General features: G+C 38.0%; 213 protein-coding genes, 8 tRNA genes and 2 pseudogenes (2 of these 223 running past the window's edge). 109 read left to right on the top strand and 114 right to left on the bottom strand.

What is annotated here, in order from left to right; translation table 11 throughout:
* Positions 1 to 2,174, bottom strand: partial view of a poly-beta-1,6 N-acetyl-D-glucosamine export porin PgaA gene (gene pgaA, locus MMY79_RS06455; RefSeq protein WP_252612586.1) — the 5' portion only. The gene continues 265 nt to the left of window position 1, outside the view; only the first 2,174 of its 2,439 coding nucleotides appear in the window; its start codon is at positions 2,172 to 2,174; its stop codon lies off the left edge, out of view.
* A 386-nt stretch (positions 2,175 to 2,560) separates the two neighbouring features.
* Positions 2,561 to 3,397, bottom strand: coding sequence for a pyruvate, water dikinase regulatory protein (locus MMY79_RS06450; RefSeq protein ID WP_252612585.1), 837 nt, complete (start codon positions 3,395 to 3,397; stop codon positions 2,561 to 2,563).
* A 147-nt stretch (positions 3,398 to 3,544) separates the two neighbouring features.
* Here MMY79_RS06450 and ppsA point away from each other — a divergent pair, with 147 nt between their 5' ends.
* The 12 genes from ppsA (at position 3,545) to alr (ending at position 15,947) form a co-directional block, all read left to right on the top strand.
* Positions 3,545 to 5,932, top strand: a complete 2,388-nt coding sequence (ppsA, locus tag MMY79_RS06445) for a phosphoenolpyruvate synthase (protein WP_252612584.1) — start codon at positions 3,545 to 3,547, stop codon at positions 5,930 to 5,932.
* Between the two features lie 64 nt (positions 5,933 to 5,996).
* Positions 5,997 to 6,755 (top strand): RDD family protein, encoded by a 759-nt coding sequence (locus MMY79_RS06440; RefSeq protein ID WP_252612583.1) that lies wholly within the window; start codon positions 5,997 to 5,999, stop codon positions 6,753 to 6,755.
* Between the two features lie 313 nt (positions 6,756 to 7,068).
* Positions 7,069 to 8,103: a ubiquinol oxidase subunit II gene (cyoA, locus tag MMY79_RS06435; protein WP_004643323.1), complete on the top strand. Its 1,035-nt coding sequence runs from the start codon at positions 7,069 to 7,071 to the stop codon at positions 8,101 to 8,103.
* Positions 8,104 to 8,106: 3 nt separating this feature from the next.
* Positions 8,107 to 10,098 (top strand): cytochrome o ubiquinol oxidase subunit I, encoded by a 1,992-nt coding sequence (gene cyoB / locus MMY79_RS06430; protein ID WP_252612582.1) that lies wholly within the window; start codon positions 8,107 to 8,109, stop codon positions 10,096 to 10,098.
* Between the two features lie 4 nt (positions 10,099 to 10,102).
* The gene (gene cyoC, locus MMY79_RS06425; protein ID WP_005306751.1) at positions 10,103 to 10,723 is read left to right on the top strand and encodes a cytochrome o ubiquinol oxidase subunit III; all 621 of its coding nucleotides are present in this window, start codon (positions 10,103 to 10,105) and stop codon (positions 10,721 to 10,723) included.
* Positions 10,723 to 11,052 carry a cytochrome o ubiquinol oxidase subunit IV gene (locus tag MMY79_RS06420; protein ID WP_004643325.1) on the top strand — a complete coding sequence of 110 codons (330 nt, stop codon included), beginning with the start codon at positions 10,723 to 10,725 and terminating at the stop codon, positions 11,050 to 11,052. The genes cyoC and MMY79_RS06420 overlap by 1 nt, the downstream gene beginning before the upstream one ends.
* Positions 11,053 to 11,062: 10 nt before the next feature.
* Positions 11,063 to 11,938, top strand: coding sequence for a heme o synthase (cyoE, locus tag MMY79_RS06415; RefSeq protein WP_252612581.1), 876 nt, complete (start codon positions 11,063 to 11,065; stop codon positions 11,936 to 11,938).
* 184 nt (positions 11,939 to 12,122) lie between these two features.
* Entirely contained in the window at positions 12,123 to 12,506 is a 384-nt protein-coding gene (rpsF, locus tag MMY79_RS06410) for a 30S ribosomal protein S6 (protein ID WP_004791455.1), read from the top strand.
* An 11-nt stretch (positions 12,507 to 12,517) separates the two neighbouring features.
* The gene (gene rpsR / locus MMY79_RS06405) at positions 12,518 to 12,745 is read left to right on the top strand and encodes a 30S ribosomal protein S18 (protein ID WP_003652483.1); all 228 of its coding nucleotides are present in this window, start codon (positions 12,518 to 12,520) and stop codon (positions 12,743 to 12,745) included.
* A gap of 8 nt (positions 12,746 to 12,753) precedes the next feature.
* A complete protein-coding gene (gene rplI / locus MMY79_RS06400) occupies positions 12,754 to 13,200 on the top strand; it encodes a 50S ribosomal protein L9 (RefSeq protein ID WP_004700828.1) in 447 nt (148 codons plus the stop codon).
* Between the two features lie 198 nt (positions 13,201 to 13,398).
* Positions 13,399 to 14,844, top strand: coding sequence for a replicative DNA helicase (gene dnaB, locus MMY79_RS06395; protein WP_252612580.1), 1,446 nt, complete (start codon positions 13,399 to 13,401; stop codon positions 14,842 to 14,844).
* A 32-nt stretch (positions 14,845 to 14,876) separates the two neighbouring features.
* Positions 14,877 to 15,947 (top strand): alanine racemase, encoded by a 1,071-nt coding sequence (gene alr / locus MMY79_RS06390; protein ID WP_252612579.1) that lies wholly within the window; start codon positions 14,877 to 14,879, stop codon positions 15,945 to 15,947.
* A gap of 63 nt (positions 15,948 to 16,010) precedes the next feature.
* Here alr and MMY79_RS06385 read toward each other — a convergent pair whose 3' ends face one another.
* The 4 genes from MMY79_RS06385 to MMY79_RS06370 are packed head-to-tail and all read right to left on the bottom strand — an operon-like array spanning position 16,011 to position 19,713.
* Positions 16,011 to 16,745, bottom strand: coding sequence for a proteasome-type protease (locus MMY79_RS06385; RefSeq protein ID WP_252612578.1), 735 nt, complete (start codon positions 16,743 to 16,745; stop codon positions 16,011 to 16,013).
* A 16-nt stretch (positions 16,746 to 16,761) separates the two neighbouring features.
* Positions 16,762 to 17,541 carry a transglutaminase family protein gene (locus tag MMY79_RS06380; protein WP_252612577.1) on the bottom strand — a complete coding sequence of 260 codons (780 nt, stop codon included), beginning with the start codon at positions 17,539 to 17,541 and terminating at the stop codon, positions 16,762 to 16,764.
* A 2-nt stretch (positions 17,542 to 17,543) separates the two neighbouring features.
* Entirely contained in the window at positions 17,544 to 18,140 is a 597-nt protein-coding gene (locus tag MMY79_RS06375) for an alpha-E domain-containing protein (protein ID WP_252612576.1), read from the bottom strand.
* Positions 18,141 to 18,162: 22 nt separating this feature from the next.
* Complete coding sequence (locus MMY79_RS06370; protein ID WP_252612575.1) at positions 18,163 to 19,713, bottom strand: circularly permuted type 2 ATP-grasp protein; 1,551 nt, start codon at positions 19,711 to 19,713, stop codon at positions 18,163 to 18,165.
* A gap of 227 nt (positions 19,714 to 19,940) precedes the next feature.
* Between MMY79_RS06370 and MMY79_RS06365 the strand changes: the two genes are divergently transcribed.
* Positions 19,941 to 20,948 carry a WYL domain-containing protein gene (locus MMY79_RS06365; RefSeq protein ID WP_252612574.1) on the top strand — a complete coding sequence of 336 codons (1,008 nt, stop codon included), beginning with the start codon at positions 19,941 to 19,943 and terminating at the stop codon, positions 20,946 to 20,948.
* Positions 20,949 to 21,325: 377 nt separating this feature from the next.
* Here the strand turns inward: MMY79_RS06365 and mnmG are convergent, their stop codons facing one another.
* Positions 21,326 to 23,206: a tRNA uridine-5-carboxymethylaminomethyl(34) synthesis enzyme MnmG gene (gene mnmG / locus MMY79_RS06360; RefSeq protein ID WP_252612573.1), complete on the bottom strand. Its 1,881-nt coding sequence runs from the start codon at positions 23,204 to 23,206 to the stop codon at positions 21,326 to 21,328.
* A 232-nt stretch (positions 23,207 to 23,438) separates the two neighbouring features.
* Here mnmG and MMY79_RS06355 point away from each other — a divergent pair, with 232 nt between their 5' ends.
* From MMY79_RS06355 to MMY79_RS06305, 11 genes are all read left to right on the top strand, one after another.
* Positions 23,439 to 23,732 (top strand): hypothetical protein, encoded by a 294-nt coding sequence (locus tag MMY79_RS06355; protein WP_252612572.1) that lies wholly within the window; start codon positions 23,439 to 23,441, stop codon positions 23,730 to 23,732.
* A 155-nt stretch (positions 23,733 to 23,887) separates the two neighbouring features.
* A complete protein-coding gene (gene prmA / locus MMY79_RS06350; RefSeq protein ID WP_252612571.1) occupies positions 23,888 to 24,793 on the top strand; it encodes a 50S ribosomal protein L11 methyltransferase in 906 nt (301 codons plus the stop codon).
* A 13-nt stretch (positions 24,794 to 24,806) separates the two neighbouring features.
* Entirely contained in the window at positions 24,807 to 25,652 is an 846-nt protein-coding gene (locus tag MMY79_RS06345; protein ID WP_252612570.1) for a zinc-ribbon and DUF3426 domain-containing protein, read from the top strand.
* Between the two features lie 377 nt (positions 25,653 to 26,029).
* Positions 26,030 to 26,299, top strand: coding sequence for a DNA-binding transcriptional regulator Fis (gene fis, locus MMY79_RS06340; protein ID WP_001086304.1), 270 nt, complete (start codon positions 26,030 to 26,032; stop codon positions 26,297 to 26,299).
* 85 nt (positions 26,300 to 26,384) lie between these two features.
* A complete protein-coding gene (purH, locus tag MMY79_RS06335) occupies positions 26,385 to 27,959 on the top strand; it encodes a bifunctional phosphoribosylaminoimidazolecarboxamide formyltransferase/IMP cyclohydrolase (RefSeq protein ID WP_252612569.1) in 1,575 nt (524 codons plus the stop codon).
* 124 nt (positions 27,960 to 28,083) lie between these two features.
* On the top strand, positions 28,084 to 29,367 hold the full coding sequence (purD, locus tag MMY79_RS06330; RefSeq protein WP_151743192.1) for a phosphoribosylamine--glycine ligase: 1,284 nt from the start codon (positions 28,084 to 28,086) through the stop codon (positions 29,365 to 29,367).
* A 488-nt stretch (positions 29,368 to 29,855) separates the two neighbouring features.
* Positions 29,856 to 30,728 (top strand): MetQ/NlpA family ABC transporter substrate-binding protein, encoded by an 873-nt coding sequence (locus tag MMY79_RS06325; protein ID WP_252612568.1) that lies wholly within the window; start codon positions 29,856 to 29,858, stop codon positions 30,726 to 30,728.
* Positions 30,729 to 30,803: 75 nt separating this feature from the next.
* Positions 30,804 to 31,829, top strand: a complete 1,026-nt coding sequence (locus tag MMY79_RS06320; protein WP_004791425.1) for a methionine ABC transporter ATP-binding protein — start codon at positions 30,804 to 30,806, stop codon at positions 31,827 to 31,829.
* A complete protein-coding gene (locus MMY79_RS06315) occupies positions 31,826 to 32,521 on the top strand; it encodes a methionine ABC transporter permease (protein WP_003652516.1) in 696 nt (231 codons plus the stop codon). Before MMY79_RS06320 ends, MMY79_RS06315 begins: the two co-directional genes overlap by 4 nt.
* 159 nt (positions 32,522 to 32,680) lie before the next feature.
* A complete protein-coding gene (gloB, locus tag MMY79_RS06310) occupies positions 32,681 to 33,412 on the top strand; it encodes a hydroxyacylglutathione hydrolase (protein WP_252612567.1) in 732 nt (243 codons plus the stop codon).
* 345 nt (positions 33,413 to 33,757) lie between these two features.
* Positions 33,758 to 33,961 carry a hypothetical protein gene (locus tag MMY79_RS06305; RefSeq protein WP_003652518.1) on the top strand — a complete coding sequence of 68 codons (204 nt, stop codon included), beginning with the start codon at positions 33,758 to 33,760 and terminating at the stop codon, positions 33,959 to 33,961.
* A gap of 167 nt (positions 33,962 to 34,128) precedes the next feature.
* Here the strand turns inward: MMY79_RS06305 and MMY79_RS06300 are convergent, their stop codons facing one another.
* Complete coding sequence (locus MMY79_RS06300; protein ID WP_252612566.1) at positions 34,129 to 35,427, bottom strand: dicarboxylate/amino acid:cation symporter; 1,299 nt, start codon at positions 35,425 to 35,427, stop codon at positions 34,129 to 34,131.
* Positions 35,428 to 35,873: 446 nt separating this feature from the next.
* On the bottom strand, positions 35,874 to 36,446 hold the full coding sequence (locus tag MMY79_RS06295) for a TetR/AcrR family transcriptional regulator (RefSeq protein ID WP_252612565.1): 573 nt from the start codon (positions 36,444 to 36,446) through the stop codon (positions 35,874 to 35,876).
* Between the two features lie 133 nt (positions 36,447 to 36,579).
* Between MMY79_RS06295 and MMY79_RS06290 the strand changes: the two genes are divergently transcribed.
* Complete coding sequence (locus MMY79_RS06290; RefSeq protein WP_252612564.1) at positions 36,580 to 37,782, top strand: MFS transporter; 1,203 nt, start codon at positions 36,580 to 36,582, stop codon at positions 37,780 to 37,782.
* Between the two features lie 39 nt (positions 37,783 to 37,821).
* Here the strand turns inward: MMY79_RS06290 and MMY79_RS06285 are convergent, their stop codons facing one another.
* From MMY79_RS06285 to MMY79_RS06250, 8 genes are all read right to left on the bottom strand, one after another.
* Positions 37,822 to 38,973, bottom strand: a complete 1,152-nt coding sequence (locus MMY79_RS06285; protein ID WP_252612563.1) for a sterol desaturase family protein — start codon at positions 38,971 to 38,973, stop codon at positions 37,822 to 37,824.
* A 132-nt stretch (positions 38,974 to 39,105) separates the two neighbouring features.
* Positions 39,106 to 39,996 (bottom strand): LysR family transcriptional regulator, encoded by an 891-nt coding sequence (locus tag MMY79_RS06280; RefSeq protein ID WP_252612562.1) that lies wholly within the window; start codon positions 39,994 to 39,996, stop codon positions 39,106 to 39,108.
* 89 nt (positions 39,997 to 40,085) lie between these two features.
* Entirely contained in the window at positions 40,086 to 41,441 is a 1,356-nt protein-coding gene (locus MMY79_RS06275) for an MFS transporter (protein WP_252612561.1), read from the bottom strand.
* A 42-nt stretch (positions 41,442 to 41,483) separates the two neighbouring features.
* Positions 41,484 to 42,761 carry a salicylate 1-monooxygenase gene (gene salA, locus MMY79_RS06270; RefSeq protein ID WP_252612560.1) on the bottom strand — a complete coding sequence of 426 codons (1,278 nt, stop codon included), beginning with the start codon at positions 42,759 to 42,761 and terminating at the stop codon, positions 41,484 to 41,486.
* A 177-nt stretch (positions 42,762 to 42,938) separates the two neighbouring features.
* Positions 42,939 to 44,312: a sorbosone dehydrogenase family protein gene (locus tag MMY79_RS06265; RefSeq protein ID WP_252612559.1), complete on the bottom strand. Its 1,374-nt coding sequence runs from the start codon at positions 44,310 to 44,312 to the stop codon at positions 42,939 to 42,941.
* A gap of 70 nt (positions 44,313 to 44,382) precedes the next feature.
* Complete coding sequence (locus tag MMY79_RS06260; protein WP_252612558.1) at positions 44,383 to 44,793, bottom strand: PH domain-containing protein; 411 nt, start codon at positions 44,791 to 44,793, stop codon at positions 44,383 to 44,385.
* Between the two features lie 67 nt (positions 44,794 to 44,860).
* The gene (locus tag MMY79_RS06255; protein ID WP_252613455.1) at positions 44,861 to 46,690 is read right to left on the bottom strand and encodes a DUF1302 domain-containing protein; all 1,830 of its coding nucleotides are present in this window, start codon (positions 46,688 to 46,690) and stop codon (positions 44,861 to 44,863) included.
* Positions 46,691 to 46,791: 101 nt separating this feature from the next.
* A complete protein-coding gene (locus MMY79_RS06250; protein WP_252612557.1) occupies positions 46,792 to 47,397 on the bottom strand; it encodes an alpha/beta hydrolase in 606 nt (201 codons plus the stop codon).
* Positions 47,398 to 47,686: 289 nt separating this feature from the next.
* Between MMY79_RS06250 and MMY79_RS06245 the strand changes: the two genes are divergently transcribed.
* Positions 47,687 to 48,697, top strand: coding sequence for an AraC family transcriptional regulator (locus MMY79_RS06245; RefSeq protein WP_252612556.1), 1,011 nt, complete (start codon positions 47,687 to 47,689; stop codon positions 48,695 to 48,697).
* Positions 48,698 to 48,795: 98 nt separating this feature from the next.
* Here the strand turns inward: MMY79_RS06245 and MMY79_RS06240 are convergent, their stop codons facing one another.
* From MMY79_RS06240 to MMY79_RS06175, 14 genes are all read right to left on the bottom strand, one after another.
* Positions 48,796 to 49,806 carry a putative sulfate exporter family transporter gene (locus MMY79_RS06240; RefSeq protein ID WP_252612555.1) on the bottom strand — a complete coding sequence of 337 codons (1,011 nt, stop codon included), beginning with the start codon at positions 49,804 to 49,806 and terminating at the stop codon, positions 48,796 to 48,798.
* Positions 49,799 to 50,107 carry a Rieske 2Fe-2S domain-containing protein gene (locus tag MMY79_RS06235; protein WP_252613453.1) on the bottom strand — a complete coding sequence of 103 codons (309 nt, stop codon included), beginning with the start codon at positions 50,105 to 50,107 and terminating at the stop codon, positions 49,799 to 49,801. Before MMY79_RS06235 ends, MMY79_RS06240 begins: the two co-directional genes overlap by 8 nt.
* Positions 50,108 to 50,121: 14 nt before the next feature.
* Positions 50,122 to 50,778, bottom strand: coding sequence for a DsbA family oxidoreductase (locus MMY79_RS06230; protein ID WP_252612554.1), 657 nt, complete (start codon positions 50,776 to 50,778; stop codon positions 50,122 to 50,124).
* On the bottom strand, positions 50,775 to 52,124 hold the full coding sequence (locus tag MMY79_RS06225; protein ID WP_252612553.1) for an MFS transporter: 1,350 nt from the start codon (positions 52,122 to 52,124) through the stop codon (positions 50,775 to 50,777). The genes MMY79_RS06230 and MMY79_RS06225 overlap by 4 nt, the downstream gene beginning before the upstream one ends.
* 117 nt (positions 52,125 to 52,241) lie before the next feature.
* On the bottom strand, positions 52,242 to 53,294 hold the full coding sequence (locus MMY79_RS06220) for a 3-keto-5-aminohexanoate cleavage protein (RefSeq protein ID WP_004791385.1): 1,053 nt from the start codon (positions 53,292 to 53,294) through the stop codon (positions 52,242 to 52,244).
* A 59-nt stretch (positions 53,295 to 53,353) separates the two neighbouring features.
* The gene (locus MMY79_RS06215; RefSeq protein WP_252612552.1) at positions 53,354 to 54,202 is read right to left on the bottom strand and encodes a TauD/TfdA family dioxygenase; all 849 of its coding nucleotides are present in this window, start codon (positions 54,200 to 54,202) and stop codon (positions 53,354 to 53,356) included.
* Between the two features lie 11 nt (positions 54,203 to 54,213).
* The gene (locus tag MMY79_RS06210) at positions 54,214 to 55,200 is read right to left on the bottom strand and encodes a quinone oxidoreductase (RefSeq protein ID WP_252612551.1); all 987 of its coding nucleotides are present in this window, start codon (positions 55,198 to 55,200) and stop codon (positions 54,214 to 54,216) included.
* 136 nt (positions 55,201 to 55,336) lie between these two features.
* The gene (locus tag MMY79_RS06205) at positions 55,337 to 56,089 is read right to left on the bottom strand and encodes an aspartate/glutamate racemase family protein (RefSeq protein ID WP_252612550.1); all 753 of its coding nucleotides are present in this window, start codon (positions 56,087 to 56,089) and stop codon (positions 55,337 to 55,339) included.
* 188 nt (positions 56,090 to 56,277) lie between these two features.
* Positions 56,278 to 56,985: an ABC-type transport auxiliary lipoprotein family protein gene (locus MMY79_RS06200; protein ID WP_252613451.1), complete on the bottom strand. Its 708-nt coding sequence runs from the start codon at positions 56,983 to 56,985 to the stop codon at positions 56,278 to 56,280.
* On the bottom strand, positions 56,975 to 58,642 hold the full coding sequence (locus MMY79_RS06195; protein ID WP_252612549.1) for an MlaD family protein: 1,668 nt from the start codon (positions 58,640 to 58,642) through the stop codon (positions 56,975 to 56,977). The genes MMY79_RS06200 and MMY79_RS06195 overlap by 11 nt, the downstream gene beginning before the upstream one ends.
* Before the next feature lie 7 nt (positions 58,643 to 58,649).
* Complete coding sequence (locus MMY79_RS06190) at positions 58,650 to 59,459, bottom strand: paraquat-inducible protein A (protein ID WP_252612548.1); 810 nt, start codon at positions 59,457 to 59,459, stop codon at positions 58,650 to 58,652.
* Positions 59,456 to 60,064: a paraquat-inducible protein A gene (locus MMY79_RS06185; protein ID WP_252612547.1), complete on the bottom strand. Its 609-nt coding sequence runs from the start codon at positions 60,062 to 60,064 to the stop codon at positions 59,456 to 59,458. The genes MMY79_RS06190 and MMY79_RS06185 overlap by 4 nt, the downstream gene beginning before the upstream one ends.
* Before the next feature lie 213 nt (positions 60,065 to 60,277).
* Positions 60,278 to 60,832 (bottom strand): TetR/AcrR family transcriptional regulator, encoded by a 555-nt coding sequence (locus MMY79_RS06180; RefSeq protein WP_252612546.1) that lies wholly within the window; start codon positions 60,830 to 60,832, stop codon positions 60,278 to 60,280.
* A gap of 632 nt (positions 60,833 to 61,464) precedes the next feature.
* Positions 61,465 to 62,691: an oxygenase MpaB family protein gene (locus MMY79_RS06175; RefSeq protein ID WP_252612545.1), complete on the bottom strand. Its 1,227-nt coding sequence runs from the start codon at positions 62,689 to 62,691 to the stop codon at positions 61,465 to 61,467.
* 110 nt (positions 62,692 to 62,801) lie between these two features.
* On the opposite strand from MMY79_RS06175, the gene MMY79_RS06170 reads away from it, so the two are divergent.
* The gene (locus MMY79_RS06170) at positions 62,802 to 63,860 is read left to right on the top strand and encodes an AraC family transcriptional regulator (RefSeq protein WP_252612544.1); all 1,059 of its coding nucleotides are present in this window, start codon (positions 62,802 to 62,804) and stop codon (positions 63,858 to 63,860) included.
* Between the two features lie 476 nt (positions 63,861 to 64,336).
* Here MMY79_RS06170 and MMY79_RS06165 read toward each other — a convergent pair whose 3' ends face one another.
* The 7 genes from MMY79_RS06165 to MMY79_RS06135 form a co-directional block, all read right to left on the bottom strand.
* The gene (locus MMY79_RS06165) at positions 64,337 to 64,792 is read right to left on the bottom strand and encodes a hypothetical protein (RefSeq protein WP_252612543.1); all 456 of its coding nucleotides are present in this window, start codon (positions 64,790 to 64,792) and stop codon (positions 64,337 to 64,339) included.
* Between the two features lie 536 nt (positions 64,793 to 65,328).
* Positions 65,329 to 66,348, bottom strand: a complete 1,020-nt coding sequence (locus MMY79_RS06160; protein WP_252612542.1) for a spore coat protein U domain-containing protein — start codon at positions 66,346 to 66,348, stop codon at positions 65,329 to 65,331.
* Positions 66,345 to 68,846, bottom strand: a complete 2,502-nt coding sequence (locus MMY79_RS06155; protein WP_252612541.1) for a fimbria/pilus outer membrane usher protein — start codon at positions 68,844 to 68,846, stop codon at positions 66,345 to 66,347. Before MMY79_RS06155 ends, MMY79_RS06160 begins: the two co-directional genes overlap by 4 nt.
* Positions 68,843 to 69,676, bottom strand: a complete 834-nt coding sequence (locus tag MMY79_RS06150; RefSeq protein ID WP_252612540.1) for a fimbria/pilus periplasmic chaperone — start codon at positions 69,674 to 69,676, stop codon at positions 68,843 to 68,845. The genes MMY79_RS06155 and MMY79_RS06150 overlap by 4 nt, the downstream gene beginning before the upstream one ends.
* On the bottom strand, positions 69,670 to 70,188 hold the full coding sequence (locus tag MMY79_RS06145; protein ID WP_252612539.1) for a spore coat U domain-containing protein: 519 nt from the start codon (positions 70,186 to 70,188) through the stop codon (positions 69,670 to 69,672). Before MMY79_RS06145 ends, MMY79_RS06150 begins: the two co-directional genes overlap by 7 nt.
* A 3-nt stretch (positions 70,189 to 70,191) precedes the next feature.
* Positions 70,192 to 70,740, bottom strand: coding sequence for a spore coat protein U domain-containing protein (locus MMY79_RS06140; protein ID WP_252612538.1), 549 nt, complete (start codon positions 70,738 to 70,740; stop codon positions 70,192 to 70,194).
* A 71-nt stretch (positions 70,741 to 70,811) separates the two neighbouring features.
* Entirely contained in the window at positions 70,812 to 71,348 is a 537-nt protein-coding gene (locus MMY79_RS06135) for a spore coat U domain-containing protein (RefSeq protein ID WP_252612537.1), read from the bottom strand.
* A gap of 596 nt (positions 71,349 to 71,944) precedes the next feature.
* On the opposite strand from MMY79_RS06135, the gene MMY79_RS06130 reads away from it, so the two are divergent.
* The 3 genes from MMY79_RS06130 to MMY79_RS06120 all read left to right on the top strand — a co-directional run bounded on the left by MMY79_RS06130 (position 71,945) and on the right by MMY79_RS06120 (position 74,049).
* Positions 71,945 to 72,583 carry a TetR/AcrR family transcriptional regulator gene (locus MMY79_RS06130; RefSeq protein ID WP_252612536.1) on the top strand — a complete coding sequence of 213 codons (639 nt, stop codon included), beginning with the start codon at positions 71,945 to 71,947 and terminating at the stop codon, positions 72,581 to 72,583.
* Between the two features lie 203 nt (positions 72,584 to 72,786).
* Entirely contained in the window at positions 72,787 to 73,188 is a 402-nt protein-coding gene (locus MMY79_RS06125) for a DoxX-like family protein (protein WP_252612535.1), read from the top strand.
* Positions 73,189 to 73,215: 27 nt separating this feature from the next.
* Complete coding sequence (locus MMY79_RS06120; RefSeq protein WP_252612534.1) at positions 73,216 to 74,049, top strand: SDR family oxidoreductase; 834 nt, start codon at positions 73,216 to 73,218, stop codon at positions 74,047 to 74,049.
* Between the two features lie 87 nt (positions 74,050 to 74,136).
* Here MMY79_RS06120 and MMY79_RS06115 read toward each other — a convergent pair whose 3' ends face one another.
* Complete coding sequence (locus MMY79_RS06115) at positions 74,137 to 75,963, bottom strand: monovalent cation:proton antiporter-2 (CPA2) family protein (protein ID WP_252612533.1); 1,827 nt, start codon at positions 75,961 to 75,963, stop codon at positions 74,137 to 74,139.
* A gap of 209 nt (positions 75,964 to 76,172) precedes the next feature.
* Positions 76,173 to 77,408 carry a sodium/glutamate symporter gene (gene gltS / locus MMY79_RS06110; protein ID WP_252612532.1) on the bottom strand — a complete coding sequence of 412 codons (1,236 nt, stop codon included), beginning with the start codon at positions 77,406 to 77,408 and terminating at the stop codon, positions 76,173 to 76,175.
* A gap of 359 nt (positions 77,409 to 77,767) precedes the next feature.
* On the opposite strand from gltS, the gene MMY79_RS06105 reads away from it, so the two are divergent.
* Together MMY79_RS06105 and MMY79_RS06100 are read left to right on the top strand one after the other, a co-directional pair.
* Positions 77,768 to 78,919, top strand: coding sequence for an alpha/beta fold hydrolase (locus tag MMY79_RS06105; RefSeq protein WP_252612531.1), 1,152 nt, complete (start codon positions 77,768 to 77,770; stop codon positions 78,917 to 78,919).
* Positions 78,920 to 79,634: 715 nt separating this feature from the next.
* Complete coding sequence (locus MMY79_RS06100; RefSeq protein WP_252612530.1) at positions 79,635 to 79,976, top strand: hypothetical protein; 342 nt, start codon at positions 79,635 to 79,637, stop codon at positions 79,974 to 79,976.
* On the opposite strand, the gene MMY79_RS06095 is transcribed toward MMY79_RS06100, so the two are convergent.
* From MMY79_RS06095 to MMY79_RS06060, 8 genes are all read right to left on the bottom strand, one after another.
* The gene (locus MMY79_RS06095; protein ID WP_252612529.1) at positions 79,951 to 80,421 is read right to left on the bottom strand and encodes an AnBLUF65 family BLUF photoreceptors; all 471 of its coding nucleotides are present in this window, start codon (positions 80,419 to 80,421) and stop codon (positions 79,951 to 79,953) included. The genes MMY79_RS06100 and MMY79_RS06095 overlap by 26 nt on opposite strands.
* 277 nt (positions 80,422 to 80,698) lie before the next feature.
* The gene (locus MMY79_RS06090; protein WP_003650775.1) at positions 80,699 to 80,908 is read right to left on the bottom strand and encodes a cold-shock protein; all 210 of its coding nucleotides are present in this window, start codon (positions 80,906 to 80,908) and stop codon (positions 80,699 to 80,701) included.
* 458 nt (positions 80,909 to 81,366) lie between these two features.
* A tRNA-Trp gene (locus MMY79_RS06085) sits at positions 81,367 to 81,440 on the bottom strand.
* Between the two features lie 68 nt (positions 81,441 to 81,508).
* Positions 81,509 to 81,593: transfer RNA gene (locus MMY79_RS06080), tRNA-Leu, on the bottom strand.
* Between the two features lie 27 nt (positions 81,594 to 81,620).
* Positions 81,621 to 81,694, bottom strand: a tRNA-Trp gene (locus MMY79_RS06075).
* A 54-nt stretch (positions 81,695 to 81,748) separates the two neighbouring features.
* Positions 81,749 to 81,833, bottom strand: a tRNA-Leu gene (locus MMY79_RS06070).
* A gap of 111 nt (positions 81,834 to 81,944) precedes the next feature.
* A complete protein-coding gene (locus tag MMY79_RS06065; protein ID WP_252613449.1) occupies positions 81,945 to 82,733 on the bottom strand; it encodes a serine/threonine-protein kinase in 789 nt (262 codons plus the stop codon).
* On the bottom strand, positions 82,720 to 84,228 hold the full coding sequence (locus tag MMY79_RS06060) for a DUF3336 domain-containing protein (RefSeq protein WP_252612528.1): 1,509 nt from the start codon (positions 84,226 to 84,228) through the stop codon (positions 82,720 to 82,722). The genes MMY79_RS06065 and MMY79_RS06060 overlap by 14 nt, the downstream gene beginning before the upstream one ends.
* Positions 84,229 to 84,406: 178 nt before the next feature.
* Here MMY79_RS06060 and MMY79_RS06055 point away from each other — a divergent pair, with 178 nt between their 5' ends.
* Both MMY79_RS06055 and MMY79_RS06050 read left to right on the top strand, forming a co-directional pair.
* Positions 84,407 to 85,288, top strand: coding sequence for an ATP-binding protein (locus tag MMY79_RS06055; RefSeq protein WP_252612527.1), 882 nt, complete (start codon positions 84,407 to 84,409; stop codon positions 85,286 to 85,288).
* A 108-nt stretch (positions 85,289 to 85,396) separates the two neighbouring features.
* On the top strand, positions 85,397 to 86,500 hold the full coding sequence (locus MMY79_RS06050) for a DUF6670 family protein (protein WP_252612526.1): 1,104 nt from the start codon (positions 85,397 to 85,399) through the stop codon (positions 86,498 to 86,500).
* Between the two features lie 2 nt (positions 86,501 to 86,502).
* Here the strand turns inward: MMY79_RS06050 and tsaD are convergent, their stop codons facing one another.
* Positions 86,503 to 87,513 carry a tRNA (adenosine(37)-N6)-threonylcarbamoyltransferase complex transferase subunit TsaD gene (tsaD, locus tag MMY79_RS06045; RefSeq protein ID WP_252612525.1) on the bottom strand — a complete coding sequence of 337 codons (1,011 nt, stop codon included), beginning with the start codon at positions 87,511 to 87,513 and terminating at the stop codon, positions 86,503 to 86,505.
* A 145-nt stretch (positions 87,514 to 87,658) separates the two neighbouring features.
* Here tsaD and rpsU point away from each other — a divergent pair, with 145 nt between their 5' ends.
* Positions 87,659 to 87,874: a 30S ribosomal protein S21 gene (rpsU, locus tag MMY79_RS06040; protein ID WP_001136722.1), complete on the top strand. Its 216-nt coding sequence runs from the start codon at positions 87,659 to 87,661 to the stop codon at positions 87,872 to 87,874.
* 25 nt (positions 87,875 to 87,899) lie between these two features.
* Positions 87,900 to 88,346 (top strand): GatB/YqeY domain-containing protein, encoded by a 447-nt coding sequence (locus MMY79_RS06035; protein ID WP_003650763.1) that lies wholly within the window; start codon positions 87,900 to 87,902, stop codon positions 88,344 to 88,346.
* Between the two features lie 89 nt (positions 88,347 to 88,435).
* Here MMY79_RS06035 and MMY79_RS06030 read toward each other — a convergent pair whose 3' ends face one another.
* The 12 genes from MMY79_RS06030 to MMY79_RS05975 all read right to left on the bottom strand — a co-directional run bounded on the left by MMY79_RS06030 (position 88,436) and on the right by MMY79_RS05975 (position 100,791).
* The gene (locus MMY79_RS06030; RefSeq protein ID WP_252613447.1) at positions 88,436 to 89,863 is read right to left on the bottom strand and encodes a M48 family metalloprotease; all 1,428 of its coding nucleotides are present in this window, start codon (positions 89,861 to 89,863) and stop codon (positions 88,436 to 88,438) included.
* 142 nt (positions 89,864 to 90,005) lie between these two features.
* The gene (locus MMY79_RS06025) at positions 90,006 to 90,971 is read right to left on the bottom strand and encodes a D-glycerate dehydrogenase (RefSeq protein ID WP_252612524.1); all 966 of its coding nucleotides are present in this window, start codon (positions 90,969 to 90,971) and stop codon (positions 90,006 to 90,008) included.
* 11 nt (positions 90,972 to 90,982) lie between these two features.
* A complete protein-coding gene (locus tag MMY79_RS06020; protein WP_252612523.1) occupies positions 90,983 to 91,630 on the bottom strand; it encodes a hypothetical protein in 648 nt (215 codons plus the stop codon).
* 100 nt (positions 91,631 to 91,730) lie between these two features.
* The gene (locus MMY79_RS06015) at positions 91,731 to 93,620 is read right to left on the bottom strand and encodes a M48 family metalloprotease (protein WP_252612522.1); all 1,890 of its coding nucleotides are present in this window, start codon (positions 93,618 to 93,620) and stop codon (positions 91,731 to 91,733) included.
* Between the two features lie 78 nt (positions 93,621 to 93,698).
* Positions 93,699 to 95,240: an amidophosphoribosyltransferase gene (purF, locus tag MMY79_RS06010; protein ID WP_252612521.1), complete on the bottom strand. Its 1,542-nt coding sequence runs from the start codon at positions 95,238 to 95,240 to the stop codon at positions 93,699 to 93,701.
* A gap of 25 nt (positions 95,241 to 95,265) precedes the next feature.
* Positions 95,266 to 95,853 (bottom strand): CvpA family protein, encoded by a 588-nt coding sequence (locus MMY79_RS06005; protein ID WP_198079786.1) that lies wholly within the window; start codon positions 95,851 to 95,853, stop codon positions 95,266 to 95,268.
* Positions 95,854 to 95,859: 6 nt separating this feature from the next.
* Positions 95,860 to 96,864, bottom strand: coding sequence for a quinone-dependent dihydroorotate dehydrogenase (locus MMY79_RS06000; RefSeq protein ID WP_252612520.1), 1,005 nt, complete (start codon positions 96,862 to 96,864; stop codon positions 95,860 to 95,862).
* A gap of 89 nt (positions 96,865 to 96,953) precedes the next feature.
* Positions 96,954 to 97,433 carry a type II secretion system protein GspM gene (gspM, locus tag MMY79_RS05995; protein ID WP_252612519.1) on the bottom strand — a complete coding sequence of 160 codons (480 nt, stop codon included), beginning with the start codon at positions 97,431 to 97,433 and terminating at the stop codon, positions 96,954 to 96,956.
* Positions 97,433 to 98,572 (bottom strand): type II secretion system protein GspL, encoded by a 1,140-nt coding sequence (gene gspL, locus MMY79_RS05990; protein WP_252612518.1) that lies wholly within the window; start codon positions 98,570 to 98,572, stop codon positions 97,433 to 97,435. Before gspL ends, gspM begins: the two co-directional genes overlap by 1 nt.
* Positions 98,573 to 98,595: 23 nt before the next feature.
* Complete coding sequence (locus MMY79_RS05985) at positions 98,596 to 99,051, bottom strand: phosphoglycerate mutase family protein (RefSeq protein WP_252612517.1); 456 nt, start codon at positions 99,049 to 99,051, stop codon at positions 98,596 to 98,598.
* Between the two features lie 56 nt (positions 99,052 to 99,107).
* A complete protein-coding gene (locus MMY79_RS05980) occupies positions 99,108 to 100,181 on the bottom strand; it encodes an NAD(P)H-dependent glycerol-3-phosphate dehydrogenase (protein WP_252612516.1) in 1,074 nt (357 codons plus the stop codon).
* Positions 100,182 to 100,215: 34 nt separating this feature from the next.
* Positions 100,216 to 100,791 (bottom strand): nitroreductase, encoded by a 576-nt coding sequence (locus MMY79_RS05975; RefSeq protein ID WP_252612515.1) that lies wholly within the window; start codon positions 100,789 to 100,791, stop codon positions 100,216 to 100,218.
* Between the two features lie 209 nt (positions 100,792 to 101,000).
* On the opposite strand from MMY79_RS05975, the gene MMY79_RS05970 reads away from it, so the two are divergent.
* On the top strand, positions 101,001 to 101,381 hold the full coding sequence (locus tag MMY79_RS05970; protein WP_252612514.1) for a hypothetical protein: 381 nt from the start codon (positions 101,001 to 101,003) through the stop codon (positions 101,379 to 101,381).
* 38 nt (positions 101,382 to 101,419) lie between these two features.
* On the opposite strand, the gene rhlB is transcribed toward MMY79_RS05970, so the two are convergent.
* Complete coding sequence (gene rhlB, locus MMY79_RS05965) at positions 101,420 to 102,571, bottom strand: ATP-dependent RNA helicase RhlB (protein ID WP_252612513.1); 1,152 nt, start codon at positions 102,569 to 102,571, stop codon at positions 101,420 to 101,422.
* 102 nt (positions 102,572 to 102,673) lie between these two features.
* On the bottom strand, positions 102,674 to 102,886 hold the full coding sequence (locus MMY79_RS05960; protein ID WP_000126912.1) for a cold-shock protein: 213 nt from the start codon (positions 102,884 to 102,886) through the stop codon (positions 102,674 to 102,676).
* Between the two features lie 375 nt (positions 102,887 to 103,261).
* On the opposite strand from MMY79_RS05960, the gene MMY79_RS05955 reads away from it, so the two are divergent.
* The 5 genes from MMY79_RS05955 (at position 103,262) to MMY79_RS05935 (ending at position 105,995) form a co-directional block, all read left to right on the top strand.
* Positions 103,262 to 103,507, top strand: coding sequence for a sulfurtransferase TusA family protein (locus tag MMY79_RS05955; protein WP_252612512.1), 246 nt, complete (start codon positions 103,262 to 103,264; stop codon positions 103,505 to 103,507).
* Positions 103,508 to 103,641: 134 nt separating this feature from the next.
* The gene (gene rpoH, locus MMY79_RS05950) at positions 103,642 to 104,508 is read left to right on the top strand and encodes an RNA polymerase sigma factor RpoH (RefSeq protein ID WP_004791254.1); all 867 of its coding nucleotides are present in this window, start codon (positions 103,642 to 103,644) and stop codon (positions 104,506 to 104,508) included.
* Positions 104,509 to 104,619: 111 nt separating this feature from the next.
* Complete coding sequence (locus MMY79_RS05945) at positions 104,620 to 104,985, top strand: DUF423 domain-containing protein (protein WP_004643452.1); 366 nt, start codon at positions 104,620 to 104,622, stop codon at positions 104,983 to 104,985.
* 13 nt (positions 104,986 to 104,998) lie between these two features.
* Positions 104,999 to 105,196 (top strand): sulfur carrier protein ThiS, encoded by a 198-nt coding sequence (thiS, locus tag MMY79_RS05940; protein WP_004791249.1) that lies wholly within the window; start codon positions 104,999 to 105,001, stop codon positions 105,194 to 105,196.
* 13 nt (positions 105,197 to 105,209) lie between these two features.
* Positions 105,210 to 105,995, top strand: a complete 786-nt coding sequence (locus MMY79_RS05935; protein ID WP_001154366.1) for a thiazole synthase — start codon at positions 105,210 to 105,212, stop codon at positions 105,993 to 105,995.
* A gap of 217 nt (positions 105,996 to 106,212) precedes the next feature.
* Here MMY79_RS05935 and yaaA read toward each other — a convergent pair whose 3' ends face one another.
* On the bottom strand, positions 106,213 to 106,992 hold the full coding sequence (gene yaaA, locus MMY79_RS05930; RefSeq protein WP_252612511.1) for a peroxide stress protein YaaA: 780 nt from the start codon (positions 106,990 to 106,992) through the stop codon (positions 106,213 to 106,215).
* A 125-nt stretch (positions 106,993 to 107,117) separates the two neighbouring features.
* Between yaaA and MMY79_RS05925 the strand changes: the two genes are divergently transcribed.
* A complete protein-coding gene (locus MMY79_RS05925; RefSeq protein ID WP_049837088.1) occupies positions 107,118 to 107,750 on the top strand; it encodes a hydrolase in 633 nt (210 codons plus the stop codon).
* Positions 107,751 to 107,945: 195 nt separating this feature from the next.
* Positions 107,946 to 108,902, top strand: a complete 957-nt coding sequence (locus MMY79_RS05920; protein WP_252612510.1) for a ribonuclease Z — start codon at positions 107,946 to 107,948, stop codon at positions 108,900 to 108,902.
* A gap of 105 nt (positions 108,903 to 109,007) precedes the next feature.
* On the opposite strand, the gene MMY79_RS05915 is transcribed toward MMY79_RS05920, so the two are convergent.
* The 4 genes from MMY79_RS05915 to pheA form a co-directional block, all read right to left on the bottom strand.
* The gene (locus tag MMY79_RS05915; protein ID WP_252612509.1) at positions 109,008 to 110,468 is read right to left on the bottom strand and encodes an aminoacyl-histidine dipeptidase; all 1,461 of its coding nucleotides are present in this window, start codon (positions 110,466 to 110,468) and stop codon (positions 109,008 to 109,010) included.
* 169 nt (positions 110,469 to 110,637) lie between these two features.
* Positions 110,638 to 111,021: a hypothetical protein gene (locus tag MMY79_RS05910; RefSeq protein ID WP_004643460.1), complete on the bottom strand. Its 384-nt coding sequence runs from the start codon at positions 111,019 to 111,021 to the stop codon at positions 110,638 to 110,640.
* A 127-nt stretch (positions 111,022 to 111,148) separates the two neighbouring features.
* Positions 111,149 to 113,395, bottom strand: a complete 2,247-nt coding sequence (locus MMY79_RS05905; RefSeq protein WP_252612508.1) for a bifunctional prephenate dehydrogenase/3-phosphoshikimate 1-carboxyvinyltransferase — start codon at positions 113,393 to 113,395, stop codon at positions 111,149 to 111,151.
* A 107-nt stretch (positions 113,396 to 113,502) separates the two neighbouring features.
* On the bottom strand, positions 113,503 to 114,612 hold the full coding sequence (gene pheA / locus MMY79_RS05900) for a prephenate dehydratase (protein ID WP_003650703.1): 1,110 nt from the start codon (positions 114,610 to 114,612) through the stop codon (positions 113,503 to 113,505).
* A 184-nt stretch (positions 114,613 to 114,796) separates the two neighbouring features.
* Between pheA and MMY79_RS05895 the strand changes: the two genes are divergently transcribed.
* Positions 114,797 to 115,741: an alpha/beta hydrolase-fold protein gene (locus MMY79_RS05895; protein ID WP_252612507.1), complete on the top strand. Its 945-nt coding sequence runs from the start codon at positions 114,797 to 114,799 to the stop codon at positions 115,739 to 115,741.
* A 107-nt stretch (positions 115,742 to 115,848) separates the two neighbouring features.
* Positions 115,849 to 116,475 carry a hypothetical protein gene (locus tag MMY79_RS05890; RefSeq protein ID WP_252612506.1) on the top strand — a complete coding sequence of 209 codons (627 nt, stop codon included), beginning with the start codon at positions 115,849 to 115,851 and terminating at the stop codon, positions 116,473 to 116,475.
* Between the two features lie 50 nt (positions 116,476 to 116,525).
* Here MMY79_RS05890 and MMY79_RS05885 read toward each other — a convergent pair whose 3' ends face one another.
* Complete coding sequence (locus MMY79_RS05885; RefSeq protein ID WP_004791229.1) at positions 116,526 to 117,671, bottom strand: acyl-CoA dehydrogenase family protein; 1,146 nt, start codon at positions 117,669 to 117,671, stop codon at positions 116,526 to 116,528.
* Positions 117,672 to 117,834: 163 nt separating this feature from the next.
* Entirely contained in the window at positions 117,835 to 119,193 is a 1,359-nt protein-coding gene (locus tag MMY79_RS05880; RefSeq protein ID WP_252612505.1) for a dicarboxylate/amino acid:cation symporter, read from the bottom strand.
* Between the two features lie 504 nt (positions 119,194 to 119,697).
* Here MMY79_RS05880 and MMY79_RS05875 point away from each other — a divergent pair.
* Positions 119,698 to 120,711: a glycosyl transferase family protein gene (locus tag MMY79_RS05875; RefSeq protein WP_252612504.1), complete on the top strand. Its 1,014-nt coding sequence runs from the start codon at positions 119,698 to 119,700 to the stop codon at positions 120,709 to 120,711.
* A 202-nt stretch (positions 120,712 to 120,913) separates the two neighbouring features.
* Here the strand turns inward: MMY79_RS05875 and MMY79_RS05870 are convergent, their stop codons facing one another.
* Positions 120,914 to 121,186: a YeaC family protein gene (locus MMY79_RS05870; RefSeq protein WP_004791223.1), complete on the bottom strand. Its 273-nt coding sequence runs from the start codon at positions 121,184 to 121,186 to the stop codon at positions 120,914 to 120,916.
* Positions 121,183 to 122,091 (bottom strand): NAD(+) kinase, encoded by a 909-nt coding sequence (locus MMY79_RS05865; RefSeq protein ID WP_003650688.1) that lies wholly within the window; start codon positions 122,089 to 122,091, stop codon positions 121,183 to 121,185. The genes MMY79_RS05870 and MMY79_RS05865 overlap by 4 nt, the downstream gene beginning before the upstream one ends.
* 185 nt (positions 122,092 to 122,276) lie before the next feature.
* Between MMY79_RS05865 and mrcB the strand changes: the two genes are divergently transcribed.
* Entirely contained in the window at positions 122,277 to 124,673 is a 2,397-nt protein-coding gene (mrcB, locus tag MMY79_RS05860; RefSeq protein WP_252612503.1) for a penicillin-binding protein 1B, read from the top strand.
* Positions 124,674 to 124,694: 21 nt separating this feature from the next.
* Positions 124,695 to 125,246, top strand: a complete 552-nt coding sequence (locus MMY79_RS05855; protein ID WP_252612502.1) for a tetratricopeptide repeat protein — start codon at positions 124,695 to 124,697, stop codon at positions 125,244 to 125,246.
* A 25-nt stretch (positions 125,247 to 125,271) separates the two neighbouring features.
* Here MMY79_RS05855 and MMY79_RS05850 read toward each other — a convergent pair whose 3' ends face one another.
* Positions 125,272 to 126,171, bottom strand: a complete 900-nt coding sequence (locus MMY79_RS05850) for a thiamine phosphate synthase (protein WP_252612501.1) — start codon at positions 126,169 to 126,171, stop codon at positions 125,272 to 125,274.
* A gap of 136 nt (positions 126,172 to 126,307) precedes the next feature.
* Between MMY79_RS05850 and MMY79_RS05845 the strand changes: the two genes are divergently transcribed.
* Entirely contained in the window at positions 126,308 to 126,478 is a 171-nt protein-coding gene (locus MMY79_RS05845) for a hemin uptake protein HemP (protein ID WP_004643472.1), read from the top strand.
* Between the two features lie 72 nt (positions 126,479 to 126,550).
* Here MMY79_RS05845 and MMY79_RS05840 read toward each other — a convergent pair whose 3' ends face one another.
* The 4 genes from MMY79_RS05840 to MMY79_RS05825 form a co-directional block, all read right to left on the bottom strand.
* A complete protein-coding gene (locus tag MMY79_RS05840; RefSeq protein WP_252612500.1) occupies positions 126,551 to 127,891 on the bottom strand; it encodes an ATP-binding protein in 1,341 nt (446 codons plus the stop codon).
* A complete protein-coding gene (locus MMY79_RS05835; RefSeq protein ID WP_005307039.1) occupies positions 127,888 to 128,550 on the bottom strand; it encodes a response regulator in 663 nt (220 codons plus the stop codon). The genes MMY79_RS05840 and MMY79_RS05835 overlap by 4 nt, the downstream gene beginning before the upstream one ends.
* A gap of 107 nt (positions 128,551 to 128,657) precedes the next feature.
* On the bottom strand, positions 128,658 to 129,017 hold the full coding sequence (locus MMY79_RS05830) for a NirD/YgiW/YdeI family stress tolerance protein (protein WP_252612499.1): 360 nt from the start codon (positions 129,015 to 129,017) through the stop codon (positions 128,658 to 128,660).
* Positions 129,018 to 129,097: 80 nt separating this feature from the next.
* Positions 129,098 to 130,855: a GspE/PulE family protein gene (locus tag MMY79_RS05825; RefSeq protein WP_252612498.1), complete on the bottom strand. Its 1,758-nt coding sequence runs from the start codon at positions 130,853 to 130,855 to the stop codon at positions 129,098 to 129,100.
* Between the two features lie 289 nt (positions 130,856 to 131,144).
* Here MMY79_RS05825 and MMY79_RS05820 point away from each other — a divergent pair, with 289 nt between their 5' ends.
* A complete protein-coding gene (locus MMY79_RS05820; RefSeq protein ID WP_252612497.1) occupies positions 131,145 to 132,416 on the top strand; it encodes a DUF4010 domain-containing protein in 1,272 nt (423 codons plus the stop codon).
* A 6-nt stretch (positions 132,417 to 132,422) separates the two neighbouring features.
* On the opposite strand, the gene tsaA is transcribed toward MMY79_RS05820, so the two are convergent.
* Positions 132,423 to 133,157: a tRNA (N6-threonylcarbamoyladenosine(37)-N6)-methyltransferase TrmO gene (tsaA, locus tag MMY79_RS05815; protein ID WP_252612496.1), complete on the bottom strand. Its 735-nt coding sequence runs from the start codon at positions 133,155 to 133,157 to the stop codon at positions 132,423 to 132,425.
* A 101-nt stretch (positions 133,158 to 133,258) separates the two neighbouring features.
* Here tsaA and MMY79_RS05810 point away from each other — a divergent pair, with 101 nt between their 5' ends.
* A complete protein-coding gene (locus MMY79_RS05810; protein ID WP_016137545.1) occupies positions 133,259 to 134,038 on the top strand; it encodes a ferredoxin--NADP reductase in 780 nt (259 codons plus the stop codon).
* Between the two features lie 53 nt (positions 134,039 to 134,091).
* Here the strand turns inward: MMY79_RS05810 and MMY79_RS05805 are convergent, their stop codons facing one another.
* Positions 134,092 to 134,961 carry a PhzF family phenazine biosynthesis protein gene (locus MMY79_RS05805; RefSeq protein WP_252612495.1) on the bottom strand — a complete coding sequence of 290 codons (870 nt, stop codon included), beginning with the start codon at positions 134,959 to 134,961 and terminating at the stop codon, positions 134,092 to 134,094.
* A 229-nt stretch (positions 134,962 to 135,190) separates the two neighbouring features.
* Here MMY79_RS05805 and MMY79_RS05800 point away from each other — a divergent pair, with 229 nt between their 5' ends.
* From MMY79_RS05800 to abeS, 4 genes are all read left to right on the top strand, one after another.
* Positions 135,191 to 136,657 carry a PLP-dependent aminotransferase family protein gene (locus MMY79_RS05800; RefSeq protein WP_252613445.1) on the top strand — a complete coding sequence of 489 codons (1,467 nt, stop codon included), beginning with the start codon at positions 135,191 to 135,193 and terminating at the stop codon, positions 136,655 to 136,657.
* A gap of 56 nt (positions 136,658 to 136,713) precedes the next feature.
* Positions 136,714 to 138,075 (top strand): tRNA 5-hydroxyuridine modification protein YegQ, encoded by a 1,362-nt coding sequence (gene yegQ, locus MMY79_RS05795; protein WP_252612494.1) that lies wholly within the window; start codon positions 136,714 to 136,716, stop codon positions 138,073 to 138,075.
* 11 nt (positions 138,076 to 138,086) lie between these two features.
* On the top strand, positions 138,087 to 138,338 hold the full coding sequence (locus MMY79_RS05790; RefSeq protein WP_252612493.1) for a YfhL family 4Fe-4S dicluster ferredoxin: 252 nt from the start codon (positions 138,087 to 138,089) through the stop codon (positions 138,336 to 138,338).
* Between the two features lie 247 nt (positions 138,339 to 138,585).
* Positions 138,586 to 138,915, top strand: coding sequence for a multidrug efflux SMR transporter AbeS (abeS, locus tag MMY79_RS05785; protein WP_252612492.1), 330 nt, complete (start codon positions 138,586 to 138,588; stop codon positions 138,913 to 138,915).
* 74 nt (positions 138,916 to 138,989) lie between these two features.
* Here abeS and MMY79_RS05780 read toward each other — a convergent pair whose 3' ends face one another.
* The 5 genes from MMY79_RS05780 to MMY79_RS05760 all read right to left on the bottom strand — a co-directional run bounded on the left by MMY79_RS05780 (position 138,990) and on the right by MMY79_RS05760 (position 143,256).
* On the bottom strand, positions 138,990 to 139,766 hold the full coding sequence (locus MMY79_RS05780; RefSeq protein WP_252612491.1) for an ATP-binding cassette domain-containing protein: 777 nt from the start codon (positions 139,764 to 139,766) through the stop codon (positions 138,990 to 138,992).
* Positions 139,767 to 139,775: 9 nt separating this feature from the next.
* On the bottom strand, positions 139,776 to 140,489 hold the full coding sequence (locus MMY79_RS05775) for an ABC transporter permease (protein ID WP_252612490.1): 714 nt from the start codon (positions 140,487 to 140,489) through the stop codon (positions 139,776 to 139,778).
* Positions 140,486 to 141,175, bottom strand: coding sequence for a histidine ABC transporter permease HisQ (gene hisQ, locus MMY79_RS05770; protein ID WP_252612489.1), 690 nt, complete (start codon positions 141,173 to 141,175; stop codon positions 140,486 to 140,488). The genes MMY79_RS05775 and hisQ overlap by 4 nt, the downstream gene beginning before the upstream one ends.
* A 91-nt stretch (positions 141,176 to 141,266) precedes the next feature.
* Positions 141,267 to 142,052: an ABC transporter substrate-binding protein gene (locus MMY79_RS05765; protein ID WP_252612488.1), complete on the bottom strand. Its 786-nt coding sequence runs from the start codon at positions 142,050 to 142,052 to the stop codon at positions 141,267 to 141,269.
* Between the two features lie 175 nt (positions 142,053 to 142,227).
* Positions 142,228 to 143,256, bottom strand: coding sequence for a LysR family transcriptional regulator (locus MMY79_RS05760; protein ID WP_252612487.1), 1,029 nt, complete (start codon positions 143,254 to 143,256; stop codon positions 142,228 to 142,230).
* Positions 143,257 to 143,457: 201 nt separating this feature from the next.
* On the opposite strand from MMY79_RS05760, the gene adeF reads away from it, so the two are divergent.
* Genes adeF through MMY79_RS05745 form a run of 3 tightly spaced genes read left to right on the top strand, consistent with a single transcriptional unit; the run spans position 143,458 to position 149,352 of the window.
* Entirely contained in the window at positions 143,458 to 144,678 is a 1,221-nt protein-coding gene (adeF, locus tag MMY79_RS05755) for a multidrug efflux RND transporter periplasmic adaptor subunit AdeF (RefSeq protein WP_252612486.1), read from the top strand.
* A gap of 6 nt (positions 144,679 to 144,684) precedes the next feature.
* Positions 144,685 to 147,864, top strand: a complete 3,180-nt coding sequence (gene adeG / locus MMY79_RS05750; protein WP_252612485.1) for a multidrug efflux RND transporter permease subunit AdeG — start codon at positions 144,685 to 144,687, stop codon at positions 147,862 to 147,864.
* Positions 147,865 to 147,876: 12 nt separating this feature from the next.
* Positions 147,877 to 149,352, top strand: a complete 1,476-nt coding sequence (locus tag MMY79_RS05745; RefSeq protein WP_252612484.1) for an efflux transporter outer membrane subunit — start codon at positions 147,877 to 147,879, stop codon at positions 149,350 to 149,352.
* Between the two features lie 62 nt (positions 149,353 to 149,414).
* Here MMY79_RS05745 and glyA read toward each other — a convergent pair whose 3' ends face one another.
* Complete coding sequence (glyA, locus tag MMY79_RS05740) at positions 149,415 to 150,668, bottom strand: serine hydroxymethyltransferase (RefSeq protein WP_252612483.1); 1,254 nt, start codon at positions 150,666 to 150,668, stop codon at positions 149,415 to 149,417.
* Between the two features lie 61 nt (positions 150,669 to 150,729).
* Between glyA and MMY79_RS05735 the strand changes: the two are divergent.
* A pseudogene (locus MMY79_RS05735) lies at positions 150,730 to 150,822 on the top strand (hypothetical protein); the annotation flags it as partial.
* A 92-nt stretch (positions 150,823 to 150,914) separates the two neighbouring features.
* Here the strand turns inward: MMY79_RS05735 and MMY79_RS05730 are convergent.
* Complete coding sequence (locus tag MMY79_RS05730) at positions 150,915 to 152,144, bottom strand: alpha/beta fold hydrolase (protein ID WP_252612482.1); 1,230 nt, start codon at positions 152,142 to 152,144, stop codon at positions 150,915 to 150,917.
* Positions 152,145 to 152,396: 252 nt separating this feature from the next.
* On the opposite strand from MMY79_RS05730, the gene MMY79_RS05725 reads away from it, so the two are divergent.
* The 11 genes from MMY79_RS05725 to MMY79_RS05675 all read left to right on the top strand — a co-directional run bounded on the left by MMY79_RS05725 (position 152,397) and on the right by MMY79_RS05675 (position 161,558).
* Positions 152,397 to 153,083 carry a 3'-5' exonuclease gene (locus MMY79_RS05725; RefSeq protein ID WP_252612481.1) on the top strand — a complete coding sequence of 229 codons (687 nt, stop codon included), beginning with the start codon at positions 152,397 to 152,399 and terminating at the stop codon, positions 153,081 to 153,083.
* Positions 153,084 to 153,230: 147 nt separating this feature from the next.
* Positions 153,231 to 153,863, top strand: a complete 633-nt coding sequence (locus MMY79_RS05720; RefSeq protein ID WP_252612480.1) for a hypothetical protein — start codon at positions 153,231 to 153,233, stop codon at positions 153,861 to 153,863.
* A 100-nt stretch (positions 153,864 to 153,963) separates the two neighbouring features.
* Positions 153,964 to 154,040, top strand: a tRNA-Arg gene (locus MMY79_RS05715).
* A 117-nt stretch (positions 154,041 to 154,157) separates the two neighbouring features.
* Positions 154,158 to 155,093, top strand: coding sequence for an ABC transporter ATP-binding protein (locus tag MMY79_RS05710; RefSeq protein WP_003650650.1), 936 nt, complete (start codon positions 154,158 to 154,160; stop codon positions 155,091 to 155,093).
* On the top strand, positions 155,090 to 155,863 hold the full coding sequence (locus tag MMY79_RS05705) for an ABC transporter permease (protein WP_004791025.1): 774 nt from the start codon (positions 155,090 to 155,092) through the stop codon (positions 155,861 to 155,863). The genes MMY79_RS05710 and MMY79_RS05705 overlap by 4 nt, the downstream gene beginning before the upstream one ends.
* Entirely contained in the window at positions 155,860 to 156,672 is an 813-nt protein-coding gene (gene queF / locus MMY79_RS05700; RefSeq protein ID WP_252612479.1) for an NADPH-dependent 7-cyano-7-deazaguanine reductase QueF, read from the top strand. The genes MMY79_RS05705 and queF overlap by 4 nt, the downstream gene beginning before the upstream one ends.
* Before the next feature lie 23 nt (positions 156,673 to 156,695).
* Complete coding sequence (locus MMY79_RS05695) at positions 156,696 to 157,346, top strand: hypothetical protein (protein WP_252612478.1); 651 nt, start codon at positions 156,696 to 156,698, stop codon at positions 157,344 to 157,346.
* A gap of 127 nt (positions 157,347 to 157,473) precedes the next feature.
* Positions 157,474 to 158,616, top strand: coding sequence for a rod shape-determining protein RodA (gene rodA / locus MMY79_RS05690; protein ID WP_252612477.1), 1,143 nt, complete (start codon positions 157,474 to 157,476; stop codon positions 158,614 to 158,616).
* Between the two features lie 19 nt (positions 158,617 to 158,635).
* Complete coding sequence (mltB, locus tag MMY79_RS05685) at positions 158,636 to 159,637, top strand: lytic murein transglycosylase B (RefSeq protein ID WP_252612476.1); 1,002 nt, start codon at positions 158,636 to 158,638, stop codon at positions 159,635 to 159,637.
* Positions 159,638 to 159,926: 289 nt separating this feature from the next.
* Entirely contained in the window at positions 159,927 to 160,538 is a 612-nt protein-coding gene (locus MMY79_RS05680) for a septal ring lytic transglycosylase RlpA family protein (protein WP_016137523.1), read from the top strand.
* A gap of 570 nt (positions 160,539 to 161,108) precedes the next feature.
* The gene (locus MMY79_RS05675; RefSeq protein ID WP_252612475.1) at positions 161,109 to 161,558 is read left to right on the top strand and encodes an Mpo1-like protein; all 450 of its coding nucleotides are present in this window, start codon (positions 161,109 to 161,111) and stop codon (positions 161,556 to 161,558) included.
* A 44-nt stretch (positions 161,559 to 161,602) separates the two neighbouring features.
* Here the strand turns inward: MMY79_RS05675 and MMY79_RS05670 are convergent, their stop codons facing one another.
* The 6 genes from MMY79_RS05670 to rpsB form a co-directional block, all read right to left on the bottom strand.
* Complete coding sequence (locus tag MMY79_RS05670; RefSeq protein WP_252612474.1) at positions 161,603 to 161,920, bottom strand: AzlD domain-containing protein; 318 nt, start codon at positions 161,918 to 161,920, stop codon at positions 161,603 to 161,605.
* A 1-nt stretch (position 161,921) separates the two neighbouring features.
* Positions 161,922 to 162,638: an AzlC family ABC transporter permease gene (locus MMY79_RS05665; protein ID WP_252612473.1), complete on the bottom strand. Its 717-nt coding sequence runs from the start codon at positions 162,636 to 162,638 to the stop codon at positions 161,922 to 161,924.
* A 94-nt stretch (positions 162,639 to 162,732) separates the two neighbouring features.
* Positions 162,733 to 163,557: an AraC family transcriptional regulator gene (locus MMY79_RS05660; RefSeq protein WP_144731832.1), complete on the bottom strand. Its 825-nt coding sequence runs from the start codon at positions 163,555 to 163,557 to the stop codon at positions 162,733 to 162,735.
* Between the two features lie 103 nt (positions 163,558 to 163,660).
* The gene (locus MMY79_RS05655; protein WP_252612472.1) at positions 163,661 to 164,146 is read right to left on the bottom strand and encodes a DUF3465 domain-containing protein; all 486 of its coding nucleotides are present in this window, start codon (positions 164,144 to 164,146) and stop codon (positions 163,661 to 163,663) included.
* Between the two features lie 65 nt (positions 164,147 to 164,211).
* On the bottom strand, positions 164,212 to 165,087 hold the full coding sequence (tsf, locus tag MMY79_RS05650; protein ID WP_252612471.1) for a translation elongation factor Ts: 876 nt from the start codon (positions 165,085 to 165,087) through the stop codon (positions 164,212 to 164,214).
* Between the two features lie 140 nt (positions 165,088 to 165,227).
* A complete protein-coding gene (gene rpsB, locus MMY79_RS05645; protein WP_092706280.1) occupies positions 165,228 to 165,980 on the bottom strand; it encodes a 30S ribosomal protein S2 in 753 nt (250 codons plus the stop codon).
* Between the two features lie 209 nt (positions 165,981 to 166,189).
* On the opposite strand from rpsB, the gene map reads away from it, so the two are divergent.
* The 4 genes from map to MMY79_RS05625 all read left to right on the top strand — a co-directional run bounded on the left by map (position 166,190) and on the right by MMY79_RS05625 (position 171,436).
* Positions 166,190 to 167,014, top strand: coding sequence for a type I methionyl aminopeptidase (gene map / locus MMY79_RS05640; protein WP_252612470.1), 825 nt, complete (start codon positions 166,190 to 166,192; stop codon positions 167,012 to 167,014).
* 206 nt (positions 167,015 to 167,220) lie between these two features.
* A complete protein-coding gene (locus MMY79_RS05635) occupies positions 167,221 to 168,291 on the top strand; it encodes an OmpW family outer membrane protein (protein WP_252612469.1) in 1,071 nt (356 codons plus the stop codon).
* 411 nt (positions 168,292 to 168,702) lie between these two features.
* A complete protein-coding gene (locus MMY79_RS05630; protein WP_252612468.1) occupies positions 168,703 to 170,049 on the top strand; it encodes an MFS transporter in 1,347 nt (448 codons plus the stop codon).
* 172 nt (positions 170,050 to 170,221) lie between these two features.
* Complete coding sequence (locus MMY79_RS05625; RefSeq protein ID WP_252612467.1) at positions 170,222 to 171,436, top strand: MFS transporter; 1,215 nt, start codon at positions 170,222 to 170,224, stop codon at positions 171,434 to 171,436.
* A 243-nt stretch (positions 171,437 to 171,679) separates the two neighbouring features.
* On the opposite strand, the gene sthA is transcribed toward MMY79_RS05625, so the two are convergent.
* Entirely contained in the window at positions 171,680 to 173,092 is a 1,413-nt protein-coding gene (gene sthA / locus MMY79_RS05620) for a Si-specific NAD(P)(+) transhydrogenase (protein WP_016137510.1), read from the bottom strand.
* Positions 173,093 to 173,288: 196 nt separating this feature from the next.
* Here sthA and lipA point away from each other — a divergent pair, with 196 nt between their 5' ends.
* From lipA to MMY79_RS05605, 3 genes are all read left to right on the top strand, one after another.
* Complete coding sequence (lipA, locus tag MMY79_RS05615) at positions 173,289 to 174,302, top strand: lipoyl synthase (protein WP_252612466.1); 1,014 nt, start codon at positions 173,289 to 173,291, stop codon at positions 174,300 to 174,302.
* 282 nt (positions 174,303 to 174,584) lie between these two features.
* On the top strand, positions 174,585 to 177,047 hold the full coding sequence (locus MMY79_RS05610; RefSeq protein WP_252612465.1) for an acyl-CoA dehydrogenase: 2,463 nt from the start codon (positions 174,585 to 174,587) through the stop codon (positions 177,045 to 177,047).
* Between the two features lie 106 nt (positions 177,048 to 177,153).
* The gene (locus MMY79_RS05605; protein WP_049837127.1) at positions 177,154 to 177,537 is read left to right on the top strand and encodes a carboxymuconolactone decarboxylase family protein; all 384 of its coding nucleotides are present in this window, start codon (positions 177,154 to 177,156) and stop codon (positions 177,535 to 177,537) included.
* A gap of 38 nt (positions 177,538 to 177,575) precedes the next feature.
* On the opposite strand, the gene MMY79_RS05600 is transcribed toward MMY79_RS05605, so the two are convergent.
* Positions 177,576 to 178,112 (bottom strand): cysteine peptidase family C39 domain-containing protein, encoded by a 537-nt coding sequence (locus MMY79_RS05600; RefSeq protein ID WP_252612464.1) that lies wholly within the window; start codon positions 178,110 to 178,112, stop codon positions 177,576 to 177,578.
* A 129-nt stretch (positions 178,113 to 178,241) separates the two neighbouring features.
* A complete protein-coding gene (locus tag MMY79_RS05595; protein WP_252612463.1) occupies positions 178,242 to 179,069 on the bottom strand; it encodes a hypothetical protein in 828 nt (275 codons plus the stop codon).
* Between the two features lie 284 nt (positions 179,070 to 179,353).
* On the opposite strand from MMY79_RS05595, the gene ahcY reads away from it, so the two are divergent.
* From ahcY to MMY79_RS05565, 6 genes are all read left to right on the top strand, one after another.
* Positions 179,354 to 180,736, top strand: coding sequence for an adenosylhomocysteinase (ahcY, locus tag MMY79_RS05590; RefSeq protein WP_252612462.1), 1,383 nt, complete (start codon positions 179,354 to 179,356; stop codon positions 180,734 to 180,736).
* 74 nt (positions 180,737 to 180,810) lie between these two features.
* Entirely contained in the window at positions 180,811 to 181,647 is an 837-nt protein-coding gene (gene metF, locus MMY79_RS05585) for a methylenetetrahydrofolate reductase [NAD(P)H] (RefSeq protein WP_252612461.1), read from the top strand.
* A gap of 18 nt (positions 181,648 to 181,665) precedes the next feature.
* The gene (locus tag MMY79_RS05580) at positions 181,666 to 182,388 is read left to right on the top strand and encodes a 16S rRNA (uracil(1498)-N(3))-methyltransferase (protein ID WP_252612460.1); all 723 of its coding nucleotides are present in this window, start codon (positions 181,666 to 181,668) and stop codon (positions 182,386 to 182,388) included.
* A 133-nt stretch (positions 182,389 to 182,521) separates the two neighbouring features.
* On the top strand, positions 182,522 to 185,374 hold the full coding sequence (locus MMY79_RS05575; RefSeq protein ID WP_252612459.1) for an EAL domain-containing protein: 2,853 nt from the start codon (positions 182,522 to 182,524) through the stop codon (positions 185,372 to 185,374).
* A gap of 238 nt (positions 185,375 to 185,612) precedes the next feature.
* The gene (locus MMY79_RS05570; protein WP_252612458.1) at positions 185,613 to 187,883 is read left to right on the top strand and encodes an NADP-dependent malic enzyme; all 2,271 of its coding nucleotides are present in this window, start codon (positions 185,613 to 185,615) and stop codon (positions 187,881 to 187,883) included.
* A 91-nt stretch (positions 187,884 to 187,974) separates the two neighbouring features.
* The gene (locus MMY79_RS05565) at positions 187,975 to 189,213 is read left to right on the top strand and encodes a multifunctional CCA addition/repair protein (protein WP_252612457.1); all 1,239 of its coding nucleotides are present in this window, start codon (positions 187,975 to 187,977) and stop codon (positions 189,211 to 189,213) included.
* A 41-nt stretch (positions 189,214 to 189,254) separates the two neighbouring features.
* Here the strand turns inward: MMY79_RS05565 and MMY79_RS05560 are convergent, their stop codons facing one another.
* Positions 189,255 to 190,430, bottom strand: coding sequence for a trypsin-like peptidase domain-containing protein (locus tag MMY79_RS05560; protein ID WP_252612456.1), 1,176 nt, complete (start codon positions 190,428 to 190,430; stop codon positions 189,255 to 189,257).
* A gap of 194 nt (positions 190,431 to 190,624) precedes the next feature.
* Here MMY79_RS05560 and MMY79_RS05555 point away from each other — a divergent pair, with 194 nt between their 5' ends.
* The 6 genes from MMY79_RS05555 to MMY79_RS05530 all read left to right on the top strand — a co-directional run bounded on the left by MMY79_RS05555 (position 190,625) and on the right by MMY79_RS05530 (position 193,217).
* Positions 190,625 to 191,383 (top strand): Nif3-like dinuclear metal center hexameric protein, encoded by a 759-nt coding sequence (locus MMY79_RS05555; RefSeq protein WP_252612455.1) that lies wholly within the window; start codon positions 190,625 to 190,627, stop codon positions 191,381 to 191,383.
* Between the two features lie 145 nt (positions 191,384 to 191,528).
* The gene (locus tag MMY79_RS05550; RefSeq protein ID WP_003650584.1) at positions 191,529 to 192,155 is read left to right on the top strand and encodes a superoxide dismutase; all 627 of its coding nucleotides are present in this window, start codon (positions 191,529 to 191,531) and stop codon (positions 192,153 to 192,155) included.
* Between the two features lie 145 nt (positions 192,156 to 192,300).
* Positions 192,301 to 192,376, top strand: a tRNA-Asn gene (locus MMY79_RS05545).
* A gap of 8 nt (positions 192,377 to 192,384) precedes the next feature.
* Positions 192,385 to 192,460: transfer RNA gene (locus MMY79_RS05540), tRNA-Asn, on the top strand.
* 181 nt (positions 192,461 to 192,641) lie between these two features.
* A tRNA-Asn gene (locus tag MMY79_RS05535) sits at positions 192,642 to 192,717 on the top strand.
* Positions 192,718 to 192,773: 56 nt separating this feature from the next.
* Positions 192,774 to 193,217 carry a DUF2726 domain-containing protein gene (locus tag MMY79_RS05530; RefSeq protein WP_252612454.1) on the top strand — a complete coding sequence of 148 codons (444 nt, stop codon included), beginning with the start codon at positions 192,774 to 192,776 and terminating at the stop codon, positions 193,215 to 193,217.
* Between the two features lie 11 nt (positions 193,218 to 193,228).
* Here the strand turns inward: MMY79_RS05530 and MMY79_RS05525 are convergent, their stop codons facing one another.
* The 5 genes from MMY79_RS05525 to glnA all read right to left on the bottom strand — a co-directional run bounded on the left by MMY79_RS05525 (position 193,229) and on the right by glnA (position 198,025).
* Positions 193,229 to 193,429, bottom strand: coding sequence for a hypothetical protein (locus MMY79_RS05525; RefSeq protein WP_035331519.1), 201 nt, complete (start codon positions 193,427 to 193,429; stop codon positions 193,229 to 193,231).
* A gap of 112 nt (positions 193,430 to 193,541) precedes the next feature.
* Positions 193,542 to 194,987: a lipase family protein gene (locus MMY79_RS05520; protein WP_252612453.1), complete on the bottom strand. Its 1,446-nt coding sequence runs from the start codon at positions 194,985 to 194,987 to the stop codon at positions 193,542 to 193,544.
* A gap of 111 nt (positions 194,988 to 195,098) precedes the next feature.
* Positions 195,099 to 195,977, bottom strand: a complete 879-nt coding sequence (gene ubiA, locus MMY79_RS05515; RefSeq protein ID WP_252612452.1) for a 4-hydroxybenzoate octaprenyltransferase — start codon at positions 195,975 to 195,977, stop codon at positions 195,099 to 195,101.
* Positions 195,974 to 196,483, bottom strand: a complete 510-nt coding sequence (locus MMY79_RS05510) for a chorismate lyase (RefSeq protein ID WP_004790961.1) — start codon at positions 196,481 to 196,483, stop codon at positions 195,974 to 195,976. Before MMY79_RS05510 ends, ubiA begins: the two co-directional genes overlap by 4 nt.
* Before the next feature lie 126 nt (positions 196,484 to 196,609).
* Positions 196,610 to 198,025, bottom strand: a complete 1,416-nt coding sequence (gene glnA / locus MMY79_RS05505) for a type I glutamate--ammonia ligase (RefSeq protein WP_171056845.1) — start codon at positions 198,023 to 198,025, stop codon at positions 196,610 to 196,612.
* Between the two features lie 784 nt (positions 198,026 to 198,809).
* Between glnA and MMY79_RS05500 the strand changes: the two genes are divergently transcribed.
* The 8 genes from MMY79_RS05500 (at position 198,810) to blaADC (ending at position 207,548) form a co-directional block, all read left to right on the top strand.
* Positions 198,810 to 200,351, top strand: a complete 1,542-nt coding sequence (locus MMY79_RS05500) for a peptide MFS transporter (protein WP_252612451.1) — start codon at positions 198,810 to 198,812, stop codon at positions 200,349 to 200,351.
* Positions 200,348 to 202,150, top strand: coding sequence for an aminopeptidase P family protein (locus tag MMY79_RS05495; RefSeq protein ID WP_252612450.1), 1,803 nt, complete (start codon positions 200,348 to 200,350; stop codon positions 202,148 to 202,150). Before MMY79_RS05500 ends, MMY79_RS05495 begins: the two co-directional genes overlap by 4 nt.
* Positions 202,151 to 202,451: 301 nt before the next feature.
* Positions 202,452 to 203,036 carry an aminodeoxychorismate/anthranilate synthase component II gene (locus MMY79_RS05490; protein WP_252612449.1) on the top strand — a complete coding sequence of 195 codons (585 nt, stop codon included), beginning with the start codon at positions 202,452 to 202,454 and terminating at the stop codon, positions 203,034 to 203,036.
* A 9-nt stretch (positions 203,037 to 203,045) separates the two neighbouring features.
* Entirely contained in the window at positions 203,046 to 204,095 is a 1,050-nt protein-coding gene (gene trpD, locus MMY79_RS05485) for an anthranilate phosphoribosyltransferase (RefSeq protein ID WP_252612448.1), read from the top strand.
* Between the two features lie 9 nt (positions 204,096 to 204,104).
* On the top strand, positions 204,105 to 204,911 hold the full coding sequence (gene trpC / locus MMY79_RS05480) for an indole-3-glycerol phosphate synthase TrpC (protein WP_252612447.1): 807 nt from the start codon (positions 204,105 to 204,107) through the stop codon (positions 204,909 to 204,911).
* 10 nt (positions 204,912 to 204,921) lie between these two features.
* On the top strand, positions 204,922 to 205,611 hold the full coding sequence (locus MMY79_RS05475) for a Smr/MutS family protein (RefSeq protein WP_252612446.1): 690 nt from the start codon (positions 204,922 to 204,924) through the stop codon (positions 205,609 to 205,611).
* 90 nt (positions 205,612 to 205,701) lie between these two features.
* Entirely contained in the window at positions 205,702 to 206,250 is a 549-nt protein-coding gene (folE, locus tag MMY79_RS05470) for a GTP cyclohydrolase I FolE (protein WP_002118643.1), read from the top strand.
* 146 nt (positions 206,251 to 206,396) lie between these two features.
* Positions 206,397 to 207,548, top strand: a complete 1,152-nt coding sequence (blaADC, locus tag MMY79_RS05465; protein ID WP_252612445.1) for an ADC family extended-spectrum class C beta-lactamase — start codon at positions 206,397 to 206,399, stop codon at positions 207,546 to 207,548.
* A gap of 70 nt (positions 207,549 to 207,618) precedes the next feature.
* On the opposite strand, the gene MMY79_RS05460 is transcribed toward blaADC, so the two are convergent.
* From MMY79_RS05460 to hemE, 4 genes are all read right to left on the bottom strand, one after another.
* Entirely contained in the window at positions 207,619 to 209,511 is a 1,893-nt protein-coding gene (locus MMY79_RS05460) for a DUF4105 domain-containing protein (protein WP_252612444.1), read from the bottom strand.
* Positions 209,512 to 209,572: 61 nt separating this feature from the next.
* Positions 209,573 to 210,043 (bottom strand): DUF3015 family protein, encoded by a 471-nt coding sequence (locus tag MMY79_RS05455; protein ID WP_252612443.1) that lies wholly within the window; start codon positions 210,041 to 210,043, stop codon positions 209,573 to 209,575.
* 148 nt (positions 210,044 to 210,191) lie between these two features.
* A complete protein-coding gene (locus tag MMY79_RS05450; protein ID WP_252612442.1) occupies positions 210,192 to 210,986 on the bottom strand; it encodes a DUF817 family protein in 795 nt (264 codons plus the stop codon).
* Positions 210,987 to 210,991: 5 nt separating this feature from the next.
* Positions 210,992 to 212,065 (bottom strand): uroporphyrinogen decarboxylase, encoded by a 1,074-nt coding sequence (gene hemE / locus MMY79_RS05445; protein ID WP_252612441.1) that lies wholly within the window; start codon positions 212,063 to 212,065, stop codon positions 210,992 to 210,994.
* A 302-nt stretch (positions 212,066 to 212,367) separates the two neighbouring features.
* Between hemE and MMY79_RS05440 the strand changes: the two genes are divergently transcribed.
* Both MMY79_RS05440 and MMY79_RS05435 read left to right on the top strand, forming a co-directional pair.
* Positions 212,368 to 213,606 carry a L,D-transpeptidase gene (locus tag MMY79_RS05440; protein ID WP_252612440.1) on the top strand — a complete coding sequence of 413 codons (1,239 nt, stop codon included), beginning with the start codon at positions 212,368 to 212,370 and terminating at the stop codon, positions 213,604 to 213,606.
* 189 nt (positions 213,607 to 213,795) lie between these two features.
* The gene (locus tag MMY79_RS05435) at positions 213,796 to 214,482 is read left to right on the top strand and encodes a pirin-like bicupin family protein (protein ID WP_252612439.1); all 687 of its coding nucleotides are present in this window, start codon (positions 213,796 to 213,798) and stop codon (positions 214,480 to 214,482) included.
* A 33-nt stretch (positions 214,483 to 214,515) separates the two neighbouring features.
* On the opposite strand, the gene MMY79_RS05430 is transcribed toward MMY79_RS05435, so the two are convergent.
* The gene (locus MMY79_RS05430) at positions 214,516 to 214,752 is read right to left on the bottom strand and encodes a hypothetical protein (protein WP_252612438.1); all 237 of its coding nucleotides are present in this window, start codon (positions 214,750 to 214,752) and stop codon (positions 214,516 to 214,518) included.
* 223 nt (positions 214,753 to 214,975) lie between these two features.
* On the bottom strand, positions 214,976 to 215,599 hold the full coding sequence (locus MMY79_RS05425; RefSeq protein ID WP_252612437.1) for a PAS domain-containing protein: 624 nt from the start codon (positions 215,597 to 215,599) through the stop codon (positions 214,976 to 214,978).
* A 256-nt stretch (positions 215,600 to 215,855) separates the two neighbouring features.
* Between MMY79_RS05425 and MMY79_RS05420 the strand changes: the two genes are divergently transcribed.
* Both MMY79_RS05420 and MMY79_RS05415 read left to right on the top strand, forming a co-directional pair.
* Positions 215,856 to 216,827, top strand: a complete 972-nt coding sequence (locus MMY79_RS05420) for a threo-3-hydroxy-L-aspartate ammonia-lyase (RefSeq protein WP_252612436.1) — start codon at positions 215,856 to 215,858, stop codon at positions 216,825 to 216,827.
* A 112-nt stretch (positions 216,828 to 216,939) separates the two neighbouring features.
* Positions 216,940 to 217,843: pseudogene (locus MMY79_RS05415) on the top strand (ornithine cyclodeaminase family protein).
* A 92-nt stretch (positions 217,844 to 217,935) separates the two neighbouring features.
* Here the strand turns inward: MMY79_RS05415 and MMY79_RS05410 are convergent.
* From MMY79_RS05410 to MMY79_RS05395, 4 genes are all read right to left on the bottom strand, one after another.
* Positions 217,936 to 218,556: a M17 family peptidase N-terminal domain-containing protein gene (locus MMY79_RS05410; RefSeq protein ID WP_252612435.1), complete on the bottom strand. Its 621-nt coding sequence runs from the start codon at positions 218,554 to 218,556 to the stop codon at positions 217,936 to 217,938.
* Between the two features lie 18 nt (positions 218,557 to 218,574).
* Positions 218,575 to 220,035, bottom strand: a complete 1,461-nt coding sequence (locus MMY79_RS05405; protein ID WP_354669036.1) for an alginate export family protein — start codon at positions 220,033 to 220,035, stop codon at positions 218,575 to 218,577.
* 109 nt (positions 220,036 to 220,144) lie between these two features.
* On the bottom strand, positions 220,145 to 221,059 hold the full coding sequence (locus MMY79_RS05400) for a VOC family protein (RefSeq protein ID WP_252612433.1): 915 nt from the start codon (positions 221,057 to 221,059) through the stop codon (positions 220,145 to 220,147).
* 31 nt (positions 221,060 to 221,090) lie between these two features.
* Entirely contained in the window at positions 221,091 to 221,522 is a 432-nt protein-coding gene (locus MMY79_RS05395; protein ID WP_252612432.1) for a DoxX family protein, read from the bottom strand.
* Between the two features lie 328 nt (positions 221,523 to 221,850).
* Between MMY79_RS05395 and MMY79_RS05390 the strand changes: the two genes are divergently transcribed.
* The gene (locus tag MMY79_RS05390) at positions 221,851 to 222,717 is read left to right on the top strand and encodes a LysR family transcriptional regulator (RefSeq protein WP_252612431.1); all 867 of its coding nucleotides are present in this window, start codon (positions 221,851 to 221,853) and stop codon (positions 222,715 to 222,717) included.
* A 27-nt stretch (positions 222,718 to 222,744) separates the two neighbouring features.
* Here the strand turns inward: MMY79_RS05390 and MMY79_RS05385 are convergent, their stop codons facing one another.
* On the bottom strand, positions 222,745 to 223,311 hold the full coding sequence (locus MMY79_RS05385) for a TetR/AcrR family transcriptional regulator (protein WP_252612430.1): 567 nt from the start codon (positions 223,309 to 223,311) through the stop codon (positions 222,745 to 222,747).
* 724 nt (positions 223,312 to 224,035) lie between these two features.
* Here MMY79_RS05385 and MMY79_RS05380 point away from each other — a divergent pair.
* From MMY79_RS05380 to arsH, 4 genes are read left to right on the top strand one after another with little or no spacing between them, the layout of a single operon-like run.
* On the top strand, positions 224,036 to 224,359 hold the full coding sequence (locus MMY79_RS05380; protein ID WP_252612429.1) for a metalloregulator ArsR/SmtB family transcription factor: 324 nt from the start codon (positions 224,036 to 224,038) through the stop codon (positions 224,357 to 224,359).
* Between the two features lie 5 nt (positions 224,360 to 224,364).
* Positions 224,365 to 224,838, top strand: coding sequence for an arsenate reductase ArsC (locus MMY79_RS05375; RefSeq protein ID WP_252612428.1), 474 nt, complete (start codon positions 224,365 to 224,367; stop codon positions 224,836 to 224,838).
* A gap of 10 nt (positions 224,839 to 224,848) precedes the next feature.
* Positions 224,849 to 225,889: an ACR3 family arsenite efflux transporter gene (gene arsB, locus MMY79_RS05370; protein WP_252612427.1), complete on the top strand. Its 1,041-nt coding sequence runs from the start codon at positions 224,849 to 224,851 to the stop codon at positions 225,887 to 225,889.
* A complete protein-coding gene (gene arsH, locus MMY79_RS05365) occupies positions 225,882 to 226,601 on the top strand; it encodes an arsenical resistance protein ArsH (protein ID WP_252612426.1) in 720 nt (239 codons plus the stop codon). Before arsB ends, arsH begins: the two co-directional genes overlap by 8 nt.
* Before the next feature lie 287 nt (positions 226,602 to 226,888).
* Here the strand turns inward: arsH and MMY79_RS05360 are convergent, their stop codons facing one another.
* Positions 226,889 to 228,295, bottom strand: a complete 1,407-nt coding sequence (locus MMY79_RS05360) for a molybdenum cofactor biosysnthesis protein MoeA (protein WP_252612425.1) — start codon at positions 228,293 to 228,295, stop codon at positions 226,889 to 226,891.
* Positions 228,296 to 228,349: 54 nt separating this feature from the next.
* Positions 228,350 to 229,411: a NucA/NucB deoxyribonuclease domain-containing protein gene (locus MMY79_RS05355; RefSeq protein ID WP_252612424.1), complete on the bottom strand. Its 1,062-nt coding sequence runs from the start codon at positions 229,409 to 229,411 to the stop codon at positions 228,350 to 228,352.
* A 685-nt stretch (positions 229,412 to 230,096) separates the two neighbouring features.
* On the opposite strand from MMY79_RS05355, the gene MMY79_RS05350 reads away from it, so the two are divergent.
* Positions 230,097 to 230,303: a type II toxin-antitoxin system Phd/YefM family antitoxin gene (locus tag MMY79_RS05350; protein ID WP_044103677.1), complete on the top strand. Its 207-nt coding sequence runs from the start codon at positions 230,097 to 230,099 to the stop codon at positions 230,301 to 230,303.
* Positions 230,304 to 230,345: 42 nt separating this feature from the next.
* A protein-coding gene (locus MMY79_RS05345) for a DMT family transporter (RefSeq protein WP_252612423.1) crosses the window boundary here: on the top strand, positions 230,346 to 230,686 show its start. The gene runs 574 nt beyond the window's last position; only the first 341 of its 915 coding nucleotides appear in the window; it begins with the start codon at positions 230,346 to 230,348; its stop codon lies beyond the right edge, outside the window.

The following is a 230,686-nucleotide window of genomic DNA, read 5'->3' as shown; positions in this document are numbered from 1 at the left end:
TAGTGATTACTTGGGCTAAAGTAAGCGGTCTGATCTTGGCTATTGCTACCATAAAATCCACGAACCGTTCCATAGGTAATATGATGCGGTGCATCAAATAATCGTTCGCGCCAAAAAGTCGAAAATTCTTGTTGTTTATTACCATCGCTTATATCAGTTAGACCGTAACTCGCCCCAATTTGGCGTGACTCATCTTTTTGCCATGTCAAAGCAGCACGGTAAGCTTGTCCATCTTCACCAGCGTCAATTGCCTGCAATGGAATATTAGCCTGACTGTCATATTGCAATTGATATTGCCAGTGGTCGTTTAACCATTGCGACCAATCAAGACGAACTCCTGCTTGTCCACCATCTGTACTTTGCGACAAAATTGCCGACAATGCCTTACGATTCGCTTGCCACTCAGCACCGACGCCATAACGTTGGTCATGCACATCGCCAAAACGATATTCTCCGAAACGATCTTGATGCCAAGCAAATAAACGATAATTATCTTTAATCCATGGACTATTAATACGAGTTTCCATTTCACGGTCTTTTAAACCATTTTGACCGCTCACAGAATCACTGTTCTCTGCTTTACTTTGACCCCAAGTTGTTGAGTGCGAGATAGTTGCTCTATCACGATCATCTAATTCTTTTCGACTTTTAACTACGCCACTATCTTCAGGATAATATTCCAAAAGACTTTCAGTATTTTTACGCCATTCTGGAATATCCCCTAAAGCCTGCGCATTTTGCATTTGATTAATTCGTGTATCTTTAGCAACCGGTGTTAAACCATTTAAACGAGAAATAGTTTGCTTGGACTGTAGAGGTTTATCTCTCCAACGCTCAACACGAGCCAAATTATTAATTAAGCCTTCATTGGCAGGTGCAAGATCTACTTGTTTCTGAAAATGCTTTTCTGCTTGATCAAGATGATTTGCATAAGCTAAATGCATACCTTGTAAAGTAATATAGTCATCACGATCAGGATGGCTTGTTTTGTCCACCCCTTTTGCTTGACTATATTTATACGTCGGAACAAGTCGATCAACCTCACTCAAAAACTGTTCAGCTTGTTGATATTTTTCTTGCTCTATATATGAATAGTACAGCCCAGTATATACGGTCATATCTGGATAGTTTTTTTCAGTAAGCACAGTTTTAAAAGCAAGTTCAGCTTGCTGTGGTTGTCTTTCAGCCAAATAACTATCGGCTATTGCATGACGAATATAGGCAGGTAGTTTTTCTAGAGGTACGTTTAATTTAGTAAATTGATCTAATGCCGTACGGCTACGCCCGCGGAAATCTAACGCATATATATAGTCATAATGGAATCTTAAATAACTAGGATCTGACGGTTGAATCAAAGGCTGCATTTGCTCGCCTTGCTTCAACACAGTATCAAGCTCAGAAAAGCCGTCACTATCTGACATGCCCTCCCGATTCAAATATTTATAACGAGCAATGGCATTATTTACACGTTGAGAAAACTCACTGACTTGTAGCCAGTGTTGTAACGATTCTGTTTGTGGATTTTTATCGCTGGCAAGCAATAATTGCTGAGCCTTGTTATAAGCTCCCACAGCTGCTAAGTCATAACTATATTCTTGTAAAACTGCAAAAGACTTGGGCTGCTGTTTATATGCTTGCTCAATTGCAGATAAAGCATCTACAGGTGAATTAATGAGTCGATATGCATAAGCTATTTGCACAAGCTGATCAGTCTTCAGATTTTTACTATTAATTTTTGCTAACTGTGCTTTGGCATTTACAACATCTTTAGCTTCAGCATATAAAACTGCTAACAGAATCTGCCCATCAGGCGTTTTTTGAATATTAAATTTATTCGACCAATCAATCGCATTTTTAAAGTGTTTAAAATCACGAAAATTACGTATTAAAGGTAGCTGTCCATATTCTGGAAAACTAACCAAATTAATATTCGCTAGATGCTGAGAAAAAGTTACCAGATCTTTTTTTTCATTTGACATTACAACTAAATAATCAGCTAGCAATTTTTGATCATGCGGATAGGTTTTTAGCAATTGATCCAGTTGAAATATTGCTTGGTGAGTTTGTCCAGTTTTGTAAGTGTGAATAGCCTGCTCTCGCAACTCATCCACTTGAGCGGCATACAAATTAAGAGGCAAGATGTATACCAATGAAAAAACACATTTTTTTAGCATTTTGATAATCGGATAGTCCCATATCGAGGTGGGAAAGTATAATTAAAATTAAAAACCAATCACACAACACAAAAATAGTGTGATCTATTTATCATTTTTAAATATTTAATGTATTTTTACATGATTTTTGAAAATATTTAGCAAAATTAAACAATTAGAATTTTTAAACTTACTTAAATATATACATTTCTTTTCAATACTCTTATTTTATTTCACAATTGGATTATAAAAACCTTACAGGCCGATAACCAATAAAAACGTTTTAATAACTTTTTGTTTTATATTTAAAACTTTTATTTTTCATTCTATTTTTATATTACAAACCATTCAAATTATCTATAAATTAATATAAAAATTTGAATGGTTAAAATAAATAATTGATTAAACTAACCAATGCGACGTTTTAATCCTGTCATTTGTAAAACACGTGTTGAAATTTCTTCAATCGACATTTCAGTCACATTTAAATATTTAATTCCTTCTGAAATATAGATTCCTTCAATTGCTCTAAGTTCCATTTGGCATTGGCTAAAACTCGCATAACGACTATTAGCCTTACGCTCACTACGAATCGCCACTAATCGCTCAGCATCAATCATTAAACCAAATAATTTATTACGATGTGGTCTTAATACTGCTGGTAAACGGTTATCATCCAAATCTTCTTCTGTTAACGGATAGTTTGCAACACGGATACCAAATTGAAGAGATAAGTAAATAGAGGTCGGTGTTTTACCCGAACGAGAAACCCCAATTAAGATTAAATCAGCTTTATCGTAATGACGAGTACGTGCCCCATCGTCATTATCAAGCGCAAAATGAACAGCATCAATACGAGCTTTATACGACTCAGAATCGGTTACAGCATGTGTCTGTCCAACTAATGTTGTAGGCGGCGTACCTAATTCTTGTTCGAGTTTACTGATTAAGCCTTCAAACACATCTAGATTAACTGCTTTAGCAGTATTAATGATTTCTCGTACGTGTGGATCAACCAAAGTATCAAATACTAAAGGTAGACAACCATCTTTGGTTTGACATCGATTAATCTCGACTACAATCTCCATTGCCGCTTCTTCAGTTGTAATATACGGCATGATATGAATATCAAAATCAACATTGGGAAATTGTGCTAATAACGAATGTCCAAGAGTCTCGGCAGTAATTGCAGTTCCATCAGAAATAAAAAAAACGCTCCGTCTAAACTGTTTACTTTCTGACATTAAAATTCTCCTTAAACATTTGTCTTAGTGCTATATAATCTTTATAGTAAACTGATCTTACATGACTGTCGCTTAGTATAATTCTCAACTAAGCACTTTATTTTTATAATTTCATGCCAAGATAGACATTAATACTGCAAAAGTGGAGTGAAAACTTTGGAAGCGCGCGTAATCGGTCTAGAAAAATTAGGGAAACACGATGTCGAACTCGTAGGTGGGAAAAACTCATCTTTGGGTGAAATGATCAGCCATTTATCAAATGCTGGTGTATCAGTACCTGGTGGTTTTGCAACTACTGCTGATGCCTATCGTGAGTTCTTAGATCAAAGCGGTCTTAACGCTCGAATTCAAGCAGAACTTGCTCAACTCAATGTTGATGACGTAAATGCTCTTGCAGAAACAGGCGCTAAAATTCGTCAATGGATTGTAGAGACTCCACTCACTGCAAGCCTAGAACAAGAAATTCGCGCCGCTTTTACAACACTTTCTAACGGCAACCCAGAAATCGCGGTTGCCGTTCGTTCATCTGCAACTGCTGAAGATCTACCAGATGCTTCATTCGCAGGTCAGCAAGAAACTTTCTTGAATATTCGCGGTATTGATAACATTCTTATTGCAATTAAAGAAGTATTTGCTTCTTTATATAATGACCGTGCAATTTCTTACCGTGTACATCAAGGTTTTGATCATGATGTCGTTGCACTTTCTGCAGGCATTCAGCGTATGGTGCGCTCTGAAACTGGTGCTGCGGGTGTAATGTTTACACTTGATACCGAGTCTGGTTTCCGTGAAGTTGTATTTATTACAGCATCTTATGGTTTAGGTGAAATGGTTGTACAGGGTGCGGTTAACCCAGATGAATTTTACTTATCTAAACCATTATTAAATGCTGGTAGACATTCAGTTTTACGCCGCAACCTTGGCTCAAAACACCAGAAAATGATTTATGGTGAAGAAGGTTCTGCTGGTAAATCAGTTGTGGTTGTTGATGTTGAGAAACAAGAGCGCCAACAATTTGCTTTGAATGACCACGAGTTACAAGAGCTAGCTAAACAAGCGCTGATTATTGAGCAGCACTACGGTGCGCCAATGGATATCGAATGGGCGAAAGATGGCGATGATGGTCAAATTTATATTGTTCAAGCTCGTCCTGAAACCGTAAAAAGTCGTCAAAACGTAGGCACAATGGAGCGCTATCTTCTTAAACAAAGAGGTACTGTTCTTTGTGAAGGTCGTTCAATTGGTCAACGTATTGGTTCAGGTAAAGTCCGCATCATTAGCTCAATTAAAGAGATGGACAAAGTTCAAGAAGGCGACGTTCTTGTATCAGATATGACCGACCCTGATTGGGAACCGGTAATGAAACGTGCAGCTGCAATTATTACTAACCGCGGTGGTCGTACATGTCACGCGGCAATTATTGCACGTGAACTTGGTGTACCTGCTATTGTAGGTTGTGGTAACGCAACAGAAGTATTGACTGATGGTCAAGAAGTAACAGTTTCTTGTGCTGAAGGTGATACTGGCTTCATTTATGAAGGTGCTTTAGATTTCGAAGTTCAACGTAACTCAATTGAATCTATGCCTAAGCTATCGTTCAAAATTATGATGAACGTTGGTAACCCTGACCGCGCATTTGACTTTGCTCAAATTCCAAATGAAGGTATCGGTCTTGCTCGTCTTGAGTTCATTATTAACCGTATGATCGGCGTGCACCCTAAAGCCTTGCTCAACATTGATAGCCTACCTCGTGAAACTCGTGCTGCGGTTCTAACTCGTACTGCGGGTTATGCTTCACCTGTAGATTTCTATGTTGAAAAATTGGTTGAAGGTATTGCAACTCTTGCTGCTGCATTTGGTGACAAGCCAGTTATCGTTCGTATGTCTGACTTCAAATCAAATGAATATGCAAACTTGATTGGCGGTAAGTTATACGAGCCTGAAGAAGAAAACCCAATGCTCGGTTTCCGTGGTGCAAGCCGTTATGTATCTGATAACTTCCGTGACTGTTTCGAATTAGAGTGCCGTGCACTTAAGAAAGCTCGTGATGAAATGGGTCTAACCAATATTCAAATCATGATTCCTTTTGTACGTACTGTATCTGAAGCAAAACGTGTTATTGAGTTACTAGCACAAAATGGTTTGAGACGCGGTGAAAATGGCTTAAAAGTAATCATGATGTGTGAATTACCAACTAACGCTCTGTTAGCTGAACAATTCCTAGAGCATTTCGATGGTTTCTCTATTGGTTCTAATGACTTAACTCAGTTAACGCTCGGTCTTGACCGTGACTCTGGCATTGTTTCACACCTATTTGATGAGCGTGATGCAGCAGTTAAAGCCCTTCTTTCAATGGCCATCCATGCCTGCCGTAAAGCGGGTAAATATGTAGGTATCTGTGGTCAAGGTCCTTCAGACCATCCAGATCTTGCAAAATGGTTAATGGAACAAGGTATTGAGTCTGTATCTCTTAACCCAGACTCAGTTTTAGATACATGGTTCTTCCTTGCTGAAGAAAAAATCAAGCAAATCTAATATGTTATAAAAAAAGGCCCATCCGTGGGTCTTTTTTCATCTTTGGAACAGAGAACTTTTATTTATGCAAATTTACTTGGCACGTAATAATCAACAAGCTGGGCCTTACACCTTAGAGCAAGTAAATCAAATGTTGGCTAGCCAACAAATTTTGTTAACTGATTTAGCTTGGCATGAAGGCATGACAGAGTGGAAAGCTTTAGGAGAATTAACCCAAGGTAAACTTGTATATCAACCTACTGGTGATTCTGCACCTGCCATAAACACAAACAGCTCAGTTAATGAAACTATTCGTCAAATTCGTGTAGAACCTAAAATTCACGAACTTGCCTCTATTCCATCTCGAGCTTTGGCAAAAATTATTGATTTATTGCTCTGGATACCAATAGCTGCAATTCCTTCTTTTTTCTTTAATGAGTCTCAGTATAAGCAATTATTTGAATTGCAAAAACAAATGCAATCGGCTGAAGTTGCTTCAACTAAAGCAGCTGAGCTACAGCATCAACTTTTCACTTTAATTCCTATTGAAGCTTGGCATTCTATGCTTGTTTACGTAGTAATCATGCTTGCCATTCAAGCCTTTCTTTTAACAAAATTTGGGCAAAGCATAGGTAAGAAAATTGTTGGAATTAAAATTGTAGATGCTGAGAGCAATGGTAAAGTTAATTTAACTCGCATTTTCTTATTAAGAAGCATTGTTTTTATCATACTCAATTTGTTGTTTATGCCTATTAGTACAATTATTGACTATGCTTTTACATTAGGACAAAAGCGACAAGCGCTACACGACAAAATTGCAAGAACAAAAGTGATCAAACGATAGTGAATTACTCATTCATTTAAGGTCTAAAAAAAAAGGAGGCACCCCGCCTCCTTTTTTCTATAGAGAGTTGATATTTAAATAAAAGCTCTATAGAGATTAGATACCCTACAAAAAAAATCGGGTTTTAAAACAATTATTTCAGCCTACTTTATGTATAGCTTAGTTTGTTGATATGAGGCATAATGCCCTACAACGTAGCGGTGTCATATAATTGAGAAGTCTAAATTTAAGGATTAGCGTTCTCAATCATGCGACACTTTAATCGCTATCCCATATTTAATTAGGGAATGGGACTCTTCACCGAGGTTGTAAAATGAGACAAACGATTTTAGCTGTATTGTCTTTATCAACGCTTGCCGCACTTTTGACTGGGTGTGGTGGTGATATGGTACTTCTAAACTCTAAAGGTCCAGTTGGTCAAGGTCAAAGTGACCTCATGATGACTGCGATCTATTTAATGTTACTTGTGGTGATTCCTTCAATCATCATGGCATTATGGTTTGGTTGGAAATATCGCGCGTCAAATAAAGATGCAGACTATAAACCTACATGGGCACACTCAACTACAATTGAAGTTGTAGTATGGGGTATCCCTGTCATTATTATTGGTATTTTAGCTTGGTTAACTTGGTGGGGTTCCCACAAGTATGACCCATACCGTCCTTTAGAATCAGATAAAGCTCCTTTAACTATTCAAGTTGTTGCTGAACAGTTCAAGTGGATCTTCATTTATCCTGAACAAAACATTGCAACTGTTAACGAAGTACGTTTCCCAGAAAAAACTCCGTTAAGCTTTAAAATCACCTCTAACTTTACAATGAACTCATTCTTCATTCCACAGTTAGGCGGCCAGATTTATGCAATGGCAGGTATGCAAACTCACCTTCATTTGTTAGCAAATGAAACTGGCGTATATCGTGGTTTCTCTTCTAACTACTCAGGTTACGGTTTCTCTCAAATGCGTTTCAAGGCGCATAGTGTTACAGAGCAACAGTTCAACGAATGGGTAGCAGCTGTAAAAGCGGGTAATGGTTCGACTATTAATCCAGAAGCAGTTCAAAAAACTACGCTTGACCAAGCTGAATTAGCAACCTTACGTGATGGTGACCGTTCTAAGCACCAGATCGAGCATTTAGTAAATCGTGCTAAAGCTGCTGGTGATGAAGAAGCGCTTGCTAAAGCTGAAGCTATGAAACCGTTCCCGACTAAGCCACACCCTGTGACTTATTACTCTTCAGTTGAACCAAAATTGTTTGAAACAATTATCAACCATTATATGAGTAATTATCATGGTGTTGACCACTCTGCTGCGCATGCAACAGCTGAACACGCTGCTCAAGGGGAATAAGACATGGATATGATTTTTGGTAAACTGGGTTGGGACTCTATCCCGACAGAGCCAATCGTGCTTGTCACCATGGTCCTTATGGCACTTGGTGGAATTGTTGTGCTTGGCGGTATCACCTATTTCAAAAAATGGGGATATTTGTGGAATGAATGGTTTATTACGGTAGACCATAAAAAAATTGGTATCATGTACATCCTTGTATCTGTGGTCATGCTTTTGCGTGGTTTCGCCGATGCAATTATGATGCGTCTACAACTTTTCCTCGCTAAAGGTGGCGGCGAAGGTTATCTACATCCAGACCATTACGACCAGATCTTCACCGCACACGGTGTAATTATGATCTTCTTCGTAGCAATGGGTCTCGTTGTAGGTATGATGAACATCTCTGTACCTTTACAGATTGGTGCTCGTGACGTTGCATTCCCATTATTGAACTCTTTAAGCTTCTGGTTATTCGCCGGTGCTGCTGGTTTGATGATGCTTTCACTTGTATTAGGTGAATTTGCTGCGACTGGTTGGATGGCTTACCCCCCTCTGTCTGGCATTCAATATTCTCCTGGTGTAGGTGTTGACTACTATATCTGGGCACTTCAGGTTTCCGGTCTAGGTACGCTTTTATCTGGTGTTAACTTCTTCGTTACCATCATCAAAATGCGCGCACCTGGCATGAAATTAATGGACATGCCTATTTTTACGTGGACTTCACTTTGTACGGCTGTATTAATCATTGCATCGTTCCCTGTATTAACAGGTACACTTGCAATGTTAACTTTAGACCGTTACTTCGGTTTCCATTTCTTCACAAATGAGCTTGGCGGTAGCCCAATGCTTTATGTGAACTTGATCTGGACATGGGGTCACCCTGAAGTATATATCTTAGTATTACCAGCATTTGGTCTATACTCAGAAATCGTTGCAACCTTCTCTCGTAAAGCGTTGTTCGGTTATAAGTCTATGGTGTATGCAACTATCGCGATTACAGTTCTTGCGTTCGTTGTATGGCTTCACCACTTCTTTACCATGGGTGCTGGTGCGAACGTGAACGCGTTCTTCGGTATCATGACCATGGTTATTGCGATTCCTACTGGTGTAAAAATCTTCTCTTGGTTATTCACCATGTATAAAGGTCGCATCACCTTTACTACTCCAATGTTATGGACGCTTGGCTTCCTTATAACATTTGGTATCGGTGGTTTAACTGGTGTACTTATGGCTGTTCCACCTGCGGACTTCCTTGTACACAACTCATTATTCTTGATCGCTCACTTCCATAACGTAATTATCGGTGGTGTGGTGTTTGGTATGTTTGCCGGCATCATTTACTACTGGCCAAAAATGTTTGGTTGGAAGCTCAATGAAGCATGGGGTAAAGCTGCGTTCTGGTTCTGGTTCTTTGGTTTCTATTTTGCATTCATGCCACTTTATATCCTTGGTTTCATGGGTATGACTCGTCGTTTGAATACATATGACAACCCTGAATGGGATCCTTACCTTGCAATTGCATTATTTGGTGCTGTTCTCGTTGCGATTGGTATTGCATGTTTCTTAATGCAAATCATTGTTGGTTTCTTACAACGCAAAGACAACATGGACCTTACAGGCGATCCATGGGATGCACGTACGCTTGAATGGGCGACTTCTTCCCCTGCTCCGTTCTATAACTTTGCGCATGAACCAGATGCAAGCGGTATTGACCGTTTCTGGACTGACAAAGAAAATGGTGTAGCATACGCACGTAACACTAAATATGAAGACATCCACATGCCGACTGATCGTGCTGCTGGTTTTGTCATTGCAATGTTCATTACAATTCTTGGCTTTGCACTCATCTGGCATATTTGGTGGCTCGTTGTTGTTTCATTCGTTTCAGCTGTTGTTAGCTTGATCGTAAGCTCATTCACTAAGAATGTTGATTACTATGTTCCAGCTGCTGAAGTTGAGCGTATTGAAAACGAACGCTATGCTTTACTTGAAAAACACTTGAAGAAGGACTAAGGAAATGGCTGAAGTACTTCATCACGACAACCACGGCCACGATGGTCATCATGAACATGATGATACTGACTTAACGGTCTTTGGTTTCTGGACATACTTGATGAGTGACTTGATTCTTTTCGGATCACTCTTCATCGCGTTCGCTGTATTAAGCAGTCATATTCCACCAGGAACTCCAAGTGCATATGACCTGTTCCATGACTCATTGGGCTACGTGTTAACTGAAACATTTGCCTTATTGATTTCATCGGTAACTTTCGGTTTTGCTGTACTTGCATCTTATAAAAAGAATGTAAATCAAGTTATCACTTGGTTATTTATTACATTCCTTTTTGGTGCAACGTTCATTGGAATGGAGCTTTATGAGTTTCATCACCTTGTAGAAGAAGGTCATGGTCCAACTCACAGTGCATTCTTATCATCGTTCTTTACTTTGGTTGGTACACACGGTATCCACGTAACTTCTGGTTTAGTGTGGATGTTGGTATTGATGTATCAAATCAAAACTAAAGGTTTGACATTACCGAATACACGTCGTCTAGCTTGCTTAAGCTTGTTCTGGCACTTCCTTGACATCGTTTGGATCTGTGTATTCAGCGTCGTTTACTTACTGGGAGTTCTCTAATGAGTAGTCATGACCATAATGCTGCAGGTGCGTCACACGGTAACTTTAAGCAATACACTGTTGGATTTATCCTTTCTGTTATCCTCACCATCATCCCGTTCGGGATGGTGATGGCGGGCGGTTTCAGTCGTGGAATTTTAGTTACAGTTATTGCTATCGCTGCTGTTGCTCAGGTTCTTGTACAACTTGTGTACTTCTTACACATGAATACATCATCTGAACAACGCTGGAATATGATTGCATTCATCTACACAATCTTATGTATTGCCGTACTTTTAATCGGTTCTGTGTGGATTATGAATTACCTTCACTACAATATGATGATCTAAACTGATTGTCATGTTGAAAAAATATCTATTCCTGACTAAACCAGGAATTCTCTTCGGTAATTTCATTACCACCTTGGGCGGCTTTTTCTTAGCCGCCCAAGGCTCTATAGACATCTTATTATTACTCACCTTACTTGGAACAACTTTAGTTGTCGCTTCTGGTTGTGTTGTAAATAATGTGATAGACCAAGACATCGACACAAAAATGCAGCGCACACAAAACCGTGCATTGGTCAAAAAAACCATCTCTCCTACTATTGCACTTATATATGCATTTGTTCTTGGACTTATCGGTTTTAGTATTTTGTGGTTCGGTGTAAATGCTTACGCTTTCTTGTTTGCAATGATTGGTTTTATTGTCTATGTCGGTTTTTATAGTTTGTGGACAAAACGTACCTCAATCCATCAAACCGTCATTGGTAGTATTTCCGGAGCGAGCCCTCCTGTTATTGGTTATACAGCAGTAACTCATCATTTTGATGTAGCCGCTTTACTTTTGTTTTTAGCTTACGCGCTATGGCAAATGCCACATTCATGGGCAATTGCTATTTATCGTTTTGACGATTACAAAAATGCGGGAATCCCCATTCTGCCTGTTGCACGTTCTATTTATCGCACGAAAGTAGAGTGTGTCATTTATATTGTGTTGTTTGCAGCCGTATTGAATGGTTTATATTGTTTTGGCTATACCAATATATTCTTTCTAGTAACCTTTAATGCATTAACAGCATATTGGTTATATTTATCAATTATTGGATTTAAAGCTGAAAATGACCAACTTTGGGCTAAACGTTTTTTCCTCTACTCGGTCATATTAATTACCCTGTTAAGTTTGAGCTTTAGCTTTACCTATCAATCCCCTGCTCCAGATCTTCCTCTCTTTTAAATAAGGGAGGATTTCCTCCTTAAGAGTAAAGAAGTTTTACTTTTCTCATCAAAAGATTTGTTTTTAGTCGAACTTTTACTTATAATTCAGCCTTCGCAAATTTTGCGACATAACTTTCAAGTTATGACTCCTTGCTTCTAATTTTTTATTTATTAGGGGCTGTTTAAACCGTAAGGAGCTGACAATGCGTCATTACGAAATCGTACTTTTAGTACACCCAGATCAAAGCGATCAAGTTGTAGGTATGGTTGAACGCTATATCTCTCAGATCAAAGAAGCTGAAGGTCAAATTCACCGTTTAGAAGATTGGGGCCGTCGTCAATTGGCTTACCCAATTAACAAAATTCACAAAGCACACTACATTCTTATGAATGTTGAGTGTGGTCAAACTACACTTGATGAGTTAGAAGAATTGTTCCGTTATAATGACGCGATCATTCGTAACCTTATCATTCGTCGTGAACACGCAATCACTGAAGAGTCATTGCTTGCTAAAAGTGCTGAAGAAAAGCGTGCGCGTAAAGCTCAACGTGAAGAAGCACAGCAAGTTGCTCAAGACGCTGAATAAGGAGAACATCAATGGCACGTTTTTACCGTCGTCGCAAGTTCTGCCGCTTTACAGCTGAGAATGTTGTGTACATCGACTACAAAGATATCGATACTTTAAAACAGTACATCACTGAAAACGGCAAGATTGTTCCTAGCCGTATCACTGGTACTAAAGCTCGTTATCAACGTCAATTAGCACTTGCTATCAAGCAAGCTCGCTACTTGTCTTTGATTGCGTACACTGACAACCATAAGTGAGGTGATCTGTGGACGTTATCTTATTACAACGCATTAAAAACCTTGGTAAATTAGGCGATAAAGTATCAGTTAAAGCTGGTTACGGCCGTAACTTCCTTATCCCTCAAGGTAAAGCAGTTGCAGCTACTGAAGCTAACACTGCTGCTTTCGAAGCTCGTCGCGCTGAACTTGAAAAGCAAGAAGCTGAAATTTTAGCTGCTGCTCAAGCACGTGCTGAACAATTGAATGAAGTTAACATCGTTATCACTGCTAAAGCTGGTGACGAAGGTAAACTCTTCGGTTCTATCGGTACTCGTGACATCGCTGACGCTTTAACGAATGCTGGTCTTACAGTTGACCGTGCAGAAGTTCGTTTACCGAATGGTGCGCTTCGTCACACTGGTGAATTCAACATCGCAATCCAATTGCATCATGATGTTGTTGCAGAAGTTCTCGTTACTATCGTATCTGAGTAATTTCTCATCAAAAAAAAGAGCATGCTTTTGCATGCTCTTTTTTTATGTGCTCTATTTTTAAATAAGATATATTAATTCCTGATCAGTTCTTTAGTTTAATTGGTTTTTTAATTAGGTAGTTTATTTCATTTTGTTTTAAGATAGTTCTCGGCCTCACAGGCTATTTGCGTACATCTTTCTTTATCATCAGGTCTAATTATGTCTCAGGCGAATGCCACTTCTTTAACTCTTTCATCTCCAACAGAAAATAAAACGAGTGAATCAGGCCAGCTTAAAGAGTTTCGCACTCCCCCACACAATTTAGCCATCGAGCAAGCTGTTCTTGCGGCTCTAATGACAGTTGCCGAATCTTTTGAGCAAGTCAGTGACTTATTAAAAGAAAATGATTTTTATGCAACACGTCACAAATATATTTATCGTGCAATTGAAAAACTGGCACAAGAAAACTCCCCTTATGATGCTGTATTAGTAAGTGACTGGCTCTTAAAACAAAATTTACTCGATGCTATTGGTGGTGAAGAATATTTAATGCAGCTTATGGCTGATTCACCATCAAGTTTCTATAACTTAGAAACATATGCCAGTAAAATTAAAGAGTTCTCTACACTTCGTAGTATGATCAAAGTCAGTACTGAAATTTTACAAAATGCTTATGACACAAAAGGTCGAGGCGTTAGTGAAATTCTAGATCTAGCAGAAACCAGCATTTTTTCTTTAGCAGAGCAGCATAATAACAATAAAAAAGATGCAGGCCCTAAATCTATTAGCTCTGTTACCGCCGATGTAATTACTAAACTTGATGAACTCTCAAAACTAGATGGCAATATTACAGGTTTAACCACAGGTTTCTTAGAACTTGATAATAAAACATCTGGTATGCAAGCTGGTGACTTAATTATTGTTGCTGCACGTCCATCAATGGGTAAAACCACTTTCGCCATGAATTTGGTTGAAAGCGTTCTGCAATATAACAAGCTACCCGCTCTGGTATTTTCAATGGAGATGCCAGCAGACTCGATTGCGATGCGTCTTATTTCTGCAATGGGTAAAGTTCACCAAGGACATTTACGTTCGGGGAACTTAGATGCTGATGAATGGACCAAAGTGACTGGTACCATTTTACAACTTCAACAAATGCATTTGTATATTGATGACTCATCTGCTTTACCTCCAACAGAACTTCGTGCCCGTGCTCGACGCGTTGCCAAAATGCATGATGGTAAAATTGGTTGCATCATGGTCGACTACTTGCAGCTTATGAAAGTTCCAGGAATGGGTGATAACCGTGTGGGTGAGATTTCAGAAATTTCACGTAGCTTGAAAGCATTAGCAAAAGAAATGCAATGCCCAGTTATCGCACTTTCCCAGCTCAACCGAAGTCTGGAAAACCGTCCAAATAAACGCCCTGTAATGTCCGACTTACGTGAATCCGGTGCGATTGAGCAGGATGCCGACTTAATTATGTTTATTTACCGTGATGAGGTGTATAACAAAGAGTCGAAAGAAGCTGGTACCGCAGAAATTATTATTGGTAAGCAGCGTAACGGTCCAATTGGTTCAGTCCGTCTTGCCTTTGAAGGTCAATATACTCGATTTAGTAATCTCTCTCCTGAGTATTACAGCCAATATGATGATGAAGAATAAACGCTATCTCTAGCCCAAAGGAGTAAATGAGGGTGCGCCAAGCAACAGTTTATATTGATCGCAATGCGCTTCAATATAATTTAAACCGTGTCAAACAACTCGCAGCAAATTCAAAAATTGTAAGTATGGTGAAAGCTAATGCTTATGGACATGGAATCAAAGACTGTTTAGCAGCCTTAAACGCCTCAGATGCCTTTGGTGTCGCCTGCCTACAAGAAGGTTTAGAAATTCGTGAACTCGGATTCCAACAACCTGTTACTTTAATTGAAGGGGTATTTTCTGAAGATGAAATGCCAACTGCAATTGAACATAAATTTGAATGTGTCATTCACCATCAACAACAATTTCAATGGTTAATTAAACACAAACAAGCCTATATCGCTCAAGGTTTAAAAGTCTGGATTAAGCTTAATAGCGGCATGAACCGTTTAGGCTTTAAAGTTACTGAAATTATTGAAGTTATTGAAACGTTAAAAGCCGAAGGATTTACCTGTGTGCTGGCGATGCATTTCGCAAATGCAGATGTAGACCACCCGCTTAACGAACAACAAAAGCAACAATTTTTACAGGTAAAGCAAGCTTGTGATCCAGTTTTAGCATCTTGCTGTAACTCTGCTGCTATTTATAAATGGCCAGAATTACATTTTGACTATGTTCGTCCAGGTATTATGCTTTACGGCGCTTCACCTTTTGCTGATAAGACAGCCCATGATCTTGACCTAAAACCAGTCATGACTTTTTCAGCAGAAGTGATTGCATTAAACCATATTCAAACTGATGAACATGTCGGTTATGGTTCTACTTTCTGTGCAAAACAAGCCATGGATATCGCGATTGTTTCTATAGGTTATGGTGATGGTTATCCACGAGCTTATATTAAGCAAAACTATGTCGCTATTGATAAACAGCTCTGTGCAGTTGTAGGCCGAGTGAGTATGGATATGCTTGCAATCGATGTGACAGGTAAGCAAGTAAAATTAGGTACGCCAGTCGAACTTTGGGGTACGCACCGCTTAGTGGATGATGTGGCTGATGCAAATGGAACAATAGGATATGAATTACTCTGTCGCCTAAGCAATCGCCCTATCCGTAAAAGCAGTTAAATTATAAAAGCTAGAAAAAAAATCCAAGGATGCTTGGATTTTTTTATTTAAGTATTCAAAATTTTATCGCCAGTAATCATCTGTTGGTTTTGGCATTTCCTGTAAACCGCGACGTAGAGTATCTGACCATTGCCTACTAATTTGTGAAAAATAAGGATCATCTTCTGTGATTCGTTTTCCCATCGGAATCACAAAGCTATCTTTATTGTAAATCAATGCATCAAGTGGTAAGCCAACAGAAACATTTGAACGTAATGTCGAATCAAAAGAAATTAGACTACAACGTAATGCATCATCTAATGGCATTGCATAATATAAAGCTCGGTCCAGAATCGGTTTGCCATATTTACTTTCACCAATTTGAAAATAAGGCGTATCTGTGGTGGCACAAATAAAATTACCTTGTGGATAGACATTATAAAGTTGCATGTCACCACCTTTAATCTGCCCACCCACCAAAATACTACAGGCATAATTCATTTGTTCTTGGGTGTCCGAACTAATATCCTCTAAAACAGCTTTTAAAGTTTTACCAATCAGTTCAGCTGCCTCAAACATAGTATTAACACTATATAAATTAGGCTCTTGCTGCAAAGTAAGCGCATTTTGCAAATGACCTATAACAGCTTGCGTTGTGGCTAAGTTACCTGCTGTTTGCAAGGCAATAAAACGCTCTCCAGTAACGCCAAAAGTATGCAATTTTCGGAACACAGAAATATGGTCAACTCCTGCATTAGTTCTCGTGTCACTAATAAACACTAAACCTTGTTCCAATCTTAGCGCACAACAATAGGTCATTTCATTCTCTTTACATTCAACATGCCAACACTTGAACCACAGACATCATGTTCTCAACTCCACCTTGTTCTCTTACACCACGAATAGGTGCCACATCGAGATAGTCACGACCCACTGCAAGGTAGATATGATGTTTGGGTGTAAACAACTGATTGCTTACATCAAAACAATACCATTGATTTTCTAAAAATACTTCCGCCCAAGCGTGACTGGCGAGGTGCGGATAGTTTTGATCAAACAGATAACCAGAGACATAACGTGCTGGTAATTGTAGCGCACGACACATTGCAATTAAAATATGAGCATGGTCTTGGCATACACCTTCTCCAGCATGAAATGCTTCGGTTGCAGTTGTCTGAACCGAAGTACTTTCAGGCTGATAAAGTATTTTTTGCAAAATATATTCGCTTAATAACGCAATATGCTTTCGATCTTTGACCACTACAATATTTCTGGCAAAGTCCAACATTTCTGCATCACATCGGGTTGCACTTGTCATCTGCAAAAACAAATTTGTAGGTGTAGATAGATTTACACAACCCAACTCTACATTCTGAAGTTCAACGATTCCTTGAGCCATAAATGTAAGATGTTGGTATTGATAGCGCTGACTAGCCGTCATCCAAACATTGTTAAATATGTCCCTTTTGATCGTTTTGTCACCCGGCACGCTAATTGCCCAATTCATAACATGTTGATGCGGCGATGTTTGAGGCATCATTTTAATATACTGAATACTGTTTTGAGCAGTTTCCGTATAGCTATAATGCGTTTGATGATTAACCATCAATTTCATAATCAGACCTCAAACATATTTTCCAACTGCTGTGTAAAAGTATAATAAGCATCCCACTCTAGGTGGTGCTTTAGCACTTGCCAATTTTCATCTATAGTCTCCCAACCTAGGTCAGCAAGCCGTTTCACCACAACATCTAGCTCTGACACAAGCTCTGATAAATCTTGCCCAAAACGTAGTTCTATATCAAATTGCTCTATTTTTTTGCCTAAATGCAGAAATAAACCCACATCTTCATTCTCCACTTCTAGTATTTGAATACATTGTTCAACAGCTTTTCTCAAAGCTTCAGGTTGAGCTTGAAGCATGTTAATCACATGATTTAATTCTGCATAAGCATTTGATGACAATATGCCTCTTAGTTCCTGAATATTATCTTTAGCAATAACCAACTGGTTCAGTAATGAAAATGTTTGCTTCTTGTCTAACATATAGTGATTTAGTAATTCAGCATTTTCTATGACCAAACCAAATGCTGCTGCAAATTTTGTTGCTTTCTCATCTTGTGTAAAGGGTAAATGAGAGACTGCGAATTTAACTCGCATTAAATATCGACCCAACCAATATATTTGATGCGCACTCGAATTGAGTAAGACCATAAAGTTCCTCTTTAACCCACAATCAAGAATGTAATGTTTCGACAACCCATGTATCTTTTATACCGCCACCTTGGGACGAATTTACGACTAGAGAACCAGCCTGCATGGCCACTCGTGTTAAGCCACCCGGCACTATTTCCGTACGATAAGGGGAACTCAATACAAATGGACGTAAGTCGATGTGACGTTCAGCCACCCCTCCTGTAGTTAAAGTCGGAGCCACAGATAAAGCTAAGGTAGGTTGTGCAATGTACATATGAGGCGTGGCGATCAATTTTTTTCTAAAATCATCAATTTCACACGAACTTGCTTGAGGCCCAATTAACATGCCATAGCCACCCGATCCCTGTGCTTCTTTAACAACTAATTGATCTAAATTAGACAGCACATAATCTAAGTGTTCATCTTTACGGCACTGATAAGTAGGTACATTTTTTAGAATTGGTGTTTCGCCCAAATAATATTGAATCATTTGATCCACGTAAGGATAAATAGATTTATCATCAGCCACGCCTGTTCCAGGCGCATTTGCAATCACAACATTTTTTTGCAAATAAGCAGACATCAGACCTGCTACACCTAAAGCACTGTCTGGCCTAAATGCTAGAGGATCTAGAAAATCATCATCTAATCGGCGGTAAATCACATCTACTTTTTGACGCCCACGAATAGTTTTGACAAATACTTGATCATTTTCGACAAATAAATCGCGATTTGTAACCAGTGGCACCTCCATTTCACGTGCTAGAAAAGCATGCTCATAAAAAGCACTGTTAAAACGTCCCGGTGTCAGTACCACCACAAAAGGTTGGTCCGCAGATGAATTCTCCTGCAATATTTCTTTTAAAAGTTTTGGATAATGCTCAATTCCCTGCAAATTATTGGCAGCACATAGTTCAGGCATCAATTGTTGGCTAATGTTTCTACTTTCAATCATGTATGACACACCAGAAGGCGTTCTTAAATTATCTTCTAGAACAAAAAACTCTCCTTCACCATCGCGAATAATATCAATTCCGCTAATTTGTGAATAAATTTTACCTTTCAAAGCATGTTTGAGCATATGGGGCTGAAAAGCCTCATTCCCCATGATTTGATCTTCGGGAATCAGTTTTTCTTTTAAAATATGTTGTCCATGATAAATATCATCTAGGAAATAATTTAATGCTTTAACACGTTGTGCGCAGCCCGAAGCTACTTTCTCCCACTGTTTTTTTTCAATCACACGTGGAATTAAATCAAAAGGAATCGTTCGCTCTGTGCCTTCTTTATCACCGTATACGTTAAAAGTAATTCCATGATAAAGAAAATGCTGCTTCGCTTGAGCATTTAACTCTTTTAATTCATCTAAAGTACGAATACTCAACCATTGTTCAATTTTTTTAGAAGCAGCCCCATTTGATGTTACATCATCCAGCATCTCGTTAAAAAACTGTGATTTTAGCTGCTCAAACAGATTGGTTTGTACGGAAATATGTTCTAAAAAAGAGGTTGGGTTAATGAGTGCCGTAGTTGTCTGCTCTTGTATAAAAAAATCACTATCTATATGTAATTCATGCTCTTGTTCTGACATAACCACCTCGTCTTATCATTTATCTATATTTCATTTTTAAATAAGCAATTTCAGTGCCACTTATATATGTTTAATATTTTTACGGTGTTTTGTTATAACTTTCTTCTTTTAAATCTTAACATCGATTGTAAAAGCACTCATAAACCGAATCTGACAAACTTGCTAAATGTGTAAAGATTTTTTATTGTGTTGACACCAAAGCAATTGGATATAGATGTATTACGCTTATGTCTGTAATAGAAAAAGAAACTTCGAATAGTTTATATCGCCAATGGCAGATCTTATCTCGCCTTCCGACTGGTAAATGGATCGGGACACGAGAATTACAAGAAATGCTTGAACGCGAAGGTATTGATATTAGTTTAAGGACTATTCAGCGTGATTTAAATCAAATTGCTCAGCGCTTTCCAATTGAAAGTAATAAGGCTGTACCTCAAGGCTGGCGGTGGCAATCAGACGCCCCTATTCAGAGCTTACCCCACATGACGAGCTCTCAGGCAGTAACATTTATGATGGTCGAGGAGCATCTTAAACACTTACTTCCCCCTAGTCTGCTTGATGAGATGGGACCTTGGTTTGATTTAGCTAAACGCAGCCTCTCTACACAAAATAATGTGCGACAGTGGATTAACCGAGTACGTATTGTTCCTGCAAGTCAACCTCTTATCCCGCCTGTAGTCGACCGTGCTGCTCAACAAGCAATTTACGAAGGTCTACTCCAAGACAAGCAAATAGAATGTATTTATCGGGCACGAGTCAACCAAGGAGAAGACAAAACTTATGTTTTAAATCCTTTGGCTTTGGTACAAAAAGGTGCAGTAATTTATTTGATTTGCACACGACATGACAAAACTGAAGTTCAAACGTTTGCCTTGCACCGTTTTAAATCAGCAAAAGTCTTAGATAGTCGAGCACTGCATCCTGTCAATTTTGATATTGATCATTATATCGATTCAGGCGCTTTAGGCTTTAGAGTAGACTACAAACAGCCAACTGAATCAATTCAACTCACCTTAACCATGACAGAGCAAACTGCTCGAACTTTCTATGAAAGTCAGTTAAGCAAGGACCAAACTATAGTTCCACTTGAAGAAAATATTGTAGAAGTTACCGCAACCGTACCTTTTACATCTCAACTGGTGTGGTGGTTACGTAGTTTTGGCAAGAAATTACTACATATCGAACCTATTCAAGTACACAACGCTGTGCGAGAAATTGAATCCGAGAGTAAATAGATATAAAAAAGAGAACCATGAGGTTCTCTTTAGATTTTGAATTATAATTTTCTTAATTTTATATTGGCTCTTATATTTATAGTTGTTTCAGATCAATCTGTGCCCCCCCCTACCAAACTGATCTGCTCTTTCTTTTGCGCTATTTTAAACATGAACATTGGCATGCAATTTCATCTCTATTGTAGCGAATTGATTTCATTGTCATGGTTAAAGCCCTCTTGTTTGAACGTGAATTCAATATAACTGGCTGCTTGAAATATGTGAAATAAGAAAAAAAGGAAGTCAAATCTATTTTCTTCCTTAGGAAGTTTCCATATATTTTTGGAACAGAAAATAAAAAAGCCCAGTCTTAACTGGGCTTTTTTACATTTAAAAGATTAAGCTGTTTTCTTAACCATATTGTTCTTACGAATTGTGATCATTACAAGCTGAACTGCTGCTGGTGTAACACCAGGAATACGGCTTGCTTGAGCTAATGTTTCAGGAAGAACTGTTTTCAACTTCTGGGTAATTTCACGCGATAAACCAGACACTACGTCATAATTAAAATCACTAGGAATTTTAGTTTCTTCAAGACGCTTTAACTGTGCTACATCTTCGTGTTGACGGTTAATATAACCTTCGTATTTCACAGCAATCTCGATTTGCTCACCAACTTGCTCAGAAACTTCAGAACCCGTAAGTTCTGCAATTTGACCAAAGTTAATATTAGGGCGTTTAAGCAAATCAATTGCACTACATTCTTTACTTAAGTCAGCACCCGTCATTTCAACGAATTTTTTACCCATTGGGTTATTTGGTGCTGCCCACAAATGTTGTAAACGAGAAGTTTCACGCTCAACTGCTTCCATTTTTTCACAATAAGCAGCCCAACGCACATCATCAACCAAACCAAGTTCACGACCCACAGTCGTTAAACGTTGATCTGCATTGTCTTCACGTAGCATCAAACGATATTCCGCACGCGAGGTAAACATACGGTACGGTTCTTTAGTTCCTAAAGTGATAAGGTCATCAACCAACACACCCATGTAAGCTTGGTCACGCTTAGGTGTCCACTCTTCTTGCTCCCATGCACGGCGCGCAGCATTTAAACCAGCAAGTAGACCTTGAGCACCGGCCTCTTCATAACCTGTTGTACCATTAATTTGGCCAGCAAAATATAGACCATTAATCGCTTTAGTTTCGAGAGTGAATTTCAAAGCTTGCGGATTGAAATAATCATATTCAATCGCATAGCCTGGACGCAAAATATGCGCATTTTCCATACCGCGAATAGAGCGAACAAGTTCAAACTGCACATCAAATGGAAGTGAAGTCGAAATACCATTTGGATAAAGCTCGTGTGTATCTAAACCTTCTGGTTCCAAAAATACTTGATGTGAGTCTTTATCAGCGAAACGGTGAATTTTATCTTCGATTGACGGGCAGTAACGCGGACCAACACCTTCAATAACACCGGTATACATTGGTGAACGATCTAAACCACCACGAATAATGTCGTGGGTTTTTTCATTCGTATGCGTGATATAACAATTTACTTGTTCTGGGTGCATAGAAGCATCACCCATAAACGACATGACTGGAGACGGGAAATCACCCGGCTGTGGAATCATGACTGAAAAATCAACCGAACGTGCATCAATACGTGGTGGAGTACCAGTTTTTAAACGACCAACAGGTAGTTTTAATTCGCGTAAACGTTGAGCAAGTGCAATAGAAGGTGGATCACCCGCACGACCACCGCTTGATTTTTCTAAACCAACGTGGATGACACCACCCAAGAATGTACCCGTAGTCAACACAACAGTTTTCGCGTCAAAGCGAATACCCATTTGGGTAACAACACCTTTAACCGTATCACCTTCAACAATTAAGTCATCTGCTGCTTGCTGGAAAATATCAAGATTTGCTTGATTTTCCAAAGTCTCACGGATGGCAGCTTTATAGCGCACACGGTCAGCTTGAGCACGTGTTGCACGCACTGCTGCACCTTTACGTGAATTTAAAATACGGAATTGAATACCACCTTTATCGGCAGCTAAAGCCATTGCACCGCCAAGTGCATCAATTTCACGTACTAAATGCGACTTACCAATACCACCGATTGCTGGGTTACAACTCATTTGGCCCAAAGTCTCAATGTTATGGGTCAAAAGCAAAGTCTGTCGTCCCATACGCGCAGCAGCAAGGGCCGCTTCCGTACCTGCGTGACCGCCGCCGATAACAATAACATCATAAACTTTAGGATAGTGCATGAGTACAAAAACACCAGAAAAAAAAGACGGAACATTATAGCAAAATTATCTGCTTATTGATGTACATAATTACAAAATTGTCTTCACATGATTTACGGTACTCCACATGTTTTGACATTTTGTTGCATGAATTCAATACAAAGTGAATGTTTTTAAGATTTTTTCATCTTAGAATAAAAAATGTACAGCACTTCTACGACTTTAAAATTAACGCAACGAGAAGGAACACAAAATGAAAACGACTATGTTAAAAATCTTAACCGCATCTCTTCTTTGTTTTTCAGGCGTAACGTTGACCCACGCTGCGACGAATCATACTGCTAAATCGACTCATGTGGCTAAATCAAGTAAAACAGCTAGCCATGCTGCAGATTCAAGCAAATCAGTGACGCAAAAACAACTTAGAGCTTGTGTAAAAAAACAGCAAGGTGAATGGGTATCTTATAGCCATAATGGTGTAACCTTTAATGGTACTTGTGAACCAAACGAAAACGGTAAGCTACAATTTAAAGCCCCTGCTCCTTAAGCGGTTTTGACATAAGGTAGAGAAGAAGTCATTTATTTTTCGCCATATCTCATCAGTATTTTCAAAGACGGCTCATTAAAGATGAGCCGCTTTCTTTTTTAAAACGGTCTAGTCCGCTACAATACGCCTTTAAATAAAATTTTTAGGTCCTTTTTGTGAAGTGGTTACAAATACACATTACCGTTGATCAAGAACAAGTTGAGTTCACAGAAACACTTTTAATGTCTCTAGGTGCGGTAAGCGTAACTCTGGATGATGCTGAAGATCAGGCTTTACTTGAACCATTACCAGGTGAAACACCTTTATGGAACAAAGTAATTGTGACAGGCATCTATCAACAAGACGAACAAGACCCAATTGATGTCGACACTTTAGAAGCTTTCTTAAAAGCTCAACTTCCAGATGCTCCTATACGTCATGAAGAACTTGAAGACCAAGTATGGGAACGTGCATGGATGGATTATTACGAACCAATCCAAATTGGGGAAAAGTTCTGGATCGTACCTGAATGGCTAGAGCCACCAGAAGCTGATGCAACTAACATTAAATTAGATCCAGGTCTTGCATTTGGTACAGGTAACCATGCGAGCACCTTCTTATGCTTACAATGGCTAGGTAAAACTGACGTTAAAGATAAGATTGTGATTGATTATGGTTGTGGTTCAGGCATTTTAGGTGTAGCTGCTTTATTGTTAGGTGCTAAAAAAGTATATGCCACTGATATTGACCCTCAGGCTGTTTTAGCAACAAAACAAAATGCTGAACTTAATGGTGTATTAGATCGACTATATGTAGGCCTTCCTGAAGAATTTGATCAAGAGTTCAAACCTCAGCAAGCAGACGTTTTAGTTGCAAACATTTTGGCTGGTCCATTAATGGCACTTGCGCCAGAGTTTGCAAATTTACTTAAATCTGACGGTGAGTTCGCACTTGCAGGTGTAATTGAAGAGCAAGTTACTGATGTTTCACGTGTTTATTCTGAATTTTTTGATATATTAGATGTCGAAAAACGCGAAGAAAACTGGTGTCGCATTTCAGGAAAACGTAAAACAATAAATTGAGATTTTTTAACTCATGAATGAAAAACAAACCCGCTGTCCTAAGTGTTTAACAGTTTATAAAGTATCTCTTACTCAATTGACTGTTGCTCAGGGTATGGTTTGTTGCCCTAAATGTGATTCGAGCTTTAATGCTCTCACCCATCTAATTAATATAGAAAACCCTGTCATATCTAACTCATCTACATTAGCCAACGGTTCAATGCAAACGAGATATATGACACATTCACATGTATTAGATATCTTTGATCAAAAAGTTGAAAATTCGAATATTGATCTTTTAACCTATCTCAACAACTTAAATTATTTTCACAACGAACCTATTAATGCCCTACCAAATCTTAATTTAGCTGAACAAGCTTCCTCACAAGAACAAGACAATAATAAAAAGCATAGTTGGCTGTACTACACGCTCTGGAGCTCTGCTAACCTAATTTTAATTTTAGTTTTTACTTTTCAAATTCTCTGGTTTAATCCCAAGCTTATGCATGCAAGCCCGACCGTTAGCCATGCATTTAATTATGTTTGCGAAATAATGCACTGCAATCAGTCAGCCGAACAATATCAACTTATTTATATAGAGAAATTAAAACTTCGCAAAGTTGACACAAGTCATACGCAATTCTCAGGCATATTGCTTAATCAGAATGATAAAAGTATTGAACTTCCCAACCTAAAGTTAAGTTTTACAACAGAGCCAAACAAAACAGAAGAAATTATATTAACTCCTCAACAATATCTTGTTGAAAACTTACGGGGTATTCAGCGCATTCCCTCTGATACTCCTTTCCGATTCCAATTTGAGCTAAACAAAAGCAAAAAAAGCCTATTAAATTATCGATTAGAAATTGTCCACCCCTAAAATGTAAAAAAAGTGAAAAAAAAATGAAAAAAAATGCAGTTAATTTGCTCACTTTTTCCTAGACAATGGTATGATACGCGCCACGAAAGCTTTGACTCATATACTCCTCGCTCTCAATCCAAAAAAAAATACTGTTAAGCATGTGTGCTTTTCTACTTTAAGCACATAGCCTAACTTTTTTTGTTTTTGAGGGAGCTGTAACAAATATTTAACTATTGTTACGCTTATTTTTTATTCAATACGAAGAAATATGGCAAGCTAATTGTTCTTATGTTTTAGAGTCACTGTTTTAGGATCTAAAACAGGACTCCGTATTTTTAGACCACATTTATATACTACTTTATCCAAGCTAGTATTTGATTTTCGGATTAACTCGCATGAATAGCAAATCTCCTATTTTTACTGCACAATCTGATGTTGCTCTTCGCATCCACGTGGATCGCGCAGTTCGTCATTATTTTGCACAATTGCAAGGTGAGCAACCATCTCAGGTATATGACATGGTGCTAGCAGAAATGGAGAAACCTCTTTTATCTGTAGTTCTTGAATATACACGTGGTAATCAAACCCGTGCTGCAGAGATTCTTGGACTCAACCGTGGCACTTTACGCAAAAAGTTAAAAGCTCACGGTTTAATGAGTGAATAAATGATAAAATGCTCACGACTTCGTGGGCATTTTTTTATGCTTATTGGTTTTAATCCGTAGACTTGAAATTGTTGAATTAAACATCATGACTATTAAACGTGCTTTGATTTCTGTATCTGATAAGACAGGAATTGTCGAATTTGCTCAAAACCTTGCAGCTTTAGGGGTAGAATTATTATCTACAGGCGGCACATACAAGTTGCTTAAAGATAATAATATCGCAGTTGTTGAAGTATCTGAACATACTAGCTTCCCTGAAATGATGGATGGTCGTGTTAAGACATTACATCCAAAAATTCATGGCGGTATTCTTGCTCGTCGCGGCTTAGACGAAGCAGTAATGGAAGAACACAACATTGATCCGATTGATCTAGTTGTTGTAAACCTTTACCCATTCGCTGCAACAGTTGCAAAACCTGACTGTACTCTTCCTGATGCAATCGAAAATATCGACATCGGTGGTCCTACGATGGTTCGCGCAGCTGCTAAAAACCATGCTTCTGTAGGTATTGTAGTAAATGCTTCAGATTACGACACCGTAATCAATGAATTAAAAACTGCTGGTTCACTTTCTTATGAAACACGTTTTGATTTAGCTGTTAAAGCATTTGAACATACTGCTCAATACGACGGCATGATCGCTTCTTACTTAGGCGCTCGCGTTGGTAAGACCGAAGGTGAAGCTGATTTATTCCCTCGTACGTTCAATACTCAATTGAACAAAGCACAAGATCTACGTTACGGTGAAAACCCACACCAATCTGCTGCATTTTACGTTGAAGCAAATGCAAAAGAAGCATCAGTTTCTACAGCAAAACAGTTACAAGGCAAAGAATTGTCTTATAACAACATTGCTGACACAGATGCTGCGCTTGAATGTGTTAAATCATTCGCAAAACCTGCTTGTGTAATTGTAAAACATGCTAACCCTTGTGGTGTTGCTGTTTCTTTAGACGGCATTAAAGCTGCTTACGATTTAGCTTATGCGACTGACCCGGAATCTGCTTTCGGCGGTATCATTGCATTTAACCGTGAGTTAGATGTTGCAACAGCTCAAGCAATTGTAGAACGTCAATTCGTTGAAGTGATTATTGCTCCAAGTATTGCTGATGGCGTGCTTGAAGTTACTGGCGCTAAGAAAAACGTACGTGTTTTAGTATGTGGCGAATTACCTGCGATTGACGCACGTGCACCACAACTTGACTACAAACGCGTTAATGGTGGTTTATTAGTTCAAGATCAAGACTTAGGTATGATTACTAAAGATGATCTTAAAGTAGTAACTAAATGCGCACCAACGGAACAAGAAATTGATGACCTCATCTTTGCTTGGAAAGTTGCGAAATATGTAAAATCAAATGCAATTGTTTATGCGAAAAATCGCCAAACTATTGGTGTTGGTGCAGGTCAAATGAGCCGTGTTAACTCAGCTCGTATTGCTGCTATTAAAGCTGAACATGCTGGTTTGGTTGTTGAAGGTGCTGTAATGGCATCTGATGCATTCTTCCCGTTCCGTGATGGGATTGATAATGCGGCTAAAGCTGGCATTAAATGCATTATTCAACCAGGTGGTTCTATGCGTGATGAAGAAGTAATCGCAGCAGCTGATGAAGCTGGTATTGCAATGGTCTTCACTGGTATGCGCCATTTCCGCCACTAATTTAAATTTAGTCCTCCCTAACCCTCCTTTTATTCAGGAGGGTTTTCCACAATAATGGAGCTAACTCTCCACCTTGAGGGATAGAGGGAGATGAAAAGGATTAAAGTTAAGGAACAAATTAAAAATGAATATTTTAGTTTTAGGTAGTGGTGGTCGTGAACATGCTTTAGCATGGAAAATTGCGCAAGATACCAATGTTACTCAAGTTTTTGTTGCGCCAGGTAATGCTGGAACTGCCACAGAAGACAAATGTGTTAATGTTCAACTTGATATTTTAGACAACTCAGCAATTATTGCTTTTGCTAAAGAAAATAATGTTGATCTTATTATTGTCGGTCCAGAAGCACCATTAGTTAATGGTGTAGTAGATGCTGCACGTGAAGCAGGTTTAAAAATTTGGGGACCTACTCAATATGCAGCGCAGCTTGAAGGTTCAAAAGCATTTGCTAAGCACTTTTTAAAGCGTCACAACATTCCAACTGCTTTCTATGACGTTTTCACTGAAGTAGATGCAGCTAAAGCTTATGTTGAAAAAAATGGTGCACCAATTGTAATTAAAGCCGATGGTCTTGCTGCTGGTAAAGGCGTAATCGTTGCAATGACCAACGAAGAAGCTTTCGCAGCAATTGATGACATGCTTGCTGGCAACAAATTTGGTGATGCTGGTTCACGTGTTGTAATCGAACAGTTCCTTGCGGGTGAAGAAGCTTCTTTCATTTGTATGATTGATGGTAAAAATATTTTACCAATGGCAACTTCACAAGATCACAAGCGTATTTTTGAAGGTGATCAAGGTCCTAACACCGGCGGTATGGGTGCATACTCTCCTGCTCCGGTTGTAACTTCTGACATTTTCGAACGCGTTATGTCTGAAATCATGCACCCGACCGTAGAAGGTATGGCTGCTGACGGACATGTTTACACTGGTTTCTTATATGCTGGTCTAATGATTGATGAGCAAGGTCAACCACGTGTGATCGAGTTTAACTGTCGTTTTGGTGACCCTGAAACTCAACCGATCATGATGCGCTTAAAGTCATCTCTTGTTGAATTGGTAGAAGCTGGCATTGCTGGTAATTTACCAAAAGAAGCTGAATGGGATGAACGCAAGTCAATTGGTATTGTACTCGCAGCAGAAGGCTATCCTGATAGTGTCCGCAAAGGCGATGTAATTTCAGGTATCGGACAATCACCGGAAGATACCAAAATTTTCCATGCAGGCACTGCAACTAGTGAAGATGGTCACATTGTGACTTCTGGTGGTCGAGTTCTTTGTGTAACAGCATTGGGCGACAGCGTTCTTGAAGCACAAATTAATGCGCTAGAAGTATGTGGTCAAGTAACCTTTACTGGTATGCAATATCGTAATGACATTGGCTACCGCGCAATTGCACGTGAAAAAGCTTAAAAATATCACAAGTTTAAGATCCTAAAGAAAAGCCTCTATATAGAGGCTTTTCTTTTGTGTACCACGATATAAGAAAATCATATAAATCTTAGTAGTTTGCTAAAGATATCAACAAATAGAAAAGAAGCCCCCTATATCAAGCACACTTTTATTGATATCATTAGCATAACGTTGGAACTGCCAATAAACACTGCTGTTTTAATAATTTTCATAAGACTTGCTCTACACACTATGAATGTAGAGAGTTTTTTAATGTTCTAAATTTATGAACACTCATTTGGCTACAGTTTGGGGATTAACTGTTTGGGGAAACAGTTTTTTGTTTGTAAAACAATTACCCTCTCTTACGGCCAAAGTATGCAAGCAAATTATGAACCCCTGAAAAAGATACCAGAGTTTAAATCTGTTGTAATTCCAACTCCTCCCTTTTCATATTGATGTAGATCAATAGTTATTTTTCTATATCTCCTCAATCAGGACTTTTTTAAATGAAAAAGCTGATCAGCCTTTTTTTAAGCATGTCAGTAGTACTATTGGCAGCATGTGGTAAACAAGAAGGTTCTCCACAAACAAATCAAAACAATGATAGCTCCCAAGTACAAACGGTAGTAATTGCTTCTACAGGTTCAGATGCTGATATCTGGCGTTATATCGCAACTTTACCTGAAACCCAAGCTGCTGGTTTAAAGTTAGAAGTGAAAAACTTCACAGACTATGTTTCGATGAATACAGCCATTGCAAACAAAGAAGTAGATCTGAATGCTTTCCAGTCATATTCATATCTTGTTGCATTTAATAAATCAAACCAAGATAAGATTGCACCAGTTTCTACGACATATCTTGAGCCAATGGGTATTTACTCGAGTAAACACAAAAAAGTTGAAGAACTACCAGAAGGCGCAATTATTGCAATCCCAAATGATGCTGCCAACGAGGCTCGTGCTTTACTTTTATTGCAAACAGCTGGCTTAATCAAACTTAAAGCTAATTTTAATCCTGCTCAAGGTAGTCCAAACGACATCATCGAAAATAGCAAAAAGATTGATATCAAACCAATCCAAATGGCAACTGCATTACGCATTAAAGACGAAGTTGATGCCGTTGTTCTAGGTAACACCTTAGCAATGGAAGGTGGTTTGAACGCACTCAAAGATTCTATTTTCTATGAACCTGTTGATCAAAGCACACGACTGAATGTCAACGTTCTTGCAACTGCTGATTCACGCAAAAATGATGCTGTTTTGCAAAAAGTTGGGCAGCTATATCACAGTGCAGCAGCTAAAAAATATGTAACAGAGCGTTTTGGCGGAACAAAAGTTGACGTAGATCAACCAATCAGCTATCTCTCAGAAGCTAAATAGTAATATAATAGCGGAAACGTGAAACAGGCAAATTCTCTTTGCCTGTTTTTTCTTTCCAGCATAGCTTCTGACGATATGATTCAATTTAAAAACATTTCAAAGCACTATCAGCTCAAAAGTCAAACCATACGCGCACTCGACCAAATCAATTTAGAGATTCCAGAGGGCAGTATTTTTGGCATCATTGGCTATAGTGGTGCAGGTAAAAGTACCTTAATCCGCCTGATCAACCTACTTGAGCGACCAACAGAAGGTCAAATCATTATTAATCAGAAAGATTTCACCGCTTTGGATGCGCGCTCATTACGTCAGGAACGTGCAAGTATTGGAATGATTTTTCAGCACTTCAATTTGCTACAAACCAAGACGGTTGCTGAAAATATTGAAATGCCAATGCGTCTACTGAATTACAACAAGGTAGAACGTGAAAAGCGCTTAAATGAGTTATTAGAATTCATTGATCTTAAGCATAAAAAAGATGCTTATCCAGATGAACTTTCTGGCGGTCAAAAGCAACGTGTCGGTATTGCCCGTGCTTTAGCAAATCATCCAAAAATTCTTTTGTGTGATGAAGCAACCTCTGCTCTAGATCCGCAAACAACCAAGTCAGTTTTAGAACTGCTGAAGAAAATTAATCAAGAGCAAAAAATCACGATTGTTATGGTGACCCATGAAATGGATGTCATTGAAACTATTTGTGATCATGTGGCTGTAATGGAAGCTGGTAAAGTCATTGAACAAGGTTCAACGATTGATATCTTTAGCAAACCTCAACATCCAACGACTAAAAACTTCATTCAAACTGTTTTACATCAACAGTTGCCTGTGAATATTTTAAATCAGCTCGAAAACCAGCATCATCATAGTATTTACTGTTTACAATTTTTAGGGCGTTCTGCTCAAGAACCTGTAATTCAATCACTCATTAAACAATTCGATATTAGCTTAAATATTTTATTTGCCAACATGACTGAAATTAATGGAACAGTTATTGGTCAAATGTTTGTTCAGCTTTTAGGTGATCCTCAGCTCATCAAACAGGCTATTGAGTTTTTGGAACAAAATGAAGTAGGTGTAGTTCAATCAGGAGATCAAGTATGAGAGATTTAATCGTACAGTGGTTAACTGAACTTACTCAACCTTTCTGGCACAGTTCCCTTTCTATTGATCAGTTCGTTACAGCTTTGCAAGAAACCTTTCATATGGTTTTCTTCGCACTTTTGTTTGGTGGTATTTGGGGATTTATTCAGGGAATTATTTTATTAGTTACCCGCCCAGAGGGTATTTTACCGAATAAAGTGATTTATCATTTACTTAATCCAATTGTAAATGCTTTACGCTCCCTCCCTTTTATCATTTTACTTATTGCAGTAATTCCTCTTACTAAACTATTAGTAGGTACTTCAATTGGTACATGGGCGGCTATTGTTCCATTGACTATTTATGTTGGCCCATATATGGGACGTCTGATTGAAACTTCATTACTTGAAGTCAATGAAGGAATTATTGAATCTGCTCAAGCAATGGGTGCTACACCTTGGCAAATTATCTCTCGCTTTATTTTGCCTGAAGCACGTAGTTCACTCATTTTAAACCTCACCACAGCGACAATCAGTCTTATTGGCGCAACCGCCATGGCTGGTGCAGTTGGCGCAGGTGGTATTGGTGATTTAGCAATTTCTTATGGTTATCAACGTTTTGATACAAGTGTTGTGATTTTAACAGTCATTATCCTATTACTATTAGTACAAATTGTACAAACGCTAGGGAACTGGCTCGCTAAGCTCCGTTAAGTTACCTATACAAAAAAAGCTCTCTTCTAGGGAGCTTTTTTTGTTTTATATAACCCCTTTCTTAAAGACAGTTGAGTGCATGGCTCAATAACATTTTCTGGTATGATCAGACTTAGTCATTATTCATTTACTCTTTGGATTTAGTTTCAGGATAAAACAATGCGTTACAGAATTCATTTTATTGATGTGCAGAATGCTCTCCAAAACTATATCTGGATTTTAGAAGATACTGAAACCCAAGAAGCTGTAGCAGTTGATCCAACAGAAGCAGAACTAGTCACTCAATTTTGTCAGAATCATCAGTTAAAATTAAAAGAAATCTGGCTTACTCATTGGCATAAAGACCATATTGGTGGTGTCGCTGGTTTAACAACTGCTCAAAATATTACTGTCTATGGCCCACGTGATGAGCTCACAAAAATTCCGGGAATTACTCACCCCTTACAACATGACGATCATCTAAAATTTAATGATTTAAAAGTAGAGATTATTGCAACCCCAGGTCATACCTTAGGACATATTGTCTATTTTATTGAAGAGTTAGAAGCTGTATTTTGCGGTGATACCTTATTTGCAATGGGATGTGGTCGATTATTTGAAGGCACAGCCGAACAAATGTATCACTCACTGAGTCGTCTGGCAGCATTACCAACCCACACAAAAGTATATTGCACACATGAATACACGCTTTCAAATGCGGAATTTGCTTTAACGGTAGAACCGCACAACCATGCCCTATCAGAACGAGCCGAAGAAGTCCGTGAGCAACGTAAACAAGGATCAATCACCCTACCAAGTACGATTGAGCTTGAATTAGCAACCAACCCATTTCTTCGCGCAGAAAGTGTTGAAGACTTCGCCCACCTACGTGCTCTTAAAGATAATTTCTAAAGTTAAGCTTTTAAAGAGGATACAATTTCATTTTAAAAATTATATCCTCTTGCTTATTAATAGTTACCTGTAATTATTTTTTACATTTAATCTGTTTTTTATTTGCTCATTATTCTAAAAATAACGTTGAATTTATATTTTTTAAAAACACTCAAGAAAGCAGCTTTTTAAATATAAAATTATTGTTTTTTAGATACATAACACATTTATAATTTTATAAAAGTAAAATCTTTTCTTACTTTTTTACAAGTTGCAAAATAAAAAAAAGTTTTACCCCTTTAAAAAATCTAATTAAAACCCTATTAATAAATAAGATGTAATGCCACGGATAGAAGGAGTTCTCACGTGAAAAAGGTTGTTAAAGCTAAAAATTTGATTGCGTTTCGTATTTGGTTAGAAAAGTTAGGGTATTCAGTTAAAAATCTTGCTGACGGGAAAGGTTTTACTTTTAGTTTTAAAAAAGAATATGGTTTGGTGACTTGTGAGTTAGCCGGCAATTCATTGGCAATGCAATTAGGTGAAGAGTTTGAGGATCACTTAAAAGCATAATTTTTCACGACTTGATTTTAATTACAGCATTGTCTTTCTTGAAAGATAAGTAATATTGCAGAACTTTAGAATGGCTTAATTAAAATATATTTTTTAGTTATTAAACAAAAAATCTGTAGCAGGGCTACTCTCCCAAATTGCCCTTAGCTACAGATTTTTTTGTAAGGTTAATCTGCTTTATGGTTCTTTAATGCTTTATCAAGAAGATCTTTATCTAAAGCCTTATCCCAACGTGCCACCACAATTGTTGCGCAAGCATTACCAACTAAGTTTGTTAATGCACGGCATTCAGACATAAAACGGTCGATACCAAGAATTAAAGCCATACCCGCAACAGGAACAGCCGGCACAACTGATAGAGTTGCAGCTAAAGTAATAAAGCCTGCACCAGTCACCCCTGCTGCACCTTTAGAACTTACCATTGCAACAAGAAGCAATGCAATTTGTTCACTAATTGATAAATCTACATTACATGCTTGTGCAATAAACAGAGCTGCCATAGTCATATAGATATTTGTACCATCAAGGTTAAATGAATAACCTGTTGGAATGACCAAACCGACCACCGATTTTTCACAGCCTGCTTTTTGCATTTTGTCCATTAAAGATGGCAAAGCTGCTTCTGAAGAACTTGTTCCTAAAACCAACCAAAGTTCATCTTTGATATAACGAATTAAATGAATAATTGAGAAACCGTTATAACGAGCTACTGCACCTAAAATAACTAAAATAAATAAGACTGCAGTGATATAGAACGTCATGATTAATAGTAATAAATTACCAATTGATTCAATTCCATACGCACCGATTGTGAAAGCCATTGCACCAAAAGCACCAATTGGAGCAAGCTTCATTAACATACCAACCAAGTAGAAAACTGGAGCTGTTAAGTTATTTAAGAAATCGGTAATTGGACGTGCTCGGTCACCCAAAGCAGCCAAAGAAATACCAAATAGTACTGCTACAAATAACACCTGCAAAATCTCGCCACCAGCCAAAGGACTGACTAAGGTCTGCGGGATAATATTCATGAAGAAATCGGTAATATTTGTTGCATGCGCCTTTTCAACATAAGTATTTACTTTGTCGTTGACTAAGGTAGCAGGATCAATGTTAAGGCCTTTACCCGGTTGGATAATATTTGCCACAATCATACCAACCACAAGAGCCAAACTTGAGAAGGTCAGAAAATAGAGCATAGCCTTACCAGTCACACGGCCAACTCGGCTCATGTTTGTCATACTGGCAATGCCTGTAACAACAGTTAAAAAGATGACGGGAGCAATAATCATTTTAACGATCTTGATGAATGCATCACCAAGCGGTTTTAAACTTTCGCCAAGTTCTGGGTAAAAATGACCAATTAAAATGCCCAAAATAATTGCAAAAATGACCTGTACATACAAAATTTGGTGAAATTTCTGTTTTTTCTGTACCGTTTCTTGGTCAAGGGTATTGAAATCCATTATCTAAATACCTTTTCGATGGGGATAAAAAAATAAAATATAAAGCAAGCACCACAAGCCGCTTTATCAAGGAAAAGCCATTGTAAAGAATAAAAAACGGCCTGTGTTATAAATTTAAAAAATGTCAAATTAGAAAATCATGCATTAAATTGTATAGAATACTTTTTATTTTTAGATTTAAAAAATTTAAAAAACAACTAGAATTTACTATAAGTAATTATTTAGTTTTAATATTTTTGATAAAAACAAGGGTAAAAACACCTATACAAACTTAATTACACCATCACACCCTACCATTTATTTAATAAATGATTTTGTTAAAAACATGTAAATTATAAATTATGAAAATTTAATTTAAAAATAATAAGAAAAATTGATATATAAATATTTAACAAGAAAAAGCGTCTATTTCCTGTTAAATATTTAGGTTAATAGGTCGCGATAAATTAATTAAAATTGGGATGAGTCTTAAATAATCGCTCTAATAAAATATGGACATAGTCTAAGTTTAATGCACGATCAGTGAATAAAATGCGAAATAACATAGGTGCAATAATAGCTTCAATAATTTCTTGATTTTCTAAAGTTGATTCACCACGTTTTTTAGCTCTTTCTTGAATAATATCAAGTTGTTGAATAATTAAAGTTTCACACTTTCGAGCATTTGAAGATTCAGTTGCATATAACAGATCACGTAGCAATGTTTGTCCTACTTCAGAAGAATACTCTTCGAAATATTGTTCAACCCATGCCGTGATATCAAGCTGAAATGAGCCTAAATCTTTTGGCTCCATATCCGGTTTCAATTCATTAAGGGCTACATCTGAAAATAACTGATTGATATCTCCCCAACGGCGATAAATTGTAGAAGGTGTTACTCCCGCTTCATGAGCAATCATGGGTATAGTAATTTGGCTTTGCTCCAAGTTTTTTTGAAGCTCTTTTACTGCTTGATGTACCGCAGTTTGAATTCTTTCACTACGACCGCCAGGGCGCAACCCAGTAACAACTTTTGCCATTAATTAACTCTACTTCAATAAAAACGATTAAAATAATATTTGTATATACAAAATACACTAAAGCTAATGATTTGCTTTAGTGTAAAAATCATGTATAAAAGCTAAATATTCGCTTTTATGTTATTCATCTTATATGAACAATTCAAGTTCAAAACGGTCTGGATCAGTTTTTCAGCTAGATTCAACAGTGGCGTTGACCTTAAACACAATCACGCTCATGACCTTTATGGCGGCGTCTAGTGCCCCTACGCCTCTATATCGCTTGTATCAACAAGCATGGCAATTTTCGCCTGTTACTTTAACTTTAATTTTTGCCACCTACGCGTTTACCTTACTTGCCTCTTTACTCATTATTGGTTCTTTATCTGATTATATCGGACGTCGGCCTGTCATTATTGCAGCGATTTTTTTGCAAATGGCTTCAATGAGCTTTTTCCTTTTTGCCTCCGATGTTTCTATGTTATTTATTGCACGTGGCTTGCAAGGTATTGCAACAGGTCTTGCCGTTTCTGCAATTGGAGCCGCAATTTTAGATTTCAGTAAGCATCATGGTTCGCTAATTAATAGTATTGCTCCAATGGTCGGCATGGCAGTAGGAGTTTTTATTACATGTTTTATTCTGCAATTTTCAGCTCAACCATTACATTTGGTTTTTGAACTTTTATGTGTTTTGTTTGCATTTGAACTTATTCTAAGTTTTTTTAACCCTGAAACTGCAAAAAAAAGATCGGGTGCACTTGCTTCTTTAAAACCCAAAATGGCTATTCCTCATCAAGCAAGAAGTGCTCTATTAAGTATTAGCCCTATTAATATTGCGCTTTGGATGGTCAGTGGTTTTTTCTTATCACTTATGCCCTCTTTGCTAGCAAAAATTTTTCAGACATCTTCAGCTTGGCTAAACGGTATTATGTTTATGGCTCTTGCACTCTCAGGTGCAGCAGGGATTCTGACACTTAGAAAATCTACTAATTTTCGTATTTTACTCACGGGTACTTTATCCATCATCATTGGTGCAACCGTTTTATTTTTAGCAATTAATTTTACAAGTGCCGTGGTTCTATTTATTGGTTCTATTATTACCGGAGTAGGTTTTGGTACAGCTTTTATGGGAGCAATCCGCACAGTCATGCCCCTCGCTTTACCTGAAGAACGTGCAGGTTTAATGGCTGCATTTTTTGTTGAAAGCTATTTGGCTTTTAGTGTTCCAGCAATTCTTGCAGGCTACTTTGTGGGTAAAATCGGACTTATGAACAGTGCCAATATTTATATAAGTTTAATTATTGGTCTTGCACTGATTGCCCTTCTCATGATTTTTAAAAATATTAAAAACAAATAATGATTTAAAAAATAGCCTCCATTGAGGCTGTTTTTTTACTTACTGATCACGCCAAGGTTTCAAAAAGCGTTTTACATATTTTTTAAAAGGCCATGTAAACTGTTTTACAAAACTATTTGGGATTTTATAGCCCACTGTTCCATACACACTTGCCAAATGTTTAGGCATATAGACAGTTTTAAAAATGACATCATAGAGTGGAATAAAAGCAGCGTAGTTTTTATCAATAGCTGGTTTTTCTGAAGAGTGATGCCAATGGTGGAATTCTGGCGTTGCGATAATCCAACGCAAATATGGAAAACGAAAACGTACATTGGAATGAATGAAAATAGCGTGAAATGAAATAAAAACTAAATAAGCAAAAACTGCTGAAGTATGAAAACCCAACAGGAAAATAGGTAATGTCGCAATAAAGCGAGTCATCAGCACTTCTATCACATGCAAACGAGAAGACGCTAACCAATCCATATATTCAGTCGAATGATGAATCGCATGAAAACGCCATAAGAAATTAATTTCATGCATGGCTCGATGTAACCAATACACCGTAAAGTCGACCACAATTAATAGTTCAATAAATTGCAGCCAGATTGGCTGAGCTTGTACATAAGGCACAATTGGATTATCAGGTAGATGTGTAATCCAATATTGAATCGGCATGACCGTTAAAAAACTGAATAATTGAATCCCAACATGGCTGACCATGAAATATTTCATATCGGTCACCCAGCCCACCCTTAATATTTTCTGTTCAGGATTTTTAGCAAAAAAACCTTCAAGGGGAATAAAAATGAACGCTAAAATGAATAAGGTCAGTACAAAATAATCGATACCTGCATAAAACGGTACACTTGGTAAAACGGGTGCCTCAATTACACCACAGCCCAAAACTGCTGCTATAAGTGAAAAACATAGTCCGTAAAAGCCATATCGGTTTTGACGAACAATTGCACTAAATGCACCGAAACTAGCGCTAATAATAATGCCCGTAATCAGGCCATAATAAAAAAGATGATAGTGTTTTGCGTAAAGAGGACGGAGTTCTGGGGTTGTTAATACACTGGGAAATAAAAAACATAATGCACCAAATAGACAAAGTAAGCTGACTGACATTGAAATAAAGGCGCTGATTTTCCCTAAACCTGCGTTCAGTTCTAAATTCTCAAATTTTGCTCTTAATTGATCTGTCATAATTCATATACAATTCTTATTGTGTATAACGCGAATGCTATCAAAATTTAATAATGAATTGGAAAGAACTTTAACTTCACAGATCAAAGCCCTTAATCTGAAAATGAAATTTTAAATAGTTGTAAATAGTTCTTATAAAACTTCAAATATTTGACCGACAGATTGAATCAGCCATTTTCTGGCGATAATATCATCACTGCGATTAAACCAGTTCAAGCTCACTTTAAAAGAATCCATGGCAAAAGGTAATTCAAACATTTGGACATTACCATGCGCTAGATAATGCCGAGCTGCTCGCGACGGTAATGTTACCAACATATCTGAACTCTGCAAAACACCCTGTAAAACACTAAAATGTGGAACTTCTAAACGAATGCGTCGCTTCAAATCCATTGTTTTTAAATATTGTTCAACTTGGATATGTCCTGTCGATGACTTGATGGCAACATGATCTTCTTGCAAATATTGCTCTAACGTCAGTTGCTGCTGTAGCCTCGGGTGGTCAGCTCTAGCAATGCATACATATCTTTCTTCAAATAAAGTACGTGTTTCTATTTTAGGCATTATGGTCTGCGTACTATTAAATACGGCTAGATCTAAAAAACCATCAATAAGCCACTGTTCAACCTTAGACGACTGAATCTCTTCAATCTCAATTTGAATATGGGGCGCTGTTTTCTGCAAAAAAGCGATAAGACTAGGCAAGAGACAAATCTCCCCTGCGTCGGACAGTCCAATTCGGAAAGTTTTATTTGAGTTTTCAGGATGAAATTCCTGTGCTTGAGCAATCGCTGATTCAATATTAAAAATTGCTTGATGAAAAATTGGATAAAGCTCATGTGCAACTTTTGTCGGCTCGACCCCACCTCGACTTCGAGTAAACAACTCGTCATTTAACTGACGGCGTAAACGGTTCAAATTATAAGTCACAGAAGGCTGACTCAAATTTAATTTATCAGCAGCTTTACTAATATGACGAGACTCATAAATGCAGACAAAAACTTTAATCAAACCTAAATCCATGGTTGTGATCCTTTAAATACTCTAAACAAAGACTTTAACTTCTTTGCTTAGAGTTTAGTTCCTTTTACAGGAATAAAAATGCTTAATTCTTATGAAGATATACTTGAATTTAGCATTACACGTTTGGTTCGATTACAAATACTTATGGCAATAACACTTAAGGTTGCCAGCACACAAGGAATGGCTAGCGCGATAAAATTATATTCAATGGGTAGATGCAAACTTAAAAGCCAGCCGCATAAAATCGGACCTAAAATCGCCCCAATACGGCCTACACCCAAAGCCATACCAATGCCGGTACTGCGAATTGGTGAAGGATAAAACTGAGCCATATAAGCCAGCAATAAAATTTGTCCACCGATAGACGCGGCTCCAGCAATTGCAATACAGAGATATAAAATGACCATAGGTAAAGCATAGCTCAGCAAGTAAAGTGAAATTGCCCCCGCTAAGAAGAGTGAACAAATAACTTTACCTAAATGAAAACGATCAGCAAAGTAACCACCACCGATTGTACCCAACATCCCACCTAAGTTTAACGCCAATAAAAAGACCAAACTGGTTGATAAATCATATCCCGCTTCGACCATGAGTTTTGGTATCCAGTTACCGAGCGCATACACCATCAGTAAAGCCATAAATACACTCAGCCAGAAAAACACAGTGACTAAAGCACGATTCTCGGTAAAAAGAGCAACCAAAGGCCGAGCCGCAGTTTGTTGATTTTCTTGATGTAATACGATGCTCGTATGATCAGCTATGTTTTGTTCTGGTGCTAACTGTTTAAGTAAATCACGCACCTCATTCCATTTTTTTTGGCGAACCAGATAATCAATTGATTCGGGTAAAAATTTCCAAATAATAGGTAATGAAATGAGTGGAATACCCGCCAAAATAAACATGATTTGCCAACCAAATTTAGGAACCAACCATATGCCTAAAAGTGCTGAGCTCATGCCACCAATCGCATAGCCGCTAAACATGAGCGATACCAAAGTTGATCGTAATTTCTTTGGGGCAAACTCGGTCATTATGGCAATGACATTTGGCATTACGCCGCCCAAACCTAAACCTGCAATAAAACGATAAATGGCAAACTCTTTAGGACTATTAGCAAAACCACATAACACCGTAAAACCGCTAAAAATGAGGACGCACAACATAATTAAACGCTTACGGCTAAAGCCATAGGACTCTAATTTGTCAGCCAAACTACCGAAAATCATGGCACCAAACATCATGCCAAATAATGCAACACTGCCCAGCAATCCAGCAGTCATACTATCTAACTGCCAATGTTGCATGAGCTTAGGCAATGCAACACCATAAATGACTAAGTCATAGCCATCAAAAATAATAATGAGCGCACTCAGCAAGATCACCCGCCAATGTAATGGCGTTAATCTTGCATTATCAATCAATTGATTTGCATTTAGTTTTTCCATAATTGCTTTCCTTAGCAAATTGTGTGTAAAACAAAAATTTATTTAAATGGTTGCCATTCCTAGTAGGTGTAATTGTTGCTGTGCTTCTGCAACATCCTGTTCTAGATCGTGTTGCCATAACCAATCAAAGCGATGCTCCAGATGTTCGCCAATTTCGGCAAACGTTGGGTACTGAGTTGAATAACACTCATAAATTTCGCCAGACTCACGAGAAGTTTGCTGAACGCGACAAGCACGTTTTAAACGGAGCTTTTCATATATTGAAGACACATCGGCTAACTGATCTGCTTGTAAGCTTTTTGTCGACAATAAGGCCGCAAGGATTAATGCATCTTCAAGACCTTGACCGGCTCCTGCACCTTGATGAGGTAACATTGCATGTGCAGCATCGCCCATGACAATGACATGACCGGAGGTACTTTGATAAGTCGAAAGTTCTTCAATTTCATGTAAGGCCCAAATGGTAGGCTGTTCAATTAAACCGAGTAATGTTTGGCAGCTTTCACTCCAGTCTGAAAAATCGGAAAGCATTTGAGCTTTATCGACAGGCTTAGTCCACGGTGTATCGGCTGATAGTACTGTATCTTCGCGGTTTGAGCAGAAAGCAACGATATTAATTTGCTCCCCCTTACGAATTGGGAACGTTAAAATATGTTTATCTTTACCCAATAACATTTGGGGAATATCTGCTAAATCTGTATCACCATTTACTTGTTGCAAAGCTTCTTTAAATGAAGTGTGAGAAATAATGCCACGATATGCCCAAGTTCCTGAAAAACGTGGATCAACTGGTGGTAAATGATGAGAAGCTAAAACATATTGGCGAGCCACAGAGCGGATACCATCAGCCCCAATCAAATAATCGCACTCATGCTGACTACCATCATTAAAATGCAAAATCACCTGATCATTTTCTTCTTCAATCGCTTCAAGGCGTTTAGAAAAGTGAACATTTTGCGTAGGCATGTGAGGAATAATGGCATCAAGAAAATCAGCACGATGAACAGATGACTGTCCTACACCTGTCGCGATCGATGCAGATAAATATTCATCGGTATAACCATTGCGCCATTGAAACCAAACATCTTGAAATGGTGCAGATACCTTATCTGCAATTGCGTGATATTCGTTGGCTAAACCTAACAGTTCAATCGCTTTGACTGCATTGGCACCAAAAGAAATCCCTGCCCCAATTTCAGAAAACTGAGGTGCAGATTCAAACATTTGGACATCTAAATGGGCGTATTTACTTAAATTACTTGCTAAAGCTAGACCAGCTATACCACCACCGACCACAGCAATTCGAATATGTGTATTCATGTGTTTGTTCCTTAAACATCATTATCGTTTTCACATATTCATTTTTGAGAAGTTGGCTTATAAAGTCCAATTAGTATTTTTTTCGTTCAATTATTTAAAAATTAAATAATAGCCACTTAGGCGAGCCCTTATAAAGACTAAAGGCCGCCCATGCTAATAAATGATCGTTAAAACACTTTATGGTGTACCTGGCGGGGTTCCAATAGCACGTTTCATTGGAGCTTCATAAGTCGTTTCTGCAAATGGCGAAACGCGCCAAATCGTATTACCCACATCATCTGCAACTAACACGGCACCTGAAAAATCAATTGCCACACCCACAGGGCGGCCATACGCTTTGCCTTTATCGCTGAGGAATCCCGTCAAGATATCTTGCGGTGGACCAGAGGGTTGACCACTTCTAAATGGTACAAAAATGACTTTATAACCACTATGAGGCTTACGGTTCCAAGAACCATGCTGACCGATCAATGCCCCTCCTCTAAACTGCGGCATGAGTTCTGCTGCATAAAATGCGAGGCCTAAAGAAGCAGTATGGTTGCCTAGTGCATAGTCAGGTTTAATTGCACGAGCAACCATTTCAGGATTTTGTGGTTTTACTCGCACATCAACATGTTGGCCATAGTAACTATAAGGCCAGCCATAAAAAGCTCCGTCTTGAACTGACGTCATATAATCAGGTACTAGGTCACTACCAATTTCATCTCGCTCATTAACCACAGTCCAGAGTTTGCCATTTTGAGGTTGCCAAGCCATACCATTTGGATTGCGTAGGCCCGTTGCAAATGAACGAGACTTCCCGCTTGCGATATCAAACTCTGTAATTTGTGCTCGACCTTTTTCTTGATCTAGACCATTTTCAGCAACGTTACTGTTAGAACCAACAGTAATGTACAACTTGGTTCCTGCTGGGTTAGCAATCACATTTTTGGTCCAATGGTGATTTAAAGGACCACCCGGTAAGTCCAACACTTTAGTTCCACTGGCCGTAATTTGAGTTTCACCTTCCTGATAAGGAAAACGCACCAATGCATCTGTATTGGCGATATATAAGTTATTACCCACCAATGCCATACCAAATGGAGAATTTAAGTTTTGAAGAAATACCTTTTTCTGGTCAGCGACGCCATCTCCATTGGTGTCACGAAGTAAGCTAATACGGTTTGCACTTGGATGAGATGAGCCTGCACGTCTCATCACAAAAGACATAATTTTACCTTTAATGCCTTTGGTGTCTTCTGGTTTAGGCGGGGCATCCGTTTCAGCAACCAACACATCACCATTTGGTAGTACATAGAGCCAACGCGGATGTTCAAGTCCTTTAGCAAATGCTTTGACCTTTAAACCTTCTGCTGGAGTTGGCATTACCCCACTCGGCCAGCCTTCTGCTGGGGCTATATTAACGGTCGGCAATAGGCTTGATTTAGGTTCAGGAAGTTTTGGTTCTGGCCCATAACTGTCTGTAATTGGATATTGAGAGGATGAAGCGCAACCAGCTAATGTAATTAAAACCGTAGTGCCAAAAATTGGCAGTAAAAAACGTGTCGCCATGGGTTATCTCCATTTATTTTTTGTCGTCATGGAAATAGCGTAATTGATGTTTGCAATTAAACAAGCAACTTTAATAGAGTCTTTTGTTTATGGCTTGAAAAAAACGTTCTTTATCTTTTGGTGAAATCATCACTGAAGTAATTTCTCCATTTTTCATATAATAAATTTTGAGTCGATCTAATGAGAGTGCTGGAGATGAAAGTGGATTATGAGTAGGCTCTATTTGGGTAATATCATCAATATTAATTTTCCATCGGAATACCAAACTCTTAATCATTAAGGTGTTGTTTTCTACCACATAATAAGTATTAAAGATGGGGAGCCAAATAAGAAAAATGATTAAACTATAAATGACGAGATGTGGAAAATTTGAAGCTAAAGAATAATGATGATTTGCTTCATAAATTTTCATAAGAATATTGGCAGTGATAACAACGAATATTAATAAAAGCCACCAATCAATTTTTGATCTAAATTTCAAAAGTTATCCTCCACGTCTAAATCTCATTTATAACGAGTCTTTCTATATTTTTTATAAAATAATTGAACTAAAAATTAGCTTTAAATGTTAATGATAAAAAATCTCGATCATCTATCGTGCTAAATTCATTAGAACCAAAAAAGTTATTATAGGCAATCTCTGTTGTATATTTTTGCTGATAAGTCATAGATAACGCTGCACTTACACTCATTTGCCCTTCTTGAAAGTTTTGGCTATATCCATAAACATCATGTCTAAAACTAAGACTTGGCGTAATCACAGTAGAGGGTAAAATATCTTGATAATTTAATGCGCCACGTAATCGGTAGCCAAATGACCATTCATTAAAAAAACCATTTTTATTACAAAAGCGTTCATTCAAGTTATCTATTTCTGCATTGGTAAGATGAGCTGTACCATACGGCGTACATTTAAAGTCGCCTGTTTCAGGATTATAAGCCCCTGTTGACAGCTCACTACGGCCAAATGCGCCTGTCCGACCAATCCGATGATTACCAATATCTGCAATATGGTTTAAGGCAAACTCTGTAGACCATGTCAGTGAATTCGCGCCCCAAACATTGAATATGCTGTCAGTTGCTCCAACCGAAAATTGTGTTACGGGTAAGCGTACATATCCTTGAATATATTGACCTAATTCAACAGTTTTTCCCGGCGGTGCAAATGGTGTTCCTTCCGATAGCACTTGAGCATAGACAATGTCTGTACCGTTTAGTTGTAAAGGTTGATTAGGTTTGTGGGTTAATTCACTAAAAACGGTTGTTGTTCCAACTTTCCCAGTCAGACTTAATCCAAACATTTTGATATTTTCAGGATAGATCGAAAAATAACTGGCGGTATTAAAATGTTCGGGTCCTGTTGCTGTTACAGCCGTTCCATCAAAGTTTGCATTGCGACTATGGTAGTTCGCATAGTAAATACCTAACTCAGCATTATTTAAACTTGGTAATGTCTGTTTTAAAGCAATACCATATTGGCCATTATCCTTTGCTTTTCTACTTTCTGCACGCGGAATATAGGTACGTAAACGAATTGCGGTATCTGATAATTTATCTCCACCTCCAGCAATCAGAACTGGACCTGCATTTTCGGGCACAAAGTCTGAAATCTCAAAGAAAATTCCGTTACCATCAACAACTGAAGGTCTAAATTTAAATTGATAGAACCCTTCTATTTTCAAATTTTTATTAATGCTTGTGTCGAATGAAAACATTTCGGTTGGAATGATTCTTTCTTTTGCATCACCACCTGGTCGGTTGATTGCGGCAAAATCAAATGCACTTACCGAATTTAACCCGTTTTGGAAAAACTGAGATTTCCCCCAATTTAATGTCTGTTTACCTAATTTTAAATTAATGTTTTTTTCACCATCCAGTTCAAAATCTTTCCATATATAGGCATTCCATAAATCAATACCTTTGAACTTTGCGAGCCTTGGCCACGCTGAATCATTAAAGGGTTTAAAGTCTCCTTGTCCTGTCTCATAGGCATGGTCATACCAATATTTAGTGCTAATAACCGCACCCTGCTGTTTTCCATTTAGCTTAACTTCAGTTATGCCTCTGATGATCTGTGAGATGGTGTCATATTTACTAAAATTCATTCGCCCATCATCACCATTCACATCAATGCTAGCGCCTTGTTTACCTATTTTGTTTGCGTCGGGACGGTAAAGTAATGAAACGGATGGGTCTTGTGTACTCCAACTGGCACCTAGGCTTAATGTCGTTTTTGTCTCGAACTTCCAGTCTTTATCAATATCAAAACTGGCTGCGTTCACTTTAGACATGAAAAAAATCAGACTTAATGAAACACCTATTTTTTGAATATATAAAACGTGATTATTTCTTTGATTTAAATAGACGTAATGACCCATCATATTATCTCCCTATAAATATGATTTTTCTTATTTATTGCTTATTACTCAAAGCCATCCATTGGCTTTAAATGGTTTACATAAGCAAGTATTTTTTTGCACTAGGCTGGTTGTTCAACCTGATCTAACTGTTGAATGAATTGTTCAGCTAAAGGCCAATAGCCAAAGCCAGATGCGGGGTTTAAATGTCCCACTTCACCTAAATTTACGAGTTGACTCCCCCACTTTTCTGCCATTTCACTTACAGCTTCATAACGAGCTAAATGGTCATTGGTGCTTGCAACCAAAATGCTGGGAAATGGTAGTTCTTGATCTGGTAAAGGACTCCATCCTTCTTGATGAAGTACGGTTGGGCTTGGATAATTTTCTGGCCAGCTTTCGTTTAAGTCAGGTGGAGCCACAAGTAGAGCACCCTGAATTGGTCGTTGGTATTTTGCAGCCCAGTGTAGTGTCATCAGCACACCCGCGCTGTGTGCAACCAAAATGACAGGCCCTTGTATTTGTTCGAGTTGTGCCTGAATAGCAGCAACTCTATTTTCACAATTGAGTTTATTGATTTGCACCGGCGGTACAGAGCGAACCTTTGCTAGCTTTGTTTCTAAGATCGTTTGCCAATGCTCGGGAACATGATCGCGTAACCCCGGAATAATTAAAATTGTTGCTTTGGTTTGTATTTTGTCCATTTCGACGCCTGCGAATTTTGCCATCTAGGAGGCACAAGAATTTTTATAAAACTCCATTCACAATAAAGACTCATTTTAGCTAGTGGTGTACATAAGACGTCATGGACTTTTCATTTGACGACACATCTTTTTAAAATTTCGTAAATTAATTAAAATATTTTTGTAATTACAAGTGAGTCAAAAGAATAAGTTTAAAATTGATTCGACATCACGATTAGGCTCTTAAATAAAAGCTTTTGTAATGTGAATATTTTGGTTATAACTAGATATGAGCTGTAAGGAATATGGCTGATTAAGAACAGGAGATAATAAAATGGTCCCTCTTGCGCATACCGCCTCTTTAAAAAATTATTTGGCTGTTGCCCAGCAATTAGCTATTAATCCATACCATTTATTATCACGCGTTGGTCTTAGCCAAAATCAATTGAATGATCTTAAACAGCGAATTCCCGTCGATAAAGCTATTACCTTGCTTGAAGACTCAGCCCAAATGAGTAGCTGCGATGTATTTGGTTTACATATGGCAGAACAGCGCGAAATCGCGGATTTTGGTGAAATTAGCCTTTTATTGAATTATCAACACACATTGAGAGATGCCTTACAAACTATTGTTAGATATAGAAATTTACTCAACAACTCACTTGAAATATATATTGAAGAAATTGAGGATACGGTTGTTATTCGAGAAGAAGTTGTGACCACAACTTGCGGATATAGTCGTCAAGCCACTGAACTTGCTTTAGGAATTACCCATCGTTTTTGTGCAGCGTTACTGATGCAAAAATGGCGACCATTAAGTGTACACTTCACTCATAACCCACCCAGTGATTTAACTCTGCATCGGCGGATTTTTGGCTGTGCGCTAGAGTTTGGTAGTGACTTTAATGGTATTGTTTGTACGGCGGCCGAACTTAATACAACAAACCCTCAAGCAAATCTGGCTATGGCCAACCATGCGCAGCGTTATTTAGATATTTTGCAAAATAGCAATGAATCGACCATGATTTTTGATATTCGTAAAAGTATTTATCTTCTTTTGCCAATGGGTCGCGCTACGATTGATCAAGTCGCTCAAACCCATGGTATTCATGTTCGGACCTTGCAACGTCGTTTAGAAGAAGCTCAGACGAGTTTTAGTGATCTAATGAATGAAGTACGCAAAGACCTCGTATTTCGCTATTTAAAAAATCTAAATTATTCGCTCGCTCAAGTATCGGATATTTTAGGTTACTCGATGCCGAGTTCTTTTACTCGTTGGTTCATTAGCCAATTTGGTATGTCACCAAATATGTGGCGTAATCACAACAAAATCCTACTCAATTAACTTCTCTTTTTTTAAGCCAAATGAAATTACTTAAAATGTAAGGAAGCTCTGGTGAATCATTCTCCCAAAACTTCCTTAGAAAATTTAATGTATTAAAACTAAAACCAGAAATGCATGAGTGCGAGGACTAATGCCACTAAAAAGATGCTTTCGCCGATCATTAAAAGAATCGGTTTAATGCCGACAGACGCTAACTCTTTTAACTGAGTTTTCATCCCTAAAGCACTAATTGCGATGACTAAAAACCAACGTGATAAGTCATTAATTCCATTTTGAACCATCGTTGGTACCCATCCTGTACTGTTAATACAAGCGAGTAGTAGAAAGCCAACAGCAAACCAAGGCAGTAATGGTGGCCGCTCCCCAGTTGAATCTGCTCCTTGCATGCGGGTAATCATGGCTGCACAAACAATCACTGGAAGTAACATTGCCACACGCATGAGTTTAACAACAGTGGCAATATCACCCGTTTCAGTAGACATGCTATAACCAGCGCCGACCACTTGCGCCACATCGTGAATCGTAGCACCAAGAAACACACCAGCCGCTTGTGGCGATAACTCCAACCACTTCGCAATCATCGGATAGACAATCATTGCAAATGTTGAAAGTGCCGACACGCCAATTACGGTAAACAAAGTCGCTTTTTCTTTTTGCGGATGATTTGGAAAAGCAGCGGATAGTGCCAGTGCAGCAGAGGCACCGCAGATTGCCGTGGATCCACCAGTTAACATGCCAAATAGTTTTTGGAAGCCTAAGATTTTAGCGGCAATAACAGAAACGGCGATTGTCACAATAACCAAAGTGACAACTAGCGCAACAGGCTGCCAACCTAGTGCAGTAATTTGCCCCAAAGTAATACGCATGCCGAGTAAGGCAATACCCATTCTGAGCACACTACGTGCGGTAAATTCGATCCCCGCTTTGCATTTACTTTCAGCTGCTAAAAAATTCACGCTCATGCCGAGTAATAGTGCAAATAGCATGACTGGTGCGCCATAGTGCTCTGATAAAAAACAGGCAGCCGCAGCAACGACCGAACTGACCACAAAGCCTGGTGCTAATTCTCTTGTACGCTGGGGAAAATTTTTCAAAACTAAACTACTCATGATTTTCCCCACAACCCATCACAATAAATACCTTGTCCTCGATCACTTCTACGGGATAGGTTGCAACTCTGAGCTGAGCAGAATTAACTAAACAGCCATTTGTTAAATCAAAGCGTAGACCATGGGCACAGCACTGAATCACTTGTCCTTCTAGACGTCCACTAAATAGCGATGCGCCCTGATGAGGACAACTGTCATCGATTGCATAAAACTGAGTCGCAACGTTAAATAGTGCGAGAGTTTTATCTCCAATTTTTAAAAAAGCCCGCTCACCTGAATTCGGTATTTTCTCAAATGGCACTTCAAATCGGTTGATCATATCAATTCTCCTTGTGCCACCATTGCCTCTTGCATCGCTTGATAAAGTGCATCTGCTGATTGCGCGCCAACTAAGGCAGAAGCCCGATCAAAAATAAAGTAAGGCACGCCATTACCTCCTGTACTTGCAGAGATAAAATCTTGATGATCTTGAATAAGTAAATCTTTAATAAGCTCAGGTGAGAAGCCACAACGTTTCGCGATTTTGTATAAAGTGGTGGTATTTCCGATGTCTAGCCCATCATAAAAATATGCAGCAAAGAGTTGTTCTAACAACGCATTGCACTGCTCAGGAGTTCCTATTTTTAAAGCTTTAACAAATAAGCGATGAGCTTTGGCCGTATTTGGCATCCGTTTAATTTGCTCAAAATCGATCTTGAGCCCAACTTTATTTGCAGCTTTATTGACTTGTTCTTGTCTCATACGAACTGCAGTCAAGCTACCTAATCGTTTCAAATAAAATGTTTGAAAAGGTACGCCTTCAGCAGCTAAATCTGGTATGAGCTGAACACCTCGCCAGTGCACGACAACTTTGACTTTGGGGTGAAGCTGATAAAACCTATTTATAGCGATCAGTAACTGACGTTTTCCGATCAAACACCAAGGACAAATAAAGTCAAAAAAAACATCAATGTGTAATTGCCGAATCATCATTTGTTATTCATCCCGCATTTTTGTATTTGGTTACCTGAATGATTTTTAAGCTCAGTTATTCCTTGCTGCTCAAAGCGTGCGATATCTTTGTGATAATGGCGTTTGGCATAAAAAAATACGGCTGCGGCTGCAATACTGACCAATGGCATCAGTTGAAATGCACTGTGTAATCCAATCACATCAGACACTTTGCCAACGACTAAAGGACCAAGAGCTAAACCAAGAAAATTGTTAGCCAAAGTAAGCGTTGCAAATGCAGAGCCATGAACTGAGTTATGTGTAAGATTGGCCACCATGGCGCTAGATGGCCCATTAGTTCCTAGGGCAATAAACATTCCGAGACAAATGAGAAGTAATTGGTTACGTCCCGCAGGCACAGCAAAAGCAATGAATAAAAGAACACAACCGAGCAGGCAGTATGTAATTGCTAAACTGACCTTACGATCTGGACAGTTACGGCCCAAATAATCACACAACATGCCGCATAAGATTGTGCCTACTGCACTACATAGCAAAATGACCGCTGCCATCACACCTGCTTTGTCGGTACTCATGCCGTAATAGCGATTGAGATAACTCGGCATCCAGACAATTACTGTGCCACCAACAAATAGTTGCAGACCACTACCAATGTAAGTGGCAATGATTGAACGACTTGAATATAAAGTTTTTAAAGGGCTTTTAATGTGCTGGGTTTTACTACGAATTTTATTTTGAGGTACTGCGTTTATTCTGTTTTCTTTCACTAAAATTGGATATAGAAAAGCCAAAACAAGACCAAATAAAGCAATGCCTCCAAAAGCCCAACGCCAACCGAAGTGCTGTGCAAGTACACCACCTAAAGCCACACCCAAAAATGAACCAAATACGCCGCCCGCCATAAAAGCACTGGCGAGTGTTGCACGCATCTCCCTCGGAAAAACAGCCACAACCACCGCGATTCCAACGCTGCCATAAGCAGCTTCACCCACACCAACCATAAAACGAGCAATAAACATTTGCTCGTAGTTTTCAGCAAGTGCACATCCTAGAGTCGCCAAACTCCATAATGCAGCCATAATGGCCAAGCTTTTAACTCGCCCAAAACGGTCTGCCATTAAAGACAACGGCAGAGTCAATAAACCCACCATTAACGCGACAATGCCACTGAGCAAACCTAACTGGCTATCGCTGAGCAACCACTCATTTTTAAGTAAAGGAAAGACTGCGTTTAAGACTTGTCTGGACATGTAATCTGAAATGAGCAAACCAAATGTCAAAGCAAAAACAAGCCATGCATAACGACGAGGTATACTGATTGACGTATCAACATCGCTCATCTGATCTGAATACTGATGTGCATTCATACGACCTCCTTGTATTTTTTATAATTTCTATTTAGCTAGTGCAGCAACGCACTTTTAAAATTAAAGCGAATAAACTGCACTACAATTGAGGTCTACATTCCGTTAGACCTTGTCACATTAGTTACGCTGTGGCACGCCCTTTTGTCCTGCTTTACGGTTGGGTGCCATACCATTTGCGATTAGAGTTTCTTCAATACTGTTGTATTGCACCCCAATACGATAAATTTCACGGGCTTCTTTTCCTGAGGCAATTTCACGGCCTAATTCATGGGCAATCCGAACGGTTTGCTTAATTTGCTCTACAGATGAAAAACGGCGTCCGTGATGATCAATAATCGTGTCTTCGTTACCCACACGAGCATGTAAACCCATTGCCATCGACATGGTGTTAAAAGGCAATACATTTTTGAGCAGAGACTCAGATGTCAAAGTACATCCATCGGGTACGCGATGAATAAAATTAAAGAAATTAAATGGGTTTGGACCATCAAAACCGCCACCAATTCCAATCCAAGTTAAGTTTAAAGGCCCCATATACAAACCTTTACGTACCATACGTTCTAGGGTTTCAAGTCCGTGCATACCCGTTAACTGAAAGTGCGGTTGAATATTGTTTTTGCATAAACGTTTAATATGTTCGGTAACCCATGCAGGCCCTGCTGGCACAGTCATCTCTGCATATGCTGCCTGAGTCGCTGGATGTGCCAATGAAGTCCCTTCTAAATATTCAGGATAGAGCAATTCCATAATATTCATTTGTGTGGTGTTAATTGCCACAGTGACCTGATCGGGCTTTGGTGTGAGTTCAGCCAACATATGTCGGGTGTCATCACTTAGCCATAAAGCCGCTTCACCTTCACTCTCTGGTGCAAATGAAATCGAACCACCCACCTGAATAATCATGTCAGGCACAGCTTCACGAACACCTGCAATAAGCTCATTAAATTTTGACAAGCGTTTAGAGCCTTTCCCATCAAGCTCACGGACATGTAAATGCAGCACCGTCGCGCCTGCTTCATAGCACTCAACCGCTTTTTGTATTTGCTCATCCATGGTCACTGGAATATCTTCTGGAAAGTCTTCCGGCATCCATTCGGGTCCATACGGCGCAACAGTGATTACCACTTTTTCCATATTTTCCGGGTGCAATGAGTCGTCAAAGAATTGCATGCGCATCTCCATATATTTTTTAGAATTTTCAATTAGATAAAATTATTTAGCCTATAGATTTAATAGGTTGCATCACCAATAATGCCGGCCCGTTCCATTTTTCGGTGGCAAGGTGGATAATCCATGACTGCATAATGTTGTGTACTGCGGTTATCCCAGATCGCAATGCTGTTAGGCTTCCAGCGCCAACGCACTTGAAACTCAGGAATATAGGCTTGAGAAATTAAGTAACGTAATAGTTCGGCTGCGCCCGGATTGGCATCTTGTCCAAATCTGACTCGCTCTTTGGTGTGATAGTTACTGAAGTGGGTCGTAAACGCGTTTACATATAAAACTTTTTCGCCTGTTTCAGGATGAGTACGTACCACTGGGTGCTCAGCATCGGGGAACTTTGCTTTTAAGTCTAAGCGCTTTTCAGGTGGCATTGCCGCCCCAAAACTCGCTTCTATGCTGTGATAAGCACGTAAGTCAGCAATCTTATCCTTAATATCGTTAGGTAAAGACTCATAGGCCATGACCATATTGGTCCACATAGTATCGCCACCTACTGGTGGGCATTCAACACAATGCAACACACATCCCATCGGTGGAACCTTGCGCCAACTCGCATCACTGTGCCAAGCATTTTCATAACGATCGACGGGGCTTTCAGGGTTTTTATAAATCTGGACTAAACCTGGATGATCAGGATGACTGCCTACTGCGGGATGATCTTCGAGCTGTCCAAATTTTTCAGCAAATGCGACATGATCCTGACGGGTTAAATGCTGATCTCGCAAGAACAACACACGGTGTTTAAGCAGTTCTGTACGAATTTCAGAAAATAAACCATCATCATAAATCGCATCAGCGAGCTTTACTCCACTAAGCTCTGCACCAATATTGCAAGTTAACTGTTCAATTTGCATAAGAAATCCCTTCAAATTACAAAGATTGATGAGCCTATTGTTTTACGTGCTTCCAAATCACGATGAGCTTGCACGGCATCCTTTAACTCATAGCGCTGATTAATTTCAATTTTGATTCGTCCATGTCGAACATGATCAAATAATTCATTTGCCAGTTCTTTCTTCTCGACAGGATCTGCAATGTAGTCTGCCAAAGCTGGACGTGTGACAAACAGTGAACCTTTCACGGCAAGTAATACTGGATCAAAAGCAGGGATTGGGCCCGATGCAGTTCCTACGCAGACCAACAAACCACGGCGTTTTAGGGAATCTAATGAACTCATGAAGGTCGCTTGACCAACACTATCGAAAACAACATTTACACCAACGCCGCCTGTTAACTCACGTACACGTTCGGCAACATTTTCATGGCTGTAGTTAATGACATGATCACAACCATGAGCTCGCGCTACGGCAGCCTTTTCTTCTGAGGATGTTGTACCAATAACGGTCAAACCTAGTAATTTGGCCCACTGAGAAACAATTAACCCAACACCACCTGCAGCTGCATGTAATAAAATTGAATCGCCCGCTGTAAAGTCATAAATACGGCGCATTAAATAAGCAGCGGTCAACCCTCGCATGGTCATGGCTGCTGCTGTTTCACAAGAAATTTCTTCGGGTAATTTAATTAAAGCATTTGCTGGAATTAGACGGTGGGTGCTATATGCACCTAAAGTATTTAAAAAACCTGTATAAGTAACTCGATCACCGACTTTGAGCTGAGTGACTCCTTCACCTAATGCTTCAACTACACCTGAAGCCTCTACGCCCATGCCATTAGGCATTGGAATTTGATAGGTTCCATTACGAAAATATGTATCGGCATAATTTAGACCGACTGCCACATGACGTAGGCGTACTTCCCCTGCTTTTGGGTCTCCTACTTCTACGTCTTCATAGCGCATTACTTCAGGTGTTCCTGTTCCATAGAAACGTATAGCTTTCGTCAAGGTCATGTCCTATTCCATATTTTGGTTTTTTATTGAGTGCCTATAAAAGCAATAACCAAAATTACAACAGTTAGGATATGGGCCACTTTACATTTGACGACACGAGCTTAACGTTTAATGACAAAGGATATTCCAAATATTGCTAAAGAATACTCCCAGCAATTGCAGCAGACTTATGTAGATTGGCTCTATCAGAGTTTTTATTTTCATTTAAGCTAAAACTGACCGCTTCTTTTGCATGAATGGCGGTCGTATCAAATAAAGGAACCGAGAATTTAAGCTCACCAATCAACATACAAATTTCAGTACAACCCAAGATAATACCTTGGGCACCTTCAGCAATGAGCGTCTCAACAATAGTGATGTACTTTTTTTGGGAATCTGGGTTAATCACACCTAAACAAAGTTCTTCATAAATGATGCTATGAACTATCTTTCGGTCGGCTTCATTTGGAATAACGACATCAATTCCATAATCTTGTAATCGGGCTTTATAAAAATCTTGCTCCATTGTAAAAGCTGTCCCTAACAGTGCAACTTTACCAATGTTTTGACTCAAAATTTCTTTTGCCGTTGCATCAGCGATGTGTAAGAAAGGAACGGTAATTGAATCTTCAATCTGTGCAGCAACTTTGTGCATGGTGTTGGTACACAACAAAATACAATCTGCCCCTGCTTTTTCTAAATTTTGTGCTTGCTCAGCTAAATATGCGCCAGCCTCTTGCCACAAACCCTTCGCTTGCAAGGCTGCTATTTCTTCAAAATCGACACTATTAATAATGACCTTAGCAGAATGCAATTTTCCTAATTTATGATGAACCATTTTATTGATTTGTTGATAATAAAGGGCTGTAGACTCCCAACTCATTCCACCTAATAAGCCGATTGTTTTCATTATTGAATCCTTCTATTTATGCAAAACTTATCTATATCTCTTATGGGTAAAGTGTAGCTAGAATAAAATTGCTTTATTAAATTTATATAGCAACTAAAGCCTGTTTAAATGCAAAAAAAGCCCCTTAACTATAAGGAGCTTTAAATTAGGCATAGAACAAAAAATAATTACAGATAATTCGTTAATTACTACGAACAAACACCATTGCTAATAACCGATTTTTTATTTGAATCTAGTGCCACAATTGAAGAAGAAACCGTATTAATGATTTGGGTCATTGCCTCACTTGAAGCACTCACAATCGCATCCATCTTTTTAGCTTTTTGATCAATCGGCTGCTGAAAAGCAATTCTACAATTGAGCTGAGATCCTGCATTCGTAATGACTTTTGCATTATTTGACTCTAATTGACTAGGCGGTATTTGGCGTTTCACCACCCAAGACACCGCAATATTAATATAGCTTTTATCTACAATATCAAAATGAGAAAAATCTGTAGAAACTCGATATAACGGTTGATTATTTCCAGCAAGCCCACTGCTATAACTGTCAATTGCACCTAATTTTTGCTGTAAACCCGCCGACAAGGTATCGCGTAATTGTGTACCCATAGTCGATGTCCAGCGCTCATTATTTAACACCGTAGATTTACCACTACTGTCTTGTAACACCAAAGGCGCGCGGTCTAATCGGTCTGGAATCCCGACTGGTAATACTTCAATCACTTGCACAGTTGATTTGGTAGCCGCAGTGATTTTAGGAGAAATCGTATAATAGTTTGGCGTTGGCGAACTCGAACATGCTGTCATGGCAACTGCCGTTAAAAGCAGACCGCTCCCAAGCAGCCATTTGGCTGCTTTAGGATGTTGAAAAGATAGAGTGTTTTTATTTTTCATCATCGGCCTCTGGTGTCTTACCACGAATAATTGATTCAGGATGTTGTTCAATATAGTCTGACATTAATTGTAATGACGCTGCCGCACGTGTCATTTGCTGCAATGCTTTGCGTACGTCTTGTTGTAACGGCGCATCGCTCGACAAAATAGACTCAGATGATCTTACAGTTTTACGAACATCGTCTAAGGTTGCTTGTAAACCTGGTGCAACTTTCCCATCTAATTGTTTAACCAGTTTGTCGGTAGACGCAATTGCGGTGTTCATATTATTGAGCGTTTTACGCACATCTTGCCCAATCTCAACTAACGGGAATTTCGTTAACTTATCAGCAATCTGAGAAACTTGAGCTTGTAAACCACTCAGTTCAGTTGGTGTAGTCGGAATCACCACACGGTCATCACTCAAAATTTGTAATGTCGCTGGTTTAGCTTTAGGGAACTTATCTAGTGCAATATAGTTTTGACCCGTGAGTAGGTTGCCTGTTCTCATTTGAGCACGCCATCCATGTTCAACAAAATCTTTGAAAATTTCACTATTTGGATTAAGCGCCTGACCATTTTCAACACGTGAAGGATAGATAACTGCCTCAACACGCATACGCATCTGCTTATAGTTGTTATAAAACTCTGCATTAATTGATTTAACATTACCAATTTCAATGCCCATGAAATCAATTGGTGCGCCAACAGATAGTCCACGCAATGAATGATCAAAATACATAATCACGCCGCGAGGTTGACCATCTGGTTCTTTTAATGCCTCAGATTTTGAGTCCCAAAGATTAAAGCGACTCTGATTTGCTGCCATCGTAGCATGCGAGCTTTCAGGGAATCCAAACGCAATCCCCCCTGCGACAATACTTGCCAGAGATTGAGTATCTAAATTAAAGCCCGAAGCATTTAAGGTCACATCGATCCCGCTCGCCTGCCAAAAACGTGCATCGGTGGTTACAAACTTGTCATACGGCGCACGGATAAAAGTTTGCAGTTCTACGGTTTTACCATCATCAGATAATTTATAGGCTGTAATCTGCCCCACATTAATTCGACGATAATAAATTGGAGAACCGACATCTAAAGACCCCAAATCATCTGCATTTAAGAAAAATACTTTTCCGGGAACATCAGAAGAAATGACTGGTGGCACTTCTAATCCAGTAAATTCGAACTTATCTTCTTCTGACTTTCCGCCATCCACTTCAATATATGAACCTGACAATAAGGTGTCTATTCCTGAAACTCCACTCGTCCCAATACGCGGTCGAACAACCCAAAATCGCGAATCTTTTGCTGCAAAGTTACTTGCACCTTTGCGCAAATCAATTCTAGCAATAACGTGTGAACGGTCATCTGAAAGATCAATTTGCCGTACTACACCAATATCCACCTGCTTATAACGGACTGTTGTTTTACCGGCAACTAACCCTTCAGCTGTGCGAAAAGACACATCAATGCTAGGGCCATGAGACAGTAACGCCTTTATCGCCAACGAAAGCGCGATTAAAAGAGCAATTAATGGAATGAGCCAGATTAATAAAGGCTTCCATCGACTTTTCTTTTCTTGGGGTTCTGGCAAATCATTCATGTTATCCAGTTCAACATCCGGATCACGATGATCTGAGTTACCAGTGGTTATTTCATTTTCAGACATACTCATTGTTCTTTTATTGACTGGGATTAATAGAATCATTATTCAACGGCGGATGTTCTGCCTGAATAATCTTTGGTTTTTCTGAAGCAAAAGAAGAAGGTTTATTGGTATTTTGAGATGCGTAGAAGTTATCCCAAATAATACGTGGGTCAAAACTTAACGATGCAAACATGGTTAACACCACAACCGCACCAAAAGCAATCGAACCCGGCCCTGCTAAAATCGTAGCAAGCGATTGAATCTGAATGAGTGCTGTTAAAAGTGCGACTACAAATACATCAATCATTGACCAACGGCCAATAAACTCAACAATTCGATATAACTTAACGCATTGCTCAGGTAAAAAATTCCAACCTGCCGATTGTTGAAGATATACCGCCACTAATAAAAAATACAAAATCAGCAGCTTCAACATGGGAATAAAAATACTGGCCATGAAAATAACCACTGAAACCAGATAGTCTCCGCTTTGCCAAAAGTAAATGACCCCACTCATGATGGTATCTTGTTGACTACCCAAAAGTGAGTCAGTAACCGTCATGGGAAGTACATTGGCCGGAATATAGAGAATGGTCGCAGCCACCACTAAGGCAAAAGTTCGATTTAAACTCGCTGGTTTACGTGAATGCAGTACGCTATTACATCGAATACAACGTAAAACTTGATGGCTTTGGTTGAGTCGTCTTTTATCATTTTGAGCAGAATTTACAACACCACAGCAGTGACACACTATTAATGAAAGATCTTTGGCTCTTGGATATTGCTTAAGGTCCAACTCGTGCTGCGAGCTTTTTGTTTGGGTCACTTTTTTTATCATTTTCATGGCAGTGACCTATCAATTTCATTCCATATATCACTTACCTTTATGGAAGTAATATAGACCAACAATATGCTTAAGATCGCAAACGCCCATAATGCAATTTCGGGAATCACCAAGACCATTCCCATTAACTTTACAAGTGTGACCAAAATTCCGATTAAAAACACCTCAACCATTCCCCACACTCTCATAAAAAAAAGTGTGCGTAAGGCAATCACCAAAAACGTTGGCCGTTTCTTCAACACACTCACTGTACCCAGCACATAGGACAGTAATAAAAGATAGGTAAGCGGCACAATAAAAGTAGTGATTAAAATGAGTACGCCAACGAAAGCCCGATCATAATGAAACATCACCCAGACTGCACCAAGTAAGGTGGTTTCAGATGTGTTTCCCTGTAATTCAATTTTTACAATCGGAAAGCTATTGGCAAGAATAAATACAATTAAGGCAGTTAAAATTAAAGCTAACAGTGTTGAAAAAGGTTTGGTGTGCCGATAGAGTTCAGCACCGCAGCATAAGCAATAAGCTCTTTTTCCATAAGCAAGTGGGGTTCTACGATAGACAGTATCGCACTCCTCACAACCTGCTAATTCTTTAAGCTTCATAGTTATACTCTGAAATTTATAGTTTTACTGTATCAGTCACTGCTTGCTACAACGCTTGCGTAGAATTCTACTTCTAAGCAATGTGCCAAACTAATCTCATTTCTTCAAGAGAAAATTGAATACCGACTTTACGGTTTACTTTATTAAATTATAGAAATAACAGAAAACGATATAAGAAACTCCTTTCTTAAAAGGAGCTTTTTTTGCTAACTCTTAATGAATCATAGTTAAAAAATAATTTAGTAATCTATCTCGATCATCTACCTGATTTTCCCCTAAAAGTTGGACTATAGCGCCATCAATCACAAATAAAAACAGGTGTGCATCTTCAATTGAAGCCGTAACTTTTAACGTTAAAAGTAGTTTATAAATTTCATTAATGAGCCAATTTCGATAGTCAATCACGACCTTGTAGGCTGTTGGATAAAGCTTTTCAATTTCAAAAATGGCTTTAAATAGCAAATGGTAAAAGCCCTCTACATCTGCATGTAAATAGAAAATTTTCTTGAGCTTATCAAACAACATGAGTTCACGATAAGAATGGATAATTGAAAACACCTCGTCTTTTAATGCATCTTTTTGAAAAGTCAGACACATCTCGATGAGCTTTTCTTTGGAGTGAAAATCATTATAAAAAGTGGATTTGGAAATTCTGGCTTCAGCAATAATTCGGTCGACACCGACATTATGAAAGCCATGTTGATTAAATAGATCTTTTGCCGCGTGGAGCACTCTTAATGCTCTAAATGAATGTTCTAAATTTGGCATAAATATTCTGCTCAAAGATATTTTTTTTGTATATAAAAGAGATAGAAAGGCCGTCACTCTTAAAATGAGCGATAAAAACGGACAACTTAGGCACACAAAGCCGTGCCAGAGCCTATCTCAAGCTTTATTGTTGATATGATTTTTTAGTCGTAATGATCTAAAGGCTAAACCGATAAATGTTTAAACCGTTTTAAAGACCAGTTGAGCGGTATGGATAGAGAGAGCTTGGCAAAGGCAAAAAAATAAAAAGAAATAGTACGCATAGAGGACTCCTCATGTCTAAAGAAGTTCTACCGAATTACTGTCAAATAATTATGGTGGCAGAACGAGAGAAGGTTGACAGACTGGTTAGACGCCAGCACACCCGAAAGTGTCCCTCTCCCGTCCTACCTCTACGGGAGGAGACGAGGAGCTTACGCACAAAACTATTCCTCAGACGGAATAATTCTGATGCGGTCTAAAACAGCCTGTCAAAGCCGGCTGGCGATGTAGGCCAGCAGGCAAAGGATAGTGTTCAAGTTTATTGGCGTCAAGCACACAAAATGACATTTGTTTTAAATTAGATCATTAAAAAAGTAAGGCTAAATAATTAGAATTTATTGTTAAATTAGGTTTATATAACTATTTAATTATTAACCCCTCTCATAGCTAAGATCGGCACGAGTATTTTTGATAATCCGTTGCATAAACTGATTGCGTTGTTTAGCTTTATATTTACCCAAACGATTAATACCATTAGGTACAACGCGTGCAACTGACGTAACAACAAAGTTCTTAACAAATGAGCCACCGACCAAAGCTATACCTGTCATTGATTTTTTTGGGAAAGTTAGTGAGCTTGCGATCTCTTTACCAAGCATTAAATGAGCAAGTGTACTAATATAATCTTGAGTCATTTTTCTTTGAATACGGTCTTTAAGTTTATTCTGATCAAAACCTATTATTTCATCTAAGGATTGCCAGAGCGCACCTCCCAACATGGCGGATGTCTCATCTGGTATAAAAACTTGATCTAGTTCAATCCAAGTTAAACGCCAAATATCCGCTTCATTTGTTGGAATAAGAGAAGGATGTACCCCGACAACATGTGCTATTAAACGCCACAAATGAAAAATATCTTCACGCTCTTGTTTCGCTGAAAGGATTCCTAAAATATTTGCACCCAAAGTTGCAAGTAAAGCAAATGGTAAAATTGTTGCTGTATAAATAACTTGATGAATAGGCTCATCCCACTGATCAAAATCCCAGTCATTTTTAGATTTCATAGCTTTTCGCATATGTGCATGAATCATTCTTATTCGTATACATGCTTTATATCCTGAACTAAAACGACTAGACATGCCATTTGGAGCAGTGACATCATTAAACCAATTTAATGTTTCTACAGCACGCTTTCCTGCTTTTTTATAAAGATCTCCCGATCTTAGTAAAACGTGATTGGCAACAGGGGCAACATAACTCACGGCTAAACCTGGAATAAAAATAGCAAAACTCTCTTTACCTATCGTTTTGTACAAACGAGTAGCACGATTAAGTCTTTTTTGATCCACCCAATATGGGAAGTCATCCACTACAGCAAAAAAATCTATAAGTTCTTGAGGTGGGTTATCAACAGTCTCAATGCCATATTCAAGCGCTTGATTAAACATCTGTCTAGATGAAGATCCAACTCTATGCATACACTCAACTAAATTATCTGCTACGGGATCACCAATCTGCCTAAAACAGTTAAAAGATGCTATTTGCGCTTCTGTAGCATTCGGTGCATCTTCATTAAAAAACCTAGAGGCTACATTAAAAGGGAATCGCTTCATTGCACTTGGATTTTCAACAACTGCATAAGAATATTTAGCCAACATCTGGGATCTCAAAATGATCAAATATTATTTTATAAGTTATTAAAAAAATACTTCACACAATAGGTGTAGCTATGCCATATTAATAATCAGTTTAGGCCAAGACTAAGTATATGCAAGATCCTTTCGGCTTATTTAATGAGACAATATCTATCTCGTATGCTCATCTTTTATTAGAGATTTGCGAAAAATATGATATTAGTGCTGCGATTCTTCTAGAAAATACAGGGCTATCCTTATTAGACATCAAGCAATATGATGCAAAGATGAGTGCACATCAATGGTCTAAACTAGTAGCCAATGCACTTCAGCTGACTGGTAACAACCGTCTAGGAATAGAATACGGATCAGCTTTACGACCAACGGCCCATGGCTCATTAGGTTTTGCTTTTTTGAGTTGCGTAGATGTAGAAACAGCTCTAAATCTTTGTCAACATTTTTTCTGTACACGTATTCAAAGTTTCATACCTAATTGGACTTTCGACGAAAAACTTGTATACATTTATCTGGATGATGTTCACCCAGTAAAATTAGGTGATGAAGAGCAGTCTCAACAACTAAGAGCATTTTTAATTGAAAGTCTTTTATTTGGTGGAATTCATTTATTAGAACTACTCATTCAAGAAAATTTAGAGAACTGTGAAATTTTTCTAGATTGGTGTGAATCTTCAGACTATGAAGAGATTTTAAATAAAAATATAAAATATCATTTTAATAGTAAACGGAATGCCATCGCTTTTCCTTTAAAATATTTAAAACAGCTCAATCCACAAGGTGATTTAGTTGCCTTCCAACAAGCTATTCAATACTGTGAAAAAGATAAAGGTTTAATAGTAAAAGACGCCACACATCATTTGCAAAATTCGATAAAGATGGAACTTTTACATAATTTCAATAAAAACTATCCATCTCTTCCCGAGATTGCTAAACGTTTAAATATGTCTGAAAGAACGATTAAACGCCATTTACAGAAACAAGGAACTAGCTTTCTTCAAATTCTCAATGAGATTCGTTTCAAGGAAGCAAAAAAACTTTTAGCAAAAGAACAATATAATATTCAAGATATTGCAAACTTGATCGGATATGAAGAATCTACTAACTTTGTTAGGGCTTTTAAAAAATATTCAGATATAACTCCTCATCAATATAGAAAAAAATTAAAGTCTGAATAGACTGTACATTCAGAAAACAGAATGCAAGCAAAATTAGCTTCATCTAGAGTTTCTGGACAATAAATCCCATCCACTGATAAACCTGATCAACTTACCTTGCTTATTTGGCAAGTTAAAAGCAATAAGTTTCTATCTTCGGTTGATATATTCTAAGTAGCCCCTTCCCACTAATGGCTAATCATAGAATTCACCTTGCCATGCATATGAAGAAACAAAACCAGCAGCCAATCCAAAAACAATAAGGAGTGTCTACATGTGCTGAAATATCTAAAACCTAAAACAAAAAAGCCAACTCTTTCGAATTAGCTCTAATTACCTCATGACCACTTCTATAAAAATTGCTTTTGATTTTATTGTTCTCAACAATCTTCATCAATTTTTGTTATCGGTTTAAATTAACCTTTCTTTATGACAACTCAATTAAAAAAATACCGCCCGAAGGCGGTTTGCTGAAAATTACACTTACCCAGTCACGTTCACTTTTTCAAGGTTTTTGTGAAAGCTTTAGAATTAAAGTATTCCATAATTTCCTCGCCCTGGTTTTTAGATTTTTCATCAGGTAAAGCTACCGAGTCAAACTCTAGTCTTAAGCTAATAAATTCAGGAATAAAGTTTTTGATTGGAGGCGGTGCTTTAGGCCCACCTTCAGTAATTTTTTCAATAAATCCCGCTAACCATAAAATATATTCATTTTCATGATCATAATGGGGAACCAAACTTACATCTATTTTTACTTTACATTCATTTAGTGGCTTACTAAATGCTTCATTGAAATCAATATAGTTGTATTTAAGTTTAAATACGGTTCCTAAGATTTCTTTACGAATAAAAGTCATCAGATTATTAAGATTTTCAATAGAATCATCTGAAAAGAGCTCATTTTCTTTAACTTTCCTATACACACTTTCTGCAATCATCAGATATTGAGGCATTAAGTTATCCTGTTATTAAGTGGTATTTGGATTGCTCTTAAAGTAAGTATGCTTTAAGTTTTGTAACTTTAAGAAACAATAAGCAAATATTGTATAGTTAATATTAATAGATATTTCCAATTAATTTTATTTTTTTAAATTATTTGATTAATTTTAAATTAATTCATTAAAAAACGAACAGATAAAATTATTACTTACAATTCCATCTTGAGCCAAATAATTGATATAACTTTAAAAGAAATAGCATTTTTTTATAGATTTTTTATCTTAAATAGGATCAATTCATGAAAAATATCTAAAACAGAAATAAGCGACCGAAGTGATGAACTCAGCCCTCAATCCAAACTAACAATAAGATAAAAATTTAAGGATTAAAATCATAAAAATCGTGATCAGTTTGAACTGCACAATAAAACTCAATATTTCCGACTTCCGAATTATTACCAAAAAAACTTCATTAATAATATTTTATCTAAATTAGATGCGATTAAAAACCCGCTACCGAGTTTTTAATCTTCGGCTAAACCATCAATTAATCAAAATTCGACTTGTACCGTTACGGTGTCTTGATAAGTTCCCGCAGGGACAGTGTCTGCATTTTCATCAGTAATTTTGGTAGTAAAAATATAGTTCTGCTGTGTAACCGCATCATGCACACCCGGATTAATCGTCGCATTTAAACTCGACCAACGTTCACTACCACTTCCCCATCGATCATTGGATGAGTTTTTAAAAATATCATATTTTAAAAATACATTACCCGATTGAGATTTCATCGCCCTCTGGTTGCCATTTTGTGGAGATAACCCATTATTCAGACTGACGTAATATGGGGTCTTTAAAGAACATCTAATTCCCATAGAAGACTGTACAGGTTCAAGCTTCGATGCAAACGCAGCCGTACCGAAGTTAACATCTTGAGTTAAAATCCGGCAGTCAGGAAGCACAGTAATAGAAAGTGAACCAAGCGAGTCAGCCCCACTTCCCCAGTTAAAGCCAATACCTAATGCACCGCGTCTAAATCCAGGACTTTCAAAAAAGACCCCGATTCCAATAATCGCAACTGCGGGTACGGAATAAAACCATTTTACTTTCAATGGTGAATCAGCCTGATACACACCCGGCGATACACTTTGACCAGCAGGAAGTCGTATATAAAACGGTAAATTACCATCTGGGCCGCTAAAAAGGTTGACCAGCGTAAAGCTACTCATGTCTTTTTCTTGGCCTAAACTTATGATTTCATTATTACTGTCTAAAATAATAGCATTGAGCTTTTCTCCGGTCTGAGCATTAGTGAATGAATTCGACATTTGCTCAACCCGATATTTTAAATAGGTCATATTAGCCAAAGCCAAACTAAAACCTGTACATGACAAACCCGAGTTAAATTGAGACGAGTTCTCACCATTTTCCATTAAGTAGATAGACGGAACTGAAATAGATGATGTACCTGAAGCATTGACCCCACATGAGGCATAAGCCAAGTTTACGCTCAACATGAGTCCAGCAAATAGACTCAAATGGCTCAGTAATTTTTTTGTTTTTATGTTCATGGTAAAGATACCTCATGGCAAGTAACAGGTTTAATCACCACAATCTGCTGCTTGGCTTGTTCTACATCGACAGAAAAATCTGCTTTACATATTGACTGATCTGAATGTTGAACAGTAATGGTGTTATTGGCCTTTAAATTTTCTAGATAAACAATACCATCCATGCCCACATAAGAAGATTCTTGGTCTGCTCTATGAACCACAGAACCTACAGAAATTGGTTTGCCATTTTCTTGGGTAAGATAAACGTTTGCAGCAAGAGACTGGTGAACTGGAAACTTAATAACAACTCCAGAACCACGTTTAGCAGAAATACGTTGTTCAACTTGAGTAATTGTAAAATTCGAAGGAAGATCAATAGGGTCAACACTATATTTACCCGAATAGTAAGGCGTTACTGACGGTACAAAAATATGACCCTTTTTATTACTACGACCAATTAAACTGTTTTCGTATTTTACTAAAACATCAGATACTTGATTGGTATCGACTAATGCAAAAGACTCACCTAAACGATTTGAAGCAAACAACTCACCTGACATATATACCAACGAGCCAGACAGCCCAAACCAATAGTTATAATCTTGATTTCCAGATAATCCAAAATCGGTATTAATATAATTGTTACGGTAATTTACCCGTGCCTGATTTAAATCTTCACTATTTTCATTAAAGCGTCTGGTTAAATCGACTCCAAAACCGCCTTCGGATGGTACAGAATGATTAAAATTAATATAACCATAATTACCATGATCATTAAATGAATAACCTGTATTGGCAGTAGACCTGCGTTGAAATAGCGGCACAGAAAGCTGAAATGCAGCACTCCATTCTTTATCAATAAAATCACGGTTTGCACTTAATGAAACAGTTACCCCGTTCATATAAGTTGGTAAAATTGGTGCCCATGATAAATTTAACAATCTATTTTTAAAGTCATTTGCTTCAGTATTAATATAGCCCACCCCAAATGTACCTGAGTTTCTAGTCGCAAAATAAGTATTTGCTGTAAGGCTTTTATTACTATTTACTGAAATTAAATTACTATATTGCATTCTTGAAAGATCAGTATATTCATCATCACGTTGATTATGATTAATGCTAAAACCAAATCGATTACGGTTATAACTATAGCCAACCGTATATTGTTTTCCGTCAAGATCTTTAACTTGGTCTTGAGCTATAGATTTATCAGCTCTACTTTGTGTAAAAGAAGCGCTTAATACACCCCAATTTGCTAGCTTTAAAACAGACCCAGCGCCTAATAATTGTAAGTCTGATGAAAGCTCTGTACGCCCTTCTACTGTAAGCCAGTCATTTACCCCATAACGGGCATCGGCAGCACTTGCAAACTTTCCATAAGAAAAGTTCTTAAGGCCATAATCTTCCCTAATCTTTCCTAAAGATAATGAATAATCAAATAGGCCAGGTTTTAATAAAGTATTTGAAATATAAAAAGGTACAGACGTAGTAACTTGACGACCAACCGCATCAGTTGTAACTACAACTGCTTCACCCTTACCATTAATAAAAGGAACATTATTTAAAATAAATGGACCAGACTGCACATCTGTTGAGCTTGCTTTTTGTCCATTAATAATTAAATCAACAGTGCTTGGTAAGGCAGCTTGCCCAATAAATTGTGGTAATGGGTAAGTAATTAAATCGGGTCGCGTTGAGTAGTTACGCTGAACTTGAAATCCGCCCAACCTAACAGAACTGCCCCAAGTCGTTTTATTACCGGTGATAATGTCACCAAGTAAAAAAGATGTTGCATTCTTCTGATTATCAAATTGCCAAGATGTGTCATAACGTCGATAGCCATCGCTATTGAACGACTCTAGGTTGTCTTCATTTTTATACTGATTTTTTACATAGACTCCAGAATTTTTAATTACGCCTAAAGGTGAGAAAAAACGTTGCTCCGTAAATAAACTACTTGTTGAGCCACCTTGATAAGGTCTGTAAGTATAAAAATCATAGTTATTCAGCAAGCCAATTCCTGATTGAGCTATTTCTGGCTTATACCATGAGTCTTTACCCAAAATCTGTGTTGGCATCCAAGCGGGTGGAATATTTAGCTGAAAATATTGATTTGACGAATTATATTCATAACTCACTTCTTTCAAGCGATCTAAAGAAATCCAGTCTGTTGCTTCTCCACTAAACCCTAAAGTTAAAATATCTTTATCTGTTAATACAGTTTCACTATTTGAAAGCAGCATTTCTTCTGGAATGCTAATTTCCAATTCATCAACCAGCTTCTTTTTTTGTATAAAATATTGGTCATTTTTAACAATGATCGGAACCACTTGCTGAATAGGGTATTTATTCACAATTAAGTCTAAATATAATTTAAACAATTGATTAATATCACTTACATCTTTAGGCGCTGGCGGCAACTCTCCAGCAAACACCACCTTAGGAACGCTTAAACAACCACCAGCCAAGAAAACCAACAAAATACTTTTGCACAAGGTATTATGCTGAAGGATCATGATGGATCCTCCATTTTTGTAATTTCGATTAATTCTTGTTTTACACCTGAGCTATCAACACCATATAGGGTAGAACTTTTTAATAACGTATTGGCAGTCGACTTATCTATTGCAAATTTTACAGTGCTATTTGATAACACATAACCAAAAGCGGCTTTACCTAAAGCAATATTGGATGCTGTTTTTGATGCTTTAACTGCCGAAAGTCGGGCAAATTTCTGACCACTATTTTTAAGATATAACTCTGCTTGCCCCTGATCATTATTACGGATTGACCACTGCAAAACTGGTTTTGCTAAAGCATTTTTTGCATTAAGTTTTTGGCTTTCCTGCGTTAATCCACTACCAAGTCCTTTCCCATAGGCAAAAAGCGGAATTGAATAACGCATTTGGAAATTTACTTTAGATGCATCTGGCTCATTTCCATCAGAAAGGCGGATAGGTAACTCATCAACAATCAAACGATATGATTGTTCTTTACCATCTGGCAAATTAATACTTTTTGTTAGACGCAACATGTGCTTCTCACCTGCTTTTATTTTTGCTACAGGTGGACTTGGTATAATCTCTAATTGCTCACTGTAATTATCTTTTAACCCATCTTGATTCCATTTAAAAACTCGAATCTGAACCATGGCATCAGACTTACCAGTATTTTGTAACCAGACCGCAGTTGCTTTTTCATTTGCTTCAATTTTGGGATAAATTGGCCAAATTAAAAAAGTTGCTTGTGCCATTACCGGAGTAACAAGTGATAATGTACTTGCAAATAAAAAAGATTTTAAAATGCCATTTTTAATAAATGCTGAATTTTTCATACAAATCACCAAGTAATCATTATTGAAACAGTATCTTTATAAATTCCGGTTGCTCTGGCTTCATTATTATTTCCCAGATCAACAACACCATATATTTCGAAATTGACTAAATGATTTGCTACACTTGTAGTAGGAAGAGAATATGTATTCCCTACTAAATATTCAGTAGTCAGACCACTTGAGTTATATAATTTATAAGCAATATAATCAGAAGATGTGCTATTTTTCATGCGTCTAGTATTATTTTCTAGATTATCACCACCATCTAATGAAACATTAACTGGTAAATTCTCTGTGCAACGAATATTCCAAGTAGAGTTTGTATTAATAACATTTGAAACAATCTTATTATTAGATAAAGCTGAATATTGACCAAAATCGATCATTTGCTCAATATTATCTATTGAACAACCATTTTCAATTGTGGCTTGAACTTTAAAGCTAGATGAGCTTTGTGGATCAGCAGCATACAAAGATTGACTATAAAAACCTAAAAAAAACCCAGTTAACCAATAATATTTCATATTTTAAAACTCAATAGTAATCGGTACTACATCTCTATATTCCCCTTTGGAAATACGACTACCATCATTTATTGCTTGTCCAAAAATATCTATATTTTTTTTAATATTCATATCATTAAAAATAAAGACCTCATTAGATTTAATGACTTGCTTATTTAAACCATATAACAAATTATAAGCTACAAAGCTTGTACCATTAGTTAATGCATGATAATAATTTTGTGAGAATGATGATGGGACATTACTATCATTATTTCCTGCACCAAAAATAACTTTCACTGTAGAAATACCAGCACACTGAATCTGAAAACCAGCATTACCATTATTAACTAAGCTCGCATCTAACACACCACTAAAAGCAGAGCTTACCTCTCCAAAATCGATATTACCAAAGTTTAAATTTACAGTATTATTCTCAACGATTTGACCATTTATAGAACAAGAGGGTAATAATTCAATTTGTGTATTTAATTTAGCCCCAATTTCACCCGCATTAACTGAAGAAACAAAAAAACTGAAAGATATAAATGCAAAAGCACGACCGAGTATCATCTTCTCTCCATTTAAAACAGGCTTACTCAATGATGAGCAAACCTGCCACTCAATTAATTATTTCTTATAAATTAGAAATTTACTGTAACTAACAAAGTATCTGTATAGTCACCTTGAGCTTTTGCTGTACCTGTATTTGGAGCAATTGCACCGAAAACTGGTACGGCTGTAGCTTCGCCACCTACAGCACTAAATTGTTGAGGTTGATTAACAACATAAAGGTTTGTACGTGCAGCATCGCGATAAACGTTATAGTTAACTAAATCAGCAGATGCCGTATTTTTTAAAGTACGGTCTGTACGTTCACCGCCATCAATTGCAACTGTAAAATCAACAGGATCAGTGCCATCACAAGTTACTGAAATGTCACCGCCGCTTGCAGCAGAAGCTACTTCAGCTGTCAAAACGTTATTCCAAGTACCAGAAGTTTTACCAAAATCTAAAGTACCAAACTTGTTCATATTTCCTTCAGTTTGACTACCGCCTACAGTACAGCCAGTTGAAACATTTAATTTAACGTCAACTTGGCCAGTAACAGCTGCTTGAGTATTTACTGCGTAACCAGCAACTATTAATACTGCAAGAAGTGATTTCTGAATTTTTTTCATATTCATAACCTACATATATAATGATTAAATTTGCAGAACAAAATGAATCAGACTCGAAAAATAAAATGCCGCCCATTTGTTTTATATACAAAACAAACTACATATTTACCATTGTGTGATTCTTTTCACAATTTAATAACAATTATTTAACTTGTATACATAGATTACAAAAAGACAATGCTGTTTTATTTAAATTTCAAATTTTAAGTAATATAAATAATTCATAAAAAACTCTTAATTCCTATCTACAATACTATAAATTATATTTTTTCAAACAAATGACATATGCATAATAATTAAGCATAAACAAAGAATTACTCTTTTAAATACAATAATTTAAAAATTTAAAAAATAATAATATTTACCTAATTATTCAAATAGATAAGTTGACCTATCGTTCAACTTTCCAAAAAAGATAAAATAAGTCATCTGACCTATTTTTTTCATTTTATTTATGTCACCCGACCTATTGTTAATCACATTTAGGTCAATAGACCTATAATTATATTAATAGTTTTTTTATATTTTATTTATATTTTTATAAATTCATGGTTTAAAATGCGATTTGTTTTTTAATTTTAGCTACAGGCTGGATAATGATCAAAATTGATACTTTTGATACCGAAAATGGAAAGAAGTCTTTTACTACAATTAAAGGACAAGAAAGAATAAAGCAAATTTTAAAAAATGCTGAAATAGTATTTTTTACTAAAGGCTATTCAGGTTTTAGTATGAGAGGAGTTGCAAACCAATCTGATATAAGTCTAAGTACATTACAACATTACTTTAAGAATAAAGATACGTTATTAAAAGCCTTACTTAAAAAGTTAATTTCTGATTATATAAATCGAATCGAACATTTAATTTCTTTGAATTCAGCCGAACTCCCTCTTCATCGTTTTATGGGTATCATTAGCAATATAATTTATGAGATAGAACAGCCTATAATTACAAACACATTTAAAGAATTTTTTTCTATTTCTGATCATCTACCTTATGTACATGAAGCTTTGACAATACTACAAAAGTATAACTTTGAACTTATATATAAAATTATTCTCCCAATACACACAAAAATATCATCAGAAGAGTATAAAGAAAGAGCCCTTATTATAATTACCCAATTGAATGGATATTTAGTCCAATATTCGAACAAAAATACAGATGAGTACCATAAGGTATTTTTAAGAAATATTCTTTTGAAAAATATATCAAGATTAGTGAGCGAACCATAAGCTAAAAAACATAGGAGCAGCCTCTCCTATGTTTAATAATAGACTTTCATTGCACCCTGAATATTTTTAAGCTATTGAAATATTTTAAATAATAATTTCGTAATAAAGCAAAGCCTGCCCCCATAACACTTGAATAAACAAATAAACCTAAAGATAATAAGCTAAAGTAAATTAATAATTTTTAAAGCCTTAGAGTAGTTTTAATGACAAATATGAGAGTCTTCAAATTTATAAACGTTGTACTCGCTTTTCTATGGATTTATCAAGGACTGGTTCCTAAACTACTTTTTATTAACTCAGATGAAATCTTTGTGTGGCAATGGATGGGATTGTCTTTAGAGAATGCGAAACTTGCAGGCCATGCGAGCGGTATAGCCGAAATTATTTTTGGTTTACTCTTTCTCTTTTCTAGTCACAAATATATTCATTATTTAAGTATTTTAGGCTTACTCGGGCTACTTGTTTTAATTGGCGTCTTAATCCCTTCTACGCTTATCTTGCCTTACAACCCTATCGTAATGAATCTTTCGATGATAAGTTTATCAATTATCTATCTACTTTTATTAAAAGAGCAAACTACTCATTTGCATAGAGTCAGTCAATAACATTCTAATTTTTATATAGAGATTTCAATGAGTTTATCTAAAAGCGATGTTTGTTGTGTAGTCATTACAGGAAGTACCAAAGGTATTGGTTTGGCACTCGCTGAAGCTTTTTTAAAGTTGGAATGTTCAGTTGTGATTGCTGGACGAAATTCAGAGCACTTAAATCATGCCCTCACCCACCTAGAAACTCATTTCAATAAAGAAAAATTTATGGGTCTATGCTGCGATGTGACTCAAATTTCCGACGTACAAACCCTTTGGAATAGTGCAATTGAACATTTTGGACATGTAAATGTTTGGATTAATAATGCGGGAAGCTGCCATCCAACAAAAGACTTTATTGATCTTCAACCTGATGAATTAAACGCGGCTGTTTCAACCAATATTTTAGGTACGATGCTGGGTTCGCAAGTCGCTTTAAAAGGCATGCTCAAACAAGGTTATGGTCAAATCTTTAACATGGAAGGTTGGGGAAGCAACGGCGAATGGAGTGCAGGTATGACGCCTTATGCAACTACCAAACGAGCGGTAAGTTATTTTAGTAAAGCACTTTATAAAGAGACCATATCGACATCAATTTTAACTGGCACCCTAAGTCCGGGCATGGTGGCAACCGATTTGTTAGTTTCGTCTTGGACCAATGGAAATATCCAAAATTGGAAAAAGATGAAACGGTTATTTTTCTTTGTGATTGATTCACCAGAAGTCGTCTGTGCGTATTTAGCAAAGCAAATTATGCAAAACAAAAAAGCCAACCGACGCATCGCGTGGATCACACCATGGAAGCTTTTTCTTAGATTTTTACAACCTTATTACTGGCGTAGAAACCCTGTTAAAGGCACAGCATTAGAGCACTTATAGTTGGATTTAACACTTTAAGCTCTTTTCGCCATAAAATTGTTCATTAAAAGTTCTCTTTAGAAGAACTTTTAATGAACTTGATATTCATCAAGACTCGCTAGCTGAGTTATCTTCCTTGTTTAAAAGCCGCCCTTCCCGTTTTGGTCGAATCAATGGCGCTGTTGGTCTTGGATGCGTATGTGTATATTGCATACCTACTCCCGCATTTACGTCATCTGCTGCAATTTCAGTTTCAAAACGCTCGTTATCCAGATCTCGAATTTCTTCGGTAATTCTTTCTACTTCGTCTTCATCTACGCCAAGTTCTTGTAAAATTACTCCGCCAAACTTAATCGCAGATTCAAAGGTTTCACGGATCATAAAGTCCACTTTTTGTTTGACTAAATGCAGTGAGTGCTCGCGGTCATATGAGCGGACTAATAATTTCGCCAAAGGAAATTCATGAGTAACAAGTTCTACAATTCTATTTGTGGTTTCCTTACTGTCGACACACACTACAATTGCCTGTGCTGTTGCAGCGCCAGAAGCATGTAAAATATCTAGACGGCAACCATCGCCATAATAAATTTTAAAACCAAATTTTTCCGCGTTTTGAATCATGTCCGTATTATTATCAATAATGGTGACATCAACACCTCTTGCTAACAACAATTGACTGGTTACCTGCCCAAATCGCCCGAAACCAATCATTAAAACACTACCGCTTAAACCCTCGGCAATATTGACGTTTTCTAATGAAACATCCGCTTTAGTTTGAGTAAAACGTTTAAAAAGAATACCCACTATTGGGGTCAACACCATTGAAAGTACCACAATAGCAGTAAGATTAGATTTAACGGTGCTATCAATGACTTGTGCACTTAGCGCGGCAGAGAAAAGTACAAAAGCAAACTCTCCACCTTGAGCCATAAGTAAAGCGCGGTCCAATGCTTCAGTATGAGGACTTTTGGTTAATCGGGCGACAATATAAATCATGAGTGCTTTAGCAAACATTAGGGCAATTACGCCACTCACAATGAGCTGCCAGTTTTGAGCAACAACTGATAAATCCAATGACATGCCGACCCCAAGGAAAAAGAGACCTAACAAGATTCCTCGGAATGGTTCAATATCAGCTTCAATTTGATGTCTAAAGGTCGATTCAGATAAAAGCACACCCGCTAAGAAAGCACCCATTGCCATGGACAAACCGCTGACTTGCATGAGTAATGCTGCACCCAACACCACCAATAATGCGGCGGCAGTCATGACTTCTCGGGCTTTAGCAGCAGCCAAGAGTCTAAATAATGGATTAAGTAACCAATACCCTGCCGCAATCAGACCTGCAATTGCAAGTAAACCAATTCCTATATTTTCTAGACGTACAGATGTGCTTTCGACCACATGATTCGGCGCCATAAAAGCGACAATAGCCAGCAAAGGTACAATTAGTAAATCTTCAAAAAGTAAGATGGCTACAATTTTTTGCCCACGAGGTTGAGTCAAATCGCCCCGATCGCCTAATAACTGCATCACAATCGCAGTCGAGGTTAATACAAACCCTGCCGCACCAATAAAAGCGACTTGCCACGTAAAACCAAATAACAGCCCGACGCCAGTCAAAGCCAAAGCACAAATAATGATCTGTAGTGTACCAAGACCAAAAATTTCGCGCCTAAGACTCCACAAATGTGATGGCTGCATCTCCAAGCCAATCAAAAACAGGTACATCACAATTCCCAACTCAGCAATATGCAAAATTGCGGTGGAATCTTGAAAAAAAGCAAAACCAAACGGGCCAATAATTAGACCCGCAATTAAATAACCTAATACCGAACCCAAGCCAATACGTTTAAAAATAGGGACTGCAATGACAGCCGCTGCCAATAAAACCACGGGAGCAACCAAGCTAATTGAATGTGCTTCTGAGCTCATACATTTCTCATTTTATTTATCTGCAATTTATTCTATGTGAAACTAGGTTTAAGGGCGATTATTAGTTTTAAGAAAAAGTATCCTAAAAATAAAATGAGTTAAATCATCCTAAAATGAAAATTTAGAGTATCTGTATGAACAAAATATATGTCTTTTTTTAACATTCATAATTAAGTACTCATAAAAAAAGCCCTTACGGGCTTTTTTGATTAAACAACGAATTTCAACATGAGCTGAATAACTGTTGCATTAATTAAATCGACAAAGAATGCACCACAAAGCGGAACAATTAAAAATGCCTTATGCGATGGACCATACATGTTAGTAATTGCCTGCATATTTGCCACGGCTGTTGGCGTTGCACCCATACCAAAACCACAATGCCCTGCTGACAACACCGCTGCATCATAGTTTTTGCCCATTACACGGAACGTCACAAATGCTGCATATAACGCCATCGTAATGGTTTGAGCACCTAGAATCACAACAAGAGGCCCAGCCAAATCTGCAAGTTGCCAAAGTTTTAATGAAAGCAGTGCCATTGCTAAGTAAAGCGACAAAGATGCATTACCAAAAACATCAATCGCACGGTCGAAAATATCAATTTTCAACACGCTTTCTAAAATATTTCTTAAGATTACGCCGCCGCCCAGTGCCCAAACGAAGGTTGGTAACTCAAACCAAGTTCCCTTACTAAAGCCTGTCATAAATTCAGCAAACGCTAAACACGCTGCAAACATACCTAGTGTAGTAATTGCATTATCGGCAGTAATTAAACGAACTTGATGCGGGTTTTCAAACGGCGCGAGGTCATCCGAATTGTGTTCGACTTGACCATCACGCTGTTGTATTTCAGCATTGGTTTTCGGTTGTGCAAGGTTGTAACGATTGATAAGTAATTTCGCTAATGGGCCACCAATTACACCACCAATAATCAAGCCAAAAGTCGCACTTGCCATTCCCAAAGCTAGAGCGCCCTGAATGCCATGCTGAGTTTCTAAAATTTCACCCCAAGCTCCGGCTGTACCATGGCCACCCGTTAAAGTAATTGAACCAGCAATTAAACCAATCAATGGATCAAGACCAAGCAGAGTCGCAAGACTCATGCCTACCGCATTTTGCACAACAATGAACGACGCTACACAGACTAAGAAGATAACCAAAGCCATACCGCCTTCTTTAAGCTTCATAAAATTGGCACTTAAACCAATAGAAGCAAAGAATACGAGCATAAAGCTAGTTTGCAATTCGCTACTAAAAACAATGCAATATCCCCATAGTGTATGGACAAGTAGAGAAATGACCGCAGCCACCAAACCACCTGCTACAGGTTCGGGAATATTGTAGCGTTTTAAAAAATCAATTCGATTAACAAGAAAGCGGCCCAACAATAAAACAATGACCGCCGAAATTAGCGTATAAAAACCATTAAAAACAAATTCCATATAAACTACTTTCTAATTACATTCCTAAGGGATTGTAAAATAATTATATTTTATTTATTCATATGTAAAAAAAACACAAATAAACTTTACAAAACTACCCTATCAATAAATTTTTACTATTCTTAAAAAAAGCTTAAATTTTTAAATGTTTTATACAAAAATATTTAATAACATTATTTTGTTATTAATTTCAAATATTTATTTAAAATTATTCTTAATTAAAAATAATTACTCCTTGATACCTTCAGCAGAAAATACTGTCTTTTAGGTCACTGAACTTAGAACTCATTCCCTTTAATATCCCTAAAAAGACCAGCTCCTTATTGCTCTGGGCAACATCTTTATAGGTTTTATATTCAATGAGTTTATTGCTTAAAGTTCGAGAGAACGTTCCACAGCTACAGTCCATTAAAAAATCTCTTCAGACACGTGCTGGTCAAAAAATACCTCACATGTTGATCAATGCATCGGATCTATTTTTTAGAGGTCCTGAAATTGCCTTATCAGGGAAAACGCCCTTTGACGTAATTTATAAACATGAAATTATTAGCTTAAGACACTATAGAAATGAGGCTCATACTTCTGCATCTAAACATCGTGTACCGTTAGTTATTGTTCCGCCGTTAGCAGTGAACATGCTCATTTATGATTTGTTTCCCACTCGCAGTTTTGTACGCTTCTTTTTAGCACAGGGATTTGATGTCTATTTAATCGACTGGGGTGTGCCAACCCGACACCAAGCAAAATACAATTTCGGCACTTACATTAAAGTCTTTATGCCTGAAATGTTAAAGCAAATTCGCGAGCATAGCGGTCAGCAACAGCTTTCTTTGCATGGCTGGAGTTTAGGCGGCGCACTTTCACTCTGCTATACCGCATTATTTAAAGATAAAGATATTAAGAATCTAATTATTCTCGCTTCCCCTATCGATACCCATAAAGCGGGTTATATGGGGAAACTTTATGGCAGTCTGACTAAACCTGCCGAATGGGTTCGTAAACATACGCCATTTCGTATTCGTCACCACGTGCCAAGTAAAGCGTTTCATATTCAGGGATGGCAAAACACGCTAGGCTTTAAATTAACGGACCCGATTGGAAATTTGAAAACATATTGGGAGCTTTTTAAAAACCTCGATAACCGGGAATTTATTGTCGACCATGCAACCTCAAGTTCATTCATCGATAATATGCTGGCCTATCCAGGCGGTGTCATGCGTGACATTATCCTCCGTTTCTGGATTGATAATGAACTATCCAATGGTGTAATTAAATTCGGCGAACTTACAGCTTATCTAAAAGATATTGAATGTTCAGTGCTCGCGGTCGGTGGCAGCACAGATATTATTGTGACTGCTGATGCTGTTAAGCCACTCATGACTTTAATTAGCAGCCGAGACAAAACCTTTAAAGTCGTTCCAGGTGGCCATATGGGTGTCGTTTCTGGAAGCCAAGCTCCTACTGCGGTTTGGCCAGAAATGAGTCATTGGTTAGCGATACGTTCCGATTAACTCACTCGAACATCAGGAAACCAGTGTAGCCATATCTACACTGGTCAATATTCAAATTTTGCGAAATTATGCTTTTTAGTTTTATTTATATTGAAACATAGTTTTCTTTGAAATTTTAAAAGCACCTTATTTTTAAATATAGACATACTATAAAGATATATGGGTATTTCAATTCACAAAAAAGTATTTAAATTACCAAAAAATATAAATTTTATTTATTAAAAATATACTTCAACAATAAAATATTTTATCAATCGTTAAAAATTATTTAAACAAAGTATTTGCTATCAAATTAATACTTTTCATTTTTAAAATTATCCTCATCAAGTAGATGTTACTTTTTGTTATTTATGTAAAGCTATTTTTAACAATAAAACCAATAACCATTTGTTAAATATGATTTTTAATAAACCTTATTTTGTAAATTTTGTCTATTTTTTATACAAATGTAGGCATTTTCTCACAATCATGTAAGTTAAAACCTACAACACAACTAATTGTTTTTCCTATAATTAATTTCAGTACATATAAGCACTCTTTACTATTAAATAGAAAGCTGAATATTAATGAAGAGATCTGGAGAAACGGTAACGTTATCTTTATTAATATAAAAAATCTTAATAATAGAAAAAGAATCTCAAAAAATTAATATGTACTATCTTTCCTCTGGAAACAAAGGAAAGATCTTTTTTAATCATCAGATAGGGTATAGAAAATGTTTATTGCAAAAAATATATTTGTATATTTACTATCAATGTTAGCTTTATGCTTACTGATTATTTTCTTTAACTACCTTGGAATGAATGAGACGACTAACCTTCTGCTCTCTTCAGCACTTTTTGGAATATTCATTACTTGGTATTTCAAAGGTAGCGGACTGTGTCTTGCCTTATTTAGCTTTTTTTACTGGGCAATGTTTGTGATCAGCCAGAGTTTAGAAGTGATATGGATGCTCTCAAGTTCAGTCATTGTCTATCTGGTGATGACTAAAATGATTCCTAAACTCAAAACCATCCATATTGGTGTGATAGCTAAAAAGGATTCACCCCACGCTTAACCATGCCGACTTTCTTAACTGTATTAATTTTACTTTGCTCGGCACTTAATAATTCATTTAAGAAAATTTTTAAACTTTGCTCATCAAGACAAATAGGATTAAAACTAGTTTCTCCCATACTTAAAAAGAAAGATTCAATATTCGTATTACGCTGTACATATTTCATTGACCAACGCTGAAAAGAGTTCTTCTCGATGGAATATGTACATAGCCATTTAACATTGTAATGCCTTTGATCATTTTTAATTTTTTCAAATAATCGCTCTACTAAGTCTTGTTCACCTTCTAAGCATTGAAAGAAAGCATTATCAGCATAATAGAGCACACCACAAATTTGATTCAAATCATTGAAATTTCTAGCTTCTGTTAGGATATCACGTAAATCTTGCAATAAATCTTCATTTTTTTCGTTTCGTTGGCTGGCATAACACAGTCGAACGTTCATTAACAATTCCGTGAAATATAAAATTTCTTATCTAAAGATTTTTCAATCTAACACATATCTATTCCTGATAATTTATATTTCACACCTACACTAGATCTATGCTTTAAACAAGCAATCGATGAGTGATTGCAGAAACTTGTTAGACTTACAAACGATTAGATAAAAGAACAAAAAGCCCTCTTATAGAGGGCTTTTATAGCGCTTAAAAGAAAATAGAATTCCTTTTAAGCCTAAAATAAAAAAAGCACTAAATAGTGCTTTTTTTCTTACTGAAATATTATTGTGGAATAATATTTACAGCATTTGGGCCTTTTTGACCTTGAGTAACAGTAAACGTTACACGTTGACCTTCGTGCAAAGTTTTGAAACCTGAACCAGAGATCTCTTTGAAGTGTGCAAACACGTCTGGACCATTGTCTTGTTGAATGAAACCGAAACCTTTAGTTTCGTTAAACCATTTTACTGTACCGCTTACTGTATTAGACATGATATATCCTACTGATTTCTAATATTTTAGCATCATTTAATAATGACACTAACATAACTTTGAAAAAAGAATAACAAATTGAGTTAAGATCTTAAAAAACGAAGGATTATGACTAAAACTACGATACTTTAAAGAAGATTTACTAACAAGACTTTTTTCTAGTTAAGAGCATGATACCTGAAATAAATTTCTATTCAAGCTTTTTATGAAAAAAAATTTATAAATTATAATAAAAAACCGAAAAACAATAACTTAATAAGACAACTAAAAACTTAGTATATTCCCTACTTAACCAACAACTTATATCTGATTAGATAAAATATAAGTGGGCAGAAGAATAAGTTGGTTATAACTTATCAAATGACAGAATAATATATAAACAAAGAGATGAAATAATTTGAGCTTTAAAATTCGGGCAATAAAAAAACTCCTAAAGAGGAGCTTCTTTTTTAAATCATTGGCAGAGGATCAAGGACTCGAACCTTGACGAACGGTTTTGGAGACCGTCATGCTACCATTACACCAATCCTCTATCTTTATGATTAAACAACCAATAATTTAATCATAAAAAAAGCAAGAACATCGTCTTGCTTCTTTTAATGGTGGGGGCGAAGAGACTCGAACTCTTACACCTTGCGGCGCTGGAACCTAAATCCAGTGCGTCTACCAATTTCGCCACGCCCCCATCTGGGACATTTATTTAAAATAAATGTGGCAGAGGATCAAGGACTCGAACCTTGACGAACGGTTTTGGAGACCGTCATGCTACCATTACACCAATCCTCTTCCAAAATATAGATGCCTTAACATCCATATTAAACTTTAAGTTTTAACTTAAAGTGGTGGGGGCGAAGAGACTCGAACTCTTACACCTTGCGGCGCTGGAACCTAAATCCAGTGCGTCTACCAATTTCGCCACGCCCCCGATGGCTGTGTATATTAGCGATAAGAACTTGCAGTGACAAGTGTTTTTTTTCTAAAAAAAACTGACCGTGTAATTTGTATACAGAAACTAGAGCAATGATTTTTATCAGATTCAAACTATTTTTAAGCAATTGATTGCTTCAGCAGCATTTAAGAATCGATTTTGCTGCTTTTTTTGCAATAAACCTAAAAGTAATGGATAAAAATTCATAAATTGTGTGGGTAATTGAATGGTTAAATTTTGGCAATGCAATACTGCCCACTCATAGTAACTCCCTGCTTCTAAGCGAGTTTGGGTTAACCATTCATATAAAACGATACCAAATGCATATAAATCGCTTTGTATATCCTTAGAAGCACCTCTAAACAGCTCTGGAGCCATATATCGTGGTGTAGCATCCATTCTTGAATCTGAGCGCGATATAAGTCGGGCTTTCTCAAAATCAATCAAATAAGGGTTTTGCTGAAACTTTCGAAAATGCTCTTTCTTAATATCTCCATGAATCCAACCAAATCTATGGAGTTCTGCGAGCTTATCTAACGCGAACCAAATCGTATGATATACATCAGCTTCATGAGGCAATGAGCCAAACCACAAATCAGTATCAGGTAAAACTAAAACTGTACCTAAAGAATGGGTTAACTGAGGAATGGCACTAACTTCAATTATTTTATAGGGCAAAAGCCACGCAGGTTTCTTATGAGTAATTTCTTCGTAAAACAATTGTTCTCGAATGAAATCTTGCTCACTTTGAACATCTGTTTTCGGTAAATGATATTTTAACCAATAGTCTTTGTTATCTATGCTGCATGTCCATAGATACCGCCCTAAAGCGGCACTTGTAGGATTTATCACATTTTTTAAACTTTCTACATGCGAAGCAAAATCATGCTTCAGCATAGTAAGACTCAGGCTGTTGTTGCTTTTCTTCAAAACGTAAAACTTCTAAACAATGCTGAATCGTCTTGCCAATACGAGCATGGGTCTCAATCGAAGAAATTTTTGGCCAAGTCGCACGCTCCCCTTCTCGTTGCAAACGTTTGAACAAATGTGGACGTGGGTTTTGTAAAGTATAGGTATAGTGACTCAAGCCATATTTAGCAATGATATTCACATCACCATAATAACGCTGCCCCATTACACCATAGCCATGATCGAGTAACCGTCTAATTGGAGAAATAGAACCAAGTCTTTGACGTGTAAAGTCCATAAGCCCCATGGATAGCACTTTACCTTGACGTCTTAAAATCCGTTCAGGCCAACTTAAAACGTCTTTACGAAAGCGGTCTGCATCATTCTGCATAAATGGAACAACATGTGGGTTTACCTGACTGGCGATGGTGTAATTTAAATTATAAAGTCGTGCCATTCTTTCTTGCGGAAAATCATTTCTTACACTGCCATCTACCCATTTTGTATTTGCCATATAAGGCGTGTGTTCACCGTCATAACGTTTACTGGTTAAACGTACGGGTGGAAATAGCACAGGTACTGCACATGAAGCCAACACAGCACTCCACACTAAAACATTAGGCGTCATAATGGCATTCATGATGCGCGGGTTTTCTGTTGCATCGTAAGGTGCAACTGCAACATTAATGTTTAAACCTGATTTTTTAAAAGCTTCTTCAAAAGTAAGATCACCCAGATTTTCAACAAGGAATTTTTTCAAGTAGTGCACATCGGCAATTCCACCATTTCCTTTAATGAGTTCCCGAAGTTTTCTAAAATGAAAAGCATCACTAAAGAATTGTTCTCCATTTAATAAATTTTGAACATCTTCACTGGCAGAAGTTCCGAGCATGCCCGTCATAATTGCTCCAGCACTTGAGCCAGATAATACTTTAGGCATTAAATCTTGTTCAATTAATGCTTTACACACACCTGTGTGAAAAAGACCTAAAGTCGCCCCACCCGAGAACATAAGGGCTGGTTGGCCATATGCTTTTTCACAATTTTCAAAAAACTCAATTTTTTCTTTGCGTTGGAAAGTAATACATTCACTTGAAGCAATATAGGCCAAGCTTTGGCTAACTTCTTCAATATAATCTTCAATTAACTTTTTTGTTCCCACATGCGTTGCAGCAAACAGCATAGGGTGGCCAATGTTTGCAATATCGTAGGTTAGGCCTTCTTTGAGTAAATAAATAAGATCTAGCGTTCGATGTTGCTGACGATATCTTTTCAGTAAAGTGTATCTATAAGAAATAAGCTCTGCATCAAAGTAAGGCGAACTATTATCAAACTTCCACTCTTGTACCCCTGTTTCTTCATCTAGTTTTAATGCAAAAGACTTCCACTCTTCATAAGATTCAGCCATGTCTAATTGACGTTGTAATTTTTTGATACGGTAGGCCTGATGCGGATTCATATCACTTCGTATTTTTTCAAACATATTTCGTCCTCATCTTCACAGATGATTTTACTGAATAGACACAACAACACTATGCGCGGTCTGAAGATTTCAATCAATTGCAAAACCGATAAACTGTATAGACAATAACTTTTTTGTCAGCCTGTTAATTTCGGTGTTAGTATCCTAGTAAATTACTGTTTAACATGATTGACTTACCATGGCTACCATTGATTTACCAGATAATTTAGTTCAAACATTATCACTTGTATTAAATCAGTTACAGCAGGTCTTACCTGAACCTAAACAAGAGACAGATTTTAATGCACCAGCTTTTAGATGGGAAAATCAGCAACTTAAAGCTATCTATACACCCAAAAATATTTATCTGGATGACTTAAAAGGCATTGAACGTCAAAAAGAGAAAATCATTCAAAATACTTTGCAGTTTTTAAATGGTCTACCCGCAAATGATGTGCTTTTAACTGGCTCACGTGGTACAGGAAAGTCATCTATTGTTCGTGCTTTATTGACTGAATATGCTCCGCAAGGATTACGTTTAATTGAAATTGAGCGTGATGACTTAGCAGATTTACCTAAAGTTCAGAAACTCATTCAAAACCGACCTGAAAAATACATCGTGTATTGTGATGACTTAGCGTTTAATGCTGAAGATGAAAATTACCGTAGTTTAAAAAGTGTATTAGATGGTTCCTTACAGTCTGGTTCAAGTAATTTTATTATTTATGCAACCAGTAACCGTCGTCATTTATTACCAGAATTCATGCATGAGAATACACCTGTAACTAGAGTTGATGTTCCACAATACACTGAATTACACCCACAAGAAGCGATTGAAGAAAAGATCTCTTTGTCAGATCGTTTTGGTTTATGGCTATCTTTTTATCCAATGGACCAGAGTCTATATTTAGAAATCGTAGAGCATTACATTCATAAAGCAGACATGGTTTTTAATGATGAAGTTCGTGCTGAAAGTTTACGTTGGTGTCAAATGCGTGGTCAGCGTTCAGGTCGTGCTGCATATCAGTTTTCTAAGCACTGGATTGGTTTAAATGGCTTAAAAGAGTTGTCTAACAATTAAATAAAATGTCCCGGAAAGCCTTAGCTTTGGCCTGAAAACCGCTTAGTTTTGACAGTTGTTTTTCATAACCTAAAACAAAGATAGTCCTATCCTCATTTAGGTTTATATATGAAAAAACAATTGCCCAAAATTTCTATAGGCAGCAAAGTTTTAGGTCAAAGCTTATTGCTCGCACAAAGTGTTATAGATAAAGCAGAAAAACACTCAACTCTTCCTTTTTCTCAGCCTCATATCATCCAGCCCCGAGTTAATGAAAAATATTATAGCTGGACACATTACGGTATCTTTTTTCCACTTTTGCCTGAGCCGCATCGCTATTTAAATATTATGATTTTATTAGGCACCCCAGGTGCTCTTGCATTTGATCATGATGACATAATTCATGGAAACCCTAGAAAAACAGCTACACTCTTTTCAAGTACCGCCGCGGTAGAGAAAGCTTTGCTTAAGGCTTATGTCATTCCTGAAGATACAAAAATTACTAAAGATGGAAGTTTAATCGAACTAGGACAGGAAATTTCAATTCAAGGAAAATTCCCACAAATTCACGTTCATGGACATTATGAGGGTCTTGATTTCGACTTTGATATTGATGTCACCTCGCATGTTTCTTGGTTTATAAAAACACCGATTTATGATCATTTTAGTTTATTGGCAAAGTTTAAAGGCTTCTTAAGCTATCAATCAGAAAGGATTGAAAGTGAGGGACTCTGCACTTACGAGTATGCTCGAGCAGTTGGAGCTCACTCCATCGCAAATAAACTTATTCCTGATGCTTATAAGCTGCCGCTTGATTTTTTTACTTATCAAATTATCAATTTAAATGAGACCACTCAACTTCTTCTTACCAAAGCAGATATAGCAGGAAAGACTGCTGCATATACTTTGCATATTAGATATCTTGATCAACCCGCAGAAATTTATACAGATGTCAGTTTTGATGTTATTTCCCATCAAGTAGATAATTACATCTCACCGACTGGGCAAAAGATGCGACTTCCTAAATTCTTTTCGTGGATTGCTCGAAATGAAGCGAAACAAATAATTTTAAATATTCAAGCAGAAATTGACTGCCCAATCCGCTACGGTCATGGGCGAGGTTATGCAAGTAGTTATATATTTACCGGTAATTATTTCGGTAATGAAGTTCAAGGCCGTGGGTATATCGAATACATTGATGTCGAAAACCAACAGGCCTTTGAAGATGAATAGTTTTATTCAGGAATAGACAACTCAGTCATTGGCCAACGTGGTGTTGTGGTTACAGCCAAACCATCCTGTTGGCCGGCTTTTAAGCGTTGATAGCCTGCAAAAGCAATCATTGCCCCATTATCAGTACAAAGAGCAGGTTCTGCATAATAAACTTGTGCCTTAATTTTAGCTAATGAGGTTTCCAACTGTTCACGTAGTCGTAAATTTGCACTTACTCCACCAGCAATAACTAGACGCTTAAGTCCAGTTTGCTTTAAGGCTTTTACTGATTTTTTTACCAAGGTATCTACAATTGCTTCTTGGAATGAAGCAGCAATGTCAGCATCTCTGTTTTCACCATTCAATTTTTTCAATTGCACAGAAACAGCTGTTTTTAAACCACTAAAAGAAAAATCTAGGCCTTGGTGAAGCATTGGTCGCGGAAATTCAAACGCTAAAGGATTACCACTTAAAGCCAATTTCGCAATATTAGGACCACCTGGGTATGGCAAACTCATCATTTTTGCAACTTTATCAAAAGCTTCCCCTGCCGCATCATCAATAGATTCACCTAAAAGCTCATATTGACCAATACCGTGGGCTGCCATTAACTGTGTATGCCCACCTGAAACTAATAAAGCAACAAATGGAAATTCGGGTGGTTGACTTGAGAGTAGAGGTGCCAACATGTGTCCCTCCATATGGTGGACACCAATGGCAGGTTTATTTAAAGAAAAAGCTAAGGTTCTTCCAAATAAAGCCCCTGTCATTAAGGCTCCCATTAAGCCAGGACCACGCGTATAAGCAATCGCATCAATCTCTTGCTTTTTTATTCCGCTTTGTTCAAGCAGTTGATTCATTAAAGGAATTAATTTACGAACGTGGTCACGAGAAGCAAGTTCAGGTACTACCCCACCATATTCGGCATGAAGTTTAATTTGGCTATAAAGAACCTGTCCCCGCAAGCCGAGTTCGCTATCATAAAGTGCCAACCCTGTTTCATCACAAGAAGTTTCCAAGCCTAAAACAATCATCAAAACTGCCTTTTATATGAGTCAAAATATTGCAATCGCTATTATAGACTTGTGATATGAGTTGTAAATGAGTAAAATACTGACCTTCACTTGTGATCCGGCACAATAGTGTGCTTGATCTTATCCATAATCTAGAGGATTTTACATGCCACAAGTTAAGTTGAAAGAAGGCGAACCAGTTGACGTAGCTATCCGTCGTTTCAAACGTTCATGCGAAAAAGCTGGTGTTTTAGCTGACGTTCGTAAACGCGAATTCTACGAAAAACCAACTCAAGAACGTAAGCGCAAAAAAGCTGCTGCAGTTAAACGCTACCAAAAGAAATTGGCTCGCGAATCTGTACGTACTACTCGCCTTTACTAATTAATTTGTGATTGACTGCTGAATTATGACTACTTTAAAAAACCAAATTACTGATGCATTAAAAACTTCTATGCGTGCCAAAGATATGGCAACAGTGACGGTTTTGCGTAGTCTACAAGCAGCAATTAAGCAAATCGAAGTCGATGAACGCATAGAGCTTGGCGACGCTCAGGTTCTTGCGGTCATTGAAAAGCAAATTAAACAACGTAAAGAATCGATCAAAGCCTTTGAAGGTGCTGGTCGTGATGATTTAGCTAGTAAAGAACAAGCCGAAGCTGAGATTTTATCCCAGTTTCTACCAGAAGCTATGACTGAGGAAGAGCTTGATTCTCTCATTGAGCAAACGATTTCTGCTCAAGAAGCAACTAGCATGAAAGATATGGGTAAGGTGATGAATTCTCTACGTCCGATCATAGCCGGGCGTGCCGATCCTTCTATAGTTTCAGCAAAAATTAAAGCTAAATTAGCTTAATTTCTCTCTTAAATTTTATATTCCTTCAAACCAAAATTCCTTTTAGTTTGCGAATATTTGCATATCTGAAAATTTTTAAAGATATATCTTTAAATTTTCATTCTTCGCTCATCTTGCATTTGCTTTAATCTACTGTCTATTCTAGCCGACATGGCTTGATTGTCTTTTGCTAATCGCTGAGCATGCAACATCGATTTAATTGCATTTTCCTCACTCCCCGACCAATATTCAGCTTCCGCTCGATAGCGTAAAACGTTGACTGCTCTTAATGATCCAGCCTTGTCCAAATTAGCAGCTTGCTGTAAAAATTGCCAACCTTGTATATCTCTTGGGTTTTTATTAATAAATCGTTGAACGAGAGTTTGAACTTGCGCAAATTTACCTTGCCGTAGCAAAACTTCAGCCAATTTATAACTAAAAGCTCTATTTTCCGGCATAGTCATTTGTGTTGAAGCAATTGAAGTATATGCCTGATCCAGCTTGTTTTGCCCCAGATAAATATCAGTCTGCAATAGCGTAACAAGAGGTTTTCCACTCGTTTTTGCTTGATCTAAGGTGGATTGTGCCTGTGCATAATCACCTTGTTTTACGTAAAAAGCTGCCAAAGCAATAAGACCAGCAATATTTTTTTGAGAGGCCAAACTCTGTAGTTGGTTTTCAGTAGCCTGATTTGAAACCACCATTGTGTACCATTTTAAAATTTCAAAATCGGCATCATATATACGATTTTTGACTTTAGGCATCTGGTTCGCACGAAGTCGAGCTTCACTCATGCGCTCAGTCGTCAATGGATGAGTCAGCCAGAAATCTGGTAAAAAACTTACCCGACTCGTCGCACGGTGCATTGTTTCAAAATAGTCTGCCATACTTTGCGGGTTATAACCTGCTGCATACATATATTGCATGCCAATACGGTCTGCTTCACGTTCCTGATTTCGACTATATGTTAATTGTTGATCCATTAGTGCAGCCTGTGTTCCCAACATCACTGCTGCTCCTGCATCTCCACCGCCCTGTGCTGCGATGGCCACACCTGCCAAAAGCCCAGCTAAACTTAATAAAGTTTGCCCCTTAAAGGCTTCCTCTGAACGACTAAAATGCCTTTGTGATACGTGTGCAATTTCATGCGCCATAACCCCAGCAATTTCATCAATATTGCGAGCTGAAGCAATAAGCCCAGTATTAAGCGCAAATAGGCCACCAGGAACAGCAAAAGCATTAATTTGTGGATCTTTAATAACAACCAGACCAATAGGCTGACCAAGTTGAGTCTCACTCAAAATACTTGAAAATACTTGGAAAAATTGGTCTTCGAGCCAGACATCTTGGAGAACTGGCATTTGCTTATGAACTTCACGGAATACTTTTTCACCAATAAATTTTTCTTTTTGTTGATCAAGCAAGCCTATTCCACTTCCGATATTCGGAATTTCCACCTGATTCGCAGATGGCTGAGGGTCGAAAGACTGTGCATACGCAGCATTTGCTATAAAAGTCGCACTTAAAATAACTGGCAAAAATCTCAAAAGTTTTTCTCTATTAAAATCAAACCATAAAAAAAGCCTACTGATGTAAACCATAAAAAATGATTTTCAATCAATAGACTTTTACTATATCACTCGAAATCGACTAGTTTTGCAATGAAGTGTTATTCATCACTTATATAAAGTTTTGGTTTACCAGATATCTAGGTGTTTTACCCTCTAAAGCTTCAACCAGATTTTTATAGGCAAGATTTGCCATTTTTTTACGGGTTTCAGCAGTAGCTGAACCGACATGAGGTAAAGTGACTACGTTTGGTAATTTAAAAAGTGCTGAATCTTGTAAAGGTTCTTTTTCATACACATCTAACCCAGCAGCAAAGATCTGATTTTGCTGCAAAGCCTCAATCAAAGCTTGTTCATCAACTACCGAACCGCGCGCAATATTAATAAAAATAGCGTGTTTTTGCATAAGCTCAAACTGAGCTTTACCCATTAAGGCTTTTGATTCATTATTTAAATCAACGGCAGTGACCACGAAATCAGACTGCTGTAGCAATTGATCTAAATCAAGATATTCTGCATTTAACGGTTCAGCTAATTCAGGCTTTTCACGACGATTATGGTAAACAATATTCATGTTAAACCCATAAAAACCACGACGTGCAATTGCAGCACCAATATTACCAAGTCCAATAATACCTAATGTCTTTCCAAAAACGTCCAAACCGAACTGCTGAGGCCCTACAGTTCTTTTCCATTCACCTTGTTTAGTCCAATGATCAAGAAAAGGAACTTTTCTAGCAGCGCTTAGTAATAATGTAAAAGCAAGATCAGCTGTTGTTTCTGTTAAAACATGAGGCGTATTTGATAACCAGATTTTTCTTTGATTTAAATAATCCAGATCATAATTGTCATAGCCCACCGTTACAGATGAAATAATTTTTAGTTTTTGGGCTGGTGCGAGGTTATTTTCATTGAGCAACCGTCCTGCACCAATCATCCCGTCAGCATCTACAACGTGTTGTCGTATCTGCTCATTAATATCACCCAATTTAGGGTTAAGAACTACAACATGATAATCCTGTTGTAATCGAGACAAAATTTCTTCATCAATTTGACTAAAAACTACAACTTTTTTCATGTAAATCCCTACTACTCGTTGTTATCTTGCATTAATTTCCATAACCTTTTTTTAAGGAGTGGTTTCTCCAGCATCTCTTTTAAGCTTGCTAAATGAATAATATTGGTGTGTTGAATGTAAGAACAGTCACCCAAACACAATATTTTCTTCTCAGCTGCAACAGCATCTAAGAAGCCTTGTATATATGAACCAGCACCCCGCTGATCTTGATAAGTAGCTAAAGGGAAAGGCCATTTTAATTCAGCATATTGCCCTATTTTTGCTTTTTGTATGTTAATCCAAAGGTGTTTTTCTTCTTCACCTAAATGGGTAACATCTAAAAAAATAACACATTTTTCAAGAGAAAAAGCCTGTAACTCAAATGATGTAATCTTAATAATAGGTGCTTGCAATTCATTACGAGGTTCTATAACAGGTTGAACCGGCATTGAAACTGGTGCCACAATTTCAGGTTCAACTTTTGGAATATCGTTAATTTGTGGCTTTGTGGGCTGTTCAAAAACTATTGGTTCTACAGAAGGCAATATCATCGGTTCAGTTTCTTCAACCACATGATCTCGCCAAAGGCTTTGAGCATTATTTTTTTGGCATGTCTGTGTCTTAGGAATCCACAAATCAATTCCTAAAGTTGCCAGTATATTTCTTTGCTGCCCAATCATGTGTGAATCAATACCTCTACTCAAACTACATTCTAACGGGCTTCAGTTTTTTTTTCAGTGTTTTATTTCGTTCAGTTGTTTTTATAATCGTAGATGTCTTTTAAATAATCATAACACTATTTCTTTTTTGCATTTGCTCAACAATTTCTTCTGTCTCAAAGCCAAAACGCCAATAAAGCAATTCAAGTACATCTAGCTCATCTTGCGTGATAATACGATCACTCCATAAGCACATTTCTGCAATCGCCAAAATACCAAGACGGTCACGCAACAATAAACCCGCAATATCATTTAAAATTTCGGCCAAATCTAAAGGCTCATCCGAAATCTCATCATAGACATACATTTCATCTGGATTGAGTAGCGAACGTAAAATACGTTCACGTACTTCTAACTGATTTGGGCTATTAATTTGTTGAACATGAAGCAAAGCATCAATCAAACGAACAATTTGAGGTTTGACTTCTTCAAGTGCTGTTGGCAAATGTAATGGCATCAAATTCAATTCATATTTAACTCGCTCCAACAAAAGTGCATCTAGCAAACCAATTTCGCCATCTTCTTGAATAATGAGCGCTAGCTTTGTTAGAAATTGCCGCGCAATACTTGCTGGCATATGCCCAATGTTTTTACAAGCATCATGAAATATCTGAATATGAATACGTCCATCAAGATTTAACAAGGCATCAATAATCGCATGACTCACTGGCGCATCTTTAGGGATAAATTCTCGATATTGACGAATCATCAAAATAGCGACCATTACCTCACGAGAACCCGTAGCAGTTTGTAGCGCACGCTGAATGAGCTCAGGGCGCTTTTTATTTCGACGCACATCACTGCTAAGAGGCTTAATAGCATCATTTAATGCAAAACTAATCGGTGACAACCGTAGTAAAGGCAAAGGTTGTGGAGATGACCACGGAACATAAATTTCTTTCTCAGATTCCTCTAAAAAATGAAATAAGCTAAATAACGGACGATTACGGAGTTTTTTTAAATTTTCTAATTGTAAATCTTGGAGCAAAGTTGGATTTAACTCATAAATCCGTGCACGAATGCTCGGGTGAATATTCATCCAGCTTTGAGGGCTAAGAGAGTTTGCAAAACACATATGCGCGATTGACTCAGAATAAGCACTATGAATTTGTGAACCAGAATGGTGAACATAAATACGCAATAAAGTCTGAGTATTGGCGCTATTTTTTAATAATCGTACCGTTTTTTGGTCATTACGAAATGTACGACCACTTAAGGTTAAATATTTAATAAATCGGGTAATTAATACACCTAAGCTTCCAGCCAGCCAAATGACACCACCCACCGCAACAAAAACGGTTTCAAATTTATGTTTATAACCTGGGCTATAGCGCTTAAAGCCTTGTTTGGCTAATTTACTGCCCCACTGACTAAACGTTGTTAATCCACTATATAAAATCTTTAATTTAGTATTCTCAACAGCTTCACCTGATAAAATCTGGTTAAACTCATGGCCCAATAAACCATATAGCTCAAGTTTATCTAGGTTTTGCAGAGCACCCCACGTCAAAATAATCACAATATCTTTAGGGTGAAAACCTGCTGTAAGTGCATTTACACCAACTTCATCAGGTAAAACATATAAGGTTGGAACTTTAAGTGAAAAATTTTGCGCCAAATATTCAGTAATTTTTAATGCTTCAAGTTCTTCTGGCGTACTTTCTTCTTTTACTAGACAACGTGCTTTAAGTTGCTTTGCTAAAGAATGTCCACCTTTACGCAAGATATAAAGTTCAGTAACTACCGACCAAACCATAATAAAAAGCAATAGCGCGACGAAATAAGGACTTAAGGTGTGCCACCAGATAGGCTGACTATAATCAAAAAAATGGACGAGTAAACCTAAAATTAAATTTAAGATAAAAATGGTAAGCAGCACAGCAACCAAACACATAGTGATGGACCATGCCATATTCTTATTTTCGATTAGATAGTGGCTTACTTCTTTCAATGTAAATATTCCCAATTACATTGTTAGTTTTCATCATAAAAGAAAAAAGCGGGAAACACCCGCTTTTTTCAGCTATTTCTATTCTTCTTTAATGCCTGTTAAATCGACAGAAGCTGCGTCAACATTAACATCAATGTAACCATCTTTTTTCTTTTTCGCAGAATCATTACGCTTCTGCTCCAAATTATTTAGATAAGCACCATCAATATCACCTGTGACATAGATTCCATCAAATACAGAGCAATCAAACTCAGTTAGATCAGGCACTTTGCTAGTACGTACAGCATTTTTCAAGTCTTCCAGTTCTTGGAAAACCAAACGATCAGCACCAATAATTTCTTGGATCTCTTCTACACTGCGCTCTGATGCAATTAGCTCAGTTTTAGCAGGCATATCGATACCGTAAACGTTTGGATACATAACCTGAGGTGCAGCTGATGCAAAGTATACTTTTTTCGCACCAGAATCACGTGCCATCTGAATGATTTCATTACAGGTTGTACCACGAACAATCGAGTCATCAACCAGTAGTACATTCTTACCCTTAAACTCAAGTTCTACAGGGTTTAATTTCTGGCGTACTGATTTTTTTCGTTGTTGCTGGCCTGGCATAATGAAGGTACGACCGATGTAACGGTTTTTCATAAAACCTTCACGGAACTTCACACCTAGAATATTTGCAAGCTCTAATGCTGAAGTACGGCTCGTATCTGGAATTGGAATAACCACATCAATATCATGGTCCTCACCCCAGTCACGTAAAATTTTATGAGCAAGCTTTTCACCCATTTTTAAACGTGCTTTATAAACTGAAATTCCATCAATAATGGCATCAGGACGCGCAAAGTAAACATATTCAAAAATACATGGACGGTATTTTGGATTAGCTGCACATTGTCTTGAGTACAATTCACCATCAGCAGTAATAAAAATTGCTTCACCTGGTTCAATGTCACGCTCAATTTTAAAACCAAGAGCTGTAATAGCAACTGATTCAGAAGCGATGATGTATTCCATCTCGCCTTGTTCAGTCATACGTGAACCATAGATGAGTGGACGAATACCATTTGGATCGCGGAAACCAACTAGACCATGGCCAGTAATCATCGCCACTACGCCATATGCGCCAAGACAGCGCTCGTGTACACGAGAAACTGTGTGGAAAATATCATCTGGTGTAGGATTTAAAGTACCATTCTTCTGCAACTCATGCGCAAATACGTTCAAAAGAACTTCTGAGTCAGAGTCCGTATTCATATGACGTAAATCTGTTTTAAACAGGTCATCATGAATATCTTCAGCATTGGTTAAATTACCATTATGCGCAAGCGTAATACCGTAAGGTGAGTTCACATAAAATGGTTGTGCTTCAGCACTGCTAGCAGAACCAGCAGTTGGGTAACGTACATGGCCAATACCATAATTACCAAGTAATGCTCTCATATGACGAGTATGAAAAACATCACGCACCATACCGTTATCCTTACGAAGGAAAAGACGGCCTTCATGGCAGGTTACTATTCCAGCTGCATCTTGCCCACGATGTTGCAACATCGTTAAAGCATCAAACAACATTTGGTTCACTGGCGATTTACCGGCTATACCAACAACTCCACACATAGCAACCTCGCAGACAAGCTAGGAATTAATAAAAAGGATTCTTTGTCGAATGGTCGGATCGGTTTTCTAAATCTTCCGATTCGTCCATTGTTTTTGAAGGAGTGCTTGATGCACTACCTCCAGATGTTATTTGATGAAATGCCTCACTCGCTGCATCTTTAGACAACTCGGTCGCTAAAGGCGCATAAGGCAGTAAAAATTGTATAAGTATGGACTGTTTCCAGTTTGGTGAACTTTCAACCCAAGGCCCTACGCCCTGCATTGTAATCAACACAACTAACAAGCCTTTTAAGGAACCAAAAGCACCACCTGCTAAACGATTTAATGGCCCCAATTTTAGACTTTTCAAGAGGCCATTTAAAAAAGCAGTGACGATCCATGTTAAAACAATGATCATAAGTGCTATAAATGCGAAAGCTGCAATTTTTTGAACAACCGGATCATGACTTAAACCCGACATGGACGGCGCAAGGAGGACAGCATATTTTGCACCCATAATTAATGCAATGATCCATCCTACCAAGTTCGCAAAGGCTTTGATAAATCCTTGTCGCAAACCGTTTAGCCCCCCAATGAGCAAAAGTATCAGAATAATGATATCAATTGTGTTCATATTCACTTAAGTCATAGCTGCAACACATTGCTTTACTAATATAGGACCTGTGTAAATCAATCCGCTATAGATCTGTACTAATGTTGCTCCAGCTTGCTGTTTGACTGCTGCTTGGTCACCCGACAAAATTCCACCCACACCAATTAACGGGATTTGTCCTTTTAACGTTTGGGCAAATAAACGTAAGCATTCGGTACTTTTTTCGAAAACAGGCGCACCTGATAAGCCGCCCGCCTCATTACCATAAGGAAGATTTTCTACACCTTCTCTAGATAAAGTCGTATTGGTAACGATTAAACCATCAATTTTAAATTGCAGTAATTGCGCTGCAATAAACTCAACATCTTCCGCTGTTAAATCAGGTGCAACTTTTAAAACTAAAGGAACATAATGGTTATATTGCTCGGCAAGCTCAAGTTGTCTTTCTTTTAATGTTTGCAATAATTCAGTTAATGCATCACCACTTTGTAAACTTCTTAAGTTCTTGGTATTTGGAGATGAAATATTAACGGTAATATAAGAAGCGTAGTTATAAACTTTCTCAAGGCAAATCAGGTAATCATCAACAGCCTTTTCTACAGGCGTATCTGCATTCTTACCAATATTAATACCTAGAATTCCTTTAAATTTTGAAGCTTTGACATTCTCAACGAGCTTATCAACACCATCATTATTAAAACCCATTCGGTTAATAATGGCTTTCGCTTCAGGAATACGAAACAAGCGTGGCTGTGGATTACCAGACTGCGGACGAGGTGTAATTGTTCCAATTTCAATAAAACCGAAACCCAGTCCAGCTAAAGAATCAATATGTGCACCATTTTTATCAAGCCCAGCCGCTAAACCTACCGGATTTGGAAATTCAATTCCCATACAGGTTGTTGGTTTTGATTCTACGCTCTGGCGTAGCAGGCCGAACTTATGTGCTTTATCAAGCATAGATAATGTTAATTCATGGGCACGCTCTGGTGCTAAACTAAACAACATCGGGCGAGCAAGTGAATATAACATACCAATCACAATCTACTGATTTTAGGTAGGCATATTATAGGCACAGGTAGCACAAAACACCATGCTTAAGAACAGCATATTTTAATGTGTTATTGAACTGTCGCTGTTAATTTAATCTGTCCGCCACTTGAAACCATTTCCATTTTTTGAATACTTAAGCCCATTTGAGCAAGTTGGGTTAAAAAGTTTGCTAAAATTGCATAATTCTGATGAGTAACAATAATTTGTAACTGCTCACCATTTTGTTGAGAAGTGACCGTTAAGCCTTGTTGCTGAGCTACTCGTTGTATTTTTTCCGATTGACCCAATTCAAGTTCATTGGCTGGCTTCATGGTAACGGCATTACTCTGCATCCATACCATCAAATCTTTTAAATCATTTAAGCGTTGTTGTTGTTGCTCTGCCAAAGAATGCATTTTCCAAAGTGAAGCCCCTACAATAGCCACGACTACAAAGATTGTAGTAAAGACCACCATAATACGTTCACGGATAGTTAAACGATCTAAATATTGAACGATTTGTTCGACCCACTGATCAAAGCGGTTTTGCAATTGAGTTATCATTTTCATTATTGTATTTTCACCACCCCAATTGCCCCACCACCATCAGCTTGAACATTACCGAGCTCTGCTTTAAAACCTTGCTGGTTAAGTTGCTGAGTTAAAGCTTGCAAATCGTCTGCCGATTTTGCTTTTAATGCCATAGTTAGTATTGAAGCATCATAATTTAACTGCTGAGCTAAAATTTGTCTTTGCATCAAAATAGGCCCAACACGACTCAATAAAGAAAGTGCTTGTGTATCACCTTGCTTGCTCATGCGTAAATGACTTTCAAATTGGCTTTTTATGTTTTGTTCATTTACACGACTAGAGGAACCAAACCAATATTTATATTGCTCAATCGTCTGCTCAGCAGTTTGATTCGCCACACTTTTTAACTTTACCCAGCGCAATAAATCATAGCTAAACTGAACCACTATAATTGCCAAAATTACAGCGGCACACGCTTTCCAATAACCTGAAACAGTTTGCTCTTGCCCTTTAGCTTTAGGCAGAACATTAAAAGGATGCTGTTTAGGTTTATCTAAACCTTGAAATTGATAAATAAATTCTGAACGTTGCTCGACACTTGAAGCTGCCATCAAGCTTTCTAGTTGCTCTGTTGTCAAACCACTATATTGATAGTGCGTTTCAATTGGCTGGAACTCTAAAAACAACCCTAGATCATCTAGTGAATTACCCACCCATTTACTTTCACGCACAAGTAATTTTTGGTCAATATTACATAAGACCACTTGCTGCTCTTGAGGTTCCGGTAAAATTAGAAAGTCTGGCAATAAAGCAACGAGTTTAATAGGTAGCAAAGCCATTGCATGCTGCCACGTTTCTACTGTTGTTTTTGCAACCCCCAATACAGTTAATTGATCAGCATGAAAATGATGAACCACTTTCATATGATCAATCGGCAAAGTCACAAACTCTTCAAGCAAATATTTAACACCATCTGCCCCTAGTTGCTTGTAATGAGACTTTGCCATGTGCTGTTGGAATACCTGAGCATGGCGACTAGGGAAAAAGATGACAGCTTCTTTTCCTTGATGTAATTGCAGGTCTTGTATTAATTGATCAAGACTTGCTGCCTGCGACCAATTTTCTCCGTTAGACCAATGCCATATTCCATTGGTTTCAGGCATCCATAAATACAGCATAATGGGCTAAATGACCTTTTTAATTATATTGTGGGTACAAAACTATTTTTTTGTGTTGATAAACCAGTAGCAATCACAGCCTGATCATAAATTCGAGCTTCGGCAAGTGCAAATGGATTAAAGTTTTCATGAGTCAGTAGTTCGGCCATATGCCCTACTACATTCATATGACACACGACTACAATTGACTCGTACGGAACCTGAGACAACCACTCAACTGCTTCTTTTGCATTATCATCTGGTTTAATTTTATCGCATAGCAGCACAGGAACATCTTTAAAGTAAGTTTGAATATGCGCCAATGTCTCTTGAGCACGCAATAATGGACTCACTACAAAAATATCAGGCTTAACAATATCTTTTAAAAATGTTGCTGTCTGCTCAGCTTGAGCATGCCCACGAGCGGTAAGTGGACGTTTAGTGTCATTACCATTTACTGGAGGAGCGGCTTCCCCATGACGAACCAATGTCAGTTGCATAAATATTCCTTATTAATAATTCTTGCATTATAACCGTAATTTATGACATTTCTTCTTCAGACTTCATGATGAGGTAAAACAAACTCAACATCACTACGGTGCCCATTTTTCATGAGAGATAAGGCAATATTTAAAGGAGGCGCCCCTTCAAAGATAACCTCATATAAAGCATTGGTAATAGGCATATATACGTCTAGCTCTTCTGCTTTACCACGCACCTGAACAATCGTGTTAATTCCTTCAGCGGTTTGCCCCAACTCTTTACTCGCCTGATCAAGTGTTTTGCCTGAACCCAAAGCATAACCTATTTGATAATTACGGCTTAATGGACTATTACAGGTTGCAAATAAATCACCAACGCCAGATAAACCTAAGAACGTTAATGGATTTGCCCCTTGTTTGACTGCAAAACGACTCATTTCTGCCAAAGCACGCGTTAAAATCATACTCTTGGTGTTTTCGCCAATTTTGTAGGCAGCGCCAATTCCCATTGCAACGGCATAAATATTTTTAAGCGCCCCGCCCAGTTCAACGCCATGCACATCATCACTACCAAAAACTCGGAATAAAGCACTATGAAGAGCATGCTGTACAGCATAACGAACGAGTTCAGAATCACTGGCAATAACAGTACCAGATGGCATGCCCGCCATAATCTCCTTAGCGAGATTTGGACCAGACAACACCCCATAAGGAACTTCTGGTAATTCTTCACGAATAATATCGCTCATAAAACTAAAAGTTTTAGCCTCGACACCCTTCGTTAAAGAAACAACCGCCTGTGCAGTAATAAAAGGGGCTATTTGCTTTAATACATCACGAAATGAATGGCTAGGAATGGCCACCAAAATAATATCTCGATCACACACTGCTTGTTCTAGGTCACACACAGCACGTAATGATGACTCCAAAACAAAGTCTGGCAAATAGCGTTTATTAATATGGGTTTTATTGATTTCTTCTGCTGTATCAGCATCCCGAATCCAGATCATGGTGTCACAACCATTACGTGCAGCTAAGTTCGCCATAGCCGTACCGAAGCTGCCTCCACCTAAAACAGTAATACGTAATGCCGTTTTTTTATCGACCGCAACAGGTTCCACTAAATCTGTAAACTTAAATTCAGTCATGCTTTATTATCCTATTTCTTACTTCTACAGACTTCTATGCCTGCCAAACTTTTACGAATTCTTTACTTTCAATATCTGCCCGTGGTGCAATCGCTTTAGCTGCCGTGCCCACATAAATAATACCTGAAATTAAATCATGTGGTTGCAATCCTAAATGCTGTTTTAACCAGTTTGATTCGACAACAGCACCACTACGCCACATCGTAGAAAAACCTTGAACTTGTAAAGACAATAAGAGATTTTGTACGGCAGCCCCAGTACTTAAAATCTGTTCAAAATGTGGAACCTTAGGATGATCTTGCAATTGCGTAAGCGCTAAAATAAGTAAGGGCGCGCGAAAAGGATGTTGCTTAACTCGCTCAAGTTGCGCTGAGTCAGTTTCACCTAAGTCAGCCAATGCTTTCGCTAAAACCTCACCAAAAGCACCACGTTGTTCAGCTTCGATAACGACAAAACGTGTTGGTTTAAGTCTATGATGGTCAGGAGCAGTTAACGCAGCTTGAAAAGCCAACTCTAATTGATCTGCATTCGGTGCAGGCTCAATCAATTGCCCAATAGATTGACGTTGGTGAATATTCTGATGAATTATTTGTGTTGCTGAATCCGTCATTAATATTGATCTAACTCAAAAAATTCAAAATAGATTAGCATAATCTACAGATAATCCACCATTGTATCTAGAACATAAAAATAACGAATTCATACTTTGACATTTTTCTAAGACAAAACATCAAAACTTATACAACGTCTTCAAAATCAATTAGAAAACTTGTGTTCAAATAGTGAGATCTTTTGACGATTAACGATATTAGGTGAAACATGAAAAAAATAATTTTAGCGAGTGCGTTGAGTAGTGTTGTTTTATTACTAGGTGCTTGTGCCACTACCCCTAAAAACACATTGGCTGTTCAAAAAGAAAATAATCAATTTGAAGTTACAGGCATAGGTAAAACAAATCTAATTGCAAAAAATAATGCGATTACTGCCGCTCAAAAAACTTGTTCAAAAAGTACTACCCCCGTTGTTGTAGATGAAAAAACAACTTACAACGGTGTATTAAAAGATGTAGTAAGTGAGAAAACAGGTCAAATAGTTGAAGCAGCAGCTGGTGTAATTGGCACCTTAACTGGTAAAAATGCATCTCTAGCAAAAGACGATGATTATCAAACAACACTTACTTTCTATTGTAAAATTAATTAATCAAAAAAAATCCCAATCAAATGATTGGGATTTTTTTATTAGCAATAACCCTCTAGCCGGGTTAATGGCAATTTCTTACCAATTGCTTTTTCAATTTCTGGCAAGTAAAAAGCATCATCTTCAGATAAGAAACTAATACTTACACCTTGTGACCCAGCACGACCTGTACGACCAATGCGGTGCACATAATCATCTGATTGCTCAGGTAAAGTATAGTTGATTACATGAGATACGCCATCAACATGAATACCACGGCCTGCAACATCAGTTGCAATCATGACGTTATTTTTACCCTGCTTAAACTGCTCTAACATTTTTAAACGCTTATCTTGAGCAATTTCACCAGAAAGCATCCCGACCCGATACCCATCTCTCTTTAAATGATCATAAAGACGGCGTACTTGATCACGTCGATTAGCGAAAATCATGACTTTATCGATCGGTTCTTCACGCAGAATATCTTGTAGCAAACGATATTTATCTTGTTTAGCCACTACATAAACGCGTTGTTCAACATCGTTATTGGTTTTTTGCTCAGGCTCAATTTCAACAGTGATTGGCTCAAACAACCATTGTCTCGCCAAATTAAGCACGTCATAACTAAAAGTAGCCGAGAACATAAGGGTTTGACGTTCTTCTTTACGCGGAGAAAAACGCACAATACGTTTTACAGAAGGAATAAAACCCATGTCCAATAAGCGGTCAGCTTCATCAATGACAAGGAATTCAATTTGATCAAGCCAAACTTCTTTTTGTTCTACAAAATCAATTAGACGCCCAGGAGTGGCAACCATGATATCGACAAAATTAGCGTCTAGCTGTTTCTTTTGCTTATCAAAATCTACACCACCTAACAGTGTCACGATGTGTAAATCTGAAAATTTTGTGAGTAATTTCGCATCGCTTTCAATTTGCAATGCCAACTCACGAGTAGGCGCCAAAATCAAGGCACGTGGCTCACCACGAAAACGCTGCCCTTGAATCGGGTTATGTAATAAGTCATTAATGACACTAATAAGGAATGCTGCAGTTTTACCTGTTCCCGTTTGTGCTCTACCAATAGCATCATGCCCGCCCAACGTATATTTTAAAACCTTTTGCTGAATCGGGGTCATTTGCTTAAACCCTAAAGCATCAATCGCCTTTTTAAGTTGCGGATGTAAATTCAAGGTTTCAAAACCAGATGTCATAAATACGTGCTCTAACAAACAATCTCTCTAATGAGAAGATCACTATAAACAAAAACGCCCCAATTCAAAAATTGGAGCGTCCATTATTCATCAAAAGATGAATTAGTCTAAAGGCTGAACGTTTTCAGCTTGAAAACCTTTTTGACCTTGTACTACACTAAATTCTACGCGTTGGCCGTCACGTAAAGAACGGTGGCCGTCACCAACGATTGCACGGAAATGAACGAATACGTCGTCACCGCCGTTACGTTGAATAAAACCAAAACCTTTAGTGTCGTTAAACCACTTTACTACGCCTTGTTCGCGAGCTGTCATAAGTCAATCCTCAGATGTTGAAAAAAGGACCTTCCGGTGTTGCAAACAGCAGAGCAAACAAGTGTTTAAAATATTTATAATCTTAAAGCTTGTAATCATTCTGTAAAACTATCAACAATTTCCGGTTACATCCATTTGTTATAAGATTTTTAAACCAATTTAAGTGTGCGGTAAATCTTAAAACGGTTCGAGCTTACCATGGGTTTATGACAATTAATAGAATTTTTTTCAATTATTCCCCCTATTTTTAGTCCTTTTTTTAAACAGCTTATTACAATATTTTTTATAGGTAATTGCTTGTTTCTTCTTTTATAAAATGTGCAGCGTTTATAAAAAAATTTGTTAGAATAATCTTTTTAGTTGTTTTGATAATGAATGACCAACACTTCTTCTACTCTAGCAGTTATTGAAATTAATGCTTTGGGCCAACCATGTCCAATGCCGTTATTAATGCTAAAACGCGAACTTAAAAAAGTATCGGGTAAACAGCTATTCTTATTAAAATCTTCTGACCCTCATAGTGAAATAGATGTAACTCGTTACTGTGGTTTACATCATTTTATGTGTCAGACGACACAGATATCTGAAAGAGAATTTCACTATTTAATTGAAACTCAATGATTCTTTGATAAACTAAAAAGATTAGAAATTGCATAAAATTTTACATTTCTCTACCCAATTTTCCTTAATTATGAAGCTGATTCAAATTAAGATGAATCTATTGGTTATCCCATCCGATCCTACAAGGAGAAATCATGAGTGACAGCAGCAATCAATTGATGCCCCTGTCATTGTCTGCGCCCGGTGTAAACCTTGGTGCATATATCAGTACTGTCAATCAGATTCCTATTTTAACGGCCGAGCAAGAAAAAGAACTTGCTGAACGTTATTATTATGACCAAGATCTAGATGCCGCAAAAATGCTGGTAATGTCGCATTTACGTTTCGTCGTTCACATTGCGCGCAGCTATGCAGGTTATGGCCTACCACAAGGCGACCTTATTCAAGAAGGTAATTTAGGCTTAATGAAAGCCGTGAAGCGTTTCGACCCAAACATGGGTGTGCGTCTTGTATCTTTTGCCGTCCACTGGATTAAGGCAGAAATTCACGAATACGTTATTCGTAACTGGCGTATTGTCAAAATTGCAACGACCAAAGCACAGCGTAAATTATTTTTCAATTTACGTAGTTTAAAAAAATCGAGTAAAAAATTAACGCTCGAAGAAGCTCAATCGATTGCGAATGACTTAAATGTTACTGCAGAACAAGTTCTGGAGATGGAAGGTCGTTTAACCGCTTATGATGCTGCTTTCGAAGCTCAAGGCGATGACGACGATGACACCCCACATACTGCGCCTGCGTTATATCTTGAAGATAACCGCTATGATCCAGCTCGTTTAGTTGAAAATGAAGACTGGGAAGAGCAAAGTACATCTGCTTTACATGATGCAATGGATCAGTTAGATGACCGTTCGCGTAACATTTTACAACGTCGCTGGTTAGATGATGATAAATCTACTCTCCACGAATTAGCGGCCGAATATAATGTATCAGCAGAGCGTATTCGCCAGCTTGAAAAGAATGCAATGGAAAAAATTAAAATTGCTATGTCTGCAAGCTAAAATAAGTTTAAAAAATAAAAGGGCGATTAGCCCTTTTGTTTTATCTGGCTATGTTTAGCCAACCCAATCTATGATAACGTTGCCCTTCATTATTCATTTGCGTTTTTTGTTATGTGGATTGCCATTTCAGCCCTTAATCTTGCCTTTGCAGTCATGTTGGGTGCTTTTGGAGCACATGGTCTTAAAGCTCATGCGAGTCCGGAGCAACTTGTTTGGTGGCATACTGCAACCGACTATTTTTTTTACCATGCTTTAGGTCTCTTAGCACTTGGTATTTTAAGTAAAGTTATCCTTACGTTCCCCATTAAATTACCATTCATATTGATTCAGATCGGTATTTTATTCTTCTGTGGTTCACTCTATATCATGGCACTTGGATTACCGCGAATTTTAGGGGCAATTACCCCAATTGGTGGAGCATTTATGATAGCTGGATGGCTCGTTTTGGCTTGGAATGCCCTCAAATACGCAAAATAATTGGAATGTGATCATGCAAATTTATTTAAATGGCGAATTAACGGACACGCCTTGTCAAAACCTGTTACAACTCATTCAGGAAATGGCACTTGAAGGAAAACGATTTGCTGTCGAGCACAATCAGCAAATCGTTTCTAAAAGCAAATTAGAGCAAATCACTATTGCTCAACATGACCGTATCGAAATTATTCACGCTGTTGGCGGCGGCTAAGTCGGAGTTATCCATGCAAGACACCCCTCTCATTATTGGTTCACGTTCTTTTCAATCTCGTTTATTGGTAGGAACTGGCAAATATAAAGACTTAAATGAAACAGATTTAGCCATTCAAGCGAGTGGTGCAGAAATCGTAACTGTCGCAATCCGCCGTGTGAATATTGGACAAAATCCAGATCAACCGAATTTACTCTCTGTCATTCCGCCAGAAAAATATACAATTTTGCCAAATACCGCAGGTTGTTTTGATGCTGATAGCGCAGTGCGCACTTGCATGTTAGCACGTGAACTTCTAGACGGTCATAACTTGGTAAAACTTGAAGTTTTGGGTGACGAAAAAACGTTATATCCAAATGTAACTGAGACTTTAAAAGCCGCACGCACTTTGATTGATGACGGTTTTGAGATTATGGTCTACACATCTGATGACCCGATCATTGCTCAAGAACTTGAAAGTATGGGCTGTGTTGCGATCATGCCTTTAGGTAGTCTTATTGGTTCTGGTTTGGGTATTTTAAACCCTCACACTATTTCAATTATTAAAGAAAATGCAAAAGTGCCAGTTTTGGTCGATGCAGGTGTTGGTACAGCAAGTGATGCAGCTATTGCCATGGAACTTGGTTGTGACGGCGTGCTGATGAATACAGCAATTGCAGCTGCTCAAAACCCTATTTTGATGGCTTCTGCAATGAAAAAAGCTGTTGAAGCTGGTCGTGAAGCATTTTTAGCGGGTCGCATGCCACGCAAACGTATGGCAAATGCAAGCTCACCAGAAACAGGCTACTTCTTTAAGTAATCATTAATTTTGCCTAAATTTTAAAGCACGATAACAAAAGCTATCGTGCCGAGTGGCATGGATGCCACTGTTGAACAGGGGCCACATGGATGTGCCCTCTGTTCAACAAAGGTTTTTGTTACTTTTGAAAGGTCAAAAGTAAGGCATAGCCAATATAGAGTTTAATAAATTAAACATGAGACCAAAAGCCGCATGGCACGTGAAATTATTAATTTAATTAAGCCACTTGTTCATCGCGCTTAAACACCAACTCTTTTGCTGATGAATTCTCAGCATCAAAGTAGTATCCATCAGTATTAAACGCTTTGATGTCTTCAGCTTTATTTAATTGGTTTTCAATCATAAAACGAGCCATTAAACCGCGTGCTTTTTTCGCATAGAAACTAATGACTTTATATTTACCATTTTTCTGATCTAGAAAAACAGGCTTAATAATTTCAGCCTTAATTTTCTTCTCATTGACCGACTTGTAATACTCATCTGAAGCTAGGTTTACAAGTAATTCAGATTTAATGGCTGCCAAGTCTTCATTAATCTGGTTTGTGATAATTTCACCCCAGAATTCATACAAATTATGACCACGCATATTTTTTAGTTTAGTACCCATCTCAAGACGATAAGGCATCATTAAATCTAAAGGACGCAATAAACCATATAGACCAGAGAGCATACGCAAATGCTGCTGTGCAAAAGCAATATCTTTGTCTTTTAAGTGGTACGCATCTAAACCCGTATATACGTCACCTTTAAACGCATAAATTGCCTGACGAGCATTTGAAAAATCAAACTCGGGCTTCCAATCTCTAAATCGGTCTGCATTCAGTGTGGCAATTTTTTCACTGACACTCATTAAGCTCGCAATTTCAGAAGCAGAAAGTTTACGGCTAACATCAATTAATTGTTCTGAATGTTCTAACAAGCGAGGCTGAGTAAACTCATCTGTAGGTAACGCTGTTTCATAATCCAAAGTTTTTGCAGGAGAAATTAAAGCAAGCATAGACAACCTGAAAAAATTATTCTTAATACCAACTATAACAGTAGATATTTTTTAATGCTAACTCGTGTTTTCAATGACGACTATCGGTAAAATAGCATCACGTATTGTTATTTAGCGGTTCTTATATGTCTGAGCAAACTTTCATCCAGGGTCCAGTAGGTAAAATTGAACTTTTCGTTGACCGCCCTGAAGGTGAAATCAAAGGCTTTGCGGTTGTTTGTCATCCGCATCCATTGCAAGGAGGAACCCCCCAACATAAAGTCCCGGCCCTTTTAACCCAAATCTTTAATGAATATGGTTGCATTGTTTATCGCCCTAGCTTCCGTGGCTTAGGTGGTAGTGAAGGTATTCATGATGAAGGCCATGGTGAAACTGAAGATATTTTAGCTGTAATTGAACATGTTCGTAAGCTTCACGAAGGTCTACCGTTCTATGCAGGTGGCTTTAGTTTCGGCTCACATGTTTTAGCAAAATGCTTTGCACAGCTTAATCCTGAATTACGACCTATACAATTAATTTTATGTGGTTTACCAACGGCTACTGTAGTGGGCTTACGCCACTATAAAACTCCTGAAATTCAAGGTGATATTCTACTCATTCATGGTGAGCAAGATGACATTACCTTACTTTCAGATGCAATTGCATGGGCAAAACCGCAGAAACATCCAATTACGATTTTACCGGGTGCTAATCACTTCTTTACAGGTTATTTAAAACAGCTTCGTCAAATCATCACACGCTTTATTATCATGAAATAAAGTGTATTTGGTGGACATAGATTCGGTCTATGTCCATCATTTTATGAGCTGTATAACTTCTAAAAATTATTCCAATTCAATCCAAAACGAATCTATTTTTACTTGGTTATTATCATTCGTTCGCCATAATTACTATAAAATTTTAATAAGTGTCTATAATATACAGCACGCATTTAACTAAAAAATTCCAAAAATATGCTTCATTTTACTTTTTTAGGCACATCCTCTGGTGTACCCACTCTTACACGTAATGTTTCAGGATTAGCCGTTCGTAACCACAAAAATAAAGACTGGATTTTAATTGATGCAGGTGAAGGTACTCAGCACCGCATTCAGCAAGCCAAACTTTCCTTACAAAACCTAGTTGCTATTTGCATTACACATGTTCACGGTGACCATTGTTATGGTCTAATTGGTTTGCTAGCAAGTGCAGGCATGAATGCCCGCACAAAACCATTAATCGTGATTGCACCGAAAGAAATACGGCAATGGTTTGAAATTACGGCCCAACTTACAGATTTATATTTGCCCTATCCAATCAATTTTATTGATGTTAACGAGGCAATACAGTCTCAGCAGGTCTCTGATGAGTTTATAGTTCAGGCCCATCCCCTCAGCCATCGTGTCCCAAGTTTTGCCTTTAGCATTTATATAAAATCTACGCAGAAGAAGTTAGATATCCAAACTTTAACTCAACTTGGTGTACCCAAAGGCGATATCTGGGGGCATTTAAAACGAGGCTACGATGTTGAGTTTGAAGGACGAGTTTTAAAATCGAAAGACTTTATCAAAGTTCAGGATCAGCAAATCCATGCAATTATAGGTGGTGATAATGATCAACCTGAATTGTTAGCAAATGCTTGCAAAGATGCTCAACTACTCATTCATGAATCGACTTATTTACAAGCCAGTTTAGATAAAATAGGCAAAGGCCCTATGCACAGTTCTGCAAAAATGGTGGCTGAATTTGCAGAACAACAATCTCTGGATAATTTAATTCTGACTCATTTTAGCCCTAGACATCAGGATAAAGCTGGGCAGCAAGCTATTGCTGAAGAAGTTCGTCAGTTTTATAAAGGCCATTTTTATTTAGCAAATGATTTTGATCAGTTTACTTTAAGTGAAACAGGGCAACTTCTAAAAATCGAGTAAACTTATATCCGCTATGATTTTAAATTTACCGAGTTAAGTCCAGATCATTTCCATGTAAAGGTCAAAGTTTAAGAAGCTCATAACTGAGCTTCTTATTTCTAAAAATTACTCTACAGATGCTAAAGCCGTTACTAACAGTTTCCAGCATTTCTCTACCGTATCTACTTTTACTCGTTCACCGGGTGCATGTGCACCTTGAATATCAGGACCAAATGAAACCATCTGTAAATCTGGATAGTGCTCGGCAATAATCCCGCACTCTAAACCTGCATGAATTACTTTGAGATTGGGCTCAATGTTAAACGCCTTTTGATAGGCTTGCTGTAAGCACTTTAAAGCAGCTGAGTCAGGATTTGGTGTCCAACCCGAAACTAATGGTGTCAGTGTAGAGGCGATATTAAATTGACTAAAATGCTTTTGAATTTTTTCTGCAAAATCTTGAGCTTCTTGGTTCACCATTGAGCGGACCATTAAAACAGCTTTTCCACCTTCTCGATTTAGTTTTACAACTCCAATGTTATTTGAGGTTTCAACTACATCTGGTAAAGCTTGACTCATACTGACAACACCGTAAGGGCTTGTAGCCAAAGCTTGTAACCATTCGTTTTGCTGTTGTTGAGTAATCACTTGATTCGCTTCAGCGCTACTGAGTTGAATAGTTAATTGCAGGTTATCATCAATACCTTGTAGCTGCTTTTTCGATGCTGTTTGATATTCAGCGAGTAATTTTTCTAATTCAGGAAATTGGTTAGGCAAAATTGCAATGGTTGCCACTGCTTCTCGAGGTAAAGCATTACGGGCTGTACCACCTGTAAACTCAACAAGTCCTCCACCAAGCTTTGCTAAATACTCATTTAAAAAGCGGGCTAGAATAACGTTGGCATTGCCACGCCCCAAATGAATATCTACACCAGAATGACCACCTTTAAGACCAGCAACCTGAATGTTTACAATGGTCAAGTTTTCAGGGATTGGTTCATAAGTGAGTGATTGCTCCACTTCAACATCAATACTGCCAGCACAGCCGAGATATAGCTCACCCCACTCTTCTGTATCAATATTAAATAACCATTTCCCTTTTAGCACCCCGGCCTGTAAAAGCCGTGCACCACTCATGCCTGCTTCTTCATCAACTGTCAAAAGAACTTCAATAGCTCCATGAGCAATATCATTTGAATCTAATACTGCCAAAGCTAAGGCTACCCCAATGCCATTATCAGCACCTAAAGTGGTATCCTTGGCAATCAACCAACCATCCTCAAGTATGGGGCGAATCGGGTCTTTAAAAAAGTCATGTACTGTGCCCGTATTGGCTTGTGTAACCATGTCTAAATGGCCTTGCAGAATGACTCCAGATACATGTTCTTTACCCGCAGTCGCATTCTTACGGATAATTAAATTACCGACTTCATCTACGTAAGTTTTTAGATTTCGACTTTCAGCCCAGTTTTTTAAAAACTCACGAAGCTGCTGTTCATGCTTTGATGGACGAGGAATAGTGCAAAGTGTTTGAAAATGCTGCCAAACGACTTGAGGAGATAACGCTGCAATATCAACTTGTGTCATGAAAACCACACTCTAATTATGTAAATATCTTAATAATTTCAATATACACAATGCATTAAAGATAGGTAGGAATTTCGGGAAAGATTTTGTATTTTTATCTTAATCTAAAGAGATAGTACGACTTTTTAAAAAGCCGTACTTCATGAATAAGTCTTAACAATAATATGTTTTAATTTTTCCATTCAAATGCTGAAAAGCTTTGATCAGCTTTCAGACTATTTTCAACTGCCTGTGCGAGCTGACGAATAATGCTTTGTGTTTCAATCTTCTCAAACCAGTCTTGTTCTTCATCTGGATTGGCAGAGATTTCACACATTAAATGCCCATCATGGTCTGTTTTTTGGCAAGTAATAGACAAGGGTAAAAGATGATTATCAATACTCACTTCTACCTTTTCATGTTCATGCACAATGTGCTGTGCATCAAAGCCATAATGCCCCAATTGTTTAAATAATAAAGCAGCTACATATTCTTGAGTGATATGGCATTCATTTGGTGGATGATCAAGCACCCCATGTTGTGGGCAACTGGCAATAAATTGTAATTTTTTCATCCTTTGTCCTAACACTTTTATCATTATCTGCGCTTAGCATAAGCAATAAACAAACAGCAGCCAAGCCTTTAGCCCGCTGCTGCCGTTGCTATTGTGTTAGCAATTATAAAATGTGTTAGGTCAAAAGTTATTGGCTAACTTCGATTGTTAAGCCTGCACGATTCGCCAACTCAGTGAAAGTTGGGAAGCTTGTCGCCACAGTTTCAGTACCTTGAATCGTAATCGGACCAGAATTACGAAGACCTGCCATACTAAAACTCATGGCAATACGGTGGTCATGATGTGATTCGATTTCACCACCAGCAAAGATTGGTGACCAATCGCCTGACTTACCCTTACCTTCAATAATGATGCCATCATCAGTTGGCGTACAGTCAATTCCCATAATTTTCAAGCCATCAGCCATGACCTGAATACGGTCAGACTCTTTCACACGAAGCTCTGCCGCACCAGTTAATACCGTTTGGCCTTCAGCACAAGCTGCTGCAATAAATAAAGCTGGGAATTCGTCAATTGCTAAAGGTACTTGGTCTTCTGGCATATGAATGCCTTTAAGCGTGCGTGAACCTTTAATATGAATATCAGCAATAGGTTCGCCACCAGCGATACGTTCATTTTCAACAGTCAGGTCAGCACCCATCTGTTTTAAAATTTCAATTACGCCAGTACGTGTTGGGTTAATACCTACAGCTTCCAGAATAACATCAGAACCTTCAGTAATAGCAGCACCCACCATAAAGAAAGCAGCAGATGAAATGTCTGATGGTACTTGAATGTCAGTACCTACTAATTTTCCGCCACCAACAAGAGAAATCTTGTTGCCTTCGGTTTTAACATCATAGCCAAATGCACGAAGCATGCGCTCTGTATGGTCACGCGTTGGCTCTGGTTCTGTAACAGAGATTTCACCCTCAGCCCATAAGCCCGCAAGTAAAATACCTGATTTCACTTGAGCAGATGCCATAGGTAAATCGTATTGAATCGCTTTTAATTGTTGACTACCAGTAATGCTTACAGGTGGTGTACCTTTCTCACCTGTGGTCTGAATTTGCGCACCCATTAAACGTAATGGCTTAGCAATACGCTCCATTGGACGTTTAGAAAGTGATGCATCACCCGTCATAACGGAATCAAACTTTTGTGCTGATAGCATACCTGAAAGTAAACGCATGCTTGTACCAGAGTTACCCATATATAATGCACTTGCTGGCGCTTTTAAACCATGCATACCCACGCCATGAATGGTCACTTCACCATTTTTAGGCCCTTCAATGCTTACGCCCATATCACGGAAAGCTTGCAAAGTTGCCAAGGCATCTTCACCTTCAAGGAAGCCAGTTACATGGGTAGTGCCTTCGGCAATAGCACCAAACATAATGGAGCGATGTGACACAGATTTGTCACCCGGTACGGTAAATTTACCTTTAAAAGCCTTATTTCCCGGTAAGATACTGAATTGCTGTGTCACCTTATTTTTCTCCATTAAAGGTTTTTTGGCTAACATATGATTGAAATGCTGACGTGCTGCTTGAGCATGGCCGAGTAAACCCATTAATGCATGAGAATCTTCGTTTTCAATCAATTTTCTAAGTACGGTAAGTTGCTTTTCAAAGCCATCTACAGCATTTAATATCGCTGTTTTATTGGCAAAGAAAATGTCATGCCACATTTGAGGATCACTAGCCGCAATTCGCGAAAAATCACGGAAACCACCTGCCGCATAACGGAAAATATCAAGATTATCTTCACGATTTGCAAGTTGCTCGACCAGATTAAATGCCATTAAATGTGGTAGATGACTCGTATGTGCCAGCACTTCATCATGCTTAGCAACATCCATACAAATGACTTCAGCTTTAGCAGCTGACCAAAGTTGAATCAGTTTATCAACAGCCCATTCTGCACTGGTTGGTAACGGCGTTAAAATTACTTTGTGATTTGCAAATAAGTCAACCTTACCTGCATGAACACCCGTGTGTTCACTACCCGCAATAGGATGCCCTGGTACAAAACCTGCTGGTAAATCTTCACCAAATACAGCTTTTGCTGCATCAACGACATTACCTTTTGTACTTCCCACATCAGTTACAATCGTGGTTTCTGACAAATAGGGTTTAATTTGCTCAAGCACTTTTTGTGTAGCACGTACGGGCAAGGCTAAAACAACTAAATCTGCCCCTTTCACGGCTTCAACAGGATCAGCAAATCCTTCTTGTATTAAGCCAAGTGATTTTGCATCTTCTAAAGTTTTCTGTGAGCGTGTAGATGCAACAACAGTTGTCGCCAACTTTTCTGCAACAATAACACGAGCTAAACTCGACCCGATGAGTCCTAAACCAATAAATGCAACTTTTTTAAATAGGGGTTGTGACATAACTTCAACTTTGCTTTTGCTCAAAGTTATTTAAACCATTGAGCAATTTGTTTTTAAGCATAATGACATGCTTATCTTGATGCATGTCATTATTCCAACATAAGTGATTACAGAACAGCTGCAGGATAAGAACCTAAAATACGAATCTCTTTCACCATTGGGCGAATATCATTAATCGCAGCAGCAACATTCTCTTGTTCGATATGACCTTCTAAATCGATAAAGAATACATATGCCCACTTTTCAGGTAATGCTGGACGAGTCTCAATACTTGTTAAGCTAATATTATGTTTTGCAAATGGTGCTAAAATTTCTAATAAAGCACCTGCACGATCATGTGCTGAAATCAATAATGAAGTTTTATCGTTGCCACTTTGTGGAATTTTTTCACGGCCAATCACTAAGAAACGAGTTGTATTTTCCGGATTATCTTCAATATTGCTATGTAAAATTTCAAGGTTATACATGCCTGCTGCAATATCAGATGCAATCGCTGCCGAATGCCATTCGTTGCGAATACGGCGTGCAGCTTCTGCATTTGAGTTTAAAGCAACACGTTCAACACCCGGATAATGCGCATCTAACCATTGGCGACATTGGGCCAAAGTTTGCTGATGAGCATAAATCTGCTTAATACTGTCTTTACGTGTATTTTCAGAAACAAGAAATTGATGATGAATACGTAATTCAACTTCACCAATCACATTTAAATTCGATGTTTTAAAGCAATCTAAGGTATGGTTTACAACACCTTCAGATGAGTTCTCAACTGGAACCACACCGTAATGTGCACTACCTGCTTCCACTTCACGGAAGACTTCATCGATAGTTGGAAGTGGTCGTACAACGGCATCTTTACCAAAATGCTTAAGCACAGCAGATTGCGTAAAAGTACCTTCTGGCCCTAAAAATGCAATACTTTGCGGTGCTTCTAAAGCAAGGCAAGCAGACATAATTTCACGGAATAAACGTGCCATGGTTACATCAGACAAAGGACCTTGGTTACGCTCCATAACTTTTCGTAAGACCTGCGCTTCACGTTCAGGACGATAAAACAAAGGATTCTCTTCGGAAGCAAATTTAGCTTTCGCAACAGCTTCAGCAAGGCTTGCGCGTCGATTTAATAATTCTTGAATCTGTTGATCTACGCTATCAATATCTTCGCGAATTTGTTCTAAACTAAGAGAAGTCGTTTTGTTTTGATCATCGTTGATCATTAGAATGCAGCCTCAGTAAAATCATCTTTTAAACGAGAGTATAACAATAGTCTGCTTTGATTTGTTAGGCAATATGGCTGTAAGAGCTTTTTTCATTAACCTTTTTGCACACATTTCTTGAATCGCTTTATTTGATAATGATTTTCATTTATCATTTGTGTAATAAATTTTATTATTCCCCATTATGCATAAATCATTTTTCTTTTTACCTTGCTGTTTTATTTTGAGCTCATTAATAAGTGGCTCTGTTTTGGCTCAAACTTCTACACAAAATCAATCAAAAATCGTTTTTCAAAATAATCAGGCACAATTTCAAATTAAATCTAAAAATACAGGCCATGATTACCTTATTCAAATTTATAAACCACCCGTTGCCCCACCCCAACAGGGTTATCCAGTACTTTATATATTAGATGGCAATGCAACATTCCCAAGTGCTGCCAATATTGCCCAGTCTATTGGTGCAGGCTCAGCAAAATTAGGCCTAGATCCACTCATGATCGTCGCGGTTGGTTACCCGCAGCAAAAAACTTTTGATGTGCAGAAACGTGCTTATGATTACACACCAAAACCTTCTGCTGAATTTCAGGCACAAGGTAAATATAAATATGGTGGTGCTGACAAATTCATCAATTTCTTAAATGATGAACTCAAACCAGAAATTGCAAAACAGTTTCCAGTTAATAGTAAACAACAGAGTCTATATGGGCATTCTTTTGGCGGCTTATTGGTTCTTTATCATTTTTTTCAAAAGCCTAATGCATTCCAGCGTTACTTTGCTGCAAGCCCTTCTCTTTGGTTTGATCAAGGCATGTTATTTCAAAAGTTAAATCATTGGCAAAGTCAAAAACAAAGCAATTCTCCGATGCTTTTGACCACAGTCGGTACACATGAGCAAGGCGGGCCTCGTACTCAACTTGATAATAAATTTAACGAAACAGATTTCTTTAAAGCTCTGGAAAATAAACGTTCAGATCAATTTACTTATTGGCATTTTTATAACCCTGCTGAACAACACATTACAAATTTGTATGCAAGCCTACCTAAAGCCCTTATGTTTGCTTCGTGCAAAGACCTAGAAAGCTGCAAATCTTTATTTGATGGGCCATTACAGCAGCCAGTCAAGTAAAAACAAATTACATTTAAAGCTGATTATTTCGTTGTTCTTAAAGATAGACCTCTTAATGCATAGATTGGTTATACTGACCCAATATGTCATAACAACAGTAAAATAGAATGAATAAAATTATTGTATTGGGCTTACTGGGCCTTACAAGTTTTAGTTTAACGGCTTGTGGCGGTTGCCCCTTAATCGCAGGATGCAATGGTACTGATAATTCTCCGTACTATAGGACGACTGTCAGTAATCAAGTTCGTGGTATTCCAATCCCACCTCAAACCAAGCTGACCTATCAGTCGCAAAATTTCAGGCAGAAATTTGAGCAATCACATGCTTTAAAAGAGAAAAATTTATCAGGCATTGCTTTACCAGAAAATAAAGCAATCATTTGGGGCGGTATGCCAGTAGACATGTTTATACAGTTTTCTAATCCCGAAATGAAAGGCTTCTCGGTCTATCCAGCACGAGGATTTAAAACAGAATTATCAAATGATTTTTTACGTTTATGGAAAAGCTGTGAAAGTGATTTAAACATTAACTTAAAGAATCCAAATGACTGGTCATTTAATCCTGAAAATATGAAAATAACTGGTTGTGGTGTCGTCTTTCAAGAACGTAGTGAATACACCGAAGATTCATTCCATCAAGATGAAGCAGATGAGTTTTTAAGAAAGATGAATCATGCATTACAGCAATTACCGAAACAGAAAAACTATCCTGTCATTCAACAGAAGACCAAATAGTTAAAAACAAAACAGCCTGTTCTAAGACAGGCTGTTTTTTCTCTGCTTAATTAGGCTTTGCCAATTAATCCACGCGCTACGATTTCCTTCATAATTTCATTTGTACCGCCGTAAATACGTTGGATACGGGCATCGACAAAGAAACGTGAAATTGGATATTCAGTCATATAGCCATAACCACCAAAAAGCTGGAGTAAGTTGTCAGCAACCTTCATTTGCATGTCACTACTGAAACTTTTTAATGCCGCAGCTGTTTCTACATCTAATTTGCCTTCTTGATATAAGGCAACGTTTCTTTCATAAAAAGCCGCTGTAGCAAGCTCATCAATTTTTGCTTGTGCTAAAACAAAACGTGTATTTTGGAACTGTGAAATGGGTTGACCAAATGCTTGACGCTCTTTTACATAAGCTGTTGCCAAATCAATTGCACCGCGAATTGCCCCAATTGCAGTAGATGCAATTGCAGTACGTTCACGAGGTAACTCTTGCATTAAATAAGCAAAACCTTGCCCAGCTTGACCAAGTAACTGGTTTTTAGGTACTTTCACATTGTCAAAAAACAGCTCAGATGTATCTTGAGAGTGCAGGCCGATTTTGTCTAAATTTGTGCCTTTCTTAAAACCTTCCAGATGTGTATCTGCTAATAATAATGACACACCTTTTGCACGTGCTTGAGGGTCAGTTTTTACTGCGAGCACAACAAGATCAGCATGTTGCCCATTTGAAATAAAGGTTTTTGAACCATTTAATAAATAGTGATCGTCTTGCAAAATGGCGCTGGTACGCATTGATTGTAAATCCGAACCTGCTCCTGGTTCAGTCATACCAATTGCACCAACAACTTCGCCAGTTACCATTTTCGGTAACCAGTATTGTTTTTGCTCTTCTGTCCCGATGTGTAAAATATATGGTGCAGCAATTTCAGAGTGGCAAGAAATAGCTGTTGATAATGCACAAAAACCAGCACGTGCAGACTCTTCAACCAACATTAACGAATAATATGTCGGAACCCCATAACCACCGTATTCTTCTGGAACATCCACACATAAATAGCCATTTTCACCCAGTTGATTCCAAACTGAACGAGGCATGATTCCTTCGCGTTCCCATTGATCGTAGTGAGGCGCAATATGCTCACTCATAAAACGTTTAAAATTATCACGGAATAATTCTAAATCTGCATCGTATGCCAACATAATATTTTCCTTCAGCTTTATTGTTTTATCGAATCTCATTGCTGTGCATGCTAATCATTTTTTTAGCAACTGTCATGGCATAGCTGCTCATTAAAACTGTACTTTTCAGTCAGCCAATAAAAAAGGAAGCTTTAGCTTCCTTTTTTATATAGGTTTCTTTGAATTAATCTAGACCTTCAGCGACTTGAGGACTTTTTGGTTCCATCATTTTTCTGTCGACTTCATCTGGATTATTTAAAGCATCATTAAGCTTATCTTTATCTAAAGCACCGACCCATTTCGCAACAACAATTGTTGCCAAAGAGTTACCAACAAGGTTAGTTAAAGCACGTGCTTCTGACATGAAACGGTCGATACCTAAAATCAATGCCAAACCTGCAACTGGAATATGTCCTACAGCAGACAAAGTTGCCGCCATAACAATAAAGCCAGATCCAGTTACACCCGCCGCACCCTTAGATGAAATTAAAAGTACTAATAACAAAGTGATCTGATGTTGAATATCAAGCTGAGTATTCGTTGCCTGAGCAATAAAGATTGCTGCCATAGTCAAATAAATTGACGTTCCATCAAGGTTAAATGAATAACCTGTTGGAATAACCAAACCAACTACAGACTTTTCACAACCTGCAATTTCAAGTTTACGCAACATGCGAGGCAAAACAGATTCAGAAGAAGATGTACCAAGTACAATTAATAACTCTTCACGAATCAGACGGATCATTTTGAGGATACTGAATCCACTCATACGGCTGATTGTACCCAAAATCAAGAAGATAAAGAGTAGACACGTAACATAGAAGCAGAGAATTAATTGCCCTAATTGTACAAGTGAACCAACGCCATATTTACCAATGGTGAATGCCATTGCACCGAATGCACCAATCGGAGCCAGTTTCATAATCATGTTCACAATGTTAAAGAACACATGTGCAACTTGATCAATAAATTTTAAAACTGGACGTCCTGCATCACCTAACTTATGTAAAGCAAAACCAAAGAGAATTGCAAAAAGAAGGACTTGTAAGATTTCACCATTTGCAAATGCGCCAACAACCGTATCTGGAATGATGTGCATTAAGAAATCAATGGTAGATTGTGACTCACCCGAACTGACGTATTTTTGAATGCCCGAGGTGTCTAGAGTTGTAGGGTCAATATTCATCCCTACACCCGGTTTAGCAATGTTAATTACAACAAGGCCAATCAGAAGTGCAATTGTTGAAACAACTTCAAAATATAACAACGCGACGCCGCCAGTTTTTCCGACTGACTTCATACTTTCCATGCCAGCAATACCGCTGACCACGGTACAGAAAATAACTGGAGCGATGATCATCTTGATCAAACGAATAAAGGCATCACCTAATGGCTTGAGTTTCTCACCTAAACCTGGGATATGCTGTTCAACACCATTGACAATTTGCGTTGAGCTTGGGGAAAAATGCCCTACCAAAACACCCGCAATAATCGCAATAATCACCTGAAAATAAAGTGATTTATAAATCGGTTTTTTAGCCATAACTTTACTTCAATCTATATTTCCAAGTCCGTTGGAAATACCAAAATGAAACGTCTATTCTTTACGAATACACAGCCCTAACCTTTCACATGAACACCGCAAAAGGGAAACGGTTCTTTGTAAACAAAAAACCTTCCTACTACCTCAATGAAAACAAAAAAAGCTGTTTTCTAAAACAGGAGAATACCTGAAGTTTCTAACCACTTTGAGTAGTTAGAAATAACCTCTTACTTTTTTAATAAAAAGCTGAAGATATAGGAGAATCACAGAAAATTATGATATGAGTGCTCAAAAAAGCACGAGAAAGTGTACTCGAATTAAATAATGATTCGGTTAAATTTTTAGCTAATACGCACAAAAAACACTCATGCAACCTTAAGACTTTAGTATAAGAAACACTTTTGATATTTTTTCGACAGTTTTTTATGTCATATTGATTAAATACTTGTGGACATTTCATTTTGAGCTGCCTACATCCCATCATTTTTATTGTTTTGAACTACGATGAATACTAAACGTAATATCTATAAAGATGCTGAACACCCATTCGCTCAATATGTCCGTATTTTAGGTAAGGGTAAAAGCGGTTCACGCTCTTTAAGCTATGAAGAAGCTTATCAAGCATTTACCATGATTTTAAAAGGTGAAGTACTTGATGTACAGTTAGGTGCTTTTTTAATGCTACTTCGTGTTAAAGAAGAATCTATTGATGAACTCGCGGGATTTGTTCAAGCCACTAGAGATCAACTCAATTTTCAGCCATTGGAAGTTGATTTAGACTGGTCATCTTATGCGGGTAAACGAAAACATTATCCTTGGTTTTTATTAGCTGCTCTTACGCTTGCCCAGCATGGCCATAAGATTGTTATGCATGGTGCATCAGGTCACACGCTTAACCGTGTTTATACCGAACAGGTTTTAGAATATCTGGGTTATCAAATTTGTCATTCTGAACAAGAAGTACGAACACAATTAGCAGAGCAAAATTTCGCATACTTACCACTAGATGTGATTTCACCAGTTTTAAGTGAACTGATTTCTTTAAGAAATGTAATGGGTCTACGCTCACCTATTCATACATTAGCTCGCTTAATCAATCCTTTTAGTGCTAAAGCCACCTTACAAGCAATATTCCATCCAGCTTATCGAACTTCACATCAACATAGTGCATTGCGCTTAGGCTATCAAAATAGTGCTGTCATTAAAGGTGAAGGGGGTGAGTTTGAGCGAAATCCAGATGCAAAAACACTCATTTGCGGTATTAAAAATGGTGAACTTTATGAACACGAGTTACCAAAACTCACGCCTGAACGCAGTCCAATTGAAGAAGAATTAGATTTAGCAACTTTTAAAGCAGTATGGTTAGGTCAACAGCACCATGAATACGGTGAAATGGCAGTAACAGAAACCATCGGAATTGCACTATATACCATGGGAGTTGTTGCTAGTTTTGAAGAAGCAATGCAGAAAGCAAAAGTGTTATGGGAAACACGTAATTCAAGCAATCTTAATTCGTAGTTAACAGATGCTATCGTGAAAGTCGACATGGATGTCGACCGTATCACTGCGATACATGGAAGTATCGTCAGTGATACAAAGGATTTTTGCTTACTTTTAATCCTTTAAAAGTAATTAAAGCCTATATGCTATAACTCATGAAAAACATGGTATTCAAGGCCATATGGAATAACCAAAAATAAGTTTTCTGTCTTATAAAATTTTAAACAAAACGAATTGGTTTAAATTCTGGCTCATGTTTGTGGTGATCATCTTCACAAACCTCACCCTCTTCTTTTGTACCGCGGTCAATATAACCACTACGCTGCTCTTCTGGTAAGTTCTTTAACTCCCAAGCAATTACAGCTTGCATACAAGTTTCACGCTGCTCTTTTGTTAAAACAACGCCATTTGGCCATTTACCAATTTCTACTGCTGTTTTTAAACGCTCTACAATCTCAGGGTTTAAAATAGATAGCATTTGTTCAATATTCATGATTCATCTCTTTGGAAAGATTCAAAATCTTGGTTCCAACCAAGTTTGGTACGGCAGGCCATATAAAAATCATAACCTGGTGGATGCAATAAACTTAGTTTAAATGGATGTTTGCGGATGTGTAAACTATCTCCAACATTGAGCGATATACTATGTTGTCCATCTGCACTCACCATTGGTAACACTCGATTTTCGCGAATAACAATCTTAATTTCGCTTTGACCACCAACAACGATTGGTCGTGATGACAAGGTATGAGGGTGCATTGGAACTAATGCAATCGCGTCCATGCTTGGATGTAAAATTGGTCCACCGCCTGACAAAGCATAGGCCGTTGATCCAGTTGGAGTCGAAACAATTAAACCATCACTATGCTGGCGATAAACGTATTGGCCATCAATGTTAAGTTCAAAGTCAATCATGTGGACCGACTTACCTGAATGCAAAACGACATCATTTAAAGCAATTGCATCATAAATGACTTCGCCATTTGTTCTTACTTCCATTTCAAGTAAGAAACGGCGATCAAGTTGAAAATGCCCTTGAAGGACTTGATCAAGTTTAAAAATAGCTTCTGAAGGTTTGATATCAGTTAAAAAACCTAACCGTCCACGGTTGATACCAATTACAGGCGTATTGTAACGAACCAAAGCCCTTGCAGCATGGAGTAAAGAACCATCTCCTCCAACCACAATAACTAAATCAGCAACTTCACCTAATAAATGACGGCTTACTATCTGTGCATGATCATAAGGCACTAATTCGGCTGTTTCCTGATCAAAAATGGGGTTCAAACCTAAGTTCAATAAATGATCATGAATTAAACAGAGTGTTTCTACAACTGATGATTTATCTGGTCGACCGATTAACCCGACGTTTCTGAAGGACTTATGTGAAATTTGCACGAATGAGTAAGCTCCGCTGCGATACTTGCCTATAATAACATTAACCCGATTAATTTAAAAAAACATAACTACAAGATGCTGTAAAATTCAATCTAACTTTTCCAATTATTCACAGTTTTATCATTGCAAATTGATGACAAGCTATCGCATCATTACAGGCATTGTTAGGGTTTTATCTCATTTTTATGAAGTTTGAACGTGGTATCGGTTTCTTTGCACTAATCTTTTCCATTTTGATCATTGGTGCTTTTATTGCTCTTAGTATCTATCTGATTCGTTTAGATAATATTATCCGTGAAAAATTTGAAGGACAGCGGTGGGATATTCCTGCCAAAGTGTTTGCACGCCCTTTGGAAATTTATAACAACGCGCCTATTTCTCAAGCAAATTTTACTCAAGAATTAAAGCTATTGGGTTACAAAACTTCAAGTAATTATGACAAGTCTGGAAGTTATGTTGCTCAAGGCAGCAATATGTATATCCACACACGTGGTTTTGACTACGGTGACAGTGTTGAACCTGAACAAGTCTTAGAGTTAAGTTTTGCAAATGATCAAGTTGTTGAAGTACGAAGTACCAAACCTTCTTCAACCGGCGTTGCACGCTTAGAACCGTTACTCATTGGAGGAATTTATCCTCAACACAATGAAGACCGCGTACTCATTAAACTGAATAATGTCCCTAAACCACTCATTGAAGCTTTAATTTCTACAGAAGACCGCAATTTTTATCATCATCATGGTATTTCAATTCGCGGTACAGCTCGTGCATTGGTTAGTAATGTTACGGGTGGAAAGCGTCAAGGTGGTTCAACCCTGACTCAACAATTAGTTAAAAACTTCTACCTCACTCCTGAACGCACATTAAAACGTAAAGTCAATGAAGCATTAATGGCTTTACTCATCGAGCTGCATTACAGCAAAGATGAAATTTTAGAAGCCTATTTAAATGAAGTGAATTTAGGCCAAAATGGTAGCTACTCAATTAATGGCTATGGTTTGGCTTCACAATTTTATTTTGGTTTACCATTACGTGAGCTTAGCGTTGCACAACAAGCTTATTTAGTCGGTTTGGTTCAAGGCCCTTCTTTATATAATCCTTGGAAAAACCCTGAAGGTGCAAAAAAACGCCGTGACACTGTGTTAAATAACATGCGTGTGATGGGTTATTTAACTCAAGCCGAATATGAAGATGAAATTGCACGTCCTTTAAATGTGTTAAGTAAACCAAGTTTAGGGCCTGCAAAGTTCCCAGACTTTTTAGATATTGTGCGTCGTCAATTGCGCACAGAATATCAAGAAAGTGATTTAACCAATCAAGGCTTACGTATTTTTACGACCTTAGACCCAATTACTCAAACCCAAGTTCAAAACGCGTTTAAAGCTTCAGTAGATCGCTTAGCCAACAGCAACCCAGCACGTTTGAAAAATTTACAAGGTGCTGTACTGATTGCACATCCTGAAAATGGCGAGCTCGTTGCGGCAGTTGGTTCTACACAAGATTTTACTGGTTTTAACCGTGCTTTAGATGCGAAACGTCAAGTCGGTTCTTTATTGAAACCTGTGATTTATTTAAGTGCTATCGAATCTGGACGTTATAATTGGGCAAGCCAAATTGAAGATGCTCCAATCAGTGTTCCTGTAGATAGTGGTAAAAGCTGGACACCTAAAAACTATAGTGGTGGTGGACATGGTGTAGTGAGTCTGAGTGAAGCATTAGCAAACTCATACAACCTATCAGCTGTACGTTTGGGTCAAGAGTTTGGTTTATCAACATTTACCAATAATCTAAGAAAGTTTGGTGTTGAATCAACGATTCCTGCCTACCCTTCTATTTTCCTTGGGGCAGTCAATATGTCACCAATGGAAGTGCTCGGAATCTATGAAAACTTCGCTACAGGCGGCTTTAAATATCCAACTCGTGCAATTCGGTCTGTGGTAGATGCGAATGGTCGTTTACTTGACCGTTATGGCCTGAATGTTCAACAAACGATTGATCCATCTGTTGGCTATATTATGAATTACGGTTTACAACAGGTTATGTCTTCGGGTACTGGTCGTTCAGCCTATAGCAGCTTATCTCCAGCTTTAAAATTGGCGGGTAAATCAGGTACGACTAACGATACACGTGACTCATGGTTTGCTGGTTATTCGGGTAACCATGTCGCTGTAGTATGGTTAGGTTTAGATGACAATAAAGTAACAGGATTAACTGGTTCATCTGGTGCATTGCCAGTATGGACTAACGTGATGAAACAGTTACGTCAAACTCCTGTGAATATACGTCAACCAGACACTGTACAGTGGCAGTGGATTGATCGTGCAACGGGTGATTTATCTGCTCAGGCTTGTGATGGTGCTATGTATATTCCGATGCTAACGCATACAGTTCCGCACCGTGCTACGCCATGTGGCGCACCTTATTATCAAGTTGATCCAACATATACGCCACAAAGTGATAACACAACGCCTGACTCTCAGGATGATAATACCGACAGTTATATTCGTGAAAGTGAAAGTCAGATGCAACAAGATCTGTCAAATAATTCACGTGTAATTTCAACTGGTAGTTATAACAACTAAGCGTAAACAGGAAATTAGGATATGTTGAAGAAAGGTGTTTTTTATATTGGTGCTGTTCTTATGGTCGGCTGTACAACTTTGCCTGATCATTCTGAATCCAAAGAGAAAACACCTACTCCACCAGTGAAGAAAAATACGGAAACTCCATCAGGTGTAAAAATTACACCTTATGAACATCCAGAAATTCAACGCAAAAATTTACAGGTGATTGTTCCTCAGCAAAAGAAGCTTCAACGCTTTAATGATGATGGAAGTCAATTACCTGCATTTAAAGTATTAATGCAGAAAACACAGCAAGCTTACAAAAACCAGCAATGGTCAGAGGCTGAACGCTATGCACTTCAGGCACAGCGTTTAGCACCACAAGCGGCTGAGACTTACTTATTTCTTGCCCTTACGGCAAATCATAAACAGCAATATTCTAATGCTGAGTCTTTAGCACGACGTGGTTTGAGTTTTGCCCAAAGTCAGGCGATGAAAAAGCAACTTTGGTTGACCATTTTAAAAGCTGGACAACAACGTAATAATCAAAAAACTGTTCAAGAAGCGCAACAAGCATTAAAAGCGCTCTAGCTTTTAATGCTTATTTATTTTTTTATTAGAAATTACGAATGCCTGCTAAACCATATGCACCATGCTGCTGTGCAGTAGCTAAATCATCAGGATGCACTCCTCCTAATGCAAAAACTGGAATATGGCTATTTTGAGCTAGATCTGCAAAACGTTCCCAACCTAATGCCACAGCTTCTGGATGAGTCGTTGTTGGCTTTACAGGACTAATAAAAACAGCATCACAACCAATCTGCTCAGCTTGCTTTAAAGAAACTGCATCATGACAAGCGGCAATATAACGCACGCCCATTGTTAAATCGCCTTTATGCAAATTCATGAGCTGAGATTGTTTTAAATGAACAGTCTTAATCTGTTTTTTTAATTCAGGGCTCAACTGCTGCCAGATATCTACATTAATAATTAAGTTTGATAACTGATTTTCATCTAAAGTGCTTAATTGCTCTATTGATTGCTGGTCAGATTCATCTTCTATACGCCAATACAATAAAGCATCACTGCTTCCTACCGATGTAAGCGTATTGCTAATTTTGATGAAATGAGGCCAATAAAGTCGTTTTATGATGTCTTTATTCGCTTTTGGAAAGTTTAAGTAAAGTAACTGTTCACGTGTATACCATGCCCATGGTTGATGAATAAGATTTAATAGTTCATCAGGCACATAACTATGGAATAAATGTAAATTGACGATAATGTCATCATACTCATGGTGAATATAATTAAATTGGTGCCAATCTTTTAAACCAATACCCACTTCTTCATAGATTTCACGGCGACAGGCTTCTTCAGGTGTTTCACCCTGCTCAACCTTTCCTCCAGGAAACTCATGCTTTCCACCTTGATGTTGCTGCTCTTCGCGCCATCCAACCAGTATTTTTCCACGATGGATCAAGATTGCTATAGCGACATCGACTATCGGTTTGGGCATTTTTCTACTCTCTAAAATTTTTCTCAAGTGTAAGCAAATTTTATCATTTTATAAATTTTTTAAAATCTCATTGACAGACCTATTCGATAATGATTATCATTTAAATCGTTCAAGAACATACCACGGAGCACAACAAATGAACGCACCTTTTAGCTTATTTACTCGTAACAATGAAACAGCTCATGCCTTACCAATGTTACATTCTAACAACCTCTTTGCATTAGGCCGTGAAATCCGCATTATGCATGCTGGCGAGGAATATCGTTTACGCCTCACTCGCAACAATCGTCTAATTTTAACTAAATAAAAAATACACTCGCGTTTCAATAATATTCGTGGGAAAACAAAAAATGGATAGCATGGGTAACCATGCTATTTTTTATAATGGAAGATTAACCTCTACCCTCAAACCACCCTGTTCAGCATGCATAAAATGCAATTCACCATTGTGCAACTCAATAATTTTTCGAGTAATTGAAATTCCCAACCCTGAACCTTGCTGCTGAGTACCTAATACTCGAAAAAAACGCTGCCCTAAACGTTGCAATACCTCATCATCTACACCATTTCCTGTATCCTCTATAGCGACCTTAATTTGCTGTTCGTCCTGACTAATCTCAACATGAATAGAACCTAAAGTCGGGCTATAACGAATGGCATTATCAAATAAATTTCTAAAAGCAATAAACAGTAATTCTTCATTCGCAAAGGTTTTAGTTTCTGTCGATAAGGTATTTGTCTCTATCAACATCTGTTTAGCATTCGCATCTAAAGTTACAGTTTCAATGACTCTAGCCAATAAGTAATTTAAATCGATAACTGTTTTAGGAAGTTGTGGCTGCTCTGCTTCATTGGGTTCTAGGCGAGCAAGAAGGAGTAGGTTTTCAAGTACTTTTGTACTTCTTGAAACGTCCTCTTGTATGCGCTCAAAGTCCTGATGAAGTTCTGGAACATGTTGATATTTACGCTGTAAAACTTGAAGACGCATTTGTATGGCAGACAACGGAGAACGTAGCTCATGGGAAGCATCTGCCGTAAAACGTTGCTCAGCCACTAATGCTCTTTGCAATCTTGCAAGTAATTGGTTTAAAGCATCAATCACAGGCTGAATTTCGGTAATGACATCTGGATCTTGAATTGGTTCTAAATTTGAAGCTGTTTTTTGGGCAATACGTATAGAAAGTAAATTTAGCGCAGCCAATTGTTGCTCCGTACGCCAACTTACAATGACCCATTGCAGCAACCAGAACAACACCATAAGACCGCTATAGCCTGCAAGTGCTTTGAGTACTTCTTCAATACGGGTACTCATTGGCTGAAAGACTTCAACTTCTAGTTGAGAGTCTTCTTGTTGTGCAGCCAGACTACGCCATAATTGACCATCAAACCAAAAATATGAAAAACCTTCAGATAACTTTCCTTGTTCAAAAAGTTCATGCTGATAACTATGAGAATGAGTAAGTAATTGCCCAGAGCTTAATAACTCATACTGAATATCAAATTCATCACTGAGCTGATCAAACTGTTTCATAGAATGTTTTGACAGATCAGAAACCAGTAAAGTGTCTGAAATTTCATCCATGATTTCGTCTTGAACTGACATGTTGTGATAAACAGAAAATATGGTAAGTAAGCTTAAAGCCACCAAGCCCACCACCACACTACTCCACATGGTGGTTTTAACCAGTTGCGACTGCAAAGATGAGCGATTCGATTTCATTTTAAATCTCCCATACGGTAACCTAGCCCCCGTATGGTTTTAATGCAGCTACTTCCGATTTTTTTTCGAAGCTGATAAATAAATACTTCGATGGCGTTACTTTCAATTTCCTCACCCCATGCATAGAGTGCTTCTTCTAATTGATCACGGGTAATAATATGTTCAGGATGAACCATCAGCTTACGTAATATTTGGAATTCTTTTGCAGTTAAATCAATAGATTTTCCAGCGCTTAATACAACTTTCGCTTGTGTATCAAGTTGCAAATCACCCCACGTTAAAATCGATTGCTGACTTAAAGTTTGTTTACGCAATTGAGCGCGAATTCGGGCAGAGAGTTCTTCTAAACTAAAAGGCTTAACCAAATAATCATTTGCGCCTAAATCTAGTCCTTCTACTCGATCATGAATGCTGTCACGTGCGGTAATAAAAATAACAGGAACATTTTTTTGTTTATAACGGATCGTTGTTAGAACTTTTTCACCCGCTAATTGCGGCAGTCCCCGATCAAGTAAAATACAGTCATAGTCATGCTGTTCGATTGCCGTAAGCGCATAATCACCTCTTTCTACCCAATCGACCTGATAACCATCTAACTCTAACCATGATTGAATACTTTCAGCTTGAGAGCGATCATCTTCTGCAAGCAAAATTCTCATCTATTTTTCCTGTTATATGCTGTTTTAATCTTGCCAAGCCTTTATAAAAAAAGCAAAGCCGCATCATTTAAATGCGGCTAAAAGTAGTAGATTCAGAGATCAATGAATTAGAACTGAACTTGATCGACCTCAATTTCTACACGTTTTAAAGGTTTATAGTCGATGTCTACTTCACCAATTAAAGTCACAGTTGTATTTGGTGAAATAGGACGACCCTGCCAAAGTTCATCATCTACATCAATTGTAATGCTACCTGTCTTATCACGAAATTGGTATTTTTCATCACCTAAAGATTTTACAACCTGACCCTGTACTTTTACTGGTGTATTATCTTTTGCCGTTAATGCATGCTTAACAGTTGTGAGAGTTGCTGGAGCAATTGCTGCCTGATTCACAGGTGTATTTGCTATAGACACACCAGCCGCTGTTAGACCTGTAGTCATTAGTATTGCTTTAAGTATTTTCATATGATTACCCTCTGTTTACGGTGTCCTCTTGGGATAAAGCAATTAAATCAAGCATAAATGAGGTGAATCTTAAGAAAAACTTAATTTAATGGCACAACCCGCAATACCTCTTCTAATGTTGTAAGACCATCAATTACCTTACGAGCACCCGCAATTCTTAAGGGTTCTATACCTTCTTTTTTAGTTTGCGTTCTCAAATCATTTAATGTCATATGGCTACTAATAAGATGCTTAAGCTCAAGACTGACCGGCATAAATTCATAAATACCGACTCGCCCTTTATAGCCTGTATGACGACATTGTTCACACCCTACTGCGTGATAAACTTTTTCTGGCATTTCCATAATGTAGTCGAATGTTAAATGTTGCCACTCATCCTCATTAATATGAGTTTGTAGCTTGCAGTGCGGACAAAGCTGTCGCACTAAACGCTGTGCGAGAACACCTAAAATAGTTGCTGCTGTTAAAAATGGCTGCACACCCAAATCATGCAATCGAGTCAAACTAGACGGCGCATCATTGGTGTGTAGTGTTGATAATACTAAATGACCTGTGAGTGCCGCCTGAATGGCCATATTCGCTGTATCTTGATCACGAATTTCCCCAATCATAATAATGTCTGGGTCTTGACGCATAAGCGCGCGAACACCATCTGCAAAGCCTAATTCAATTGCATTATTGACCTGCATCTGGTTAAAACTAGGCTCTAACATTTCAATCGGATCTTCAATGGTACAGACATTGACCTGATCTGTTGCGAGCTGCTTTAAAGATGAATATAACGTTGTGGTTTTACCTGAACCTGTGGGACCAGTAACCAAAATAATCCCATGGCTATTTTTTGTTAATTGCTGCCACTGTTGTAAGAGACCCTCTTCAAAACCCAGTTGATGAAAAGAACGTACCAACACATCGGGATCAAAAATACGCATGACCAGTTTTTCACCAAATGCAGTTGGCAAGGTTGATAAACGGAGTTCAGTTTCTTGCCCTTTAGGTGTCCGTGTTTTTAATCGACCATCTTGCGGTTTACGTTTTTCCGCTACATTTAAACGCCCTAAAATTTTAATTCGGGAAATCACGGCGGTCAGTGTATTTGATGGCATGTTATAAATAGTGTGCAAAACACCATCTATACGGAACCTGACTTTGCCATTGTCTTTGCGAGGTTCCATGTGAATATCACTGGCACTCTGCTCAAATGCAAACTGTAAAATCCAATCGACCAACTTCACAATATGCTGATCATTCGCATCTGGGTTTTGACTATCGCCAAGCTGTAGAAGAGCTTCAACGTTTTTAGTGTCTCGGTCATGAGCTGCATCTTTTTGAGCTGAGTTGACCGCACGACTGACCTGATAATATTCGCGCAAATAACGTTGCAACTGTTCAGGGTTAAGTAATACCCGCTCAATTTTTTTAGGTGCTAGACTTCGCTCAAGATTATTAAGCCAATCTGTTTGAAATGGCTGATCTGTTCCTATCACAATTCGGTCAGCGTGAATTTCAACAGCTAAAATATGATTGCGAATAGCAAACTCTTGTGACATTACCTGCGTTAAAGCACTCACATCTGCCTTTAAAGGATCAATCACAAATAAAGGGAGCTGAACCCGATCTGCAAACCATAAACACAAGCGGTTTAAACTTAAATGAGCATGTGTGTGCTGCTGGTCTTTTAAATTAAAATGTGCAATCCACTGTAAAGGATGCCACTTTAACTGGTCTTTTTGGCGGTGGCTCGACTGTACAAGTAATTTATCTCGCTCTGTAATCCTGCCTTCTTGTAATAGTTGTTCTAGACACCAATACGTATCTATTTCTACGTGTGCATTCATGCGTTATCCCCAATAAATTTTTATAATATAGCAGAGATATTTTTGATTTAACTCACCACAAAATTGCTAAATCCAACTTTTAAATATTCTTTAACTTCAAATAATTGAACTAATTCTCAACTTAATATTTTTTTGCGTCATAGTTCATATTTATAAAAATACTGTGTATGTTGCTTTGTCTAAAAAAGATACTATGCTCACTATAATAAAAAGCATAAACTGAACGTGAATATATGATTTTTAAAATGATTCAAATCTACTTATAACAATAAACCAAAGAGGAAGTAACATGGAGCTTCCAATGACAATGTCATTACAAACAACTTCATTTGAAGAATTCATTACCGTCATTGCTGCGGCGCTCGGTTGTGGTTTACTAATTGGTTTAGAACGTGAACGAAGTAAGCTTAAACATGAATACAAAACTTTTGCGGGATTTCGATCTTTTGCAATTAGTTCACTATTAGGCGCCATCTGTTTTTTATTCGGCACTGAAATTGGAATTGTAGGTGCCCTTCTCATTGGGGCTATTAGTATTGTATCTCTCAAAAATCAGCCCAATGACCCCGGTGTAACCACCGAACTTGCCTTTATTATGACTTATTTTATTGGGGCACTTTGTATTTGGAATATTTCGCTTGCTGCTGGCCTAGCTGTGATCATGACCATTATTTTATTGGCTAAACAATCTATGCATGGCATTGCCAGTCAATGGATTACTGAATCGGAATTACGTGATGGTATTTTCCTACTCGCTTTACTTTTAATAGCGCTGCCTTTAGTCCCTAATAAACCCTTTTGGGGTCCTGTTTTAAATCCGCATGTGATTTTAAAATTACTCACTTTGATCTTATTTGTACAAGCACTCGCCCATATTGCAAAACGGTTACTCTCATCTAAGAATGCTTTATTACTCTCTTCTTTAGCCTCGGGATTTGTTTCCAGTACAGCGACCATTGCCAGTTTAGGTTTAGAAGTACGCTCTGGCAGAGCCAATGCAATTACAAATGCAGGCGCTGCATTAATGTCGTGTGTTTCAACACTCATTCAAACTTTAATTATTGTGATTGGGATTAGCTTTGCTTGGTTTAAGCTCATTATATTTCCTACACTTATTGCATTAGTTGTTTTAGCAATCTGGGCTTTCATTTTATTACGTAAAGCAGAGCCCAGTACAACTTCACCCGAAATCGACTCAAGAATGTTTAGCTTAAAAGAAGCCATTATTATTGCAGGCACACTCACGCTCATTCAGGCAGGTGTTTATGGTTTAAGTATATCTTTAGGCGATGCCGGATTAATCGCAGGTACTCTACTCGCATCTTTATTTGAAATACATGCAGCTATTGCAGCAGTCATTGTGCAAGGTGAACCTGATAGCACCCATATGACGCCTTTATTAATTGCCTTTCTAGGAGGCTTTGCAGTTCATGCGCTTGCCAAAAGTGTGAACTCTGCAATTTCGGGCGGGCTACGCTATGCCCTTGCTTTCGTGCCTGCCCAACTCATTCATATGACTATATTTATTAGTTTACTTTGGCTCAACATCCATTGGTTTTAAAGATTTCTATTGTGCAAACGAAGAAGTCTTCACCACATCAATGATAGTAACTACAAATTGATCGACTTTAAAATGAATATCAAAGTCTGAAAATTTCATTTTATAGATCCGTTCAGCGTCTTCTTGGTAGGCAGGCCGAGGGTCTAAAGCTAAGACTTGTTCAAGCTCATCAATGTACTGTGAATTCATTTCACTATTTTGCAAAAAATATTTTTGCGCTGTTAATGCCGCTTCAGCCCAAATGACAGACTTTCGTTCTGGTTCAGCATGTGCATAACCACTTTGTGCATCAACAATTGCATCAGAATATTGAATGTAGGGTTTGATATCTAAAATTGGAGTGCCATTTAATAAATCACTTCCTGTAACATAAACACGAACAGACTTACCGACTTTTTCCACTTTATTCAGCTTTACAACTGACAGCCCGATTGGAGATGGTCGATACATACTACGTGTAGCAAATACGCCAATTTTTTCATTACCGCCTAAACGTGGCGGACGAACCTGTGGACGAAATTTATCGGCACTACCCTGATTTTTATTGTCATGAAACTGCCAAACTAGCCAGAGATGACTGAACTGCTCAATTCCCTCAAATGCCAATAAGTCATTATAAGGTTCTGCCATTTCGATATAAGACTCAATATTTACCAAATTAGGCTGACGTGGAATACCAAATTTTTCACGATAAGGCGAACACATATGGCCGATTATGGGGAAGGTGACAGAGTTGTTCATCACTTTTTCTTATAAACACAATTAAATATATTCAGTTTATCGGGAATGAAATTAGATTAGAATAGCTATCTGTTTTCTTTTAATCGTGATCGAGACCTTTAATGGCTGCTTTTAACGTCGAACGCATTACTCATGTTCACCACTGGAATGACACCCTTTTCAGTTTTAAAACTACACGCGACACTAGCTTACGTTTTAAAAATGGTCAGTTCGTAATGATCGGACTTGAAGTGAATGGCAAACCGTTAATGCGCGCATATTCGATTGCAAGTGCAAATTACGAAGAAGAGTTAGAATTTTTCTCAATTAAAGTACAAGAAGGTCCTTTAACTTCGATTTTGCAAAAAGTACAAGTTGGCGATGAAATTTTAATTTCTAAAAAACCGACAGGTACATTGGTTCATGATGACCTTTTACCGGGTAAAAACTTGTACCTTTTATCTTCTGGTACTGGCCTTGCACCATTCTTATCAATTATTCGTGACCCAGAAACTTACGAACGTTTTGAAAAAGTAATTGTTGTTCATGGTACACGTTATATTTCTGAATTAGCTTATCAAGACCTTATCTTGAATGAATTACCAAATCATGAGTTCTTTGAAGAGTTAGGTATTAAAGACAAACTTGTTTACTACCCTACTGTAACTCGTGAACCTTTCCACACTCAAGGCCGTGTTACCACTGCAATTGAAACTGGCGCTTTATTCGAAAAAGTTGGTTTACCGCGCTTCAACCGTGAAACTGACCGCGCAATGCTTTGCGGTAGCCCTGCTTTCTTGAAAGATGTTGCTGCGTTACTTGACCAACACGGTTTAGTTGAATCACCTCGTATGGGTGTAATGGGCGACTACGTGATTGAGCGTGCATTCGTAGAAAAATAAGATTTTTCTAATTAAAAAACCGAGGCACAGTCCTCGGTTTTTTTATATCTGTTTTATAACTTGATTGTGCCATCAATACAGGTAACGGCATTTCCACCCACTAAAATTTTGTCTTGATACAAATTTAGTTGAAGCTGCCCGTCACGACCTAAAGCCCGTCCTTGTGAAGAAAGAACTAAATCATTTTGTGCTGGTAAAATACCATAGTGACGAATGAAAGACGCCACACTACCATTACCACTGCCACAAACTGGATCTTCATTTATTCCACAAGCAGGTCCAAATGAACGAACTTCTATATGTTTTTGCTCAACATTATTTTCATAAAAACCAAAAACTGTCGCGCCCGTAACTTTCATTTCTAAGTCATGTTGTTTTAAGGCTGCAAAGTCTGGTTGAGCTGCTAAAACAGCTTCGGCATTAACCGCTTGTAATACAACCCAACGCGCGCCTACATCAACCAATGTGGCATTCCATTGAGTATTAATTTCACATTTTAAAATTTCTACTAATTTCTCAGTGTGCATTGCATCTAATGGTGTAATTTTAGGCTTAGGTAGTTCAAATGAAATATGACTTGCGCCACTCACGGTAAGCGTTACCAAACCCGCACCACATTGCTGTACCAGCTTACCTTCTTTAGCTGTCACAAGGCCGGCTTCAAGCAAAGCATAGGCTGTACCAATTGTAGGATGGCCTGCAAATGGCAACTCACTTTGTGGAGTAAAAATTCGAACCTGATAATCAGCTTGCGAATCGGTCGCAGGGAGCACAAATGTCGTTTCAGAAAGATTAGTCCAATTCGCAATTTCCTGCATCTGTTCAGACGTTAAAGTACTGGCATCCATAATGACTGCGACAGGATTACCTTTAAATGCTTGTGAAGTAAAAACATCAACTTGTTTAAATGCAACAACAGACATAGACCACTCCTACTGATTTTAAAATTTAAAAATATGGCTTTTGAGTCCTTACCATTTTTTGATCTTACTGATTTATTTTTAATGGTCACAGTACCAGTTAATATGAAAAATAATAGACACAGTTTTTAGTTTAGATTTGCGTTAAATGGACTAATCAAAAGTAATCACAATATTTGAGTTAAATAAAAGATCACTCTAAAGTGTATCCATTGCTTTGGCTTTTTAATGAATTGATATGTACAAATATAAAAAAGTGAGTGATGACCTAGCCCTTCAAATTCAGAATGGAAGGCAACCTATTGGTTCACGCTTACCATCAATCCGAGACTGCGCAAATCATTATCAGGTCAGTATTAACACCGTAAAAGAAGCTTATCGTCAGCTTGAAGACCAAGGTTTAATTTCTGTTCGCCCACAGTCTGGTTACTATGTTTGTCATGCACCTTCAAACTTACTAGAACTCGAAGAGCGTTATGTAAGTGAAGAAAAAGTATCACTTTCAGGCATTAGTTGTTTTCTCGCACAAATCGTTAAAAAGCAAATGGACCCAGCCTATATCAATTTGGCTTTAGCTTGTCCTTCTGGTGAAAATTTCTACCCAATTGAACGCTTAAAACGTTTAACTGCTCAAGTTTTACGGACACAACCAGATATTTTTAAAAGCTATACTTTACCGCCCGGCTCTATACGTTTACGTACTCAAATTGCTAGGCGAGGCTTACAACTCTGCATGTTTCTTTCAGCAGATGATATTGTACTCACTCATGGCACAATGGAGGCTTTAAGTCTCGCGATTATGGCAACAACTCAAGCGGGTGACAGCATTGCACTTGAGATCCCTACATTTCACAATCTGTACCCGCTTCTTCATAATTTAGGCCGAAAAATTGTAGAAGTGCCGACTTCACCGCATACAGGTATGTGCCTAGATGCTCTTGAAGAACTCTTAAAGTCTAAAAGTGTACAAGCCATATTAACCATTCCAACAGGACACAATCCTCTCGGTTTTAGCATGCCTGAAAGCAACCGCCGCCGTTTGGCAGAGCTAGCTAATCAATTTCAGGTTCCCGTCATTGAAGATGCGATGTACGCCGAATTGCAACTCACTGAACCACTCTTACCCAATGTGAAGGCATTTGACCAAAATGGGTGGGTATTGGTATGTGGTAGCTATACTAAAACTGTAGCACCCGACTATCGAATTGGCTGGTTAGAAGCTGGGCGCTTTCGTAATATTGTGCAGCAACTTAAATTTACGACAACCGTTGCCGAGCCAGCTTTGCTCACAGAAACGTTAGGACTTTTCTTAGAAAATGGTGGTTATGATCTGCATTTACGTCAGCTCAAAAAACGCTATCAACAACAAATTGATACCATCAAATCTTATATTTGTCGTTATTTTCCACTCGGTACTCGAGTCAGTCGCCCACAAGCAGGATTTATTTTATGGCTAGAGCTGCCTGAATCGATAGACACATTAGAACTATTTCACCAAGCAATGGACGAAAAAATCTTATGTATGCCAGGAATTTTATGTTCGGCTGATAAACGTTTTAGTCATTGTTTACGCATAGCAGCATGTTTTGAGTTAAACCCTAAAATGTTAAATGCTTTGATGCGCTTAGGAGAATTAGCAAAAAATATGCTACCCGCACAAAAAGATATAAGTCAAATCCCTACTAATTCAGTAGGTTGAATCCAAAATGTGGAATTAATAAAATAAAACCATATATTTTTTATGCCTTTTATTTTATGAAGACTGAACTCCTCTCTCCCGCAGGTTCACTTAAAAACATGCGCTATGCATTTGCCTACGGTGCAGATGCCGTATATGCAGGCCAACCACGTTACAGTTTACGTGTGCGTAATAATGCTTTTGATCATGACAATTTAAAAATTGGAATTGATGAAGCCCATGCTTTGGGCAAAAAGTTTTATGTGGTGGTTAACATTCAGCCACATAACAGTAAATTAAAAAACTTTATTCGTGATCTTGAGCCGATTGTGGCTATGCAGCCAGATGCTCTCATTATGTCTGACCCAGGCTTAATCATGATGGTGCGTGAGCATTTCCCAGAAGTCCAAATTCATCTATCGGTTCAAGCCAATGCCATTAACTGGGCAACCGTTAAATTCTGGAAAGATTATGGTCTAAGCCGTGTGATTTTATCGCGTGAGTTGTCTTTAGAAGAAATAGAAGAAATCCAGCAACATGTGCCAGATATTGAACTCGAAGTTTTTGTACATGGCGCACTATGCATGGCCTACTCAGGCCGTTGCCTACTTTCTGGTTATATGAACAAACGTGATGCCAACCAAGGTGCATGTACCAATGCGTGCCGTTGGGATTATAAACTGCATAAAGCCCAAGAAGATGCAAACGGCGATGTGATTCCAGTCACTCAGCTCAACACCTCAGAAAAATCTTGCTACTCATCAGCACAATCAGAGACAACTTCAGCTCAAACTTTGCTTGTACAACGCAATGATGAAGAAATGTTTGCTGCTGAAGAAGATGAACACGGTACTTATTTTATGAACTCCAAAGATTTACGTGCTGTACAACATGTAGATCGTTTAACCAAAATGGGCATTGCCTCACTGAAAATTGAAGGTCGTACTAAATCGTATTTTTACTGTGCCCGCACCGCCCAAATTTATCGAAAAGCGATTGATGATGCTTTAGCAGGTAAACCATTTGACCCAAGCTTAATAACCCAACTTGAAGGTTTGGCAAACCGTGGTTACACCGAAGGCTTTTTAAGACGTCATGTGCACAGTGAATATCAAAACTATGCTGATGGTTCATCACATTTTGACTACCAACAATTTTGTGGAGAGGTTTTAGAACGTCACGGTGATTATATTCGCATTGAGGTTAAAAACCGTTTTGTGGTTGGCGACTCACTTGAGCTCATGACACCGCAAGGCAATATCACCTTTACCTTAACCGAAATGCGCGATTTTAAAGGTAACCCAATTACAGATGCTAAAGGTTCAGGGCATTTCGTTGAAATTCTACTCTCACAAAATATTGATATCAGTTATGCCCTACTCGTACGCAATTTGCCGCATGCGAAAGAAAATATTACTGCCTCTACATTGGCTTATTAAGCGAGTTAAACATGGCACTTTTGATTACGAGTGACTGCATCAATTGTGATATGTGCTTACCGGAATGCCCGAACCTCGCTATTTTTGAAGGGAACAAAGTTTATGAAATTGATCCACTTCGTTGTACCGAATGTGTAGGCTTTTACGATGCGCCAACATGTAAAGCAGTTTGTCCAATTGATTGTATTAAACAAGATCCGGCCCATATTGAAAACCAAGATCAACTGCTAGAGAAATTTAAGGGACTAAATTTACTCAGCTAATTTATCTTTTAAAAAAGTCTATGGAGGATCAGGCTAAAGTTGCAGATCCTCTTAAATAACCATGCAAACAAAATATTAAATAAATGAATACATAGCTGAGAACGCTTTGCTAGTGATAAAATCAATTTATCAGTTCAGTTTGATTTACTGGTCATTTTGTACCAAAAAATTAAACAATCGTTAAAACTGCTAAACCATTTCAACATTTCATATAGATTGATTAAAACTCATCCTGGCGCGGCTTCCCATGTCTTATCTTTATTTAGCAATTGCCATTGTTTGTGAAGTCATTGCAACTTCAGCTTTAAAAGCATCTCAAGGTTTTACTGTTCCCATTCCATCCATCATTACGGTTGTGGGTTATGCAATTGCTTTTTATTTACTGTCCCTGACATTAAAAACGATTCCGATCGGAATTGCATATGCCATTTGGTCAGGCGCGGGTATTATTTTAATTTCTGCAATTGGCTGGATATTTTACAAACAGCATTTAGATTTGGCGGCCTGTATTGGTCTTACTTTAATGATTGCAGGTATTATCATTATTAATGTGTTTTCTAAAAACACCCATCTATAAATTATAATTAGAAAGCAACCGAATAAGATGAGGATCCTTTTATCAAAAACTTCACCTTACTCGGTATGTACAACTTATTTTAAACTGCCCGTCAAAAATTGCTTTAAACGCTCACTTTTTGGATTGTTGAGTACTTCATCAGGATGGCCCTGCTCCTCAATTTTCCCTTGATGCAAGAAAATCACCTGATTAGACACATGACGTGCAAAGCCCATTTCATGTGTCACCACAATCATGGTACGTCCTTCTTCAGCCAAGCCCTGCATTACTTTTAGTACTTCACCCACCAACTCTGGATCAAGCGCACTGGTTGGTTCATCAAACAACATGACTTCAGGCTCCATCGCCAAAGCACGAGCAATTGCTACACGTTGCTGCTGACCACCAGATAAAAAAGCTGGATATTTATTTTCAACACTTTCAGGCAATCCAACTTTGCGTAGATATTTCCTTGCACGCTCTTCGGCTTCAGCACGCTTCACCCCAAGCACATGAATTGGCCCTTCAATGACATTTTCAAGCACTGTCATGTGTGACCATAAATTAAAGTGCTGAAACACCATCATCAGTTGGGTACGCATTTTTTGTAGTTGCTTTGAGTCAACAACTTTTAAATTGCCTTTTTTATCAAAGACTGTGCGTAGTTTTTCACCATTGAGTTTAATGGTGCCGTTGCTCGGTTGCTCCAAAAAGTTGATACAACGCAGCAAAGTACTTTTACCTGAACCAGATGAACCAATAATACTAATTACATCGCCAGCATTTGCATCAAGTGATATCCCTTTCAGTACTTCATGATCGCCAAATGTTTTGTGTAAATCACGAATCACTAGTTTTGCAACGTGTTCCATTTATGTCTCCTAATGATTCGATGGCTTTAAAAATGCCAACCAACGTTTTTCCAACTTACGAAATATCCAAATCAAAATAAATGCCAGCATCGCATATAACACCGCGGCAATCCCAAAAGCATTGAAGGTGTCATAGGTTGCCGCATTTACATCACGCGCAATTTTTAAAATATCTGGAACAGTTGCTGTAAATGCAATGGTTGTCGCATGCAACATCAAAATGACTTCGTTACCGTAAAATGGTAAAGCACGGCGCAACATCGACGGAATAATAATACGTGTGTAGAGTTTCCATTTTGACATGCCAAAAGCTTGGGCGGCTTCAATCTCGCCATGTGGAATAGAACGAATCGCTCCAGCGAAGATTTCAGTCGTATATGCACTAGTATTGAGCGCAAATGCCAAAATGGTGCAATTTATGCCCTCTCGAAAAAATGCATCGAGCGTCTGATGTTCATGGATGTAATCAAAGCTGTAAATGCCTGAATAAATAATCAGCAATTGGATGTACAGTGGTGTGCCACGAAAAACGTAGGTAAATAACCAAACTGGACCACGCAACCAAAGATTTTCAGATACTCGTGCAAGTGATAAAGGCACAGCAAGCACAAACCCAATACCAATAGAAAGCACCAATAACCAAGCAGTCATCGCGACACCAGTCATTTGTAAGCCATCAGTCCAAAGGTATGCCTGCCAATACTGTTGAAGGATTTCAATCATAATTGTCCCTTCCTCACACCAGCAGAATAACGACGCTCAAGCCACATTAAAATCAGGTTTGACACGGTGGTAATGACCAAATAAATCGCAGCAGCCACGATGCTGAAAAAGAATAGTTGCATGGTACTTCTACCCGCATCTTGCGTAATTTTTACAATGTCAGTTAGGCCAATAATCGAAACCAGTGCAGTTGCCTTAATCAAAACTTGCCAATTGTTACCAATACCCGGCAATGCAAAACGCATCATTTGAGGGAATAATACACGCCGAAAAACCTGCCAAGGGGTCATCCCATAGGCCATTGCTGCTTCAATTTGACCCGTTGGAACCGATTGAAATGCACCACGAAAGGTCTCGGTAAAATATGCACCATAAATGAATGCTAAAGTAATCACACCAGCCACAAAAGGATTGATATCAATCTGGTCCATTTGCAGTGCTTCAGTAATTTGGTTCAAACCTAACTGCAAGCTATAAAATAACAGCAGCATAATCACCAAGTCAGGCACACTACGAATGAGCGTGGTATAGGCAGTCGCAATATAACGTAAAGCTTTAATATTAGAGAGTTTTGAACTCGCACCAATTAAGCCAATAATGACAGAAAGCAAAAGTGACAACAGCGCAAGCTGTATAGTCATCCATGTTCCGTTGAGAAGGAGTGGCCCATAGCCAGATAAAAACATGACTCATCTTCTCCTTAAAAACAATATCTAATATTGATGAGATGAGAATAGATTTTAAAATGTCGGCACTAAGCCGACATTTTTCACATCATTAGTAAATGTTAAAGGAGAAATATTTTTTCTCGAGTTTCTTATATGTTCCATCCGCAATGATTGCTGCGAGCGCTTTATCAATATTCGCTTTCAAATCTGCATCTTCTTTGCGTAAACCAATCGCTGCGCCTACACCCAGTGTTTTTGTATCAACCACATTGCTGCCGACAAAAGTAAAGTTTTTGCCTTTTGGTTGTTTTAAGAAAGCACCATCAACCATGATTGCATCTTGTAAAGTTGCATCTAAACGACCAGACATCATGTCTTGGTAAATCAAGTCTTGAGTTGGATAAGGAACAATGCCCACACCTTTTGGTGCCCAATAAGCTTTAGCATAAGTTTCTTGAATTGTGCCCTGTTGTACCCCTACACGCTTACCTTTCAATGATGCAGCTGTCGGTAATAACGGTGAGCCTTTTTTTGCAACCATACGCGTTGGCGTATTATAGATTTTGTTACTAAACAAAATTTGTTTCGCACGTTCATCAGTCACTGTCATTGATGAAAGAATGCCATCAAACTTTTTCGCTTTAAGTGCTGGAATCATTCCATCAAAAGAGTTTTCAACCCAAACACACTTGGCTTTGAGTTTTGCACAAATGGCATTACCCAAATCAACGTCAAAACCAGTTAACTTGCCATCCGGTGTTTTATATTCAAACGGTGCATAAGAGGACTCAGTACCAAAACGAATCACCTTCCAATCCTTTGCTTGTACATTCGTTGCAACAGCAGCCAAAACTAAGGTTGTTGAAACGAACATTTTTTTCATAAAGCTTGCCATCTTGAAGCTTCTCCTTAAAATCCAAATAAGGTGATAAAAATTTGAGTATTTCTAAATTACTCTTCTGCCGAAATAATTGCAATTTCTATACCAGTAAGTTAAGGATTTATGAAGATGTCAAAACAATGGATTGTGTTAACTGATTAAATGTTGAAAAATCACTCAAACTCCAAGGCTAATTTTTGAGTGTATAGGCTTCTGCCATATTTTCATTTTCAACCAATGTCCGAATGGTATATTCATGGTTATGTTCTTTGGCACTAGCAAATTCACATTTCTGATCCCATAGCATTGAGCAACCGCTCAACAATTGACAACCTGCAAATAATTCAGCGACCCAATCAACAAACACACGAACTTTAGGTGATAAATGACGGTTTTGTAGATATACAACTGATATTGGCATTGGTGCTGGCAACCATTCAGTAAGTACTTCCTTGAGTGTGCCATCTTCCAGATGTTTCGCTACCATATAATATGGACATTGAATTAGGCCAAATCCTTGTACTGCCAAATCAATATATGAATCACCATCGTTGACAGAAACACGACCTTTCACGCCAACACTATGAATCTCACCATCAACCATAAAATCCCAGTCGATATTGCGTCCGGTACGACTATTAAAATAATGCACAACCTGATGTTTTTTTAAATCATCGATGACTTTCGGTTCACCATGTTCCGCCAAGTAACGAGGTGCAGCAACCGTCACACACTGAATTGTTCCAATACGACGAGCAACCAAACTTGAATCTTTCAACTGACCAATACGAATGACACAGTCGACCGCATCTTGCACCAGATCTACCGGCCGATCACTCATTCCAATCACCAAATCAATATCAGGATATTTGGCATGAAAATCACAAAGCATTGGAATAAGGATGAGTCGTCCAATTGAAGCTTTAACATCAATACGTAGTCGACCTCGTGGTCCACGTTCCGAATCATGAAAAGTCGATTCAACGTCTTCGACATCGGCTAAAATTCGCGCAGTACGTTCATAATAAACAGCACCATCTGGCGTCAAACTGAGTTTACGGGTAGTTCGGTTCAATAAACGAACTTGTAAATGTCTCTCTAAACCCTGAATGGTTGTAGTCACTGAAGCACGCGGTAGGCCTAAGCTATCAGCCGCTAAACTGAAACTATTTGTTTCGACAACTTTGTTAAATACTTTCATGGCATGAAATAGATCCACACGCACACTCCTATCAGTCAATGCATTTTTTCATTCAAACACATCAATTGTTATAAAAATACGAATAGTGTTATCGAATTTAATATATTTATTCGTGATTGACAAACTTTTATGCTCCGTCCATCCCATAAACCCTGTTTCTCCCATACGGACCATAATTAAAAGTCTGAAAACAGGTATCCAGATGATTAGGAGCACCTCATGTCATTTTCACGCAAACAGTTCGCGCTGTCTGCCATCTTTGTCGCCATTTTGGCAACGGGTGGCAGTTTTATGTTTTTACATGAAAATGCCGATGCAAAAGCTGCACCGACAACAGCCCAACAAGCTGCTACTGTTGATATTTCCAATGTCATCAGCAAAACCATTACCGATTGGCAAGAATATTCCGGTCGCTTAGAAGCCATTGATCAAGTCGATATTCGGCCTCAGGTTTCGGGTAAACTCATTTCCGTACACTTCAAAGATGGCAGTCTAGTTAGAAAAGGTGAGTTACTTTTTACCATTGACCCACGCCCTTTCGAAGCAGAACTAAATCGTGCCCAAGCTCAACTCGCTTCGGCTGAAGCACAAGTAACTTATACAGGTTCTAATCTTTCCCGTATTCAACGCTTAATTCAAAGTAATGCTGTATCACGCCAAGAATTAGATCTAGCTGAAAATGATGCGCGCTCAGCCAGTGCTAACCTGCAAGCCGCTAGAGCAGCCGTTCAATCTGCCCGTTTAAATCTTGAGTATACACGCATTACTGCACCAGTCAGTGGTCGAATTTCTCGTGCCGAAGTGACTGTAGGCAACGTGGTTTCTGCGGGTAACGGAGCACAGGTTTTAACAAGCTTAGTCTCTGTCTCTCGTCTCTATGCATCTTTCGATGTGGATGAACAAACTTACCTCAAATATATCAGTAATCAGCGTAATTCTGCACAAGTTCCTGTCTATATGGGGCTTGCCAATGAAACTGGGTTTTCTCGTGAAGGAATCATCAACTCAATCGACAATAACCTAGATACGACCTCAGGTACGATTCGCGTTCGCGCGACTTTCGATAATCCAAACGGAGTTTTATTACCGGGTTTATATGCTCGAATCCGTCTGGGCGGTGGTCAACCTCGTTCAGCAATTCTGATTAGTCCAACCGCAGTCGGGGTCGATCAAGATAAACGTTTTGTTGTTGTAGTTGATGCTAAAAACCAGACAGCTTACCGTGAAGTAAAACTTGGCACACAACAAGATGGCTTGCAAATCGTGAATAGTGGATTACAAGCGGGTGACCGTATTGTGGTGAATGGTTTACAGCGTATTCGTCCGGGTGACCCTGTTACCCCGCATCTTGTTCCAATGCCAAATGCACAAATCACTGCTAGTAGTACCACTCCTCAACCTCAGCCAACAGAAAAAACATCAACTCCGGCAAAAGGTTAATCACATATGAATATTTCTAAATTCTTTATTGATCGGCCAATCTTTGCTGGTGTCTTATCAGTACTGATTTTACTCGCTGGTCTACTTTCAGTATTCCAGTTACCGATTTCTGAATATCCAGAAGTTGTTCCCCCCTCTGTGGTGGTACGCGTTCAATATCCGGGTGCGAACCCAAAAGTGATTGCTGAAACTGTTGCCTCTCCGCTTGAAGAGTCGATCAACGGCGTAGAAGACATGCTGTATATGCAATCTCAGGCAAACAGTGACGGTAACTTAACCATTACAGTGAACTTTAAGCTCGGTATCGACCCTGACAAAGCTCAACAATTGGTTCAAAACCGTGTGTCGCAAGCATTGCCCCGTTTACCCGAAGACGTACAGCGTTTAGGTGTCACCACTTTAAAAAGCTCGCCTACATTAACCATGGTTGTGCATCTGACTTCGCCAGATAATCGCTATGACATGACCTACTTGCGTAACTACGCGGTGCTTAACGTAAAAGACCGTTTGGCTCGTTTACAAGGTGTAGGTGAAGTCGGTTTATTTGGTTCGGGTGACTACGCAATGCGTGTGTGGCTCGACCCACAAAAAGTGGCGCAACGGAATCTCACAGCGACTGAAATTGTGAGCGCAATCCGTGAACAAAACATTCAGGTTGCAGCAGGTACCATTGGTGCATCACCAACCAATTCGCCTGTACAACTTTCAGTAAACGCTCAAGGTCGTTTAACGACTGAGCAAGAATTTGCAGATATCATTTTAAAAACTGCTCCTGATGGCGCTGTCACTCGCTTAGGTGATGTTGCTCGTGTTGAACTTGCAGCTTCACAATATGGCTTGCGTTCATTACTCGATAATAAACAAGCGGTCGCAATTCCAATTTTCCAAGCGCCGGGCGCTAATGCTTTGCAAGTTTCCGATCAAGTGCGTAGCACGATGAAAGAACTTTCAAAAGATTTTCCATCTTCAATTAAATACGACATTGTTTACGATCCAACCCAGTTCGTACGTGCCAGTATTAAAGCAGTCGTTCATACCTTGCTTGAAGCAATTGCACTGGTTGTTGTAGTTGTTATTTTATTCTTACAAACATGGCGTGCCTCAATCATTCCATTGCTTGCAGTACCAGTTTCAATTATTGGTACATTCGCGCTCATGCTTGCTTTTGGTTACTCAATTAATGCGCTTTCACTGTTCGGGATGGTACTTGCCATCGGCATTGTGGTCGATGACGCGATTGTGGTCGTCGAAAATGTCGAGAGGAATATTGAAGCAGGCTTAAGCCCAAGAGATGCAACTTATCGCGCCATGCGAGAAGTGAGTGGTCCAATTATTGCCATTGCTTTGACCCTTGTTGCAGTATTCGTACCTCTTGCCTTTATGACAGGCTTAACAGGGCAATTTTATAAACAATTTGCCATGACCATTGCCATTTCAACCGTTATTTCGGCATTTAACTCACTGACGCTCTCGCCGGCTTTAGCAGCTATGTTACTGAAAGGACATGATGCTAAACCTGATGCATTAACACGCATTATGAACCGGGTATTTGGACGTTTCTTTGCGCTGTTTAACCGTGTGTTTACCCGTGCGTCAGACAACTATGGTAAAGGTGTGAGTCGTGTTATCTCCCATAAAGCATCTGCAATGGGTGTATATGCAGCTCTTCTAGGCTTAACTGTTGGTATTTCTTATATTGTTCCGGGTGGCTTTGTTCCCGCTCAAGACAAACAATATTTGATTAGCTTTGCTCAATTGCCAAACGGCGCTTCATTAGATCGTACCGAAGCAGTCATTCGTAAAATGAGTGACACCGCACTTAAACAACCTGGTGTAGAAAGTGCTGTTGCCTTCCCTGGTCTATCAATTAACGGTTTTACCAACAGCTCAAGTGCGGGTATTGTCTTTGTAACCTTAAAACCATTCGATGAACGTAAGGCTAAAGACTTATCTGCAAATGCAATTGCTGGTGCTCTCAACCAGAAATATTCAGCAATTCAGGATGCATATATTGCAGTTTTCCCACCACCACCCGTGATGGGCTTAGGGACCATGGGCGGCTTTAAACTCCAACTCGAAGACCGAGGTGCCTTAGGCTATTCAGCCTTGAACGATGCTGCACAAAACTTTATGAAAGCAGCACAATCTGCCCCTGAACTTGGTCCAATGTTCTCAAGTTATCAAATTAACGTACCTCAACTAAACGTAGATCTGGACCGTGTCAAAGCCAAACAACAAGGTGTTGCTGTGACAGATGTTTTCAACACCATGCAGATTTATTTAGGTTCTCAATACGTTAACGACTTTAACCGCTTTGGACGTGTTTATCAGGTTCGAGCGCAAGCTGATGCACCTTTCCGAGCTAACCCTGAAGATATTTTGCAGCTTAAAACCCGTAACAGTGCCGGACAAATGGTGCCGTTATCTTCATTGGTGAATGTAACTCAGACTTATGGTCCTGAAATGGTAGTGCGTTATAACGGCTACACGTCAGCAGATATTAACGGTGGCCCTGCACCGGGCTATTCATCTAGCCAAGCAGAAGCAGCGGTTGAACGTATTGCTGCACAGACCTTACCACGTGGTATTAAGTTCGAATGGACAGATTTAACTTACCAAAAAATCTTGGCTGGTAACGCAGGACTTTGGGTATTCCCAATTAGCGTATTGCTCGTGTTCTTGGTGCTGGCTGCTCAATATGAAAGTCTAACTTTGCCTTTAGCTGTAATTTTAATTGTACCAATGGGGATTTTGGCAGCTCTGACGGGTGTTTGGCTGACAGGTGGAGATAACAACATCTTTACCCAAATTGGTCTGATGGTATTGGTCGGGCTAGCCTGTAAAAACGCCATCTTAATTGTCGAATTTGCGCGAGAACTTGAAATGCAAGGCGCAACTGCCTTTAAAGCAGCAGTTGAAGCAAGTCGTCTACGTTTGCGTCCAATTTTAATGACTTCTATTGCATTTATTATGGGTGTAGTCCCACTGGTTACCTCAACTGGTGCAGGGTCTGAAATGCGTCATGCGATGGGTATTGCAGTGTTCTTCGGCATGATCGGTGTAACGCTGTTTGGTTTGTTCCTGACCCCTGCCTTTTATGTCCTGATTCGTACATTGAACAGTAAACATAAATTGCATTCGGCAGCAGTTCATGAAGCACCTTTATCTAACCCACATGATCATTAAGGAGGATATTTAATGGCTACAGCAAAACAAAGCTTATTATTGTCCTCACTCATGGGAAGCCTGCTGCTTGCAGGCTGCTCTTTGGCTCCGGAATATCAACCTGCAAAGGTGATAGTTCCAGTCAAATTTAAAGAATCTGACCCTAAACTTGAGGATAATAACTGGAAAATTGCCCAACCTGCCGATCAGCAGATTCGAGGTGAGTGGTGGCGTGTTTTTAATGATGCTCAATTGAATGAGCTCGAACAACAAGCCATTTCTGGAAACCAGAGTCTTAAAGCGGCAGCGGCCAATATTCAGGCTTCACGTGCATTACGTTCAGCAGCACAAGCTGAACGTTTGCCAAGTATTAGTGCCGGCTTTGGCCCAACTCGTCAAAAACCCTCTCCTGCTTCATTGGGTTTAGATGACAATGCTCATACATCTGCACAAACCTTATGGCGTGCTCAAGCGAATGTTTCATATGAGCTCGATTTATTTGGTCGTATCGCCAGTAGTGTCAATGCAGCAACAGCTGATGTACAGCAACAAGAAGCTTTATATCAGTCAGCACTTTTAGCGTTACAAGCAGATGTTGCTCAAGGCTACTTTCTCATTCGTCAGCTTGATGCTGAACAAGCAATTTATAATCGCACTATTAAACTGCTTGGCGAGACACGCGACTTAGTTCAAACACGTTTTAGAAATGGTTTAGTCAGTGAATTAGATGTTTCTCGCGCACAGACTGAACTGGCTACCGCCCAAACCAATGCACTGAACATTGCTCGTAACCGAGCCAATGCAGAACATGCACTTGCAGTATTGTTAGGCAAAACACCTGCTGAGTTTAGCTTGGCAATTGAACCTTTAACTGCAAACAGCCTCCGTCTGCCAGCAGGTTTACCTTCAGCTTTACTTGAAAGACGACCTGACATTGCTGCGGCTGAACGTGCCATGGCAGCAGATAATGCACGTATTGGAATAGCACGCACTGCTTTCTTCCCGAAACTGGACCTGACAGGTGCTCTAGGTTATGAGTCATCAAGTTTAGGTGATTTAGGTAAATGGTCGAGCCGTACATTCTTGCTTGGTCCAGTCGCAGGTACTATTTTATCTTTGCCATTATTTGACGGCGGACAACGTAAAGCTGGAGTCGCCCAAGCGCGAGCTGCCTATGAAGAAAGCGTTGCGAATTATCGCCAAACTGTACTAAATGCATTTCGCGAAGTTGAAAATGGTTTATCTGATCAAAGAATTCTCGATCAACAAATTCTGGCACAAAACCAAGCACTTTCTTCTTCTCGCCATGCAAATCAGCTTTCTCATCTACGTTATCGAGAAGGTGCTATTAGCTATCTTGATGTGATTGACTCTGACCGGACTATTTTGCAACAAGAACAACTTTCTGCACAGCTTAACGGCACTAGAATGATGGCTAGTGTAAATTTAATCCGTGCATTAGGTGGTGGCTGGCATAATGCCGAGTCATCTATAAAATCTAAAAGTTAATTCTTATCTAATTAACTTGATATAAAAAAAGCGCCATACGGCGCTTTTTTTATATTTATAACTTATTGTGCGTATACAGGGAATTTTGCACAAACAGTTTCAACTTTCGCTTTTACGTCAGCAATAACTTTTTCGTCACCTTTGCTGTCAATCACGTCAGCGATCCAACCAGCAAGTTCACGAACTTCAGCTTCACCAAAACCACGAGTTGTTACTGCTGGAGTACCGATACGGATACCAGAAGTCACAAATGGAGAACGTGGATCATTTGGAACTGAGTTTTTGTTAACAGTAATGTGAGCAGCGCCTAACCAAGCATCTGCTTCTTTACCAGTTACGTCTTGCTTGATTAAAGATAACAAGAATAAGTGGTTTTCTGTACCACCAGAAACAACGTCATAACCACGAGCGATTAATACTTCAGCCATAGCTTGAGCATTTTTCACAACTTGTTGTTGGTAAACTTTGAAGTCATCAGACATTGCTTCTTTGAAGCAGATTGCTTTAGCAGCAATCGCATGCATCAATGGACCACCTTGGTTACCAGGGAATACAGCTGATTGAAGTTTTTTCTCGATTTCTTCATTCGCTTTTGCAAGGATTAAACCAGAACGTGGACCACGAAGTGTTTTGTGAGTCGTAGTTGTAGTTACGTCAGCAATTTGAACTGGGTTTGGATATACACCAGCAGCAACAAGACCTGCAACGTGAGCCATATCAACAAAAAGGTAAGCGCCAACTTTGTCCGCGATGTCACGGAAACGCTGCCAATCTACAACACGGCTGTAAGCAGAGAAACCAGCAACGATCATACGCGGCTTGTGCTCTAATGCTAAACGTTCAACTTCTTCATAATCGATCTCGCCAGTTTCAGCATTTAGACCGTATTGAACAGCATTATAAGTTTTACCAGAGAAGCTTACTTTAGCACCGTGAGTCAAGTGACCACCGTGAGCCAAGCTCATACCTAAAACAGTATCACCTGGGTTAAGAAGCGCTAGATAAACAGCAGAGTTAGCTTGTGAGCCAGCGTGTGGTTGAACGTTTGCGTAATCTGCACCAAAAAGTTCTTTAGCACGATCAATCGCCATTTGCTCAATGATATCCACATATTCGCAACCGCCATAATAGCGTTTACCTGGATAACCTTCTGCATATTTATTCGTAAGTTTTGATCCTTGCGCTTCCATCACAGCAGGAGAGCAATAATTTTCAGAAGCAATTAACTCGATATGTGCTTCTTGACGCTCACCTTCAGAAGCAATTGCTTGAGCTAATTCTGGATCAAATTCAGAAATGGAAATATTGGCAAACATTAGCGGGGGTCCTATAAAATTAGGGCTTTTAAGCCGTGCTAAGATTGCGACATATTGTAGCATGAACTTTATAATTAAACAGAATGAAGTTAGCTCAGTTTTAAATAAAAATGGCTCAAGTTTTATAAAAAATGAGCCATTGTGTATAAATAAATAAAAAAGCTGATTTAAAGCTTATATTTTAAATTTTTTCATCATTAACTTTAGCTTTTAACAATGTTAAAAATACTTTAAATATCAATAACTCTATTGTGCTGTTAGCAAAGTCTGAACATTTCCAACAATGTTGTCTACATTACTACTCATTGCCGTATTATGGTCCCAGTTACCAGTCACATAACTATTAATTTTAGTACCTACGACAGTGGCATTAGATATCAAAATATCTGTAGCTACTTTAGGAACTGTTGTATCTGCCAGCCCTTGATAAATGATGATTGGTGTAGATACTTTTGCCTGTAAAGGTTGGGAATCTTTATCTAAGAATGTTTTAACCAAGGGTACTGCCATAAAGTTAGGTTGTGTACGCGTAAAATCATCCAGTGTGCCGCCATGTGTTGCTGCGTAGGTTTGCATATTAACTACCAAAGCTTGGGCTAATGGCCCCGCACAAATCGTTTCTGCCTGCTTTGCTGTACTTTCTGTTTGTGAAGTAAATACCTGCGAATAATTAAAGCTTGGCTGTGTATTTCGAATACCGGCTGTAACTAACGCAGTATAGGTATCAAGCTGTGCATACATCGGAATCTTTTGATCCAAAGTTGCATTAGCAACAGCTTGTTCACCTGCAACTAGAATAAAACCTAAATTAGAAGCTGGTGCTACGGCTACTGTACCTTTATAGTCTAGCTGTGCACGACTCGCATATTGTGCAGCACTCAACGCAGCATGTCCTCCTTGTGAATGCCCCACCGTAAGCCATTTTTTTGAAGCTAATAAGTTACGCTGTGATAAATAATTACGCGTTGCAACCACAGCATCCGTAATTGAGAAAGCCTCACTTTTAACATTTAAAAATGGATGTATGCCTGAAGTACCTAAACCTTCATAGTCTGGTGCAACAACAACATAACCAGCTGCAAGTAACTTACTAATTAAATCTTTTGTACTATCTGTTAAAGCTGCTTTACTTGGTGCACAGGCATCAGCAACACCCGTAGTTCCGTGTGCCCAGACTACAATTGGCCAACCGCCTGTTGGTGCTGGTGTGTTTGGTGTAAATACCAAACTGGTTGCTTGCACCTCTTGGCCACTTTGGCCTAACATTTTATAGGTCAGAATGCTACTTTCTGCGGCAACTGAACCTAAGTTGGTGCTCGTGTAAGCATCTACTTTAACCACTGGGTTTTGAATATTATTGGCTGGAGTACCAGATGGATTAGTACTTACTGGGCTGTCATCGCTACTTCCTCCACCACATGCCGTCAACAGTAAACTTGTGCTAAGAACACTGGTCATGAACAGTTTCATTTTCATTGATATATCTTCCCTTAAATTCCATTTTTGTTGTGCTTTAGTTTTTTAATCAACATTTTCTAATGCCTTAAAAACAATTACGCCTAAACTTAATTTTTGGCAAGTCATATTTGAGCAAAATTAATCCATGAAAGACTCTATTTTTGAGCATGAATTGCCATTCTCGCTAATTTCTGGCTCTACTCCATGTTTTAAAGTGAATAGCCACCTGTTACCATTCATAGCTACTCGTAATTATTTGAAAGGCCAAATATGCAAGCCATTATTTTAGATACAGAAACACATACACTAAATGGTTTGCCTATTGAAATTGCGTATGCCCCGATTGAACTTAATGAAGGCAAACTCACCTTAGATAAAAGCAAATTGTTTGATCAGCTCTATCAAGTGGGTATTCCTATTTCTTACGCGGCTATGGCAGTTCACCATATATTAGAGTCAGATTTAGAAAACCAGCCCCACTATAAAACCTTTGAATTACCAGAGACCACAACTTATATTATTGGTCACAATATTGATTACGATATTGCCGCGATTGCTCGTTGTGGTGTTGATGTCTCTCATATCAAACCGATTTGCACTTTAGCTTTAGCACGTAAAGTGTGGGCAGATGCAGAAGCGCATAACATTTCAGCCCTCATCTATATGATCTCTCAAGGCAGCAGTAAAGCTCGAGAAATGCTTAAAGGCGCTCACCGTGCTGATGCCGATATTATTTTGACTGCTAATATTTTGATGCATATTGTCTATCATTTAAATATTCAAAATATTGAAGAGCTTTACCGAGTTTCTGAAGAAGCACGTATCCCCACAACTGTTAACTTTGGTAAGCATAAAGGCACTGCAATTGCTGAACTTCCTAAAGACTATATTCAATGGTTATTACGCCAAGATGAGCTTGATGTCTATCTTCGAAAAGCATTAGAAAGTGCCTTTTAAGAATTTAACCAAATGATATTTATAGATTATTCATCATACTGTCATTTTTAAGTTTTATTGTTAACCCCATTTATATTTTATTAAAAACAGCACTGTTCAACTCAAAAGATTGAACAGTCTGATTTATTTTTATATTGGGGAAACATAATGGCTGGTTTTTATCGAACCAATTTAGGAAGAGTTGCGCTTCAACAACGCAATATTGTTTTAAATGCAAAACAAAGACGTTTATTACTCTTAATAGACCATGAAGATTTTCAAAACTTAAATAGTGAATTTAAAAAGCGTATTGCTTCTCCAGAATTGATTCAACAACTTGTCGACTTAGAACTTATTGCCCCAACTACTTCTACCGAAACCTCAACTGATGAAGAAATTATTTTAAAAACATCACCAATAAATAAAGCAGAAGAAAATCAGAAAGAATCTATTGTTAGCTCTATAACTAATTCTGCTGATCTTGTTGGAGAAATCCAGCTTTCCAAGCAAAAAACTTTAGATCAGTCCAATACTACATATTTTCAACCAGTAATATCTTCTGAGGCTCTTTCTTTCGAAGAAATACAACTATTAATGATGAAAACGCTTAGCAGTTATTGTGGACTAATGACTAAACCACTTGTTCAAAAAATAGAGAAAACTGCAACAATACAAAACCTTAAAGTATGTCAGGTGCAATGGATTACCAGCCTGCAAGAATCACGCATTCCTCCTCAGGAACTTGCAAGTGCTTTACATACAATTAACTATTCAATTCAGCTTCTTCAAGAAAGTATATAAATATTAAACAACTTGCTGTTTAATTAAGCATTAAATTCACTTGGCACGTATTTCGTGCTTTACCTGCCAGTGTTTTTTTCCTATGATGTGCCCCACACATGCGCTCGTAGCTCAGTTGGATAGAGTACAGGTTTCCGAAACCTGGGGTCGTGGGTTCGATCCCCGCCGGGCGCACCAGCTTTTATATAATAATTTCACAAACTTATCTCAATTTTATAAAATTCCGACTATTTTACTTGGTTTATTAATCATTATCGCTCAAAATATACCCCTCTTTCATAATGTGAGAATTTCATGACTGATGCTTTGGTTTTAAGAGATTTGTCCAAAACATATCGTAATGGTTTTCAGGCGTTAAAAGGTATTAACCTCACTGTGCCTGAAGGTGAATTTTATGCGTTGTTAGGCCCAAATGGTGCCGGCAAATCAACAACCATTGGTATTATCAGCTCCCTCACGAAAAAAACCTCAGGAACAGTTGAGATTTTTGGGCATAATCTCGATACCCATCCATCTCTGGCAAAACAGCAGCTTGGTGTCGTTCCTCAAGAATTTAACTTCGGACAGTTCGAAAAAACATTCGATATTTTAGTCACTCAAGCTGGCTATTACGGTATCCATAAAAAGATTGCAGAAAAACGTGCCGAACATTATTTAGAAAAGCTCGGCCTATGGGAAAAACGGAATATACAAGCACGTATGCTGTCTGGTGGTATGAAGCGTCGTCTGATGATTGCCCGTGCCATGATGCATGAGCCTAAGCTTCTTATTCTAGATGAACCTACTGCCGGTGTAGATATTGAATTACGCCGTTCTATGTGGGACTTTCTGACAGAAATGAACGAAAGCGGTACTTCTATTATTTTAACGACCCACTATTTAGAAGAAGCAGAAATGTTGTGTCGTCGCATTGCGATTATTGACCGCGGTGTAATTAAAGAAGATACCAGCATGAAGAGCTTCCTTAATCAGCTCAATGAAGAGTCATTTATCTTCGATTTAGCTGAGCCAATTGGGCCGCTCCAATTAAACATTATTGGTGTCAAGTTCAACTTAATTGATAGTAATACTTTAGAAGTAACGATGGATAGAGCGCATACATTGAATGACCTATTCCAGTTATTAGAATCACAAGGTATTCGCGTTCACAGCATGCGTAATAAATCGAACCGTTTAGAAGAGTTATTTGTCAAAATGGTCGAGAAAAATCTTGAAGGAGAGGCAAAATGAATTTTAGCCAACTGCAAATTGCTCTCTGGACCATCGTTCGTAAAGAAGTACGCCGTTTTCTACGTATTTGGCCACAAACCTTATTACCACCAGCAATTACAATGAGTTTGTACTTTGTCATTTTTGGTAATTTAGTGGGTTCACGCATTGGACAAATGGGTGGCGTGAGCTATATGCAATTTATTGTGCCCGGCTTAATTATGATGGCAGTCATTACCAATAGTTATGCCAACGTCTCTTCAAGTTTCTTTAGTGTAAAATTCCAAAAAAGTATTGAAGAACTCATTATGAGTCCCGTACCACTCCATATCATTTTATGGGGCTATGTCATTGGCGGTATTTGCCGTGGTGTATTAGTTGGTGCAATTGTGACTGCAATGAGCATGTTCTTTACTGACCTTTTCATACACAACTGGTTTGTAACTATATATACAGTCTTAATTACTTCAGTTCTTTTCTCATTAGGTGGTTTTATTAATGCAGTCTATGCAAAATCATTTGATGATATTTCTATTATTCCCACCTTTGTTCTTACACCCTTAACTTATTTAGGCGGTGTGTTTTATGCCATCAGTGCACTTGGCCCTTTTTGGCAAAAACTTTCTTTAATTAACCCTATTGTTTATATGGTTAATGCTTTCCGTTTTGGCATTTTAGGTCATAGCGATGTGAATGTTTCATTCTCTTTAATCATTGTGACATCATGCTGTGTTGTACTTTACGGAATTGCTTACTATTTACTTGCTCGTGGTTCAGGAATGCGTGAATGAGTGTCGAACAGTCTTTATTGGGTAAAGAAACCCAATATCCAACTAATTATCAACCTGATGTGTTATTTCCAATTGCCCGTGCTCAGTCTCGTGAAAGCTACTCGCATATTGAAGGCATTACTCAAGGTAAAGATTGGTGGCATGTTTTTGAAATCTCATGGTTAAATGCTCATGCTATCCCGCAAGTTGCTATTGGCAGAATTACACTGCCCGCTTCTTCGCCAAATTTAATTGAGTCAAAATCATTAAAACTGTACTTCAATAGTCTTAATTTCACTCAGTTTGATTCTAAACAGTCTTTCATTGAAACGGTTGAAAAAGATCTCTCTACTGCTGCGGGTGCAAAAGTTGAATTAACCTTATTTCAGGTTGATGATTTAGATATTTCTAAACCTCAAGGCATTTGTATTGATGATCTTGCTCCAGAACGTTTAGAACAACATCCTGATGCCACTCTTTTAAAACCAGATGAGTCTGGTGAAGAAGTTGAAATTGAGCTGTATTCTCATCTTTTGAGAAGTAACTGCCCAGTCACGGGACAGCCTGATTGGGGTACAGTTTTTATCCGTTTTAAAGGCAAAAAACCTTGTTATCGTAGTGTATTAGCTTATATTATCTCGTACCGTCAGCATAACGGCTTTCACGAACAGTGTGTCGAACAGATCTTTGCCGATATTTGGCAAAATCTAGAGCCTGAAAAGCTGATGGTTTATGCAACTTATACTCGTCGCGGCGGACTTGATATTAACCCTTGCCGAGTATCGGATCTTTCATGGATGCCAAAACCGATTCGATTGGCACGACAATAAAACGAATAATTTGAGGATATACCATGCCGTTTTTTGGTTTTACACCTTCTGAAGGCTTATTGAACGATATACAAACTGGAATTGCGAATAAAAATTCTAGCGAACCTTTATACCCACTTCGCGATAAGATTGCTTTACAACTCAATGTAGAGATTATTGATAATGTCTTAATTCAGCTAGTTCAGCATTTTCCTGCAAGTGAAAAGCGTGATACTGCCGAAAAACTAGCAGGTTATGTCAAATCAACTGTTGCTGTTCTTTTAAAGCAATTGTTAAGCAAAGCACCAAATGATGTGGTTAAACAGTCAGTAGAGTTTTCTGAAAAAAGCTTATTTAAAGACCCACAAGGTCAATATAAAGTAGGCGTAAGTTTAGATGCAGGTTTAGTGACTAATCTTAAACATAACTTTGCTGAGCTAGAAGCAGGCAATGACATTAATAAAGCTGCTTTAGCTGAATTATATAAACAATTCGGCGATGCCATGATTAAACATTTTATGTCTGATTTTAATAAAACATTAGATCTTGGCATGATTAAGCGCAAAGCAGCCGATATTGGTGCAGCAGCTGTAACAAAAGCTGTTCACATTGCAATCGACAAATTGATTCCAAGCTTAAATCGTACTGAACTAAAAGCGATGGCTGAATATCATGATGGTTTATTCTTTAACTAATAAAAAATAGACTATCGGAAACCTAGCGAAAGCTAGGTTTTTTTATTGCAAAATATTGATATACATTGCCATTAACCAAGTTTATGTTAGCATGCGCCAAGCACTGATTGACCTTAGTTAACGCCGCATGTCTCCTAGTCCGCAATATAAATTTTTACGCCAAGCTCCTCGAGATGGTCTTAGCACCGCTATGCAACCGTCAAAGTGGCAACAACTCCATGTTGACCCTTGGTTATGCCTATTTTTGCTATTAAATGCGCTATTAGGTTTAACCGTACTATATAGTGCCTCTGCACAGGATGTGGGGTTAGTGAGTAAACAAGCCATGAGTTTTGGGATTGGCTTTTTAGTGATGTTTGGTCTAGCCCAGATTCCACCAAAGGTTTATCAAGCTTTTTCACCCTATTTTTATTTATTTGGCTTATTTTCACTTTTGGCAGTCATGGTGTTTGGCGAAGTCCGAATGGGTGCTCAGCGCTGGATTGATATTCCTGGTTTCGGAAGTGTCCAACCCAGTGAGTTCATGAAAATCGGCATGCCCATGATGATTGCATGGTTTTTAGCACGTAAACCCCTTCCCCCTAGTTTTTCACAAGTTGTTTTGTCCTTAATGTTAATTGGTATTCCTTTTTTACTGATTGCAGAACAACCTGACTTAGGGACATCACTTTTAGTATTAGCAAGCGGTATATTTGTTTTATTTTTAAGTGGACTATCATGGCGTATGATCGGTGCTGCGGGAGCCTGTGCTGCGGTGGTCATTCCAATTGCTTGGGAATTTCTTTTACACGACTATCAACGTCAACGGGTTTTAACGTTACTTGATCCTGAGGCAGATGCACTCGGTACAGGTTGGAATATTATTCAATCTAAAACTGCGATTGGTTCTGGTGGTTTTTCAGGTAAAGGATTTCTTGAAGGTACCCAATCACACTTGCACTTTTTACCTGAAGGTCATACCGACTTTATTATTGCTGCGTACTCCGAAGAGTTTGGGCTCATCGGTGTACTTATTTTAGTTATACTTTATTTTGCTATTATTTTTAGAACATTCCAAATCGGTTTACAAAGCTTCCATAACTATGGACGTTTAGTTGCTGGCGCCTTTGGTTTGTCTTTTTTTGTTTATGTATTTGTAAATGCGGGAATGGTCAGTGGTATTTTACCTGTAGTAGGTGTTCCTTTACCTTTTATGAGTTATGGCGGAACAGCTATTATTACTTTAATGGCCACCTTTGGTTTAGTTATGTCCATTCATACACATCGATAATCTGGAATTTTAAAACGATATGTTGTCTCAACACTTAAATAAAACTTTAAAAATGCTCGCTTTGTGTACTGGTTTAATCAGTACAAGTCACTTCGCTCAGGCCAATGATTTTGCCACGCATCCTGATTATGTAAATTTTAAACAAAAAACCATGAGCGCTTATGGGTTAAGTGGCGATCAAGTTGATGCGGCCATGAATGGTGCAAAAAATTTACCAAACATTCTAAATATTATGACTCGTCCAGGTGAAAGCAAACCTTGGTACGACTATCGTTCTATGTTTTTGGTGGAAGGGACAATTCAACGTGGTGTCCGTTTTAAAAACCAATATGCAGATGCTTTAAACCGCGCTGAACAACAATATGGTGTATCTCAAGCTGTCATTTTGGGAATCTTGGGTGTTGAGACAGGTTATGGCGCAAATAAAGGTTCTTTTATTACACGTGATGCATTAGCCACACTTGCTTTTGGCTACCCTCGCCGTGCTGAATATTTTGGTGACGAACTCGCAGCTCTTATCGCATGGACTTATAAAGAAGGCTACCCAACAAGTAGTATTGTAGGTTCCTACGCAGGTGCAATTGGCTATCCACAATTTATGCCAAGTAATATTAGTAAATATGGGGTCGATTATGACGGTAATGGACATATCGATTTAAGAAACTCTGCAGAAGATGCAATCGGTTCAATCGCAAACTACTTAGCAAAACAAGGATGGCAACGCGATCAACCTATCGGATTTATGGCACGTTACACAGGATCAACTCCGGAAAGTGTTATTGCTAAAGATTTAACTCAACCTTTCCCATATGGCGCATTAAAGACATTAGGGGTTTCACCATTAAATCCTTTAGTTAAAATTGATGATCTCGATATGGTGAATGTTATTCAATTACAAGACTATAACGGGCCAATTTACTATTTAACTTACCCGAATTTTCAAGTGATTACGACTTATAATAAGAGCCGTATGTATGCTACTGCTGTATGGTTATTAGGCACTGAAGTGGCTAGCCGATAGGCTAGCTTTTTTATGAGTTGTGTAAAAGTCAATAAATATTTTTGTTAAATAGATCACAATGTGCACAATTTCAATATTTTGTTACACTATCGATCATTTTTTAATCTAGAACTGTAAGTTTTTGACCTTTTTGTAACGATTTCTCGTTAAAGACTAGACACTCTCCGTAAGCGATGAATATTATCCACCCCAATGTAGCAATTGCAAAAGTGAATAATAAGACATGTTCACTTTAAATTTCAGTCAATCGCTGAAAGAAAAAAGTACATGTTCTCAGGAGTTTATACAAATGCAGTTATCGCTGAAATACGTTCTTGCACTGACGGCTAGTTTAAGTATGGCCCCATTGCACGCTGAAATGGTGCAATCTTCATCATTGAATAATGATTTAGATGGCTCTAATTTAGCAGCTCGTGTATTGAGTAAAGATACTCAAAATTTTAATTCTCGTTTTTCTAACATTAACAGTCTTTCAATCACTGAACGTTCTGGCGACCAAATCCGTCGTCAAGCTATCGCAGCAAAAATTGAAATCCCTGAAGATGAGCCTTCAGTGATTGAAAAACTTAACACAGTAGCTTCAAACACTGTTCGTAAGTTTAGCCAAACTGGCATGGCTTCATGGTATGGCCGTCAATTTCATGGTCGTAAAACGGCAAATGGTGAAACATTCGACATGAATGCTCTCACTGCTGCTCACCGTAGCCTACCATTGAACTGTTACATCCGAGTAACGAATAAAGACAATGGTAAAAGTGTGGTTGTAAAAGTAAATGACCGTGGTCCTTTCCATGGCAATCGTGTACTTGACTTATCATACGGTGCAGCTAAACGTCTTGGCATTACCAATGCTGGAACAGCAAAAGTAAATATTGAACGTGTTGATGGTCCAACTTCATAAGTTATAGCCTCTAGAGTTCATGAAAAAAGCCGCAATTTTTTATGCGGCTTTTTTATGTTTTAAACTATAAAAATAATTCCTAGCTTAGGCTTAAAAAATCCTCTTTTTTACCCCTTCTCCAGCATCAAATTTGCATATTTTTTACACAAAAAAATATGTTTATTTTCTCCAAGCTTATTTTACCTCTAAATTGCGCTTAGAGCGACTTTAATAAATTTGCGCTACCCTAGTACCATTTTTATAAAATTAGGGCTATTTATGGCGTTTTTAGAGTAGATGAGTCGAGCTTTTTCATACAATTTTCCCACCCATCTCAAAATTACACTTTTTTGGATGATTTCATCATCTAGTAACCTATAAAAAATATTCTGAAAAATTACATCATTCTCAAGACCACATTGAGTACTTTTTCAATAACCGAAGCATTACGTTTTTCTCATGCTTTTCTTAAATACCTATTGCTAGGTTTCTATAGTTGAATATTATCGGTTTCTTGTCGAATTCCTTCAGAACAGGCTAAAATACACTCAGAAAAAATAAATCAAAGCTAAAACAAGGAGTGTGCCTTTAATGAAATCCATTACAGAATGGTTTGATGAATATAGCGAGAGCCATCAGAACCCAACCAATAAACAAATTCACTGGCTATGCGTTCCTGCCATTTTATTTTCTATAATTGGAATCATTGCTCATTTCAACACTTTGCTCACTGCTCTATTACTTGTGCTCACTTTAGTATTTTATGCGCGTTTAGATCTTGTACTTGCTGTTGCAATGGCTGCTTTACTTGTTGTTATGGCATGGCTTATTTACACCCTACCTGTAGGAGTAGGATTTTATATCGCTATTTTTGTGATTGCTTGGGTCGGACAATTTTATGGTCATAAAATTGAGGGCAAAAAACCATCTTTCTTTAAAGATTTACAATTTCTACTGATTGGTCCAGTCTGGTGCATGGATGCCTATCTAGGAAAAATCTTACCTAAATGGAAAAGCAGACAAAAACATGCTATTTCCTAATTGTTAAATTAAAGCTGAATCATCTCGATTCAGCTTTTTACATTTTACCAATTTATTAGAAAATTTATAAAATAGAAAAAAGCCAAACTGGCAATAACACTTAAAAGTACTCTTTTGAGATAAATGGCAATCACAATACAAAAGATTGCTGCATAAATATAAGGATTATCTAAAATTCCTTTTAAATTATTACCATCAAAAAAAATAACTGGAATACAAATTGCTGTTAATAAACAGGGTGCAGAATAATTAAGCATCTTATTCATAATAAGAGGTAGTTTAATTTTAACATTGGGCTCTAAAAAATAATAACGATTAAAAAAGACGATTGTGGCCAAACCTAAAATCATGAACCAAGACATCTTATTGCTCCTTACCTATTTTTTCAGTTAACACAGCAACCAACATTCCTATTAATCCTGAAAGTAAAATCGCTCCTTCAATTTGATAAAGTTTAAAGAAAAACCCACTTAAACAAGTCACTAGCACACCAGCGATTACAGGCAACCTCTTACATAGCGGCACTATCATGGCAATAAAAATAGCCACAATCGAAAAGTCTAAATGATAATTTAATAAATCAGGAATCACTGTTGCCAAAAGTATTCCGACCAAGCTAAAAACTACCCAGAATAAATAAAAAGACAAGCCTGCACCCAACAAATATTCTGGCTGCCTTTTGTCACTAGATGCACATACTGCAAATAATTCATCTGTTAATAAAAAGCCCAAACTTAAACGTTTTGAAAGAGGCAAAATAGAAATATCATTTCTGAAAGTTAATGCATAAATAAAATGCTGAGCCGTTAAAAAGAAAATCGTCACATAAATTGTAAAAGTAGATGCACCTTCCATGACCATGCTTAAACTAACTAATTGAGCTGCCCCAGCAAAAACAATTCCTGACATTGCAAGCGCCTTATAAAAAGATAAGCCTGCATGAATTGCCATAGAGCCCGCTAAAATTGCCCACGGAATAACAGAAATTGACAATGGCAAAATATCCATCGCACCGCGTAAAAAAAGATAAGATGGCTTATCTTTTGAAAACCCCACCAACTGATGAAGCTGAATATTCATATATATAAATCCAATATAAGAGATCTCTATATAAAATGCTCAATGAGAGATGATTTATATTGAATAAAATTGCTGTAAATAAATTTTTAATAATTTAGTTATTTAGACTAGCTACATATTGAGTAGGCGTCACTCCCATTGCTTTTTTAAAGTGACGATTAAAATGGCTTTGATCAGAAAAGCCACATTGCTGTGCAACCATCGCAATTTGGTCACCCTGTTTTAATAATTGCCTTGCTTTTTGTAAGCGTGCTTGAACAAGCCAAGCATGTGGTGGCAAGCCCACATATTTTTTAAATTGTCTTAAGAAATGCCATGCGCTTAGACCCACCATATCAGCCAGATCTTGCAAAGAAAAATTCGTTTCAGGCATTTCTATTAGTAATTCTTTAACTCTTAATATTTTTGAATATGCTTCTGGCAACTCACAAAAAGTATGATTTGATTTACCATGTCGCTTCATTAGACAGGCTAAAGTCGACAAATACATTGTTTCTTTAAGCAGGAAATTATCTTTTTGTTCTAACAAATCAAAGAGTAAGCAAAGTTGTTGAGCCAAACCCAAGTCACGAATGACAGCTTGAGGAAACCATGGGGCCCCACGTGAATTTTCAAAAAAATCTTGACTGACTTCTGCCAACATTTCAGGTGTAGGATAAATTGCCCGATATCGCCAACCTGACTCAACAGCAGATGAACCCGTATGAATTTCGTCAGCGTTTACTAAAATAATGTCGCCTTTGGGAGCCACATGTAGCTGGCCCGTCCTAAAAAAAGACTGTGCTCCCTCTTCAATCACACCAATACAGTACCCTTCATGAGTATGCTTCGAAAATTGTGTTTGGTGATAATGTGCTTTTAGTAACTCTAAACCGCCCAGCTCTCGCACATGCAGATAATCGGCTTGCTCCCGCTGCATAAATACGTCTCATCTATTCAATAAAAAAACCATAGCATGTTTTAAGAAACTGAATAGAATAAAATTGCTCTATAAAATAATCTCTTTAATGGTCTATTTGGCTTTATTGATAGATTTGCCCATCATGTTTAAGCCAACCGCTTTCATGACGAGCTTGTGGATCACGATGAGTCCAGTGTAATACACCACCTTTAGGGTTATATTCATATTCACCATAAAACTCTACCACATCACCTTTTTTCAAATTAGAAATTTTAGGTGCTAAATCAATATTATGCGCGACTAAAATTGAAAGACCATTCTTTAATACAAGTATAAATTTCTGGTGCCTCGACCCATCATTATCATCTCTTAAAATTGCTTTTACTCGACCACTTCCCTGCACTTGAACATTACTTTGTCTCTGCTCGTAAGCAGCTTTTATAGTGTCCACCCCATTATTTGAAAGTGTAGTTTCAGTATGCTGAGCTTCGGGAATGGCTGATGATGGCGATTGATTTTGCTTATGCCCAGATAAATCCAGACCAAAATATGCAGCAATCAATAAAACGATGACACCGCCAATACTAAGATTTTTTTTATTTATCATTTTATACACTCATTTTAGTTGTGATAAAAAAAGCCCCAAAGGGGCTTTTTTTATCGTGATACGAATTACTTCGCAGCAGCTTGAGCAGCAGCAACTTCTTCAGCGAAGCTAAGTTCTACTTTCTTCTCAATACCTTCACCAACTTCGAAACGTACGAAGCTAACAACAGTAGTACCAGTTGCTTTTAATACATCAGCAACTTTTTTGTCGTTGTCAATTACATACATTTGACGATCAAGAGCAACTTCGTTCAAATATTTATCAACAGAACCAGTTACCATTTTTTCAACGATATTAGCTGGTTTGCCAGATTCTAACGCTTTCGCTTCAGCAATTTCTTTTTCTTTAGCGATAAGGTCAGCAGGAACAGCTTCAGCATTTACAGCAACTGGATTGAATGCAGCAACGTGCATTGCAATACCTTTACCAGTATCAGCATCACCTGTATAAGAAACTACAACACCGATTTTTAAACCGTGTTTGTAGATAGCCAAGTTTTCGCCTTCAACGATTTTCGCGCGACGAACTTGGATGTTTTCACCGATTTTTTGAACAAGAGCAATACGCGCTTCTTCAACAGTAGCACCATCTTCAAGTTTCAATTCAGCAATTTTAGTCGCATCAGTTTCATTTGCAGCAAGCGCAACAGCAGCAACTTTAGCAGAGAAACCAGCAAAGTTTTCGTCTTTAGCAACGAAGTCAGTTTGACAGTTTACTTCTAAAAGAATCGCTTTATTGCCTTCCTGAACGATAGTGATCGCACCATCAGCAGCAATGTTGCCCGCTTTTTTAGCAGCTTTTGCTTGACCTGATTTACGAAGGTTATCAATCGCTAATTCAACATCACCATTAGATTCTGTTAATGCTTTTTTGCATTCCATCATTGCAAGACCAGTACGGTCACGTAATTCTTTTACCATGCTCGCAGTAACTGCAGTCATGTTGTTCTCCTAAATACGGTAGAAAAATGAATCTGTTCAACAAAAACGGCCCAAAGTGTTCTCTGGGCCGTTCCGCTTTCTTGACGCTTAATTTGCCACCATTACATGTCGCAAAAATGACAATTTTGCATCAAAATGCATTAAGCCTCTGGAGCTTCTTTAGCAGCTTCTTCGCCTTTAGCTTGTGCATTTGCTTGAGATTGAGCGTATTCTTTACCAGCAAGAATCGCATCAGCCATAGCTGAAGCATATAGAGTTACTGCACGGATCGCATCGTCGTTACCAGGAATAACGTAGTCTACGTTGTCTGGGTTAGAGTTTGTATCAACGATACCGATAACAGGAATACCTAAGTTCTTCGCTTCTTTGATTGCAATCGCTTCGTGATCAACGTCGATTACAAATAATGCGTCAGGTAAACCACCCATGTTTTTAACGCCGCCTAAAGAACGCTCAAGTTTTTCCATCTCACGAGCACGTTCTAAAGCTTCACGTTTAGTAAGCTTAGCAAAAGTACCATCTTGAGATTGAGTTTGAAGATCTTTTAAACGGTTGATAGATTGGCGAAGTGTTTTCCAGTTCGTCAACATACCACCTAACCAGCGGTGATCTACATATGGTTGACCAGCGCGTTGAGCTTGTTCACGGATGATGTTAGAAGCAGCACGTTTTGTACCAACGAACAAAACTTTGTTCTTTTTGCTTGCTAATTGGTTAGCGAAGTTCAAAGCATCATTTAACGCAGGAACAGTGTGCTCAAGGTTGATGATGTGAATTTTGTTGCGCGCGCCAAAAATGTATTGACGCATTTTTGGGTTCCAGAAACGAGTTTGGTGACCAAAGTGTGCGCCTGCTTGAAGAAGGTCGCGCATGCTTACGTTGTAATCTGCCATTTTCTTTACCTTAAAGTTTGGGTTAGGCCTCCATATATCCGCATTCTCCACCCTTTAACAGGCACCCAGAGTAATGTGACGATATATGTGCGGATTTTTACTCCATCTATCAAAATTGTTCGTAAAAGATATTCACGAAAAGCATTTGATAAAATGGGCGGCTATTTATACCATAGACACTTGTAAATTACCAAAAGTTTTTAGAGATCATGAACAGTACTTATACAGCTCCACGTCGATTAATCAAAACTCCAGATGAAATTGAAAAAATGCGCATTGCAGGACGACTGGCGGCTGAAGTTCTAGAGATGATCAAGCCTTATATTAAGGCAGGTGTAAGTACACTTGAACTTGATACCATTTGCCGTAATCACATTGAAAATGTACAGCATGCTATTCCTGCCTGTGTCGGCTATGGTGGCGCTCCTGGACGCCCTGCTTTTCAGCACTCTATTTGTACTTCGGTTAACCATGTTGTTTGCCATGGCATTCCTTCTGAAAATAAAACATTAAAAAACGGCGATATTCTTAATATTGATGTAACTGTGATTAAAGACGGTTATCACGGCGATACAAATATGATGTATGTCGTTGGCGGAGAGACTTCTATTTTAGCCAATCGTCTATGCAAAGTTGCTCAAGAAGCGATGTATCGCGGAATGGCAACTGTTAAAGATGGTTCATATTTAGGCGATATTGGCCATGCAATCCAGAAATATGTTGAATCAGAGCGTTTTAGTGTAGTACGTGAATATTGTGGTCACGGTATTGGTACCGTTTTCCATGATGAACCTCAAGTATTACATTATGGTCAAGCTGGAACAGGTATGCGTCTGGAAGCAGGTATGACTTTTACTATTGAACCTATGGTAAATGCAGGCGTATGGCAAACTAAACTTTTAGGCGATAAATGGACTGTTGTCACGAAAGACCATAAACTTTCAGCCCAATATGAACATACTATTTTAGTAACTCAAACGGGCATCGAAGTTTTAACTGCACGCCCTGAAGAAGACTTATCTCGCTTCAATTAATAGTTTAACAAACTTAAATAAAAGGCTACTTTATGTAGCCTTTTATTATTTATTATGTATTTTTTATTAATAAATCTTTCTAAATATAAACAAATATTTCAAAAAAATTACAATTATTAATTTTTAATAAACAATCATTTTAATAAAACGCGGTATGGTTGGCTCAATAAAAATCAGTAAACAAATGTCGGACATGGAGTCCTTTTATGATGAAAAAGTCATTATTTTGTATGACAGCTGCCTTTTTTGCCCTGCCAACAATCACTAACGCCGCTTCGCCATATTTTAGTTTAAAGGATGGTGATGGCTTCAAACGTTTTTCAGTCTCTGCTGGTCCTTTATATGTTAAGCCGACGGGTAATGCTCAGCCTTTTAGAATTAATACGTCTGTTAAAGAAAATGAGCAATCTAAAGTCGGAGATATTAAAGTTAAAACTATTCAAGACAATATTTCAGACAGCAATAGTAATGTCGTTCTTGAAAAACTCATCGATGTTATCGGTTTAGGTACAGATACCATTCCTTCTTGGTTAAGTGGAACAGCTGAAGTACGTGGTCTAAGTCAATGGGATGCTGACAAAACAGGCTTGGAAGCAGATGATGTCACAACATTAGGATTAATGAGCAATTACTTTTTCACAGATAATTTTTCATTAGAGTTAAAAGCTGGGATTCCACCTAAAGTTGACTTGCAAGGAAAAGGGAAAATTTATGCACCTTTTTCAGCCACAGCTAAACCCGCTGGTGGAATTCTTGGATCTATGGAGCTTGAAAATAATCTTTTCATTACAGATCTTGAAGGACATGGTAGCGCGGCTTCAGCACGTGCTTGGACACCAGCCTTTGAATTTCAATATCACTTTGGCAAAACTGGTGTAAATAAATTTAGGCCCTATGTTGGACTAGGTGTGATGTATGCCTACTTCAGTGAATTAGAAATGAACCCAGAAATTGAGAAAGATTTAGTCAATGCTGGTCATATGATTGTAAATATTAAAGATGGTAAAGCAGGTGCTGCTTTAGAAAGAAAAACTAGCTCTGGCGATCCTAAAGTAGAACTTGAAGCTTCAGATGCTATTGCTCCTGTAGCGACTTTAGGTTTCACCTATGACTTTAATGATAAATGGTATGCCGTTGGTTCTGTCTCTTATGCCCACTTAAAAACAGATACGACTATTACAGTAAGCGACGCAAAATACGGTGAATTAATCAATGCAAAAGCGGATATCGAAATTAACCCAATTTTAGGTTACGCTGGGGTTGGTTACCGCTTCTAACGTATACCCCATATAAAGCTATAAAAACTTTTGCACGTTTTTATAGCTTTCTTTCAATTTATGCTGCCTAAAAGTTGCTTCTTTTTAAATCAAAATGCTAAAAAAACGAGCATTTTTAATAAAAACTACAAATATAAAGACCTTCTTATTCTCTTATTACACTCCACCATTTTCGTGATCGTTTTTATGACACTCATCCTCACAAACTAATCCAATAAAATTAGAAAGTAATTTTTCCTGTTTAGTAAAATTCTTTTTTTGGCACGCCCTTTGCTTTATTCATTGCATGATGAGTCAATGATGATTCAATGAATACACCAAGACGGCCAACGATGTCCGCTCTGATCGGTCTGCATACAGGCAATAAATTGCCCTGCAAATTAAATTTCGTTCAGTTCAGGGGGACGGCGTATGTCTTCAAATATCCAGTTAGATGCAAAAAAAGCAACTGAAATTAAATTATTCAGTTTTTCAACTCCAGCAATGCGTGCCTTCCACATGACATGGCTTGCTTTCTTTGTTTGCTTCTTTGCATGGTTTGCATGTGCACCATTAATGCCCGTGATTAAAGGTGAGTTTGGCTTAACAAAAGATCAAATTGCTAATATTAATATTGCTGCTGTTGCCATTACTATTTTAGTTCGACTTATTGTCGGACCACTCTGCGACAAATATGGCCCACGTATTACGTACACCACTCTCCTATTAGTTGGTAGTATCCCAGTCTTTGGTGTAGCTGCTGCCAATAGTTATGAATCTTTTCTGTTCTTTCGCTTACTCATTGGTGCGATTGGTGCAAGCTTCGTCATTACTCAATACCATACAAGTGTCATGTTTGCTCCTAATATAGTAGGGACAGCAAACGCAGCCTCGGCTGGTTGGGGAAATGCTGGCGGTGGTGCAACCCAAGCTTTAATGCCTTTATTGCTCGGTGCAATTGTGATGTTTGGTGTTGAACAAACCATGGGATGGCGCGTGGCATTAATCGTACCTGGCGTAATGATGGTTATTGTTGGCATTCTTTACTGGAAATTAACTCAAGACTGTCCTCAAGGGAACTTTAAAGAAGTTCGCGCACAAGGTATTGAAGTCGGTAGTGGTAAAAAAGGTGGTACTGCCATTTTAATGCAAGCAGCTCGTAACTATCGTGTCTGGATTTTATTTTTAGCATATGGCGCAAGTTTTGGTATTGAGATTTTTATCCATAACGTTGCAGCAATGTACTATGTTGATCAGTTCAAAATGGATTTAAAAACCGCTGGTCTAACTGCTGGAATCTTTGGTCTACTCGCATTATTTGCTCGCGCACTAGGCGGTATCATTTCTGATAAGGTTGCACTCAAAAAAGGCTTAGATGGTCGCACGAAAGTACTTGTACTCCTGATTTTGGGTGAAGGTTTATTCTTAATACTCTTCTCACAAATGAATGCTGTTGCGCTCGCAATTATTTCGATGACCATTTTTGCACTGTTTACACATATGGCATGTGGAGCAACTTACGCACTCGTGCCATTTATCGATCGTAATGCATTAGGTGGTGTTGCAGGAATTATTGGTGCAGGCGGTAATGTTGGTGCTGTCGCAGCAGGTTTCTTACTTAAAGGCTTACTTGATGTTCAAACTTGCCTGTTTATTTTAGGTGGTTTAGTTATGGTCGCAGGTTGTAGCGTAATTTTAATTCGCTTCACAACCGAACATAAAGAAAAAGAAAAAGTTCTGTTTGAACAAGCCCTACTTGAACGTAATTCGGCAGCTTAATTTTTAGAAGAAGCAGAAATCATTTTAATTTCTGCTTCTTCAATTTTCTTATCATAAAATACGACCCTTACAAACTTTTTAATTCTTCTTAAATATTCTCTTCAGATATATCGATATTCCTCGATATATCTTCTACAATAAATCATCACATTATTATAATTTTCCATTAATCATGACTAAAACTGGCAATCACTTTTCCCAGCCCCTCATCTATATGCTGATTGGTAGCGCCCTTATTTTGGCACTCTCTTTAGGTGTCAGGCATGGTTTCGGTCTCTATCTTGTACCGATGAGCCATGAGTTCGGTTGGGGCCAACACATTTTTAGTCTCGCTATAGCCATGCAAAACCTGATCTGGGGAGTTATTCAACCATTTACTGGTGCAATTGCAGACAAATATGGCAGTAAAATTGTGGTTGCAGTTGGGGGACTACTTTATGCCCTCGGCTTACTCTTAATGGCCTTTAGTTCAAACGTATTAATCTTAAACTTAAGCCTAGGGTTGATTATTGGCTTAGCTTTATCAGCGACCTCTTTTACTGTCTTACTTAGTGCCGTAGGTCGAGCTGCCCCCCCAGAAAAAAGAAGTATGGCAATGGGAATTGCGAGCGCAGCGGGTTCTTTCGGTCAGTTTATTATGTTGCCATCTACCCTTCTCTTACTCAAAAATGTGGGATGGTCAGCAGCCCTAATGGTCAGCGCACTTTTAATTTCTCTTATTATTCCACTAGCATGGATGTTAAAAGGACCAACTAATCAAGCGCCAAAAGCAATCGTCCAGCCTCAGCTCACATTTAAACAAGTACTAAATATTGCCAGAAAACATAAACCTTTTTGGTGGTTAGCTTTAGGTTTTTTAGTATGTGGATTCCAAGTTGTTTTCTTAGGTGTACATTTACCCGGCTATTTAATCGACCATGGCTTTGATGCAGCTACAGGTACTGTATTTCTGGCACTCGTAGGACTATTTAACATTGTTGGGACTTACGGCGCGGGTTGGTTAGGAGACCGTTTCTCAAAACCCAAATTATTAATGGCGCTTTACGGCAGCCGTGGCATTGCAATCATTGCCTTTTTGTTATTACCTTTAAGCACTTATACGGTATATGCTTTTGGTATCATTATGGGCCTTTTATGGCTCTCTACTGTTCCGCTCACGAACGGCATCGTGGCAAATATGTTTGGTGTTAAATACCTTTCAATGCTAAGTGGCATTGTGTTTTTCACCCATCAAGTCGGTTCTTTCTTTGGCGGTTGGCTTGGCGGTGTTAACCATGACTTAACAGGTAATTACAATGCGATTTGGCTATGTTCTATTGCATTGAGTATATTAGGTGTAATCGTACATTTCTTTGTGAATGAGGAGGCTGTTATTCATGACGCATAATGCCTTACTTTTGAAAACAATTATGACTTTTTTCATAGCTGCATTTTTGGTGCTTTCTATAATTTTATGGAAACAAACACCAGATTTATTTGAATATTTTAACCAAGCATTTTGTGCACACTAGTAAGATTAAAAGCTGAAATCATACTTTGGATTGTCATAAAAATATAAAAAACCTATGATCTAATGAAAATAAAAAAGCCCGCAAATTTGCAGGCTTTTTTATTGAAAACTTATTTAAAATCAAAACAGACGATTCATACCATTTAGTGCAGCTACACGATATGCTTCAGCCATTGTTGGATAGTTAAATGTCGTTTCAACAAAATATTTCAAGGTATTATTCGGGCTGTGCATAACTGCTTGCCCAATGTGGATAATTTCGGCAGCGTTATTACCAAAACAGTGAATACCTAAAATTTCCATAGTGTCACGGTGGAAAAGAATTTTTAACTCACCCACTGTATCACCGGTAATTTGTGCACGAGCCAAATGACGGAAAGAAGCTTGACCTACTTCATACGGAATTTTCTCTTCCGTTAATTCCTGTTCATTTTTACCAATTGATGAGATTTCTGGAATGGTATAGATACCTGTTGGGATATCACGTACTGGCTTCGCATCTTCACCACTCATGTTTGCACCAGCACAGCGCCCTTGGTCATAAGCAGCAGAAGCAAGGGATGGCCAACCAATTACATCACCAGCAGCATAGATGTTTTCAACTTCAGTTTGATATTGATCATTTACTGAAAGCTGACCGCGGTTGTTTGGAACTAATCCAACGTTCTCAAGACCTAAGCCTTCTGTATTACCTGAACGACCATTACACCAAAGAATGGCATCGGCTTTAATCTTTTTACCACTTTGTAAATGTAAAACAACATGGTCATCAAACGTTTCAAGATGATCCATTTGTTCGTTGTGACGAATTAACACACCTTGTTCACGTAAGTGATAAGACAAAGCATCAGCAATTTCATCATCTAAATAGCTTAAAAGTTTTTGCTGAGTATTGATCAAGTCAACTTTATGATCTAAACCAATGAAGATTGAAGCATATTCACAGCCAATAACGCCTGCACCATAAATGATGATTTTTTGAATTGAGTAATCAAGATCAAGAATTTTATCTGAATCAAACACGCGAGGATGATCAAAATCGAGACCTTGCGGATGATAAGGACGGCTACCCGTCGCAATCACAACTTGTTTACAGATAATTGTTTCTTTAATGCCTTCATGACTAAAAACTAACACTGTGTTTTTATCTTGAATATATGCACGACCGTGGAAGACACCAATCTTGTTGCGGTCATAGAAACGTGTATGTGTATCAACCTGCTGCTGAATCACTTTGTGTGCATTACGCAAAACTTGTTTCATGGTGAACTGTTTCCATTCACCTACTTTTTGAAACATTGGATCACGCTGATAGCGAATAATACTAGAAACTGTTTGACGCAATGCTTTACTTGGAATCGTTCCTACGTGCGCACAGTTACCACCAAGTTGATCACGCACATCTACAATTGCAACACGCTTACCAGCTTTTGAAAGCTTCATTGCCGCGCCTTCACCCGCAGGTCCAGAACCGAGAACTACCGCATCGTATTTAACGAAATTCCCACTAACGACCTCTTTTTTACGTGGCATTGAAAGCTCCTTCCTCTCTTGAATGACCATATTTTATAATAGATTATGACTAATATGCGGTGAATTTATGTATTTCTCAACCCTATATTTCTGAATAGCCACATTTATTATATGAATAGTTATTTTCCGCTATTAACTGAAGAACTTCGCTATAATACAATGTCAATGTCTCTATAAACGAGTGGAAAAGTTAGATATGTCAGAACACCGTAAACCTGAACAGGGTGTAAAACTTCGTGGCGCAGAAAAAGTCGCAAGAATTCCTGTAAAAGTTGTACCTACGGTTGAAGTGCCGCGTAAACCTGACTGGATTCGTGTCAAGATGACAGCACCAGAAGAAGTTCAGCGTATTAAAACGACTTTACGTGCTCAAAAACTCCATACCGTTTGTGAAGAAGCTGCTTGTCCTAACCTGCCAGAATGTTTTGGTGGCGGTACGGCAACATTCATGATTATGGGCGATATTTGTACACGCCGTTGCCCTTTCTGTGATGTAGCACATGGTCGTCCAAATGCACTCGATGCTGACGAACCTCGTCACATGGCAGAAACTATTTCTAATCTTAAACTCAAATACGCAGTAATTACTTCTGTTGACCGTGACGACTTGCTTGATGGCGGTGCACAACACTTTGTGGACTGTATTAAAGAAGCTCGCGCGCTTAGTCCGACGACATTGCTTGAGATTTTAGTACCAGACTTCCGTGGACGTATGGATATTGCTTTACGCATTATGACTGAATGTCCACCTGATGTATTTAACCATAACATTGAGACTGTACCGCGCTTATATAAAGCAATGCGCCCAGGTTCAGACTATCAACACTCTTTAACCTTATTAAAAATGTTTAAAGAATACTGCCCAGACATCCCTACAAAATGTGGTTTGATGGTCGGTATTGGTGAAACTGAAGAAGAAGTAATTGCATTACTCGATGACTTACGTGCTCACGATGTTGACTATGTGACTATTGGTCAATATTTACAGCCTTCTAAACAACACGCGCCAATTGACCGCTTTGTAACGCCAGAAGAGTTTGAACGTTATGCAGAGCATGGCCGCAAACTTGGTTTTAGAAATATTTGGTCTGCACCAATGGTTCGTTCAAGTTACTTTGCTGATCGTCAATATCACGGTGAACCAGTACCAGAAGTTCGTCGTAAAGTAGATCCAGCTAAAAAAATCGCTGTTCAAACTATCGAAGCTTAATAAATTAAATATCTATAAAAAGCCCTCTAACACAGAGGGCTTTTTATTTGTATAAGAAAATCAATAACATTTCTTGACAAATCGATATAACAACCCATTACACTTTCACTCAAAAATATCTTATACCTAAAAGTACGATATATCCCTGCTCTAGCATATACATCAATATTTGCGACATAAAAACTCAAATTTAAACAGCAACTAAACAGCTAGTTAAGCCTTAAATCTCTCCTCACTTTTGTAACGTCATCCACCTGAGGGCTTATCTAGTAAGGAGCAAGTATGATTTTCCTACTCTTTATATTAAGTATTATTATTCAGCTTATTGCAGTATGGGCAATTTTCTATTTTAACTTAAATAAAGTTCTTGGTAGCGGTGTGGCGATTATTGTTGCCCTACTTTCGGCATTCTTGCTAACACCATGGTCACTGCTTTTAGGTATTCCAATTATTGCGCTCAGCATCATTATTTTAGTTGAACCATTACGATTTAACCTGATTACCAAGCCAGCCTATAAGACTTTAGCAAACTCAATGCCAAGCATCAGTACTACTGAACAAGAAGCTTTAGAGGCAGGTACCAGTTGGTGGGAAAAAGAGTTATTTATGGGAGCGCCTGATTGGTCTCAATTTGAAAAGTATCCCTACCCAACATTGTCAGAAGAAGAGCAAAGTTTTATCGACAATGAAGTTGAGCTACTTTGTAGCATGCTCAATGAGTGGGAAATTCATCACCATTTAAAAGATCTTCCACCAGAGGTTTGGCAATTTATTAAAGATAAAGGTTTTTTAGGCCTCATTATTCCAAAATCCTTTGGTGGAAAAGAATTTAGCTCGTTTGCCCAAAGCCGTATTATGAGCAAAATTGCTTCACGCTCACTCACCACTGCTGTGAGCTGTATGGTTCCAAATTCGTTGGGACCGGGTGAGCTACTCATGCACTACGGTACCGATGCGCAAAAGCAACAATATTTACCGGGCCTTGCTAAAGGTGAAGAAATCCCATGCTTTGGTTTAACCAGCCCAGAAGCAGGTTCAGATGCTGGTGCCATTCCAGATTCGGGTGTTGTTTGCTACGGCGAATATGAAGGTGCTCAAGTTCTTGGTCTGCGCATGAATTTCTCTAAACGCTGGATTACCCTTGCCCCGATTGCCACAGTCGTAGGTCTTGCATTTAAACTATATGACCCTGAAGGGTTACTCGGCGATAAAAATAAAACAGACTACGGTATAACTTGTGCACTCATTCCTGCCAGTCATGCAGGCGTAAAAATAGGAGCGCGTCATTTCCCAGGTTCTCCATTTATGAACGGAACCGTAGAAGGAGAAGATGTTTTCATTCCTATTGACTGGATTATTGGTGGGCAAGAAAATGCCGGTAAAGGCTGGCGAATGCTGATGGAGTGCTTAGGCGTTGGCCGTGGTATTTCCCTTCCTGCTTTAGCAACAGCCGCAGGTGAAATGAGCTATTTAACCGTTGGTGCTTTTGCGAAAATTCGCCAACAGTTCAATATTTCAGTCGGCAAATTTGAAGGCGTACAAGAAGCGACTAGTGAAATTGCCAGCGATGCCTACATGCTTGAAGCATTCCGTTATTTAGTCACATGTGGCCTAAACCAAGGTGGAACACCTGCTGTAATGACTGCCATGGCAAAATATTATGCTACTGAAACGATGCGTAAAGTCGTCAATCACGGAATGGATATTGCCGGAGGACGTGCTATTCAACTTGGACCACGTAACTTCCTTGCCCTTACCTATCAAGCAATTCCAATTGCAATTACGGTAGAAGGCGCAAATATTTTGACCCGCTCATTGATGATTTTTGGTCAAGGTTCAATGCGTTGTCACCCTTATCTTTTTGAAGAGTTACAACTCCTTCAATCTGAAGATAAGAATACTTCAGTCAAAAAATTCGATGATTTATTATTTAAACATTTAGCCTATACCTTTAACCGTGGTGCAAAATCATTTGCTTATGGTTGGACAGGTGGCTCAAGCGATGCCCCTCAATCAGTAGATCAATTTACGGCCAGTTACTACAAAACGATTAACCGTTTTAGTGCCAACTTTGCACTTGTTTCTGATATGTCACTTGGTTTACTTGCAGGAGACTTAAAACGCAAAGAAATGTTATCAGGACGCTTGGCAGATATTCATGCACACCTTTTTATTTCCACTGCAATTTTAAAATTTTATGAAGCTGGACAAAAAACTGAAGCTGAACAACTTCACGCCAAATTAGCTCTACAAAAAGCTTTCTTAAATATTCAGGAAGCATTTTGGGGATTATTTGAAAACTTCCCAGCTAAACTTCCAGCAGCATTTGTAAAATGGATCTGTTTCCCTTTTGGTCGTATCATTTCAAAACCAGATGACGAGTTAAAACAACAAGTCGCTGAACTTATGATGCAAGAGCATCCTTTCAGAGAACAGCTTAAGCATCACGTATTTTATTCAACCAAAGCTGATGATGTGACTGGGCGTTTAGAACATACATTTCAAATTTTAAGAACGCTTGAACCTCTTTGGGATAAGTTTAAAAAAGCTGAATCTAAAGGCAAATTTACAGGACTTACTTTCGAAGAGAATATTGCACAAACGATAAAAGAAGGTTTTATTACTGAAAGTGAAGCTCAACAATTATTGCAATATAACGCAATTCGATTCGACAGCATGCTTACAGATGTATTTGATGAAAATTTAAATAAAGACCTTCCTTTATCGAACCCTCATCAAATTTAGTGACTGACGCCTCCACTAATTCACTATTGCAATCACACTTGATTCGGATTAATTAATAAACAGCCATAAAAGCGTCAATCGACGCTTTTATTTTTAGGAGAAATTAATGTCTAAACAAGATTACGAAAATGGATTAAAAGTTCGCACAGAAGTGATGGGAGAAGCTTTTGTAAAACGTGCCCAAGAAAATACCGTACCCTTTACCCAGCCTTTGCAAGACTGGATTAATGAACATGCATGGGGTTCGACGTGGCAACGTGAAGGCGTGCTCCCACGTAAATATCGTTCATTAATTACTTTGGCAATGTTAACCGCACTTAAATCACCAACTGAACTCAAAGGCCATATTCGTGGTGCACTCAACAATGGTTGTACAGTTGAAGAGATTCAGGAAACTTTATTGCACAGTCTGCCATATTGCGGCGCCCCTGCTACACAAGAAGCCTTTCGCGCCGCTTTAGAAGTGATTCAAGAATATCAACAAAAATAATTTTAATATGAGCCAGCATCCCACTGGCTCTTTTTAAGCTAATTTAATTTAGTCGAACGCATTTGAAAATTACAGTCGTCAATCACAATAGCCTGACGACAAATCCCGTCTACTTGACGTTGCTTTTCAAAGACAACCGCCGACATCGGTTCAAAACTATCAAAAAAGCAGATTTCTTTTTGGTTAATAGAATAGATAAGAGACTGATTTCCGACACCCTCTAAAGTATCGTAATAGACAATGACCATTTTACCATTTTGAATTTCAGCTTGAATATCTTTATAGCTCAGTGCTGGCCCATTTGATATTTTCAATACCTTTGCTTCTTTATAGCTCATTCGTTCGCTTGGGCTAATATTAGGATCTTCATCTGAATGAAATGACACGTCAAATCCAAATTTCTTTAAAGCCACAGCTAAAGCAATAGTATAGGTACCCCCTTCATCGTGTCGGCAAAATTTAATCAACTCAGCAATATCAATTTGTACTCCATGATGTTGAAGTACCATCCAAACCGCAAAAACACCACAGTTTGCTTCTAGATTCTGCAAAGAGTCAGGAATCTCTAAAGCCATAAGTTCACTCTCAAGATGATATGAGCCGGATGATATATAAATCTATCTCTAAAATTAAGATTTATTAGCAAAGCTTCAACTTATGAATCTTTATGCAACAAAGCCATTTGCATTTAATTTCTTAAATCCTCATGGTGCATTTTTGATATACATGAATAAAATCCAGCTTACAAACAATACTGTCCACCCTCCTATAAAGAAAATGGCGATAAATAAATACCTTTGCCGCTTTGACCATGTTTGAATTTTATTCTTTGGATTGATGACTTTTTTTATAATTAAGCCCAAAATCGCCAATAAGATAAAGATAGATACTAACTGTATCCCCCATAAAATCTTTGCAAGCCATGAACCCCGTATATCAAACCATTGTTGCGAATAAAAGAACATAGATTCTTGCGGTTTAGCTGAATTGACCAATACCACAGCCTGACCATTTAAAAATTGATGTTTCAATTTAGATTCTGTGAGCTGGCGTAGTTCCGGGGGTTCATCTGTCAACAACATTGAATATTGACGTACTAAATCACTGCGCTCTGCTGAATAATGTTGACCCTGATATTCATACTGATAAATCACATGCATATAGGCATAACTGACACTTCTAGAACGCCGATAAACGTCTGATTGTGAGTCGACTAGCTGAACCTGATAAGCATGCTGCCAATGCGGATGCGTCAATTCAAACTCTTTGAATTGTAATTTAGGAGAAGCCCCCCAAACTATTTGCAAAAGCACATAACAAATAAAGATTGAAAGAATATGAAATAAAATCTGATGGCTTGAAATATATTTTCTAAGAATGAACAAATAAATAGTGAAATGAAGTCCGATGGCATAAACAACAATACGTAAATTCTCTCCATAGAAAAACATTAAAAAAAGCCCGAAAACTGCTGCAAGAACACCCAATACAACGATTATATTTTCTTTTGAAGTATCTAACTTCTCATTCATCCACTTATTTCACATATTTATCTTTATCACCATTCAAGTTTAAGACATCACCGTTCCGCTGAATACGGTTGATACGTTTTTATACAATCTACATTGGAACAAAACCAAAATGTGAGTACAATACTCCGCAGTCGAGGGATGCTGCGACTTTTTCACAGGTACATAAATGTGAAATCGCTAGGCTCGACGATTCGGTTAGACCGGCCTTCAAAAATAAGCCTCTAATCAACAACGGCATCCGCGAACATAATGATCAATTTTTATTTTTAATTAAGGAGATCGTAATGAACGCGGTTAATGCTTCATTTACAGATTATAAAGTTGCTGACATCTCTCTTGCTGACTACGGTCGTAAAGAAATCAAACTTGCTGAAGCAGAAATGCCAGCTTTAATTGGTTTACGTAAACGTTATGCAGCGTCTAAACCACTTGCTGGTGCAAAAATCCTTGGTTGTATTCACATGACCATTCAAACAGCGGTTCTTATTGAAACGCTTGTTGAATTAGGTGCTGAAGTTCGTTGGACTTCATGTAACATTTTCTCGACTCAAGACCATGCTGCTGCTGCAATTGCTGCTCGCGGTATTCCTGTTTTTGCTTGGAAAGGCGAAACTGAAGAAGAATATGTATGGTGCCTTGAACAACAAGTAAATGTTAATGGTCAACCTTGGGATGCCAACATGATCTTGGATGATGGTGGTGATTTAACTGCTCTTGTTCATGAAAAATACTCTGCGCTTTTAGAACGCATTCACGGTATTACTGAAGAAACTACAACAGGTGTTCAACGTCTTATCGAAATGTGGAAAGACGGTTCTTTGAAAGTACCTGCAATTAACGTAAATGATTCAGTTACTAAATCTAAAAACGACAACAAATATGGCTGCCGCCACTCATTAAATGACGCAATCAAACGCGCAACTGACATGCTTTTGTCTGGCCGTCGTGCGCTTGTGATCGGTTATGGTGACGTTGGTAAAGGTTCTGCTCAATCTTTACGTCAAGAAGGCATGATTGTTCGTGTAACTGAAGTTGACCCAATTTGTGCAATGCAAGCATGTATGGACGGCTATGAAGTTGTATCTCCATACAAAAACGGCGTACAAACTGGCAAAAAAGAAGATATTAACCAAGATTTACTTGGCAACACTGACCTTGTTGTAACGACTACTGGTAACTACCACGTATGTGACGCTGCAATGTTAGATAGCTTAAAAGCTGGTGCAGTTGTATGTAACATCGGTCACTTCGACACAGAAATTGATACAGCTTATTTACGTGGTTACAAGTGGGTTGAAGTTAAGCCACAAGTTCACCAAGTTTATCGTTCAGAAGATGAAAATAACTACCTCATTCTTCTTTCTGAAGGTCGCCTTGTAAACCTAGGTAATGCAACTGGTCACCCATCACGCGTGATGGATGGTTCTTTTGCTAACCAAGTGTTAGGTCAAATTCACTTATTCCAAGAGAAATTTGCCGACCTTCCTGCAAACGAAAAAGCTGAAAAAATTCGTGTAGAAGTTCTTCCTAAGAAACTTGATGAAGAAGTTGCTGCGGCAATGGTTGCAGGTTTCGGTGGTGTACTTACTCAATTAACTCAAGAGCAAGCTGGCTATTTAGGTGTTGCTGTTGAGGGACCATTCAAGTCTGACGCTTACAAATACTAAGAATTTAAGGGCAGACGGTGAGCCGACTGCCCTTTTTTCTAAAAATATTGTTTCGCTGTTTACAAGGATTTGACATGACTAAACGTATACCCATTTCTTTTGAGTTTTTCCCACCGAAAACTGATGCCGGTGCTGAAAAACTTCGTATTGTTCATCAAGAATTACAACTATTAAATCCTGATTTCTTCTCGATTACCTATGGTGCTGGTGGCTCTACTCGCGAACGTACTCTTGCTGCTATTGACGATTTCAATGGTAAAGGTACACCAGTTGCACCTCACCTTTCGTGCATTGGTGATGATAAAGCGCGTATTGCTGAACTACTCGACCTCTATAAAGCACAAGGCATTAACCGTATTGTCGCTTTACGTGGTGACTTACCTTCTGGTCAAGTTGGACTTGGCGAACTTCCTTATGCTCAAGATTTAGTACGTTTTATTCGTGAGCATTCAGGTGATCATTTCCATATTGAAGTTGCAGCTTATCCAGAAATGCACCCTCAAGCTGAAAATCTTGATGCAGATATCCAACGTTTTATTGAAAAAGTTCAAGCTGGTGCTAATGCAGGAATTACTCAATTCTTCTTTAATCCAGATTCATACTTTTATTTTATTGAGCGTCTGGAAAAAGCTGGGGTTAATATTCCGGTGGCTCCTGGCATCATGCCGATTACCAATGCCAGCAACTTAATTCGCTTTGCTGATGGTACTGGCGCAGAAATTCCTCGTTGGATCCGTAAACAATTACAAGCCTATGGCGATGACAGCGAGAGTATTAAAGCTTTTGGTCATGAAGTTATTGTGAAGCTATGTGAACGCCTGATTGCAGGTGGTGCACCAAGCTTACATTTCTATTCAATGAATCAAGTCGAACCAACTCGTCAACTCGTTGTTGATCTTGGTTTAAATTAATTTTGTAAGGCGTACCCAATGAATCGTTTTTTTATCGAAACTGAACTTACAGTTGGTTCAACTATTCAACTAACTGAATCAGTATTTCATCATTGGGTGCGTGTTTTACGTGCACAATTACAAGAGCAAGCGATTCTATTTAATGGTCAAGGCGGCGAATATCTCGCGACACTGACCGAAATTAATAAAAAAAATGCATTTATCACGATTGAGAATTTTAATCCTAATAACCGTAGCGCCCCCTTCAAAGCCCTTCTTGGTCAGGTCATGAGTAAAGGTGACCGAATGGATTATGCCATTCAGAAAGCAACTGAACTTGGAGTAAGTCAAATTCAGTTACTTACAAGTGACCGCTGTGAAATGCGTTTAAAGTATGACCGAGATCAAAAAAAATTAGATCACTGGCAAGCCGTTGCAATTGCAGCCTGCGAACAATGTGGATTAAACCTAGTTCCAGAAGTTTTAGCGCCTATTTCTCTTAATGAATGGTTAAGTTCTTCAGAACTTCCTCAATCTAAATTTGTTTTAGCACCAGAAAAAGAACAAAAAGATGTTTTAGCTGGCATACAACCTGAACTTGCCTTGCTGATTGGACCAGAAGGTGGTCTAAGCGAAAATGAAATTACTCAAGCCAATCAAGCTGGCTTTATGAACTGGTGTATTGGTGACCGTGTTTTACGTACAGAAACTGCGCCTGTCGTTGCCTTATCTATTTTAAATTATCGGTTTTTATCCACCTAAGTTCATTGAACATTGATTAAATTGCTATTTAAAGTTAATTTAGTTTTATTGTATGAATAAAATTTTAAATTCTTTATCACTGATAAATCAGATTCTTTCTGTATATATGTAAAAAATAGGATAGAAAAATCTTATGTCTGGGCTTCAGGAAGAATACTTACAGCATCAAACAAAAATTGAGCAGCTAAAACTTTCAATTCAATATATACGCTGGTATTTGGTTAGCTTAATACTGCTATGTCTGATCTCATACGCTATATTTTCTTATTATTTTTCATCTTCAATAACAATATTTAACTGGTCTATGGGTCTCACTATTGCCTCTCTTACCTCTTTATTATTTGTTCCGAATATTTTAACGCATTATCGTACTATTAACTTTATTAAAAAAGCTGATCTTATCTTACAAAGCATTTGTTTTATTTCAGGAATTTTATTAGGGGCAACCGTTACGGTTATTCATTTTTATCTTCCTCAAGAGCTTATTACCCTACCAGATACTCATATTTTAATTGCTTTGTTTATTACTTCTGTCCATATCATTGGACTGACTTTTTTAACGCAACAACCTCGATACTTTTATCTCTTATTTATTCCAAGTACATTACCCCTCTTAATCGCTCAATTTACACATACCCCCATTACTCAGCTGCCTTTTTATTTCGCCTATAACATCGCTTTCGTAGCTACCATACTCTGTGCATATGCAACTCAACGTAACTATAAAAAGATTTCTCAACTATTATTTAGAAATAAACAGCTCATTCAAATTTCAGAACAACATACCCAATGGGCTGAAGAGTTATGCGTACAACTTCAACAAGAAGTGAATAAATCGAAAGATATTGAAGCCCAGCTCCAATTTAATAATCATTTACTTGAACAAAAGGTACGTGAACGCACTTACGATCTCACTAAAATGAATGAACAACTCGAAAGTCACCACTACAATTTAGCTTTTGCAAATGAAACGGCAGGCATTCGACCTTGGGACTGGGACATTGAAAATCAAAAATTAGAAATTACGTTTTTCGATCAACAAAAGCAGACACAAACGACCATTATTCATCTCAATACTATTTTAGACCGCGTACATCCAAGTGATAAGAAACTGTTTAACGAACGCTTAAAGCAACATCTGGAAGGAACTACTGATCATTTTAATATCAATTTCAGGATTTTACGTCGAGATGGTTCATGGCGATGGATTCATGATGTAGGTCGTGTCATTACCAGAGATCCTAAAACACAAAAAGCGCTTCGTATGGTTGGGATGACCCGAGATATACATCAAGAGAAAAAAGACCAAGAACACTTAAGACTATCGGCAATTGTGCTTGAACAAGCAGCCGAAGGCATCTTCATTTTAGATGAACACCTGAACTATATTGATATTAACCCTTACTACGAAAAATTAACCGGATTTTCTAAATCAGAACTGCTAAACAAAGAATTATTTAGCATTACGATTAATCAAAAAGAATTACAACAACAATTTCATACCTCAATTACCCAACAGCTCCTTGAAACTGGGGAATATATGGGTCAATTTGATGAGAAGTTTAGTTCTGGTAAAAGCGTCTATTTGTGGTTACACATCAATGTGGTCAAAGATGAATTCCATCAAATTACAAATTATATTGGGTTTGCACGTGACCTTACTGAGCAAAAACGTCAGGAGCAGCATCTATCCTATTTAAAAAATTACGATAGTCTCACTCACTTGCCTAATCGTCTTTACTATTACAATCAATTACATCAATATCTTGTAAATCCTTCATATAACATTAAAAATCTAGCATTGATACGAGTAAACATTGACCGTTTTCGTGCGTTTAATGAATTTTTAAATAATGATAGTGGTGATGAACTTCTTAAACAGTTCGCACAACGATTACGCCTAATTAATATTAATGCAATTTTGGTTGCCTACTTAAATAGTGACGATTTTGCGATTATTTATGAAATTTCTCCAATTCATCCAAATATTGAGCAATATTGCCAAAACATCTTACAAGCGCTCAATGCACCTTTTTATATTGATAATCACGAATATTTTATTACGGCATCTATCGGTGTTGCATGCTTTCCTGAGCACGGCCGACAAATTGATCATCTTAACAACCATGCAGAACAAGCACTTTCAGAAGCAAAACGCTTAGGAGGCAATACCATTTCTTACTATTGCAATAAAGCAGAGCATCCATATAAAACTGCTGATTTAGAACAAGAGTTACGTAAAGCCATTCAAAATAATGAATTTGTCATTTATTACCAACCCAAAATTAGTCTACAAGATCAATCCATTATAGGTTTTGAAGCATTAATTCGTTGGCAACATCCCGAAAAAGGATTAGTCATGCCAAATATGTTTATACCTTTTGCTGAGCGTAGTAGCCTAATTTCAGATATTGGCAAAGTCGTTTTAGATAAAGTTGGAAAACAATTACAAGAATGGAAAAACGCAGGCTACACAAACATTCAAGTCTCTGTAAATATTGTCGCGCAGCAAATACATCGAGGCTTATTACTTAATGATCTAGATGAAGTTTTGCAAAAATACAATATACAAGGTGCAGATCTTGAACTTGAAATTACCGAGTCCGCCCTTTTAGACAATACTGATAATGTTAAAACGCTATTACATGCGATAAAACAACGAGATATTTCAATCGCTCTAGATGACTTTGGTACAGGTTATTCCTCTTTAGCATACCTAACAGAATATCCAATTGATGTATTAAAAATTGACCGTGCTTTCATTTCTAAAATTGGTGATCACAAACAAGAAGCTATTGTAAATGCCATGATTGCAATGGGTAAAAGTATGGGGCTTAAACTTGTTGCTGAAGGTGTAGAAACAGAAGAACAATTTGCCTATCTACAAAAACAGCAATGTGATTTTTTACAAGGCTATTTCTTTAGCCGCCCTATCCCTGTTGAGCAGATTATTCCTTATCTACAAACAAATTCACATATTTCTTAGTTGTTTAAACCTTCGATTTTTAGATACGCTGCTTTTTCCAAAAATGAGCGTTTTTGACTGTGAGAAATAAAGAAGTAGTGTTATATTCTTTAGCATTTAGCTCACTACAGGGCTATTGGCAATTCGTCTACTATTCTCTTAATTGGTAAAAATTAAAGCATAGTAAAAGAACTGGATTGCCTTCCCCCTGAATGAGTGATTTGACTAGTTTGCTTTTTTGTATCAAATAGAGACTCAGATGGACGATCAATCTTTAAAACAGGCCGCTTTAAATTACCATGAATATCCAAACCCAGGGAAAATCAGCGTTACCCCAAGTAAGCAACTTGTCAACCAACGAGATTTGGCTTTAGCCTACTCACCCGGAGTTGCTGCGCCATGTTTAGAGATTGAACGTGACCCTTCAACTGCTGCTAAATATACAGCACGCGGAAACTTAGTTGCTGTAGTAACTAACGGTACCGCTGTTCTTGGTTTAGGTAATATTGGCCCATTGGCTTCTAAACCTGTAATGGAAGGTAAAGGCGTTCTCTTCAAAAAGTTTGCTGGTGTTGACGTATTTGACATCGAAATTGCAGAAAACGATCCAGATAAAATTGTAGATATCGTTGCCTCTCTTGAGCCAACTTTCGGTGGTATCAACCTCGAAGATATTAAAGCGCCAGAATGTTTCTATATTGAAAAGAAACTTCGTGAACGTATGAAAATTCCTGTATTCCATGACGATCAACATGGTACAAGTATTATTGTAGGTTCAGCTTTGCTCAATGCATTGCAACTTGTAAATAAGAAAATTGATGAAATCAAAATCGTAGCTTCAGGTGCAGGTGCAGCAGCACTTTCATGTTTAGACTTGCTTTGTGCGCTTGGTGCTAAAAAAGAAAATATTATTGTTGCCGATTCTCGTGGTCTATTAACGACTTCTCGTGACGGACTTGATGACTCTAAAAAACGTTATGTTCAAGACATTACCGCATCTCAGCTTCATGAAGTAATGGCTGGCGCTGATATGTTCTTGGGTCTTTCTGCTGCTGGTATTCTCACCAAAGAAATGGTGAAACAGATGGCTGAGAACCCTATTATTTTTGCTTTGGCAAACCCAGATCCAGAAATTTTACCTGAACATGCACATGAAGTACGCTCTGACGTCATTATGGCAACTGGTCGTTCTGACTATCCAAACCAAGTAAACAACGCATTATGTTTCCCATACATTTTCCGTGGTGCACTTGACGTTGGCGCAACTACGATTAATGAAGAGATGAAAATTGCATGTGTACATGCAATTGCGCGTATGGCTCATGTTGAAGCTGATGCAGCAACATATGGTGAAAAATCTGCTTCATTTGGTCGTGACTATTTAATTCCACGCCCACTTGATCAGCGTTTAATTTTAGAAATTGCACCAGCAGTTGCTAAAGCTGCAATGGACTCAGGTGTAGCAACTCGTCCTATCGAAGATTTCGCTGTGTATCGTCAAAAATTATCTGAGTTTGTATATAACTCTGCATTTTTGATGAAACCAATTTTTGCTCAAGCAAAAGCTGATCCAAAGCGTATTGCATATGCGGAAGGTGAAGACGAACGCGTATTACGTGCAGTACAAATTGCAGTTGATGAAGATTTAGCTAAACCAATTTTAGTAGGTCGTACTGCTGTAATTGAAGCAAATATCAAAAAATTAGGCCTACGTTTACAACATGGCGTAAACATTGAGATTGTTGATCAAGAACAAAACCCGATGTATGAAGAGTTTTGGAAAGATTACTATCAAACAATGCAACGCAAAGGCATCACTGTTGAATATGCTCAACGTGAAGCTCGTCGCCGTTCAACGTTAATTGCATCTCTACTGGTTAAATTCGGTAAAGCAGACGGTATGTTATGTGGTACTTACAGTAGCTATAACATTCACCTTGATTTTGTACGCAATGTTATCGGTCTTAAAGAAGGCATGAACAACTTCTTCACGTTAAATGCATTAATGCTAGAAGATCGTAACTTGTTCATTGCAGATACCTATGTAAACACTAACCCGACTGCTGAACAACTTGCTGAAATGACTATTTTGGCAGCTGAAGAAGTACGTCGCTTTGGTATTACTCCACGCGTAGCACTTCTTTCTCATTCAAGTTTTGGTAGCGACCAGACTGATTCAAGTGCTCAAAAAATGCGTGAAGTTTATCGTATTTTATCTGAGCAAGCTCCTGAGCTTGAAGTTGAAGGTGAAATGCATGGTGATGCAGCATTAGATGAAAATATTCGTCAATTTGCATTCCCAGGTTCGCGTTTTAAAGGTTCTGCAAACTTGCTTATTATGCCAAACCTAGATGCAGCAAATATTTCATTTAACTTGTTGAAAGCGACTTCTGGTAACAACGTTACTATTGGTCCAATTTTGCTTGGCGCAGCAAAACCTGTTCATATTTTGACACCGACAGCAACGACTCGTCGTCTTATCAATATGACTGCTTTAACTGTTGCGGAAATCCAACAACAAGAAAAGTAATTTAGAAAGAGCTTTTTACGAAAAGCCTGTCTAATGACTTGAGAAAACCTCTATTCTGTAGCATGATTGCTTGAAGAATAGAGGTTTTTTCATGCAAGTGTATTTAGTAGGCGGTGCCGTCCGAGATTCTCTACTTGGGCATCCCTATCAAGAAAAAGACTATGTTGTGGTCGGAGCAACACCTGAACATATGCTCGCCCAAGGTTTTCAACCTGTAGGCAAAGACTTTCCTGTGTTTCTTCATCCTGAAACGAAAGAAGAATATGCACTTGCACGTACTGAGCGAAAGTCCGGTAAGGGCTATCACGGTTTTCAGTTTTTTACTGATACCACAGTAAGTTTAGAAGAAGATTTAATTCGCCGTGATTTAACCATCAATGCCATAGCAATGGATCAAGATGGCAAATTATATGACCCCTATGGCGGTCAGACGGATTTAGAAAATAAAACCTTACGACATGTCTCAGAAGCTTTTGCTGAAGATCCTTTACGTGTTTTACGTGTCGCACGCTTTGCAGCTCGATATTCTGCATATGGTTTTCATATTGCACCTGAAACCTTACAACTCATGCAAACGATGGCTGAATCAGGTGAACTTGATGCCTTAACACCAGAACGTGTGTGGAAAGAAACTTCACGTGCACTTTTAGAAGATCATGCAGATATTTATTTTCAAACATTACGAGATTGTGGTGCGTTAAAACATCTTTTCCCTGAAATTGACGCATTGTTTGGTGTACCACAACGTCCTGAATATCATCCTGAAGTAGACTGTGGCATACATACTCTCATGTCTTTACAACAAGCATGTAAGTCCAACTACTCGCTTGATGTTCGATTTGCTGTTTTAGTACATGATTTGGGTAAAGCACTAACACCAGTTAATGAACTTCCGCGCCATATCATGCATGAAGAGCGTGGCGTGAAACCCGTTACCGAACTATGCGAACGTTTAAAAGTTCCGACACAAACTCGACAGTTAGCATTATCGGTATGTAAAGAGCATTTAAAATGTCATCAGATTATGTCTTTAAAACCAGGAACTGTATGGCGTTTATTACAACGTCTTGATGTATTGCGTCGTCCTGAGAGAGTGGAAGCTTTTGTACAAGCATGTGAGTGTGATGCTAGAGGAAGACTGGGTCTAGAAGATCGTCCCTATCCTCAAGCTCAGTACATGTTAGATGCGATGCAAGTGGTTCGCTCTATTAAAGTTCAGGATTTACCAGAGAACATTACAGGTGCTGAAATTGGCGAAATGTTAATTCAATATCGTATTGATGCTTTAACTGAATTCAAACACCAACATCAGAAACCGACGCATTCTTAAGTTAAGCCAATAAAAAAGCCTCATTACGAGGCTTTTTTATTTTACTGTTTAGGTAACGGTATAAATTGAGATTGACTATTTTGGTTTTTTCTTTCACCAACTGTTACCACAAAGTTTTCTTGCTTCCCAGCTCGCTCAACTACCACATTAATTTCGCTATTAGGCGCTTGTAATGCAACGTAATTAATCAAATGAGATGCTGAAGTGATTGGTTCATTATTTACCTGAACAATCTTATCACCAACTTTTATACCAGCTGCAGCAGCTGGCCCACTTTTTAATACATCAGCAACCACAACTCCAATTTGTTGTTTTGGTGCCAATACATCGTCTTGTGTAGGCGGTACTAAACTAATGCCTAACCATCCACGTACAACGCGACCATCTTTCAAAATCGAGTTTAATACTTGTTGGCAAATTTTAGCCGGAATTGCAAAGCCAATACCTAAAGAGCCACCAGACTGAGAGAAAATAGCAGTGTTCACCCCAATTAAGTTACCAGCCACATCAATTAATGCACCGCCTGAGTTACCAGGATTAATTGCGGCATCGGTTTGAATAAAGTCTTCATAGGTATTGATGCCTAAATCGGAGCGTTCAGTGGCAGAAATAATACCTTGAGTTACTGTTTGCCCTACGCCAAATGGATTACCAATTGCTAAGACAACATCACCCACTTCATTACCACTGAGCTTAAATGGCAACACAGGTAATTTATCTAAATCAATTTTAATGACTGCTAAATCTGTATCTGGATCCGTTCCAACAATCGTTGCTTCTGCACGGCGTCCATCACGCAATGCCACTACAATTTGGTCAGCCTGAGCAATCACATGATTATTGGTAAGAATATAGCCGTCAGCGCGTACAATAACCCCAGAGCCTAAACTATTTTCATTTTGCTGTTGTTGTTCAGGAACCTGATTTCCAAAAAATTCACGGAATACTGGATCACTTAACAATGGATGATTTTGTTTAACTTTCTGGGTCGTAAAAATATTAACAACTGCCGGCGCTGCAACTTTTACCGCAGCACTATAAGACACTACCCCGCCCGTTCGTGAAGTATCAACCAATGGTTCAACTTTTTCGGCAGGCATTTGTACCCCATCAACGGCAACAGTTGGTTTCGGCTGACGGTATTTTTGCCATGCAATAAAACTGGCAATTACAATAATAAGTAACACCCAAGGTAACCATGTAAAGGTGCGGCGCACGTTCATATCCTCTACGCAAAGAAGTTTTTAATTAAATTAATATATTGAACAAAAAGAGTTTTCAGTTAAGCATTTTAAATTAAATATGTCGATATACATAAAAAACTCAAAAAAGATTTGTCTAGCTTTAGTTACACAACAAAATATGTTTCTATAGCTTTAGCAATTATTAACTACTCAATTCAGGAAATATCATGGCGAATTTGCATGAAATTATTCAGTGGTGCGACCAAACCTTAAAAGCAGCAGAGTTTAAAGATTACGCACCAAATGGCCTGCAAATTGAAGGTTCAACTGAAGTAAAACGTATTGTTTGTGCGGTTACGGCTTCCGAAGATGCGATTGATGCAGCAATTGCTCAAAATGCGGATCTATTACTTGTACATCATGGTTATTTTTGGAAAGGCGAACCGTACCCAATTACAGGGATGCGCGGTAATCGCATTAAAAAACTCATTCAAAATAATATTTCATTAGTCGCTTACCATCTGCCTTTAGATGCCCACCCAACTTTGGGCAACAATGTAGCAATTGCAGAAAAATTAAATTTACAGAATTTAGAACCACTCGATTTAACCGAAAAACATCCGATTGGAAATATTGGATATTTAGAGCAAGTGCTTACTGTTGAAGAATTCAAAACAAAATTACAAGATAGCTTTGATTTTAAAGTGATTCACCTACCAGCAGGAAAACAAAGCATTCAAAAAGTAGGCTTTTGTACGGGTGGTGCTCAAGATTTTATTGCTAAAGCAGCTTTGCAAAATTGTGATGCATATATTTCAGGCGAAGTCAGTGAACGAACTTTCTATGAAGCCAAAGAATTAGGCGTTCATTATTTTGCATGTGGTCATCATGCAACTGAACGTTACGGCGTTCAGCGATTGGCTCAAGCAATTTCACAGCAGTTTGCAATTGAAACCGAATATTTTGAATTGAATAATCCGATTTAATTAAGTCTTTTTTTCAATCTGTGTTATGCGTATTAATTAGATCTTTATTGTGTATAGTTCTTTAAAACGATGCCCTATTGTGAACAGAATCATTTACAATAGAGCCACTTAATTGTATAACCCAGCAAATGCAAGGAATAGGAACATGACAACCATTACTTTACCTGCACTTCCATATGGCTATGATGATTTAGCGCCACATATTAGTAAAGAAACTTTAGAATACCATCACGACAAACACCACAATACCTATGTTGTTAACTTAAACAACTTAATCAAAGGGACTGACCTTGAAGGTAAAACTTTAGAAGAAATCATCAAAGCAACTGCTGGTGATGCATCTAAAGCTGGTATTTTCAATAATGCTGCTCAAGTTTGGAACCATACATTCTATTGGAATTCTATGAAGCCAAATGGTGGTGGTAAGCCTACTGGCGCAATCGCTGCTAAAATTGAAGAAGCTTTTGGTAGCTACGAAAAATTTGCAGAAGAATTTGCAGCTGCTGCAACAACTCAATTCGGTTCAGGTTGGGCTTGGTTAGTTGCTGATGAAGTAAACGGTAAATTATCTATTACTAAAACTTCTAATGCAGACACTCCACTTGCACATGGTCAAATTGCCGTATTAACAATTGACGTATGGGAACATGCTTACTACATCGATTTCCGTAACTTACGTCCTAAATACATCGCAACTTTCTTAGAAAGCCTAGTGAACTGGGACTATGCAAATGCAAAACTTGCAGGCCAACCAGCTGGTGTAGAGAAATAATTTTATTTCTTTCTAAAAAACCACCCTTTTTGGGTGGTTTTTTAATTTTTAGTGCCGTAAAAGCATATTAATCAAGCAAACGATTCATTTTCTTTAATATTCTTATTGACGCTTTTAGATTTCATCCATAAAATGCGCATCAGATTCTCCAATAGCTCAGTCGGTAGAGCGACGGACTGTTAATCCGCAGGTCCCTGGTTCGAGCCCAGGTTGGAGAGCCATCTACTAATCTCCCATAGCTCAGTCGGTAGAGCGACGGACTGTTAATCCGCAGGTCCCTGGTTCGAGCCCAGGTGGGAGAGCCAAGATTCTAAAAGCCCGCATTTATTGCGGGCTTTTTCTTATCCAATCATTTAATAATTTTCTATTATTTTTAATAAAATCAATGTTTCGAATATTTTTAAACCAAACGATTAGATATTCTCACTAATTCTGTTATTAAGACTTGACCCAGCCCCCTTTCCTCCCTAAAATCCTTTTCCAGATTCTCCAATAGCTCAGTCGGTAGAGCGACGGACTGTTAATCCGCAGGTCCCTGGTTCGAGCCCAGGTTGGAGAGCCAAGATTCTTAAAAACCCACTCATCATGAGTGGGTTTTTATTTGTATGATGCCTTCACATGTTCGAATCGAGTCACTTATTTTTTATTGTTTTAGGTTGCATAAGCACCTGCATTTTTCTTGTTGTTTGTTTACGTCCTTATTTATTTCCAAAACAAAAATTCTTTGCTCGTCCTATCATTACCAACTTTGAAACTCAGATGTTTATTCGTTTAAAACAAAGTTTTCCAAGTTATCATGTTTTAGCACAAGTGGCTTTTAGTGCTTTAATTACTAGTAAGGACTATAAAATTCGTAGTCAGTTCAATCGAAAAGTTACCGACTTCGTTGTACTTAACGACAAGATGGAAGTGATTGCCATTATTGAGCTAGATGACCCTACCCATCTTGAAAAAGCAGAAGAAGACCGTATTCGTGATCAAATGCTCACAGAAGCAGGTTATATAGTAAGACGTTATACAAACATTCCAAGTGTACGTCAGCTACAAAAGGATATCCATTAAAGGCACTGCTGTTATTTCTTTTCAGAACTTGCTGCTTCTTTTTCAGCTATTCTTTTTTCCATCTCTAAACGTTGCTGTTCATATTGTTTTTTAGTCTTAGCATCACTTTTTGCAGCCAAGAAAAGTATTCCAATAATAAAAAAAGGAATAAGCAAGCCTAATCCCATTAATAACCAAGGAACAGATTTCTTTTCAACAGGTTGCTGGCTCATAACTACTTCAAACTCAAATGGTGTCAATTTTAATATACGTAACAATATAACAAAAAGGGCCACTATAAAGTGGCTCTTTTTTAAAGCTAATTTTTAAATAGATAATTAAATCTTAGAATTTACCTGTGCAGTGAGGACTTTGGCTAGCATCTTTCTGAGCATCTGTTAGTACAATACCCGTACCAGCTGACATATTGGCTTGAATGAAATCTACAGCATTGGCATTTTGACATATGATTGCTTGTGTATGAGTTGCATTCGGTACAATAGTTAGCTTATAGCCTTTATCGTAGGCTGCTTGTGGGAACAGATCTGCAGCTTTCGCTTTCATATTCGCGAATAAGCCTTGTGTGACTACAGGCAACACAGCTTGATCTTTTTCACCTTGGATAATAAATACAGGTGTTTTAATGACTTTCTCGACTGTAGCATTCGTCGCAGGTTGGGTTGCTGTCAAGAAACTTTGAACAACTTGATCGGCCTTAAATTTATTCAGATCAATACCGTACTGTGTAATTTGATGTGTAGGATCAGCCAAGAAAGTTAAGATTCCTGCTTTAAATTTCTCTTGCAAGCCATTTGCACTATCAGGTGCAGGATAACTTAAACATGCACCATCATCACCTGTACGTCCATAAGCCAATTCTGCAATGTCAGCCGCTCCTGATGTAAAAATTGTCTTAAAGTCATAGTTTGGTTGCTGGGCTTTAATCCCTGCACTTGCAAATGCTGCATATGCTAATAATTCAGCATAACCATCTGCAATTTGGTCAATCATTGCCTGACCTTGAGCCACCGTAATTACATTATTAGCTACTGCTTTACGAACTTGAAGTAAGTTCTCGTCCAGCTTATTTACTGCTTTAGGTTTTCCATCTGCGTCAAGATTAAATTGTGGGTCAATATAAATTTGAATAATTGTTCCCAAGCTTGAAGCAGGTGCTCCCGCTACAGCACCTTTGTAACTTGTATCCATATTCGCAAATTCAGCAGTACCTAAAGATGCATGTCCACCTTGTGACTGACCAATTGACATCCAATCACCTTTTAACTGGGCACCATAATGTTCTTTTACTGCTTTTACTGCAGCTAGCGCTGATTTTGCTTCGCTAGATAAGTTTAAGTATGGATGCACCCCTGGTGTACCTAAACCCTCATAATCTGGTGCCACAATCACGTAACCAGCCGCCAATAAAGTCTCAGCAAGAATTTTAAATCGTGGATTAATTGTATTCTTACTTGGCGCACAACCATCACCTACCCCAACAGTGCCGTGCTCCCATACAACCACACGATAACCATCTTTCGGTTGTGTTGCTTTGGGAAACAATACCATTGCTGTAGCAGTTGCTGTTTTTCCTTGAACATTAGCCATGTTATAAGTCATTACTTTAATCGTTGACGCATTATCAACTTGATCTATAGCGTAATTACTTTCAGACAGATAGGTTTTATCAGGGTTTACGCCAACATAGTCATCATCATTGTCATTACATGCTGCAAGAAATAATGTTGAAACCGATAATGTTATAGCTAAAGCAATTTTTGACCGTTTCATAGAATATCCTTTTTTATGTATTATTTATTCCGCATATTTTTTATGCACGAATATTAAGACATAAAAAAAGTGCTCTGCATAGAACACTTTTCAACCTTACGGTCATTTTTACTATATGAAATTTAAAAATATTCCTAGAAAAATGATTAATCCAACCCAGCGATTGTGACGGAATGCCCAAAAACATACTTGAGGGTTGCGGTCTTTGGTTTTAATTGTTTGATATATAAAATCGAATGCAACAATAATTAAAGCAATGATCGCCCATGGAAATAAGATATTTTCTAAATACAGTGCAGCCCCAATCAAAACAAGGCTGGTTGCCTGTAAGAGTGCAATAATCTGAATGTCATATCGACCAAAAAGAATAGCAGTAGATTTGACGCCAATCTTTAAATCATATTCACGGTCTGTAATTGCATATTGAGTGTCATAAGCCACTGTCCAAGCCAAATTACCAAAATAAAGTAGCCAGCAAGTCAAATCTGGGGTTTTCCCTACCGCAGTAAAAGCCATTGGAATCGACCATGAAAATGCCGCACCTAAAAAGACCTGTGGTAAGTTGGTATAGCGTTTCATAAATGGATAAATGAACGCTAAGAATAATGCCCCAAATGACCAATAGAAGGTTTCAATGGGTAAAAAGAACAATAGACATGCACTTGCTAAAACGAGTACCAAGAACACATATACTGCTTCTCTTGCACGAATCACCCCAGTTGCGAGCGGACGCGTTTTAGTACGCTCAACATGAGCATCTACTTTACGGTCTGCAAAATCATTAATCGCACATCCCGCAGCACGCATAAAAATGACGCCTAAAATCATGACAAATAAAATACCTAAATCAGGTATTCCTTTTGATGCAACCCAAAGCGCCCACATGGTTGGCCAAAAAACCAGTTCAGTACCAATTGGCTTATCAAATCGACATAGATAATAATAAGCTTCTAAGCGCTGACGCCATGTTGTGCTTGTTGCAGTCGTCATAGTAATTCCTTGTCGTGCTGCTGATTTAAAAAAGCTTCAAAAGCCGGTAAGAATGTTTCTTGAACAATAAATTTACACCCATGCCAAGTATAGCAACTTTGTCTTGTCCAGCCTTCCGGCAAACGAATGACACGGCGGTCACAAAGTGGTGTTGTTCTTTGAAATAGAAAAAAGCCAATTGGCTTAGAACCAATGTGCTGAAATATACGGGCTTTTTTTTGTAAACTTTGAATTGGAAAAATACTTTTTGCTTTAACCCATGGCTCTGCTTCACAGCCATATAAATAGGTTTCCCTTACCCATGAAGTATGAGCATGAGACATCTTCATCCACTGACTATCTGCAAAAGTTAAACGCTGAAAATGCTCTTGAAAAGGCTTTACACTAAACTGGCCACCACCAAGTTCAGTCAATTGTTGAGTCAGAGAACCGGACGCATACAACCATGTTTTCAACTCAGGATTTAAAGTCTTTTCCTGTTTAAGTACTGGTTGTCGTTTACGCATAATCTGCTCACATGAAAACTCGCACCTAGTTTACCCCAATTTTTTGATAAAAAACGTAGAGAATTCAATCAACATTCCAAGCAATAAAAAAGCCTGCATAAGCAGGCTTTTTTACGCAAATATGTATTACAAGCTGTAGTACATATCGAATTCAACTGGGTGAGTAGTCGTGTTAAGACGACGTACATCTTCAGTTTTAAGTTCGATGTATGCATCAAGCATTTCTTTAGTGAACACGCCGCCTTTTAACAAGAATTCGTGATCTGCTTGAAGTGCTTCAAGAGCCATATCTAAGCTATGAGCAACTGTTGGGATTTTTGCTTCTTCTTCTGGAGGAAGATCGTACAAGTTCTTATCAGCAGCTTCGCCCGGATGGATCTTGTTTTGAATACCGTCGATACCAGCCATTAACAATGCAGCGAAACCTAAGTACGGGTTCATCATTGGGTCTGGGAAACGAGCTTCGATACGCTTACCTTTAGGGCTAGAAACGTATGGAATACGGATAGACGCAGAACGGTTACGTGCTGAGTAAGCAAGCATGATTGGCGCTTCGAAGTGAGGAACCAAACGCTTGTATGAGTTTGTAGATGGGTTTGTGATTGCGTTCAATGCGCGAGCGTGCTTGATCACACCACCGATGAAGTACAATGCCATTTCTGAAAGGCCTGCATATTCATCACCAGCAAACAAGTTCTTGCCATCTTTAGAGATAGACATGTGAACGTGCATACCAGAACCGTTATCACCTACCATTGGTTTAGGCATAAAGGTTGCAGTTTTTGCATATTGGTGAGCAACGTTCCAAACAGCATATTTGAACTGTTGAACTTCGTCAGCTTTACGTACAAGTGTATTGAAGCTCACACCAATTTCTAACTGGCAAGAAGCAACTTCGTGGTGATGTACTTCTACACGACCTGGGCCCATAATGTCTTCGATTTTTGCACACATTTCTGCACGCATATCTTGTGAAGAATCAACTGGAGGAACTGGGAAGTAACCACCTTTAACACGTGGACGGTGACCAGAGTTACCAGACTCGTAATCTTTACCAGTAGACCAAGCAGCTTCTTCAGCGATCAATGTATGACGAGCGCCAGACATGTCGATGTCCCACTTCACTTCGTCAAATACAAAGAATTCTGGTTCTGGACCAAAGAATGCAGTATCACCGATACCTGTAGATTTTAAATATTCTTCTGCACGGCGAGCAATCGAACGTGGGTCACGCTCATAACCTTGACCAGTTGAAGGTTCAATAACGTCACAAGTCACAACTACAGTTGGTTCAGCAAAGAACGGGTCGATAAAACCAGTTTCTGCATCTGGACGTAAAATCATGTCAGATGCTTCAATGCCTTTCCAACCAGCGATTGAAGAACCATCAAACATTTTACCGTCTTCAAAAGTATCTTCATCAATAGAATCAGCTGGGTAAGTTACGTGCTGTTCTTTACCCTTAGTATCAGTAAAGCGAAAATCGACCCATTTTGCGCCACTTTCTTGTATGAGTTGAAGGACCTTGTTCGCCATGCTCATTTTGCTCCAATGAAATTTTGTTGCACTTGTTAAGTGCGTGTTAATTGCTGGTATTTATATAGCAATTCTCATACCAACTTTATAAGACTTACCTAAAACATTGAATTGCTTATAACTATCTATGATTTAGGTCCCTTGTCTTGAACCCATTATACTGTTTGCATCGTTAAATGCACCATATTCAGACATTTTCAAATTATGGCATACAAGAATAGCTCGCAATTGCCCTAATTTAGTGCAAAATTGTTGCGCCAATATGAATCATCGCATCAATATCTAACAGTCATTCATGATCATAATACTTTCTTATATAGAAAGCTGACATTCTTATTGCAATGAATGAAAATAATAAACGATGACTTATAAATTTTAAGCTTAGTTGAGCCTGCTATACCTACTCATGCCTTTGCCAAAAAGGTTTTAATATAAATATTGTCTTGAAGAATAGTCCTCTAAAAAATTAAAAAAAGTCGTCTATTGCATCCCACCTCGTCTATTAAAATAAGGAGGATTGATGAAATTATTTTTCTTTTTACAACACCCTCTATTTTTAGACCAATTAGAAACAATTTATTTCCCTTAACTTAAAGCAAGTTTTGATCAGCTTTGGTGCAGTAAGAAACTAAAGAGGAATTTTTTACCATTTGTTATATACCTTTTTTATACATGACCAACTTGCTTTTCAATTTAAAAAAATCTAAAAAATAAAACATAACTTTTTTTTATAATTAAACAAACTAAAAGTTTGGTTTATTAAACTACAAATACATTCAAAGGATTTGAAATGAAGCATGAACTCGAACAATGTGACACCGCTTTTTTCGGCCATCCAAAACCATTAAAAACTTTATTTTTTACAGAACTGTGGGAACGCTTTTCTTACTATGGAATTCGACCCTTACTCGTTCTTTATATGGTTGCGCTGGTCAATGACGGGGGTTTAGGTCTTGACCGTCCTACTGCCGCCGCAATTGTTGGGTTATTTGCAGGTTCCATGTATTTAATGACCGTTTTAGGTGGTTGGATTGCCGACAACTGGTTAGGCCAAGCACGATCCGTCTGGTATGGTTCCCTCATTATTGCGCTAGGTCATTTATCAATTGCACTTACCCCTATCTTTGATCAATTCTTTTTTTATTTCGGTTTAGTCCTAATTGTTATTGGTTCCGGATTGTTTAAGACCTGTATTTCCGTGATTGTCGGAACGTTATATAAAGCACAAGATAATAGACGCGATGCTGGTTTCTCCATTTTTTATATGGGTATTAATATGGGGTCATTTATTGCCCCGCTTATTACAGGTATATTAGCTCGCGATCATGGCTGGCATCTGGGGTTTGGGATTGGCGGCCTTGGAATGTTAGTTGCATTACTCATTTTCCGGGCATTAACTATTCCTCAACTACAGTCCTTCAATCAATTACGCCAGCAAACTGACAACTGGAATAAACCTGTCGTAGAAAATAAAAATGCCCCAAAAATTGCTTTCTCATTTTTATTCAGTGTTGCCGTCGTTATTGCTCTTACCTTCTTTGGCGTTATTCATATCAATCCAGTCGCGGTGGCAACTTACTTAACAATTGGAATAGGCTTTGGAATTATCGCTTATTTTATCTATTTATTATTTTTCCTTGGTTTAGAACAACATGAAAAATTTAAAATTATTATCTGTTTTGTCTTATTAGCAACTTCTGCTCTATTTTGGTCTGCATTTGAGCAGAAACCAACGTCTTTTAACTTATTTGCGCAAGATTATACAGACCGTAATGTTTTCGGATTTGAAATTCCAGCAGTATGGTTTCAATCAATTAATGCGCTTTTTATTATTATTTTTGCCCCGATTGCAGCATGGCTTTGGGCTAGACTAGGCAAATCAAATAAAGACCCAAGTTATATCAGTAAATTTATTATTGCGCTTTTACTCGCAGCAGGTGGCTTTCTAGTTATGTCATTTGCAAGTCGTTTTGCAATTGCTGGTGGCTTAGTTTCACCATTCTGGTTAGTAGGTACTTTATTTCTACTTACTATCGGAGAGCTTTGCTTAAGCCCGATTGGTCTATCCACCATGACTAAACTTGCACCTGATGTCATACGTGGTCAAATTATGGGCCTATGGTTCACAGGTTCAGCTTTGGGTAATCTTATCGCTGGTTTAATTGGCGGGCACGTATCGGCAGATGGCATTAATCATTTACCTAGCCTCTTTATGCGATGTGTTTTGGCGTTAGTGATTGGCGCAATCGTGTTATTTTTATTAAAGAAACCTATCAATAGATTAATGAACAAAAGTACCAGTAAAGTTCAACCTGAGTTGGAAACTATATGAGCGTTTTAACTGTTCCAGAAAAACTTGAGAAACTTCGTGAACTCATGCGCAATCAACATGTTGATGCTTTGATTGTGATGAGTGCCGATCCGCATATGTCAGAATATTTACCAGACTACTGGAAAGCAAGACAGTGGTTAAGCGGTTTTAGTGGTTCGGTTGGCACCTTAGTCGTGACTCAAAGCTTTGCAGGACTCTGGGCTGATGGCCGCTATTGGGTACAAGCTGAACAACAACTTGTTGGAACTGGCTTTGATCTTCAAAAATTAACAAGTGACGAATCTTCAACACATCTCGCTTGGATTGAAAAGAATCTACAACCAGAATCAGTCATTGTGGTAAATGGGCATACTTTATCAATTCAGCAATTTAAGGCGCTCGAACATACTGCACGAGTTAATAATTATAAACTCGAAACCCAGCAAGATTTAGTCGGAGAAATTTGGTTAAACCGCCCAGAACTTCCATCAAAGAAAATTCATTTCATGCCTGAAGGGTTAAATGCCCTATCTCGTAAAGAGAAAATTCAGGCTATTCGTGAAACTTTACATAGTAAGAATATTGCGGGTCATTTTATTTCATCTTTAGATGATATTGCATGGATCTTAAACACACGTGGGCAAGATGTAGAATATAACCCTGTGTTTCTTTCACATTTATATGTAAGTGCAAAACAAACTATTCTTTTTATTGATGCTGAAAAAGTTGATGTAAACATTCAGCAAGCTTTAGCAGCCGATGGTATTGAAATTCGTAACTACGAAAATACAGCTCAGTTTTTATCAAATATTTCTGATGCCTCAGTACTTTTAGATCCAGCTAAATTCTCGATTTTTCATGAACAAGCCATCGCAAAAGATATTCGGGTTGTATACGACATCAACCCAAGTACGCTTTTTAAATCGCGTAAACATGAAAGTGAAATTGCTCATATCCGTCATGCAATGGTTAAAGATGGAGTTGCTCTTTGCCACTTTTTCCACTGGTTAGAAAAAATGCTTCATCATAGTGAAAGCATTTCAGAACTCACCATTGATGAAAAGATTACAGCTTTCCGTGCGCAGCAAGATGGATTTATAGGGCCAAGTTTTTCAACGATTGCTGGCTTTAATGCGAATGGTGCTCTACCCCATTATCGTGCAACTGAAGAGCACTATTCATTTATTGAAGGTGATGGTCTATTGCTCATTGACTCAGGTGGGCAATATGTAGATGGGACAACGGATATTACTCGTGTTGTTCCTGTAGGCACGCCAACAGGGCAACAAAAACGTGACTACACCTTGGTTTTAAAATGTCACATTGCTTTGGCAAAAACCATTTATCCAGAAGGTTTAGCTGCTCCGCTACTCGATTCAATTTGCCGCCATACTTTATGGCAGCACGGTCTAGATTATCGACATGGAACGGGACACGGCGTAGGCTTTGCACTAAATGTGCATGAAGGACCGCAAGTTCTTTCTTATTACGCTCCTGTTCATGCCTACAGCAAATTGCGTGAAGGAATGATTCTCTCTAATGAACCGGGCTTATACCATGAGGGACAATATGGTATTCGCATTGAAAATCTAGTTGCAAACCAGCTCCACTCTGGGTTTGAAAAAACTTATGGTGATTTTTTAGAGTTTGAAACACTCACGCTTTGCCCAATTCATTTAGATTGTATCGTTGTTGATATGCTCACTAATGAAGAAAAAGAATGGTTAAATCGTTACCATCAAACTGTTCAAGAAAGACTAGCTGAACACTTGTCTGGAGAAGTTTTAGACTGGCTGATTTACAACACTAGAGCGATTTAATCTTCTTTTTTACTCAGGCAGAATAATTTTCTATTTGTAATGAAATAGCTTATTTTGCCTGAGTTGTCGTTATCGCTATTTTCAAACAGACTAAGATGTATCAAAGCTGATTATTTTTCAGCAAATTTCTAACGAATGAAATAGTTAAACTGGTCACCTCATTTTTTGTTATATTAGCCGCTTAGAAAGTGGCTTTTTATTTTTTAATCAAGAAGTTCTTTCTAAAAAGTGAGTATTAATGTGAGTAATTACTCTAATCACTTATTAAATATATATTAATTATTATGAGGTTAAGTTCATCATGCTTCTAATGATCGACAATTACGACTCTTTTACCTACAACATCGTCCAGTATTTTGGCGAGTTGGATCAGGAAGTAAAAGTTGTTCGCAATGATCAAGTCACATTAGAGGATATTGAACGATGGCAACCTAAATATCTAGTTATTGGTCCTGGCCCTTGCTCTCCAAGTGAAGCAGGTATTTCAATTCCTGCAATTAATCACTTTGCCGGAAAAATTCCTTTGCTTGGCGTGTGTTTAGGGCATCAAAGTATTGGGCAAGCTTTTGGCGGAAACGTTGTAAGAGCCAAAACGGTTATGCACGGACGTTTATCTGATATGTACCATAGTAACAAAGGTATTTTCAGTAATCTTCCTAGCCCATTCTCGGCAACTCGTTATCACTCTTTGGTGATTGATCAGCAAACACTGCCTGATTGCCTTGAAGTAACGTGTTGGACCAATGAAGCAGATGGCTCAATGGAAGAAATCATGGGTGTTAAACATAAGACATTACCTGTTGAAGGTGTGCAGTTCCATCCTGAATCAATCTTGAGTCAACATGGCCATCAAATCTTTAAAAACTTTTTAGATATTTATGCATAAGTGATCACTATGAATATTCAACAAGCACTTAACCATATTACAAAAAATATTCACCTGACTCAGCCGCAAATGGAAGACATTATGCGTAGCATCATGCAAGGTGAGGCAACCGAAGCACAAATTGGTGCTTTGATGATGGGCCTTCGCATGAAAGGTGAAAGTATTGATGAAATTACTGCTGCCGCACGTGTTATGCGTGAATTCGCGATTAAAATCGATGTTAGCGATATCAATTATTTAGTTGATATTGTTGGTACTGGTGGTGATGGACAAAACTTATTTAATGTCTCTACTGCTTCAAGCTTTGTGATTGCGGCAGCTGGTGCGACCATTGCAAAACATGGTAACCGAGGCGTTTCAAGTAAATCGGGTTCATCGGACCTACTTGAACAAGCCGGTATTAACCTTGATTTAGACATGCAACAAACTGAGCGCTGCATTCGTGAGATGGGTGTAGGGTTTTTATTTGCTCCAAACCACCACAAAGCAATGAAATATGCTGTAGGCCCACGTCGTGAACTTGGTGTTCGTAGCATTTTCAATTTACTCGGCCCGCTTACGAATCCGGCTGGTGTAAAACGCTTTGTCATTGGCGTATTTTCAGATGAGCTTTGCGGTCCTATCGCAGAGGTAATGAAGCAACTTGGTGCTGAACACGTGATGGTTGTTCATTCAAGAGATGGCCTCGATGAAATCAGCCTTGCTGCTCCTACTGCTATTGCAGAGCTTAAAGACGGCGAAATTACTGAATGGACACTTAATCCAGAAGATGTCGGCATTGAATCACAAACCCTAAATGGCTTAGTGGTTACAGATGCAGCGGCAAGCTTAAAACTGATCAAAGATGCATTAGGTAAAAATAAAACTGACATTGGCGAAAAAGCAGCAAACATGATTGCGCTTAATGCGGGTGCTGGTATTTATGTTGCTGGTATTACCAAAACTTATGCTCAAGCTGTTTCATTCGCTCAAGATATTATCTATGGCGGACAAGCTTTAGAGAAAATGAGTGTTTTGGCTGAATTTACTAAAACATTAAAACAATGTCAGGCAGATTAAGGATTTCTCATGATTAATATTCAAAATACCATTTTAGGTAAAATTGTTGACCGTAAACATGAGGAACTTGCTGCACGTTTAAAACAACGTAATTTGCAAGATGTTGAAGAACTAGCGAAAGCTGCGACTCCTGTACGAGGATTTGCAAAAGCGTTACAACACAAGCGCCCTGCCGTGATTGCTGAAATTAAAAAAGCCTCTCCATCAAAAGGTATTATTCGTGCAGATTTTAATCCTGCTGAAATTGCCGAACAATATGAACAAGCTGGAGCAGCATGTTTATCTGTTTTAACTGATGTTGATTTTTTTCAGGGTGCAGATGAAAATATTGCAATCGCACGAAGCCACTGTGCCTTACCTGCTTTACGTAAAGACTTTCTGATTGATCCCTATAATGTAGTCGAAGCACGTGCTTTACATGCTGACTGTATTTTATTGATTGTTGCATCTTTGTCAGATCAACAACTTGAAGAAATGTCTAAAACTGCTTTTGAACATCAACTTGATGTATTGGTTGAAGTTCATGACGAAGAAGAACTGGAACGTGCTTTAAAGTTGTCTGAGCAATGTTTGTTAGGTGTGAATAACCGCAATTTAAAAACCTTTGATGTTGATTTAAATACATCAATCCGTTTGAAAAATTTGCTTCCTGCATCTCGTTTACTCGTGACTGAAAGTGGCATTGCCACTCCAGAAGATATTCGTATGATGCAAGAACATGATATTCACACTTTCTTGGTTGGCGAAAGTTTTATGAAACAACCAAGACCAGATCAAGCCTTTAACGCCCTTTTTGGACAACCCCAAACGGTCTAATAGAAGATATATGAGTAATAAAGATTCATCGCTTTCTAAAGAGCAACAAAAGTTATTGAAGCAATTTAAAAAGCAAATCTCCAATCCTCATTCAAGCAAAATCGCAAGTCAGCCTGAGGTCAAACCACCTCAGGCTGAGTCTGAAGAATTGGAAAATGCAAATCTGTTTCAAAGTGCTTTAGTCGGTGTTAAACCCATCAATAATAGTAATATTGCTGATGTAAGAACTCCGCGTGCAAAAAAAGTTGATGCTCAAACATTAGCTAAACGAGCAGCTGCCGAAGGTGGGCGTGACACTGAGCATGCTGAGTTATCTGATACTCAAGCTGCTTTAAATCCTGTCGCAAGCCAAGCAACATTAAGCTATCGCATTGCTACCCTTCAGCATAAAGTTTTTGAAGACTTAAAAGCTGGAAAAATACGTTGGTTTGAAGCTGTAGATTTACACGGTTGTACCATTGAGCAAGCACGTGACGCAGTTTTACACATTCTCCAGATGGCAAAAGATGAAAATCAAAATGTGATCAAAATTGTACATGGTAAAGGCCCTGAAGCGGTCTTAAAAACCTATGTCAACGGATGGTTACGTCAGCACCGCGATGTTTTAGCTTTTGTAAGTGCCCCGGAAAATCAAGGTGGCACAGGCGCCGTTCTCGTACTGCTTAAACGCGCAGAAAAAAATCCCAAGTACCAACAATAAAGCGGCATTTTCTACAGAATTCAGACTTTTTATAGTTTTCTGATAGAATGCCGTTTTGTTCAACCAGTGTAAGTGAACATTCTTATGTCTATGCAGCAATCGTACGCAAATATTCTGACTGCCGTCGGTGAAGATCTTGATCGTCCCGGCCTTAAAGATACGCCTGTGCGTGCGGCTAAAGCTTTTTCATATTTAACTTCTGGCTATAGTAAAACTTTAGAAGAAGTCACCAATAATGCGGTTTTCCCATCAGATAACCATGAAATGGTATTGGTGAAGAATATTGAATTTTATTCGCTTTGCGAACATCATCTCCTCCCATTCTATGGCCGTGTTCATGTTGCCTACTTACCAGAAGGCAAAGTTCTTGGCTTATCTAAATTTGCGCGTATTACCGAGATGTTTGCTCGTCGTTTGCAAATTCAGGAAAACCTAACTCAGCAAATCGCAGAAGCTGTGGCTGAAGTCACTGGCGCACGTGGTGTCGCTGTCGTTATCGATTCAGCACATATGTGTATGATGATGCGTGGTGTAGGTAAGCAAGAATCAACCACACGTACAGTTTCATTTGTCGGAGATTTTAAAACTGACAAAGAAGCACGCCGTGAGTTTTTAAGTGCAGTACCAGAAAGCTACTAATCTGGTTACTACTGCAAAAAAGCCCGACTCAGTTGGGCTTTTTTTATACCTATATAGCTTTTATTCTATAAAACATAACAATCAAATTATGTGATTTTTGTTATAAAAGTACGCATCTTTAATTTTAAATGATGTATGAGTGAATAATGCGATTTAACAAAATTTCCTGCTTTCTTTTACCCCCTCTTTTTATTTTTAATACCTCAATTTATGCGGGTAATTCACCAAAAGAGCAAGAAATTAAAAAACAGGTTGATCAAAACTTTAAACCATTATTAGAAAAATATGATGTGCCCGGTATGGCTGTTGGCATCATCCAAAATAATAAAAAGTATGAAATGTATTATGGTCTACAATCCGTTCAAGATAAAAAAGCTGTAAATAGCAATACCATTTTTGAACTAGGTTCTGTGAGTAAATTATTCACTGCTACAACTGGCGGATATGCAAAAACAAAAGGAACAATTTCTTTTGATGACACACCCGGAAAATATTGGAAAGAATTAAAAAACACACCGATTGACCAAGTTAACTTACTTCAACTTGCTACCTATACGAGTGGTAACCTTGGCTTACAATTTCCAGATGAAGTCCAAACAGACCAACAAGTTTTAACTTTTTTCAAAGACTGGAAGCCTAAAAATTCAATCGGTGAATACAGACAATATTCAAATCCAAGTATTGGTTTATTTGGAAAAATTGTTGCTTTGTCTATGAAAAAACCTTTCGACCAAGTCTTAGAAAAAACCATTTTTCCAGATCTTGGCTTAAAGCATAGTTATGTGAATGTACCTAAACTTCAAATGCAAAACTATGCTTTTGGCTATAACCAAGAAAATAAGCCGATCCGTGTTACCCCCGGCCCATTAGATGCACCAGCGTACGGCGTTAAATCGACCTTACCTGATATGCTGAATTTTGTTGATGCCAATCTAAATCCACAAAAATATCCGACTGATATTCAACAGGCAATTAATGAGACACATAAAGGTTTCTACCAAGTAGGTACGATGTATCAAGCATTGGGTTGGGAAGAGTTCTCTTATCCAGCACCTTTGCAAGCTTTATTAGACAGTAATTCAGAGCAAATCGTGATGAAATCTAATAAAGTGACTGCCCTTTCAAAAGAACCTTCAGTTAAGATGTTCCACAAAACTGGTTCGACCAACGGTTTTGGAACATATGTTGTCTTTATTCCTAAAGAAAATATTGGTTTAGTCATGTTAACCAATAAACGTATTCCCAATGAAGAGCGTATTAAAGCAGCTTATGCAGTGTTGAATGCAATAAAGAAATAATCTTTTCTTAAAACAAAAAAGGGAGAAATGATCTTATTCATTTTTCCCTTTGTGTCATTCGTAATGTTATTTAAAAGAACCAAACATACCCTAGACTTGATTTCATCCAGTCTCGATGATTTTGTTGTTCATAATCCCAGTTTAATCGAACAGTATTATTACTATTAATCACATATTGCCACTGTGTGTTTAGTCTTAAATTCCACTGGTTTTGGTCTTCCCAATAGGGCAACTCAATTTGCACGACAGAGTTGAATTTTTCAAACCATTGGTTCATACAACCTAAAGTCGGGCCCATTCCCACACGCCACCCTTTATCTAGATTTGAACCGGCTTGTAGGTAGGTTTGTAGTTGCCCATAGCAAATATGTTTGCGTTCATAGTCAGCAAAGCTATATCCGACTTGAGCATTAAAATTCGCTACGCCATGCTGTTTTTCTTCACTAAAAGCACCATCATGAATCGCTTCCTGACGCCAACCCAAATTAAATCCCCAACTCAGCGGTGTTTTAAAAGGTTGAATCGGGTTATAAGAATTTACTTCTAACAAATCAAGATGTTCTAGTTTTAAATGGTCATCTCTCCACTGTGTACTGCCATTTAAAAAGAGTAATTGAGTTCCCGCACGATATCCTCCTTGAGGATCTATTAAGTCATGATAGGCTTGGCGATGACCAAGTTCGATAAACTTGTCTCCTTGAACCTCACCTGCTTTCACTGAAATATTACGCGCATTGTGACCTTGAGTTGGCTCTTTTGCTGGTCTTTTAGGTTCTTGACGCTGTTTGTCTAAATCAATCTGACTTCTTAATGCTAAAAGTTGACGCAATTGTGGCTGAGCAATGCTTTCTTCTATTTGCCGACTCGTAAATTGAAGATATAAATCATCATAAGCCATCTCTAAAATCTTAGCCTGATCTTGTTCACTAAATGATTTTAGAACCTGAGAAGACTGCTGAGTGGACATCATCGCAATTTGATGAGCTACCTTCGCTAATGAGGCACCATGCTGATGAGCTTGGGCTAATAACTGGGTTTCTAAAGCTGGTCGATATACAGGAGTTTTGGTTAATCCTTGCTGCTGCATCGATTTGATGGTTTCCATCGGAATGGAAGCATGAGTGAATTTCTCTTGTAGGTTAGACTCAGGTTTTACTAAATCAACCAATCCCAACAATCTATAGGCACAGTTATCGCTCACAAAGTAATAAGGAAAGCTCACATGTTGCATTTCCCAAATATGAGCCACTAAAAATCGTGTTTCTTCAGGTGTTAAATTTAGCTCATATTCCCATAAATCACGGCTTTCAAAATCGCCATACTCTTTTACCTTACGATAATAAGGCATCAGTGAATATTCACCCGGATATTGCCCTGTTAAGCCTTTCCATGCATATGACCAATTGTCGTTCCCAGCCACAGTTGCTGCATAATTTACAGCATAGGAAACTAAATTTAATTGTTGCTGATCTTTGGGGTCTAAACGCAATAAAGTATGACCAAACATTGAGCTCGGATTGCCCATAAAATCGGTTGCATAAATTAATGTCGCTTTATGAGGCTTAATCTGCCCAATCCAGTTTTCAAATTCTGAACATTTAACTTGAGGCAATTCATTTTCTTGAATGCCTACTTTTTGTATGAGCCATTGGCTGCGCGCCGGAAACTTACAGCGGATCGACTGATTATCTTGAGCAGGCATAAATAATGCCGAGATATCAGCTTTCAGTTCTTCTTTTAAATTATTTTTTCCATTTTCTGACATGAAATAGCCAGAATAAGTGACATCACTTTTATGGTTTTTATTGGCATACATGAGTCTTTGCCATGTAATGTCTTGATCTAAGTTTTTCTGTTCTGCAATTGACCAATATTTTTGAATAGATGGATTTATATCTGCTGAATACGCAATATTAACTGCCAAAGAGGCAAAAACTAAAACAACTGACTTCATTAAGCTCATCAATTTTTATCATTAAATATAAGAAAAACCCTGCCAGAAGACAGGGTTTTCAGTTTCAAACTTATACGTAAGCTTTTAAAACGTCGTCTTTAGCCATTACCGTTTGCAGTGATGCTAAAACTTGAAGGGTATTTTGGTTATTTGCAGAATAGATTTCACCAAAGTTTGCTTTTGAAACTTTAAAGAAACGGTCTTTGTCTTGAGGTTTGATTTGCATTAACTCAGCAAGTACGTTCAGGCTTTCACCTTGGCCTACTGCCATATCACGTGCTAAAGCTTCTGCATTTTCATTTGTGAATGTTACAACTTGCGCTGTTACTGTTCCGCCTTGACGGCAGCCTAAAGTACCGAAAGTGATCCCTAATAATTGGTTAGTAAAAATACCGTTTGTTGTTGCAGCAAGAATTTTAGGCGCTACTCCTTTTTTGCCAGCCCATACTTGTGTACCCACACCACAGCCCACATCGTTGTCAGCCATTGCAACAGTTGAACCAGCTGCTAATAAAGCAGCTAAAGCTAATTTTTTTAACATAGATGTAAATCTCCAAAATCATTATTGATTGTTTCTTATGTGTTGTATTGTTATGTGTAATTTTTATTACACGATATTAAAGATAACGAGAAGGTTGTGATTTAGCAATTAAAAAATAAACAATATGATAAAAAGTGCAAAAGAAAAATTATCTTAAATTCCAGTTACCTTGATTATCTCTGTTGCCTAATATTTTAAGCACAAGTACCAGACTTAAAATTAACAATAAATACCACGACCCTAACTTGCCCCAACCGACCATATGCCAAGCATCGACCTGACTTGGATAGAGCCAGATTTTATAAAAAGTACTTATATTTTCAGCAATCCAGATCAGAAACGCGAGTGTAAACAACACAGGTAACATCGGAATTTTGAATTTATATTCATTTAACTGAAAATAAAGTTTTGTTTTCCAAAAAATAAAAATACTAATCGCAAATAAAATATAGCGAATGTCAGGTACAAAAAATTTACTCATAAAATTTATATATGAGAAAAATGCCAGTAATAGCATAGTTGCAAAACTTGGAAGTTTTTCAAAAGACACCTGAAACAGTCGTATAGAGCGTGCAAAAAAACTACCTACAGCCGAATACATGAAACCTGCAAATAGAGGCACAGTTAAAATTTTAAATACGGCGGGCTGTGGATATTGCCACGATGCAATCGCTGGATGCGTTAAAAATATTTCCATGACCATTGCCATGACGTGAAATAAAGCAATGACCTTGGCTTCTGCCCATGACTCCAGTTTTAAATAGAGTAGGCAGATCTGGATTAACACTGCATAAGTCAGCAAATAATCATAACGATAGAAGCCCATATATTCGTGGCTTCCCATCGGTGCTGTTAAAGCAAAAGCAATTAAAAGCAAAATACCAAACAAGGCTGCCGAAACAGCCTTGCCGATAAATTGAAACGGTAAAGTTAGATGGCGCACAAAAACTATCCTAGATATTTAGCACTATACTCATGCACTGTATCTACAAAGATTTTTGGTTGTGCAGGGTCTACCCACTGAGTAATCCCATGGCCCAAGTTAGCAATGTAACCGGTCTTTTCACCATTTGCGTAGGCATCGTCCAACATCGCTTTTACTGCTTTCTCAATTGAAGCAGCCGAACCATATAAAACAGCCGGATCAAGATTCCCTTGCAGAGCAACACGTCCAGCCACTGTAGTTCGAGCCGTATTTAATGGTGTTGTCCAATCTAATCCTAATGCATCAGCACCTGTGGTGATCATTGGCTCTAACCATTGACCGCCACCTTTAGTGAACACAATGATAGGAATACGTCGACCATCTTTCTCACGTTGTAAGCCTGCAATGATTTTATTCATGTAGTTTAAAGAGAATTCGACATATTCACGGTGTGCTAATGCCCCGCCCCAGCTATCAAAGATCTGGATGGCTTGGGCACCGGCATCAATTTGAGCATTTAAATAGTCAATGACTGAGTCTGCTAAATGATCAAGCAAAGCATGCAAAACTTCTGGTTGAGCGTACATCATCTGCTTGGTATAACGGAATTCTTTACTTGAACCACCTTCAACCATGTAAGTTGCTAACGTCCAAGGGCTGCCAGAAAAACCAATCAGTGGAACTTGACCACCTAAAGCAGAACGAATCGTGCTTACGGCATTCATCACATAATCAAGATCTGATTTTGCATTTAACTTTGGTAAATTTGCGACATCTTGCTCAGTACGTACGGTCTTTTGAAACTTAGGGCCTTCGCCAGTTTCAAAATAAAGTCCTAAACCGAGTGCATCTGGAATAGTTAAAATATCTGAAAATAAAATTGCTGCATCTAAATCATAGCGACGCAAAGGTTGTAAAGTCACTTCACAGGCAAAATCTGTATTTTTACATAAAGATAGGAAATCGCCTGCTTTTGAACGTGTTTCACGATATTCAGGCAAATAACGCCCTGCTTGACGCATCATCCACACTGGTGTGGTATCTACAGGTTCGCGTAACAAAGCACGGAGGAAACGATCATTTTTCAAAGTCGTCATTACCAATCTCTATCTTCTTTATGTGGCAGCATCATAACAAAAACAGAGACATTTTTATAATTTCAATTTCACACAAAAAACTCGTCAATCTACTAAAAAATGCATATTTACACAAAAGTCTACTGCAAGCCGTGGGGTTTTCTGCAATACTTGCAACATGTTACATTGGGGTCATTGGATATTCTTTTAATCACTAAATTGCCAATCTTGGGCTCATAGAAATGAGTTATTGGTAGTTTTATGCACTTTGAGATTAGATCAATTCCCTATTGCTTATATGAAAATTCTTAAGGTTGAATTACATGTTTGTTCGCTCATTACTCGCTATGAGTTTAAGTTGTATTATTGCTAATGTTGCTTTTGCTGCTTCAACAACTGAGCAACCCCTGAATCCTAAAAAGGTATCAGCTCCTGTAGAAGATCCGATTGATCCTTTAGCAGTAGATGCAGTTTCAACTGTAAAAGCTCAAGCTTCGACACAAATTACCGCTCAAGAACAAAATGACCTAAATCGAGCGTCAACAACATTACAAAATTTACAGAAAACTGAAGATCCAAATGCTGAATCAGGCATCGCGGCGTCTACCCCAGCTGTTGCTAAAAGCGCTGCTGCGTCTACGGCTCCTGCGACAACCGCTGCATCATGGACTTTAGATAGCTTAAACTCGGCAGAATGGTCTGAAAATATTGGTAAAGGCCAACTTCCAGTTTATGCGCGTGCCCATGTAATGCTTAATAATGCACATGCATCGCCAGGTGCAATTGACGGCATGAGTGGTAAAAATACATTAAAAGCAATTTCTTCATTCCAACAAATGAATGGTCTATCACCTACTGGTGATCTAACCAAAGAAACTTGGGATGCATTGGTTGCTAAACAAACCAAACCAGCATTTATTGAATACACGATTTCTGATGCTGACCTAAAAGGTCCATATGCTGAGTCGATTCCTTCTGACTACGCTTTACAAGCTAAAATGAAAGGTTTGTACTACACGCGTGTAACCGAAATGTTGGGCGAGAAATTTCATATTGATGAAGGTTTCTTAAAAAAATTAAACCCAACTGCGACATTCAAAAAAGCGGGTGAAAAAATCATTGTTCCAAACGTGCGCAATGATTTACCAGAAGATATTCATTTGATTATTGCCCATAAAGGTGCAAAACAATTGTATCTCTTCAATAGCCGGAACCAAATGATTGCCTCATTTCCTGCGACAATTGGCAGTACTGATACGCCTTCTCCGGCCGGTACTTACAAGGTAGTTGGTGTGGCTCGTAACCCTTGGTACAGCTATTCACCTTCGAACTTCGTACAAGGTAAAAACTTAAAACCTCTTTCTTTACCACCTGGCCCGAATGCTCCAGTGGGTAATATCTGGATTGGTTTAAGTAAAAAATCTTTTGGTATTCACGGAACACCAAACCCATCTTTAATTTCTAAAACTGCATCGCACGGTTGTATCCGTTTAACAAACTGGGATGCAAACGATTTAGGAAATAAAGTACGTTCTGGCGTAACTGTTAAATTCCTTGAGTAATCCATATATTCTTTAAAAGACCTGCCATCATGGCAGGTCTTTTTTATTATTAAAAATGCAACAAACAAGAAAAAATAAAAAAATCATATCAATTTTGAAACGACATGTTGCAGTAATCCTATTTTTCTATCCCCTATAGAACGTTACTATATTTCTCAAGAGATAAATAAAAATTTGGGAGATTAGATCATGAATGCTTATCTACATCGTGGTGAAGATCGAGGTCATGTAAAAGCGGGTTGGTTAGAGTCGTATCATAGCTTTTCATTTGGTAACTGGTACAACCCTAAATATATGGGCGTCAGTGCACTACGCGTGATTAATGACGACAGAATTGATGCGCATAATGGTTTTGGTACGCACTCGCATGACAATATGGAAATCTTAACCTGTGTGCTCGATGGTGCAATTTCACACCGCGACACGATGGGAAATGAAGGCCAGATTAAAGCAGGTGAATGGCAGTTAATGAGCGCTGGCACAGGTGTTGCCCACAGTGAAATCAACAACACTGATACGCCTGTACATTTATTACAAATCTGGATTATTCCAAACGTAAAAGAAGCTGAGCCAAATTACCAGCAAATTAACCTTGACCCACGTAATGATCCAAACAAATGGCATTTAATTGCAGGGCCTGATGCAAATGCACCGATGCATATTCGTCAAAATGTAGAGATAAAGTCGGCTGTATTGGAAAAAGAACGTGAGTTAAGTGTTGAGCCAGTTAAAAAAGTGAACTATGTTCACGTGATTTCAGGTGTCATCCATATTGGTGATCAAGAAGTCAAAGCAGGTGATGCTTTCGTTTTTGAAGATAAAGCTACGATTCAGGCAACTGAAGATAGTCAATTTATCTGGTTTGACTTACCTTAAATCATTAAAAGCCCTTTGCATAAAGGGCTTTTTTTAATCTCCGCCACCGCCGCTATCGCAGCTACCTGAATCTGAAGATGATGAACAATCATTTGAATAACTAGAGCTATGATGGCTAGGACTATTATCGTGAAAATGATGTGTTGAAGAAGATGAATGATCATGTTCGCCAGATGACGAGTTATTTTTTAGATTTCTGAGTAGAGCAATTAAACAGATCAGTCCAATACTAGAAAAAATTGCAATAAATATAATAATAAATAACTTCAAATAACTACCTCCTCATAAAGCGACAGAGATTCTTGTTGTATTCCTATTTCATTATTTAAATGAGTCATGCTTAATAAACAAGTTGTTTTTTGATAAATAAGATACAGCTTCTGCAACAAAAAATTGGCAGAGCAACCTTTCAAAAAGTACAAAGGTTACGTAATACCCATTTCAACACAGGTTTAAATACACTATTCGAACCTCATAAATTATAAAGAATCTTTTAAGTTTTTTTTACATACAAATAAGCACTCGCTCTTGATATACCTAAATGTTGTGCAACTGTCTCTACAGCCTTTTTAATGTCTAACAAACCATTATTCTTTAACTCATGTATTAATTGCTTTCTCTCATTGAGTTTTAACATACGGGGTGTAGTGGCATGTTTTGAGGCAAATTGATCGATATATTTTCGAATTGCTTCAGTCCCATTCGGTTCCAGATTTTCAACAATACTATCAGTTTCAATTTTAGTGAAATGCTCTAAAGCACTTTGCATGCCTTTAAATAGAGTTAAATCAATATTCATACACAAAGCGGCCACATACTGGCCCTCTTCATCTTTAATGCCAATAGATGTGCTTTTTGCGGGACGGCCATCAGCAAACTGATTTGCATAATTTGAAATCAGATTTGGAAATTCTGGAGACATGATTCTGGCAAGTCCTAACTCAGTTGCCGGATCTCCAACTTTTCGACCAGATAAGTTATTGTGGATGGAGAGTATGGCATGCTCAGGATTTGTTAAGTCATGGACAACAACTTCACAAAAGGGAGATAGTGTTTCACTTAAGCCCTTTGCGATTGTATCTAGTTGAGTGAGTAAATGTTTATCGCGATTTCCCAATTTATTTTCTCCAAATGACTTACTGACTATTTCAAACCCTAGCGTGAAGTATGCCAATATTAATTTAGACTTTTTATCTAATTTTAAACTTAATGTAAATCAAAATCTTATATCTCATTGTTATCACATTAGAAAAATGTATTAGACATTTTATCTAAAAGTACATATTTTATCTAAACAAGGTAAATATTTAGTGTGTTCCTTGCGCGATACGAAATCTTGCATCCAAAAACATTGAATAGCATTAGGTTTAATTATGAAAAATTTAACCCTTCCAACTTATGAAGATGTCACAGCCGCTGCTGAACGTATAAAAGGTTTTGCAAATAAAACTCCTGTTTTAACTTCACGTACTGTTAACAAGGAATTCGAAGCAGAAGTATTCTTTAAATGTGAGAATTTTCAGCGTATTGGCGCTTTCAAATTTCGTGGTGCAATGAATGCACTTCTACAGTTCGATGAGGCTCAAAAAAAAGCTGGTGTAGTTGCTTTTTCTTCCGGAAATCATGCACAAGCCATTGCGCTGTCATCAAAAATCCTTGGTATTCCGGCAACTATCATCATGCCTAAAGATGCGCCTGCTGCAAAAATGGCAGCGACGCGAGAATATGGAGCCAATATTGTTGAATTTGATCGCTATACAGAAGATCGAGAACAAATTGGAAAAGATATAGCGGAAAAAAATGGCCTGACACTCATTCCATCTTATGACCATCCGTATGTAATTGCTGGTCAAGGAACTGCCGCAAAAGAGTTATTTGAAGAAGTAGGCGATTTAGATTACCTCTTTGTATGTTTGGGTGGTGGGGGGTTATTAGCGGGTTCTGCCCTATCCGCTCGCAAACTCTCGCCAAACTGTAAAATATATGGTGTTGAACCTGCCCTAGGAAATGATGGGCAAATGTCCTTTAGAAAAGGAGAAATTGTCCATATTGATACCCCACAAACGATTGCCGATGGTGCTCAAACTCAATATTTAGGCAAATTAACTTTTCCTATTATTCAACAAAAAGTTGATGACATTTTGACAGTAGAAGATGAAGACCTGATTAGCTGTATGAAGTTCTTTGCTGAAAGAATGAAAATGGTCGTTGAACCGACAGGCTGTCTCGGATTTGCTGCTGCGCGTAATTTAAAACATGAGTTAAAAGGCAAACGTATAGGCATCATTATTAGTGGCGGGAATGTCGATATTTCTAAATATGTAGAATTTTTATCAGCGAAATAAAAGCCTGAGATCTATCTATGATTTCTTTTAAAACGTCATAGATAGACATTACACATACACAGGCCTCTTGACCTATTCGCATCTTAATTTAAATAAACTTTTGGAGATGGTGATGAGATTTATTTCTGAGTCTGAATCTTGTCAATCATGAACTGGCTTATGATGCGATTTACCAAGCTTTAATTGCTGCAACTCAACCAGAAACTAAAAGTTTTCCTGTGATCCATGGTCAAGCGTCCGATAGCAAAAATACCTTTAGCGTTAAGTCATCGGCGACTCAGCACTTAGCTGGCCTTAAAGTTGGTTCTTTTTGGGAAGATAATCCTAAAAATGGTTTGCCTCGACATAACGCGCTTATTTTATTATTTAATCAAGCCAATGGAAAAATGGCAGCAGCCATCGAAGCAGGCAAAGTAAATGCATTTCGTACGGCGGCTTCTAATGCAGTTGCAACCAATGTATTAGCAAGAAAAGATTCAAAAGTATTAGCGATATTTGGTACAGGAAATCAAGCCAAATATGAATGTGAGGCTTTAGCAAGAATTAGAAATTTCGAACAGATGTTGATAGTAGGACGCAACCAAAGTAAAGCTGAAAAAATGGCAGAAGACCTTCAACCCTTAGGTGTTAAGCTTCAAATCACGAGTGCAAAAGATGCTTGTGAACAGGCTGATATTATTGTGACTGCAACCTCTTCGCACACTCCTCTTTTTCAAGCAGAATGGGTCAAAGCTGGTACTCATATTTCATCTATGGGTTCAGATAAACAAGGCAAACAAGAGTTACCGCCAGAGTTATTTTCACATAGTGGTTTATTTTGCGATCTTAATGTCCTGTCTAAACTTATTGGTGAATTTCAACATGCGCCTGAGTCTGCAACGTTAATAAATATCGGTGATGTGCTTTTAACAAACGTTCAAGGTAGGCAATCTCAGCAACAAATTACAATTTATGATAGTTCAGGGTTATCGATCCAAGATTTATATATCGCCCAAAAAATTTTAGAAATTTCTTAAAATTTATAATTAAACTGCATCTTTCAGGTTGATGCAGTTAATTTAACAGCATATTTCTTTTTATAATGCTTTACTGAATTTTGTTTTTAAAATCAGAATTCATCTTGAGTAAAAACTTTGGCAAAAGATGCTATATATTGCTCAGCCTTAGCATCATAATTTTGAAAACCTGAATCAAAAACCCATCTTTCAATTTCAGATTTTTTGACTAAATTTTGCAGATAAAGTTGATGATGTTTGTCTAATTCTTCTTTTAAACTTCTTAGCATGAGTTCATTTAAACCAGCAGGAGGATTCAGACCTGTATCTAAAATACTCGGCGCAAATGCCACACTTTTAAGTTCCAGTTGATGCGCTGTCTTTACAGCAGTTTTTATCGCGATCTCGATTTTCTCTAATGTAAATTCTTCTGGTTTCCCCATTCCTATGAGTAAAACTTTAGATGCTTGTATGGTTGAGGGAGTCTGATTTATTAAAAGAACATCATTCAATTTCGCGCTAAACCAGTTATTTTTTCGTAGCAGATCTAGTCTTCCATTTAGAGCATCATCTAAGTGTGCCAAACCACCCGAAAAAGAACGGTTATTCATTTCATGTTCAAAGATACAAGCACAGGAAAGTTCAACCTCGGCCGAAGCACAGTCCCAAGTCACGAGTTCAATATTTAAATTTTGATAATGGCCAATTTTAGTTTGCTTTAAATCTGTGTTCATATCTTTTCTCTTCTATTTTTACCATGCATATTTAAGTTCAAGACCTAAATAATTTGAGTCTTTCCCACCTGCTTTCTTAATGGTATCTCCGACTTCAAAGTGCACTCCTTCGGCAGCAACAGACAAGTTAGAATTTATTTTTTGGTCTGCTCTCAGTTGAATATATGCTCCCGTCCAGCTTGAACCTTGCCCTGCTGTGTTTGCCATGCTGTTATTACCTTGGAAATAAACTGCATCATTGGTGGTTTCACGCCACTGCAAACCTAAAGCACTTAACAGAGTAAGTTTATCTGAAGGCTTAAGTGTCAGAGATGGTTTTATGTGAATAATATTACTGTAGCCACTGTAACCCGCCAAAGTAAAGTATGAGCCATTTGCAAAGAGCTGGTTAAAAGTATTGAGCTCATTATCGTTGGCATTTTTATCGCCTGTGGCAATATCAAATTGGACGCCTAAGCGTGGTGACCAAGCTTGGTCAGCAAACGTGTATCCTGTAATACTACTGAGTCCCCATGCTTGAATAGTTTGTCCACCAATTCTTCCATGTTGAAGCATACTTTCAACATCCCAATCGATATTATTCTTTTTACCCATATGACGAACGTCATATAAGTCTCGAATTTCATCGCCCTTAACGCTCGTAAAAGATGCATTATCCCGTTCATAACGCGAGTAATAACCAGATAACTCACCTTCCCACACATTTTGTTTATCTACGCGAAAACCGCTAAAACTTAAATTACGTTTCGAGTGGTCATTAAAAGTTGAATCTTTTTCAATTTGAACAGGTCTGGTGAGATAACCTAAAACTCTCCAATCGCCATATTCATAACCCGACCAAATTCCATCAAAGGCTTGCCTAACGTTTGGGCCTTCACGATTTGAAATAAAACGCTGTAAGTCAAAAGCCATCTCTTGACGGCCCACTCTAAACTTAAAAGTTCCATTGTTTAAAGGACTCACCCAAGCAATAAAAGCTTGCTCTACATCAAGTCTATTCTGATCTGTAGTGCTAATATTCTTTTTATCAAACGCTCGCGCGTCACTGAGCTGAGTAAATAATTGTAAATGATCGCCAATACGGGCATCTGCATGAACTTGTAATCTTTGAATTAAATAGCGATCGGCTTGATTATTTCCACTGCCAAATCTCGCATTATTATTGATTTCAAAACGCTCACGAATATTCGCACCCAATGACAAATAATTATTAGTGCCAAAGGGTATATATTTGAAATTATCCCCTATTTTTTTTGGGACATACGGGTTTTTTAAAACATCCCAATTTTCTTGCCACCGATTCGTTGAAATCTTTGGACGAGTTGGACATGCATTTGTATTTGAAGCCTCATTTTCCGCATGAGCAAATTCATAAAGAAATAAACTACCCGTCATTAATAAACTCATTTTAATTATTTTAAGGTAAGTTTCTGAGTAGTTAATTCGATCGTTTCTATCATTAGAAATAGGCTGGGCCATATTGGTATCCATGGTAATAAATAGGTCATTGCAGAGACTTAGTCTTTTACACTCACACTGCCCCTAGGCAATATGAGTGTCGGTTTCTATCCATCATTAAGCTAATAAATTACTTGATAGATGCATGGATTTCGGCAATATAACCACCTGGAAACTGTACCATAGCCGCCTCACGACCCTCTGATTTATAGGCATTCACCAAGACTGTCGCACCAGCTTTTGTCGCTTTATCTAAAGTCTCAGATAAATTTTTGACTTCATAACCCGTCATATCGTGTCCATATGGATATGGAAGATGACCGTCGGTGACCAACACTGTCATTTTTCCGAAATCAGATTCAACGCGAATACGTCTATACGTTTCATTTGGGCGTCCAATTTCTACACCAGCCGCTTTTGAGTTATCTGAAACCACTTTACCGTGCGAGAAGTTGACGAACTTTTTAACAAAAGAATCGGCACTTTGTTTTGAAATATAAATACGATTTTCTGGAACAGTTTCTAATTTGTTATAGCTCGGTTTAGTCGTGTGCCAATAGAGCTGCATATTCACACCACCCGGCCATTGGATGACTGCATCGCGCCCGATCGGGTCAGGGAATGCATCCACAATCACATCTGCCCCATTTGCTTTAGCAGACTGTACGGCTGCATCCATATCTTTGACTAAATAGCCTGTTCTTTCTAAACCAAAAGGATGTGGAACCGGAGTTTTAAAACCAAATACAGACAGTGTTCCTACTGGAGTCAATACAAGCTGGGAAATGGTCTGACTTGGTGTTGGAGTCACCTGAAAAACGCCCTGTTTAGATTTAGTCCCGCCAAAAGTCGCCACTAAGCTGTCGGTAAATTTATCGAAGTCTTCTGGGTTAACATACACATGCGTTGTATCGTATTGAGGGGCTACACCGGGCGCTTCACTTTTTACACTGGTTGTTGTTTTTGCTAAAACTTGAGGAACAATGGCAACATTTGTGCCCACTAACATTGTGCTTAAAAGCAAGGCTGATAATGATTTACGCATAAAAGACTCCGTAAGAATTGAGTACTACAACTTATTGTGACTTTGTTTGTTGATTAGAAAGAATGGTGACCATCACTAGAGCTGCAATGAGACCGAGATGTTCAAAGAAACTATTAAACGTACTAAAAAATGCTGGGCCTGTATGATTCCAAAAATCGTTTGCAACCAGCATCGCTATTGCTGTTAGGCAGCCTAAAGCCCCAGCTCCTAACCAGACAAAACGATTAAAAATAACCAAGAGCGAGCCAACAATTTCAATAAAAATAGCCGTAGATGCCCAGAGCCAAGCAGGCTGTAAACCGAAACTCGCCTGCTCCTCAATAGCCATATGAAACCCTATTAATTTATTAATTCCACCGACTAAATAGGCTGAAACTAATGCAAGTCGAAGAAGTGGCAGTAATCCATGAATTGATAAGATTTTTTTTACCCACACAGGATTATTATTAATTAAGTCACTCATCTCGTTACCTCATTGATATTTCATTTTTAAACCCAAGAAATTTATGAAAAATTTAAAATATCAATTAAAAATATAAATATTAATTCTTTCAGTCACATATTAATATTTCAAAAAACAATGATTCTTAATTTAAATATTTAAAATAATTATTTAAACAATCTACCACCGCTAAAAAAACAAAATTAACAGACTATATAAAATCAAAAATAAATGTAAACTACTAGATATTTATTTAAATACAAACTGTATCCCCCAAAGATACAATGATTGATAAGTAGAACATCATAATATAGTTTAGCGACACGCCAATTTAACCTTTCAAAATTTAATGGATAAACTAGACTGTATTAATACTTTCATTAGTGTCGTAGAAACTGGAAATTTTAGTCATGCCTCTAGAGATTTAGGTATTACTAGAGATCAAGTTTCTAAAAGAATCTTTTATTTAGAAAGTCTATTTAGTACATCATTGTTTATACGTAACACCAGAAAGATGGACCTTACCCGCTCAGGAGAGAAGTTTTATCAACGTTGTAAAGTTATTGTTAAAGAATTAGATTTAGCTGCCAATGATTTCATCTATGATCAAAAGTACCCTGAAGGCATATTAAAAATTAGCGCTCCTCATGCTTTTGTACAAACATGCTTTTCAGATATTATTTCCAATTTTTTAATTCAATACCCTAATATTGAAATTGATCTTTTATTTTCCGAAAACTCAATAGACATCAATGAAAATAAATTTGATATTATTTTAAAAATTGATGAGGAAATTAAAGAACAAAATATCTTTTTACTAGATACGTATAAAAGAAACTTTTATGCAACGACTGCATTTTTAAATAAACATGGAAAACCTAAAAGCATAGAAGAATTAAGAAATTATAATATATTATTATATTCAAGATCAGATTTAAAAGATAAACTGATAAATTCAATCCCTCAATTAATTTGTAATAATATAGAAATTCTTTTAGATTTTTGCCAAAAGAATCACAGTATTTTATTTATTCCCGATTTTTTGGCAAAAAAATATGAAGATGATGGAATTATTATTAATTGTTCAGAGAATATATTTTCATCAACGGTTCATTTTTATGCAACTACACCGTATGGACCAAAAACGCCAAAAAAGGTTCAGCTTTTCTTAGACTCATTAAAGCAACATTTTCAGGCTATGAATGAAGTTCTATAATTTAGTTTTTTAATCACATACAGCTATTCATTTTTTATTAGCCACAACTCCTTCCAAAAAACAGTCCAGCACCTTTTCCTGCTCGATTGCCACATTGGAGCTTAAAAGTTGAATAATTGCGCCCTCAATCATATATAAAAATAGTTTGGCGTCCTGAAAAGTCACCTCGTTTTTGAGTGTTCTAAGCTGGCTATAGATTTCATTGGTTAGCCATGTTTTATATCTCACTGCGACTTGATAGGCTTTTGGATAGGTCAGTTTCGTTTCAAAAATGGCTTTAAACAATAAATAGTACTGCCCTTCTAAATCGGTATGTAAGAAATAAAGTTTCTTTAATTGATCAATCACATTTGTATGATTTACATGTTCAGCAATTGAAATCACTTTTTCTTTTAAGCGTTCTTTTTGCACAATCAAACAGATTTCGATAAACCGCTCTTTAGAGTGAAAGTAGTTATAAAAAGTCGCTTTTGGAATTTTTGACTCTTTCACAATTCGATCAATGCCCACAGTATGAAATCCGTGATGGTGAAACAAATGAATGGATGTATTAACAACTTCTATGGCACGCGTTGGGAGAACTAAATTTGGCATATTTTTACCGTTATAAATTCTTGTTGTTTCTAAATGAGATACTTTTTTGGGAGAAAAAAAGGCATAGCAAAGCCCGTAAAGACTGTGCTTGGCACATCTCAAGTTTTATTGTTGAACTAAGTTTTTAGACGTGACGAATTAAAGCCTGAAAATTTGTAGATATTCAAACTGCTTTAAAAGTTTAAGTCGTGTCGTTATAGCTTTTGGCAAAGGCTGCCAACAAATTAAGAATGTGCAAAGCCAACTCCTTTTTATTGGGAGTTCTGCCAGACATTTATAGAATTATGGTGGCAGAACGAAAGGGGGTTAGCAGACTGGCCGAAAAAACCCAGCACACCCGAAGGTGTCCCCCTCCCGTTCCACCGTAGAGGGGGCACGAGGGTTCGTCACTAAAAGAATTAACTTTTAATGCTTTTCGGAACGGTCTGCTAAAACCGACTGGCAATGTGGCCAGCAGGCAAAGGATAGTGCTCTACCCTTTAGCAGTCAAGCACACAAAATGACATTTGTTTTAAATTAGATCATTAAAAAGTAAGGATAAATAATTAGTAAGTGATTGTTAAATTGGGGTTTATAAAGGTCGGGAATTTTAGGAAGTGGGGAACAGTGTTATTAGACAATCTAAATCAACTTCTTTGAACATAAGCTTATCGTTAAATTGAAGTATTGCATAAATATATGGATATGCGTATATTCAAACTATAGAATATATTGGTATCGAAAAATGGATCAAACAGACTTTTTTAAATGTCTCTCGGATTCAACACGTTTAGACATTTTGAAAATGATAATTGCCAAGGAAAACGTCTGTGTATGTGAATTAACCCAGCAATTAGATTTAAGCCAACCGAAGATTTCCAGACATTTGGCCTTGCTTAGAAATCTTTCTATTTTGCTTGATCAAAGACAGGGCCAATGGGTTTATTACCGTTTAAATCCCAATCTGCCAGATTGGGCAAAATCAGTTTTAGAAATCATCTCAAATCAAAATGACGACTTGATCAATACAAAGGAATTTAATTCGTCAATTTCAATTCATTGCGAGTAATATTCATGAAATTCTTATTTTTATGTACTGGAAATAGTTGCCGAAGCATCCTTTCAGAAGTCCTATTTAATAGTCGCGCTCCAGAAGGTTGGATTGCATATAGTGCTGGTAGCAAACCATCAGGACAAGTTCATCCTTTAACTTTAGAAACGCTTGAAAATTTAGGCTTATCTACAGAAGGTCTATGGAGTAAGAGTATTGATGACTGTGAAAAATACCAACCAGATGTTGTGATTACCGTTTGTGATTCAGCAGCTCAAGAAGCTTGTCCTCTATATTTAGGTGGTGCAATTAAAGCTCATTGGGGACTATCCGATCCTTCTCATTTGGATCTACCAAAAGAAGAAAAATTAAAAGCATTCCAGTATACAGTTGATCATATTAATCGCCGTTTAGATGCTTTATTTGCCTTAGATACAACGCATTTAAATCGATCACACCTCATCACTGAAATTAATCAAATTTCTCATATTGATTAAAGAGTAAGACATGACCAAATCAGGGTTATCCTTTTTAGATCGTAACTTAACGCTGTGGATTTTCATTGCCATGGCATTAGGAATTGCTATCGGTGTTTTTTCCCCTCAAGCATCCACCGCATTAAACAATCTGAGTGTTGATACAGTTAATATTCCTATTGCCATTGGGCTAATCTTAATGATGTATCCCCCACTAGCAAAGGTTGACTATGCTTCATTGCCACGAGTGTTTAAAGATAAAAGAACTCTTATTCTTTCTTTAGTACAAAACTGGGTTATTGCACCAGTACTCATGTTTGTTTTAGCAATTATTTTCCTACATAGCTATCCAGAATACATGACAGGATTAATCTTAATCGGTTTGGCCCGTTGTATTGCAATGGTATTAGTCTGGAATGGGCTTGCATGTGGTGATAATCAATATGTTGCCGCACTCGTTGCATTTAACAGCATATTCCAAATTCTATTCTTCAGTACATATGCTTGGTTGTTCTTAACATTCTTACCCCCTTATTTTGGTGTTGCAGGGCAAGTGATTAATGTCGATTTTTGGACTATCACTCATGCAGTATTAATATATCTTGGTATTCCTTTTATTCTTGGCTTTTTAACACGACTGATTTTAATCAAATCACGTGGTTTAGAATGGTATCAAGGAAACTTCTTACCTAAAATCGGCCCCCTCAGCCTAATTGCTCTGCTATTTACTATTGTTGCAATGTTTAGCCTTAAAGGTGGTGATGTTGTTAGTCTTCCCCTAGATGTATTACGAATTGCTATTCCATTAACCATATATTTCGTAGTGATGTTCTTTGTGAGCTTCTTTATGAGTAAACGCATGGGAAATAATTACCCACGTACAGCAGCAATTTCTTTTACAGCAGCAGGTAATAACTTTGAGTTAGCCTTGGCCGTAGCAATTGCGACCTTTGGTATCGCCTCTCCAGTTGCTTTTACAACTGTAATCGGACCATTGGTTGAAGTACCAGTTTTAATCTCTTTAGTAACCGTTTCCCTCTGGTTAAAGAAAAAGTATTATCCAAATGAATAATTCAGATTTAAATCTCCCGAATATTGACCTTGATCTACTTCCAACACCATCATTCGAACAAATTCAACCAACTCAACTTGATCATTCTCCACGCATATTATTGCTTTATGGCTCTAATCGAGAACGCTCGTATAGCCGCCTAGCTGTTCTAGAAGCAGGTCGAATTCTTGAACATTTTGGAGCTGAAGTAAAAATATTTCATCCGAAGGGTTTACCATTACCAGAGGATGCTGATACAGAACATCCAAAGGTTAAAGAACTGCATGATTTACTTGCTTGGTCTGAAGGAATGGTATGGTGCTCTCCTGAACGTCACGGTTCGATGAGTTCAATTTTAAAATCCCAAATTGATTGGATTCCATTAGCAGGTGGTGCAATACGAGCTACCCAAGGAAAAACATTAGCACTTATGCAAGTTAGTGGCGGTTCGCAATCATTTAATAGTGTGAACCAAATGCGAATATTAGGTCGATGGATGCGGATGATTACGATCCCAAATCAATCCTCGATCCCAAAAGCATTTTTAGAATTTGATGATGAAGACCGAATGAAACCATCATCATATTACGATCGTATTGTAGATGTTATGGAGGAATTATTTAAGTTCACTTTACTCACTCGAGGCCAAACTAGGTATTTTACTGATCGTTACTCTGAGCGAGTCGAAACGGTAGAAGAATTATCAAAAAGAGTAAACCAAAAAGAAATTTAAAAAATTAAAGTCCTGACTAGAGGGCTTTAGGTAATGCTAAATAAACTTGTATCAATAGTTCAGTAATTACGATGTTATAAGGTTTGATCTGCTATATAATTTTATACAAATCAATAAAAAAGCCCTAAACCATTATAGTTCAGAGCTTTTTAAGTCATGTAAAGATATTCGAGTTTACATGACTTTTTATAGAGTAAGCTTTTGAGGGTATAACCTTTTAAAAATGAGAAAAGGTTACAGATTTCTGAGGTTACAGCGCCCAATTAAATTATAAATAGAAATTAGGCTTAATCTATTTTCATAAAATATAAATCAGTGCCTTTTGTAATTACCTGCTCTTGAAACGGAACCATCACAATACAGTTCGCTTTAAAAAACGGTTCAATTTGATATGGCTGCTGTTTCTCAATAATTTCTAATAAATATTCCCCATTTTCTTGAGCCTTATAGTTTCCCCATAACAATTTTCTGTTTGTCGTATCAGGAACAATCTCTATGTCAGCTTTACCTTTAAAGTAAGCATGATCAAAAAAGTCTGAGATATGCTTATTCAAAATATATTTCACAAAAGCATGCATCAGAATTGCAATATCTTGGATATCACCCGGTAAATTAATAATAGTCGCTTTGTCTTCTGTAACGACTACACGCATACCTTTATGATTACCGCTTTCATCATATATCTGCACTGTCTCACGACTAGGTGGAGTCCTATCTTTGCCTTTAAGAATTTTGATTTCATTAGCTGGCATACAACGCGTATTCAAGGCCGATGACATGCTGCTTTGATCAAAGATTGGAAGTTTTTCAAGCTGAAATAAAGCAGAACGGTTATTTTGATATGTGCAGCAAATAATGACATCAAAATTCGAGGTTTGTTCTTCAAAGAAGTTTATATATTGATCTCTGCTTGTCGTTAATGAGTCATCTAAAGCTGGGTCATTATCTTTTTTAAGATTATTAAATGCTGCATCGAAACGTTCAGGTTTAAGTAATTTTATTTCTACGTGTTCATATCCCCATGTTTTCAAGACATCTTTAACATAGAGACTTTCCTCACTCATTTCATCTTTATCAAAAGAATGCATGCTTAAAATGAGAATTTTTGGATTCTTATATATAGATAATTCTTTGATTCCAGCCCGTCTTAAGGCAATTAATTTTTCAGGAGTTAGCTTCTCATCTTTTTTTAAAATCACATCGCCTTGTTTAAATATACCGCCCTTCGGAATAACACCATGCATGGCTGGAATAGAGCCAGTAATTTTTTTAGCATCGGTATCAGAAATATCTAATCTTTCATCTTGTTCAGCAATGACTGCGTCTAAACACTCTGGTAATTTTGTATAGGCAGGAATTTCTAACAAACTTGGAGCTTTTAAATCTAATTTATACGGATTAATAGACCGATAAAGTTGTTGTCCCCAATAGTACCAATGAGTAATGAGTAATGGACTTTCTTTAGTTGCACTTTGAGTTATTTCTGAATTAATAGCCCAACCCGCATATCCTGATAAATTATGTAGAGGATAATCTTGCAAAGCATAGACATCACTTGCATTAACTTGATTTAATGCTTTATCCAGCTCTACAGTTTCTTTTAAATCGCCTTTTGGCAAATTTATATTGATATGGTAAAAAATGTCCGTTAAATGATTTGGTAAGTTATCGGGTACTGGAAGTTTTTTTTGCATAAGTATAATTCCTGGAAGTACCTCAAATAGGAGGTACTTCGCTAATTTTAATTATTAATCCACATTAATAAAGAACTTATCGCCATCTAAGACGCGTTCAGCATTGAAGAAAACCCCTAAAAGACTACCTGCTCTACGGTTGTCAGATGCATCAATTTTTTTCACTGAAGCCCCCGCACCACCTTGGCCGGTAGCTGCAAATGGAAATTCATCACAATCACAATCAGTTGCGACTTCATCTGAATCCCCAGTAAAGAAGCATTTTGAACCAACCTCTGGACCATATTTAACTTTGCACATTTTCACAGATTTAGCTCGATTATCTTTACGAGCTTGAGCATCACGTAAACGAGTTAAAGCACTTGCACTTGAACTAGGGAAAACAGAGTTAGGTGCACCCACTATAAACTTACCCGGTTGTCCCGCTGCAAATGCTTCTTTAATGTGCTTTGCAGATTCATCTACATCAGGATTAGTGATTTTAATTGTAGTAAGAACAGGTGGTACATCTGAATATACACATCCTTTCGTATTTGCTTTAGCTTTACCGATATCACAACGTACACTAGGACTAAAAATACCTGGGTCATAACTTCCCGCATCATTAAATGAAGCATTTGCTTTAACAATTTGTAAAGACACACTAGGAGATAATGATAATGGGTTTGATGAAGCCAATTCAGTGCTAGATGGGGTAAAAGTAGTGGTAGATTCTAAAGATAAACCATTTACTAAATTAATTGGATTGCCATAGACAGTTTTGGCTGTGCAATTATAGCAGTACAACTCAGGACGTATTTTTAATGAATCTCCAGGCTGCCCTATAATTTGTGTGCGTAGCTTATATTTAAAAGTCCAAGTTAATGCATTTTTGGGATTATCAGAATAAACATATGCAACCACTTTCGCAGTACCTACATTTAATCCTTTTGCATCAGTTAATGGAATTTCAAATGGGTCGGACTCTAAACAATGCGCCCCTCTATTTATATAGCTATCTAAATCTTTCCCAACTTTTTTACAAATTGGTGATACATCCAAAGCACTAGCAGCATGGCTAGTTGTTACTATGAATACTGAAGCTAAAGCTATTATATATTTAGTTATATTTAACATGAAGTTTCCAATTTTATAAATTTAAAAAATCATTCTAATAAGCCATTTTGGCTTACCAAAATGAGGGCGCATAATAGCACAATTAAAAAATAAGTAAATTTATTGATTAAAATTGATATGTTAGATTTACCAATTGGTATTTTTAATATTTTAGATCAGAAAAAAATGAAATACTATTCATGTAATTATTATTCATTACCTTATCTAAACTTCTTTTGTTTAAACTATTTTATTAAGCTTTATTTCAATTTAGCTAAATAAGAATGATACTCGAACACTTAGTTATCATTGTTTTTAGCCGCTCCTATCTTGGTCTTCAAAAGAAATTTTTAATTATCTTTTACTTAAGGATTAATCAGCTATATAAGCTTATAAGAACCAATAAAAAAGCCCTAAATCATCATAGTTTAGGGCTTTTTAAGTCATATAACGCTATTCGAGTTTATATGACTTAAATGTCTTGTTAGGTATATCCAACACCTATCTTCTCACTTTAATTTAAGAAACAGCTAAATTTTAGAGGTTACATATCAATTTCATAAAAAACTTAAGTCTATATCGAGAAACACTTCACAAAGCCACATCCACCCATGATAAAAATTCATTCATCCTTGAGAATAAATCCGTTGAAGAGAGCTGTACATTTCCCCTATCGTGAAAATGATTTAGTCAGGGAGAACTACAAATGAATCAGTGGAATTATTCAAATGCCAGAGCACAACTTACCATGATTATGGAACAGGCTATCGCTGGGCATCCTGTAGAAATTACTCGCAGAGGACGAGAATCCGCAGTTGTTATTAGCAAAGCATCTTATGAGGCTTACAAGAAAGCAGAATATGATGTTGCCTACTATAAAATCTCAACATCAAAAGAAAATTCAGAAGCTTAAACCCTCTCCAAAAACATTCTTTATTCAATGCAGCAAGGTTCCATGAAGCTCAATATTTCTTTAATTCAAATTGGTTCCTTGTTTGCATTTATCTCTGCATTTCTATTTAGCAGTAAAGCAATTTTTATTAAACAGGCATATAGCCTTACTTCGTCATTAGATGCCATAACTCTAATGGCGATCCGTATGGGAATTGCTCTACCCTTCTTTTTAGTAATCTGTTGGTTTTGTCGCCATCAAAATCGAAATATCAAGCTAACAGATATTCTATATTTACTTTCTGTTGGCTTATTAGGCTATTACATTTCTAGTTGGCTCGATTTCTATGGCCTCATGTTTATTACAGCGTCACTAGAGCGAATAATTTTATTTTTATATCCAAC

Source organism: Acinetobacter sp. XS-4 (assembly GCF_023920705.1).
Classification (GTDB): domain Bacteria; phylum Pseudomonadota; class Gammaproteobacteria; order Pseudomonadales; family Moraxellaceae; genus Acinetobacter.
Note: the sequence above shows the minus strand (reverse complement) of the source record. Positions and strands in the feature narration are given on the sequence as shown.

Bases quoted from the DNA above. Each gene is read 5' to 3' on its own strand.
- MMY79_RS06450 (WP_252612585.1), bottom strand. From the start codon at position 3,397: ATGTCAGAAAGTAAACAGTTTAGACGGAGCGTTTTTTTTATTTCTGAT.
- MMY79_RS06440 (WP_252612583.1), top strand. From the start codon at position 5,997: ATGCAAATTTACTTGGCACGTAATAATCAACAAGCTGGGCCTTACACC.
- cyoA (WP_004643323.1), top strand. From the start codon at position 7,069: ATGAGACAAACGATTTTAGCTGTATTGTCTTTATCAACGCTTGCCGCA.
- cyoB (WP_252612582.1), top strand. From the start codon at position 8,107: ATGGATATGATTTTTGGTAAACTGGGTTGGGACTCTATCCCGACAGAG.
- cyoC (WP_005306751.1), top strand. From the start codon at position 10,103: ATGGCTGAAGTACTTCATCACGACAACCACGGCCACGATGGTCATCAT.
- MMY79_RS06420 (WP_004643325.1), top strand. From the start codon at position 10,723: ATGAGTAGTCATGACCATAATGCTGCAGGTGCGTCACACGGTAACTTT.
- cyoE (WP_252612581.1), top strand. From the start codon at position 11,063: ATGTTGAAAAAATATCTATTCCTGACTAAACCAGGAATTCTCTTCGGT.
- rpsF (WP_004791455.1), top strand. From the start codon at position 12,123: ATGCGTCATTACGAAATCGTACTTTTAGTACACCCAGATCAAAGCGAT.
- rpsR (WP_003652483.1), top strand. From the start codon at position 12,518: ATGGCACGTTTTTACCGTCGTCGCAAGTTCTGCCGCTTTACAGCTGAG.
- dnaB (WP_252612580.1), top strand. From the start codon at position 13,399: ATGTCTCAGGCGAATGCCACTTCTTTAACTCTTTCATCTCCAACAGAA.
- MMY79_RS06385 (WP_252612578.1), bottom strand. From the start codon at position 16,745: ATGACCTATTGTTGTGCGCTAAGATTGGAACAAGGTTTAGTGTTTATT.
- MMY79_RS06380 (WP_252612577.1), bottom strand. From the start codon at position 17,541: ATGAAATTGATGGTTAATCATCAAACGCATTATAGCTATACGGAAACT.
- MMY79_RS06375 (WP_252612576.1), bottom strand. From the start codon at position 18,140: ATGGTCTTACTCAATTCGAGTGCGCATCAAATATATTGGTTGGGTCGA.
- MMY79_RS06370 (WP_252612575.1), bottom strand. From the start codon at position 19,713: ATGTCAGAACAAGAGCATGAATTACATATAGATAGTGATTTTTTTATA.
- MMY79_RS06365 (WP_252612574.1), top strand. From the start codon at position 19,941: ATGTCTGTAATAGAAAAAGAAACTTCGAATAGTTTATATCGCCAATGG.
- mnmG (WP_252612573.1), bottom strand. From the start codon at position 23,206: ATGCACTATCCTAAAGTTTATGATGTTATTGTTATCGGCGGCGGTCAC.
- MMY79_RS06355 (WP_252612572.1), top strand. From the start codon at position 23,439: ATGAAAACGACTATGTTAAAAATCTTAACCGCATCTCTTCTTTGTTTT.
- MMY79_RS06345 (WP_252612570.1), top strand. From the start codon at position 24,807: ATGAATGAAAAACAAACCCGCTGTCCTAAGTGTTTAACAGTTTATAAA.
- fis (WP_001086304.1), top strand. From the start codon at position 26,030: ATGAATAGCAAATCTCCTATTTTTACTGCACAATCTGATGTTGCTCTT.
- purH (WP_252612569.1), top strand. From the start codon at position 26,385: ATGACTATTAAACGTGCTTTGATTTCTGTATCTGATAAGACAGGAATT.
- purD (WP_151743192.1), top strand. From the start codon at position 28,084: ATGAATATTTTAGTTTTAGGTAGTGGTGGTCGTGAACATGCTTTAGCA.
- MMY79_RS06325 (WP_252612568.1), top strand. From the start codon at position 29,856: ATGAAAAAGCTGATCAGCCTTTTTTTAAGCATGTCAGTAGTACTATTG.
- MMY79_RS06320 (WP_004791425.1), top strand. From the start codon at position 30,804: ATGATTCAATTTAAAAACATTTCAAAGCACTATCAGCTCAAAAGTCAA.
- MMY79_RS06315 (WP_003652516.1), top strand. From the start codon at position 31,826: ATGAGAGATTTAATCGTACAGTGGTTAACTGAACTTACTCAACCTTTC.
- gloB (WP_252612567.1), top strand. From the start codon at position 32,681: ATGCGTTACAGAATTCATTTTATTGATGTGCAGAATGCTCTCCAAAAC.
- MMY79_RS06300 (WP_252612566.1), bottom strand. From the start codon at position 35,427: ATGGATTTCAATACCCTTGACCAAGAAACGGTACAGAAAAAACAGAAA.
- MMY79_RS06295 (WP_252612565.1), bottom strand. From the start codon at position 36,446: ATGGCAAAAGTTGTTACTGGGTTGCGCCCTGGCGGTCGTAGTGAAAGA.
- MMY79_RS06290 (WP_252612564.1), top strand. From the start codon at position 36,580: ATGAACAATTCAAGTTCAAAACGGTCTGGATCAGTTTTTCAGCTAGAT.
- MMY79_RS06285 (WP_252612563.1), bottom strand. From the start codon at position 38,973: ATGACAGATCAATTAAGAGCAAAATTTGAGAATTTAGAACTGAACGCA.
- MMY79_RS06280 (WP_252612562.1), bottom strand. From the start codon at position 39,996: ATGGATTTAGGTTTGATTAAAGTTTTTGTCTGCATTTATGAGTCTCGT.
- MMY79_RS06275 (WP_252612561.1), bottom strand. From the start codon at position 41,441: ATGGAAAAACTAAATGCAAATCAATTGATTGATAATGCAAGATTAACG.
- salA (WP_252612560.1), bottom strand. From the start codon at position 42,761: ATGAATACACATATTCGAATTGCTGTGGTCGGTGGTGGTATAGCTGGT.
- MMY79_RS06265 (WP_252612559.1), bottom strand. From the start codon at position 44,312: ATGGCGACACGTTTTTTACTGCCAATTTTTGGCACTACGGTTTTAATT.
- MMY79_RS06255 (WP_252613455.1), bottom strand. From the start codon at position 46,690: ATGGGTCATTACGTCTATTTAAATCAAAGAAATAATCACGTTTTATAT.
- MMY79_RS06250 (WP_252612557.1), bottom strand. From the start codon at position 47,397: ATGGCAAAATTCGCAGGCGTCGAAATGGACAAAATACAAACCAAAGCA.
- MMY79_RS06245 (WP_252612556.1), top strand. From the start codon at position 47,687: ATGGTCCCTCTTGCGCATACCGCCTCTTTAAAAAATTATTTGGCTGTT.
- MMY79_RS06240 (WP_252612555.1), bottom strand. From the start codon at position 49,806: ATGAGTAGTTTAGTTTTGAAAAATTTTCCCCAGCGTACAAGAGAATTA.
- MMY79_RS06230 (WP_252612554.1), bottom strand. From the start codon at position 50,778: ATGATGATTCGGCAATTACACATTGATGTTTTTTTTGACTTTATTTGT.
- MMY79_RS06225 (WP_252612553.1), bottom strand. From the start codon at position 52,124: ATGAATGCACATCAGTATTCAGATCAGATGAGCGATGTTGATACGTCA.
- MMY79_RS06220 (WP_004791385.1), bottom strand. From the start codon at position 53,294: ATGCAATTCTTTGACGACTCATTGCACCCGGAAAATATGGAAAAAGTG.
- MMY79_RS06215 (WP_252612552.1), bottom strand. From the start codon at position 54,202: ATGCAAATTGAACAGTTAACTTGCAATATTGGTGCAGAGCTTAGTGGA.
- MMY79_RS06210 (WP_252612551.1), bottom strand. From the start codon at position 55,200: ATGACCTTGACGAAAGCTATACGTTTCTATGGAACAGGAACACCTGAA.
- MMY79_RS06205 (WP_252612550.1), bottom strand. From the start codon at position 56,089: ATGAAAACAATCGGCTTATTAGGTGGAATGAGTTGGGAGTCTACAGCC.
- MMY79_RS06200 (WP_252613451.1), bottom strand. From the start codon at position 56,985: ATGAAAAATAAAAACACTCTATCTTTTCAACATCCTAAAGCAGCCAAA.
- MMY79_RS06195 (WP_252612549.1), bottom strand. From the start codon at position 58,642: ATGAGTATGTCTGAAAATGAAATAACCACTGGTAACTCAGATCATCGT.
- MMY79_RS06190 (WP_252612548.1), bottom strand. From the start codon at position 59,459: ATGAAAATGATAAAAAAAGTGACCCAAACAAAAAGCTCGCAGCACGAG.
- MMY79_RS06185 (WP_252612547.1), bottom strand. From the start codon at position 60,064: ATGAAGCTTAAAGAATTAGCAGGTTGTGAGGAGTGCGATACTGTCTAT.
- MMY79_RS06180 (WP_252612546.1), bottom strand. From the start codon at position 60,832: ATGCCAAATTTAGAACATTCATTTAGAGCATTAAGAGTGCTCCACGCG.
- MMY79_RS06175 (WP_252612545.1), bottom strand. From the start codon at position 62,691: ATGTTGGCTAAATATTCTTATGCAGTTGTTGAAAATCCAAGTGCAATG.
- MMY79_RS06170 (WP_252612544.1), top strand. From the start codon at position 62,802: ATGCAAGATCCTTTCGGCTTATTTAATGAGACAATATCTATCTCGTAT.
- MMY79_RS06165 (WP_252612543.1), bottom strand. From the start codon at position 64,792: ATGCCTCAATATCTGATGATTGCAGAAAGTGTGTATAGGAAAGTTAAA.
- MMY79_RS06160 (WP_252612542.1), bottom strand. From the start codon at position 66,348: ATGAACATAAAAACAAAAAAATTACTGAGCCATTTGAGTCTATTTGCT.
- MMY79_RS06155 (WP_252612541.1), bottom strand. From the start codon at position 68,846: ATGATCCTTCAGCATAATACCTTGTGCAAAAGTATTTTGTTGGTTTTC.
- MMY79_RS06145 (WP_252612539.1), bottom strand. From the start codon at position 70,188: ATGAAATATTATTGGTTAACTGGGTTTTTTTTAGGTTTTTATAGTCAA.
- MMY79_RS06140 (WP_252612538.1), bottom strand. From the start codon at position 70,740: ATGATACTCGGTCGTGCTTTTGCATTTATATCTTTCAGTTTTTTTGTT.
- MMY79_RS06135 (WP_252612537.1), bottom strand. From the start codon at position 71,348: ATGAAAAAAATTCAGAAATCACTTCTTGCAGTATTAATAGTTGCTGGT.
- MMY79_RS06130 (WP_252612536.1), top strand. From the start codon at position 71,945: ATGATCAAAATTGATACTTTTGATACCGAAAATGGAAAGAAGTCTTTT.
- MMY79_RS06125 (WP_252612535.1), top strand. From the start codon at position 72,787: ATGACAAATATGAGAGTCTTCAAATTTATAAACGTTGTACTCGCTTTT.
- MMY79_RS06120 (WP_252612534.1), top strand. From the start codon at position 73,216: ATGAGTTTATCTAAAAGCGATGTTTGTTGTGTAGTCATTACAGGAAGT.
- MMY79_RS06115 (WP_252612533.1), bottom strand. From the start codon at position 75,963: ATGAGCTCAGAAGCACATTCAATTAGCTTGGTTGCTCCCGTGGTTTTA.
- gltS (WP_252612532.1), bottom strand. From the start codon at position 77,408: ATGGAATTTGTTTTTAATGGTTTTTATACGCTAATTTCGGCGGTCATT.
- MMY79_RS06105 (WP_252612531.1), top strand. From the start codon at position 77,768: ATGAGTTTATTGCTTAAAGTTCGAGAGAACGTTCCACAGCTACAGTCC.
- MMY79_RS06100 (WP_252612530.1), top strand. From the start codon at position 79,635: ATGTTTATTGCAAAAAATATATTTGTATATTTACTATCAATGTTAGCT.
- MMY79_RS06095 (WP_252612529.1), bottom strand. From the start codon at position 80,421: ATGAACGTTCGACTGTGTTATGCCAGCCAACGAAACGAAAAAAATGAA.
- MMY79_RS06090 (WP_003650775.1), bottom strand. From the start codon at position 80,908: ATGTCTAATACAGTAAGCGGTACAGTAAAATGGTTTAACGAAACTAAA.
- MMY79_RS06065 (WP_252613449.1), bottom strand. From the start codon at position 82,733: ATGCTGAAGCATGATTTTGCTTCGCATGTAGAAAGTTTAAAAAATGTG.
- MMY79_RS06060 (WP_252612528.1), bottom strand. From the start codon at position 84,228: ATGTTTGAAAAAATACGAAGTGATATGAATCCGCATCAGGCCTACCGT.
- MMY79_RS06055 (WP_252612527.1), top strand. From the start codon at position 84,407: ATGGCTACCATTGATTTACCAGATAATTTAGTTCAAACATTATCACTT.
- MMY79_RS06050 (WP_252612526.1), top strand. From the start codon at position 85,397: ATGAAAAAACAATTGCCCAAAATTTCTATAGGCAGCAAAGTTTTAGGT.
- tsaD (WP_252612525.1), bottom strand. From the start codon at position 87,513: ATGATTGTTTTAGGCTTGGAAACTTCTTGTGATGAAACAGGGTTGGCA.
- rpsU (WP_001136722.1), top strand. From the start codon at position 87,659: ATGCCACAAGTTAAGTTGAAAGAAGGCGAACCAGTTGACGTAGCTATC.
- MMY79_RS06035 (WP_003650763.1), top strand. From the start codon at position 87,900: ATGACTACTTTAAAAAACCAAATTACTGATGCATTAAAAACTTCTATG.
- MMY79_RS06025 (WP_252612524.1), bottom strand. From the start codon at position 90,971: ATGAAAAAAGTTGTAGTTTTTAGTCAAATTGATGAAGAAATTTTGTCT.
- MMY79_RS06020 (WP_252612523.1), bottom strand. From the start codon at position 91,630: ATGATTGGGCAGCAAAGAAATATACTGGCAACTTTAGGAATTGATTTG.
- purF (WP_252612521.1), bottom strand. From the start codon at position 95,240: ATGTGTGGAGTTGTTGGTATAGCCGGTAAATCGCCAGTGAACCAAATG.
- MMY79_RS06005 (WP_198079786.1), bottom strand. From the start codon at position 95,853: ATGAACACAATTGATATCATTATTCTGATACTTTTGCTCATTGGGGGG.
- MMY79_RS06000 (WP_252612520.1), bottom strand. From the start codon at position 96,864: ATGTTATATTCACTTGCTCGCCCGATGTTGTTTAGTTTAGCACCAGAG.
- gspM (WP_252612519.1), bottom strand. From the start codon at position 97,433: ATGAAAATGATAACTCAATTGCAAAACCGCTTTGATCAGTGGGTCGAA.
- gspL (WP_252612518.1), bottom strand. From the start codon at position 98,572: ATGCTGTATTTATGGATGCCTGAAACCAATGGAATATGGCATTGGTCT.
- MMY79_RS05985 (WP_252612517.1), bottom strand. From the start codon at position 99,051: ATGCAACTGACATTGGTTCGTCATGGGGAAGCCGCTCCTCCAGTAAAT.
- MMY79_RS05980 (WP_252612516.1), bottom strand. From the start codon at position 100,181: ATGACTGAATTTAAGTTTACAGATTTAGTGGAACCTGTTGCGGTCGAT.
- MMY79_RS05975 (WP_252612515.1), bottom strand. From the start codon at position 100,791: ATGACGGATTCAGCAACACAAATAATTCATCAGAATATTCACCAACGT.
- MMY79_RS05970 (WP_252612514.1), top strand. From the start codon at position 101,001: ATGAAAAAAATAATTTTAGCGAGTGCGTTGAGTAGTGTTGTTTTATTA.
- rhlB (WP_252612513.1), bottom strand. From the start codon at position 102,571: ATGACATCTGGTTTTGAAACCTTGAATTTACATCCGCAACTTAAAAAG.
- MMY79_RS05960 (WP_000126912.1), bottom strand. From the start codon at position 102,886: ATGACAGCTCGCGAACAAGGCGTAGTAAAGTGGTTTAACGACACTAAA.
- MMY79_RS05955 (WP_252612512.1), top strand. From the start codon at position 103,262: ATGACCAACACTTCTTCTACTCTAGCAGTTATTGAAATTAATGCTTTG.
- rpoH (WP_004791254.1), top strand. From the start codon at position 103,642: ATGAGTGACAGCAGCAATCAATTGATGCCCCTGTCATTGTCTGCGCCC.
- MMY79_RS05945 (WP_004643452.1), top strand. From the start codon at position 104,620: ATGTGGATTGCCATTTCAGCCCTTAATCTTGCCTTTGCAGTCATGTTG.
- thiS (WP_004791249.1), top strand. From the start codon at position 104,999: ATGCAAATTTATTTAAATGGCGAATTAACGGACACGCCTTGTCAAAAC.
- MMY79_RS05935 (WP_001154366.1), top strand. From the start codon at position 105,210: ATGCAAGACACCCCTCTCATTATTGGTTCACGTTCTTTTCAATCTCGT.
- yaaA (WP_252612511.1), bottom strand. From the start codon at position 106,992: ATGCTTGCTTTAATTTCTCCTGCAAAAACTTTGGATTATGAAACAGCG.
- MMY79_RS05925 (WP_049837088.1), top strand. From the start codon at position 107,118: ATGTCTGAGCAAACTTTCATCCAGGGTCCAGTAGGTAAAATTGAACTT.
- MMY79_RS05920 (WP_252612510.1), top strand. From the start codon at position 107,946: ATGCTTCATTTTACTTTTTTAGGCACATCCTCTGGTGTACCCACTCTT.
- MMY79_RS05915 (WP_252612509.1), bottom strand. From the start codon at position 110,468: ATGACACAAGTTGATATTGCAGCGTTATCTCCTCAAGTCGTTTGGCAG.
- MMY79_RS05910 (WP_004643460.1), bottom strand. From the start codon at position 111,021: ATGAAAAAATTACAATTTATTGCCAGTTGCCCACAACATGGGGTGCTT.
- MMY79_RS05905 (WP_252612508.1), bottom strand. From the start codon at position 113,395: ATGTCACAACCCCTATTTAAAAAAGTTGCATTTATTGGTTTAGGACTC.
- pheA (WP_003650703.1), bottom strand. From the start codon at position 114,612: ATGATCAACGATGATCAAAACAAAACGACTTCTCTTAGTTTAGAACAA.
- MMY79_RS05895 (WP_252612507.1), top strand. From the start codon at position 114,797: ATGCATAAATCATTTTTCTTTTTACCTTGCTGTTTTATTTTGAGCTCA.
- MMY79_RS05890 (WP_252612506.1), top strand. From the start codon at position 115,849: ATGAATAAAATTATTGTATTGGGCTTACTGGGCCTTACAAGTTTTAGT.
- MMY79_RS05885 (WP_004791229.1), bottom strand. From the start codon at position 117,671: ATGTTGGCATACGATGCAGATTTAGAATTATTCCGTGATAATTTTAAA.
- MMY79_RS05880 (WP_252612505.1), bottom strand. From the start codon at position 119,193: ATGGCTAAAAAACCGATTTATAAATCACTTTATTTTCAGGTGATTATT.
- MMY79_RS05875 (WP_252612504.1), top strand. From the start codon at position 119,698: ATGAATACTAAACGTAATATCTATAAAGATGCTGAACACCCATTCGCT.
- MMY79_RS05870 (WP_004791223.1), bottom strand. From the start codon at position 121,186: ATGAATATTGAACAAATGCTATCTATTTTAAACCCTGAGATTGTAGAG.
- mrcB (WP_252612503.1), top strand. From the start codon at position 122,277: ATGAAGTTTGAACGTGGTATCGGTTTCTTTGCACTAATCTTTTCCATT.
- MMY79_RS05855 (WP_252612502.1), top strand. From the start codon at position 124,695: ATGTTGAAGAAAGGTGTTTTTTATATTGGTGCTGTTCTTATGGTCGGC.
- MMY79_RS05850 (WP_252612501.1), bottom strand. From the start codon at position 126,171: ATGCCCAAACCGATAGTCGATGTCGCTATAGCAATCTTGATCCATCGT.
- MMY79_RS05845 (WP_004643472.1), top strand. From the start codon at position 126,308: ATGAACGCACCTTTTAGCTTATTTACTCGTAACAATGAAACAGCTCAT.
- MMY79_RS05840 (WP_252612500.1), bottom strand. From the start codon at position 127,891: ATGAAATCGAATCGCTCATCTTTGCAGTCGCAACTGGTTAAAACCACC.
- MMY79_RS05835 (WP_005307039.1), bottom strand. From the start codon at position 128,550: ATGAGAATTTTGCTTGCAGAAGATGATCGCTCTCAAGCTGAAAGTATT.
- MMY79_RS05830 (WP_252612499.1), bottom strand. From the start codon at position 129,017: ATGAAAATACTTAAAGCAATACTAATGACTACAGGTCTAACAGCGGCT.
- MMY79_RS05825 (WP_252612498.1), bottom strand. From the start codon at position 130,855: ATGAATGCACACGTAGAAATAGATACGTATTGGTGTCTAGAACAACTA.
- MMY79_RS05820 (WP_252612497.1), top strand. From the start codon at position 131,145: ATGGAGCTTCCAATGACAATGTCATTACAAACAACTTCATTTGAAGAA.
- tsaA (WP_252612496.1), bottom strand. From the start codon at position 133,157: ATGAACAACTCTGTCACCTTCCCCATAATCGGCCATATGTGTTCGCCT.
- MMY79_RS05810 (WP_016137545.1), top strand. From the start codon at position 133,259: ATGGCTGCTTTTAACGTCGAACGCATTACTCATGTTCACCACTGGAAT.
- MMY79_RS05805 (WP_252612495.1), bottom strand. From the start codon at position 134,961: ATGTCTGTTGTTGCATTTAAACAAGTTGATGTTTTTACTTCACAAGCA.
- yegQ (WP_252612494.1), top strand. From the start codon at position 136,714: ATGAAGACTGAACTCCTCTCTCCCGCAGGTTCACTTAAAAACATGCGC.
- MMY79_RS05790 (WP_252612493.1), top strand. From the start codon at position 138,087: ATGGCACTTTTGATTACGAGTGACTGCATCAATTGTGATATGTGCTTA.
- abeS (WP_252612492.1), top strand. From the start codon at position 138,586: ATGTCTTATCTTTATTTAGCAATTGCCATTGTTTGTGAAGTCATTGCA.
- MMY79_RS05780 (WP_252612491.1), bottom strand. From the start codon at position 139,766: ATGGAACACGTTGCAAAACTAGTGATTCGTGATTTACACAAAACATTT.
- MMY79_RS05775 (WP_252612490.1), bottom strand. From the start codon at position 140,489: ATGATTGAAATCCTTCAACAGTATTGGCAGGCATACCTTTGGACTGAT.
- hisQ (WP_252612489.1), bottom strand. From the start codon at position 141,175: ATGTTTTTATCTGGCTATGGGCCACTCCTTCTCAACGGAACATGGATG.
- MMY79_RS05765 (WP_252612488.1), bottom strand. From the start codon at position 142,052: ATGGCAAGCTTTATGAAAAAAATGTTCGTTTCAACAACCTTAGTTTTG.
- adeF (WP_252612486.1), top strand. From the start codon at position 143,458: ATGTCATTTTCACGCAAACAGTTCGCGCTGTCTGCCATCTTTGTCGCC.
- adeG (WP_252612485.1), top strand. From the start codon at position 144,685: ATGAATATTTCTAAATTCTTTATTGATCGGCCAATCTTTGCTGGTGTC.
- MMY79_RS05745 (WP_252612484.1), top strand. From the start codon at position 147,877: ATGGCTACAGCAAAACAAAGCTTATTATTGTCCTCACTCATGGGAAGC.
- glyA (WP_252612483.1), bottom strand. From the start codon at position 150,668: ATGTTTGCCAATATTTCCATTTCTGAATTTGATCCAGAATTAGCTCAA.
- MMY79_RS05730 (WP_252612482.1), bottom strand. From the start codon at position 152,144: ATGAAAATGAAACTGTTCATGACCAGTGTTCTTAGCACAAGTTTACTG.
- MMY79_RS05725 (WP_252612481.1), top strand. From the start codon at position 152,397: ATGCAAGCCATTATTTTAGATACAGAAACACATACACTAAATGGTTTG.
- MMY79_RS05720 (WP_252612480.1), top strand. From the start codon at position 153,231: ATGGCTGGTTTTTATCGAACCAATTTAGGAAGAGTTGCGCTTCAACAA.
- MMY79_RS05710 (WP_003650650.1), top strand. From the start codon at position 154,158: ATGACTGATGCTTTGGTTTTAAGAGATTTGTCCAAAACATATCGTAAT.
- MMY79_RS05705 (WP_004791025.1), top strand. From the start codon at position 155,090: ATGAATTTTAGCCAACTGCAAATTGCTCTCTGGACCATCGTTCGTAAA.
- queF (WP_252612479.1), top strand. From the start codon at position 155,860: ATGAGTGTCGAACAGTCTTTATTGGGTAAAGAAACCCAATATCCAACT.
- MMY79_RS05695 (WP_252612478.1), top strand. From the start codon at position 156,696: ATGCCGTTTTTTGGTTTTACACCTTCTGAAGGCTTATTGAACGATATA.
- rodA (WP_252612477.1), top strand. From the start codon at position 157,474: ATGTCTCCTAGTCCGCAATATAAATTTTTACGCCAAGCTCCTCGAGAT.
- mltB (WP_252612476.1), top strand. From the start codon at position 158,636: ATGTTGTCTCAACACTTAAATAAAACTTTAAAAATGCTCGCTTTGTGT.
- MMY79_RS05680 (WP_016137523.1), top strand. From the start codon at position 159,927: ATGCAGTTATCGCTGAAATACGTTCTTGCACTGACGGCTAGTTTAAGT.
- MMY79_RS05675 (WP_252612475.1), top strand. From the start codon at position 161,109: ATGAAATCCATTACAGAATGGTTTGATGAATATAGCGAGAGCCATCAG.
- MMY79_RS05670 (WP_252612474.1), bottom strand. From the start codon at position 161,920: ATGTCTTGGTTCATGATTTTAGGTTTGGCCACAATCGTCTTTTTTAAT.
- MMY79_RS05665 (WP_252612473.1), bottom strand. From the start codon at position 162,638: ATGAATATTCAGCTTCATCAGTTGGTGGGGTTTTCAAAAGATAAGCCA.
- MMY79_RS05660 (WP_144731832.1), bottom strand. From the start codon at position 163,557: ATGCAGCGGGAGCAAGCCGATTATCTGCATGTGCGAGAGCTGGGCGGT.
- MMY79_RS05655 (WP_252612472.1), bottom strand. From the start codon at position 164,146: ATGATAAATAAAAAAAATCTTAGTATTGGCGGTGTCATCGTTTTATTG.
- tsf (WP_252612471.1), bottom strand. From the start codon at position 165,087: ATGACTGCAGTTACTGCGAGCATGGTAAAAGAATTACGTGACCGTACT.
- rpsB (WP_092706280.1), bottom strand. From the start codon at position 165,980: ATGGCAGATTACAACGTAAGCATGCGCGACCTTCTTCAAGCAGGCGCA.
- map (WP_252612470.1), top strand. From the start codon at position 166,190: ATGAACAGTACTTATACAGCTCCACGTCGATTAATCAAAACTCCAGAT.
- MMY79_RS05635 (WP_252612469.1), top strand. From the start codon at position 167,221: ATGATGAAAAAGTCATTATTTTGTATGACAGCTGCCTTTTTTGCCCTG.
- MMY79_RS05630 (WP_252612468.1), top strand. From the start codon at position 168,703: ATGTCTTCAAATATCCAGTTAGATGCAAAAAAAGCAACTGAAATTAAA.
- MMY79_RS05625 (WP_252612467.1), top strand. From the start codon at position 170,222: ATGACTAAAACTGGCAATCACTTTTCCCAGCCCCTCATCTATATGCTG.
- sthA (WP_016137510.1), bottom strand. From the start codon at position 173,092: ATGCCACGTAAAAAAGAGGTCGTTAGTGGGAATTTCGTTAAATACGAT.
- lipA (WP_252612466.1), top strand. From the start codon at position 173,289: ATGTCAGAACACCGTAAACCTGAACAGGGTGTAAAACTTCGTGGCGCA.
- MMY79_RS05610 (WP_252612465.1), top strand. From the start codon at position 174,585: ATGATTTTCCTACTCTTTATATTAAGTATTATTATTCAGCTTATTGCA.
- MMY79_RS05605 (WP_049837127.1), top strand. From the start codon at position 177,154: ATGTCTAAACAAGATTACGAAAATGGATTAAAAGTTCGCACAGAAGTG.
- MMY79_RS05600 (WP_252612464.1), bottom strand. From the start codon at position 178,112: ATGGCTTTAGAGATTCCTGACTCTTTGCAGAATCTAGAAGCAAACTGT.
- MMY79_RS05595 (WP_252612463.1), bottom strand. From the start codon at position 179,069: ATGAATGAGAAGTTAGATACTTCAAAAGAAAATATAATCGTTGTATTG.
- ahcY (WP_252612462.1), top strand. From the start codon at position 179,354: ATGAACGCGGTTAATGCTTCATTTACAGATTATAAAGTTGCTGACATC.
- metF (WP_252612461.1), top strand. From the start codon at position 180,811: ATGACTAAACGTATACCCATTTCTTTTGAGTTTTTCCCACCGAAAACT.
- MMY79_RS05580 (WP_252612460.1), top strand. From the start codon at position 181,666: ATGAATCGTTTTTTTATCGAAACTGAACTTACAGTTGGTTCAACTATT.
- MMY79_RS05575 (WP_252612459.1), top strand. From the start codon at position 182,522: ATGTCTGGGCTTCAGGAAGAATACTTACAGCATCAAACAAAAATTGAG.
- MMY79_RS05570 (WP_252612458.1), top strand. From the start codon at position 185,613: ATGGACGATCAATCTTTAAAACAGGCCGCTTTAAATTACCATGAATAT.
- MMY79_RS05565 (WP_252612457.1), top strand. From the start codon at position 187,975: ATGCAAGTGTATTTAGTAGGCGGTGCCGTCCGAGATTCTCTACTTGGG.
- MMY79_RS05555 (WP_252612455.1), top strand. From the start codon at position 190,625: ATGGCGAATTTGCATGAAATTATTCAGTGGTGCGACCAAACCTTAAAA.
- MMY79_RS05550 (WP_003650584.1), top strand. From the start codon at position 191,529: ATGACAACCATTACTTTACCTGCACTTCCATATGGCTATGATGATTTA.
- MMY79_RS05530 (WP_252612454.1), top strand. From the start codon at position 192,774: ATGTTCGAATCGAGTCACTTATTTTTTATTGTTTTAGGTTGCATAAGC.
- MMY79_RS05525 (WP_035331519.1), bottom strand. From the start codon at position 193,429: ATGAGCCAGCAACCTGTTGAAAAGAAATCTGTTCCTTGGTTATTAATG.
- MMY79_RS05520 (WP_252612453.1), bottom strand. From the start codon at position 194,987: ATGAAACGGTCAAAAATTGCTTTAGCTATAACATTATCGGTTTCAACA.
- ubiA (WP_252612452.1), bottom strand. From the start codon at position 195,977: ATGACGACTGCAACAAGCACAACATGGCGTCAGCGCTTAGAAGCTTAT.
- MMY79_RS05510 (WP_004790961.1), bottom strand. From the start codon at position 196,483: ATGCGTAAACGACAACCAGTACTTAAACAGGAAAAGACTTTAAATCCT.
- glnA (WP_171056845.1), bottom strand. From the start codon at position 198,025: ATGAGCATGGCGAACAAGGTCCTTCAACTCATACAAGAAAGTGGCGCA.
- MMY79_RS05500 (WP_252612451.1), top strand. From the start codon at position 198,810: ATGAAGCATGAACTCGAACAATGTGACACCGCTTTTTTCGGCCATCCA.
- MMY79_RS05495 (WP_252612450.1), top strand. From the start codon at position 200,348: ATGAGCGTTTTAACTGTTCCAGAAAAACTTGAGAAACTTCGTGAACTC.
- MMY79_RS05490 (WP_252612449.1), top strand. From the start codon at position 202,452: ATGCTTCTAATGATCGACAATTACGACTCTTTTACCTACAACATCGTC.
- trpD (WP_252612448.1), top strand. From the start codon at position 203,046: ATGAATATTCAACAAGCACTTAACCATATTACAAAAAATATTCACCTG.
- trpC (WP_252612447.1), top strand. From the start codon at position 204,105: ATGATTAATATTCAAAATACCATTTTAGGTAAAATTGTTGACCGTAAA.
- MMY79_RS05475 (WP_252612446.1), top strand. From the start codon at position 204,922: ATGAGTAATAAAGATTCATCGCTTTCTAAAGAGCAACAAAAGTTATTG.
- folE (WP_002118643.1), top strand. From the start codon at position 205,702: ATGCAGCAATCGTACGCAAATATTCTGACTGCCGTCGGTGAAGATCTT.
- blaADC (WP_252612445.1), top strand. From the start codon at position 206,397: ATGCGATTTAACAAAATTTCCTGCTTTCTTTTACCCCCTCTTTTTATT.
- MMY79_RS05460 (WP_252612444.1), bottom strand. From the start codon at position 209,511: ATGAGCTTAATGAAGTCAGTTGTTTTAGTTTTTGCCTCTTTGGCAGTT.
- MMY79_RS05455 (WP_252612443.1), bottom strand. From the start codon at position 210,043: ATGTTAAAAAAATTAGCTTTAGCTGCTTTATTAGCAGCTGGTTCAACT.
- hemE (WP_252612441.1), bottom strand. From the start codon at position 212,065: ATGACGACTTTGAAAAATGATCGTTTCCTCCGTGCTTTGTTACGCGAA.
- MMY79_RS05440 (WP_252612440.1), top strand. From the start codon at position 212,368: ATGTTTGTTCGCTCATTACTCGCTATGAGTTTAAGTTGTATTATTGCT.
- MMY79_RS05435 (WP_252612439.1), top strand. From the start codon at position 213,796: ATGAATGCTTATCTACATCGTGGTGAAGATCGAGGTCATGTAAAAGCG.
- MMY79_RS05420 (WP_252612436.1), top strand. From the start codon at position 215,856: ATGAAAAATTTAACCCTTCCAACTTATGAAGATGTCACAGCCGCTGCT.
- MMY79_RS05410 (WP_252612435.1), bottom strand. From the start codon at position 218,556: ATGAACACAGATTTAAAGCAAACTAAAATTGGCCATTATCAAAATTTA.
- MMY79_RS05405 (WP_354669036.1), bottom strand. From the start codon at position 220,035: ATGGCCCAGCCTATTTCTAATGATAGAAACGATCGAATTAACTACTCA.
- MMY79_RS05400 (WP_252612433.1), bottom strand. From the start codon at position 221,059: ATGCGTAAATCATTATCAGCCTTGCTTTTAAGCACAATGTTAGTGGGC.
- MMY79_RS05395 (WP_252612432.1), bottom strand. From the start codon at position 221,522: ATGAGTGACTTAATTAATAATAATCCTGTGTGGGTAAAAAAAATCTTA.
- MMY79_RS05390 (WP_252612431.1), top strand. From the start codon at position 221,851: ATGGATAAACTAGACTGTATTAATACTTTCATTAGTGTCGTAGAAACT.
- MMY79_RS05385 (WP_252612430.1), bottom strand. From the start codon at position 223,311: ATGCCAAATTTAGTTCTCCCAACGCGTGCCATAGAAGTTGTTAATACA.
- MMY79_RS05380 (WP_252612429.1), top strand. From the start codon at position 224,036: ATGGATCAAACAGACTTTTTTAAATGTCTCTCGGATTCAACACGTTTA.
- MMY79_RS05375 (WP_252612428.1), top strand. From the start codon at position 224,365: ATGAAATTCTTATTTTTATGTACTGGAAATAGTTGCCGAAGCATCCTT.
- arsB (WP_252612427.1), top strand. From the start codon at position 224,849: ATGACCAAATCAGGGTTATCCTTTTTAGATCGTAACTTAACGCTGTGG.
- arsH (WP_252612426.1), top strand. From the start codon at position 225,882: ATGAATAATTCAGATTTAAATCTCCCGAATATTGACCTTGATCTACTT.
- MMY79_RS05360 (WP_252612425.1), bottom strand. From the start codon at position 228,295: ATGCAAAAAAAACTTCCAGTACCCGATAACTTACCAAATCATTTAACG.
- MMY79_RS05355 (WP_252612424.1), bottom strand. From the start codon at position 229,411: ATGTTAAATATAACTAAATATATAATAGCTTTAGCTTCAGTATTCATA.
- MMY79_RS05350 (WP_044103677.1), top strand. From the start codon at position 230,097: ATGAATCAGTGGAATTATTCAAATGCCAGAGCACAACTTACCATGATT.